Source organism: Rosistilla ulvae, assembly GCF_007741475.1.
Taxonomy (GTDB): Bacteria; Planctomycetota; Planctomycetia; order Pirellulales; family Pirellulaceae; genus Rosistilla; species Rosistilla ulvae.
Genome location: NZ_CP036261.1, coordinates 1,441,789 through 1,672,474, shown reverse-complemented (window position 1 = coordinate 1,672,474; position 230,686 = coordinate 1,441,789). Strand labels below are relative to the sequence as shown.

General features: G+C 57.9%; 164 protein-coding genes and 1 tRNA gene (2 of these 165 running past the window's edge). 111 read left to right on the top strand and 54 right to left on the bottom strand.

Features of this window, described 5'->3' with window-relative positions; genetic code table 11:
• The 4 genes from EC9_RS06055 to EC9_RS06040 form a co-directional block, all read right to left on the bottom strand.
• Positions 1-307: the beginning of a sensor histidine kinase gene (locus EC9_RS06055; RefSeq protein WP_145091186.1), read on the bottom strand. It extends 446 nt beyond the left edge of the window; the window shows 307 of its 753 coding nt (coding positions 1-307); the start codon lies at positions 305-307; its stop codon lies off the left edge, out of view.
• Positions 308-407: 100 nt separating this feature from the next.
• Positions 408-2,804 (bottom strand): dockerin type I domain-containing protein, encoded by a 2,397-nt coding sequence (locus EC9_RS06050; RefSeq protein WP_145343243.1) that lies wholly within the window; start codon positions 2,802-2,804, stop codon positions 408-410.
• A 179-nt stretch (positions 2,805-2,983) separates the two neighbouring features.
• Positions 2,984-4,015 carry an agmatine deiminase family protein gene (locus tag EC9_RS06045; protein WP_145343241.1) on the bottom strand — a complete coding sequence of 344 codons (1,032 nt, stop codon included), beginning with the start codon at positions 4,013-4,015 and terminating at the stop codon, positions 2,984-2,986.
• 81 nt (positions 4,016-4,096) lie between these two features.
• Positions 4,097-5,164, bottom strand: a complete 1,068-nt coding sequence (locus EC9_RS06040; RefSeq protein WP_145343239.1) for a tetratricopeptide repeat protein — start codon at positions 5,162-5,164, stop codon at positions 4,097-4,099.
• 383 nt (positions 5,165-5,547) lie between these two features.
• On the opposite strand from EC9_RS06040, the gene EC9_RS06035 reads away from it, so the two are divergent.
• The gene (locus EC9_RS06035; RefSeq protein ID WP_145343237.1) at positions 5,548-5,889 is read left to right on the top strand and encodes a hypothetical protein; all 342 of its coding nucleotides are present in this window, start codon (positions 5,548-5,550) and stop codon (positions 5,887-5,889) included.
• 86 nt (positions 5,890-5,975) lie between these two features.
• Positions 5,976-6,830, top strand: a complete 855-nt coding sequence (gene folP, locus EC9_RS06030; protein ID WP_246105978.1) for a dihydropteroate synthase — start codon at positions 5,976-5,978, stop codon at positions 6,828-6,830.
• A 42-nt stretch (positions 6,831-6,872) separates the two neighbouring features.
• Here the strand turns inward: folP and EC9_RS06025 are convergent, their stop codons facing one another.
• From EC9_RS06025 to EC9_RS06010, 4 genes are all read right to left on the bottom strand, one after another.
• Positions 6,873-7,661, bottom strand: coding sequence for an ABC transporter ATP-binding protein (locus EC9_RS06025; RefSeq protein ID WP_218934620.1), 789 nt, complete (start codon positions 7,659-7,661; stop codon positions 6,873-6,875).
• A 553-nt stretch (positions 7,662-8,214) separates the two neighbouring features.
• On the bottom strand, positions 8,215-10,446 hold the full coding sequence (locus tag EC9_RS06020; protein ID WP_145343233.1) for an HlyD family efflux transporter periplasmic adaptor subunit: 2,232 nt from the start codon (positions 10,444-10,446) through the stop codon (positions 8,215-8,217).
• 14 nt (positions 10,447-10,460) lie between these two features.
• Complete coding sequence (locus EC9_RS06015) at positions 10,461-11,480, bottom strand: HlyD family secretion protein (RefSeq protein ID WP_218934619.1); 1,020 nt, start codon at positions 11,478-11,480, stop codon at positions 10,461-10,463.
• 106 nt (positions 11,481-11,586) lie between these two features.
• Positions 11,587-13,521, bottom strand: coding sequence for an efflux RND transporter periplasmic adaptor subunit (locus EC9_RS06010; protein WP_218934618.1), 1,935 nt, complete (start codon positions 13,519-13,521; stop codon positions 11,587-11,589).
• Between the two features lie 410 nt (positions 13,522-13,931).
• Here EC9_RS06010 and EC9_RS06005 point away from each other — a divergent pair, with 410 nt between their 5' ends.
• Entirely contained in the window at positions 13,932-15,707 is a 1,776-nt protein-coding gene (locus EC9_RS06005; protein WP_246105977.1) for a TolC family protein, read from the top strand.
• Between the two features lie 290 nt (positions 15,708-15,997).
• Here EC9_RS06005 and EC9_RS06000 read toward each other — a convergent pair whose 3' ends face one another.
• The gene (locus EC9_RS06000) at positions 15,998-17,644 is read right to left on the bottom strand and encodes a serine/threonine protein kinase (RefSeq protein WP_145343227.1); all 1,647 of its coding nucleotides are present in this window, start codon (positions 17,642-17,644) and stop codon (positions 15,998-16,000) included.
• Between the two features lie 333 nt (positions 17,645-17,977).
• Between EC9_RS06000 and flhA the strand changes: the two genes are divergently transcribed.
• The 7 genes from flhA (at position 17,978) to EC9_RS05965 (ending at position 28,592) form a co-directional block, all read left to right on the top strand.
• Positions 17,978-20,083, top strand: coding sequence for a flagellar biosynthesis protein FlhA (flhA, locus tag EC9_RS05995; protein WP_145283016.1), 2,106 nt, complete (start codon positions 17,978-17,980; stop codon positions 20,081-20,083).
• A gap of 88 nt (positions 20,084-20,171) precedes the next feature.
• The gene (gene flhF, locus EC9_RS05990) at positions 20,172-21,491 is read left to right on the top strand and encodes a flagellar biosynthesis protein FlhF (RefSeq protein ID WP_145343225.1); all 1,320 of its coding nucleotides are present in this window, start codon (positions 20,172-20,174) and stop codon (positions 21,489-21,491) included.
• 205 nt (positions 21,492-21,696) lie between these two features.
• Positions 21,697-21,966, top strand: a complete 270-nt coding sequence (locus EC9_RS05985; RefSeq protein WP_145118612.1) for a hypothetical protein — start codon at positions 21,697-21,699, stop codon at positions 21,964-21,966.
• Positions 21,967-22,068: 102 nt separating this feature from the next.
• The gene (locus tag EC9_RS05980) at positions 22,069-22,863 is read left to right on the top strand and encodes a FliA/WhiG family RNA polymerase sigma factor (RefSeq protein ID WP_145091147.1); all 795 of its coding nucleotides are present in this window, start codon (positions 22,069-22,071) and stop codon (positions 22,861-22,863) included.
• An 803-nt stretch (positions 22,864-23,666) separates the two neighbouring features.
• Positions 23,667-25,394, top strand: coding sequence for a 4Fe-4S dicluster domain-containing protein (locus tag EC9_RS05975; protein WP_145343223.1), 1,728 nt, complete (start codon positions 23,667-23,669; stop codon positions 25,392-25,394).
• Positions 25,395-25,415: 21 nt separating this feature from the next.
• Positions 25,416-26,234, top strand: coding sequence for a hypothetical protein (locus EC9_RS05970; protein WP_145118606.1), 819 nt, complete (start codon positions 25,416-25,418; stop codon positions 26,232-26,234).
• Positions 26,235-26,237: 3 nt separating this feature from the next.
• Positions 26,238-28,592 carry a cytochrome c3 family protein gene (locus EC9_RS05965; protein ID WP_145343221.1) on the top strand — a complete coding sequence of 785 codons (2,355 nt, stop codon included), beginning with the start codon at positions 26,238-26,240 and terminating at the stop codon, positions 28,590-28,592.
• Between the two features lie 298 nt (positions 28,593-28,890).
• Here EC9_RS05965 and EC9_RS05960 read toward each other — a convergent pair whose 3' ends face one another.
• From EC9_RS05960 to EC9_RS05940, 5 genes are all read right to left on the bottom strand, one after another.
• Entirely contained in the window at positions 28,891-29,478 is a 588-nt protein-coding gene (locus tag EC9_RS05960) for a DUF3299 domain-containing protein (protein WP_145343219.1), read from the bottom strand.
• A gap of 31 nt (positions 29,479-29,509) precedes the next feature.
• Positions 29,510-30,169, bottom strand: coding sequence for a DUF3299 domain-containing protein (locus tag EC9_RS05955; RefSeq protein ID WP_246105976.1), 660 nt, complete (start codon positions 30,167-30,169; stop codon positions 29,510-29,512).
• Between the two features lie 68 nt (positions 30,170-30,237).
• Positions 30,238-31,602, bottom strand: a complete 1,365-nt coding sequence (locus tag EC9_RS05950; RefSeq protein WP_218934617.1) for a HEAT repeat domain-containing protein — start codon at positions 31,600-31,602, stop codon at positions 30,238-30,240.
• Positions 31,603-31,890: 288 nt separating this feature from the next.
• Positions 31,891-33,336 (bottom strand): IS4 family transposase, encoded by a 1,446-nt coding sequence (locus tag EC9_RS05945; protein WP_145342938.1) that lies wholly within the window; start codon positions 33,334-33,336, stop codon positions 31,891-31,893.
• Between the two features lie 167 nt (positions 33,337-33,503).
• Entirely contained in the window at positions 33,504-34,307 is an 804-nt protein-coding gene (locus EC9_RS05940) for a sulfite exporter TauE/SafE family protein (RefSeq protein WP_231746017.1), read from the bottom strand.
• 128 nt (positions 34,308-34,435) lie between these two features.
• Between EC9_RS05940 and EC9_RS05935 the strand changes: the two genes are divergently transcribed.
• Both EC9_RS05935 and EC9_RS05930 read left to right on the top strand, forming a co-directional pair.
• On the top strand, positions 34,436-35,275 hold the full coding sequence (locus EC9_RS05935; protein WP_145343215.1) for an ABC transporter permease: 840 nt from the start codon (positions 34,436-34,438) through the stop codon (positions 35,273-35,275).
• Positions 35,276-35,558: 283 nt separating this feature from the next.
• Positions 35,559-36,734 carry a hypothetical protein gene (locus EC9_RS05930; protein ID WP_145343213.1) on the top strand — a complete coding sequence of 392 codons (1,176 nt, stop codon included), beginning with the start codon at positions 35,559-35,561 and terminating at the stop codon, positions 36,732-36,734.
• An 86-nt stretch (positions 36,735-36,820) separates the two neighbouring features.
• Here the strand turns inward: EC9_RS05930 and EC9_RS05925 are convergent, their stop codons facing one another.
• Positions 36,821-37,981 (bottom strand): XylR family transcriptional regulator, encoded by a 1,161-nt coding sequence (locus EC9_RS05925; RefSeq protein ID WP_218934616.1) that lies wholly within the window; start codon positions 37,979-37,981, stop codon positions 36,821-36,823.
• A 405-nt stretch (positions 37,982-38,386) separates the two neighbouring features.
• Between EC9_RS05925 and EC9_RS05920 the strand changes: the two genes are divergently transcribed.
• The 4 genes from EC9_RS05920 (at position 38,387) to EC9_RS05905 (ending at position 43,714) form a co-directional block, all read left to right on the top strand.
• Positions 38,387-39,367 carry a DUF1559 domain-containing protein gene (locus tag EC9_RS05920; RefSeq protein ID WP_145343209.1) on the top strand — a complete coding sequence of 327 codons (981 nt, stop codon included), beginning with the start codon at positions 38,387-38,389 and terminating at the stop codon, positions 39,365-39,367.
• Between the two features lie 193 nt (positions 39,368-39,560).
• The gene (locus EC9_RS05915; RefSeq protein ID WP_218934615.1) at positions 39,561-41,765 is read left to right on the top strand and encodes a glycoside hydrolase family protein; all 2,205 of its coding nucleotides are present in this window, start codon (positions 39,561-39,563) and stop codon (positions 41,763-41,765) included.
• A 61-nt stretch (positions 41,766-41,826) separates the two neighbouring features.
• Positions 41,827-43,110 (top strand): bile acid:sodium symporter family protein, encoded by a 1,284-nt coding sequence (locus tag EC9_RS05910; RefSeq protein ID WP_145343207.1) that lies wholly within the window; start codon positions 41,827-41,829, stop codon positions 43,108-43,110.
• Positions 43,111-43,279: 169 nt separating this feature from the next.
• Positions 43,280-43,714: a hypothetical protein gene (locus EC9_RS05905; RefSeq protein WP_145343205.1), complete on the top strand. Its 435-nt coding sequence runs from the start codon at positions 43,280-43,282 to the stop codon at positions 43,712-43,714.
• Between the two features lie 320 nt (positions 43,715-44,034).
• Here the strand turns inward: EC9_RS05905 and EC9_RS05900 are convergent, their stop codons facing one another.
• The 6 genes from EC9_RS05900 to EC9_RS05875 all read right to left on the bottom strand — a co-directional run bounded on the left by EC9_RS05900 (position 44,035) and on the right by EC9_RS05875 (position 50,088).
• Positions 44,035-44,811 (bottom strand): ABC transporter permease, encoded by a 777-nt coding sequence (locus tag EC9_RS05900; RefSeq protein ID WP_145343203.1) that lies wholly within the window; start codon positions 44,809-44,811, stop codon positions 44,035-44,037.
• Positions 44,808-45,548, bottom strand: coding sequence for an ABC transporter ATP-binding protein (locus EC9_RS05895; RefSeq protein ID WP_145343201.1), 741 nt, complete (start codon positions 45,546-45,548; stop codon positions 44,808-44,810). The genes EC9_RS05900 and EC9_RS05895 overlap by 4 nt, the downstream gene beginning before the upstream one ends.
• Before the next feature lie 78 nt (positions 45,549-45,626).
• The gene (locus EC9_RS05890) at positions 45,627-46,211 is read right to left on the bottom strand and encodes a hypothetical protein (RefSeq protein ID WP_145343199.1); all 585 of its coding nucleotides are present in this window, start codon (positions 46,209-46,211) and stop codon (positions 45,627-45,629) included.
• A gap of 312 nt (positions 46,212-46,523) precedes the next feature.
• Positions 46,524-47,408 carry a serine/threonine protein kinase gene (locus EC9_RS05885; RefSeq protein ID WP_145343197.1) on the bottom strand — a complete coding sequence of 295 codons (885 nt, stop codon included), beginning with the start codon at positions 47,406-47,408 and terminating at the stop codon, positions 46,524-46,526.
• A 171-nt stretch (positions 47,409-47,579) separates the two neighbouring features.
• Complete coding sequence (locus tag EC9_RS05880) at positions 47,580-49,379, bottom strand: ABC-F family ATP-binding cassette domain-containing protein (protein WP_145343195.1); 1,800 nt, start codon at positions 49,377-49,379, stop codon at positions 47,580-47,582.
• 121 nt (positions 49,380-49,500) lie between these two features.
• Positions 49,501-50,088 (bottom strand): DJ-1/PfpI family protein, encoded by a 588-nt coding sequence (locus EC9_RS05875; protein WP_145343193.1) that lies wholly within the window; start codon positions 50,086-50,088, stop codon positions 49,501-49,503.
• A 635-nt stretch (positions 50,089-50,723) separates the two neighbouring features.
• Between EC9_RS05875 and EC9_RS05870 the strand changes: the two genes are divergently transcribed.
• Positions 50,724-54,068: a general secretion pathway protein GspD gene (locus EC9_RS05870; protein ID WP_246105975.1), complete on the top strand. Its 3,345-nt coding sequence runs from the start codon at positions 50,724-50,726 to the stop codon at positions 54,066-54,068.
• 211 nt (positions 54,069-54,279) lie between these two features.
• Positions 54,280-55,200, top strand: a complete 921-nt coding sequence (locus tag EC9_RS05865) for a hypothetical protein (protein WP_145343191.1) — start codon at positions 54,280-54,282, stop codon at positions 55,198-55,200.
• A gap of 102 nt (positions 55,201-55,302) precedes the next feature.
• Here the strand turns inward: EC9_RS05865 and EC9_RS05860 are convergent, their stop codons facing one another.
• The 3 genes from EC9_RS05860 to EC9_RS05850 all read right to left on the bottom strand — a co-directional run bounded on the left by EC9_RS05860 (position 55,303) and on the right by EC9_RS05850 (position 58,427).
• On the bottom strand, positions 55,303-55,782 hold the full coding sequence (locus EC9_RS05860) for a glycine cleavage system protein H (RefSeq protein WP_145343189.1): 480 nt from the start codon (positions 55,780-55,782) through the stop codon (positions 55,303-55,305).
• Positions 55,779-57,089 carry a coproporphyrinogen-III oxidase family protein gene (locus tag EC9_RS05855; RefSeq protein WP_145343187.1) on the bottom strand — a complete coding sequence of 437 codons (1,311 nt, stop codon included), beginning with the start codon at positions 57,087-57,089 and terminating at the stop codon, positions 55,779-55,781. Before EC9_RS05855 ends, EC9_RS05860 begins: the two co-directional genes overlap by 4 nt.
• Positions 57,090-57,311: 222 nt before the next feature.
• Positions 57,312-58,427, bottom strand: a complete 1,116-nt coding sequence (locus EC9_RS05850) for an outer membrane protein assembly factor BamB family protein (RefSeq protein WP_145343186.1) — start codon at positions 58,425-58,427, stop codon at positions 57,312-57,314.
• 353 nt (positions 58,428-58,780) lie between these two features.
• Here EC9_RS05850 and aroE point away from each other — a divergent pair, with 353 nt between their 5' ends.
• Positions 58,781-60,394: a shikimate dehydrogenase gene (aroE, locus tag EC9_RS05845; protein WP_315852315.1), complete on the top strand. Its 1,614-nt coding sequence runs from the start codon at positions 58,781-58,783 to the stop codon at positions 60,392-60,394.
• A 125-nt stretch (positions 60,395-60,519) separates the two neighbouring features.
• Here aroE and EC9_RS05840 read toward each other — a convergent pair whose 3' ends face one another.
• From EC9_RS05840 to nusB, 3 genes are all read right to left on the bottom strand, one after another.
• The gene (locus EC9_RS05840) at positions 60,520-61,791 is read right to left on the bottom strand and encodes a redoxin domain-containing protein (protein WP_145343184.1); all 1,272 of its coding nucleotides are present in this window, start codon (positions 61,789-61,791) and stop codon (positions 60,520-60,522) included.
• A gap of 306 nt (positions 61,792-62,097) precedes the next feature.
• Positions 62,098-63,549 carry an O-antigen ligase family protein gene (locus EC9_RS05835; RefSeq protein ID WP_145343182.1) on the bottom strand — a complete coding sequence of 484 codons (1,452 nt, stop codon included), beginning with the start codon at positions 63,547-63,549 and terminating at the stop codon, positions 62,098-62,100.
• 191 nt (positions 63,550-63,740) lie between these two features.
• On the bottom strand, positions 63,741-64,145 hold the full coding sequence (nusB, locus tag EC9_RS05830) for a transcription antitermination factor NusB (RefSeq protein ID WP_145343180.1): 405 nt from the start codon (positions 64,143-64,145) through the stop codon (positions 63,741-63,743).
• A gap of 236 nt (positions 64,146-64,381) precedes the next feature.
• Here nusB and EC9_RS05825 point away from each other — a divergent pair, with 236 nt between their 5' ends.
• Positions 64,382-65,953 carry a lipopolysaccharide biosynthesis protein gene (locus tag EC9_RS05825; RefSeq protein WP_145343178.1) on the top strand — a complete coding sequence of 524 codons (1,572 nt, stop codon included), beginning with the start codon at positions 64,382-64,384 and terminating at the stop codon, positions 65,951-65,953.
• Here EC9_RS05825 and EC9_RS05820 read toward each other — a convergent pair.
• Positions 65,912-67,240: a nucleotide sugar dehydrogenase gene (locus EC9_RS05820; RefSeq protein WP_145343176.1), complete on the bottom strand. Its 1,329-nt coding sequence runs from the start codon at positions 67,238-67,240 to the stop codon at positions 65,912-65,914. The two genes, EC9_RS05825 and EC9_RS05820, sit on opposite strands and share 42 nt — an antisense overlap.
• Positions 67,241-67,709: 469 nt before the next feature.
• Here EC9_RS05820 and EC9_RS05815 point away from each other — a divergent pair, with 469 nt between their 5' ends.
• The 11 genes from EC9_RS05815 to EC9_RS27275 all read left to right on the top strand — a co-directional run bounded on the left by EC9_RS05815 (position 67,710) and on the right by EC9_RS27275 (position 83,237).
• Positions 67,710-70,031, top strand: a complete 2,322-nt coding sequence (locus EC9_RS05815) for a polysaccharide biosynthesis tyrosine autokinase (RefSeq protein ID WP_145343175.1) — start codon at positions 67,710-67,712, stop codon at positions 70,029-70,031.
• Positions 70,032-70,506: 475 nt separating this feature from the next.
• Positions 70,507-72,735 carry an O-antigen ligase family protein gene (locus EC9_RS05810; RefSeq protein ID WP_218934614.1) on the top strand — a complete coding sequence of 743 codons (2,229 nt, stop codon included), beginning with the start codon at positions 70,507-70,509 and terminating at the stop codon, positions 72,733-72,735.
• Positions 72,736-73,222: 487 nt separating this feature from the next.
• Positions 73,223-74,572, top strand: coding sequence for a lipopolysaccharide biosynthesis protein (locus tag EC9_RS05805; protein WP_145343171.1), 1,350 nt, complete (start codon positions 73,223-73,225; stop codon positions 74,570-74,572).
• Positions 74,563-75,801, top strand: coding sequence for an O-antigen ligase family protein (locus EC9_RS05800; RefSeq protein ID WP_145343169.1), 1,239 nt, complete (start codon positions 74,563-74,565; stop codon positions 75,799-75,801). The genes EC9_RS05805 and EC9_RS05800 overlap by 10 nt, the downstream gene beginning before the upstream one ends.
• Before the next feature lie 318 nt (positions 75,802-76,119).
• Positions 76,120-77,400 carry a glycosyltransferase family 4 protein gene (locus tag EC9_RS05795; RefSeq protein ID WP_145343167.1) on the top strand — a complete coding sequence of 427 codons (1,281 nt, stop codon included), beginning with the start codon at positions 76,120-76,122 and terminating at the stop codon, positions 77,398-77,400.
• Positions 77,397-78,125, top strand: coding sequence for a class I SAM-dependent methyltransferase (locus EC9_RS05790; protein WP_145343165.1), 729 nt, complete (start codon positions 77,397-77,399; stop codon positions 78,123-78,125). Before EC9_RS05795 ends, EC9_RS05790 begins: the two co-directional genes overlap by 4 nt.
• A gap of 36 nt (positions 78,126-78,161) precedes the next feature.
• Positions 78,162-79,340: a hypothetical protein gene (locus tag EC9_RS05785; RefSeq protein ID WP_145343163.1), complete on the top strand. Its 1,179-nt coding sequence runs from the start codon at positions 78,162-78,164 to the stop codon at positions 79,338-79,340.
• Positions 79,341-79,360: 20 nt separating this feature from the next.
• Positions 79,361-80,347, top strand: coding sequence for a branched-chain amino acid transaminase (locus tag EC9_RS05780; protein ID WP_145343161.1), 987 nt, complete (start codon positions 79,361-79,363; stop codon positions 80,345-80,347).
• Positions 80,348-80,372: 25 nt separating this feature from the next.
• Entirely contained in the window at positions 80,373-81,083 is a 711-nt protein-coding gene (locus tag EC9_RS05775) for a sugar transferase (RefSeq protein ID WP_145343159.1), read from the top strand.
• A gap of 84 nt (positions 81,084-81,167) precedes the next feature.
• Positions 81,168-82,400, top strand: a complete 1,233-nt coding sequence (locus tag EC9_RS05770) for a type III PLP-dependent enzyme domain-containing protein (RefSeq protein WP_218934613.1) — start codon at positions 81,168-81,170, stop codon at positions 82,398-82,400.
• A gap of 3 nt (positions 82,401-82,403) precedes the next feature.
• Positions 82,404-83,237 (top strand): aldolase/citrate lyase family protein, encoded by an 834-nt coding sequence (locus EC9_RS27275; protein WP_145343155.1) that lies wholly within the window; start codon positions 82,404-82,406, stop codon positions 83,235-83,237.
• On the opposite strand, the gene EC9_RS05760 is transcribed toward EC9_RS27275, so the two are convergent.
• The gene (locus EC9_RS05760) at positions 83,221-85,650 is read right to left on the bottom strand and encodes a fibronectin type III domain-containing protein (RefSeq protein ID WP_218934612.1); all 2,430 of its coding nucleotides are present in this window, start codon (positions 85,648-85,650) and stop codon (positions 83,221-83,223) included. The two genes, EC9_RS27275 and EC9_RS05760, sit on opposite strands and share 17 nt — an antisense overlap.
• Before the next feature lie 708 nt (positions 85,651-86,358).
• On the opposite strand from EC9_RS05760, the gene EC9_RS05755 reads away from it, so the two are divergent.
• Complete coding sequence (locus EC9_RS05755; protein ID WP_145343151.1) at positions 86,359-87,162, top strand: MBL fold metallo-hydrolase; 804 nt, start codon at positions 86,359-86,361, stop codon at positions 87,160-87,162.
• A gap of 148 nt (positions 87,163-87,310) precedes the next feature.
• On the opposite strand, the gene cobA is transcribed toward EC9_RS05755, so the two are convergent.
• A complete protein-coding gene (gene cobA, locus EC9_RS05750; RefSeq protein ID WP_145343149.1) occupies positions 87,311-88,798 on the bottom strand; it encodes a uroporphyrinogen-III C-methyltransferase in 1,488 nt (495 codons plus the stop codon).
• 128 nt (positions 88,799-88,926) lie between these two features.
• Between cobA and rpsT the strand changes: the two genes are divergently transcribed.
• A complete protein-coding gene (gene rpsT, locus EC9_RS05745; protein WP_145343147.1) occupies positions 88,927-89,202 on the top strand; it encodes a 30S ribosomal protein S20 in 276 nt (91 codons plus the stop codon).
• Between the two features lie 1,000 nt (positions 89,203-90,202).
• Here the strand turns inward: rpsT and EC9_RS05740 are convergent.
• Positions 90,203-91,114: a thiamine-phosphate kinase gene (locus EC9_RS05740; RefSeq protein WP_145343145.1), complete on the bottom strand. Its 912-nt coding sequence runs from the start codon at positions 91,112-91,114 to the stop codon at positions 90,203-90,205.
• Positions 91,115-91,342: 228 nt separating this feature from the next.
• On the opposite strand from EC9_RS05740, the gene EC9_RS05735 reads away from it, so the two are divergent.
• The 3 genes from EC9_RS05735 to EC9_RS05720 all read left to right on the top strand — a co-directional run bounded on the left by EC9_RS05735 (position 91,343) and on the right by EC9_RS05720 (position 94,958).
• Positions 91,343-91,993, top strand: a complete 651-nt coding sequence (locus tag EC9_RS05735) for a hypothetical protein (protein WP_145343143.1) — start codon at positions 91,343-91,345, stop codon at positions 91,991-91,993.
• 112 nt (positions 91,994-92,105) lie between these two features.
• Complete coding sequence (locus EC9_RS05730; RefSeq protein WP_218934611.1) at positions 92,106-93,746, top strand: HEAT repeat domain-containing protein; 1,641 nt, start codon at positions 92,106-92,108, stop codon at positions 93,744-93,746.
• A 102-nt stretch (positions 93,747-93,848) separates the two neighbouring features.
• Positions 93,849-94,958 (top strand): 3-keto-disaccharide hydrolase, encoded by a 1,110-nt coding sequence (locus tag EC9_RS05720; RefSeq protein WP_218934610.1) that lies wholly within the window; start codon positions 93,849-93,851, stop codon positions 94,956-94,958.
• Positions 94,959-95,079: 121 nt separating this feature from the next.
• Here EC9_RS05720 and recJ read toward each other — a convergent pair whose 3' ends face one another.
• From recJ to EC9_RS05700, 4 genes are all read right to left on the bottom strand, one after another.
• Positions 95,080-96,777 (bottom strand): single-stranded-DNA-specific exonuclease RecJ, encoded by a 1,698-nt coding sequence (gene recJ, locus EC9_RS05715; RefSeq protein ID WP_246105974.1) that lies wholly within the window; start codon positions 96,775-96,777, stop codon positions 95,080-95,082.
• 79 nt (positions 96,778-96,856) lie between these two features.
• Positions 96,857-97,021, bottom strand: coding sequence for a 50S ribosomal protein L33 (gene rpmG / locus EC9_RS05710; protein WP_145091005.1), 165 nt, complete (start codon positions 97,019-97,021; stop codon positions 96,857-96,859).
• 226 nt (positions 97,022-97,247) lie between these two features.
• Positions 97,248-99,257: a hypothetical protein gene (locus EC9_RS05705; RefSeq protein WP_145343138.1), complete on the bottom strand. Its 2,010-nt coding sequence runs from the start codon at positions 99,255-99,257 to the stop codon at positions 97,248-97,250.
• Positions 99,258-99,465: 208 nt separating this feature from the next.
• The gene (locus EC9_RS05700) at positions 99,466-100,932 is read right to left on the bottom strand and encodes a hypothetical protein (RefSeq protein ID WP_145343136.1); all 1,467 of its coding nucleotides are present in this window, start codon (positions 100,930-100,932) and stop codon (positions 99,466-99,468) included.
• Positions 100,933-101,307: 375 nt separating this feature from the next.
• On the opposite strand from EC9_RS05700, the gene EC9_RS05695 reads away from it, so the two are divergent.
• From EC9_RS05695 to EC9_RS05680, 4 genes are all read left to right on the top strand, one after another.
• Positions 101,308-101,502 (top strand): hypothetical protein, encoded by a 195-nt coding sequence (locus EC9_RS05695; RefSeq protein WP_145343134.1) that lies wholly within the window; start codon positions 101,308-101,310, stop codon positions 101,500-101,502.
• A gap of 30 nt (positions 101,503-101,532) precedes the next feature.
• Positions 101,533-104,325 carry a TolC family protein gene (locus tag EC9_RS05690; RefSeq protein WP_145343133.1) on the top strand — a complete coding sequence of 931 codons (2,793 nt, stop codon included), beginning with the start codon at positions 101,533-101,535 and terminating at the stop codon, positions 104,323-104,325.
• Positions 104,326-104,452: 127 nt separating this feature from the next.
• A complete protein-coding gene (locus tag EC9_RS05685) occupies positions 104,453-105,061 on the top strand; it encodes an ECF-type sigma factor (RefSeq protein WP_218934609.1) in 609 nt (202 codons plus the stop codon).
• Complete coding sequence (locus EC9_RS05680; RefSeq protein WP_145343130.1) at positions 105,058-105,795, top strand: hypothetical protein; 738 nt, start codon at positions 105,058-105,060, stop codon at positions 105,793-105,795. Before EC9_RS05685 ends, EC9_RS05680 begins: the two co-directional genes overlap by 4 nt.
• A 42-nt stretch (positions 105,796-105,837) precedes the next feature.
• Here the strand turns inward: EC9_RS05680 and EC9_RS05675 are convergent, their stop codons facing one another.
• The gene (locus EC9_RS05675; RefSeq protein WP_145343128.1) at positions 105,838-106,527 is read right to left on the bottom strand and encodes a DUF2461 domain-containing protein; all 690 of its coding nucleotides are present in this window, start codon (positions 106,525-106,527) and stop codon (positions 105,838-105,840) included.
• Positions 106,528-106,779: 252 nt separating this feature from the next.
• On the opposite strand from EC9_RS05675, the gene EC9_RS05670 reads away from it, so the two are divergent.
• The 9 genes from EC9_RS05670 (at position 106,780) to EC9_RS05630 (ending at position 120,196) form a co-directional block, all read left to right on the top strand.
• Positions 106,780-108,762, top strand: coding sequence for an NAD(+) synthase (locus EC9_RS05670; protein ID WP_145343126.1), 1,983 nt, complete (start codon positions 106,780-106,782; stop codon positions 108,760-108,762).
• Between the two features lie 217 nt (positions 108,763-108,979).
• Positions 108,980-109,053 (top strand) — tRNA-Arg (locus EC9_RS05665).
• 1,033 nt (positions 109,054-110,086) lie between these two features.
• Positions 110,087-111,010: a DUF1559 domain-containing protein gene (locus EC9_RS05660; protein WP_145343124.1), complete on the top strand. Its 924-nt coding sequence runs from the start codon at positions 110,087-110,089 to the stop codon at positions 111,008-111,010.
• An 87-nt stretch (positions 111,011-111,097) separates the two neighbouring features.
• Positions 111,098-111,487, top strand: a complete 390-nt coding sequence (locus EC9_RS05655; RefSeq protein WP_218934608.1) for a DUF4198 domain-containing protein — start codon at positions 111,098-111,100, stop codon at positions 111,485-111,487.
• A gap of 585 nt (positions 111,488-112,072) precedes the next feature.
• Positions 112,073-113,563, top strand: coding sequence for an aldehyde dehydrogenase family protein (locus tag EC9_RS05650; protein WP_145343120.1), 1,491 nt, complete (start codon positions 112,073-112,075; stop codon positions 113,561-113,563).
• A 122-nt stretch (positions 113,564-113,685) separates the two neighbouring features.
• Positions 113,686-114,978, top strand: a complete 1,293-nt coding sequence (locus EC9_RS05645) for a class II aldolase/adducin family protein (RefSeq protein WP_145343118.1) — start codon at positions 113,686-113,688, stop codon at positions 114,976-114,978.
• A gap of 142 nt (positions 114,979-115,120) precedes the next feature.
• On the top strand, positions 115,121-117,073 hold the full coding sequence (locus tag EC9_RS05640) for a sulfatase (protein ID WP_246105973.1): 1,953 nt from the start codon (positions 115,121-115,123) through the stop codon (positions 117,071-117,073).
• A 647-nt stretch (positions 117,074-117,720) separates the two neighbouring features.
• Positions 117,721-119,202, top strand: a complete 1,482-nt coding sequence (locus EC9_RS05635; protein ID WP_145343115.1) for a sulfatase — start codon at positions 117,721-117,723, stop codon at positions 119,200-119,202.
• A 19-nt stretch (positions 119,203-119,221) separates the two neighbouring features.
• The gene (locus tag EC9_RS05630) at positions 119,222-120,196 is read left to right on the top strand and encodes a hypothetical protein (RefSeq protein ID WP_246105972.1); all 975 of its coding nucleotides are present in this window, start codon (positions 119,222-119,224) and stop codon (positions 120,194-120,196) included.
• A gap of 16 nt (positions 120,197-120,212) precedes the next feature.
• Here the strand turns inward: EC9_RS05630 and EC9_RS05625 are convergent, their stop codons facing one another.
• Entirely contained in the window at positions 120,213-121,013 is an 801-nt protein-coding gene (locus tag EC9_RS05625; protein ID WP_145343113.1) for a hypothetical protein, read from the bottom strand.
• A 651-nt stretch (positions 121,014-121,664) separates the two neighbouring features.
• Here EC9_RS05625 and EC9_RS05620 point away from each other — a divergent pair.
• Together EC9_RS05620 and EC9_RS05615 are read left to right on the top strand one after the other, a co-directional pair.
• Entirely contained in the window at positions 121,665-124,208 is a 2,544-nt protein-coding gene (locus EC9_RS05620; RefSeq protein ID WP_218934607.1) for a TolC family protein, read from the top strand.
• Positions 124,209-124,317: 109 nt separating this feature from the next.
• On the top strand, positions 124,318-124,815 hold the full coding sequence (locus EC9_RS05615; RefSeq protein ID WP_145343109.1) for an acetolactate synthase: 498 nt from the start codon (positions 124,318-124,320) through the stop codon (positions 124,813-124,815).
• Between the two features lie 63 nt (positions 124,816-124,878).
• On the opposite strand, the gene EC9_RS05610 is transcribed toward EC9_RS05615, so the two are convergent.
• Complete coding sequence (locus tag EC9_RS05610; RefSeq protein ID WP_145343107.1) at positions 124,879-126,447, bottom strand: SBBP repeat-containing protein; 1,569 nt, start codon at positions 126,445-126,447, stop codon at positions 124,879-124,881.
• A gap of 434 nt (positions 126,448-126,881) precedes the next feature.
• Here EC9_RS05610 and EC9_RS05605 point away from each other — a divergent pair, with 434 nt between their 5' ends.
• Positions 126,882-127,694, top strand: coding sequence for a hypothetical protein (locus EC9_RS05605; protein WP_145343105.1), 813 nt, complete (start codon positions 126,882-126,884; stop codon positions 127,692-127,694).
• Here EC9_RS05605 and EC9_RS05600 read toward each other — a convergent pair.
• From EC9_RS05600 to trpB, 4 genes are all read right to left on the bottom strand, one after another.
• On the bottom strand, positions 127,687-128,730 hold the full coding sequence (locus EC9_RS05600) for a DMT family transporter (RefSeq protein WP_145343103.1): 1,044 nt from the start codon (positions 128,728-128,730) through the stop codon (positions 127,687-127,689). The two genes, EC9_RS05605 and EC9_RS05600, sit on opposite strands and share 8 nt — an antisense overlap.
• On the bottom strand, positions 128,727-129,140 hold the full coding sequence (locus EC9_RS05595) for a 6-pyruvoyl trahydropterin synthase family protein (RefSeq protein ID WP_145343101.1): 414 nt from the start codon (positions 129,138-129,140) through the stop codon (positions 128,727-128,729). Before EC9_RS05595 ends, EC9_RS05600 begins: the two co-directional genes overlap by 4 nt.
• A gap of 393 nt (positions 129,141-129,533) precedes the next feature.
• Complete coding sequence (gene trpA / locus EC9_RS05590) at positions 129,534-130,343, bottom strand: tryptophan synthase subunit alpha (RefSeq protein ID WP_145343099.1); 810 nt, start codon at positions 130,341-130,343, stop codon at positions 129,534-129,536.
• Between the two features lie 150 nt (positions 130,344-130,493).
• A complete protein-coding gene (gene trpB, locus EC9_RS05585; RefSeq protein WP_145343097.1) occupies positions 130,494-131,720 on the bottom strand; it encodes a tryptophan synthase subunit beta in 1,227 nt (408 codons plus the stop codon).
• Between the two features lie 227 nt (positions 131,721-131,947).
• Between trpB and mutM the strand changes: the two genes are divergently transcribed.
• Positions 131,948-132,817 carry a bifunctional DNA-formamidopyrimidine glycosylase/DNA-(apurinic or apyrimidinic site) lyase gene (mutM, locus tag EC9_RS05580; protein ID WP_145343095.1) on the top strand — a complete coding sequence of 290 codons (870 nt, stop codon included), beginning with the start codon at positions 131,948-131,950 and terminating at the stop codon, positions 132,815-132,817.
• Positions 132,818-133,057: 240 nt separating this feature from the next.
• Here mutM and EC9_RS05575 read toward each other — a convergent pair whose 3' ends face one another.
• Entirely contained in the window at positions 133,058-133,765 is a 708-nt protein-coding gene (locus EC9_RS05575; RefSeq protein WP_197451571.1) for a ThuA domain-containing protein, read from the bottom strand.
• A gap of 207 nt (positions 133,766-133,972) precedes the next feature.
• Between EC9_RS05575 and EC9_RS05570 the strand changes: the two genes are divergently transcribed.
• From EC9_RS05570 to EC9_RS05560, 3 genes are all read left to right on the top strand, one after another.
• The gene (locus EC9_RS05570; protein ID WP_145343093.1) at positions 133,973-134,443 is read left to right on the top strand and encodes an FxsA family protein; all 471 of its coding nucleotides are present in this window, start codon (positions 133,973-133,975) and stop codon (positions 134,441-134,443) included.
• A 248-nt stretch (positions 134,444-134,691) separates the two neighbouring features.
• Complete coding sequence (locus tag EC9_RS26400; RefSeq protein WP_218934606.1) at positions 134,692-135,123, top strand: hypothetical protein; 432 nt, start codon at positions 134,692-134,694, stop codon at positions 135,121-135,123.
• 326 nt (positions 135,124-135,449) lie between these two features.
• The gene (locus EC9_RS05560; protein WP_145343089.1) at positions 135,450-136,184 is read left to right on the top strand and encodes a tetratricopeptide repeat protein; all 735 of its coding nucleotides are present in this window, start codon (positions 135,450-135,452) and stop codon (positions 136,182-136,184) included.
• A 54-nt stretch (positions 136,185-136,238) separates the two neighbouring features.
• Here EC9_RS05560 and EC9_RS05555 read toward each other — a convergent pair whose 3' ends face one another.
• Positions 136,239-137,555, bottom strand: coding sequence for a CCA tRNA nucleotidyltransferase (locus tag EC9_RS05555; protein WP_218934605.1), 1,317 nt, complete (start codon positions 137,553-137,555; stop codon positions 136,239-136,241).
• A 41-nt stretch (positions 137,556-137,596) separates the two neighbouring features.
• Here EC9_RS05555 and EC9_RS05550 point away from each other — a divergent pair, with 41 nt between their 5' ends.
• Entirely contained in the window at positions 137,597-138,043 is a 447-nt protein-coding gene (locus EC9_RS05550) for an NUDIX domain-containing protein (protein WP_145343085.1), read from the top strand.
• A gap of 57 nt (positions 138,044-138,100) precedes the next feature.
• Here the strand turns inward: EC9_RS05550 and EC9_RS05545 are convergent, their stop codons facing one another.
• On the bottom strand, positions 138,101-138,562 hold the full coding sequence (locus tag EC9_RS05545; RefSeq protein WP_145117900.1) for a hypothetical protein: 462 nt from the start codon (positions 138,560-138,562) through the stop codon (positions 138,101-138,103).
• A gap of 199 nt (positions 138,563-138,761) precedes the next feature.
• Here EC9_RS05545 and EC9_RS05540 point away from each other — a divergent pair, with 199 nt between their 5' ends.
• The 12 genes from EC9_RS05540 (at position 138,762) to EC9_RS05485 (ending at position 153,827) form a co-directional block, all read left to right on the top strand.
• The gene (locus EC9_RS05540) at positions 138,762-139,406 is read left to right on the top strand and encodes a hypothetical protein (RefSeq protein ID WP_145343084.1); all 645 of its coding nucleotides are present in this window, start codon (positions 138,762-138,764) and stop codon (positions 139,404-139,406) included.
• Between the two features lie 30 nt (positions 139,407-139,436).
• Positions 139,437-141,236 (top strand): DEAD/DEAH box helicase, encoded by a 1,800-nt coding sequence (locus tag EC9_RS05535; protein WP_246105971.1) that lies wholly within the window; start codon positions 139,437-139,439, stop codon positions 141,234-141,236.
• Positions 141,237-141,492: 256 nt separating this feature from the next.
• Positions 141,493-142,779: a PQQ-binding-like beta-propeller repeat protein gene (locus EC9_RS05530; protein ID WP_218934604.1), complete on the top strand. Its 1,287-nt coding sequence runs from the start codon at positions 141,493-141,495 to the stop codon at positions 142,777-142,779.
• A complete protein-coding gene (locus EC9_RS26395) occupies positions 142,776-143,231 on the top strand; it encodes an SRPBCC family protein (protein WP_218934603.1) in 456 nt (151 codons plus the stop codon). The genes EC9_RS05530 and EC9_RS26395 overlap by 4 nt, the downstream gene beginning before the upstream one ends.
• A 522-nt stretch (positions 143,232-143,753) precedes the next feature.
• Positions 143,754-144,632 carry an HAD-IIA family hydrolase gene (locus tag EC9_RS05520; RefSeq protein WP_145343078.1) on the top strand — a complete coding sequence of 293 codons (879 nt, stop codon included), beginning with the start codon at positions 143,754-143,756 and terminating at the stop codon, positions 144,630-144,632.
• Between the two features lie 180 nt (positions 144,633-144,812).
• Positions 144,813-145,961: an NPCBM/NEW2 domain-containing protein gene (locus tag EC9_RS05515; protein WP_218934602.1), complete on the top strand. Its 1,149-nt coding sequence runs from the start codon at positions 144,813-144,815 to the stop codon at positions 145,959-145,961.
• Positions 145,958-147,676, top strand: coding sequence for a S1C family serine protease (locus EC9_RS05510; RefSeq protein ID WP_145343074.1), 1,719 nt, complete (start codon positions 145,958-145,960; stop codon positions 147,674-147,676). Before EC9_RS05515 ends, EC9_RS05510 begins: the two co-directional genes overlap by 4 nt.
• Positions 147,666-148,676: a S1C family serine protease gene (locus EC9_RS05505; RefSeq protein ID WP_145343072.1), complete on the top strand. Its 1,011-nt coding sequence runs from the start codon at positions 147,666-147,668 to the stop codon at positions 148,674-148,676. The genes EC9_RS05510 and EC9_RS05505 overlap by 11 nt, the downstream gene beginning before the upstream one ends.
• 18 nt (positions 148,677-148,694) lie before the next feature.
• Positions 148,695-150,647 (top strand): PDZ domain-containing protein, encoded by a 1,953-nt coding sequence (locus EC9_RS05500; RefSeq protein WP_218934601.1) that lies wholly within the window; start codon positions 148,695-148,697, stop codon positions 150,645-150,647.
• A 6-nt stretch (positions 150,648-150,653) separates the two neighbouring features.
• Complete coding sequence (locus EC9_RS05495; RefSeq protein WP_145343068.1) at positions 150,654-150,995, top strand: hypothetical protein; 342 nt, start codon at positions 150,654-150,656, stop codon at positions 150,993-150,995.
• 517 nt (positions 150,996-151,512) lie between these two features.
• Positions 151,513-152,826, top strand: coding sequence for a BON domain-containing protein (locus EC9_RS05490; RefSeq protein ID WP_145343066.1), 1,314 nt, complete (start codon positions 151,513-151,515; stop codon positions 152,824-152,826).
• Positions 152,827-153,251: 425 nt separating this feature from the next.
• Positions 153,252-153,827 (top strand): hypothetical protein, encoded by a 576-nt coding sequence (locus EC9_RS05485; RefSeq protein ID WP_246105970.1) that lies wholly within the window; start codon positions 153,252-153,254, stop codon positions 153,825-153,827.
• A gap of 100 nt (positions 153,828-153,927) precedes the next feature.
• Here EC9_RS05485 and EC9_RS05480 read toward each other — a convergent pair whose 3' ends face one another.
• Entirely contained in the window at positions 153,928-155,232 is a 1,305-nt protein-coding gene (locus EC9_RS05480) for a PQQ-binding-like beta-propeller repeat protein (protein WP_145343064.1), read from the bottom strand.
• A gap of 388 nt (positions 155,233-155,620) precedes the next feature.
• On the opposite strand from EC9_RS05480, the gene EC9_RS05475 reads away from it, so the two are divergent.
• The 6 genes from EC9_RS05475 to EC9_RS05450 all read left to right on the top strand — a co-directional run bounded on the left by EC9_RS05475 (position 155,621) and on the right by EC9_RS05450 (position 163,023).
• A complete protein-coding gene (locus EC9_RS05475; RefSeq protein ID WP_145343063.1) occupies positions 155,621-156,616 on the top strand; it encodes an aldo/keto reductase in 996 nt (331 codons plus the stop codon).
• A 16-nt stretch (positions 156,617-156,632) separates the two neighbouring features.
• The gene (gene astD, locus EC9_RS05470) at positions 156,633-158,132 is read left to right on the top strand and encodes a succinylglutamate-semialdehyde dehydrogenase (protein ID WP_246105969.1); all 1,500 of its coding nucleotides are present in this window, start codon (positions 156,633-156,635) and stop codon (positions 158,130-158,132) included.
• The gene (locus EC9_RS05465) at positions 158,129-159,463 is read left to right on the top strand and encodes an N-succinylarginine dihydrolase (protein WP_218934600.1); all 1,335 of its coding nucleotides are present in this window, start codon (positions 158,129-158,131) and stop codon (positions 159,461-159,463) included. Before astD ends, EC9_RS05465 begins: the two co-directional genes overlap by 4 nt.
• A 24-nt stretch (positions 159,464-159,487) precedes the next feature.
• Positions 159,488-160,750 carry an NAD(P)/FAD-dependent oxidoreductase gene (locus tag EC9_RS05460; RefSeq protein WP_145343057.1) on the top strand — a complete coding sequence of 421 codons (1,263 nt, stop codon included), beginning with the start codon at positions 159,488-159,490 and terminating at the stop codon, positions 160,748-160,750.
• Between the two features lie 253 nt (positions 160,751-161,003).
• Positions 161,004-162,365: a DUF1598 domain-containing protein gene (locus tag EC9_RS05455; protein ID WP_145343055.1), complete on the top strand. Its 1,362-nt coding sequence runs from the start codon at positions 161,004-161,006 to the stop codon at positions 162,363-162,365.
• A gap of 463 nt (positions 162,366-162,828) precedes the next feature.
• Positions 162,829-163,023 carry a hypothetical protein gene (locus tag EC9_RS05450; RefSeq protein WP_145343053.1) on the top strand — a complete coding sequence of 65 codons (195 nt, stop codon included), beginning with the start codon at positions 162,829-162,831 and terminating at the stop codon, positions 163,021-163,023.
• A 68-nt stretch (positions 163,024-163,091) separates the two neighbouring features.
• On the opposite strand, the gene EC9_RS05445 is transcribed toward EC9_RS05450, so the two are convergent.
• Complete coding sequence (locus tag EC9_RS05445) at positions 163,092-163,730, bottom strand: response regulator (RefSeq protein WP_145343051.1); 639 nt, start codon at positions 163,728-163,730, stop codon at positions 163,092-163,094.
• A 399-nt stretch (positions 163,731-164,129) separates the two neighbouring features.
• Here EC9_RS05445 and EC9_RS05440 point away from each other — a divergent pair, with 399 nt between their 5' ends.
• From EC9_RS05440 to EC9_RS05410, 7 genes are all read left to right on the top strand, one after another.
• The gene (locus tag EC9_RS05440; protein WP_145343049.1) at positions 164,130-165,569 is read left to right on the top strand and encodes a sigma-54-dependent transcriptional regulator; all 1,440 of its coding nucleotides are present in this window, start codon (positions 164,130-164,132) and stop codon (positions 165,567-165,569) included.
• Between the two features lie 552 nt (positions 165,570-166,121).
• Positions 166,122-166,922 (top strand): leucine-rich repeat domain-containing protein, encoded by an 801-nt coding sequence (locus tag EC9_RS05435; RefSeq protein WP_145343047.1) that lies wholly within the window; start codon positions 166,122-166,124, stop codon positions 166,920-166,922.
• Between the two features lie 460 nt (positions 166,923-167,382).
• On the top strand, positions 167,383-167,640 hold the full coding sequence (locus EC9_RS05430) for a hypothetical protein (protein WP_145343045.1): 258 nt from the start codon (positions 167,383-167,385) through the stop codon (positions 167,638-167,640).
• A gap of 159 nt (positions 167,641-167,799) precedes the next feature.
• Positions 167,800-168,858, top strand: coding sequence for a DUF3500 domain-containing protein (locus EC9_RS05425; RefSeq protein WP_246105968.1), 1,059 nt, complete (start codon positions 167,800-167,802; stop codon positions 168,856-168,858).
• Between the two features lie 143 nt (positions 168,859-169,001).
• Positions 169,002-172,289, top strand: coding sequence for a transcription-repair coupling factor (gene mfd, locus EC9_RS05420; RefSeq protein WP_315852313.1), 3,288 nt, complete (start codon positions 169,002-169,004; stop codon positions 172,287-172,289).
• A 165-nt stretch (positions 172,290-172,454) separates the two neighbouring features.
• Positions 172,455-173,606 (top strand): peptidylprolyl isomerase, encoded by a 1,152-nt coding sequence (locus tag EC9_RS05415; protein ID WP_218934599.1) that lies wholly within the window; start codon positions 172,455-172,457, stop codon positions 173,604-173,606.
• Between the two features lie 302 nt (positions 173,607-173,908).
• The gene (locus EC9_RS05410) at positions 173,909-175,261 is read left to right on the top strand and encodes a hypothetical protein (RefSeq protein ID WP_145343039.1); all 1,353 of its coding nucleotides are present in this window, start codon (positions 173,909-173,911) and stop codon (positions 175,259-175,261) included.
• Between the two features lie 193 nt (positions 175,262-175,454).
• Here the strand turns inward: EC9_RS05410 and EC9_RS05405 are convergent, their stop codons facing one another.
• Positions 175,455-176,459, bottom strand: a complete 1,005-nt coding sequence (locus EC9_RS05405; protein WP_145343037.1) for a threonine ammonia-lyase — start codon at positions 176,457-176,459, stop codon at positions 175,455-175,457.
• Between the two features lie 132 nt (positions 176,460-176,591).
• Here EC9_RS05405 and uvrA point away from each other — a divergent pair, with 132 nt between their 5' ends.
• From uvrA to EC9_RS05375, 6 genes are all read left to right on the top strand, one after another.
• Positions 176,592-183,971 carry an excinuclease ABC subunit UvrA gene (uvrA, locus tag EC9_RS05400; RefSeq protein WP_145343035.1) on the top strand — a complete coding sequence of 2,460 codons (7,380 nt, stop codon included), beginning with the start codon at positions 176,592-176,594 and terminating at the stop codon, positions 183,969-183,971.
• Positions 183,972-184,036: 65 nt separating this feature from the next.
• Positions 184,037-184,504, top strand: coding sequence for a hypothetical protein (locus EC9_RS05395; protein ID WP_145343033.1), 468 nt, complete (start codon positions 184,037-184,039; stop codon positions 184,502-184,504).
• 164 nt (positions 184,505-184,668) lie between these two features.
• Positions 184,669-186,189 (top strand): lipase/acyltransferase domain-containing protein, encoded by a 1,521-nt coding sequence (locus tag EC9_RS05390; protein WP_145343031.1) that lies wholly within the window; start codon positions 184,669-184,671, stop codon positions 186,187-186,189.
• A 97-nt stretch (positions 186,190-186,286) separates the two neighbouring features.
• On the top strand, positions 186,287-187,270 hold the full coding sequence (locus EC9_RS05385) for a metal ABC transporter solute-binding protein, Zn/Mn family (RefSeq protein WP_246105967.1): 984 nt from the start codon (positions 186,287-186,289) through the stop codon (positions 187,268-187,270).
• A 30-nt stretch (positions 187,271-187,300) separates the two neighbouring features.
• On the top strand, positions 187,301-188,089 hold the full coding sequence (locus EC9_RS05380; RefSeq protein ID WP_145117772.1) for a metal ABC transporter ATP-binding protein: 789 nt from the start codon (positions 187,301-187,303) through the stop codon (positions 188,087-188,089).
• 26 nt (positions 188,090-188,115) lie between these two features.
• Positions 188,116-189,609 carry a metal ABC transporter permease gene (locus EC9_RS05375; protein ID WP_145343030.1) on the top strand — a complete coding sequence of 498 codons (1,494 nt, stop codon included), beginning with the start codon at positions 188,116-188,118 and terminating at the stop codon, positions 189,607-189,609.
• A 161-nt stretch (positions 189,610-189,770) separates the two neighbouring features.
• Here the strand turns inward: EC9_RS05375 and EC9_RS05370 are convergent, their stop codons facing one another.
• Complete coding sequence (locus EC9_RS05370; RefSeq protein WP_218934598.1) at positions 189,771-191,522, bottom strand: BBP7 family outer membrane beta-barrel protein; 1,752 nt, start codon at positions 191,520-191,522, stop codon at positions 189,771-189,773.
• 617 nt (positions 191,523-192,139) lie between these two features.
• On the opposite strand from EC9_RS05370, the gene EC9_RS05365 reads away from it, so the two are divergent.
• The 3 genes from EC9_RS05365 to EC9_RS05355 all read left to right on the top strand — a co-directional run bounded on the left by EC9_RS05365 (position 192,140) and on the right by EC9_RS05355 (position 198,424).
• Entirely contained in the window at positions 192,140-193,615 is a 1,476-nt protein-coding gene (locus EC9_RS05365; RefSeq protein ID WP_145343026.1) for a circularly permuted type 2 ATP-grasp protein, read from the top strand.
• 201 nt (positions 193,616-193,816) lie between these two features.
• Positions 193,817-194,773 (top strand): alpha-E domain-containing protein, encoded by a 957-nt coding sequence (locus EC9_RS05360; RefSeq protein ID WP_145343024.1) that lies wholly within the window; start codon positions 193,817-193,819, stop codon positions 194,771-194,773.
• A gap of 177 nt (positions 194,774-194,950) precedes the next feature.
• Entirely contained in the window at positions 194,951-198,424 is a 3,474-nt protein-coding gene (locus tag EC9_RS05355; RefSeq protein WP_145343022.1) for a transglutaminase family protein, read from the top strand.
• Positions 198,425-198,535: 111 nt separating this feature from the next.
• Here EC9_RS05355 and lnt read toward each other — a convergent pair whose 3' ends face one another.
• Positions 198,536-200,305 carry an apolipoprotein N-acyltransferase gene (gene lnt, locus EC9_RS05350; RefSeq protein ID WP_145343020.1) on the bottom strand — a complete coding sequence of 590 codons (1,770 nt, stop codon included), beginning with the start codon at positions 200,303-200,305 and terminating at the stop codon, positions 198,536-198,538.
• 154 nt (positions 200,306-200,459) lie between these two features.
• Between lnt and EC9_RS05345 the strand changes: the two genes are divergently transcribed.
• From EC9_RS05345 to EC9_RS05325, 5 genes are all read left to right on the top strand, one after another.
• Positions 200,460-201,272, top strand: a complete 813-nt coding sequence (locus EC9_RS05345) for a TerC family protein (RefSeq protein ID WP_246105966.1) — start codon at positions 200,460-200,462, stop codon at positions 201,270-201,272.
• Between the two features lie 351 nt (positions 201,273-201,623).
• Positions 201,624-202,139, top strand: a complete 516-nt coding sequence (locus EC9_RS05340) for a sigma-70 family RNA polymerase sigma factor (protein WP_145343018.1) — start codon at positions 201,624-201,626, stop codon at positions 202,137-202,139.
• A complete protein-coding gene (locus EC9_RS05335; protein ID WP_145343016.1) occupies positions 202,136-203,128 on the top strand; it encodes an anti-sigma factor family protein in 993 nt (330 codons plus the stop codon). Before EC9_RS05340 ends, EC9_RS05335 begins: the two co-directional genes overlap by 4 nt.
• 37 nt (positions 203,129-203,165) lie before the next feature.
• Positions 203,166-205,874 (top strand): DUF1592 domain-containing protein, encoded by a 2,709-nt coding sequence (locus EC9_RS05330; RefSeq protein WP_145343014.1) that lies wholly within the window; start codon positions 203,166-203,168, stop codon positions 205,872-205,874.
• A gap of 19 nt (positions 205,875-205,893) precedes the next feature.
• On the top strand, positions 205,894-207,198 hold the full coding sequence (locus EC9_RS05325; RefSeq protein WP_145343012.1) for a DUF1552 domain-containing protein: 1,305 nt from the start codon (positions 205,894-205,896) through the stop codon (positions 207,196-207,198).
• A gap of 437 nt (positions 207,199-207,635) precedes the next feature.
• Here EC9_RS05325 and EC9_RS05320 read toward each other — a convergent pair whose 3' ends face one another.
• Complete coding sequence (locus tag EC9_RS05320) at positions 207,636-209,081, bottom strand: TIGR00341 family protein (protein ID WP_246105965.1); 1,446 nt, start codon at positions 209,079-209,081, stop codon at positions 207,636-207,638.
• A 241-nt stretch (positions 209,082-209,322) separates the two neighbouring features.
• Here EC9_RS05320 and EC9_RS05315 point away from each other — a divergent pair, with 241 nt between their 5' ends.
• From EC9_RS05315 to EC9_RS05300, 4 genes are all read left to right on the top strand, one after another.
• Positions 209,323-210,924 carry a glycine--tRNA ligase gene (locus tag EC9_RS05315; protein ID WP_145123999.1) on the top strand — a complete coding sequence of 534 codons (1,602 nt, stop codon included), beginning with the start codon at positions 209,323-209,325 and terminating at the stop codon, positions 210,922-210,924.
• Positions 210,925-211,062: 138 nt separating this feature from the next.
• Positions 211,063-211,854: a DUF1559 domain-containing protein gene (locus tag EC9_RS05310; protein WP_145343010.1), complete on the top strand. Its 792-nt coding sequence runs from the start codon at positions 211,063-211,065 to the stop codon at positions 211,852-211,854.
• A 463-nt stretch (positions 211,855-212,317) separates the two neighbouring features.
• Complete coding sequence (locus EC9_RS05305; protein ID WP_145343008.1) at positions 212,318-213,295, top strand: c-type cytochrome domain-containing protein; 978 nt, start codon at positions 212,318-212,320, stop codon at positions 213,293-213,295.
• A gap of 81 nt (positions 213,296-213,376) precedes the next feature.
• Entirely contained in the window at positions 213,377-214,240 is an 864-nt protein-coding gene (locus EC9_RS05300; protein ID WP_246105964.1) for an ABC transporter permease, read from the top strand.
• An 816-nt stretch (positions 214,241-215,056) separates the two neighbouring features.
• On the opposite strand, the gene EC9_RS05295 is transcribed toward EC9_RS05300, so the two are convergent.
• The gene (locus EC9_RS05295) at positions 215,057-216,517 is read right to left on the bottom strand and encodes a DUF1501 domain-containing protein (RefSeq protein WP_145343004.1); all 1,461 of its coding nucleotides are present in this window, start codon (positions 216,515-216,517) and stop codon (positions 215,057-215,059) included.
• A 104-nt stretch (positions 216,518-216,621) separates the two neighbouring features.
• A complete protein-coding gene (locus EC9_RS05290) occupies positions 216,622-219,129 on the bottom strand; it encodes a PSD1 and planctomycete cytochrome C domain-containing protein (RefSeq protein WP_145343002.1) in 2,508 nt (835 codons plus the stop codon).
• Positions 219,130-219,492: 363 nt separating this feature from the next.
• On the opposite strand from EC9_RS05290, the gene EC9_RS05285 reads away from it, so the two are divergent.
• The 5 genes from EC9_RS05285 (at position 219,493) to EC9_RS05265 (ending at position 223,027) form a co-directional block, all read left to right on the top strand.
• Positions 219,493-220,905 carry an MFS transporter gene (locus EC9_RS05285; protein ID WP_145343000.1) on the top strand — a complete coding sequence of 471 codons (1,413 nt, stop codon included), beginning with the start codon at positions 219,493-219,495 and terminating at the stop codon, positions 220,903-220,905.
• A 45-nt stretch (positions 220,906-220,950) separates the two neighbouring features.
• Positions 220,951-221,724, top strand: a complete 774-nt coding sequence (locus EC9_RS05280) for a ThuA domain-containing protein (protein WP_246105963.1) — start codon at positions 220,951-220,953, stop codon at positions 221,722-221,724.
• A 214-nt stretch (positions 221,725-221,938) separates the two neighbouring features.
• Complete coding sequence (locus tag EC9_RS05275; RefSeq protein WP_145342996.1) at positions 221,939-222,175, top strand: DUF4160 domain-containing protein; 237 nt, start codon at positions 221,939-221,941, stop codon at positions 222,173-222,175.
• On the top strand, positions 222,156-222,473 hold the full coding sequence (locus EC9_RS05270) for a DUF2442 domain-containing protein (protein ID WP_145342994.1): 318 nt from the start codon (positions 222,156-222,158) through the stop codon (positions 222,471-222,473). The genes EC9_RS05275 and EC9_RS05270 overlap by 20 nt, the downstream gene beginning before the upstream one ends.
• 323 nt (positions 222,474-222,796) lie before the next feature.
• Positions 222,797-223,027: a hypothetical protein gene (locus EC9_RS05265; RefSeq protein ID WP_145342992.1), complete on the top strand. Its 231-nt coding sequence runs from the start codon at positions 222,797-222,799 to the stop codon at positions 223,025-223,027.
• 15 nt (positions 223,028-223,042) lie between these two features.
• Here the strand turns inward: EC9_RS05265 and EC9_RS05260 are convergent, their stop codons facing one another.
• Positions 223,043-223,588 (bottom strand): fasciclin domain-containing protein, encoded by a 546-nt coding sequence (locus tag EC9_RS05260; protein WP_145342990.1) that lies wholly within the window; start codon positions 223,586-223,588, stop codon positions 223,043-223,045.
• A gap of 444 nt (positions 223,589-224,032) precedes the next feature.
• Here EC9_RS05260 and EC9_RS05255 point away from each other — a divergent pair, with 444 nt between their 5' ends.
• The 6 genes from EC9_RS05255 to EC9_RS05230 form a co-directional block, all read left to right on the top strand.
• Complete coding sequence (locus EC9_RS05255) at positions 224,033-225,175, top strand: hypothetical protein (protein ID WP_145342988.1); 1,143 nt, start codon at positions 224,033-224,035, stop codon at positions 225,173-225,175.
• Positions 225,176-225,274: 99 nt separating this feature from the next.
• A complete protein-coding gene (locus EC9_RS05250; RefSeq protein WP_145342986.1) occupies positions 225,275-226,483 on the top strand; it encodes an outer membrane protein assembly factor BamB family protein in 1,209 nt (402 codons plus the stop codon).
• Complete coding sequence (aroA, locus tag EC9_RS05245; protein WP_145342984.1) at positions 226,480-227,793, top strand: 3-phosphoshikimate 1-carboxyvinyltransferase; 1,314 nt, start codon at positions 226,480-226,482, stop codon at positions 227,791-227,793. The genes EC9_RS05250 and aroA overlap by 4 nt, the downstream gene beginning before the upstream one ends.
• A gap of 140 nt (positions 227,794-227,933) precedes the next feature.
• Positions 227,934-229,328, top strand: a complete 1,395-nt coding sequence (locus tag EC9_RS05240) for a sulfatase family protein (protein WP_145342982.1) — start codon at positions 227,934-227,936, stop codon at positions 229,326-229,328.
• A 183-nt stretch (positions 229,329-229,511) separates the two neighbouring features.
• Entirely contained in the window at positions 229,512-230,564 is a 1,053-nt protein-coding gene (queA, locus tag EC9_RS05235; RefSeq protein WP_145342980.1) for a tRNA preQ1(34) S-adenosylmethionine ribosyltransferase-isomerase QueA, read from the top strand.
• Between the two features lie 32 nt (positions 230,565-230,596).
• Positions 230,597-230,686 carry the 5' portion of a phosphoesterase gene (locus tag EC9_RS05230; protein ID WP_145342978.1) on the top strand. 522 nt of this gene lie beyond the right edge of the window, so 90 of the gene's 612 nt are visible here — the first part of the coding sequence; it begins with the start codon at positions 230,597-230,599; its stop codon lies beyond the right edge, outside the window.

Genomic DNA, 230,686 nt, shown 5'->3' with positions numbered 1-230,686 from the left:
CGGGGGTCAGTTCGACCGACTGCAAGCGGGCGAAGCGGAGGAAATCTCGCAACAGGTTCTCCATCCGCTGGCACTGCTGGCGGATGATCTCAACCTTGTCGAGCGCTCGACGACGGATCGGCGAATCGGACTCCGCGATCTCTTCGCTGAGCAGTTCCGAATTCATATGGATCACGCTCAACGGATTCTTGATCTCGTGGGCCAACGAACCGGCCAATTCGGCTAGTTCCTCGTACCGCCGCCGCAAACTCGCCTCTTCAGGTCGCTCGCGCGTCTTCGATTCAGACTCCGTTGGATCGTCGTTCATAGCGTCTGGCAATTGGATATGGATAAAAGTCCCTCGAAAGCCCCGGCCGGTATATGCTAACCCTGGATTGCCGATTTAGGAACGGTGCAACGGGAGAGCATTAGAGATCGCGGTTTTCCAAATCCAGCAGCCAATCGATATCGACGGCCCATAATTCTTCGTCGCGTTTCTCCGCGGTCAGTGCCGCCTCCCCAGTCGCCTGGCGCCCGATCGCATTGATCACGATCAATGCGTCGAGTGGCGTCAATTGATAATCGCCGTTGGTGTCAAAAAAACTGGTCCCCAGCGGCTCGGTCACAGGATCGAGCCGACGTGAACCTCCATTGAGATTCAAACTATTGAGAATCCGCAGTGCATCGATCGGCGTGATAAACGTGTCGCCATTGACATCCAACGGATTGTCGGGATTTTGATAGAACGCCGGTTCGTCATCGCGGATCAAGAGCTCCGCCGCACCGGACAGGTAAGCGTCGGCGGTGAAGCTCAGTTCGAACGTTCGCGGCCCCTGCTGAAGCGTGTCGTCCTCGCCAGCCAGCGGAATCACCACCTGTTGCTGTCCCGCCGGAATCGTGACCGTCGATCCGATCCCCAAACTTCCACTCGGATCGCCAGCGACCTGCACGATCATAGAGGTTTGCGTATCGGTATTCGATCGACGCACGGTCAACGCCATCCCGGCCGCAAGTTCGTCTTCGGCGATCTCGGATACATTCAATGAAGCGATGATCGATTCGACATCCTTCACTGCCAAACCAACCTCGCTATCGTCGAATCCGCTGGCCGAGGCGACGAACCGAACGATTTGGTCTCCATCGAGCAGGTTGTCGTCGATCGCCGTGACGGGAACCACCACGCTCGTCTGTCCGGCGGGAATCGTGACCGAGGTTGCTATACTCGCTTCGGAAAGATCCGAACTGGACAGCGAAACGGTTTGCGCTGTCGTTGTCGACGCCGCACCGCGAGAAACCGTCAATTCCGCCGCGCCGCTCCCGGCGTTTTCGTTGATCGAACTTCGATTCACCGTCAACAACAGGGCAGGGGGAAGGCCGACGACGATCTGAAAATTTTGCGTCGCGTTGCCGCCATCGTCATCGGTGACGGTAACACGAACTGTTTTCGTGCCGTTGGAGGTGTAGGTGTGGTTGGCGTCAAAAGAGGCCAACGTGGTCCGCGAGGAATTGCCCACGCGGTCGATCGTCGCATCGCCGCTGTCGAGCGCCGAACTGTCGCCCCAATCGATGCTGTAGCTGAACGTTTCATCGGTCTTGTTGGCGGCGTTGCGGAACCCGGGATCGCTGATCTGCCCAAGATCCGCAATCGAGATCGATTGCCCCACCGTCGCCGTCAGATTTTCACTGACCTCAAGCGTCGGGTTTACGTTGGTCACCGAAGCCGATAGCGATTTGGAGAGCTCACCGATGCGGCTGCCGTTGAGCACAACGTTCACATCATACGTGGCGTTGTCAGCATATATGTGGCTGCCGCTGACGGTGACCTGACGATTGGCCAACGTCCAGCCGAGATCATCCAGTCCCGCCCAATCGAGCGCCGTCGGATAGGTTCGCGTGCCGCGGGAAAGGCTCGGATCCAACAGCGTCGCCTGGCCTCCATCGGTAATCGTTGCATCCCAATGACCACCGTTGAGAGGCACGTTACCGCTGCCGTCGTAGGCGGCTCGCGACTTCGCACCGGTAAAGCCACTTCCCGAAACCAACTGGTTCCAGCTTTGCGACGTGCCAAATCCTAAAAGGTGCGCGACTTCATGCATCGCCACCGAGACGAAATCAACTTCGCCCGGCTGAATTCCGTCGATGTCACGGTCGAAATACCAGTCGGTGATCTCGCTGTCGAAAGTGATCGAACCGCCCCAAGGGCCGAAGTCGGTCGGGTTGCTCCCCGCGGCGCCCGACTGACCTCGCGTCGAAACACTATTTAGAAAGCTCTGCGTCCCCGACGCGCTATACCCGCCAAACGAACCTTCCCCCAATTGCGAACCCGGCAGCGGCTGAGCGCCGGCGTAGATAATCAACTCGTTTGCTTTGACGCTCAGGTTATTGAGCGATACCTGCTTGGTGCGATCCGATGGATTGGCAAACGTCGCCGTCCAGTTGTCGCTCGAACCGGGAGTGATCGCCGAAAGCGAATCGGTCAACCGTTCGACCATCGCATCGACGGCGGCTTGCAGCAGCGCTCGTCGCTCGGTCGTGAAGAAACCGCGCGTGTCGTAATCGTACCGGATCACCGCGGTCAACGGACCGTTGGTGTTGATCGATGAAACCGTTGCGGCCGACGTGCTGCCATCGCCCCACTGGACCGATCCATCGACCGAACCGACAAGCGCCGAAGCGTCGATCTGAGTGCTGAATTCGTAGGCCGTCCCTTCGGCAACCGCCAACAGACGGCGACATTCCAACCGCTCCGCCCCCAAACGCCGCCGCTGATGCAGCGATGTACGACGAATTCGATTCTGCGATCCCGAGCGTGATGAAAAATTCAAGGTTTCACCTTTTGGGAAACGAGAAAAAACACCGGCACATGATGGCCAGTGAACCACGGCGAATGTCTCCGCCCCTCGAGCATCGTTCCACGATGTATAAGGAAGCTTAGTTTACGAATCATCCGGTTGCGAACCCCCTCTATCAGCGGAGGACGAATCGAGCTGGTTCCGTACCAATCTTAGTTCGACACATGCGGGCTTGGCTGTTGTTGGCTCATGCAATGAAACGCTCCCAGCCCCCAGCTGAGCGCCGAGGCATCCAATGGCACAACGTCGTGTTGCGGCATCAGATTGCGAACGATCGCCACAGCCAGACGATCCGATTTAGGATCGGCAAACGTCGGCACGAGAACTTGAGCCCCGCTGATCAAAAAATTGCAATAACATTCCGGCACCCGCTGACCATCCACTTCGCGAGGCGAGGGGATCGGCAGGCGATGGACTTGGAAATTCCCGTCGGCTTGTTCCGCCCAACGCTGCAATTGCTGGTAATTCGCCTCCAGAGCTGGGTAGTTCGGATCGCTCGGCTCACACGATGCGATCACCAGGTTTTCGGGATCGACAAACCGGGCCAGCTGATCGATATGCCCATCGGTATCGTCGCCGATCAGCCCGCCGCCGGTGAGCCAGATGAATTCGCGCACGCCCAGCTTTTCGGAGAGCTCCGCTTCGACCTGAGCCTTGTCGCAGCCCGGGTTTCGCGTCTCGGTGAGGACGCAATCGGGAGTCAGCAACAAACGCCCGGCGCCATCGGTTTCGATAGCTCCACCTTCGAGACAGAGCGTCGAGGGAATCCGATTGACACCGATCTGTTTCAGGATTTTTTCAGCCGCGGCGGCGTCGCGATCCCAGGGTGGATACTTCCCCCCCCAGGAATTGTAGCGCCAATCGACGCCGGCCAGCGAACCATCGGCAGCCTGGACAAAGGTCGGTCCGTAATCGCGGATCCAACAATCGTTCGTCTCGACGTCGACAAGTTCCAGGTTCGCAATCCCGTCGAGGGCGCGTTCGGCTTCCCCGGCGACCTTCGATCCCGCTAAAACGCGAACCGGAGTCGCCAATGCGATCTGTCGGGCGAGGGCGGTGAAAGCTTTCGGGACCGGTTCATAAAGGCCCGGCCAGGTCTCACGGTTGTGTGGCCAGGAGAGCCAAAGAGCATCTTGCGGTTCCCATTCGGCGGGCCAGCGAACGGATGGAAGGGGCTGCGTCATATGGTTTCTGAACTCAAAGGTAATCGCGAGGTCGGTCGATCCAAGGCTGGAAAATCCCATTTATACCGCCCTAGCGGCATTTCAGTCAGGCACCGGGGCGTGCGTCCCCAGACTTGCCCCTCTCTCGAGCGCCGCGGTCAGCGGACGCGGAGACCGATAGTTCCAACCGCCGACCGGATCGGGCAGATCGAAAGCCTTGTGGTACTCCCGCTGACGTGCCTCGATCCAAACCAGAGTCTTTTGAAACAGCCGGGAGTCCCGCTTGGAGAGCGCTTCGGTGGCCAAGCGTTTCGCCTCGACATAATCCTGTCGGGCGACGGCGGCGAGCGCCAGATTATGCAGCGCGGCGAACTGTCGCGGATGGTCCGCCAACGCCTCGCGCCAGGATGCTTCGGCCTGCTGCCAGTCTCCCGACATCGCATACTGATTCCCTTGACGCGTCTGTTTCGCTCCCAACGAAACCCACGGAACCGCCAATTCGACTTGATGTGCACCGACAAACGGCACCAACAGTTTCCAAGTCTCACGACCAGCTGCCGCTTGCAATTGTTGGCTGAGCGATCGTTGCTGGTCGGACAAATCGGGATAGGTCGCATCGAGAAACGATTTGGAGACCGACATCGGATTTGCCCAACGGGTCTCTCCCGATGCGACATCGATCACTCGCCAAGAAAACGCCAAAATCGGATCCTCTTCCTCCTGGCTCTCCAACATCTGCCCCAGCTTCCACTGGAGCTCCGGATCATCGTGCGCCAGCGATTGCGAGCGCCCCGCGAAAGGATCGTTCAAGACTTCGCCGACCAACAAATAATCGACGTCCGCGCGACGTGCCACCGGCAGCAAAGCCAGATCGCTGGGAGAACGATCGTCGAACGAAACCAATTGAATCCCATCGGCCTGCGACAATTCGTACTGCGACACCAATTCGGCCGGCTGTGGCAACTTGGGCTGCTGAACTGCGATCGTCTGCGCCATCTCGGTCGCAAGCTGGGGCGAACCGACCAACGGCGCAACCGCCACCCGCTTGCCAACGCCATCGACCGCCAACGGCGGCTGCCAGACATGCAATTCCGTCCCGATGCTGCACCCCGACAACACGATCAAGATGCTGCAGCAAAGGATCGGCCAGGGAGATTTCTGTTCGGGCATAAGACAACGTTTCCAGCAATCGGTGATTCGCGACGGATTATCAACGGCCTGCGTAGATCATTTCTCCATCCCCCGTCAAGCAAAATTGGGTAAACCAAGAAGACCTGGAAAGAAAAACGGCTAAACGCCCACCTGTCCAATGAAATATCCGGGTACAACGAAGCGTTGTGCAAATGTCGATTGTTGGTTTTGTAGGCAATATGCTGGTGGAATCAGGTTCGCCGCGATATTTGTAAAAGTTTCTTTTATCGTGCGGTTGGATTGCCCCCTATCGCGTTAACATATTGTTAAGGAAAATCTGAATTAGGGGACTACGGAGAGTCTGAAGGCGTGAAAGGATTCGTATTTCTACAAAATTTCGTAGTGTAAAGAAGGTGAAGACGATGTTACGTGTAAGTTTGCTGTGTGCGTCGCTGATGGTGATGTTCTTGGTTTCGGGGTGCGAAGAAGCGACCAAGATGAAGGACGACGCATCGACCGCGACCGAAGAAGCGGTTGGCGATATGACCGATCACGCCGAAGAAGGCGCTGACAAGGCTGGCGACGCTGCTGCCGACACGATGGAAGCTGCTAAAGCGACCGCTGGCGACGCCGTTGAAGCTGTCAAAGAAAAGACCGGCGAAGCGGTTGAAGCTGTCAAAGAAGCGGCTGGCGACGCAACCGATGCTGCCAAGAAGAAGGTCAACGAAGCTGCCGACGCAGTCAAGAAAGCTACCGACGAGTAATCCCTTCGGATTCGCTTCGTTCTTGCTCTATTCAACAACGCTCCGCGATGCATATCGCGGGGCGTTCTTTATTATCAGAACCCGCCATGTCTCTTATTTGGAAATTGCCCCGACGTTCGCTCTCTTTCAGCAACGGCCCGGTGGTGATGGGAATCTTAAACGCGACCCCCGACAGCTTTTCCGATGGAGGGGCGTTCATCGATCGGGACGCCGCAGTCGATGCAGCCCTGGTAATGGAAGACGCGGGGGCGGGAATCATCGACATCGGTGGCGAAAGCACCCGACCGTATGCCCCACCCGTCGATGCCGACGAGGAGTGCCGACGCGTGGTTCCGGTGATCCAACGGCTGCGAGAGCGGCTGTCATGCCCGATCTCGATCGACACATCCAAGGCGGTTGTCGCCCAAGCAGCGATCGATGCGGGAGCGGAGATCATCAACGACGTCACCGGATTGCAGGGCGATCAGCAGATGTTCGACGTCGCCGCTGGCAACGCGGTGGCAGTCTGCGCGATGCACATGCAGGGGACTCCGCAAACGATGCAGGACGATCCGCGGTACGACAACGTCGTCCAAGAGATCTATCAATACCTGGCAGAGCGCAAACAGCAGTGTCTGGATCACGGAATCGAAGCCCAGCGGATCTGTCTCGATCCAGGAATCGGTTTTGGCAAAACCCATGAACATAACATTGCGTTGCTTCAAGGGGCCGCGGAGTTCTTGAAACTGGGCGTGCCAATTTTGATCGGGCACTCGCGGAAAGGGTTTATCGGCAAGCAGACCGGGGATGATTTGTCGCTTCGCGACGCGGGAACTGTCGGCGTTTCGCTGGCGATGGCAGCGGCGGGAATGCACATCTTGCGAGTTCACAACGTGCCGATGACCATTGCGGCGCTGAAGTTGTTCCAGCAGTGCCAGCCGCCGAGCCGGGCGGTCCGATAGCGCGGACGATTGCGTTGCTGCGAGCGCTGCGAGCGCTGCCGATCAAGCGGCGTCAATCCGCTCCTGTTCCTCTAAAAATGCGGAAATCTGCCGCCGCAATTCGGCATACTGCGGATGGGTCGCAATTTTCGCACGCACCCGCGGACGATCGAACTGAACATCGACGATCTTTCCAACTGTCGCCTTGGGCCCCTTGGTCATCAAGACGACACGATCGCTGATCAGCAACGCTTCGTCGATGTCGCGAGTGATCATCAGCGTGGTCAAATGATGCCGCCAATGCAGATCCAACAACAGATCTTGCAGCGTCATGCGGTCCTCAGCATCGAGCAGCGCAAAGGGTTCGTCCAACAACAGCATCTTTGGATTCAATGCCACCGCGCGAGCGATCCCCACCCGTTGCTGGATCCCCCGGGCCAACTCCGTCGCCTTGTGATCCCGAACGTCGGACAATCCCAAAGGATGCAAAAAACCATCGACGATCGCTTCGCGTTCTTCGCTGGTTGCGTTGGGATGGGTCTGTCGAACCGAGAGCATCACATTATCGAAGACCGTCATCCAAGGAAGCAATCCGGGCAGCGAAAACACAACGCGGCGATCGGGCCCGGGGCCGTCGACCCCATGTCCATCGACCAGAATGCCGCCATCGGTTATCGCAGTCAGCCCAGCAGCCATCGTCAGAATCGTACTCTTTCCACAGCCGCTGTGCCCCAATAATGAAACACACTCCCCCTTGGCAATGTGGAGGTCAAAATTCTCAACGATCACCGTCTGACCATGCGATTCACGATACGTTTTGCCTACCCCAGAAAATTCAACAAAGCCTGACATGTTGTCCCTGCCTTTCTCAGCCACGACGTGACCGGAATCAATAACACAACGAACCACCACAACCCCATCGAACCAACACAACTGGCCGACAAATCGACAGTGCATCGGTTCTGCGCCTGTGCATCACGCGGGATCTCATTTGTGATCCCTAACCGTTGCGCAAATCCAATCCCCCTTGCCCAATAGACGAAGCGAATTTGCGAGCCCCATTCGAACGATCCTCGACATCGCAGTTGACATGCCAAACGCTGCCCGATCGCTACAATCGGCTTCGGCAATCAACTCTCCCGGACCACTCAAACACACACCGCAAACAGAAGAACACCACTACAGCAGCAGCAAGGGCAACCTGCCGGCCGTTACGCAAAAGAGCCCGATTCCCAAAGACGGCAATTTTTCTGAATAGGCGGAACCGTCGTTGGCAGATTGCATGAACGGTTTGCCCATAACCAATGCACGCAAGCCTAGCGTGCGGGCAGTGGCAGCCAACCGACAAGATCCGCACCTGTAGATGGACGTGTTATTACCCCGGCGACATCCCGATGCAGCAAGCTCAAGGATTGAGTTCAAACCGCAACGAATCGGCAAGAAATCGCGACAGCCGTCCCAACAGCGAACGGTATCCGACGTGAACGCGCGCCGTGCTGGCGGTTCGGAGACGCAGGGGAACGTCGTTCTGAGAAACCGCAACCTGGATCTGATAGGTTGGTTCGAGCGGTTGAGCGCCACCAAGTTTCCCCGGCTCGACCGAGACCTGTTGATTGATGACCAATTCACGCGGCAGATGGGTCAACGGTTGAGCATCGATCTGAGTCACGGTGCCGTGCACTCGTCCGCCGGGCGAACCGGGAGCATACAGCGCTACGGTTTGTCCAGGTCGCACGAAACCGATCTCGCGGTGAGAGGCCAAGAGGGAGACGGTTCGTGCGGTCGGCGAACCGATCGAACACAGATGCGTTCCTCGCGGAACAAAACTGCCGATGTTGTGTGGTTGAAGCAACGTTCCCGACCAAGCGTCGTCAGCCGTCGATTCGTCTGCCGAAAGCTGACGCGGTGGCGCGGCAAAAACCAAACCGGCGGCGGGCGCGACGATGCGCAGCGCTGCTTGTTCGCGTTTCCGCAACGCAATCTTCTCTTGAATCGCCGCAATCCCTTCGGTCAACGCGGGGATCTGGGCAGCATATTTGGGATCTTCGCTGCGCAGGGATGCGACGCGATCCAATCGCTGATCCAACGCAGTCGCTTGCGCCGCAAGCGATTCCAATTCCAGATCGAGATCGCGATTCTTCAGTTGGGCAATCTCATCCCCAACCTCGACCTGGGTCCCTTCCACGACTGCCGAGACGAGACTGCCCGGTTGAACGACATAGACGTCTTGTTGATCCACAGCTTTTGCGATCGCTGGCAGCGTGATCCGATGCGGCAAGGGAATCAACAGCAGACCGATCACAAACGCCAAGATCCCCAGATAGCCGATCGCAACGCGACCACGCCGCACCGATCGACGTTCCATCGCCGACAGCCGCATTGTTCCGACCTGTCGCCCCATCCCGCGGACCAACCCAAACAACATCGGTGCGGTCACCAACCAGGCGGCGATTCGCAGATCGTAAGCGATCCCCAGTTTGTGGATCGCAAACAGGATCGCACCGATCACCACCATCCGATAACCGAGGCTGGCGATTGCGTATCCGATCAACAGCAGTTCGGATCGCCGACCGCGATCGGCGCTTGGCACGTCCCGAATTCCCGTCGCCAGATGTTTGATGCGGCGCATCAATGCGGCGGAACTCTCGGCTGCCAAATTTGGAATCTGCAACAGATCCGAAAGGATGTAATAGCCATCGTACCGCATCAACGGATTGCCATTGAACAACAGCGTGCTGACGCTGCAGACCACAACGATCGACAGACAGATCCAGTGCAGTGGCCCATCGATCGTGATCGACCACAGCACCGCGGCGGTCGCGGCGATCCAAAGTTCGGCCAAGATCCCCGCCGCCGAAATGGCGATCCGTCGGCTTCGTCGCGGCTGCAGCCAGGCGTTGGATACATCGCAATACAGGCAGGGAATCATAACCAGAAACATCACCCCGATCTCGGTACACGAACCGCCAAAGCGCCGGCAGGTCACCGCGTGGGCCAATTCATGCACGATCTTGGTGATCGCGATCACAAGGATCACCACTCCCATCATGCCCGCCGAGGCCCAAGCCTGCGATTGCCGTAGCTCCAGAAAAAACGTCTCCGCTCGCAAACCAACGATCACCGCGGCGAAAACGATCCAAAGGAGAGCACATCCGAGTGTCAGTGGCGCAAAGATCCAGCGAGTCTTCGGTTCGAGCCAATCCAACAATCGGTCTGGATTGACGCCTGGCAGACGGATCGCCAACGGAGAGAGCAGGCCCGCGCGAAAGCCAGCGCGCGAGCGGGCCGCCGGAATCGATTCGGTTCCAGTCGTCTTCGGCGAACCTCGCAGCAACCCGCTGCGTTGAACCTGAGCCAGAAACGAGACCAGGTGGTCGGAGGACAAAACGTCGTTGCCGTGATGCCGTCGGTATTCGGCAGCGATCGCATCGGGAGATCGTCCATCGAGAACAGACAACACCGTGTATTCGCGCTCACTGAAATAGAAAAAGTCGCTGGAAACAGGATCTTTGATCACCCACAGCGTACGATTCCCCATCTGCACGCGGCGATGGATCAGATCGTCGCGCAACACCAAACGCGACGACGGGGCGGTCGCCAGCGGATGCGAAACAGGAGGGATGATGAGCGCATTCAAAACCGGCGTGTCGCTTATTTATCTTGATTTGGTTCGTCGGTCGCATCGGGCAGAGTGATGGTCAGCGTCCCTTGCATCCCTGGCCAGGCCTTCAAATCGGAGTTGTCGAATTCCGCCCACACCGCCACTTCGTTGTTCACCGCATCGACTTCCGGCGACACAAACGCAACACGTCCCTGAAACACCAACGACTGATTGGCATTGCCGGCGACTTGAATCTCCGCTTGGCAACCGATCAGATCGCCTGGGATCGAGCGGGTCGGCAGAAATCCTTCGACGCGCAACCGATCCAGACGCAACACGCGCAAGATCGGATCGCCCTGCTTGACCCATTCCCCCTGCTGTCGATAGCGTTGGACAACAACGCCCGCAAAAGGAGCTTCGACTCGATGTTGGGCCAGATGAATTCGAGCCGCGTCGAGGGCGTTCCGATACAGGTCAGCATTCAGTTCTGCCAGCTGCAGTTCCGTCTTTGCCTGCTCCAATTCGATCATCAACTCCTCGGTCGTCAAGCGATGCGACTGCAGCGATTCGTCCGATGCCGCCGCCGCCAACAGATCTTGCTGGCGTTGGAATTCGGCTTGTTGGGCTTCGAGCGACGCTTGCTGATAGGCCAACGACAAGCCTTCGATCTCCGATTCGGAAACACTGTCAGCAAACTCGTCGCGTGCCCGTTGGGCGCGATCGAGTTCGTTCTTGGCAACCGCACTCGATTTCTCTGCCGCTTGGACCGCCAACCGATTGCCGCCCAGCCGATGCGCTGCATCGTTTTCGATCGCGTATTGCTTTCCCGATTGCCGAGCGACCTCCAGCCGCTTCTGAGCCAATTGGATCTCGGATCGGCGATCGGCTTCCTGGACCGCAACTTCATATTCGATCTCGGCCCGCTGCAGATCGATGCTTGCGATCCGATCGTCCAATTTGGCCAGTTGTTGATCCTTCGCAACCGAGGCCCCTTCTTCGACGTCGATAACCGCCAACAGTCCCGCTTTGGGAGCCGCCAGGTCGACTTCGGCAATACGTTTAACGAACACCCGCTGAATCACAAGTGGTTCCACAGCGGAAACGGTCGGCGCAAGCAGAGCAATCCATAAGAGGCTAAGTGAGCGGCGATAGAATGAAGACATGGATTCGTCTCGCTTAGAAATAGAAATTACTTTGACAAAATTCAATCAGTTCGCGGAACCAAATAAACGCCAACGACCGGCGTCCACAATCGATCCGAGCGACGACCCCGGCTCCGATTCGTGGATCGTCCAACAGATCGTCGTCGATCGCGGCGGAGACCAAGACGGTCGTTCGCCCCTGCGGATCGATCTGCGTCGATTCCGCAACGCTTGCAACCACCGCAGGCATGACTTGCCCCGGATCGCTGCGAATCCGAAAGTTCACCGGCAACGGCCCTTCGCGTTGGGCGTTCACGACGTAGCCGATCAAATGGTCGGGGACATCCAATCGCAGCTCCCAAGCCGAATCCGCATCGATCACGTCCAACAGATGCTGGCCATGCGCAACGGGGCGGTCTCGCAATTCATGCTCCATGTCCCAGCGTTGGACCTTGCCAGATAAAGGGCTGGTGATTTCCAGTTGTTGGCGATGCTTGGTCACCACATCGCGTTGACGCTGCAATCCGGCCAGCTGAATTTCCAGGTCTTGTTCTTGAGCCGAAAGTTCACCGCTGCGAGTGCGTTGCGGGTCGCGAGCCGCTTGCCCACGGGTCGCCTGGACCGACGCCAACTGAGACTTCAACGTGGCGATCTGCCCGTCCAATTCGCTCCCCCGCAATTCCAATTGAGGATCGCGAATCGCCAACAACTTCTCCCCACGGGCAACCTCGGCACCATTTGCGACATACAGTTGTTCGACGACGCCATCGCTGGGGGCAAAGACGCCTTGCGATGCCACGGGATGCAGATGCCCATCGACCGGAATCCAGAAGTCTCCCGGTATCAACATCAGCGCCAACAAAATCACCAAGCCGACAAGCGAGACGATCGCAGCGTTGCGCGCCGGCGAAGCCTGTCGCAAAGGTTGCAGATATCGTCTCCAACCATGGTCGTGCCGCTCGACCAGATGCCGCAACACGGGCAACGCCCGCGACCCCAAATCGCGATCGTGGGACGTGGTCGTGCGATCGACGTTAAAACGTTCCAGCACAACCACCACAGAAGCGTTTTCCGAGGGGCGATCCTCTCGCTGCATGTCGGACATCAGATCCAACTGGCGACACTCCGATTCGTCGACATATTCCAGCAGACTTTCCGGCGAGGCATCGGTCGATGGCAACCCCATCGAATACGATAGCGTCCCACTGCCATGGGACACCTGCGTCACCAGGGCCTCCAGACGTCGGACCAAAGTGGAACGGTGATCGATGTTGCCCGCTGGAGCCATCGCCAACAGCCGGGTCTTGCCCGCTTGGCATTGCAGCAGACTGACTCGATCGACATTCGTCGCCGCCAACAATTCGGCCGCGAGCGTCCGCGTCGAAGCCTCCAGCGACTTCGAATCGACCATCAGATCGATCAAGCGCTGCGTCAGGTCCGTGGGATGCGGTTGTTGCGAAAGTGTTTCAAAGCGATGGCGAACCCAACGGTTCCCCGCGATTTCGGCAAAACCTTCGAGGATCTCCTGGCGTTGTCGAATCGCCGCAAGAGACGCTCCCGGTTCGATCACGCCATCGAAGATCAGAAACGATTCAGCGCCGCCGCAATAACCGGCGACGATGCGTTGGCTGGTGATCGCAGCTTCGCCAGCTGGTGATTCGATCGATTCGGATTCGCCCAAGGGTAACGAAGCGGAACTGCCTGCGGTTGCCTGCAGCAATGTCTCAGGGAACGGTTGTGGCAATTCGAACCGCCAATCGGACGATCTCGCCAGTAGCGACGTCTGACCGGCTTGGCGACACCAAAGAGCTGCTGACGAGACGATGCCATCGTCGATCAATTGGTCGATCAGTTCGGGAAACAGCTGCGATGTAACATCGCGGAGCGCACAAATGCGATCGACTTGCGCAAAGAAACGCTCAACGTGCGGATGAGGCAGCAGGATTTCAGATGGCTTCAGTTTTTGCATAGAACAATTCCCAGCCATCTATGCTATCAGGCGGTTTGCATCCCTTGGCGACGGCGATGCCAAAACCGAATTGATTTCGTCGAATGCAAGCATTACAGCCGCTACATCGAGACTATCGACTACGCAAGCAACGCTGCAAAACAGGGTGGTGAGAAGATGTGCCGGTTGTTCGGTTGCCAAGGATTAATTGGGTTGAAACAGTCATCCGGCAATGAATCTGCGGCGGGTTGTGCGAATCGCAGCGGTTCGTATGGATTTGACACCGCCATCGGATCGAGGAAGAAGGATTGGATAGGTTGTATTCTTAATTGACACCCCAATGGGCAGTCGGTTGCACCATGGTTGATCACGATCGCACCCGCGAAACACAATTGCACGAACCGACAACGCGTCTTCATATAATGGCGTGGATGTGGGCTATTGCAACAATCGCTCTGAGCATCAGCGGATGCCGTACGTACCATCAAAGTGCGCAAACGATCTGCAATGATACGACGGCGGTCGACGCCGTGATGTGCCGTGTCGATACGGGAAATGCTGGCAGCGTGGCGCACACATCGGATACCCGTCCGTTGACGTTGGAAGACTTCAAATCGGGCAGCGAGATCCAGTACTGGGAACTCACCCTGGAAGAAGCGCTGTCGACGGCTCTCTCCAGCACCGAAGTGATGCGAGAACTCGGGGCCACGATTTTGCAATCGCCCGACCTGGTGATGACCGAACAGAGTCGGCCGTTGCAGCAGACCGATCCGCGGTTTGGCATGGAAGGAGCACTCAGCGCGTTCGATGCCCAAATGGATATCCTGGCGACATTCCAGAACAACGACCGTCGCTTCAACAACCGCTTCTTTGGTGGCGGATCGAATGTTTTCTCTCAGGATCGCCACGACTACATCGCCCAATTGAGCAAGCGAAGTGCGATGGGAGCCGAATTTGCGCTTCGCAGTATCACCGATTACGATGCCAACAACGCGACCGGCAACATCACTCCCAGCGCCTGGCAACAACAACTCGAGGGCGAGATCCGACAGCCGTTGTTGCAAGGGGGCGGATTAACGTTCAACCGCATCGCCGGCCCCGGCGGCGGACCGGGCGTCTACAACGGCGTCTTGATCGCGAAGGTCAACAGCGACATCAACGACCTGGAATTCGAACTCGCGTTGCGTCGTTTTGTCAGCGATGTGACCAACGCCTACTGGGACTTGTATTTCGCCTACCGCGACCTCGACGCCAAGCAATTTGCGATGGAAAAGAGTCGCGAGACGTGGTTGAACTACGAAGCGCAAAAGGTTGCCAACCGGCGTTCGGGTGCCGCCGAGGCGCTTGCCCGCGAGCAGTACTACCGCTTTCAATCGGAGCTAGAAGACGCGATTGCTGGCAAAGCGACGCAGCGAACCGAATCGGGCAGCGGCAACCAAGGCGGCGTGTTTGCTGGCGTCGGTGGTGTGCAAGCTGCCGAACGAAAACTGCGGTTGATGATCGGACTGCCGCAACGTGGCGAACAATTGCTTCGTCCCAGCGATGAACCGATCGCCGCGCCGATCCGTTTCGATTGGGACTCGATCGCCGCCGAAGCCCTCCAGTATCGCGCCGAACTGAGAAAACAGCGGATGGTTGTCGAACGCCGCCGCCTGGAATTGCTAGCCGCCAAAAATTTCCTGCTCCCACAACTCGATATGATCGGCCGCTATCGCTATCGCGGACTCGACAAGAACTGGATCGGCAACGACTCCGCTTTCCGCGATCTCGGCAGTGGCAACTTCCAAGAATGGGAAGCCGGTTTCGAATTGTCGCTGCCGGTTGGGTTCCGCCAGGCACATGCTGCGGTGCAAAACGCGAAACTGCATTTGGCCCGCGAACAAGCCGTGCTGACCGAACAATCGCGGCGCGTGACCCACGATTTGGCGGCGATGGTGGCCGAAGCGGATCGCGCGTTCCAGCAGACCCAAACCAACATGAACCGCTTCCTCGCCGCAGCCGATGCCGTCGAAGCGCTCGAGGCGAACCGCCGCGCAGGATTGCCGGTCAATCTGGAACAACTGTTGGATGCTCAACGTCGACTCAGCGACGCCCAGACTCGCTACTTCACCGCCAAGACCGAATACGCCGTCGCGCTGAAAAACATCGACTTCGAAAAAGGCTCGCTGTTGCGTAACAGCCAACTGTACCTGGTCAGCCACAACTGATCTCGGTTGGTGGACTGCCCAGCGGACGACCTCTAAGAAAAGCGGTTCAGGCAGACTCGCCCCGGGGAATCAAGTACCTGCGATTCGGCGAATTCGCCCCAACAGCCGTGCAATTTGCTATCGGTAGGATCGCGTTGCCGGGTAGATGCCAAACCAGCAGCCGGCTGAGAAGTTGCACATCAACCGATGTGAAATGAACGGGGGTTCCCGGCGGCAGACAGCAATTCAACGCTTTCGCGCAGGGATTGCCAAGCGTCCGATCACCGTTTCTCGCAACGATTCAACCCACACTACAACGTGTGGATTCTGTCCGAGGAGACCAATGAACCAAGTTGGTCCATCGCCGCCGCATCGTTGGCATCGACCGAAGCAAAGATAATCAAGCGGTGGTTCTGTGCGACGGTCTGCAGTTGACGCAAGATCCGCCAACTGGCGGCATCGGCATGTTGCAGATGTTCGATGCACAGCACGATCGCGCGGTCTTCGGTCAGCGATTGGAACAACCACGCTAAATCGCTCAGGCCAGTCTCTCTCGCCCCGTTGAGAGAGGTGGCCTGAGCGAAGCGTGTGTGTGCGGAGGCGAGGATCCCCAAGATCGGCCAGTCGCCGATCGCGGGCGAATCGTGCAGCAGTGGCCAGGCACTACGCAACGACGGACCCAAATTTTGTAACCACTGCCCCAATTCGCTGACGATCGGATTGATCGCCCGATGGCGCAGATGTTCGTCGGCGCTGGTTTGCCCCTTGAGCACCAAATAGTTTTCGTCGCCGGAGATCGCATCCATCGCATCCCCAAGAGAAGCCTGTCCCGTATCTTGCATCGCCATCACGATCAAACCGTTTTGCGATGAACTCGCTTTGACGCGTTTGCGAAGCTCGCGACGCAAATCGGCCACCGGTTCGGACGGTTCCGATTCGAACTTCACCGCACCGGGCTGCAAGTAGTCCAAAATCGCTTCCGCGGTGGGACGATGTTCGGGATCAAACGCATTGGTTCCGATACACAGATTAACCAGATCGCTGGGCGTGCCATGCGGCAACTGTTCTGTCAACTGCGCTGCGATCCGGGCGTTCGACCAATCGGGCTGAATTGGAAGATCCAAGCAGGGCAAGCGTCCCGCCAACAGATAAAACAAAACACGCCCCAGGCTGTAAATGTCCGAAGCTGTCGTTTGACAGCATCCCATGGCGACCTCGGGCGCAACGTACCGGAACGTGCCCAATTGCAATTCGGGATTGCTCCAATTGCCCAGCGTCCGGATCCGCGTAGCCATTCCAAAATCGATCAACTTCAGCTGTCCCGAAGCATCGATCAGGATGTTATTGGGTTTGATATCCCGGTGGACAAAGTTTTGTTTGTGCAAGATATCGAGCGTTCTCGCCAGTTGAGCGATCGCCTGACAAACGCGATTCAAATCGGGCAACTGCCCAACGGGAGTCCCTTGTCGAACCCAAGCGTCGATCGATGAACCGACAATCATTTCCTGAGCGATCACGTGGACATCGTCTATTTGGTGCAATGCTCGCATTGCGACCAGACTGCTGTCGGTGACCGTCCGCGCAATACGAAACTCACGCCCCATCAGATCGTTGATCCAAGGACTGGCGATCCGCGGAACCTTCAGCGCGAACTGTTCACCGCTGTCGTCGGTCGCTGCGTAAACGTGGGCTACCCCACCGCTGCCCAAAACGCGTTGGATCGTGAATGGGCCAAATTGCTCGCCTGCCTCGAAAGCGGGAATCGCTGGACCATCAAACAGGCTTGGGTGCGATAGGTTCTGCGGAACCGAGACGGTGGAGCCCTGTTCCAGATCGGAAAAATGGGCCGTATCGTCCCCGGTGTGCAGGCAATCGATAAAGGCTTGAGCCAATTGCTGCTTGCGATCTGCGATGCCCCGGTCGGGACCAGTCGTCAATGAATTGATTCTTGCGGACATGTGGGTCAACCTGTCTGAATGCCCCCCCAATCGGGAGAGTTCAATTTATTAAAAACTTGGCTTGCTATTTCACTAATGCGTTGAGGCGTGAAAAAGCGACAAAGAATCGACAAAATTCTTTGAACTTCTTTTGGACGTGCGGCTCTAACCGCATCGCAAAACACGCAAACCATTGTCTTCAGACAACTTGCGCGAATCCATCACAAACGATCTGGACCCTAGGCAAGCGATTGGCTACTCTCCTGCCGCCTCGCGACTGTCATTCGACCAGGAAAATTCCTAGTCCAGTCCAATGGGGCATCGATAGAACCCAAGTTTGCGATCAATCGATTCATGAACCTGCTGCTTCGCTACCGAGACCTCATCCTACCTCTGGGCATCATTGGCTCTTTGGTAGTTATTTTGGTTCCGCTGCCGCCGGGGCTGATGGATATCCTGCTGTCGGCGAACATCACGATCGCGGTGATCGTGCTGCTGACCACCGTCTATGTCCCCAGTCCGCTGGAGTTCAGCGTCTTCCCGTCCCTCTTATTAGCTACAACACTAGCTCGCTTGGTGCTAAATGTTGCCACCACTCGGTTGATTTTGACCGGAGCGGGGGATCGGCAGATGGAAGCCGCTGGCGGCGTGATCCAGAGTTTCGGCGAGTTTGTCTCGGGTGACCGAGTCGAGGTTGGGTTGATCATCTTTGTGATCATCGTCGTGATCCAATTTGTCGTGATCACCAAGGGTTCGACCCGGATCAGTGAAGTCGCCGCCCGTTTTGCATTGGACGGGATGCCAGGTAAACAGATGGCGATCGACGCCGATCTGAGTGCGGGGATCATCGACGAAAAAGAAGCTCAACAACGGCGGCTGGACGTCACCAATCAAGCCGACTTCTACGGTGCGATGGACGGTGCCAATAAGTTCGTCCGCGGCGATGCGATCGCCGGCATTATCATCACCGTGATCAACGTGATCGGCGGTCTGTATGTCGGTATCGTGCAGGCGGGGATGAGCCTGTCGGATGCGGCGGCGCTCTTTACCAAATTGACGATCGGCGATGGTCTGGTCAGCCAAGTTCCCGCGCTGCTGATCTCGTTGGCCGCGGCGTTGTTGGTCACGCGAAGCACACAAAAATCGAATCTGCCGGTCGAGTTCCTGACCCAGCTGTTCAGTAATCCCCGCGTTTTAACAGTCGCCGGCGCGTTCTTGTTCATCATGTTGATGACCAATCTGCCGACCCTGCCGATGGCCACGATCGGGCTCGGATGTATCGGACTAGCCGTCGTCATGAACCGCTCGGCGATCGATAAAGAGAATCGCCAACAGCAGCAATCGGCCGACGAAGCCGCCGCCAAAGCGGCCCCCGAAGAACCGCGCGTCGAAGATCGACTGGCGATCGATCCAATGGAGGTCAACCTGGGACTGGAACTGATCCCACTGGCCAGTCCCGCCAAGGGAGGCGACTTGATGGAGCGGATCAGCGGCATCCGCAACCAGATCGCGTCGGACATCGGCATCATCCTGCCGAAGGTCCGCGTTCGCGACAATCGCAACATGCCCGACTACAAATACGAGATCCGCATCGCCGGGAATCCAGTCGCCAACGGAATGGTCCAACCCGGGCATCTGCTGGCGATGGATCAAGGGATGACGACCGGAGCGATCGAAGGGCAACAGACGCGCGACCCGATGTACAACCAGCCCGCGGTCTGGATCGATCCAACGCGTCGCGAACAAGCGATGATCTACGGATATCGAATCGCCGAACCGGGCAGCGTGATCACGACGCATCTAAAGATGATCGCCAAACGCCACGCCGAAGAACTTCTGTCACGCGATGCGACCAAACACCTGATCGACGAATTGCAAAAGTCGGCTCCGACAGTTGTCGACGAATTGGTCCCCGGCGTGATGAAGCTGGCCGAGGTGCAGCAGGTGCTGCAGATGCTGCTTCGCGAAGACATCCCGATCCGCCAGCTCTCCACGATCCTCGAGACCCTCGGCGATTACGCTCCCAAAACCAAAGACCCTGTTTGGCTGACCGAATACGTTCGCCATCGCTTGGCGCGAACGATCAGCACGCGATATCGAGACGAACACAGTCGACTGCACGTCGTGACGATGGATCCGGCGCTGGAAGATCGGATCGCCGCGGGGATCGAACACAACGATCGCGGCCTGTTCATTCGCATGTCCCCTGCGGCCGTCGACGTCACCTGCAACCGATTGGGTGAGGAACTGAAGAAGTTGACCGCGGCGGGGCATCCGCCGGTGGTCTTGGTCAGCCCACGAATTCGCCCCGGTCTGAAGCAATTGACAAATTCGTCGTTGCCTCGTATCCACATCCTTTCGTACAACGAGATCACTCAAGACACAGCAATCGAATCGATCGGCCTTGTCACCGATCCGCCGGCGAAAGAAAAACCGACCGACCCAAAGGCCCAGGGCTAACCGAATCGCTTCGATTTTTAAAATGACACGTACACAATTCCACACAGCGAACAGACGCCTCGGCCAGCCGTACGAGGAGTAACCGACGATGCACATTCGCACTTTCCAAGCCCCGACGCTGCAGGAAGCGCTCGCCGAGATCCGTCGTCAGATGGGTAGCGACGCGACGGTTCTGCATACGCGCGACGTCCATCGCGGCATCTTTGGACTGCTTGGTAAATCGCACGTCGAAGTCACCGCCGGCTTGAAACCCAAACCGGTCGTCAACCAGCGAACATCCAGCCCGCCAGCAGCTCGCCGGATCGATTCGCCGCCAACGCCTGCACCCGCGGCGCAGACCACCTCGCCACAAGTTCAACACTTAACCGAACAAGTCAATCGGCTATCGCAGGTCGTTCAGGCATTAGAACAGTCGAAGACGACCGCACCCGCACCAACGCCAGCGACCGCACCCGCAAGCCAATCGAATTCGCGGGTCGCCCAAGCCTTGATCGCTCAAGGACTCGATTCGGCCAGCGCCGAATACATCGCCAGCCAGTCGCCGATCGACGACGCAACGGCCGACGAGGATCTGATCCCCGTGCTGCGACAAGCGCTCCGCAAACGATTTCGCACGACCGGCCCGATCGATGTTCCCCAAGAGGGACAACGGATCGTCGCTCTAGTCGGCCCCACGGGCGTTGGCAAAACAACAACGATCGCCAAGCTAGCCGCCGGATTCCGGCTGCTGGAAAAACGGAACGTCGGTCTGATCACGATCGACACCTTCCGCATCGCCGCGGTCGACCAACTGCATAAATATGCTCAGGTCATGCAGCTGCCGATGGAAGTCGTTTCGGGAGCGGACGAAATGCGAGCGGCGATCGCTCGGCTGAGCGATGTCGATCTGATCCTGATCGATACCGTGGGTCGCAGCCCGCGCGACATCCAACAACTGGAAGTCACCCGAAAACTGCTGGCTCATGCCCAGCCCCAAGAAACTCATTTAGTATTGTCTGCCACGTCGTCGCGGTCGGCGATCGAATCGGCGATCGAAAACTTTGCGGTCCTGTGTCCCGGTGCGGTGATCGTTTCCAAGTTAGATGAAGTCCAACAGCAGCCCGATCTGATGCGGTTTGCTGGCCCGGGCGTTCCCCCGATCAGCTACGTCACGACGGGACAAAACGTTCCCGACGACATCGATCTGCCGCAACCAAGCCGCTTGGTCGACCTGGCTCTCGGCTTGCGAAGCGGCGAACCAAACGAAACAAATGATGACGCTTCTCCGCTGCCGCCGCAGACTTCCGACGGCGACATGCTGCCGCCGCCGGATGATCGCGCAAGTGGCGCCAGCCAGGCGAATTTAAAGGGCTCAACGTTGGCAACAAAATCTACGCAATCGCGCAATTTGCTCTTGCCATCAAACTAGAAAACTACGCAAAAAAGATGCCATAGGCGAGCAAAAACTTCCGAGAGTCGGATTTAACTCGCCCGCACTAAAATAAAATTTTTAGAATCTGATCGAACGGACTGAACAAGTGAACGCGATGTGGACGATACCAGTAAAGCGGCGACCTTTCCCCTGTGGGAATGTATCGCACAGCTTTGACGTTTGGTGTCGGAGGATCCACCTGGTGGCTCGATCGTATGCGGTTTCGCTCGGAGCGATGGCTCTCGGACTGATCGCCTTACGAGGTGCTATCAACAGCGACGATCTTTCGTCTGTCGTAACGTTAGGGCTGTTTGGTATGGTCGTGGCCAGTGGTGTCGGTTACATCATCGGTGCGATCGCGGACCAAGTGATATGTCAAACAGTGGAAGTTCGATTTAGGCAACGTTTGGCTGAGGTGATTGAGCACTTCAACGAAATGGAAGCCGATAAACAAAATTCCCGCACGTCATAGCGTTTGTGGGCAAACTGAATTTCTTTTCGTCAGCGGCATGGATGCTAGCAGCGGAGAGAGGTTCATATGAAAACGTGCCGGTGAAGATCACGGAGGATTTGGATGGCAACGAAGACGGCAGCTGAATTAGAAGAAATCCAAGAGATTTGGGACCAATACAAGGCAAATCCGGAGGTGCGCGATGAGTACCTGCGAAACCGCCTGGTTGAAAACTACATGCCTTTGGTTCGCTACAACGGCGAACGCATCTGGCAGCGGTTGCCCGAAGGCGTGGAACTGGACGACCTGATCAGCGCAGGTATCTTCGGCTTGCTGGACGCGATCGATGCGTTCGACCGCTCCCGCGGTGTCAAGTTTGAAACCTACTGCGTTCCGCGTATTCGCGGTGCGATGCTCGATGAACTCCGTTCGATGGACTGGGTTCCTCGTTTGGTTCGCAGCAAAGCGAGCAAGTTGAACGAAGCGAACAAGAAATTGAACGAAAAGCACGGTCGTGCTCCAACCGTTCAAGAACTGTCGGAGTTCATGCAGATCACCGTTCCCGAAGTGGAAAAGTGGCAGCAGGAAGCCAACGCCGTCGGTTTGGTCAGTCTGAACAAGAAATGGTACGAGACCGACAGCTACAAAGACGTTCGCGAAATCGACGTCCTCGAAGACAAGAAGGGTGAAGACCCAACGCGTCGTGTGCAAAAGAACGACCTGATGCGTTTGGTCACCAAGGGGCTCAACCGCAACGAGCGTCTGATCATCATTCTGTATTATTATGAAGAGCTGACGATGAAAGAGATCGGCGCGACGCTGGACCTTTCGGAAAGTCGCGTCAGCCAGATGCACAGCAGCATTGTTGCCCGCCTACAGCAACAACTGGGCCCACGCCGCGTCGAATTCGGCGCCTAGTCCTTAAGCAATCTGCCCACGCAATCGATACGCTCGCAAAAGGCGACCCTCCACGGGGTCGCCTTTTGTCGTTTCCGGTAACAGGCAATGGTATCCGCGGGGCCTGGTGACATTTGCCAACCACAACCTGCACCCGCCCGGCGAAGCTGGGAGGGTCGGAAAACGTGCGTCTAGCAAGTTTTCCGGGGAGGGAACGCCAGAGGCGTCCAACGCGGATTGACTCGCAAAACTCCCCTCCCCGAACATGGCTGCGCTCGTTCGACCCTCCCCCGCAAACTACGTTTGGGGGAGGGTGAAATGATTTGCTAACTGCACCCGCCCGGCGAAGCTGGGAGGGTCGGAAAACAAGCGTCTAGCAAGTTTTCCGGGGAGGGAACGCCAGAGGCGTCCAACGCGGATTGACTCGTAAAACGCTCCTCCCCAAACATCGCTACGCTCGTTCGACCCTCCCCCGCAAACTGCGTTTGGGAGAGGGTGAAGTAATACCAACCTGCACCCGCCCGGCGAAGCTGGGAGGGTCGAAAAACAAGCGTTCAGCGAGTTTTCCGGGGAGGGAACGCCAGAGGCGTCCAACGCGGATTGACTCGCAAAACGCCCCTCCCCGAACATTGCTGCGCTCGTTCGACCCTCCCCCGCAAACTGCGTTTGGGGGAGGGTGAAGCAGCCGCTGCCGAGTGAAACCACGACAATTCCTCACGTTTCCCTATGCCTACGAAAGCAAAATTTATAGCATTGACGCAGGCCAGCGATCTCCTTCAAAATGCCGCTACTTCACTCTCCCCCACTTTCAGCGAGACCCATGGATGGGAACCACCTCGACCGTCGAAATACGTAGACCGCAGCGTTGGGATCAACCCTTTGATCCCGACATGCTCGAGCGCGACGTGCAATGGCTCAGTTCGCTGCCTCCATTCTCCGAAATGGACAAGTCGGCGTTCCCGGCTAACACGCCGTTGGATGGAGTGCTCCGTAACGATTGCCGAATTCGCAAGGTGCAACCGGGCGAAGTGATCGTTCGCGAAGGGGATTATGGCAACAGTGCGTTCCTGGTCCTCGCCGGCAGTGTCCGCGTTGTGTTGGGGCAATTGCCACCGCAGTCGCTCGGCCGCACGACCGCCAAACAGAAGAGCTGGTTCTCGGCGATCTCCGCACTCTGGAAGCAGCCTCAATTTCCCGAGGTCCGGACCGTCGATCAGATCACGCCCGGCGGATCGTCGCGAGTCCAGCAGCACGGCGATACGGCGTCGATCTTTTTGCAAGACTTCGATGGCGTCGTCACGCACGAACGAACGCTCCAGATCGGCCCCGGTGAAATGTTTGGTGAAGTCGCGGCGATGTATCGCGCCCCGCGGACGGCGACCGTCGTCGCCGACAGCCATGCAACGCTTGTCGAAGTCCGCTGGCAGGGCTTGCGTCTGTTGCGACGCGATCGCGTTTTGGCCCAACAGCTGGAACAAAACTACCGCACCAACTGGCTGATGATTCACTTGCGGGAAACGCCACTGTTCCGCTTCCTGCCGGAGAACTGTCTTCAAAAAGTAGCCGACGCGACGCTGTTGCGCTCCTTCGGTCGACTCGAATGGCATTCCGATTACCGCCGCACGCGGAAACTGAAACCGGTCGAACAGATCGAATCGGAACCGCTTGTCGCAATGGAAGGGCATCTGCCGACCGACCTGTTGCTGATCCGCAGCGGTTTCGCCCGCGTCTGCTCTCGCTACGGTGAAGGGCATCGCACGCTGGCTTATCTTGGCAAAGGCCATATGTTTGGCCTCCGCGAGATCGTTCACAACACCTACCGCGATTCCAATCAAGCTCCGGTCACGCTGCAGGAATCTTTGCGAGCTGTCGGCTTTGTCGACACGTTGCACATCCCGATCGAAGTCGTCGCGGAATACGTGCTTCCGTACATCCGGCGGACCGAGCTGCCCGATCCGATCTCTCGCGACGATCAACAAGCCCGCGCCCGGCACGACATCGCGTCGCAAGTGCCGACTGGAATGTTGGAATTTATCGTCCAGGAACGACTGAACAACGGTCGCCAAGCGATGGTGATCGATCTGAACGCCTGCACCCGCTGCGACGATTGCGTCAAAGCGTGTGCTACGACCCATGACGGCAATCCGCGGTTCACACGCAGCGGACCAACGAACGATGGGATTCAGTTTACGCAGGCTTGCATGCACTGCGCCGACCCGGTCTGCATGATCGGCTGTCCCACCGGAGCGATCTCACGGCATTCCGAAACCGGCACGGTCTCGGTCCACGAAAACATCTGCATCGGATGTGGCACTTGCGCCGCGTCGTGCCCTTATGAAAACATTCAGATGCGGACGATGCGCGATCCCAAGGGTCGGATGTATTTCGACGAATCGGCCGGCTTGCCGATCATGAAAGCCACCAAATGTGACCTCTGCCAATCGCAACCCTCGGGGCCCGCTTGCCAGAACGCCTGTCCACACGACGCCTTGGTCCGGATCGATCTGGGCAACTTGGAAGATCTTAGCGATTGGATCAGCCGACGCCGTTAGCCCTCGAAGGTGATAACCCTAATGCTTCACAAACGAACTCGACGAACGATCGCACTCTCGATCACAGCGATTGCTGTCTTGATCGCAGCGGTTGCCACCTGGCTGATCCGCCAGCGACTCGGTCACGCATCGATGGCGACCGGCTGGACTCTGTTGGCCAGTGTCGGACTGCTGATGCTGCTGGGGCTGCGTAAAAAACTGGTGATGCTGCCGATCCTGCCGGTCCGTGTTTGGACTCAGTTTCACATCTACACCGGCCTGTTTGCGTTGGCGATCTATCTGATGCATGTTCCCGTCGTGATCGCCTCGGGCTTTTTCGAATCGACCCTTTCGCTGCTCTTCCTGTCGGTCGCCGGCAGCGGTTTGTATGGCGTTTGGATCAGCCGCCGCGGAGCGAAACGACTGACTGCTATCGCGGGGGAATACCGCTTCGATCGCTTCGGTTGGCACCGACGCACCATCGCCGATCGCGCTTCGGAGATCGTTACCGAAGTCGGCCAGACGGGCGATGTTCCGGTGATCGCCAAGTTTTATCGCGAGCGTCTGCAACACTATTTTTCGACGCGGCCGAGCCTCGCATATGTGTTGGTCCCGACCAGCCATCGCAAGCGTCGACTGCTGACCGAACTGGGCGAACTGGATCGCTATTTCGCCAGCAACGTGAAACAAGCCGCAGGCCGTTTGGCGGCACTCATTCGCAACCGCGACGACCTCGATTATCACTATGCGACACAATTGCGAATGCGGATGTGGCTGGCGATTCATATCGCGCTGACCGTGGCAATGTTGGTCTTCATCGTAGTGCATGTGTTGATGGTGTTACGGTTCCAGGGAGCTTGATAGATGAGACAAAGCGATCAACCGCTGCCACAACCGCCACGCGACGACCGCCCCGGTGACAACTGGGTCTGCGGCTGGAGCGACGCCGGAACGCCCTGCCAACACGGCCCGTCGGGCAAAGGGGATTGCCCCGCGTTGTCCGCCTGTCGGCCGACCGCCAACGGCGACTCCTGGTCCTGCAATCGCCCCGCCTGCTTGGGCGGCAAGTGCGACTCGGGCCCCAACGAAGAGGGCGTCTGCGGACTCAAGCCGACTCCCTGCACGCCAAAGCGATCGTGGAAGGCGAAGCGCCGCGTGGCGACCAGCCTCTGTTTCCTCACCGCAGTCAGCATGATCCTGATCTCACTGGGAGGCCGCTGGCGAACCGAAGCCTTCGCGCCGGGCGGCCTGATCCAACCGCACGCCCAGATTCTGGGAGGCGAGCTGAAGAGCGACCGCTGCGCTTCGTGCCATCCCGCCGCCAAGGGCTCACTGTCCAGTTGGTTCTTCTCCGCCGGCGACGCACACGAAAACGTGACGCAAACCCAATTGTGCATGGACTGCCACCACAACACGATTGACCGCAGCCTAGCCCGGAACGCACACAACCTTTCGACCGAGCAATTGCAACTGGTTAGCCTGTCGCAGACCGAACATAAATCCAGCTGGCACGCGATGCTTCCCGGAGCAGCGGTCGCGAACGACGATATCGCATGTGCCACCTGTCACCGCGAACATCACGGCAGCCATCAAAACCTGTCGGCGCTGACCAGCGAGCAATGCCAGACCTGCCACAAGAATCAATTCAGCAGCTTTACGCACGGCCATCCCCAATGGACCGATTGGCCCTACGGCCGCGGCGGCAAGATCGCATTTAACCATGCGTCGCACGCCGGAAAACACTTCGCCCAAGAGAACGAAACGTTTGATTGCAATCGCTGCCACCAGCCGACCGCCGACCACGAGCTTGGCCGGACCGCATCGTTTGAAGTCGCCTGCGCCAGCTGTCACGACAAGTCATTAGAAGTCGGGATCGCCGAAGGATTTGCGATCGTCCAATTTCCGATGCTCGACACCGAGGCGATGACTCGCGGCGGACATCCCGCCGGATCCTGGCCCGCCGACGCGACGGGGATCTTCGACGGCAAGATCCCACCGGTCGTGCGACTTCTGTTGCGTTCGGATCCCGAAGTTGCCACCGCATTGGAGCGTCTGCCAGCCAACGGCGATCTGAGCCGGCTGGATTCAAACGCCGCCAACGACCTGGCTGATGCCAAAAACATCGCCGCCGGAGTGCGTCGTTTGATGAATGAAATGGCCGATACGGGATACGACGCGATCGCCAAGCGATTGAGCCTGGCGACGGGGCTGGATGAACAGACGACAGGCCAGCTGGCGGCGAAGCTCTCGCCGCAACTGATCGAAGCGGCTTGCAAGAACTGGCTCCCCGAAGAGAGCCCGATGGTCGTGATCCCACCAACACTCCGCGCGATGCAAATTCGATTAGTCGCCGATTGGGAGATCGTTCCCGAAAATCCGCTCCGCATCCAACTGGCGGTCCCACGCCCAGAGCTGCCGGTCGAACAGATCGCACAAATTCCTAGCGTTCCAGAAACCGAAGCTCCCGAGGCGATGCTGCAACCGGCCGCGCCTCCCACGCTGGAAGTCCCTTCGCTGTCGGGGCCGGCTTCCGATCCACTGACAGATCCACTAGCAGAGCCATTAAACGATCCATTGGCCGATCCGTTAAGCGATCCTCTGAGCGATCCTTTGGCCGGAGCGGCCCCCGCCAAACCTGCCCCCGCCCGTCCGAAGCGGTTTGATGCGAGCAAGCGGTTGCCCGCCGGCGGTTGGTACAGCGATTCGCTGCGACTGGCCGTACGATATCGCCCTAGCGGACACGCCGACCAGATGCTGGTCGCCTTGGTCGGGCTAGCCAACAGTGCCAAATCGATGCACCCGAGCGACTACGAAGCGATCATGTCGATGCAGACGGTCAAGGCTTGCACCAGCTGTCATCAGACCGCGCGAGCCAACTCGTTGGCATCGTGGCGTGCGGCCCCCGAGCAAGGTCCGAGCAAGACGTTCACGCGATTCTCCCATCGGCCGCACATGAATCTACCGATGTTGATGGACTGCAAATACTGCCACCAGGTCGCAGGGAAGCCCGACGAGAATGCTGTCCAAAACGTCTCGACCGGCGAGCCACATCCCGGCCACGACTTCGATCCACTGACACTCGACGCATGTGCCAAATGCCACACCGCGCAAGCTGCCGGCGACCAATGCACAAAGTGTCATCTGTATCACGTCGACAGCAAACAGTTTGCGATCGAAAAACTTGCCGAGATGCTCGCGTCTCCCAAGCCGTTGCCTTAAAGAAAACTGCAGCTCGGCAACCGCCTTCGAGATGCCAGTCCCGCCCGGCTCCACTGAACGACGCAACGATCGCGTCGATTCAGGCGGGGAACCTTCAAAACGTTGGAGGCCGAAGGAGCGGGTATGCGGCGGCGGAGATGCCTGATGAACGTTTACGCTAACGGGAGACCGAGGCTATTCCGCGTTTCGTTTGGGCAATTCAGCCGGCAAGCTCTAGTTCACGGTTCCGTTGCGAACGGGACGCTAGCGAGCGTCCCTACACCCTTAGGTTGGAAACCGAATTTTGCCGAACTGGCGCCTACTCGACTTTGGTCGCTTCCATCTCGTAGATCGCGAGGTATTTGCCGTCAGGATACTTGTACTTTTCGGTCAGATGAAACTTCCCTTTGACAGCGACTGGCCGCGTCGAAAAGTTGGCGCTGTTGTCGCCGGTCATCTTGACCATGATGCAGTCGTAGAGAGCCGCGCCGGGGCCGAAGCAGCATTCCTGGTTGTCGCGGACGAGGACAAACTGTTTGATCCCGACCTGCTGGAAGACCGATGCGGGGAGGATAAAGCCGCGAATCGTGACCTCTTTCCCTTGCAGGGCTTTGATCTCGGGGGTGACCATGCTGGGGTCGTAGTCGGCTTCCTTGTCCATCTCGAACAGGATCGTGTCGAACGAGATCTCTCCCTTGCGTTTGGGAGGCATTCGCCGCGGCGGAGCGGCCGGTTTGGCATCGGTAGGTGTCGGGCGGACGCCGCGAGCGGGGCGTTCGGTAGTCGTCGCGGCCGCTTTTTCTTCTTTTTCGATCGGTGCGGCGGTTAGAGGCAGGACGACTGTCGATGCAAAGATCCAACAGGTCGCGATCCGCAGCATGCTGGAGGCGGGAGAGTGGGACAACATCTAGACGCTCGTTTCGTTGGGTGAAGGTTTTTTATTGCTTCACATAATCGGCTCGCAGTCGATAGAACAGAATGTTGTCGATGTCCTTTTTCGTGCGAAGCGATTTGTTCAGCTCGAATTGCCCGGCCAGCTTCATCTTCGTTCGCCCGTAGCGAACTGTCTTCGTGCCGGTCAGCGTGACTTCTATCATACTACTGGATCGCGGTTGGCCTCCGAAACAGCAGGTTCCCAGATCGGGTACCAAAATGAACTGTTTCAAAGCCCCTTCGCCCGACGCGGGGTGGATGTAGCCTTTGAGAAAAATATCTTCGCCGTCGATCTCAATCGCTTTTTCAGTCGGCGCGTCGGGGCCTTTGGTTCGTTCGAGTTCGTAGAACCCGACCCGTTGATAGCCCTCGGGGACTTCCGTCAGATAGATGTAGGTGTGCTCGGCGATGCCGCCGACCATCAGCGCTACGTTCAAAAAGATCCCGGTTTGGGCGAGCATCAGCCCGCCGTATTCTTCCGGAAACTGCTTGATCGAACGGACGGCGAAGATCCCGCAGGCCGCGCCGATCATCGCTAGCGAAAGGATTGGTTCGAACAGCGGAACCAGGCCCAGAAGGCCAACGATAAACAAGCTGACCGAGGCGATCGCCAGCTTGCTGAGGGCTCGATAGGGATAATCGACGGTGTCTGCGGTTGCAGACATCGGGGCAATGTCCGTGGCCATGGCTTTGTTGGGTCGGGCGGAATGAGGCAGCGACGAATGTCGGGAACTCAGGTCTGCGCCGGCAGAGTTCCCCCGCTAATGACGAGCCAGATCAAAATCGTCAGACTCGTGGCGGTAATGCTTGATACGAACAACAGTCGCAGCGGGTTCACTGCGGGGATCGCGGTTGCTGGCCGACCGACTTGCGGAAGCGCAGCCGTTGCCGCTGCCAACGGTTTCCCCGAATCGAGCACTTGGACCAGGCCCGATGCTGCAGAGTCGGAGATTTGCGATGTTTCCGCGTCTTTCTTAGGAGCGTCGGTTGCCGGGACGGGGAAGAACGTGTTGGCCCGTCGAACCGCCGCCGGGTCGACTTTTTCCAGCTCGACAAGCGCCGCGGCCGCTTCGGGCAGCGGGCAGGCTCGCAAATAATTGATCACGGGAACGCGGACCCAGTTGTTGCCAGCTTCAGCCGTTTTGAACAGCTCCACCAAGGCATCGATCTGCGACCAGTCGCCCCAGCGAGCCAGATCGGGAATCACCAGATCGGCCAATTGCGGACGCTTCAGAACATGGTGGAGCGAGCTGACCAATTGCTCTTTCGGGATCACATCGGTCTCGGTGCCATGGAATCGCAACGCCATGATCGCCGCGTACGTGTCGGCGTATTCTGCTTTTTTGTTGTCCAGAAACAGTTCGTTGACGACTGGCAAGCCCTCGGCACCGTTGAGCGTTAGATAGCAAGCGATCAACGCATCGAGGCCGCCGCGAGTGCTCTTCTGCGTGCTGGTCAGCATCGCTTCGAGCATCGGGACGTCTTTTTTGTCGCCACAAACGCCCAGCATCGTCAGATACAGCCGGCGGCGATCCGATGCGATTTCGGGATCTTTGATCCACTCGATCAATTGGTCGTGATGCATCTTGGGAGCCAACGCTTTGACAGCCGAATACGGGGCGACAGCAAATTCGTCGTAGGTGTCGCGCGCCAGCAAATCCTCTTCATCCTCCAAGAACTCTTGGAAGAAGACCAAGCGTTCGACATCGTCGTCGGGCAGCTTGGTCAATTTCAGCAGATAGTCTTCGGAGCGCTCGGTCAGCGGCAGCGGCGAAGACCACATCAGTTCGGGCGGATCGACGCCAGTGAGCATGAACCGTCGCCCTTTTTCCGCTTTGCCAAAATAAATCGATTTGACGCGTTGGTCGACTTTGACCAACTTCTCCCCTTTGAGGACAACCTTGACGGTCAGTTCGACTTCGCCGGTGTCCGACGGCTCGATCGCTTCGGTCGCTTCGGCGACGACGACAGCATCCATCGATGCCATCTCTTGGCGAAGGGTTTGGGAGACTGCGGTGCAGAAGGGGCAGGCCAACAGGTTGGTGGATTGGCTGAGCGTGGCGCAGATCAAAAGGAGGGGAACGAATCGACGTCCCATAGAACTATCCTCGGTTTAGGCGGGTGGGGTTCCTGCTGCCAACCGCTCCGCGTGCGAAGCTGTCGGCAGTGTGACGAATCGTCTCTACATAATAGGTGATTGTTCCGCAGAAAAGCACCCGTTGTCGCTTCGGATTGCCATAAAGTGCAAACTGGCCAAGCTTTGCAGATTGCAACGATTTTGTGGGCCACCTGAACATCCGGCCGCCGAAAAGCGAGAGTCCAGTGCTTCATCCACATTTGAATTTTGGGTAGTGGACGAGGTCACGAGCTGTCGATTACCCACAAGTCATTGGTCTGGTCCGAAGGCTTGCCAGCAGAGGGCGAAGTCGAGCATTCGCCGCGTGCCTCGCCAGATCACTTCGGCTCCCGGCGGACCGTCGCCTTCGCGGTGATTGTAGCCGCCAAGGGTCGCAAGGACCGGGATGAATTGTGACAGCTCAGGAGCTTGCTTTGGGGGAGCCGTCTTTTTCACCACTTTCCAGACCGACTTCCATTCCGCTTCGCTGAAGACGACATCACAGGGAAGCTCTGGACACTCGCGGCCTAAGAAGGTCACAAACATGATCCGCCATGCGATCACTTTGTAAAACATCAACGCGCGGATCAGTCGGTCTCTCGCTTCGAGTTGAATCTCTTCGACCCGGCAGCCAGTTTTGAAAACTCGAAAGAATACTTCGATTGGCCAACGAGCCACATACAAATCCACAATCCGCAGCGTCTGGGAAATCGTGTCGACCGGCAGAGAACTCAGTAACAGCCAGTCGACTTCGGTTCCGTCGCCTGGGCCATCGATCTCGCTCACCCAAACGACACTGATCTCGACCGGCGGCATCGAAGACTGCTTGTTGTGTGGCGCACGAAGAGTCATCCGCTTCGCTCGAATTTCTAACTTCGCAGTGCGTGCTTCACGGCCGGGGTGTTGTTTGTTTCCTGATCCTTTGGTTCGCTCGGGCGTTTGGGGAAGCTGGACTTCGCGGTAAGCGACCGGCTGGGCGGATGCGATTTCGGCACGCATTTTCTTATAAGCCGCAGGCCCGCCATCGGGGTCTTTCTCCGGCAACGAGCGTTTTCGCTGCGAGCGAATGACGAACTGAGCCGGTGTTTCATGCTGATCGGCTTCGACGAAAATGTCGTAGATGTCTCCTTCGCGATCGGCCAGCGAAACGATCTGAGTTTCAGGACATTTTCCGGCGATCTCGCAGGCCTTGCGGTAACCATCGAGCCATCGTTGCCCTTCGCCGGTGTGTAGGGGTTGGCCTTCTCGCTTCTTGCTGGTGCCGAGCGCTTCTTTGTCGCGATCGTAGAACTTAACACCGACCACCCCGAGACAAAGTTTCTCCGGCGTGAAGGCGATGTGGGAATGATCGTAAAGTCCACGGCGGCCTAAGCGATCGAGATTGCGGACGCCTCCGGGCGGATGCGCGGTGTAGTCCAGTTCGGTGGTATCTTGTGCGATGCAAACGGTGTCTTGGGCTTTGATTCGTTGGAGTGTCTTTTCAGCGTGAGCCCCGAGAATGGCTTCGGGATCGACGTTGGGGTTATCGAATAGACGGTAGGCGGCTTTGGTTTCGTCCCAGCCACTGCAAGCTTCGTTGATACTGGCCGAAGGGTTGGCCGCCAGCGAGGCGAGCAACGCTTCGGCTCGATCGTTGAGACGTTTGTCTCCAAGTTGAATATCTTGAAATTCGTATGCGATACTGGTCGGTTGCATGCTTTCACCTTGAGATTTCATTGTGCAAAATGAAATACTACAAGCGCAAATACCGTGCCAAAACGAGCTATTTTTGCGGCGACTTGTGGGTAATCAACAGGAGGTCACGAGTCCTTTCGCGCCAGAGATTATGGGGACTCGTGACCTGGTCACTACCAACAGTCCTAAAATCAAAGTTTGACAAACCACTAGTTCGCGTTGGCGTTTGTCGTGGCAGAGGTCTCCGCGCTCCGGGCGGGACTGAACAGCGGTGACAGCAGCCCCACCAGCCCGACGACCAACAGCACGCACATCGTCACGCGTCGCAACCGGTGCCGACCCAGCCACGTGCCGACGTGCAGCCCCATCCAGGTCGCGACCAGCAACAGTGGGATGATCGCCATCGCCGTCAGCGATGGGTTGATGATCCGCTGGCCGAACCAGTAGTACAGCAGGCCCCAGGCGGGGAGCATCGAGACCAGATACATCGTGAACAGAAACGCTCGCGTCCGCTTGGTGCTCCAGTCGTGGGCCTGCACCCACAGGACCATCATCGGGCCGCCCGTTCCGGTGCAGCCTTGGAAGAAGCCCGACGACAAGAAGGCGAGCCAGGTCCAGCCGACGTGCAGATGTTCGCGCGGCGTGGGGCGGAAGATCAGCAGCATCATCACGCACAGGATGACGACCGCCCCGATCAATTGACGCATGAATTGGACCGGGAAGCCATCGATCAACGAGAGGACCGCGATCCCGACCGGCAGCGACGCCATCCGCAGCGTCGCCGGAAAGGCAAACTCTTTCAGTTGCACCGTTTGGCGGTACTGCCACAGGCCCCACGCGTTTTGTGGCGTGGTCGCGACCAGCAGCGCCGCCTGCGTTTCGGGGATCCCCTGGCCAGCCCATAACATCAATGGCATGATGACCAGCCCGCCAGCAAAACCGGTCGCCGATTGGACGAAGATGCCCAGACAGACAACGGCAGCAAAGGCGGCGAGTTCTTCCAGTGGTAACATTTCCATCATGTTAGAGCGAGCTGGCGGTTTGGTGTAGGCCCGCCCGCTGGAGTCGAGCCTTCAGCCGATCGCGGGCATCTTCGGCTGAATCCTCGACTCCAACGCCTCCTCCAATATTCGAGCCGCCGATGTCCAATCTGCCATTTGATTTCCCGCTGGCCGCGACAACCGCCTACATCGATCTGGCTTGGTGGCAGGTCGCGATCGCCGCCAGTCTGATCCTTATCAACGCAGCGGTCTCGCTGGCTCTGCGGTTGGATTTGGGCAAACGGTTCCTTGTCGCTTCGGTCCGGCTGACGCTGCAATTGATCCTGGTCGGATATGTGCTGCAGTGGATCTTTACCGTCAATCAACCCGCTGCGGTGCTGGCGATCGTCGCTCTGATGACGACGATCGCGGGGCTGTCGGCTGTCGGACGCAGCGAGCTGCGCTATCCCGGGATCTATGTCACCAGTCTGATCAGCGTCTGGGCGAGCAGTTGGATCGTGGCGGCGATCGCCGTCGTCTGGGTCGTCCAGCCCGATCCTTGGTGGCGGCCGCAGTATCTGATTCCGCTGGTCGGGATGATCTTGGGGAACGCGTTGACAGGGATCTCGCTCGGCCTGGATCGGTTCCTCAGCGAACTCAGTCGCGGCCGAGCGGTGATCGACGGAGCGCTCTGCCTGGGAGCGACGCGTTGGGAAGCGGTCCGCCCGACGGTCCGATCGGCGATGCGAACCGGAATGATTCCGATCATGAACGCGATGACCGTCGCGGGAATCGTTAGCCTGCCGGGGATGATGACTGGGCAATTGCTATCGGGAGTCGACCCGATGTCGGCGGTCAAGTATCAAATCGTGATCATGTTCCTGATCGCCGCAACCGTTGCGATCGGCACGCTCGGTTCGATCATGATCAGCTACCGCCGCTTGACCAACGACCAGCACGCCATCCGCTGGGACCGAATCGAAAAAAACGGCAAGTCGTAGAGAGGTGCGCTGGCGCTGGAGTCGAGCCTTCAGGCGACCTACGCGCCACATCCACCCGCCACGCGCAAGCCCCAGCATAAGTGCAATCGGTCGCGGAATTGCCGAATCGTTGATTTGGTTGTCCAGGATCGAACGTTTTGCGGCCCGCGCAGCCGGTTGCGATCGTGACGCATGCACCTGTCGTATCGCCCCGCGGCGGAGCGGCAAATGTGCGGCGGATTGGAGACCGATAAGACTTCGACGCGAACGGTCCATGTTTCCTTTCAGTCGATTGAGAGTTGTTATGCCATTTTTGGGCGGTAGCCTTGCATTTGAGAGATTCGACGTTTCGGGTTTTGATGCGCCGCAATTCATTGATGAGCACATCGAGATCTTAGACAGCCATCGCGCTGGCCAGACGCAAACGTCGTCGACCGAAAACATCCACGTCGGTTTCCTCGGCGGATCGCATCTGTTTGATCCCGACTTCGACATCAGCAAGAACGTCATTAACGACGCGTTGCACTGTGGCGTGCGGATCGATACGAATCAGATCCCCGCCGCGATTCGCAACGCTTGGTTGCAGATGGAATTGACCGCGTTGTCGAAAGACAATTCCAGCGGTGTGCCGACCAAGGCGCAGCGGAAGGAAGCCAAAGAGGCTGTCGAGCAACGTTGCGAAGTCGAAGCGGCGACGGGCAAGTATCGCAAGATGCAGCAGTTCTCGATCCTCTGGGACCAACGCCACAGCATGCTCTATTTCGGCGGCTCCACCGGCACCGCCAGCGGTCACTGCGCCGATCTGTTGGAACGCACTTTTGAAATCGAACTGCGGCATGTCAGCGCCGGAACGATCGCGTTGCAATGGGGACGCGATAACAAGCAACTGGCCGATGTCGAAGACTTGGTTCCCGCTTGTTTTGTCCCCAACCATCACCATGGCGATATCGCCTGGACCAGCGAACATTCGCAAGCCCCCGACTTTTTGGGGAACGAGTTTATGTTGTGGTTGTGGTGGACTTTGGAGAACGAAACCGACACCTTCGAACTGCCCGATGAGTCCGAAGTGACGGTGATGTTGAACAAGACATTGACCCTGGAATGCCCTGCGGGCGAATCGGGGAAAGAGGTGATTTCGGCGGAAGCGCCGACGCGATTGCCTGAAGCGATGCAAGCGGTCCGTTGTGGCAAACTGCCTCGTAAGACCGGGATGACCGTCGTCCGCGATGGCCAGCAATTTGACCTGGTCCTGCAAGCCGAGACGTTTGCGATCAGCGGAGCCAAGATCCACGTCGACGAAGATATGGAGTTTGGCGTCGAGGACCGGATCGACGCGATCCGTACGCTCAGCGAAACGATCGACCTGATGTTCCACGTCTTCTGCGCTCGCCGTGTCAGCAGCGCGTGGTCGAAAGACCTCGGCGAGATCGTTAATTGGTTAGGCACCAGCGAGCAACGCGACCAAAAGTCGGCAGCCTAAACGCAGCGGTTGGAGTCGCCGATTCAGTCGAACATGCGCATCGTCGGCGAAAGCCTCAGACTCCAACGCACGCGATGGTTGGCACTCTAACTTCGCATCTCTTTCCGGTAACTTCCTGGCGTGCTCCCCGTCCGCTCTCGGAACAGGTTGGCGAGATTCTGGGCGGAAGCAAACCCCGCTCTCGCCGCGATCGAGGTGAGGGGCAGATCGGTGTTCGCCAGATCGGCTTTGACTTGCCCAAGCCGCACTTGCATGATCGCCTCAGTTCCCGACAACCCGATGGCCGCCTGCAGGTAGCGGTCCAAGGTGCTACGCGATACCGATAGGTGGTCTGCGACTTGCGACGCCTTGATCGGTTGACAGGCGTTTTCTCGGATGAAGCTCAGCGCCGCCGCAACTTCGGGATCCTCCACCGCGACGATATCCGAAGACTGCCGCGTGATGACGCCGCGCGGCGGGAGGAGCGTTTTGGCGGGAACACGTTTTCCATTGATCCGTCGGTCGAGCATTTCGGCCGCTTTGTAGCCGACCGCGAAGGCATTGACATCGACACTGCTGAGCGGCGGATTGGAGACGCGACAAAAGACTTCGTCGTTATCGATTCCCAGCACGGCGACATCGTTGGGGACTTCGAGTTTCAATCGATGGGCAGCATCCAAGAGGACATGAGCTTGTTCGTCGTCGCAACAAAGGATTGCGATCGGTCGCGGCAGTTTGGCCAACCAGTCCCTCAGGGCAGCAATCTCACGGTGTGACCGGGAGGTTGGTTTCTGGCTCGATCGTCTGCCGGAATAGACACGGCAGTCGATGCCTGCCGCCCGCGCACGCTCGACCAACCGATCCCGTCGCTGGGCGATCCAACGGTTCTTGTAGCCAAAGAAATTGCAAAATCCGATTCGCTGAAAGCCACGCTGTGTGAAGTGTTCCAACGCCGCATCGACAATCGCGTCGTTGTCGACGCCAACCAATGGGATTCCCGCTTCGGGAACCGCTCCTCGCACATCGATCACCGGTAGTCCCGTCGACTGAACAAATTCAGCCATCGCAAGCGAGTCGCATCGAACGATGATCCCGCTCACTTCCCCAGGCTTCAGCCAGCGTGGTGGAGGGTCTTTGAGGTTGCGAGGTTCTAATCGCAACCCCCATGGCCCATGCTCTGCAGCATAACGAGCCACCCCTTCGATAATCTGACGACCATGCCCACGTGAAGTTTCGACAAGGACTGCAATTTCTGGGCGTTGGTTCATGAGCGAGGCAGGGGGAGAGGTTGCCCAGGAAGCAGGGTTTTTGTGGGGAATGTCGGGTGATTCTCCTTCGATCATAGCTTAGCGTGACAAAATCACGCAACAGTTTGGTGGTTTTCAGCAATTGATCGGATGTTGACGTCTGTTCACAATCCTTTGTGTAGGGCAGGATCGCCGGATGAATGGAAGGCGAAACACCGTTCAACGACTGCATGAACGACTGCATGAACGCCTGACTGTCGAGCAATTAGGAGGCTGGGCCGATCTGGGCCCATCTTTATTTATCACGTTCAGCGAGCGGTTGCCGTAATCGACGCTGGAGACAACGCGCCGAGCGCTCGCCAGTCGAGCATCGGGCGATCTTAACTATTGTTCAACCTGTCACATTATCAGCAGGAACCTGTGATTATGAAAACACAAACGAGGCACGGCTTCACCCTTGTCGAGCTATTAGTTGTCATCGCAATTATCGGAATTCTGGTCGGCCTGCTTTTGCCAGCCGTTCAGGCCGCACGTGAGGCAGCGCGCCGCATGCAATGCACCAATCGGCAAAAACAGTTGGCGTTGGCGATGCACAACTATCACGACACCCACAAAACTCTTGTTCCTGGGTCGCGGATGATCGGAAACGCAGGTGGTGGGACCTCCCCAGCCGACCCGGTGTCGAATGTATCTTGGATCGATCACGGATCGTGGTACATCATGATCCTGCCTTTCGTCGAACAAACGGGGCTCAACGATCTAATCGATCACGACCGGCCTTGGGCAGGAACTGCGCACAATTCGGCAGCGCGTCAAGTGCAGGTCAGCATGTTTGGCTGCCCATCGGACAAGATGGTGAAAACCTGTGTGGGGACTTCCGCAGAGCCGAACTATTCCACTTGGACAGGAAGCTACGTGGTGAACTTTGGAAATACAAACTACGGTCAAACCACGCAAGATGGCCTGACGTTCCAGGGAGCGCCGTTCCGCCAAGGAAAAGGGCAAGGCTTTCGCGACATCACCGATGGTCTATCGAATACCTTGATGACATCCGAAGTCATGACGTCGGATCAGACGATTAATAATCTGATCGTTAGTGAAATCACTTCTGCCAAGGGTGGCCAGACGTTTACCGGGTTCCTGACGCCCAACTCAAGTGCTCCCGATCAATCCACTCGCGGCTGCCCACTGGATGCTTCTTGGAACAATGTTGCTAGCTGTATTAGTCTCGCGGGTGATTGGAGCGCTGTCCAAAAAGTGATCCTCGCACCGCGCAGCCGCCATCCTGGTGGCGTCATGGCGACGTCTTGTGATGGTTCGGTACGCTTCTACAGTGAAACCATTGACACGGCGACTTGGCGTTCGTTGAGTACCGCGCGAGGTAACGAACCGATTGGCAACTTTTAGATAAAGTTCGCAACAAGCATCCCAACTTCGGTTGTCTTGATCTAAGTCGGACCAAATCCGCTCGCAAAACTGTGGGCGGATATCGCCGCATTAGAAAGCCCACATCCTATCCATTTGTGTCGACTGAAGCCCCACGGCACGCCATCGTTGCTGAACTCACCTTGTTTAGAACCCTACCTATTGAAGACCTTCGATGAAATTCAACCGCTCGCCACACATGTTTTCTAATGTCCCGATGGTTCTCGCTGTTGCCGTCGGACTGGGTGTTGCGATGGGAGCCCAGCAATCTCTTTGGGCTGAATCAAACGATGGATCGGGAACAGGAAAGGATCCCTCCGGGCCTGCGTTGGAGTGTCGCAATGCGTTTGATCTCGCGCCGTTCAAGCAAGGAGTGCTGCTGTTTACAGATCGTAAATATACAGCAAAGTCGGTTCCGGATCTGCTGAAAGAGTTGACGTTCGTTCGAACGAGCATCGATGGGTACAAGTTGACTTGCACGCGTTCCGGACTTCTCTACGCATTAACTCCTCGTGCAGCGCAAGAGGGTGCCGCGAGCCAAGAAGACTACTTGGCCGATAAGGGATTTGAGAAACTCTCATGGGACGACTTCCAACTCTTCGGCAATAACGCCATCGATCGTGTCACCGTCTACCGCAAGGTGATCGAGGAAGGTGAGGTTCTGGATATCAATAAGTGGGTTGTTCTGTTGCTTCCGACTGGCGGGGAGATATCAAAATGGAAGCCTCGGCCTTGGAATCAAAACCAGGGTGAGCTGCTGTACAACGGAATTCAGCTGCCACGCGACTGGCCACCTGGAGATGCCGATCCGAAAGATGCCTCTCCACTGGCGGTTCCCTATCTCGAATTTCCACCCGAAACGATTGTTATCGATACCGGGCGACAGCTTTTCGTCGATGACTTTCTGATCGAGAACACCACGCTGAAAAGGACTTGGCACAAAGCTCGCAAGTACGAAGGGAATCCGATTTTGTCTCCCACGACCGATCTGGAGCGGGGAGTTCAGAGCGGGCAAGCTCCAATGGCGGCTCCTTTTAGCGGCGGCGTCTGGTACGACCCCAGCGACAAACGATTCAAGATGTGGTACCACGCTGGATGGTTCGACGGAACTGCGTACGCAGAAAGCAAGGATGGTATTCACTGGGAACGCCCCGATCTCGATGTGGTCCCAGGGACCAACCGCATCGTTCCGCGAAAAGGAGTCCGCGACTCGGCAGCGGTCATTCTCGATACGTTCACCGACGAGGCATCACAACGCTACAAGATGTTGATCTGGAGTCGCCCACAGGGTGGCGAGCTTTTCACATCCGCCGACGGAATCCATTGGAGCGACCCCGTACGGACCGGCCCTATGGGAGATCGTAGCACGATCTTCTTCAATCCCTTCCGTAACAAATGGGTCTACAGTATTCGAGCCAGCTGGCGTGGGCGAAGTCGGAACTACAGTGAGAGCGACGATTTTTTGGCCGGTGCTTCGCTCTCCGATCAGGTGAAATGGATGCGAGCCGACAACCTGGACCTGCCCGATGACCACTGGTTCTATGCGTTTCCGCAACGCGATGGCAAGCCAACCACGCCATCGCTATACAATCTCGACGCGGTTGCTTATGAATCGGTGATGCTTGGTGCATTGGAAATCTATCAAGGTCCCGACAACGGGGCGTGTGCGGCGGAAGGGGTCCCGAAGCTGACCGAAATCCATCTTGGATTCAGCCGAGATGGATTCCATTGGCAGCGTGCCGAGGACCGCACTCCTTTCATCGCAGCGACTCGCAAAGCGGGGACGTGGGATCGCGGATACATTCAATCGAATGCCGCCATCTGTTTGGTGATGGGAGACGAGTTGTGGTTCTACTACACCGGCTTTGCAGGCGACACGGCTCGAAAAGGCCTGCCTATCGATTCCAACGGCATGTACGCCAACGCGTCGACCGGGATCGCCAAGTTGCGACGCGATGGGTTTGCGTCGTTGGACGCCGGTAGCGAATCGGGGAACTTGACGACGCGGTCGGTCGTCTTTCAAGGGAACCGTCTGTTTGTGAATGCCGACTGCCCTGAAGGGACCTTGCGAGTCGAGGTATTGGATGAAGCCGGGAGCGTCGTCGCGGGATTCTCGAAAGAACAATGTAATCCCATCGCATCGGATAGCACGCTCGCCGAAGTCACCTGGGACTCAGCGAGCGATTTGTCGAGCATCGTGGGGAAACCGGTGAGATTCCGTTTTCATCTACAAAATGGTCGCTTGTATTCGTTTTGGGTTTCGCCAAACGAATCGGGAGCGAGCCACGGATTTGTCGCCGGTGGCGGACCGGGCTTCGACAGCCTGATCGATACGAAGGGGAAAGCTGCCTACATCGCGGAAGAGGAAACCAGCCGATGATCTATTTGCATATCGATAGATCATGGAATTGGAATTGGACGCGGAATAGCGGCGGGGCAGCATGAACATAGGCTGGATTACTGTAGGCATATTGCTTGTCGCCGCCATCCTCACGTTGCGTTTCTTCCGAAGTTTGGCGTTTACGGCCTGGGTGCTCGTTGGGGTAAGTGCAGCGTTTTTCTTCCCCGCAGCCTTTCAAACCTGGTGGGGACTGCCGCTGGCCTCGCTGATCGTTCCGTTGATCCAGTTGATCATGTTCGGTATGGGGACGACGTTGAACCTGGGCGATTTCCTGCGGATTGTCAAAGAACCGTGGCCGGTATTGCTCGGCATCTCGCTTCAGTATGCCGTCATGCCGATCACGGGATACATGTTGGTTGTCGCGTTCGGGCTCGAGGGTGAATTGGCCGCGGGTGTCATCTTGATCGGTGCTTGTTCGGGAGGTGTTGCGTCGAATGTGATGAGCTATATCGGAAACGGAAATGTCGCATTGTCCGTTACGATGACAGCGTTTTCGACGATCGTCGCGCCGGTGATGACGCCGCTTGCCATGACCGTTTTAGCGGGCCAGTATATCGACGTCGATGCATTCGCCATGCTGATTGGAGTTGTAAACATTGTCATTGCACCGGTGTTTGCTGGCGTCGTCGGTAATGCAATCCTCTACAGTAAGAAACCATGGTGTCAGCGCACCGGCACGTTGTTAGGTGTGGCCGCGATGCTGGTGGCGGTGGGAACGGCAATCGCCCTCGTGCCAGCGGACCAGCTTGGTGCGTTCAATGCACTTCGCAACTGTGTCTCCTTGGGCCTGTATCTGATTGCTGCCTTGGCGATCGTGAAGGTGATTTTCCTGGCAAGGGGCAGCGACAACGAAGCTTGGCTGGATCGTGGATTGCCGATCCTCTCGATGGCTGGCATTTGTGCCATTTTGACCGTCCTTACCGCACAGACCCACGATGTGTTGGTTCAGGCAGCCGGCGTGCTGTTCGCTGCCGCAGTGATTCACAATACGATCGGCTTGTCGCTCGGGTATTGGGGAGCTCGCGTTGTCGGCGTTCTCGCGGGACGAATCGGATTCCGTATTGGCATGTTCCCAAATTCACAGCCGCGACTTACCGAACGCGATTGCCGCACCGTCGCTTTTGAAGTGGGGATGCAGAATGGAGGCATGGCGACGGGGCTCGCGATCAACGTGCTTCATAGCCATGTGGTCGCGTTACCTCCCAACGTGTTTGGGACTTGGATGCATATCTCCGGATCGATCCTGGCCAACTACTGGAAACGCGACTCGTCCCCCGAGGAGAGTCCGGCAACGGTGACAAGCCTTGAAGCCGAATTGGCTTAGACGACAGTTGTTCCTATGCGTAACTCCTCAGAAATACCAGCCATTCCTGCCCTACAACGACATCATAGAGTTCCAAGGCCTTCACCGTCGCTGGCAGGTATCGCTACGTGTGTTTCATTTCTCACTATCGAAATAGCGTTTCATCTCTAAACCGACAGCAGGGTCTACTATGTTTTTACGACTAATTGTTTGCAGTCTTCTCGTTTCCGCGACCGTCACGATCTTACCTGGCTGTGGCAGCCAAGGCGGAATTCAACGTGCATCGGTTGAGGGCAACGTCACGGTCGATGGAGAGCCGGTCGATGTTGGATCGATCACGTTTGTGCCGACGGGGGAAACAAAAGGTCCCGCCACCGGTGGCAAGATCGTCGATGGGGAATATGCCATCGAATCCTCCGGCGGCCCCGTCCCCGGAGAATATCTGGTGCAGATCACGGGACGGCGAGGTACAGGCAAATTCAAGAAACAAGAACTCGAAGGTGAGATCGTTGAAACCGAAGTCACCGAAGAGATGATTCCAGAGAAGTATCGAAGCGGATCGGAACTGAAGCGAACGATCGAAGCAGGGGAAAACTCAATGAACCTTGAACTGACGAATGAATAGCCTGCTGGAAGGATTTCTGGGACCGGTACTAAACGTGGGCTAGCAACGCTTGGAGTGTCTTCGATTCGGCGGCGTTGGACGAGGTTGTCATCCGTCAGTCCGAGGGCGAAGCTCGGATCTATTACCTAGCCCGGATCCCGCTGGAAACGCAGAATCGCCGAGTGCGCAGAGGCTTGCTGGCGTTACCTTCGACAAATCGAACTTCGCGTTCTCGGAGACTCCGCGATAACAAAATCACCGATCGTGTCGGCGACATGTGTCGGCAGCGGCCCAGAATCCAACTTGCGTTTCGACGGCGGATGCCTGTGAATCCAACGCGTCTATTGGGTCCAGCGGCGTAACAATGTGCTGCGCAATAGGCTGACGGCGGCGAACATCGCGATCCCTAACAGCGTTGCCATCGCCACGGCGGCGAAGGCTTCATCGGCGCGCAGACGGTCCATTTTCTGAGGGACCATAAATCCGAGGCCGTGGCCGCGGCTGCTGTTGCCGGCAAAAAATTCCCCCACGATCGCTCCGATCACCGCCAGTCCGGCCGATGTTCGCATGCCGGTGATCAGGTTGGGAACGGCATAAGGTATCTGCAGCTTCCAAATCTGTTGCCATCGCGTGGCGTGGTTCAAGCGAAACAGTTCCTGCAGGCCGCGCGGGACGCTTGTCAGCCCGGCGGTCGTGTTGGCGATGATCGGAAACAGGCTGACGATAAACGCGATCAGGACCACGCTCTCAAAGCCCGGCCCGCGGGTGTAGGTGATCAGCGGTGCGATCGCCACGATCGGGACGGTTTGCAAGATCACGGCGTAGGGAAAACAGCCGAGCCGCAGCAACCGGAACTGGGCAAATACGATTGCGATCACCGATCCGGCAAGCGTGCTGAGAACGAAACCACAGACCGCCGCACGCGCCGTCAACCAAGTTGCCGCGGCGAGTTCCGGAGCGATCCGAACGGCGGCGGTGACGACGGTCCAAGGATAGGGAACGAAGTAATCCTCGACGGCGTACAGGTACTTCGCCGCCGACCAACCGGCGATCAACAGCACCAACGCCACCAGCATCGGCCACAACGAATCGGTGAACCGTTCGACCCGCGCGTTCATTTGGCCTCTCCTCGCAACAACTGAGTCAAGCGCTCGGTCAGCCGATTGAATTCGATCGACGATCGCAAAGAAGCCTCGCGCGGGTGATCGAAAGGAACGTCGACGATCTCCGCGATCCGCGCCGGTCGATCGGTCATCACCAGCACGCGGTTGCTCAAGAAGATCGCTTCGCTGACGTTATGGGTGACAAACAATCCGGTCCAGCGCTGTTGCTGCCACAATTGAAGGATCTGTTCGTTCAAGCGGCTGCGCAACAGATCGTCGAGCGCCGCGAAGGGTTCATCGAACAACATGATCTGCGGCTGCATCACGACAGCTCGAGCCAGCGAGACGCGCATCCGCATCCCGCCCGAAAGCATCGCCGGCAATTTGTTGCGATCGTCGTCGCGCAGCCCGACCATCGACAGCACGCCCGATGCGGCAGCGGTCGCTTCGCCGCGAGATTTCCCCGCCAGTTCCAACGGCAGCGCGATGTTTTCCAGGACCGTTCGCCAGGGAAGGAGCGTGGGATCTTGAAAGACGTAGGCGATCGGCGGACGGTCGCGATCGGCGACGGAAAGTTTCAAGCTGCCGCCGCTGGGACGCTGCAGGTCGGCGACCATCCGCAGCAGCGACGTCTTGCCGCAACCGCTGGGGCCAACGATCGCGACGAATTCGCCCGCTGCGATTTGAAGGTCCAGCGTTTCGATGATCGATTGCCCGTCGATCGATAGATTCAGCGAATCGGCAACAATCATCGAGTTGGAGTCTGCAGGGAGGGCGTTGGGATCGCGGGAAAGCGAGCGCAGCGACGCTCGATGGGATCGACAATCGTATCAGAAAGTGGGCGGCCGGCCACCGTTGGGACTCATCCCGTCGGGATCTCCGATCACCGGCAGGTGCGTGTATTCGAGAGCTCGCCAAATGTCGCCCGACTTGCGGAACTTGACGATCAACCGGCGAGGGACCTGCGCGTTGGTGTGACTCTTGTCTTTCATCGAAACGGTGACGTTGATCGTAAAGTCGACGATCGCTTCGGGAGGCTGCAGATCGCTGCGGATCTCAAACTTGCGAAAGCCACCCATGTTGACCTGGGCCCGATCGAAGTGAAAGCGTGGCAGTTCCGCCTTGGCCGATTGGATCGCCGGTTCGGCATCGGGATCGATGAACTGAAAGACGCGCTCGTGGTCGTTCGCCTGCAGCGCTTCGGCGACCTGCAGGATCGAATCGACAAGCGATTCGCGGTCGGTCACCCATATCTTTTCGACGTAGATCCCGATCGGAATCAACAGCAGGAAGATCCCCGCGATGATCAGCCCCGCTCGCTTCCCCGTCTGCATCCACCCGTAAGCCGATGCGACGGCAAAGGCCAGCAGAATGAAGGTCAGCATGAACGGGCGTTCGGCGATTAGATCCACCATCGCGAGGGTCTCCAAATCATCGGCGGTCGAGGCATCGTGAGCCTTCGATTGTACGCCAGACCCTGCGAGCCGTCGAACGGACGCTCAGCAGATCAGCCGCCACACGCTGGCGTCCGGTTGGTTGAAGGACCGGATGCTGGCGGCTTGTCGGTTTAATCAGCCGATTGGGCGTTAGCCCCGGTTCCGCTGCCACTGAACCGGGGCTAACGCCCAAACGGCTAATGCAAGGAAGCTCGTTGTGACTAAACCGACGAGCCGCTGGCGCCTGCCGGCTGACACGTCTCCATTCGGGAGACCAATGCGCCGCCAGGATCAGGCGGCTTGAGGAAGCGTATCGTCCAACGGTTGGATGTGCGTTCCAAGCGTTTCGATCTCGAGTTTGAAGATCCGATCGACTAATTGAGCCGCTGTCGGCCGGTCGGTCGCCGTCGGCGAAGTCATCTCTTCCAACATCCCGACGACCGATTCGGGAACCTGGAATTTTTGCAGCAGCTGGCGATTCAAAGGCTTCGCCGGGACTGCCGGTTTGTTGCGGCAGAGCATCTGTTGGAAGACCATTCCAAGCGAATAGATATCCGATTGGCTGGTCGCTCTGCCCTTGCCTTGGATCTGTTCGGGAGCGGCGTAGGCGGGAGTTCCTTGGAAGCGATCGGCTTGCAGTGTGTCCCCTTCACGCATTGATAGTCCCAGATCGATCACCGTCAGGTGGCCGCTGAGACTGACCAGCATGTTGTCGGGTTTCACATCGCCGTGAATCCAACCGGATTGATGCAACGCTTGGAGCGCTTGAGCGGCTTGGCGAATCCACCACAATCCGACCGGCAGAGGCTGCGAATATTTGCTGCCCAGCCAAGTCGAGAGCGGTTGTCCGTCCAGGCGTGGGAAGACGACATAGGGGCGCGGCGCGGAGAGCCGAGCGTCCAACAGTGCGATCAAATTGGGATGGCTGGCCGCTTTGGCGCTGGTCGCTTCCTGACGCAATTGCAGCTGGCCTTCCAGTTGCGCATCGATGCTGTCGGTGACCATTTTGACGACGTAGTCGGCGCGCGGGCTGCCGGCAGCTTCGGCGGGCTGCGCGTAAAACAGATCGGTCCAAGGCCCTTGGTGGAAGCATTCCAGCAAACGCCAAATGCCAACGCATTGATTTCGTTTTGCGCTGGGAACGCGATCCGTGGTGACACCTGTTCGATCGGTCATGTTCTCTCCGTCTGCCTTTGCAACGAGCCAAATAAATGCCCGTTAGCTAGGATCGGCGGATGAGATACTCGCCTGCAGATTGGGCGGCGCAACCGCTAAAGTCGACGCGACCGGCAACCCGGCATCCTGCGCCGACCATGCGGTTCAGCAGCGTTTCGCCCTGCAATTTGTCTACCCAAAGTCGCTTTCGGGGAGCAATGCTTGCAATTCGATCCATTGGGCTTCGGCTTCGCTCAACTGCTCCGTCAGCTCTTGGATCTCGTTGTGCAGGTCGAGCGCCTTTTTGGCATCGGTCGTTTCCAACAACTCTCGATTCAGCGCGTTCTTGCTGTCGTCCAGTCGAGCGATCTTCTTTTCGATGCTGCTGATCTCTTTCCGCAGTTTGCGGTCGTCGCGTCGCGCGGCGCGATGGTCTCCCTTGGGCGCCTTGCCGGCGGGCGATCCCGATTTGCCACGCTTGGCATTCAGTTCACGCTCTCCGTCGTCGACCTCTTTGTTAACCGCGTACAGATACGATTCGTATCCGCTGCCGTAGTTCCGCACCTGTTGATCGCGGACCTCGATCACGCTGGTGGCGATCCGCTGCATGAAGTGCCGATCGTGGCTGGTGAAGATCACCGTACCCTTGTATTCCAACAACGCGTTGGCCAACGCATCGACGGTTTCGACGTCCAAGTGGTTGCCCGGTTCGTCGAGCACGAGGATGTTGTAATCGCCTAACAACAGGCCGGCCATACACAACCGAGCGCGTTCACCACCGGAGAGGACCGAGATCTTCTTGCGGGTGTGCGAATCGCGGAACAGCAACGATCCGGCGACGGCAAGGATCTGTTGATGCGTGGTCCCGGTGAGCGCCTTGGATTCCAAATATTCGAGGACGGTCCAGGTCGGCGTGAGGCTGGTGTAGACGTGTTGCGCGTAGGTTCCGATCTCGCAACCGTAACCCCACTTCACCATCCCGGAGACAGGTTTCAACGATTTGACAAGCGTTCGCAGCAGCGTTGTTTTACCCTGGCCGTTGTCACCGACGATGCCCGCCCGTTCGCCGTGTTCGATCTCCAGTTGAATCCCCGAAGCGACGGTATGATCGGGATACCCGATGCTCAAATCGAGACAGCGGACCGCTGGCCCTTGCCGCGGGTTGTCGATGATTGGCGCACGGATGTGGACCGTCGGCAGGTCGACTTCGATCTCGACGGTCTGCAGGCGTTCGAGTTGTTTTTGTTTGGATCGAGCTTGGCTGGCGGTGCTCGCGTTGGCGCGGTTCTTGTCGATGAACGTCTGCAATTGTTTCTGCTTGGCCAGCACGGCGCTGTTGACGCGCAGATCGTGTTCGCGGCGTTCTTCCTGGTATTGCAAGAAGGCTTCGATCTTGCCCGGGTACATCGTCAATTTGCCGCGGGTCAGGTCGAGGGTCTGATCGCAGGTCGCTTCCAGAAAGGCGCGATCGTGCGAGACGATCAGGCACGATGCGTTGAAGCCACGCAAAAAGTGCTCCAACAGAATCTGGGTACGAACGTCCAAGAAGTTTGTCGGTTCATCGAGAATTAACAGATTCGGTTCGTGCAGCAGCAGCGCGGCCAGTTTGACACGCGTTTGCCAACCGCCGGAGAGTTCTTTGACGGGGCCTTCCAGGTAGACACCTTTGAGTTCGAATTGGCCAGCGACCTCGCCGCACTTCCAATCGGGCTGGCCGCTGTCGCGCATCAGGAAGTCGAGCGCCGATTCGCCCGGTTCGAACGGGTCGTGCTGACGCAGGTATCCAACGCGCAGATTGTTGCTGTAGATGACCTCGCCCGAATCGAGTTCCTCTTCGCCCATGAAGATTCGCAGCAGGGTCGATTTGCCGGCGCCGTTGCGTCCGACCAAACCGAGTTTCACGTTGTCGACGATTGTTGCGTCGGCATCATCTAACAGGACTTGTTCGCCGTATCGTTTGAAACCGCCTTTGATTTGGAGCAGCGTTGCCATGGGGCCTTTGGGTCGTAGGAGGAAGCTTTGCGACGCCCGGCCGTGCAGGCAGCAGGCGTCGCATTTTTATAGAGGAAGGGGAAACTCGCGTGTCCGATTGGAAGTATCGGCGGGGGCGCGGTTAGGGCTTAATTTCGCTGCCCAGCAGTTCCAGGAACGCTCGCATCCAGGCGGGATGGGCGGGCCAAGCCGGCGCGGTGACCAAGTTTCCGTCGACGTGCGCGTTGTCGAATCCGTCGGATGCCGGGACAAATTGGCCGCCAGCGACGGTGACTTCCGCGGCAACGGCTGGGTAGGCGCTACACTTGCGTCCTTCCAGCAGGCCGGCGGCGACAAGGATCTGCGGTCCGTGGCAGACCGCGGCGATCGGTTTGTCGGCGGCGTGGAATGCCTTCACCAAATCGATCACCTTGGAATTCATCCGCAAGTATTCGGGGGCGCGGCCGCCGGGGATCACCAAGGCATCATAGGTTGCAGCGTCGGCCGAATCGAAATCGGCGGTGATAGCAAAATTGTGACCCGGTTTTTCACTGTAGGTCTGATGCCCTTCGAAATCGTGGATCGCTGTCGCGACGGTTTGCCCCGCCTGCTTGCCGGGACAGACGGTGTCGACTTGGTGGCCAACGCACAGCAGAATCTGCAGCGGCACCATCGCTTCGTAATCTTCCACAAAATCGCCGACCAGCATCAGTATCTTTTTGGCAGCCATCGCCTTGGGGTCCTTGGGGCTCAAAGGAAGCAAAAAACGGTTGATTGTTGAAGGGAAAGGCCCTTCAGACCACAGGCTAACCTGGGCCTACTTTTTTAGCCAGACACCCAGCCGCTCGCCTTGCATGGAAAAATATTGCCGCTTGGTGGAATTCCGGCTTGACGCGGGCGGTTTCCGATTGGTACTCACCCTCCAGCCCACTGTTTTGTGTGATCACTTGACAGAGGGGCAAACGCGGTCGTTTGGTTGGTCAGACGATCGCGGAGCTTGGGTCGTTCAGTTCTGCCGAGAGATTGCCACGGATGGCGTGTGCAGCGCGGGACGATCTTGATATCGCATCGAGAATGAATTTCGATCGCGAACATTGGCTGGCGGGTTAGTTTTTGCTTAAAGCGTACCCGCGATGAAGGAGATTCGCGTTGATTGCAACGGTGAACTACAGACTTTGGATCACATCAATCGCTTTGGTTGGAGCGCTGCTCTCATGCATCGATGTGAATACGCATGCCCAGGACCCCGCCGCGGCGCCGGTCCCTGTCCAGCCACGCGCTGACCAGCCAACCTCGTTTGATCCAGGCAGAGCCTATGCCTTGGTTCAACAGGCCAAGCAGGCGATAGCGGATCGGAACTTGCCAGTGGCAATCTCCGCCTTCCGCGAGGCCGCTGGTATGTTGCCGATGCTGCCACAGCTGCGTCCCGAACTCGATGGGCTGTACCAACAGCTGCAATCGATGGGGGTCCAAGCCAAGGATCTGATGGCGATCGTGCCTCAGATGCCCAATGGCGCGGCGGGCTTGAAGTTACAAACGCCAGCCCAACCGCTCCCCGGAGGCTTTAGCCTACCGCCGATGCAGTTGTCCGCCGGGGCGAATCCTTCCGCCACCATCGACATGCAGCGGTTGCCAACGGCCGCGGGACAGCCAGCGTCCAGCGATCCAACCGCACAACAATACGCTCCGATCACCAAACAAGCGCCGGTCGAACAACGTTTAACCGAAGCGGGTCGCTTGGTGGCGTTGGGATTGGCGGCGATGGATCGCGGCGATTTCCGCACCGCCCAACAATTGGCGACTCAGGCGGACAGCCTGGAAGTCCCCGATGCCGCCTTCCGTCCCGGCCAGACACGCCCTTGGCAATTGATGTTGGATGCCGATTCGATGTCGCGTCGTCAGCCAGCGATGTCGCAACAGGCCCAATCCAATCCCGCACAATTAGGCGGAGTAGTTCAAGCCGGTGCGACGATGCCAATCGGCAACGCCCCTGGCATGGGACAGGTTCAACAGAGCGGATACAACGCTGCGAACGACAATTCACAAGTCGTCCAAGTTCAAGCGAACCTGCCGCAAGTGCCGGTTCCCAACGACGCGGCGGAAACCTATCGCAAGGGTGTCGAAGCCCTTTCGGCGGGGAACAGCGACGAAGCGAGAGCTTTGTTCCTGGAAGCTTGGAAAAGCGAAGCGACCCTGGATCCGGCGACTCGCCAACAATTGAAAGACAAGCTGACGTTGATGCGTCCAGCAACCGAATCGCGTCCGATGGCCGAACCGACGGCTGCGTTTGATGCTGTCACTCAAGAGCAAACCCTTGCTCGAGCACGACTGATGCGTGAAGTCACCAGCGAACTGGCAAATGTCGAACAAGCCAAGAAGGACAATCCGGTCGGTGCCTTGGAACGGCTGCAACGCCTGCGTCGCAGTGTCGAAGCGAACAGCGATGCCGATTCGGCCTCGCGTCAACAGATGCTGGCGATGGTCGATCGCCAGATCACCGCTCAACAGACCTACGTGGAACAGAATCGTGCCCAGATCGATCTGGACATGACCAACACGCGGATTCGCGAAGAGATCAACCAAGAACAGTTCGACTTGATCGAATTGGACGAGAAGGTTTCGCAATTGGTTGAGCAGTTCAACGAATTGATGGACGACCAACGATATCCCGAAGCGGAGATCATCGCCAAACAAGTCAATGAACTGAAACCCGATTCGCCGATCGCAACGCTGTTGTGGCACAACTCGCGAATGGGCATCCGTTTGAATCAAGCCGAAGAGATCAAGGGCAAGAAGGAGATTGGATTTGTCGATACGCTGCAGGCGGTCGATGAATCGTCGATTCCTTTCGACGATCGCAATCCATTGAAGTTCGCCGATGCTCGCCAATGGGCACCGATGAGCACCACGCGATTGCAGCGTGAACGTGCGGCCAACCGTCGCATGGGCCCTCGTGAACTCGAAATTGAAAGTCGTTTGACGACTCCTGTGGAAGTGCGTTTCGACAACCGACCGCTTGGCGAAGTGATCGACACGTTGAGCAAGATGACCGGCGTGCCGATGCACATCGACGATCGCGCTCTGTCGGCCTTCAATATGACTCGCGATCAATCGGTCAGCATCGATCTGAGCCAACCGATCTCGCTACGCAGTGCCTTGCAATTGATCCTCAGCCCCTTGGATTTGAGCTATGTGATCCGCAACGAAGTCTTGATGGTTACCAGCCGCGAGATGCAGCGTTCGGACGTCTATCCTGTGACCTATCGCGTCGCCTCCTTGGTGCTGCCGATTCCTAACTTTACGACTTCGTACGAGACCGGTTTGGCGGGAGCCATTCAAGCGGCTCACGCGATGGCGAACAATCGCTTAAACGTGAACACGATGCCCGTATCGTTGACCGGCCTAGCGTCGAACAACACGCCGATGTCGCCGACCACCATGAACCCCAACATCTTGGCTCAAGGTGGCTTCACCGCCCCGGGAGCGTTTGGATTTGGCGGCAACGGCGGACATCAAGGTCAAACCACCCAGCCCGGTTCGATGGGTGGTGGTGCGATCGCCGACTTTGATTCGCTGATGGAATTGATCCAAACCACCGTCATTCCCGATACTTGGGAAGCGTTGGGGGGGCCAAGTACGATGAGTCCTTATCCGGCGAACTTGAGCTTGGTGATCAGTACAACCAGCGAAGTACACGACCAGATCACTCAACTGTTGGAATCGTTGCGTAAGCTGCAGAACTTGCAGGTCACGATCGAAGTTCGCTTCATCTCGTTGGCCGACAACTTCTTCGAGCGTATCGGACTCAGCTTTAACGCTGAATTCGACGACAACGTCGACGAACTGCCACTGGACGACCGCGGTCCTTCGGTTGCGATCGGTATCGGAGATGCCGCCGGCACGCCGACCGCCGACTTCGACTTTGCCTTCAACCAAGGCAGCTTCGGAGCGTCGATTCCAGCCTTTGGTGGATTCGATCAAGGATCCGCGGCCAGCATCGGTTTTGCGATCCTCAGCGACATCGAAGCGTTCTTCTTCCTCGAAGCCGCTCAGGGTGACAGCCGAACAAACGTTCTGCAGGCACCTAAGGTGACGCTGTTCGATGGCCAGATCGCTTCGATCAACGATCAATCGCAACGACCGTTTGTGATCAGCGTGACGCCGATCGTCGGTGACTTTGCCGTCGCTCAACAGCCGATCATCGTGGTCTTGAACGAAGGTACTGCGTTGAACGTGCAAGCGGTGGTCAGCGACGACCGACGCTTCGTCCGACTGACGCTGGTACCGTTCTTCAGCCAGATCGGTGACGTCGACACGTTTACGTTCGAAGGTCGTTCGTCGAGTAGCAATTCGTCTCGCCGCGACACCAACAACGATGGTGTGATCGACGAACAAGACGAAGAGGTATCCGAGGAAGAAACCAACGAAGGTACCACGGTCCAGTTGCCGACCTTCGCGTTTACTTCGGTTTCGACAACGGTCAGTGTTCCCGATGGCGGAACGATCTTGTTGGGTGGTATCAAGCGATTGCGTGAAACACGATCCGAGCAGGGTGTGCCGATCTTGAGCAAGATCCCGTACATCAGCCGACTGTTTAAGAACGTCGGTACCGGACGTGAAACCAACAGCTTGATGCTGATGGTCACACCGCGGATCATCATCCAAGAAGAGGAAGAGTTGGCTCAAACCGGATTCGATCCGACCCGTTAATCGGCTGCCAAATCTGTAGACTATCGACCCGCAGGAGTCGCGTTTCACGACGCTGCTCCTGCGGTTTTTTGTAGATAGAGCGGACCGCTGGCTGCAGAGCATTCTGTGGCCCAGCGTTCCACTCTCGATACAACAGAATGACTTGCCCAGCCGCGTCGCATCTGGGCTTGGGCATTTTCTCGACTCCGAGCATTTCTTTGGGCTTACGACGATGGATTCGCTCATCTGCCAGCTGGTCCGACGCGTGCTTCGCGCTACTGCCTTGGCCGGGATCACGGTTTGCCTGATGGCGATCGATAGCGTGGGGCAGGAGCCGGAGGCAGAGCTGGCTTGGGACGATCAACCGGTCGTGCGGTTTCGCAAAAGCATGTTCCAAGGTGTGATTCTCTCGGGCGGCTACGTCAGCGATGCTGGTGAGAACGCGCTGTCGATCGCCGACTACAAAGTCTCTGCGCGGTTGGCGGTCCCCTTGGGCAGCTTTCAGAATTTGTTGGTGCTGACGCCCAGCTTTCGGCAATATTTTGTCAACGCTGGCGATGCGATCGATGTGCCAGATCGGCTGTACGAGACCGGAGTGTCTCTCTTCACGCGATATCAATGGAAACCGGGGCTCTCGATTTTGGCGATGGTTTCGCCCCAATTGCGGACCGATTTTGAAACCGAAGACAGCTCGTGGCGGTTGTCCGGATTTGGTGTGATCGCGTGGGAATGGATTCCCGAAGTCTTAACCGTTTCGTTTGGTGCCGCTTATCTCGGCCGCGACGACCTGCCGGTGCTGCCGGCGGTTGGGCTCGATTGGCGGCCGAATGCAGATTGGCGACTGGAGTTGATGTTCCCGCGACCGCGTCTGATGCGTCGGATCGCCAAGAACGGACCGCTCAGTGAAACCTGGGCCTACGCCTCGATCGCTCCCGGCGGCAATACGTTCAACGTCCGGCGCAGCGATGGGCGAGACGACGAACTGACGCTCGGCGACATCCGCACAATGCTCGGCGTCGAACAGATTCGCGATGGCGGGCGAGGCTGGTTTGCCGAGCTGGGGCTCGCGTTTGCGAGAACGATCGAATACGAATCGGGAGACGAATACGACTTCGACGCCGGGATGTTCGGCAACGCCGGGGTGACGTTTTAAGGAGATTGCTGGAGTCGAGGCTTCAGCCGAAGATGCGTTTTGTCGGCTGAAGCCTCGACTCCAGCGCGCCGTCGGCTGAAGCCTTGACTCCAGCGCGGTGATCTACTGGTTCGCCTGGCCTTTGATCGTTCGCTGAGCGACTTCCCAGGCGGAGTCGAGATGCTTCAGATAGGCGACCGGATCGAGCAGACGGCTGGCGTCGTCGGTTTCGACTTCGATCAACCAACCGGCCGCATAAGGTTCCGCGTTGATCGCCGAAGGATCGTCCAAGGCTTCCGGATTGATCGCCGTCAGCCGGCCGGCAAGCGGCGAATAGAGATCGCTCTCGGCCTTCTTGCTCTCGATGCTGCCGATGTTCTCGCTGGCGGCGATCGTCGCCCCGGCGTCGACGATCCAGTCGAGGAAGTAGACGTCCTGCAGCAGCCGAACTGCATAGGCGGACAATCCGAAACGGAAGCGTCCCGCATCGGTAGGCATCGCCCACATATGGTTCTTGGCATACAGACGGTCTTGCGGAAAGCTCGCTTGGAACTCTCCCATGCTGAAGACCAGCGAGTCGTTCGACTCGACAGACTCGCTCATGTGTAGCGAACCCCTTGGTGCTCGGGCTCAAAGAACGCGGGCAACAGCGAATCGGCACGCAACAGGCCATCCATCGTCAATTCGACTTGGTCGTCGTTGAAGCTCAGCAGCCCCTGGTCGGCGTAACCTTGCCAAACTTCGCGCCAGCTATCGATCACGTCGACGCCAAACTTCTGGCGGAAATAACCGACATCCAGCACGCCCTTCTTCAGCAGCAAAACCATCTCGCGGATCAGCATCTGATGCTCGGTCGGTTGGAAACCGCGTCCCAGCGGCAAACGGCCCTCTTCGATCGCGCCCAGATACTGTTCCATACCGGGCAGGTTTTGGTAGTGAACGCCTTGGGCGTGGCCAAAGCTGGCGATCCCGGTGGCTAACAAATCGCTGCCACGCCACAGATTGTCGCGATAGCTGAAGCTGATTTTGTTGGGATCCTTGATCATCGTGTACGCGCTACTGACGCTGTAACCGACCTTCTTCAGCTCTTCATACGCATACGCAACCCAAGCTCGTTTGGTCGGCCAATCGGCGACGGGCGTCTCGATCTTGTTGCCCAAAATGTCTTTGGAGTAGACCGTGTTAAACGGCAATTCCATCTGGTAGATCGTGACGCTTTCGGGACTCAGTTCGATCACCTTCTCGATGTTGTACTTCCAATTGTCCCATGTCTCGCCGACCATTCCCGAGATCAGGTCGATGTTCACGTTATTGAAATTGGCAGCTTCGATCCATTCCCAGGCAGTGTAGACCTGTTTGGAAAGGTGAGCGCGGCCATTTTCTTCGAGCACCGAATCGGTGAAGTTCTCTACACCAAGGCTCAGCCGCGTGACGCCCAAGGTTTCGCGAAGCGTCTTGACCTTGGTCTCGCTGAGCGTGCCCGGTTCGCATTCAAACGTCACCTCTTCGGCGCCATCCCAAGTGATGTGGCGGTGCAGGCGTTCCGACAGCGCCGTCAATTGCTTAGGGCTAAGGAAGCTAGGGGTGCCGCCGCCGAAGTAGACGAATCGGAACGGACGATCGCCCATTACGGGCAACTGGCTGACCATTTCGATCTCGCTGCAGAGCGCATCGACGTAGCGTTGCACCTCGGGCGCTTTGACGTCGGTGAAGACCTTGAAGTAACAGAACTTGCAGCGTTTGCGGCAGAACGGGATGTGCAGGTACAAGCCTAGCGGCGTGTCGGGCTTGGGGGCGCTGCCGAGCGTCTGCTCGACAGTTGGCAGGGCGTCGACCGTCCACTGAGAATAAGGAGGGTAGTTGGAGATGAAATAGCTGCCGACTTCAGTTTTGGAATCGGTGGTGCTCATGGAATCTCTCTTTTGGTGGTCGGATGGGGTCGGTGCGGGAAGACGATAAACGTCCCGAGCGACGCGGACTACGGTTGGAATCGACAACCCGCATGCATTCTTCGGCCCGAGCTGCTTAACAGTTTACTAGTAAATCAAGTTCTCGACAGCCATTGCCTATGGCAAATCCGTGTTTCAACGGGGAGGTGCCAGCCGAAACACAAACGCTTAATGGCTCGGCGGTCATTGCTTGCCGCCGAAGCAGAGCACATGTCCCTCTTCGGTCGTGAGAATCAGCTTTCCGTCGGCGATCGCGGGGGATGCTAGCAGAGCTCCTTTGACTTCATATTGCCAGGTCTGTTTGCCGTCATGCAGGTTGAACCGGTACAAGCGGCCATCGGTGGCGGCCAGCAGCACGCTGTCGCCGGCGATCACGGGAGATGCGTCGGCGCGGCGGCGGACCGTGGTCTGCCAGAGCTGTTTTCCGCTGGAAGTGTCGAGCGCCGTCACACGTTTGCCTTGGCTGCTGACGACGACAACCTTGTCGGTTGCCGCGGCGCTGCTTCTGTATTCTTGCGATTTCTCGGGGTCTTCATAGGTCCACTTACGAGTCCCCTTTTGCCAATCGAAGGCAAACACGTGTCCGCCGTAGGTTGGCAAAAAGGCTAGCGGACCGACAACCGCCGGCGTGCTGTTGGTCGGACTTTCCAAGGGCATCGGGGCGGACGCCTTTTTGCCGGTGTTCAGATCGACGACATGCAGCTGGCTGTCGCAGCCGCCCAGGAAAGTTCGGTCCCCCGCAACGGTGGCGGAGCAGCGGATTTGGTCGGCGGTTTCGTATTCCCAGACGACCGAGCCGTCGGTCAGCTTCAACGCGTGCAGTTTGCCCGCTTCGGAGGTGATCAGGACTTTCTCGCCATGGAACATCGCTCCGGAATCGATCTGCCCGTCAGCTTCGAATTTCCAACGCTGGCTGCCGTCGGCCGTCGAAAGGGCGTAGACCATGCCGTCGTAATCGCCCAGAACCAACGTATCCCCTTGGATCGCCGGGGCCGCGAGAAAACCGGTATCGATCGAGACCTTCCAGATCAGCTTGCCATCGGCCAGGTTCAGGCAGAATACGTTCCCTTCGGTATCGGCGGCGTAGATCCGCCCCGCATCGATCACCGGGGTCGCTTCGAAAGCGGCCGCATCGGCGAAGTCCCAAAGCAGGGAAAGCGTTTCGGGGAGCGCGGTCTCGACGGCTCCAGTCGCTGCGAGATTGCCGCGTTGGACCGGCCACTGGGCCAAGCAATTGGAGACCGTCGCCACGCAGAGGAGGCTGGCCAGGAGAATGCCATCTGTTTTCAAAGGCTGCATCGCGTCGCTAATCGAGGGTTGCTGTGAGCTGCGCGGGGCTGAACTGCAGCGCGTCCAAGGCGGATGAGCCGCGTGAGATCGCGTTGACGAAGGAGCCCGCGGTCGGGAGTGGTTTCAAATCGGCAGGGGCAATCGGCAGCCTGGTGGCCAGCGAATGCCGATTCATTATACCGGGAACGGTCCCAGGGGGTGCAAACTGCCAAATTTTCTGACTTTTCAAATTCGTCGGGGGCGTATCTGACGAACTTTCTTCGCGTCGATTAAAGTGTATCGGATGACAAGGGATGCCTGGCGCGGCAACCATTGCAGAGATTTTTGTACACATCAGACAACCCTTGGTAAGATCTGTGGCCATGGACAGCAACGGATCCGATACCGTTATTACTTCGAAAATCGCTCCTGTCACCAGGTTTAAGTCGGACTTTATGATTTGTGTCAGCATTGGTCGCGGTCGCCATAAACGAATGATCGCCGAATATGAATGGATCGCCCAACAGGGGATCAAACTTGTCGAATTGCGGTTGGATTACCTGACGCGGACCGTCGACCTGCATCGTTTGCTGGGCGATAAGCACTGCCAAGTGATCGCCACGTGTCGCCGCCGCGAGGATGGCGGTCGCTGGAAAGGGAGCGAAGAAGATCGGTTGATGCTGTTGCGCTCGGCGATCGCTTCGGGAGTCGACTACGTCGATCTCGAGGGGGACATCGCCCACACCGTGCCGCGGTACGGGCGGACCAAACGCATCGTCAGCTATCACAACTTTGAGACGACGCCCGATAACCTGGCCGAACTGCACAGCGAATTGGCTCGCCGCGACGCCGATGTGGTCAAGATCGCAACGATGGCGAATTGCGTCGAGGACACGTTCCGGATGATGGAACTGGTTAAAAGCTCCGACGTCCCGACGATCGGACTCTGCATGGGGGACCTCGGAACCCCAACGCGTATCCTGCAGGGAAGTTGGGGTTCGCCGTTGACGTTTGCGTCGATCGATTCGGAGCGAACGATGGCTCCCGGTCAGGTCGGCTGGAAAGAGATGTTGAAGGTCTACGACGCTGAAAATATCAACGCCGATACGAAGCTGTTTGGTGTGATCGCCGATCCGGTCGGGCACAGCTACAGCCCGCTGATTCACAACGCCGGCTTCAAGCACCAACAACTCAATAATCGTTACCTGCCGTTTCGCGTTCCCCACGAAGATCTCGACTTCTTCATGGAGAACTGCCAACGGATGGGGATCAAGGGACTCAGCGTCACGATCCCGCACAAAGAAGAGGTGATGGAGTACCTGACTGAAATCGAGGCCTCGGCGCACGAGATCGGCGCGGTCAATACGATCGTCTTCGATGGCGACAAACGTCGCGGTTTTAACACCGATTACCGCGCGGCGATGGATTGTTTGATGGAGTCGGTCGAGCACGATGCTTCATCGGACGAACCGCTTCGCGGCAAGACGGCGTTGCTGTTGGGAGCCGGCGGGGTCTGCCGAGCGATCGCTTGGGGATTGCGGCAACGCGGCGCGGACATCATCGTTACCGGAAGAAGTCCGGCGCGGGCCGAAGCGCTGGCTGCATCGGTTGGCGGCAACGCGATCGCATGGGAACACCGGCATGATCCCGAGGCGGACATCTTGATCAACGGAACGCCGTTGGGAATGTATCCGAACCTGGATCAGTCACCCTACGATGGCAACCAATTGCGAGCCGAAACGACAGTATTTGAAACGATCTACAACCCTGGGCAAACGCTGTTGGTCAAGCTGGCTCGACAAAAGGGATGCAAGATTGTCACGGGCGTCGACATGTTCATCCGCCAGGCAGCGTATCAATACAAGCTGTTCACTGGCAAGGAACCGCCGATCTCGGTGATGCGACAAGCCTTGGCTCGCGCGGTGAATCCCGCTCAGACTTGGGATGCGACCGAAGCGGTCAACGCCGACCAAGACGGCGACGACGAAGAGAGCTGATCCCGCGAGGCCGCGTGTTTGCCGCGACCTTTGATCATCGATCCGCGATCCACAAGGCTCTCTTCCCAGCGGGAGGAGAGCCTCGTCAGCGGATCGCATGCTTTGCAGCAAAGCCGATCGTCGGCTTATTCTTTGCTCTCGGTCAAGCTTTCGCCCTTGGAGAGGACCGACAGTTCGGTCGTCAATTGCTCGCGCAGGTTCTCCAGCGACTGGAAACCGAGGTGAACGTTTTCAACCTTCCCCGACTTGCCGATCATCACGGTCATCGGAAAGCCGGTGACTTGGTAGGTCATCGCAATCGATGAATCCTCGTCGCGAGCGACGGTGATCGCCAGCTTGGATTGCTTCAGGAAGGCTTCGATCTCCGCCTTCGATTCGGCGTTGTTGATCGCGTACAGCACGACGCCTTTGTCCTTGAACTCCTCGGCGACTTCCGAGATCACTGGCATCGCCAATCGGCACGGGCCACACCAGGTCGCCCAGAAGTCGAGGATCACGACGTCTTTGCCGAGGTGCTTGGACAGATTCAATGTCGAGTCGTCCATCAGCGGCGCTTCGAATTCAGGAGCGGGTTTGCCGACCAAGGGGTGCGGTCCGCCCTCCATCGATTCGACCAAAGCTTCGACCGAAGCGAAGGCCTTGGCGTCTTTAGGAGCTTCGAATTTGAAGGTGTCCGAACCGCCTTCGGCCCATTCCCACTTTTCGACCTTCACATCGACGACGAATTTAAAACCTGGGGTCTTCTGGACCTGCGGGTTGGCTCGCTTGATCAATTCAGTCATGTCGATCGACATGCCGGCCAGTTTGGGTTGCTTGTCTTCGGTGATCGTCAATTGGACAAAGCTGTCATCGGCGCGATTCAGCTGCAGCGTCTTGCCAGCTGGTTTGGCGTCCCCTTCGGGTTTGACCAATTCGACGCTGGTGACGTCGGTCAACAGGTTTTCGCGAGCCGAGTCGCTGGGGATCGTCATCGCCAACAGGGCGTCGATGATCGGTCCGCCGGGCATTCCAGGTTCGACGATCAGATCGGCCAGCGTGGCGGGGCTGTCTTTCGAGATGTAGGCGTCGGGGGTGACCAGCATGTTCAACATCTTGCCATCGGAAACGATGTCGACGTTGACCTCTTCGCTGCGGACACGCAGAGCAAACTTGTTAGGCAGTGCCGAGGCGGCGGAGTAATCGGTTTTGGTTTCGAAGACAACTTGGCCCTCGGAGTAAACTTGTTCGCTGGTCTTGAATTCAGCCGTTACCGCTTTGGCCGACTTGATCTGATCGACAAACGCAGCCAGCACGGGTTCCGCTTCGGCCGAGATTTTGGCCGGTTCTTGAGCGTTGAGTGAGCTGACGGCAATGGCTAACAAGCCTGCGAGGGCCGGGGCCAGGGGGCGTGTAAACATCACGGGAATTCCTGTCAAAGATTCGTTGGTGGGAGGTTTGGCTTGGCCGATCGCATTGCAGCCGAAAGGGCAGCCGCCGGTTCGATTTCTTGCCCATTGCTAACGGAAGCGATAGGAAGGAGTTCCATAAATCTTAGACGATCCCGACCGCCACACCTATGGCGATGGAAGCCTTTTCGTTTTTATCAGAATGGATTGCGATCCCCCCAGCCGCGTGGCTGATTCCTGCGTCACTCGAGATCGAGACAGTTTTCACGTCTCTCAAAATCGACGGCAAACTGCCTGGCTGGGGGCAGAGTGGGGGCTCTACCGCGATGAAACCGTTTTCATTTCCATCGCTCCGGCGGCGCGGCGGTCCACGACGGCTCTGCGGCGGTCGGCATAGTTTCGCTCGGGCAATCGGCCGTCGACCGAATCGACCGCTACGGTCAGCCCGGCGAAGTAAAAGAGATACATATTCAGCATCGGGATGATCGACACGTCCTGGAACATGCCGTTGAGCAGATAGCTGGAGAGTGTTGCTATCATCAATAGCCCGATGTTTTGGGCTTCGGGGCAAGCCGACGAACTGCGAGAGATCTGCCAGGCTTTCATTCCCCAACCGATGGCCATGATGATCCACAGCCCGGCTCCGATCAGCCCCGTGTCGACGAGGTAGGAGAGCAGGACATTGTGCTGGTGGTACGACGTTGCGGTGCGGAGCGGCATCTCCCACTCCGTCGCTTTCGCATACTGTTGGTTGAAGGCGAAATAGTGCCCATAACCGACACCGGTCAGCGGCCGTTCCTTGAACATCTCCCAAGCGATAACCGCCAACATCGGCCGCAAGGCGATCGAATCGGCCGCGGCGCTGGCCGACAGGTTCTTATCTCGCTTGAGATTTAAGATCTGGTCTCCAAAACCGATTGCGAGCCCCCCCGCCAGAACCAACGAGGTGACCACCGCCCAGATCCGAATCCCGCGCGAGATGCGATTGAATTGAGTCAACGAAACCGCAGCGATGGCAGCAATCCAAACGCTGCGTGTGAGCGTGGCGAAAACACCTCCCGCAGCGGCCAACATCGCGATCCCATAGCCGAGACGCGCGAAGCGGCTTCGGTGTTGAAATGCCAATAGCATCGCCGCGATCCCAATCGATAACAGGAATCCATTCCCCGTTGGGTTCAACAACGGGCCTCGCCCACGGCCTAAAAATTCGATGTATTCGGGGTCGATGATAAAGCGAGGGAAGACAAGCGATTTCAGTTCCGCCTTTTCGGCCAACGCGGTCAGCCCCAGATAGATCCCCAGTCCGATGAAACTCCGCTGCACCACACGCAGCTCGAATCGCGACAGCCGCGCGAAGCGGGCAACGATGTACATCCCCATCGGTAGCAGGGCATAGAAGATCCATCGCGCCAGCGGTTCTGGTCCCGCTTGGGGGGCGTCACTGATCACCATACTCAGCAGTAGCCAGCCGACGAAAGCAACGATCAACCAATCCATCCGGTTCAATTCGATCGGACGAGTGCGGTCCCGGAGCGATCGGAGCGCAAACAGCCCCAACATCACAAACCACAAAATCCGATCGATGCTGAATTGGATCGGGCCGTTGATGGCGAAAAAAACGGGACCGAAAACGGTTCCGACGATCAAAACCACAAGGGCCAACAGTTGCAGCGAGACGCGGTGCGCAAGGTAAATCCCCCACACTCCAGCGGCTAAGGCAAACAGTAGTCCTAAGAATTCCAACAGTCCACTCCGGCAACGAATTGGCACCGCTATTGGTGCGATCAATCCTAGGTGCCAGAATCGAACAAGGCGGGGAAACTTAGGGCGAGAACCGAAAACGGAGACATTTTTTTGGTTCGATTGCCCGACTTTGTGGCAGATCCTCACATCAGCCGTGCCGATTGTCGCAGCACAAGGTAAACCAGGCGTCGCGGCGAACGGACGCGTTCAAGGCCGAACTATTTGTTTTCGCTGAGGATTCGATCGAGGATGCCGTTGACGAAACCGCGACTCTTGCGATCGCCATACCGCTTGGCCAGCTCGATCGCTTCGTTGATTGCCACCCGCCCGGGGGTTTTCGCAAAGACGATTTCGTAGATCCCCAGTCGCAAGATATTTCGATCGATGACCGCCATTCGGCTGATCGACCAATTGGACGAATGTCTGGCCAGCAGAGAATCGATTTCGGTGCGGTGATTCATGACTCCGCCAACCAACGAGCGCGCGAAGTCGGACAGCGCTTGATGGTGCCGCATCCGCGTCTCGATGAACTGATCGCGATCACGGCGCGTCCGTTCGGTTCCGAAGTCGTATTCATATAAGAGTTGCAACGTGATTTCACGAGCGCGCCGACGAGTTGCCATAAGATCCAAATTCTAGAAGTTGCGTAGGTTGGGCCGTAAGTTAAGCACGCAATATCGATTGCGCAAAGGGTCCGTGCAATATTTGTCGATCGCAGAACCGCCATCGCCCAACCGACAGATTTCCGAGGTCGTAAATTTTTGATAGCGGGGGAAATTATTCGTGCCAAGCGTCCTAGAAAAGCAAGACTACGGTAGTTCGCAAGCTTTCCATCCGCCAATTGCCCGTTCGTGCGTCCATGGCTCCAGCAATTTCCGCTACGACACCCACTTCATCGCCGACACTAGCCGACTCCTCAACGCGGGAGCCTTTCCTAGCCGATTCACTGGCCGTTGGGCTGTTTGTTTCGCTGGCAATGACCGTCGTGCAACGCGGGGTTGGATTTGCTCGCAGCATCGGGTTTTGCAAGTTTCTGGATGAAGAAACGCTTGGCCAGTGGGCGATGGCGTTGTGCTTTATCAATTTGATCACGCCGATCTTTCTGCTCGGTTTGCCCGGGTCGATCGTCCGCTACGTCGAACACTTTCGTCGCCGCGGTCAATTGCAGGCCTTTATCTACCGGATCGTGTTTGGGACCGCCGTGTTGACGCTGCTGGCTGCGACGTCGATGTTGGTCTTCCCAGGGCGATACGCCGATTTGATCTTTCGCGACCCCAACGTCGTCCAGCCGGTCTTTGCCCTGGCCGCCTGTTTGGTGACGACGATCATCTTCAATTTTATGGAACATCTGGTCAGCGGATTGCGGCAGGTCCGCGTCGCGTCGCTGATGCAGTTCGTGCATAGCGTCGGCTTCACCCTGCTGGCGATCAGCTGGATGGCGATTGGTGGCGGTGTCGCGGGCTTGATCCTAACCTTTGCCGCGGCGGCGATGTTGGGATGTGTGCCGGCGGCTTGGGTACTGATGAGGAATTGGTCGGGGCTGCAGCGGTCGGATGACCCGCTGACACATCGTTCCTTGGCGCGGCGGATCGCTCCTTATGCGGCTTCGCTGTGGGCGATCAATCTGATCGGCAACCTGTTCGATTTGTCGGACCGCTACATGATCCTGCACTTTAGCGGCGGTGGGCCCAGCGTCGGGCAAGCGATGGTCGGGGAGTATTTTAGTGCGCGGTTGTTGCCGATCTTTTTGCTCAGCCTGGGGACTTTGATCGGCGGTTCGTTGATGCCTTATCTGACGGCCGACTGGGAATCGGGACGGAAGCGTCGGGTGAACCTGCGGCTTCGCAAAACGCTGTTGTTGCTCTCGGGAGCGTTTGCGTTTGGTTCGGCGGTGGGAATGTTGATCGCCCCGTGGATGTTCAATCATCTATTGGACGGCCGTTATACGCAGGCGCTCGCCGTGATGCCAATCGCGTTCGTCTTCTGCGCCTGGAGCGGGTTGATTATCGTCGCTGAAAACTACCTGTGGTGCGCCGAGAAAGGGAAACTGATCGGCGTTGCGTTGACGCTCGGCTTGCTGGCAAACATTCTGCTCAATCGGCTGCTGTTGCCAACGATGGGCCTGTACGGCGCAATGTTTGCCACGGCGATCGCCAACCTCGTAGTGCTACTGATGGTGCTCTACTTCATGTCGACCCAAGGGTTTGTTTTCGATCGCTCGATCGGCTTCGCCTTGATCCTGCCAGCGACGCTGCTGGCCGGGCCGTATTTTGCGCTGCTGGCGATCGCTGCGGTGATGGCGACCAGTTCGCACACGCAGCGCTACCTGGGGGAAGTGCTGGCTGAATTCCGCCAGCACGCTGGCAAATTGCAGTCGCGTCTGGCGAACTCAAGCCTTGCGAATCTTTTCACGCCCCGACTTCACTCCTGAAGTCGCGTTCCGCGTGTCGACGATCAGAGGAGAGTGTTGGACGATGAAGTCGTAATCGTAGGCCGAGTGGTCGGTCGCGATCAACACGCAGTCCTGCTGGCTCAAGAATTCGGCGGTCAGCTCTTGGCTAACCATCTCGGGCAGGTCGTGGTGCCGCATCTTGGGCAACTCAGGAACATGCGGGTCGTTGTAGGTCAGATCGGCGCCGCGCTGCAACAAGATTTCCATCAGCGTGAAGGAAGGGCTTTCGCGGGGATCGTCGACATCCTTTTTGTAGGCAACGCCCAGCATGCAGATCTTGCTCCCCTTGATCGGCTTGCCAATCTCGTTCAGGAATTCGCTGGTCCGGTTGATCACATAGGTTGGCATCGACGAATTGACTTCGCCGGCTAACTCGATGAAACGAGTGCTCAGCCCCTGTTTGCGAGCTAGCCAGCTGAGATAAAACGGATCGATCGGGATGCAGTGACCGCCGAGTCCCGGGCCGGGATAAAAGGCTTGGAAACCGAAGGGCTTCGTTTTCGCGGCGTTGATCACCGACCAGACGTCGATTCCCATCGAGTCGAACAGGACTTTCAGTTCGTTGACCAGGGCGATATTGACCGCGCGGTAGATGTTTTCAAGCACTTTGGCCGCTTCGGCAATCTCGCAATTATCGACAGGAATCGTTCCTGCAACGGCTTTGTTGTAGAGGGCACACGCCAGATCACGGCTGGCCGCATCGAGGCCGCCAACAACTTTGGGAATTCCCGCAGCGGAGAAGTCAGGATTTCCTGGATCTTCGCGTTCGGGGCTGTACGCAACGTAAAAGTCGACGCCAGCCTTGAGTCCCGAGGTTTCCAAGATCGGAACCATCACGTCGCGGGTGGTGGTCGGGTAGGTCGTGCTTTCCAGGATCACGATTTGCCCGGGCCGCAGATGCGCGGCGATCGTGCGAGCTGTCGATTCGACGTAGGACAGATCGGGATCTCGGGCTTCATCCAACGGCGTGGGGACACAGATCAGCAGCGCGTCGGGCTGGGCGAGCTTGCTTGCATCAATCGTGGCGCTAAAGTCGGCGTCGGTATACCATTTGGCGATTTTTGCGTCGGAGATGTGCTTGATGTAGCTCTTTTGAGCATTCAGCGACTCGATTTTTCGCTCGTCGACATCAAAGCCAAGACAGCGGAAACCAGCCGAGGAAAAGGCGTCGATCAACGGCAAGCCAACATATCCGAGCCCCAAGATGCCAACGTAAGCGTTGCCTTGCTCGAACCGCTGCATTAATTCGTCATAGTTGTTTGTCATCGCGTTGAGCTGTCAATTTAAAGGGTTTGTTTTAAAAGAACCTGAGTGGCGCCAACAATTCATTTCACCTTCGCTACCGCTCGTTCGATGATGGCATCTCAAATGACAGCGGCAGAGAAATTTAAATTTCACCGTAGGATAGAGGTTGTTGCCATTCGATCGCAAGCGAAACCGCTGGCTGCAAGCCGTCACGCTGGTAAATTCACATTCCGAACGTTGCAGCAATTGACATCGAGAGGCACACAACACACCTAGCCAAGCGACATATAGTACCATCGCGGGACGCAAGTAGAAACGGGGGGCAACAACAACATCCACTCGAACCAGCCCAATACCTTTGCTAGCACTACCCCGATGTCGATAATCGAGCTTTCTCTATCAAGGCGATTTCGGTAGAGTCCCCGCATTGACCATCCAATCGAGGCTCATGCCAGCCAATCCGTCCGTCTAAACACTGCCGAGAAGCAACGTGCAAAGAGAATCCGCCCCCCGGCTGTCGGAAACCGAACATGGAAGCGACGAGTTTCAGGCGGCCGACGCTATCCATGCGGCCCTGCGTTTCCTGCGGATGCTTCGTCGTAAGAAGCAATACATTGCGTTTTCACTGCTCGTTACATGTGCGTTAGGGGCATTTTACTACCTGACGGCAGACAAGGTTTATGAAGCGAAGGCCCAGCTGTTGGTGACGCAGACCAGCCCCGACATGCTGAACGCTGGCGTCTCATCGAATCTGAACAACGATGCGCTAGTTGCGACCCACGAACGGTTGATTGAGAGTTCGGTTGTTCTCGGCGGTGCGTTGGATCGAATCCGCAAGCTCGATAGCGAGTTGAAGGTCGACCTCGCTGGCGTGCCGGAGGAAAAGTGGAAAGATCTGCTGCGTGGCAAGCTCTCAGCAAGTGCGGCGCGACGGACCAGCATTATTGAGCTTTCTTATCGTTCCAAATCGACGCTTGCCGCGCGGGCTGTTCTCGAAGCCGTGGTGGAATCGTATCTCGAATTTATCGACACCAGTCACAAAGATGTCTCGGTCGAGATCGCCACGATATTGAAAGATGAGTTGCGGGAGAAAGAGCGCAACCTCAAAGCGAAACAAGAAGAATGGGTGACGGTGAGCCGCGACGCGGGAGACCTTGGGTTGCGAAGCGGCAGCACCGTCGTTCACCCGCTGGTCCAACGCGCGGTGAAGATGAACGACATTCTGGTCGCCGCGCGAGAAAAGCGATTGAAGCTTCAGGCATCGGAAGTGGCAGTGAAGCATGCCATTCAAACCGGCGGCGACCTGCGACAATATTTGGTCGAACTGGAACCGACGATTGGTCGCGAGCTGATGCTCAACGGGCTTGGCATGAGTCCACGCTTTGCCCAGGTTGCCGACGAGATGGAGCAGAAACTGCTCGCCGACCGAGCGCTTTTGCAATCCCAAGCAAAGCACTTAGGACCGGTTCATCCAACGATCCAAATGCTGCAACAGAAGATCGCGGATTCGGAGCGTTACCTGTTGGAATACCGAGCGAAAATCAATGCCGCCAACGGACCTCAACAGGAACAACAGCTAGGCGAAATGTTGCTTTCGATGATCAGCGAGGCGCTGACCGAGACGCAGGCAAATGAAGAACAACTGGAGCGGGAGTACGCGATCGCGGAAGCCGAGGCGGTTAAATTGAACGGCCGCATGACCTCATTGCAATTGGTCGAAAATGAGCTGCAACGGCTGCGCAATTGGCACGACACGTTGCTGAATCAAATCGCCAACATCGATCTGCAGACCGAAGGAGGAGACATCCGCGTTTCCGTGGTGGGTGAACCTGTCGCGTCTCCCGGCGCGGTCGCTCCCCGACTAAGAATAATCGGGGTATTAAGTATTTTTGCAGGCTGTGCAATCGGAATCGCGATTGCTTACGTGACGGACCTGCTCGAGGATCGCTTCCAGTCGCCCGACGAACTACAGGAACAGGTCGGCGTTTCGGTGATCGCAATGATCCAGAGTTTGAATGGATCGGGCGAAGCCGGAGGGCAGAACTTGCACATGTTCACGAATCCCAAGAGCGCCGAGAGCGAAGCATTTCGCACTTTGCGTACTTCGTTGTCGTTGCAAGGGAGCGATTTCTCAAAGCTGGCGGTTACAAGTTCCGAACCAGGCGATGGCAAGACAACAGTGATCGCCAACTTGGCAGTTACCTACGCGACAGCAGGAAAGCGAACGCTATTGATCGACTGCGATCTTCGCAAGCCCGGTTTGACCCGGTTATTCGATATGCGGGGCCTCGGCGGCGTTTCGCAACTGCTGACGCAAGCGGATGTTGTTGCACCGATTTGGAACCATGAAGTTAAAGGAACAGGGATTCCCAACCTGTCAATCATTCCCGCCGGTCCACGGCCGCAAGACCCGACCGAATTGTTCTCCAGCTCCCATTTTGGCGAACTGTTGGCCTGGGCCGAAGCCAACTACGACCAAGTGCTTGTCGATTGCCCGCCAGTGGTCGCCGCAAGCGATGCAGCGATCATCGGCCGCTTCGTCGATGGACTGATGATGGTTGTTCAACCTGCCAAGAACCATCGCAAGCTGGTGATTCGGTCGGTCGAGCAATTGGGGCAACTGGGAGTCCAGTTGACAGGTATCATCTTGAACCGTGTGGACGACAGTGTTTCGGGTGGCCAATTCGGATATGGCTACGGCTACGGTTATGGCTACGGCTATGGCTATGGCGACGAAGAGCAAGACGATACGGTCGACGCCCTGCCGATGCAGCAAGCTCCAACGCAACCGCCTCACCGGAAAGCCGCATAGCCCTCGGCAGGACGTCGCTTTTCCGTGTTGAACTATCAGGGTTTCGGCGGCTGTCCCAACGCAGCAAGATCTCATGGACGATTCTCCTTCCACAATCGAACGATACGCGGCTCGCGCGTTTGACTGGGCTCTTTACGGGGTGCTCTTTGTCGCCCCATTGTTCATGGGTGGACGAGGACCGTTTGGGAAGTTTGTCTTCGTCTGCTTCGTCAGCCTGATGGCGCTCGCCTGGATCGTGCAATCGTTGTCTCGCAAAACGGCTGTGCTGCGGCTCAGCGGTGCCGAGTCGATCATCGCGGCAGGAGCGTTATTGTTGGTGTTCCAACTGATTCCCTGGCCGGAGTCGGTGCTACTGACCCTCTCGCCGAACCTTCGCGAATTGCTGCCGATTTGGTTTTCATCCCCCAATCCCGACCATTTCCAAATCGGTACCTGGAACACGATTTCGTTGGCACCGCACGCCACTCGCCAAGCGTTGGCGGTCTACCTGGCCTATTCGCTGTTTTTCATGTTGTTGGTCCAGCGGATTCGGAGGCTTGAAGATGTTGAATGGCTGCTCCGTAGCCTGGCCTACGGCACGATTGGCTTGGCTGTCCTTGGACTCGCTCAATTTCTCACCAGCAACGGAAAGTTCCTCTGGTTCTACGAGCACCCATTCCGGACCACCGATGGAGTCGTCAAAGGGCCATTCCAAAATCAAAACCACTTCGCCCACATGATGGCGTTGGGGATTGGGCCGTTGCTGTGGATGCTATCCACCGCGTTTCGTGGGCAGACAAAACCAACAAAACTAAATCAGTCGAAGCGGCATCGCCGCAGCAACTTTTCTGGTAAGAAGCAGCGCCGCCCCGTTACGCTTGAAGTGCTTGTGATCACCTTCGGGATCGGGCTGGTCGCCTTAGCTGCGATGTTGACGTTTTCGCGTGGCGGTTTTTTAGCGTTTGCTGCGGCAACTCTCGTCGCTGTAGGACTGCATCACTGGCAGAACCTTGGGGAGGGTGCGACGCTCAAATTCGCCGGGGGGATTGGCGCGATGGTCATCGCGGCACTTTGCATTTACGGATATGAACCGCTCGCCCGGCGGTTGTCGACGTTGCACGAGTCGCAATCGCTTGCAGAGCTGTCGCATGGACGCCGCGCCCTGTGGGACGCAATGCTTTCCGCCACACAAAACTTCTGGCTGACGGGCACAGGCATCGGTTCCCATCCCGATGTCTATCCGGTTTACATGGCAGAATACTACAATGTCGAATTTACGCATGGCGAAAGCGGCTACCTGCCGTTGTTGATGGAAGGTGGTGTCTTTGCTTTCGTGTTGCTGTGTTGTGTAATCCTGCTACTGTTGTTTCGCATGCTGCCTTGTCTGCGGCGAGTAACATCCATCGATTCCCAACAGTCGCTTCGGTTGGCCGCTTTGGCATCGCCGCTATGTGCTGCGATCGTGGCAAGTCTTGTGCATTCGACTGGCGATTTTGTATGGTACATCTCGGCATGTATGTCGTGGACCCTTCTTGTCATGGCGGCCGCTGTTTGGTTGCCCAGCCTGCTCCAGGCTGGAAGCGTTTCTGGGGTTGCAAGGTCGACCGAAGGCAGTCTGGCGGCGTGGTTAACGTCCCTCGTCGCGATATTTCGATGGACGACGCAAGTCAGGATCAATTCTTCGGGACAAGCGATCACTTGTACGATCTGCCTTGCGATGCTCGGATTCTCGCTGACAACCTTGTTGCCACCAGCGCGTGCTGCAAAGGACTGGAATGAATTTCGTGTTGTGACCCGCGATGCAGATATCGAACAGAGCCAGCGGAGTGGTCGTGAAATCGAATTGCTAAAAAAGACCCTTGCCAGTGATCCCACGCATCGGCACGCAGGTATTTTGCTCTGTCAAGCAATGTGGCGCACGGAAAACAATCCGACGCTGCATGTTTTGCCGGCTGATCCAATCGAGTTAACTAACGCGACACAGTGTTCAGCACAATCACTGGCAATCAGCGCATTCGCGCACTATCCGTTGCAGGGGAACGCCTACGCATTTGCATTGCCAAAAAGTTCGCAGGTCGACCACTCTAAAGCTTCCAATTCGATGCTAGAACAAGCGTTGCGAGTACGGAAGCACGACGCGATTGTTCACATGTTGCGAGGCAAACAACTGATCACCTCAGGGCGATTGGAGGAAGGTTTTGAACATTGGCGATTTGCATTCAATCACGACCCAGTGGTCCAGGCGTCGCTAATCGAACAATTGCGACAGATATTCCCGGCGAGCTTCTTAATCGAAAAGCTACATCCGGAGGCGACCGGCCTATGGCAAATGTATTACGCCTACCGAGCCGCATCGGAAGAAAGAAATACCCAGCTTGTGGCGAGTGTCTTGATTGAAGAGTTGGCACTCAAAAACACACAAATCGATGATCGTGAAACTCAAGCTCGCAACTACTATTCGTTGCACTCTTTGTACCGCCAGATCGGTGAAACACATCAGTCGATTGAAGCACTGCAAAACGCGGTTAAGAATCAGCCTGACAACTATACCTATCGGCGGGCGTTGGCTTTTGCGTTATACAACCAGAAGTCATACGAGCAAGCTGCGGAGCATTTCAACTGGTGTCAGACGCGACGAACGGATGACCGGCAGGTCGCGAATGCATCGAAAGAATGTGTTCGCAGACAAGTCTCACGTGCACAAAACCTGGAAGCCTTTAGGTAGCTTAACATATGATCCGACATCAACAGATTAGCCACTATCTCAGTACGCGCACTCCCTAGTGATGCAAACGCAGATCTTGTCGTCTCAATTGCCGCGGTATAGCACGCGATTTAGACCAATCAACTTTACTTAAAATCGCTCGAATATAGGGTGTTAGCTCCTTTACCTTCTACTGCCGACGATACAGCACGTTTAGATTTCCCAAAACCGATGGACCAGCAGGAGCACCGTTCCTGCCAAGCCCTCAGTGTCACTTATAAACAGAGATTCCTATGTCGCCAACGAGGCGATTCTGCTAAAAAAACACTTCAGAATGAGTCATATAAATGTTCGCGTTTCGAAAAAACGCACCGTTTTAAATCCTACGCACCATTTATTTTCTTGGCAGTGGTGGGCCCAGTTCAGCGTTATTCGAACGTGACCGAAAAATTCTGATTGTGAAAAAACATAGATCTCTCAGAATCCCAAATTACCGTGGAGTTTGCTAATGACTGGCGAATTGGTGTTAGAAAACCAAGGCTTTGTCCTACGCAACAAACGCCTCGTTAAATATGCGAGCAGCTATATTGTATCGATTGCATCTCTATTTTGTCTAACAGCAATGTGGAAGCTTTCAGCAACAGCATTCAGCCCGAGTGATTTTGAGTTGTTTGCGTTGTGCCGCCGTGGATTAAGTACGCTGCTACCGTTTATCGAACTGGGAATTCCGTTAGCTGTAACGCAATACGTCGCACTGGATCATGTTCGCCAAGGAAACCGAAACGAAAAGTCCATTCTCGTTGCCGCTCTATTTTGGTGTAGTGCATTCGGTCTCGTCGCAATTGCGACCAGTTGGCTGCTAGCAGGCAGAATAGTCAAATTTGCGAATCTTCCGGTTGAGTTTGCGCAGTACCTGCCACTTGTGGCATCGTGGGCTGTAGGAACTGCATTCTTTGCATTGGCTTCCGGTTGGTGGCACGCGAAGCGACAATTCATCCGCGCGAGTATGGCACGGGTTCTGATGTTTGCGATTCCGCTACCAATCATCGCGTTGGGCAACACTTCAATGCATGTAAAGATGGGAGGGGTTGCTTTGGTCGTGAGCGGGGTATTTGGAGGAGTACTGCTCAATATCCTTCGGACCTGTGACCATGGTTTTGATCTAAATAACTTTCGAACACAATTGCGAAACACTGTCGCGTTTGGTGTGCCTCGAAGCGTTGGTCGCGCGTCTCTTCAACTAATGCTATGGCTACCTGTCATGTTTGCCGCAAAGCATGGTGGCAATCTTAATGTTTCGGCGGTAGCCTTCGGGATTTCCCTGATCGTGGCCGTCGGAGGAGTTGTAAGTCCGGTTGGAGCACTTATCCACTCGACATTGAGTGTGAAGATCGAGCAAAAACGATTCAATGAGGCAAAGAAAATCGTACTCGGTGCATTCTGCTTTTCCGCAACCATTTCCGTTCTTGCGACAATACTATTGTGGGACAACTTGCCGTATGTTGTTTCCATAATGCTCACTGAGCAGTATGTTGAAATAGTTCCATTGCTCAGGGTTCTGCTGATTGCGCAAGTGCCACTGACAATCTGTTCGGTGATGCAGTGCACTTTGGATGTGATCAACAACAGCCCCCTGAACCTCCGTGCAGGGATCGTGTCGCTGTGGGTTTGCGCATGTCTTGTTTGGGTTTCTCCTGACGCAGACGCTGTGCTCTACTCACTTGTAGGATCCTTAAGTCTCCGCGCCGTGCTCGTGCTCCGCGACATCTTATCGACATTCAGGTCGTGCGATCAAGTGTTGCGCGAACTAACTAAAGAAGCAAATTCCGATTGCGGCATGGCAACCCAATGCACCTAACCACTGCCGCTAGCTTCGCACTTGCCTTGAGCATCCTCGCTGGGCGATGGGGGCTTGATCGCATTCTCGACGTAGGTATTCCTGACGTGGAACCACGATCGATCAGCCCTTCGTTAATTTTTGAAGTCCGGCTTTGGAGTGTTCTCACGTTTGCGACACTTACATTTGTGGGCGCACCAAAACGCCCAGGGAGTCAAAGCACTCGCGGCGCAAGCATTTCTTTGCTTATTTCACTAATGGCGTTGCTATTCTGGCTCGTTATTAGTGGTTTTTGGACATTGGAAACCGGCATTGTCGGATACAAGCTATATGAAATCTCTCTGTGCGCAATAATGTTTGCCTGTACCTACCGCTGGGCTGTTTCGGACGCCAACCAAGAGTTCAGCGATGCGCTTTGGAACGCTATTGTAATCAGTTCGTTCTTGCTGGTTTCGATGTCATTGCCCCAGATTATTTCCAGCGCAAGTTCGCTAACGGGCGCACGCTTGGCTGTATTGGGTGGAGGCCCCAACATCTTCGGTCGATACGTTTGCATATGCATTATGGCATGCCTGTTCTTTAAACGCCGGCGGGTAGCGAGAATCATGTTGATCGGCATTCTCTTGGTGCCTTTGGTGCTCACTGGGTCTCGGGGCGCCTTGCTTGGTTTGTGCGTAGCCTGTCTAGTTTGTTCTCCAGCTTTGTTACGCGATTGGTTGAAAGATCGCTGGTTGCTTCCATCCATGATGGTGGGTTGCATCTTGTTGTGTTTGTTTTTTGCGTTTGTGACACCTGGAGTGTTGGAGTACGGGGTTCACAAGTTTGAAGATCGGTTTGTGGAGGCAACCTACCGGCAGGGCTATGCTTCGTCACGTTGGGAGCTGTTTTCCAGAGCGTTTGAATTGTGTCTGGAACGGCCCCTAATCGGACATGGGTTGGCGGGCTGGGGAAATGAAATGGGCCAACCGTACCCTCATAACCTTTTCTTGGAAGTCGGCGTTGAAGGAGGCTGTATCGGCCTTGTTTTGTTGTCAGGATTCATCATAAATCTCGGAATCGTTATTGGAAGCTGCATTCGTCGAGGCTCGATCGATTGGAGATTTCTCTCACTTGCTGCCATTATGTTTACATCCGCGCAATTTAGTGGCGATTTCTTCGATTCGAGGACGTTCTTTGCGGCTTCGTTGCTACTTTCGGTTCCAAGGCGTGAAGCTAGTTTGGCTCGACAAGACATGTTGCGAAAATATTAGTGAATAGGTAATCTTCCCTGCGACTAAAAGCTGGAAGATGATTTACCCGGTTGTTGGAGCTTGCACGGCGCCAGGACGACTTTCAAACGCCCGTCTTGCATTGCGTGCGAAAGTTGCAAGTAAATCACGAACCGCCCTGGAACTATAAACGCGGGTGAACAGCTACGGTTAGGGAAGCGCTTCATCAGCGTAAAATCGCGAACACAGTGCAAGCTGATCACGATCGGCACGACGTGCCATTGACTTAAGGCTGGCAGGGCGGAACCTCCGTCCCCACGAATTGGTAGTTGCGGGTTACACAGGCAAGGGAATCGGACAATGAAATTTTGGGTCATTCATGCACAGGAGAATCCGCCTGAGTCTAAGCAGGTGCTTGGGCGCCGCGAATGGCGTTCGAATACGCTTGCTGAATATCTCGCGGAACGTGGCCATGAAGTCACACGCTGGCGGTCAGCATTTAGTCATCAGTCGAAATTGATGTTGACCGAAGGGTCTGCGCTCGAACGTTTCGAAGGGTACGATCTCCAATATATTGATTGCCCCAAGTATGCAAAGCATGTTGGGGTTGCTCGCATACGCAACCACCGAAGCCTAGCTAGCAATTTCGCAACACTGGCAGGAAAACGCGCTGCACCTCCTGACCTGATTCATGTTTGCAATGTCCCTATTGAGCTTTGCGCATCTGCGGTCGCATTTGGGAAACGCAACAATGTCCCCGTGGTAGTCGATGTGCGAGACCTTTGGCCCGACATATATGTTGATTTCATACCAGAGCGTCTAAATTTCCTGAAGCCAATTGCGAAGACCTATTTGGATCGATGTTCACGCCGTGTTAAATACGCTTTCCAGCATGCAACTGCGATTACGGCGCTGACTGAATCCTACTTGGACTGGGGGCTCAACAAAGCGAGACGCAGACGCCAATCTCTGGATGAGGTATTTCCAATGTGCTATCCACGCCTGCCGAAAGATCTCGATGCCACCGGACTAGCGGACCTACGAAACAGGCTAGGTGTCGATGAATCAGCAGTCCTGGCGTGCTACATCGGAAACATTGGCTACCAATCCGACTTCGAAACCGTCATCGAATCAGCTCGAATGCTAGCGTCGAAACACCCCAACTTCAAGATCGTTCTCGCCGGCAGCGGACCTCGTGTATCACACCTGAAAGACCTTGCAAAAGGGCTTCCAAATGTAGTAATACCTGGGTGGCTTTCGTCAACAGAAGTTCATCGTTTAATGACGATTTCTTCCATCGGCCTGATCGCATACAAGTGCGTCCCAAATTTCATGCTGAATATCCCAAACAAGTTTTCCGAATACCTAGCCGGCGGGCTGGCGATTGCCAGCGCGATCGACGGTGAAATGGGGAAACTTGTGCGTCAGCATAACTGCGGGTTCGTTTACCGAGAAGGTGATTCACTTGACCTTGCAAGGCGACTTGGCGACTTGCTAAACAACAACCAGCAGGTCGACGCATTCTCAGCTGCCTCGACTAAGTTACACGAGACACAATTTGACGGCGCTCGGATTTTCCCCGACTTCTGCGCGCATCTCGAAAGCATCGCAAATCCCTTAGCACTCAAGGCTTCCGCATGAATCTTTCATATGCTATCGCCGCCCTGCGAAAGCGAGGCTTTAGATTTATCTACACTTACGCGAAGGAGTCCCTTGCATTTGACCTACGTCACGGGACCAGAACTAGCGCTCGTGTTCCAAAAGAGAGTCAATCGCTTACTGGCTCTACCCAGGATGCGGAAAACGGCCTGCTCTACGTTGCATCGTTTACTTCGGTCACACGAAACTCAGTCGCATTGGCGAAACGACTGTTAGGGGAAGAGCAGTTCCGCAGCTTCCAGTTCCTAGACATGGGGTGCGGGAAAGGCAAAGCACTTTTGGTGCACGCTTTGGGAAACGCAGATCATTCAATCCACCCTAGCATCGGAATTGAATACGACCCAGACCTGGCAAAAATCGCCAATGCGAATATCGCCAAAACATCACTTGACCCCGAAAAGGTAAAAGTTGTCGTTGACAGCGCCGTCGAGTTTGAAAACTTTGTTTCATCTGACAAGCTTTTGATCTACCTCTACAACTCATTTCAGGGCGAGACGCTTCGCGCTGTGCTTCGCAAACTGAAGAACTACCAGCACATGCTCGTCTATGTCGATCCAGCCGAAAAGGAAGTGCTTCACGAATTTGGGTACGTCATCCACCAGAACGTCCAGGGAAAATACAACGCAGACACCTGGCTTTTGGCTTCAATGAACATCGACAACATGAATCAGCAAGCCGCCCCAACGGAAGTCCGAGCCGTCGCGTAAACAGGGAAGGCCAGTTATTGAGCCTGACGAAACACAATGAACGAACGAGCCAACACTTATGATGATGCGGTGATCGGGTCCAGCCCAATGATGTTGCTGGTCGCGTTAGAACTGGCCAACAAAGGGCGCCGAGTTTGTCTAATTGACCGAAGCGAAAGCCTTGGCGGGGCCTGGGAGACGGTTTCGATCGCAGACGCTGTTGCTGTAGAAGGTGCGTGTCATTTAATAGAAGTATTTCCAGGTGTATATGAATATCTGGAGAAAGCTTCTGGTGCGTCGTTTGTCGAACTCGACGAGCAACCAATTCGCATCCACCGTTCTGGCATTCACGTGGGTTACCACAATCGTTTAATGTTAATGATGTCTGGTTTCCGTTTGCTTGCTGGATACACCCTATTCAGCGGGATACGATTCATACAGCCACTTCGATATCGTGACGCTCACCTCAACTACAAAAACAAACTCAAGAGCTTTATTGCCCATCAGACACCAGGTCTTTTCCGCAAGGCCCGAAAAATGAAGGGACCGGAACACGGCTTTGTCGACTTCATGAACCGCTTGGTCGGCCGATGCATGGACGCCGGAGTCGCGCTGCGCAAGCTCGATGTAGAGTCCGTAACTCGATCACAGCCTGGCTGGACATTAGCTGGGAGGCACCCAGCTGACAACCTCGTTGCTGATAGGGTCCATTGCACGACCTCAACGAACTTAACAAGAATATCGGAACGCGAATATTCCGCAACTCCGCGTGAATCGATTAACCGTGCCGCCGTATTGACTCGAGTGCTGCGCACCAACGTAAACCAAAGCCAAACGTACGTGTCGTTTTGGAAAGACCAACATATTACGCGAATTGCACGCATCGATTCGGCAAGTGATAGCAAGCACTTGCAATTCCTTGTCGAGCTTCGGACACCGAGCGTTCTCCAACTGCAAAACTTTGAATCGATCATTCGCAAAAAAGTTTGCAAAGCAAAAATTGCTCGCGACCCAAATCTGATTGAAGTTATCGGTTCTGTGAACTGCGTAGCTACAAGGAATACGGACCAGCTTCCTGCCGGCGAGATCAGCCCAGGGTTCCACGGATATTATTCCATGGGAAATCTGGCCGCAGGTATCGCATCCTGGCTTAAGCACCGTGAAACGCATGCAACGTATCAGGAATCTGCCGCCCCAGATGATTGCGTTGAACATCATCGGTCAGCCGCGGCTTAGTGGGAAACGAGTACGTATTCATGAATAATGCCCTAACGAATGCAGTAGTAACGACACGCTCCGAAGCATTAGGAGCCGATGGCTCTGCAGCCACCGACCCCACAGACCGACTGATCTATTTCAAAGGTGCTTTCGTTCCCGCTTGCGAGGCGAAGGTGTCAGTCCTGTCGCCCACGTCGCAATTTGGGCTGAACGTCTTTGAGGGGATCCGCGGTTACTGGAGTGCCGACGCACTGCAATTGCTCCTGTTTCGCCTGCCCGAGCATATTGAGCGATTGTTTCAGTCATGCAAAATCCTCGGCCTGAAGTGCCCTCTAGGCGCGGAGGAGCTTGAAGAGAAGATTTGCAAAACGATTACGCTCAATCGTTACCAGGAGGATGTTGCGATCCGTGCAACGGTTTTCGTCGACGAAGAAGGCAGCTGGTCGTCCAGCGAACCAGTGCAGGTGTTCATCGCGCCGATGCCACGACCGCGAACCAACATTGCCGCGATCGAAGGTAAGTCCGCGTGCATCTCAACATGGAAACGCATCGACGACCGAACACTTCCTCCGCGTGTCAAGTGTGGCGCAAACTACATCAACGGGCGTTATGCGTTCCTAGAGGCAAAAAGAAATGGCTTCGAAATTCCGTTCCTCCTTGACGCGAGTGGAAAGGTCAGCGAATCACCAGGCGCCTGCATCTTCCTGGTTCGGAATGGTGAACTCGTGACACCGTCCATATCCAATTCGATACTCGAGAGCATCACTCGCGATACCATACTACGCCTTGCACTAGACCTCGGCATTCAAGTACGTGAACGGGACGTGGATCGATCGGAGTTTTATATTGCCGACGAGGCTTTTGTTTGCGGAACTGCTGCTGAAATCGGCCCTATTACTTCCGTTGATCGATTACCGATAGGGCGCGGAAAGGTTGGGCCAATAACAACAAGCCTGTACGAGGCATACCTTAACGTCGTCAGTAATGCAAATGCGCCATATCCCGAATGGCGAACACCAGTATAAACCTATGTTGCTTTTAGATTAATCCATGTTAAAACGCATTTTCGATATCGTATTTGCTTCCGCTATCCTAACGGCTTGCGCACCACTCTTTGCTTTGATCGCTATCCTCACCAAACTGGATTCGAATGGGCCTGTGTTTTTCGTGCAAGACCGGCTTGGCTTGAATGGTGAAGTTTTTTCAATGTTTAAGTTTCGCACGATGGTCAAAGACGCCGAGCAAACGGGGACTGGTTTATTCAGCTATAGCGATGATAGTCGCATTACGAGAGTCGGGCGGGTTTTGCGAATGACCAGCCTTGACGAATTGCCTCAGTTCATCAACGTTGTCATGGGCACAATGTCAGTCGTTGGCCCTCGCCCTCCGGTTACCTATGAGCTAGGCGACTATCAAAACTTCAGCGACTGGCAGAAGATGCGTTTCACTGTCAAGCCCGGACTTACTGGCCTGGCTCAAGTGTCGGGGAGAAACGCCTTGACGTGGGAACAAAAAATACAATTTGACAATGAGTACGTCAGGGAGTTCGATCGTTCGGGGATGCGATACGATGCCGTTTTGATATTGCGAACAATTTGGGTTGTCGCGACACTTCAAAGCGTTGTCGAGACGCGACGCGCGGAAGATGAGGCCTCCCTGACATTGGCAAGCGAGGATTGCATTAGTGCGCCAGCAGAGCCTGCAGATATCTCTACCGCCAATGGCGATCTCGAAGGTCAAGCATCGCGACGCGCTGCCTGAAGTTCGCGACAGGGACTTTTGTCTGTTTATCGCTAAATGAAATCGTGTTATTCACGAACTCCCCAACGAGCAAGGATTGCCCGCATGATTGACTGGTCTGCTGCAGATGTGATCACGAAAGACCATGGTTCATCGTTTTTCGTTTTTGATGAATCCAAATTTCGTTCAAATTTTGCAGCGCTGTCCCGAGCATTCAACGATCACTTCCCACACACGACGATCGCGTACTCCTACAAGACAAACTACACCCCCTACGTGTGTCGCATCGTTAACGAACTGGGTGGATACGCAGAAATCGTGTCTGAAATGGAATGGGATTGGGCGAAACGGATCGGTGTCGATGGCTCGCGCGTTATCTTCAACGGCCCCTATAAATCTGAGGCATCTTTAGCCGCATCGTTGCGTGACGGCGCGACGATCAACCTAGATTCACTTACTGACCTAAAGAACGTTCTTGCCATAGCGGCCGAGAGCCCAGGACAAAGCTTCGGGATCGGAATTCGCTGCAACTTCCAACTCTCGGAAAGCTCTAAATCGAGATTCGGAGTTGATGTCGAAAGCGAGGATTTCGGGCAATGCCTGGACGCAATACGCGCCGCGCCGAACCTCCACCTTTCCGGACTTCACTGCCATTTCCCGGATCGAAACCTGGATAGCTTTGGAGTCAGGGCAAAGAAAATGCTGCGACTGGCAGCTCACGTTTTCCCTGACAACCCGCCGGGCTTCCTGAATATCGGGGGAGGGTACTTCAGCGGCATGCCAAACGAAATGCGCGCTGGCTTCGAGTCACCGCCCGCGACTTTCTCAGAATACGGTAGGCTCGTAGGGAAATTGTTCAACGAAGCATACGGAAGCCTCGCAAGCCCACCGAGGTTGATCATTGAACCAGGGACCGCGCTAGTCGCCGATACGTTTCGGTTCTTCACCAGGGTAATAAGCACCAAAAGCATCCGGGGGCGAAACATTGCGACGGTCGCCGGTAGCATCTTCGACATCAGCCCGACAGCGCGCGCTAAGAATTTGCCAATTGACGTAATTCGACAAAACAACTCCACCGTTGGGATGCCAGGGTGCGACATTGCCGGATATACGTGCATCGAGAGCGACATCATGCACCACCAGTTGGACTCGGCAATTGAAGTGGGTGATTTTATTGCATTTGGGAACGTAGGTTCATATTCAATTGTCATGAAACCACCGTTCATTCTTCCTGCAAATCCAATCTTAGTCGAAAGAAAAAACGAGGACGGCCGCGTTTTCCAGGTGATAAAAAAGCGTGAGTCTGTTGAATATATCGCTCAGAACTTTGAAGTATAAAACATGGATCTAATATACATTACTAACGACCAAGACCAAGCCAGCGTCTTACAGTCGGCTGGAGTCAACAGAGTAATGGTAGACTTGGAGATCAACGGAAAGGTTAAACGCCAGGGCCATTTGGACACGGTAATTTCGCGACACGCGATTGACGACGTGGGCAAACTACGTTCGGTTCTTTCTACGTCAGAGTTGATGGTCCGCGTTAACCCAATACATGCCGACTCCCGAACCGAAATCGATCGTTGCGTGGACCTTGGTGCCGACAGAATCATGTTGCCTATGTTTACGACTGCTAGCGAAGTAGCGCAGTTCTTGAAACTTGTGGGAGGTCGAACGAAGACCTGCTTGCTCCTAGAAACCCCTGCGTCGGTCGTGCGACTCGAATCAATCCTCGAAGTGCCTGGTGTTGAGGAAATCCACATCGGGCTGAATGATTTACACCTGGGATTTGGGCTGTCGTTCATGTTCGAGCTTGTCTCCGGAGGAGTCATTGACCTTTGCAGTCGAGCGATCAACGCCAGATCAATTAAGTTTGGCTTCGGTGGAATCGCCAGACTTGGGACGGGGGTACTCCCTTCGGACTTGATTTTGTCAGAACATTCAAGGATCGGATCGTCACAGGTTATTCTTTCTCGGGATTTCCAAAACATATTCGTTGACGCAAAGACTCCACAAGACGCAGAACGCGCCTTACGGAGAGAGATCAACAAGATACGGAACCATCTTGCCCAACTAAAGGACGACTACAATTCGCATCGCGATAACCGAGAAATCCTATCGCGAATTGTCCATGAATACGTTCGACAAAGGGCCGATATCAAGCAAGCGGCATAACGATCAACTGCCATTCACTTTGAGCAGACTGGTTTCCATTAATCGCTTTGATGTAGAACCATTCCCGCTCACCAGGAATTAAATTCGTTGGCGTATAGGATGTTGCGTTGGCCGCAAGCGTCACAATTTCGGTATTGGTTTTGTTGTTCCAACGATAGATTTGGTAGCTCGTTTCGTGTTCCGAATCATCCCACGTCAACGTGGCACTCGTCGGCGAATTCGCAGAGATGCTAACGTTTTGAGGGACCGTTGGTGTCGCTAGCGGCATAACCATCAACTGCCATTCACTTTGAGCAGACTGGTTTCCATTGATCGCTTTGACGTAGAACCATTCCCGTTCACCAGGAATTAGATTTGTTGGTGTATAGGATGTTTCATTGGCTGCAAGCGTTATGATTTCTGTATTGGTTTTATTGTTCCAACGATAGATTTGGTAGCTCGTTTCGTGCTCCGAGTCGCTCCACGTCAGCGTGGCACTCGTTGCCGAATTCGCGGAGATGCTAACGTTCTGAGGGATTGTTGGTGTCGCTAGCGGCATAACCATCAACTGCCATTCACTTTGAGCAGACTGGTTTCCATTGATCGCTTTGACGTAGAACCATTCCCGTTCACCAGGAATTAGATTTGTTGGTGTATAGGATGTTTCATTGGCTGCAAGCGTTATGATTTCTGTATTGGTTTTGTTGTTCCAACGATAGATTTGGTAGCTCGTTTCGTGTTCCGAATCATCCCACGTCAGCGTGGCACTCGTCGCCGAATTCGCAGAGATGCTAACGTTTTGAGGGATTGTTGGTGTCGCTAGCGGCATAACCATCAACTGCCATTCACTTTGAGCAGACTGGTTTCCATTGATCGCTTTGACGTAGAACCATTCCCGTTCACCAGGAATTAGATTTGTTGGTGTATAGGATGTTTCATTGGCTGCAAGCGTTATGATTTCTGTATTGGTTTTGTTGTTCCAACGATAGATTTGGTAGCTCGTTTCGTGTTCCGAATCATCCCACGTCAGCGTGGCACTCGTCGCCGAATTCGCAGAGATGCTAACGTTTTGAGGGATTGTTGGTGTCACTAGCGGCATTACCATCAACTGCCATTCACTCTGAGCAGACTGGCTTCCGTTGACCGCTTTGACGTAGAACCATTCCCGCTCTCCAGGAATTAGATTTGTCGGTGTATAGGATGTTTCGTTGGCCGCAAGTGTTATGATTTCCGTATTGGTTTTATTGTTCCAACGATAGATTTGGTAGCTCGTCTCGTGCTCCGAGTCATCCCACGTCAGCGTGGCACTCGTCGCCGAATTCGCGAAAATGCTAACGTTTTGAGGAACTGTTGGCTGAAAGGAACCCCATACAGCTTGCGCCGTATCGAGTTCGATCTTGATACTGTGTGCACCTACTGCATTTCCAGTCATTTCAACTCGGCCTTCATGGCTGCCGCCGGTGAATGTAACGTCGTAGGTGCCTGGTGGGAGTTCGAGGGCGTAGGTGCCGTCGGTGTGGGTTGTGGTTGTGTATTGGGTGCTTGTGGTGGTGTTGGTTGCCGTGACGGTGAGGCCCGCTTCGCCTTCTCCGGCGTCGGGTTGGTCGTTGTCGATGACGCTGTCGTCGAAGACGGTGCCGCTGAGGAAACGGGTGCCGACGTCCCAGCCGATGTCATCGAGCGCTGTCCAGTCGAGTGGACTCATCGGTTTGCGGGTGCCGGTGGTTAAGTTCGGGTCGAGTGCGGCTTCGGCTCCTGCGTAGGAGACGTCGTGCTCGAAGTGGCCACCGTCAACCGGGATCGGGCTGCCGTAGAGAGCGACCGACTTGGGGCCGGTGAAGTAGTCGCCGGGTTCGTTGTCGACCAGGGCCTGGTCGGCCGGGGAGAGTTCGTTCAGCGGAGTCGCGTAACTGGTCCAGGTGTTCCCCGGTTGGTTGCTGATTCCAAAGATGTGTCCCAGTTCATGTAACGCCACGCTGTAGAGGTCAGGGGTCCCTGAGGTCGGTAATCCGGCGTCAAAGTGCCATGTTGGCGTGGTGTCAAACGCGATGCTGCCGCCCCACGTGCTCTGCTCATTTGCGCCGGATTGCCCACGCCACAAGACGGTGTCGACCCAATTAGGGTCGGTGTACTGGACGCCATACCCGGTGGAGGCCTTGCCAAGCGTTGTGCCAGTCAGATTGCGAGAGCCGACAAAGACGCGGACCTCGTTTTCGGCAAGCTGCAGATTCGGGAGATTAACGGTGCTGCCGGTCTCCGGGTCTTGGAACGATGCGGTCCACGAGTTGCCGGCCGTAGGAGCCGGGATCGCGCTCAACGTATCGAGCAGACGCGTTTCGTAATCGGTCGCCGCCCGTTCAAGTGCAGCTTTGGCCTGCGTGTCAAAGAATCCAGAATCGTCGTAGCTGTAGTCGAAGACAATATCGACGGCCAAAAGGTCTCGACGTTCGAGCCGCTCCAACCGGCTTCCGCGTCGCCGCCAACTGGAGAGATCCTTGTTCTGTCGATGTCGTTTAGTGCATTTTGCGGGGACCAACTTCGAAGCCCATGATTTCAAAAAGCCCATCAATATCACTCTCTCTAACGCTCTAAAACTCTGGAATTGGCGGCCCACGATTCCGGAACGGCGACACTGACAACCATCCCATTGTTGACTATATCTTATTTCCCACCTGGGGATGGCGTGGGCATCAACGCAGCTGGCCTATTTCATTTTTTACATTTAGTCAAATCAGCCGCCCAGCGATAGCTCACGATTCCCCAAAGGACCGAACGCTATCGCCTATCGATGGGCCCCCTCCGCCTTGCAAAACCGGCCCACCCCGACTTCCGGCCACCACCGACGCACACACAAGTCGCCTGCGGCACTGGCACAGCGAGCGCTTCGGAGCCAAACCTACTGCGACTCGCCTGGCGTTCCTCGCAGCCCTGGCGTCGGGTGCATGCGGTTGAAACGAAACGGCATGAACGGGAAACCACAACCGGAAACCAATCAGACGTTCGCCTCAGCTGTTTTGGAGCGCTAAGGGCAGCATAGCGGGGAGCACGGAAATCGGTCGGCCCGCATCTGTTGCATTCGGTTCTTCCCGCCTAGAATTAAGGGAAACAATTTTTCCTTTTTATTCAGGCCACGAACAGACGAATGTTGCCCCACAAAACCCTCTTTCCGGGCGTTATCGAACTGAATTACCAGGCGGGCGAAGTGCTCGGCTGCAACGTCTACTTGGTCCACGACCAGGGGGAATGGACGCTGATCGATATCGGCTATGAGGAGACGGTCGATGAGTTTGTCGAACTGATCCGCCAACTCGATTTCCCATTGTCGAAATGCAAGACGCTGATCGCAACTCATGCGGACGTCGACCACATCCAAGGGCTAGCCAAAGCGAAGCAGATGCTGCGGACCTCGGTCACGTCCCATCCGCTGGCCGTCGAAGCGCTGCAGACCGGCGACAAATTGACCACGTTTGCAGAAATCAAGGCCCAAAACATCCACCTGGACATGCCCCCGGTCGAGATCGAACACCAAATCAACGATGGCGACACGATCCGGATCGGCAATCTCGAACTGGAGGTCTGGCACACGCCGGGGCACACCGACAGCCAACTGTCATTCCGCCTGGGCGATGTTCTGTTCAGCGGCGACAACATCTATCGCGATGGCTGCGTGGGGGCGATCGACGCCCATCACGGCAGCAACATCAACGACTTCATTAAGTCGCTGGAACGAATCCGCGACAGCGACGTCGTCTGGCTGCTGCCAAGCCACGGGCCGATCTTCCGCAAGGATAACGAGATGCTCAACCGAACGATCGATCGGCTTCGCAGTTACCTCAAGATGGCGGACTTTGGCACCTTAGCCAATGAGTGGCCACTGATGGACGAATGGGAAAACGAAGTCGCCGACGGGACCTTGCCCGACGGGGTCGGCGTCAAAAAGGGCTAAGAAGACCGCAGTCCGCGCGAAGCCTGAAACAATTGCGCCGCAGCGCGACGCCCCTGGAGACTGCCTGGACGGTGAATCCAGCCACCTCGTGATATCCGAGGCAAAGTTGCTTTATCGGGCCGGAGAAGCAGGGAACCGGCCGCCCCCATCAGACCTGGGCAATCGCTTTGACCAGGCCATCGATCGTGTAATGCTCCGCTTCGCAGGCGACCGAAAACCCGAGGCCCTTCAGCGTTTGCGAGGTGACCGGACTCAAGCTGGCCAACTTGGTCTGATGCAGCGATTCGCCAAACATCTGCACCAGCGAACGAGCGATCGCACTGCTGGTGACCGTGGTCCAATCGATCTGCCCGTCCGCCATCTGCTGGCGGATCTTGGCATCCGCATCGATCACATCACGATTCTGGTAGGCTACGACCTCGCGGACGCTCGCCCCGGCATCGGCTAGATGCTGCCGCAAAACGTCGCGTCCTCGACTGGCCCGAACCGACAGGACCTGCTTTCCAGCAGCCTGCGGCGACAGCGACGCGGCCAGCGATTCCGCTTCGAAATCAGCCGGCACGAGGTCGGCTCGCAATCCATATCCCTGCAGTGCCTCGGCCGTCCGGTCGCCCACTGCGGCGATCTGCCCCCCCCCCAGCAGCCGCATGTCGTGGCCGAGCCTCAGGATCCGGTCGAGGTAAAACTGGACGCCATTGCGGCTACTGAAAACGATCCAGTCGACCTCGCCCAGCTGCGAAATAGTGGCATCGACGTCGGACCAATCTGGCGGCGGAACGATCTCGATGGCGGGCTGATACAGCGGATCGGCCCCCAGTTCGCGAAGCGCGTCGCCCAACTCACCGGCCTGTCCATCGGGGCGGGTGACCAGAATGCGTTGGCCGGACAAGGGACGGTGGTCGAACCAATCGAGCTGCTCGGGCAGGTCGGCTACCGGGCCGACGATCACGATAGCAGGGGGCCGGATCTTGCTGGCGGGGGATAGCCGCAGCGCGATCTCGCCCAAGGTGCAGCGGAAGACCTGTTGGTCAGACCAGGTACATCGGCGCACGATCGCCGCAGGGGTATCGGCCGGTTTGCCGCCGTCGATCAAAGCCTGGGTCCAAGTCTGGGCGGTGGTGACGCCCATGTAGATGACCAACGTGCCGGGGAACTTGGCCAACGCATTCCAATCGAGATCGGTCGCGTCGTTGTCTTTCTGGTGCCCGGTCACCAACGCAACGGCCGATGCGTGGTGGCGATGCGTAATCGGAATACCGGTAAAGCTGCCCGCAGCCAAGGCAGCCGTGATCCCGGGGACGACTTCGAACGAGATCCCCGCCTCGGACAAGGCAGCCGTCTCCTCGGCCCCCCGAGCAAAGACAGCGGGATCGCCCCCTTTGAGCCGAGCGACGATTCGCCCTTGCCGTGCCATACGTAGCATTTCCTCCTGGATTTCGTCCTGGGTCCAGATCCGTTGCTGGCCGTGCTTGCCAACGCAAACCAATTCAGCATCGGCCGCATGGACCAACAATTGCGGATTTACCAGCCCGTCGTACAGTACGACATCCGCTTTTTTCAGACATTGGACCCCCCGCAGCGTAATCAACTGAGGATCGCCCGGACCGGCTCCGATCAAATATACATGGCCTAGCATACGGGTCGCCGAATGAATCGGTCGTTCGAAGGGGTGAAACGGTGACTTTGGGCTAGACATTTTGGCCCGCTGTCCTCAAACTGCTCCTATTGCATCAATTACTACGAGATTTGTATAGGGAACAACGAATGCCAAATTCCGAAGGTGCTAAAAAACGTCTCCGCCAGAGCTTTGTCCGCCGCGACCGCAACAAAGCGATCAAGACCGCGATGCGCAATCAAATCCGCAAGGTCCGCGAATCGGTACAAGCTGGTGACTTTAGCGCTGCTGAAGAACAGTTCCGCCTTGCTGCCAAGCGTTTGGATCGCGCCGGTGCGAAGAACATCATTCATCGCAACGCCGCTGCACGCACCAAAAGCCGCCTGCAACACCTGATCAAGACTGCCAAACTGCAGACTGCTTAATCCCCGCCTCGCCGGGCTACACGGCACGGAGATCCGCCGTCGAGCAGTCGCTCGTCGGGATCCAGCAATTCAGTTGAACGCATCGCGTTCCTGTGAAACCACAAGCCGTGCGGCACCCGCAGATGGCTCGGTTTTACGTTGCCTGCTGCATCGGCCCAGCATCCCCCCTCGGGATTAAGTCAGTCCCTTGACTTCCATATCTCCATGGAAGCATCAGGTCTGGCACGCCTCGAGCGTCCGGCTCAACCATGCAAACCGCGAGCCGTTGCCGTTCGACATCGATTCGGCCGGGCGGCCAGCTCGCGAAACCACAAGAGCAGCCGCGTTCTAGAAGCTGACACAGGGCAAGCTGGCCCTGCTCGATCGCCAGAGAATGCGACCGGCTGGCGATTCATCGCCGAAGCTCCAGAGTGAGCTGCGGCTTGCGCGGGGTCGCGCCCCGCCACCAGGCAGAAGAGTTGCCACGGCGGCGAGATCGGCAAACGATGAAGCGCCACTGCACTTCATCGAGGAAACTACGAATCCGGACAGAATCAGATCTGCGGAACAGCCAACGTCGGCTGATGGAGCTGCGACTGGCAAGACTGCCCCCCACACGGCGACGGCTCCAAACATGGTGACGGAGCGTGGGTCGGTGTAGGGCGGATGCCGAAGTGGCACATCCCAAGGTGGTCGCACTTCCACTGCTCGATGCCGCCGATGACGCTGCAGCCAGTCAAGGACGTGAGAGCGAAAGCCAGAAACGCAAGCTGAAAGTGTCGCACAAGATTCTCCGGTGTGCTGCTGGGGCAAATGATGCCCAAGTTTGCGAGACGAACGGCGAAATGCAAACGACATTCCGCGGTTCGCTCCCGTTACAGCCCCCCAGATCGAGCAAGCCGCACGATCATTACAGAAGTTCCGGCTTCGCGCATTGGTCCGCTTTAACAGACAGACATCGCTTCGCTAGGGCGCCAAACGTCCTAAACACAAACGCGCGAGAAAGAGGCGACGGCCCCGATCAGCCCCCGTGAACAAAGCCACGCGGCGACAAACGAATCAGCTTATTGGGCAATTTGGACCACAAGCCGGTCCGACTGGTCATGGTGCCGATGGCAGTCAGTGGCACGCCGAGGTCGGCGTTTAGAATCTCCGCGGCCTGATCTGCCGAACAACTGAGAAGCAGTTCGTAGTCCTCGCCGTCGCCAAGGGCATGCTCCAACGGCTCGCTCCCCTTCTGCTCCCCCAGGGCCAGAGCGTCTTCCGAGACTGGAATCTTATCCAACTCCAATTCGATCCCGCACCCGCTGGCGGCGCACAACCGGTCCAGATCCAACAGCAGCCCATCGCTGATATCGATCGCTGCATTGACCTTAAAGCGGTCGCGCAACTGTTGCGCCAGACGAACCCGTGGGGTGAACGCCAGGTGTTTTTGCAGAATGCTTCCCCCCAACGAACCGCTGACAAGGAGAACGTCGTCGGGCAACGCACCACTGCGCAACCAAGCCTTTTGCGGCTCCGACTGGCCGATGATTGTGATCGAAATAGCCAACGGGCCATCGTAGCAAGTGATGTCCCCACCGCTGATCGCGACCCCAAACTCGGCTGCCGTCTCCAAGATTCCTTCGTAAATTCCCGCCGCCGTCTGGGTCGCATTTTCGTTTGACAGAGAGATCGCGACCAACGCCGCGACCGGATCGGCGGCCATGGCAGCCATGTCGCTCAGATTGACCGCCAGCGCCTTGTGCCCGATCGCTGCCAGGGAATGCTGGTCGAGCAGGAAGTCGACACCATCGACAATTGTATCGACGCTAGTGACCAACTGTCGCGAATGCGGCCAATCGACGACTGCGGCATCATCACCGATCCCGACAGCAACTTGAGGTAGTGAACGTTGGCGGCCACGTAGCCATGCTAAAAAGCTCTGTTCCATTGAGGACTGTCCGAGGCTGGGTAGGCGGTTGAGGTGTTTGCAGGGCCGAGCCCCGATCACGACCCGCATGATATACACAGCCGGCAAATTACGGACCGGTAGGCGTCTTTTTTTTTCGCCAACCCCTTCGAACCGTTTGGTAAACGCATAACGATTGAATAGTCTGAAATTGTGTCTAAGATTTAGAGATCGATTGCGTTTTTGAACCTTACAAAAGAATGCCCCCTCATGTCGCGATTCCTCCTCACCGTTGCCCTCCTAGCCGCAACGGTCACCCCGGCGCTGGCCCAGTATCCGTACCCTCCTTATCCCTATGGTGGTGTCAACTATAGCGGTGCCGGATCGACGATCGCTGGTAGCGAAATGGCAGGCATGGCCGACTTGGTCCGCTCTAGCGGGTATGCCAACCTGCAAAACTCCGAAGCAGCGATCAACGTGGAACAGGCCCGTTCGATGCAATTGGACAACCGCGTGAAATACGCGGAAACCTATTACGAAAAGCGCCGAATCCGCGAAGAGGCGAAGAATTACGACCGCAAACAGGTCACGCCCGAACAGGTCCATCGCCTGGCGGACATGAAGCGTCCCAAGCCGCTGTCCGAAAGCCAATACAACCCTAAGACGGGTGAGATCCATTGGCCGCTGGCAGCGATGCAGCCCATCATGAACGGCACCCGCCGACGCATCGAGCAACTGATGCAAGAACGCAGCCCCGATGGCCGCCTGGAACCGACAGCTTACTTCGAGATAGCACGGTTGTGCGAAGTCCTGGACAAACAAGTGGGCGCGGAACTGGACACTTTACCAATGCAGGAAGTTTCCCAAGCCAAGGCATTTATTAAAAGCCTTTCTTATCTAGCCCGACAAGCGGCTAGCTGAAATCGTCAGCCACTCGCACTGCGTTCCCTTCCACAGCGGTTTCCCCCTTTTCGATTCCTGAGTCCATATTATGTCGATCGCCTTCCGAACCTGCCAATTCCTATTGGCTTTGATGATATCTCAGACAGCGTTGTCCAACCTCGCTCACGCCCAAACCAACGACATCCCAGCACTGCTGCAACAACTGCGGGGCGGAAGTGCTGAACAACAAAAGGCTGCGCTCAAATCGCTGGCCAGCGCCCCGGATGGCGCAGCGCGGGCAACCGCAATCGCCGGCCTGGTCAAGCTGCTCGATTCCGACAAGCCTGCCGTGCGAGCCCGTTCGGCTTACGCTCTGGGTTACCTGGCCGATGGCAACGCGGAAGCAGCAAAAGCACTGATCCAGCACGCGATGGACAAAGACCCAACCGTCCGCAACGCTGTTATCAAAGCATTGGTCCGCATCAAGGCACCGCGCGAACTGACGCTGCCTATCTGGGCCAAGACTCTGCAAAGCAGCGACCCCGAAGCGATCATGCATGTGATCCATTCGATGGCCGACCTGGGCAGCGAAGCAGTCCCCACGCTTCGCGAAACGCTCTCCCATCCGGAAGCAGCCTACTGGGCATTGCTGGTTGTCAGCGAACTCGGCCCACAGGCGGCGGAATTAACGCCTGAGTTGATGGAATTGATCGACCACGCGCAACCCGAAGTCCAACTGCAAGCGATCATTGCGGTTGGCAAAGTTCAAGGCGATGGCGAGAAGATCGTTCCTGGCTTGGTCAAAGTCCTACGAGGCGACGCGCCGATGGCCGGCAAATATGCCGCCTGTTTTGCCTTGAGCCAATACCCACAACCGACAACAGGAGCCGCCGCGCTGGAAGCGACGCTGGACGACGCGAGCGATGTCGAACTGAAACTGCTGGCCGGATGGAGCCTGTTGACCCTGGCTCCTGAAACCGCCAAGCGCCCGCAAGCTTTGACCGCCATCATCGCCGGCCTGTCTTCCGAGCAGCCTCGAATTCGCCACCTGGCCATCCGCGCCCTGGGCGACATCAAACCAGGCCCCGACGGACCGAGCCCCGAGGTGATCCAAGCGATGACCAAGGCACTGCAAGACAGTGAACCAGCGGTCATCTCGCAGGTTGTCGACGTCCTGGCCTCCAAAGGAACCGCGGCGGTAGGGGTGATCAAAACGAGCCTAACCAACAACGCGCTCCGCCCACTGGGAATCGAACTGGCACGCCGACTCGGCCCCAACGCGGCACCACTTGTTCCCGACCTAATCGCTGCGATGAAATCGAGCGATGATCCCGAACAAGTCCGCGAAATCGCGTTCGCCCTGGCCGCCATCGGCTCGGCGGCCAAGCCAGCCAGCGACGTCCTGGTCGCTGAACTTTCCAACGAGAACCGCCGCGTTCGCTACAGTGCATGTTATGCCCTGGGCAGCATCGGGTCGGACGCGCAAAACGTGTTGACCGAACTGACCCAACGCCTCGGCTGCGACGATCCGTTTTTACAACTGTCGGCCGCATGGTCGCTGCTGAAGCTGCAACCTGGTGACCCCAAGTTGATCGCCCAAGCCGTTCCCCTGCTGACCCAAGCTCTACAGCACGAGAATGAATTCGTCCGCCTAGAAGCCGCCCGAACACTGGGCACGCTGGGCCAAGCTGCTCAAGGATCGGTCGACGACCTGAATGCACTCAGCAGCGACGAGAGCCCCATGGTTCGCCAAGCCGCCGCCGAAGCGGCCGAAGCGATCCAAGGCAAATAGCCTTCCGGAACACCCAACCAGCACGGAACCGCCGTGCTGGTTGTCGTCCTGCCCCATCGCGGCCCACCGACCGCATCCATCCTTCACAACATGACGTACCCCATGCCTCATTCGCTCCTCTGCCTGTGCCTCGTCTTTGCAACCTCTGCGTTTGCGATTGGTCAAGACAAAAGCACGCCTAACGACAAACCAGCTGCTGCCGAAACAAAGCCCAGCGAGCAGCCAGCCGCAGAGACAGAGAAGCCCGCCGAAAAGGGAGTGGACAAACCTACGGAACCACAACCCAAGGTGCAGCCACCGGAAAAGAAGCCGGAGCCAACCAAGCAGCCGGAAGACAAAAAGGAGGCTCCCGAAAAACCCAAGCCAGCCAAAGCGGAGCCAGCCAAAGCGGAGCCAGCCAAAGCGGAGCCAGCCAAAGCGGAGCCAGCCAAAGCGGAGCCAGCCAAAGCGGAGCCAGCCAAAGCGGAGCCAGCCAAAGCGATGGTACCGATCGGCTACACCCATACGCAGCGTCTGCCCGGGCAACCTTGGCGAGTTCACGACCTGCTGCGTCCACGCCCGCGAACTGTCACCCCGGGAGAGGACTCCCCCGCGGCACCGCCTAGCGATGCGATTGTACTGTTCGATGGAACCGATCTGTCGAACTGGGGGCACCAAGACCGCAAGGCACCAGGCCAATACGTGCCCGCCCGCTGGACCGTGAAGGATGGGTACATGGAAGCAACCCGCGGCACCGGTTACCTCTGCTCGCTCGATAACGTCGGCAGCTGCCAGTTGCACATCGAATGGGCTGCGCCAAAAAAAGTCTCCGGAGACGGGCAGGGACGTGGCAACAGCGGGATCAAACTTTGGGGGGCGTTCGAGATCCAAGTCCTTGATTCCTACAACAACCGAACCTACGCCGACGGCCAAGCCGGCGCCGTCTACGGCCAGTTCCCGCCAGCGGTCAACGCAACTCTCCCGCCAGGTGAATGGCAAGCGTATGACGTGATCTACGAGATGCCTGAATTCGACGCCGAAGGCAAACTCGCCAAACCGGCCTACGTGACCGTCTTCCACAATGGCGTGCTGCTGCATCACCACCGCGAACTGACCGGCCCCACCGGCCGCGCCAATTCGAAATACAGCGAACACCCGCCGGGCGGTTCGATCATGCTGCAAGATCACGGCAACCCAGTTCGCTATCGAAACATCTGGGTCCGCCCGCTGTAAACAATTCCTTTGCTGCCCCAGCACACGCAAGGCGAACGGGAGAACGCAACATCGGGTACCACTCGCCGCCAAGAAAATTGCGGCGGGACGCGATCGCGTCGACAATCGCCTGCGGAGATGCTTACGCCGAAGCGTGCTGCCCCGAGGGTCGCCAATCGACGATCTGGATCTCGACCTTGCGATAGCCACGGAATTCGTTGATCACCGGACGATAGGCGACATCGATCGCCCCCTCCAGCTCGTTCAACTCATCGCACCACTGCCCGGCACCAAACGCTACCGCTCGCATCGCGCTGGCATGATGCAACAGACTGACGGTCAGATGTCGATCGCCGCCCCCCATGCGACGAGCAGGATCTTTCAGCGTGACCCCAGTGGCACAGAAGATCGGCCGGGGATTGCTGTCGCCAAACGGCTCCAACATCTCGATCTGCTTGACCGTCTCCAAGTTCCACTGACTGAACGAAGCTTCGGCATCGATGCTGATCTCCGCTTCGTAATCGGAAGGCACGTTCTGCGAGACCGCTTCGCAGAACGCTTCGCGGAACTGCGAGAGCGTCGACTCATTTAGACTCACCCCCGCCGCAGCAGCATGCCCGCCGTAGGTGATCAGATGCTCTTCACACTGTCCCAACATGGCATGCAGATCGACCATCCCGCCGGATCGAGCCGATCCAACGGCCGGCTTCGACGCCGTCCCATCGAGCGACAAGATGATCGTCGGGCGGCCATACTTCTCAGCGATCCGTCCGGCGACGACACCGATCACTCCCTTATGCCAATCGACTCCCCCGAGCACCAAGGCGGGATCCTGCTCGGGATCAAAGTCCGATTTGGCTTGCTTGTCGGCCGCTAGATAGACGCTGCGTTCGAGCGTCTGCCGGCTGCCATTAAGCCCGTCGATATACTCGGCCAACGCCGCAGCGCGGACGGGATTGTCGGTCGTCAGCAACTCCACGCCCAATTGCGCCTGACCAAGCCGCCCAGTTGCGTTCAACCGCGGGGCGAGCATGAAGGCGACATCTTCGCTAGAGAGGGCTGACTTCTGATCCAGCTTGGTGACCTTCAGCAGTTCTCGAATCCCGATCGACGGATTCGCCAACAGACTCCGCAGGCCGTGGTGGACAAGGATCCGATTTTCATCGAGCATCGGAACGACATCGGCGACCGTGCCGATCGCGGCCAACGCCAGCGACTGCATCAGATACGATCTCAACCGCTCGGTGACCTTCTTCGCCCCACTAGCGCGCTGACAGACCGACCAGGCCAACTTGAAAGCGACCCCCGCACCACAGAGCCCTGGGAAGGGATAATTGGTGCCGGGCAGACGAGGATGCACAAGCGTTGCATCGGGCAAACGATCGCCGAATTGATGGTGATCGGTGACGATCAGGTCGAGCCCCAACTCTTTGCAGAGATCGGCTTCGACTGGGCTGGCGATACCGCAATCGACGCTGATCACGACCTGTTTTTCGCGACTGGCCAGCTTGCGAAGCGCATCGCAACTCAAGCCATAGCCGTCTTCGAGGCGATTGGGCACAAAGTAACTGACATCCGCACCCAACAGACGCAGGCCGTTGAACAGAATCGACGTGCCGGTGATCCCATCAGCGTCGTAATCGCCGTAGATCACAACCGCTTTGCGATCGATGATCGCTTGATGGATCTGATCGGCGGCGGCGGGAACCCCGGGAAGATCCTCGGGGTCGCGGAGCATGGTCAAGCGGCTCTCGAGAAACCGCTGAACGTCCTCGGACTGATAAACGCCACGTCGCAACAAGACCTGAGCGACCACCGCAGGCAGCCGGGACTGGCGCATGAGATGCTCGACCCGGCCCATATCATGAGGCAGCAAACGCCACCGCTTGGCCATGGCGATTCCTTCCGCTGCGGGAGGTTTATTTCTTCTTTTCGTTGTGCCAGGTGTGCTTGCGCAAACGAGGGCAGTATTTCTTCAGACGCAATTTCTCTCCACCACCCTTGCGACGGATGGAGTAGTTGTAATCGCCCGATTCTTCGCAGACCAGGAAGATGGTGTCCGCTTTCTTATTGCTCTTGGCCATGGGATTGTGTCTCTAACTTCCAACAAGCTGACGTTGTATTTATTTACTTCAAGCGGCTCTAAAGGACACGTGTGGCTTCATCGAAGCACGCTCGCGTCATTTACAACCACGCACGGTTTATAAAGGGTTTGGTTGCCCAGTATGACTTAAAATGTGTTGGTGCGGTAGCCCATATCTTCGGCCGGATCGCTCCGGCAAACCACTCAAAACCGCTCCCCGGCGGCGGCTACCGCGTTGCCGACAGTTCGGCGGCGATCTGCAGCTGCAAAAACTGCGATACCCGCGTGATCAGACGCTGCGAAACCGGATCGATCACCCCAGGAAAGGTCTCCGGTGTCTCGTGGCCGGCACCAGCGGTTAAGCGTTCCAGGAACTGGGTTTCAGCCGGAATCGGAGGGCTGAAAACAACGGTTCGAGCCGACATCGCCAAGGCGTGCAGGCTGGTCACCAGCCAGTTGCCATCGCCGAGGTCGCGAATCGTCAACCCAAACGGCGCCAACAATTCCTGCTCCAACGAGGCCAGCGAATCGTGGTTTGGCCAGGGGAGGAGAGTGAATTCGGGAGTTAAACCATACTGCCAAGCACTCGGCCAATCGATCAAAACGCGAGCATTCTGCGTCTGAGCGACCTGGCTGAGCCAATGTTCGACAGTCCTCGGCAGATCCCCCTCCAACACGATCGGTCCCGGATCAGGCCGCGGCAGCTCTTCCGGCCGGCCGTCGACCAACCATCGCCCGGAATGGGACGCTGGCAGTTTGGGGGGCAGGTCGCGGCTGATCCGCAACGCGTCCAACGCCAACGCCACCCGCCATGCCGCCTGTGGCGAACCGGTCACCTGGACGCGGTCGCTGGCCGGATCGACGGCCAATTCGGCCGGATCGTCCGGCAGATGAGCCAGCTGGGTTGCCAGTGCGATCACCGGTGTGGGTTCCCCCAAGTCGGTAATTATCAATGCGGGTTCGATAAACGCGCTGATCCGCGGCTCGCTGGCGCGAACCACCATCTGGCCGGGAGCGGATTGTTGCAGCGTGCAGCCCGCTTTCGCCAAGACGTCGCGGATCGCTTCGCCAGCAGTCGTGTTCAGATACCGCCCTGAAACCGGCGTGCCGAGTTCGATCCCGGCGGAATCGAGCGATTCGATATCGAAGGTGATCGGTACCGAAGTGATTTGAGAGATCGTGTCGACGCTGGCATACAGCGTGGTCGCTTGCAAATTCAGCCCCAGAGACTGCTGCAGCCGCTGCTGGGCGTCGACCGCAGGCTGAGGCGTAGGGTAACGGCCGCTGAGTTCCGGCGGCGGTTCGAATCGAATCGGTTTGAAGGCCGTCGGTTGCGGCTTGGCATCGGGCTGTTGAAGATCCAAACCTTGCCCAAAGATGCTCGAAAACATCTGTAAACTCTCCGGCAATTCCTCCATCGCCGCAGCTTCGGGTTGATCGGCCGGTTGCCCCGCGTCGGCGAAGATCCGCTCGGGTCCGGAGTTCGCTGGCGGTGGAGTGCCATCGCCATCAACTGGTTCAGGGACCTCCGTCAACGGATCGACAGCCCCCGCCGCGTCCTGCACTGCGGGGGCCGGATCGGTCGCGGGGACCGGATCGGTCGGCGATGATTCATCCTCCGGGGGATCGGAGGCTGACATTGCCGAATCGGCGATTTCCGAATCGGCGGCTGGCGGGGGATCGTCGGCGTCAGGATCCTCTACGGCGTTTGAATCCCCGTCGCCGGGAACCTCTTGGCCACTCGCTTCGACTTCGTCGGGCGAACCGTCGACAACCTCGGCAATCTCTTTTTCTTTCGTCAACGACTGTTGAATAAACAGCCCAAAGATCGCGACGGAGCTGACGATCGCGATCAGCGACACAAGGGCGATCATGCCGATCTGGCGATAGCCCTGATAGCTCGAGGGTTTCCAATCGCCCGGTGGCATGGTGCCAAACGAACCGGAGGGTTGTGAATCGCTGGGGGAGGACAAATCGGCGGGGGATTCGTCCGCATCGGTTGGCCCGGCTTGAGGAAACGTCCCTTCGGATTCCAATTCCTCGTGGATCGTTTCGCTGGTGATCGCCTGGCTGTCGATGTCGTGCTGGCGACCAATCGTCAATTGGTCCTCGGTCGGCGGAGCGACCATGACCATCGCTTGGCAATTGGGACAGGCCAAGATCTGGCCGATCATGCTTTCATCGCGCACCTTCAACCGCGAACTGCAGGTGGTACAGGTGATGAAAAATGGATCCACGACCAGGAGACCTTTCAAGTAATGAAGCCCAGATCGACCTGTGGGCATCATAAGCTCTCGACAAGTGGGCGAGCGCATGTCCAGCCACAATGTGAATTCATTGGCTGGAGCGTCAAGCTTGGCCGCGGCATTGCGACACAACCGTTTTATCCCGAAACGATGCGCCGCACCGAACCGTGGATCGACCGTGAAGAGAGCTTGATTTGAACTAGCGTCCTGCGGCGGCCGTGCGTTTATCGATCTGTTGTTTCAGCTGCATTTGCACCCGTTCGAGATTCCGCACGATCTTGATATTGTCTTGATATAGCGCCGCCAACTGGGTCCGCTGGGCCGTCTTGCGCTGCTGCAATTCGTTGGCATACGCTTCGATCGCTGACTTTTCAACGCGATGTTGAGCCAGTTCGGCCTCGAGCTTCAACTTGTCCTCTTGGCCCTTGACCAGCATCGAATCGTTAGCCGTTTTGACCTTTTTCATGATCGCGATTTCACGGTTCAAGATGACCATTTTTTCGGCCAACACATCGAGTCGTTCGAAGACATGCCGCTCGATCTCGTCGTAATCGTGCAACGGTCGGACATAGATTTCGTCGATCAATTCGGCCACGCCCGTGCTGATCAGCTCGGTCGCTTCTTCATATTTGAAGACCAATTCGGTCCCCGCCTTGAACTGCACTTCGTCCCCGTCGGCCAATTGCAAACGGCTGTCGACCGCTTGGCCCAAGAGATCGAAATAACTTCCCTCGGTTGCGGTTCGCTGCCCCGAACCATCGACGATGACCGAATGGTCTTTCAGCAGTTTGATCTTCCGCCACTTCGCTTCGGGTGGATCATCGGATTGAGCTTGCTTGCCATCCTTCAGGTAGGTTTGCAAAACCTCTGGCGGAACCTTGCCAGCCAAAGCAGCATTCAAGAACTCTTCGTCGGCATCGCCAAAGATCGCTTCGTCCCGCTTTCGGCTCGCTTCGATGAAAAACGGCTCGTGACCATCCAGCGGCATGACTTCATAAATCGCCCACGATTGCGCTTGGCTGATCGCTTGCTGTTGTCGCTTGGAGAGCGTCGAGAGCGCTCGCAACGGCTGCAAGGTCAACGATTGCGGACTGCTTTGCGTGACCAGATATTGCCCCAAGAAAGTCTGGGGGATTCGCTTTTGATTGGGATCCATCACCTCGGAGAAGGCGAAGACTATCGTTTCGACGGGGATTACCGCTGCTGGGGCATCCGCCGCTGCTGGTGCTGCCGCGTCGGGATCCGCGGCAGCGGGATCTGCCGCCGCAGCATTTCGTGGCATATTGAGTGTGAATTGGCCTTGGTTCGCTCCTTGCGGCGAAAGTCCACGCCAGACGCGACCGGCATCGACCCGCAATTTTTGCAGGGCCAATTCGATCGGCACCACCGCGCGTTGATCGCCTTCGAGACCGATCACGCCGTATTTGAGTTCCTCTTCTTCCACGGTCGCCTTTTCGAGTCGCTCTTCCAGTTCGACTGAAATCTTCTGCCACGCGACGCGTGATTTCGCCGACAGCGCGATCAAACCCATGAAAACGCCGGCTTCGATGAAGACGATCGGGGCGATCACCAACGGCACCCAAGTCCAACGCTCGGCACTCTTCCACATCAGCACACCGAATCCGATGACTGATAGCCCGAGTAGTATTTGAATGACGATTTCCATCGGTGTTCCGGAGTGGCTGAGACAAGCGTTTGCGGGGTCGATCGCGTCCGATCGGGAAAGACGAAGGCCTAACCCATGCTCTGATGGTAAGTTGGGACTTTTCAAGCGTCAAGCAAAACCCGTCAATAGGGCAATTGTTCATCAAACCGTGCTGACGACCTAAGGCAGATTGCTAACACCGCGACAACCCGCATATCCGGACCAAGCGGTCCCACGGGGCGTTTCTCCAAGCTCAATCGCGCCAGCCGTTTCAAGTCCAACCGCAAATCGCTCCGAACCTATACAGGGCCGATAGCCGCAAAAAACGGCACGATCGGTCGTGTGTATCCGCAGCCGCAAAGCGCGGCCAGCCCATGCATTGGGGAGAGTCCCTCGATGCGGAACGCGCCCAGCCGACGTGACTGCGGTGATCAGCCCCCCGACCAACTCGCCGTTCATTACCTCGAAAACGGCGAGATCCGATCGCGACAAAAACGCAGATCGCACGAACCTTGGCACGGCCGATCGCAGGCCGGCGCCGAACCGCGTCTGTACGACGACACGATCAAGGATCGATCGGTCGTCCGCTGAAAACAACATCTTTGGATAGGGATTTCAGGCATGGTAGCCGACAACCGGACGATTCTTCTTGCGCGGCCTGCGATCGCGTTGAAGCTCCGATCACTCACCATCGCGATGCTGATCGCCAGCGTGGTGCTCGGCAACATCGGTTGCAACCGAGCGCTGTACCGCAAAAAAGCGGACCGCGAAGCGTACCAATTGATCGACGAGAAGGTCTGTCACAGCGGGGAAGATCCCGGGCACGCGCTGCGGATCGAGATCGACAGCCAGAGCCGGATGTTCGATCCGTTTGATCCCGATCGCCCGCCGATGCCTAAGGACGATCCCAAATCGAACACCTACATGAACTGCGTCGACGGCAAGCGGGGTTATCCGCTGTGGCATGCCAACGGCGACACAAACACGGCGGAGAATCCCGATTGGTGGCGGTTCCTGCCATTGGATGAACGCGGCGTCTTGGTGCTCGATTCCGACACCGCGTTCCAACTGGCGCGATTGAATTCTCCCGGATACCAACAAGAACTCGAAACCCTCTACCTGTCGGCATTGGATGTCAGCAGCGAACGGTTCCGCTTCGACACGCAATTCTTTGGCGGCTTGCAATCCTTTTATACAGCCGACGGACCGTTGCGTTCGGGATCTGGCGGGGAGAGCAGTTCGAATCTGGCGGTCGGTCCCTACAGCGTCGGCCAACGCCCCTGGTCGATGCAGCGCAGCTTTACCACCGGTGCCGACCTAGTTGTCGGGATGGCGAATTCGATCGTCTGGGAATTCAGCGGTCCCGACACGCAAAGCGCATCGACAATCCTCGACTTTACGCTCGTTCAACCGCTGTTGCGCAATGCCGGCCGCGACCGGATCATGGAACGACTGACCCTCTCCGAACGGCGGCTGTTGGCGAACGTTCGCGCCTTCGAACGCTACCGCCGCAGTTTCTATCTTTCGATCACAACCGGTCGCAGCGTCGATGCAGGCCCATCGCGCAGCGGCGGCGTCTTCGGCGTCGGGCTGGAAGGCTTCTCGGGACTCGGCGGCGGCTTCGCAGGACTCGGCGGCGGCGGAAACCTGGGGATCGGCGGTGGTGGCGGCGTCGCTCAAGCGGGCGGTTTTCTCGGATTGCTGCAGGACCAACTGCAGATTCAAAACCAAGAGGAAAACGTGGCTCGGCTGCGTGAAAACCTGCTGCTGCTGAACGACACGCTTGTCGAAATGCTGACCACGATCCCGACCGACCAGGAAGCGATTCCGCGGCAACGGCTGCAGGTCGCTCAGGCTCAACAAGCACTCCTGTCGGCGCAAAGCCAATTGGTGAATCAACAAGCGGCATTTAACGCATCGGTCGATTCATTCCTGGGAGACCTGGGGCTGCCCCCCTACCTATGCGTCGAAATCCGCGATCCAGTGCTGAATCAATTCCAATTGATCTCGCCCGATCTGAAAGACCGTCGCAACCAGGTCTCCGACATCCGTACCGTCGTCGGCAACATCAACACGCGACTGCTGGAAACGGGGCGCGAGGCGATCAACCCTGCGACCAATCTGCCCGAGCTGAAAATCACTTGGACGCCACAAGTTGCCCAGTTGTTGGAAGATCTGAACGGACAACTGGTTCCGTTGGTAGAGCTGCAGAAGACGTTTATCGAAACCGACCTGCCAGGCCTGAAACGCGATATCGAAGCGTTGGCCGAAGCGGTTCCCGATCGCCAGCGATCCTCGTCGCAGTTGTTGAATATCTACCAAACCGAAAAGGATCAGATCTGCACGCTGCTGCCGTTGACGATGGTCGACAAAGCACTGTTTGATCCGACCGATTTCAATCGGATCGGGCAGGGGTTGATCGATGATTACACCAAGCTTGAGAAACGGATGACCGCGTATGCGATCGAGATCGAAGCGATCGACCAAGGGCTGCAAGAACTGTTGCAGTCGCGAGCATCGCAAACGGCCGCCCAAGCCGATGCCGATGGTTCGCTGTCGCAACAGATTCGCGACAAGGGCATCCTAGCCGCTCAAGATCTGATCGCTGCGATCGCCGAAGACGTCTTGGTGATGCAGCTGATCCAGGCTCGAGCCCGGATCGAAAGCGTGTCGCTGCCGGAAGTCGATATCAGCGCTCCGCAAGCGCTCGAGATCGCGCGGCAACAGCGGCGCGACTGGGCCAACGCCCGTGCTTCGCTTGTCGACTCCTGGCGGTTGATCGAATTCAACGCCGACAACCTGGAAAGTTCGCTCGACATCACCTTCAGCGGCGACCTCCAAAACACCGACAGCAATCCGTTTAAACTTCGCAGCGATGCGGGGCGGTTGCGTGCCGGACTGCAATGGGATGCACCGCTGACACGACTGCAGGAACGTAACACCTACCGGCAATCGTTGATCGAATACCAACAAGCCCGCCGCAATTATTATCAGTACGAGGACGGCGTATGGCAGTTGCTGCGAGGCCAGATCCGCCAATTGCGAGCCAACCAGGTGAACTTCGAACTGCAACGCTCCGCGGTCCGCATGGCGGCTGAACAGATCAGTTTGAACGAAGACTTGCGACTGTTGCGAGAGGCTCGCGGATTGTCCAGCGGCCCGACCGCGGCTCGCGATATCATCTTTGCGTTGAGCGATCTGTTGAACGCCCAAAACGGCTTCCTAAACATCTGGGTCAACTACGAAGTCGTGCGGCGAAACCTCGATCTCGACATGGGAACGATGGAATTGACCCCCGATGGATATTGGATCGATCCGGGCGTGATTCGTGCTAATACCGTCGGTGGCAGCGCCGCGATTGCGGGCGATACCCAAGGGATGATCATCGAAGCGTCCGACATCATCCTTCCCTAAACCGCAATCCGATCCGATATTTTGTCTAGATTTCACTAGACAAAATATCGGATAAAGGACCAGAATTGAGTTGGCGGGAAGCAGAGTCCGCGCTTGGGCGATGATTCAAGACCAGGTCGAGAGTGCAATGAACAGTGAAGGCGACAGCAACAATCAAGAGCTCGACGAATTGGTCGAAGGCGTGCGTCGTGGCGACAATCTCGCCTTGGAGCAGGTTTTTCACCAGTATTTCCCTTACCTAGTCTCCTTTGCCCACAGCCGGATGCGGCGGCGGCGATTGGGATGCGATGGCGAAGGGGCCGCGGCCAGCGCCATGCGCAGCTTTGTCAGCGGTGCGGGAGCAGGCCGTTTTGCTCAACTGAAAACCCAACAAGACCTATTTCGATTGCTGAGCGTGATCGCGTTGCGGAAATCGATCAAATACAGCAATCGCGATGGACGCTACATCCACAGCTCTGAAAAGGTCGGGGATTCGTCGAGCAATAATTTCTGTTCGATCTTTGCGCTTCCCACCGGCCCGGTTGCCGAACAAGCTTTGATCGTTCAAGAGACATTGGAGCAGTTGTTGCAAGCGCTGGGGAAAGACATCTTACAAACCATCGTGCTGATGCAGCTCGAAGGGCACGCCAAACCGTTTATCGCCGACGCCCTGAAAATATCGGTGCGCACCGTTCAACGCCACATCAACAATATCCGCGAGACCCTCGCCAAGATTGAAGCGGCAGATAACGAATGACCGACTGGAACGAAGCGGAAGTCAACGAGGCGTGGAAGCAATTCGAAACCTCCTGGCGCCGGGGCAAGCCGCTGAACATGTGGGATGCGATCTCATCCGTCAGCCCGGTCTATCGCCGCGATGTGGCGGTCGAATTTGCCATGATCGATCTGGAGTGGCGATGGCGGTTGGGCGTCGATGACGAACCTCGCGATACGCGATATTACACCGACATCTTGGCCGCTCTTCAACTCGACCCGGAACACTATGTGACGATTCTCGAACACGAGTACATCGTCCGATCCCAGTGGGGCGATCGACCGACGATCGACAAAATGCTCGCCGGACTGCCGGCCAGCGAACCACTGCGAAACATTTTTGAAACCGCGTTGGATGAGAACTTTCCCGTCTACTGCTTTCTGAAAAATAGCGGCGAGCGGTTCCTGGAACACCGCAAAAAGCTGGTCACCATCTTCGGCCGTCAACAGGCTGATGAACCGGAGAAGTTTGCCTTGCTCAGTGAGCAATCGAGCACGCGCTGCGTGATCGCGAATTCAGACGAGACTTCGATCGCCCCAGCCCATTTCGAATTGAGGCGCGTGGGTGCCGACCGGATCGTTGCCAAAGTCCTTGCGCCGACGGCCAAATGCCAAACCGCAGACAAGGTCCTGCTGCCACAGCAACCGGTGGAATTGCAACTGCCACAGAAGCTGCAGATCGAAAACTACGAACTGGTCCTCGACTGCGGATTCTAACGCAGTGCTCCGCCCGCCTCATACCGTGGGCTCAACCGATATTTAAAACGGCACGCATGCGCTTTCGCAAAGAAACTGCATCAACGATCGCGCGGCTCGAAACCGAGCGATGATCGTCGAGACCAGATCGGGTGACGTCACGTCGCTCTCGGCCAACGGACTCAAACCGATGAAGTCCTTGCGGCGCAGATCGTCGATCATCGGATGGTCTTTGGCAAAGTCGCGCGGCGCCGTCTTCAGACTCTCTCCTTCCAGCTGATAGTTCTCGCGAAAAGCCTTCGCGTCGCGAGCCCGTTTCCAACGCGTCGGTTCGTCGTCGATCTTGCGACGAATCGCCAGCAGCGCCGGGGAAGCGGGACGCCAACATCCCGCGCCGACAAAACATCGCTCCGGCTCGATGTGAACGTAGAAGCCAGGGGCGTGGACATCTTTGCCCACTTCATGGCGAAAATGGATCCCGACGTTCGTCTTGTAGGGCGTCTTGTCTTTGGCGAACCGCGTGTCGCGGTGGATCCGCATCAACGAACCGCCAACGCGTTTGGGAACCGCCGGAAAGAAGGGCGAGAGCTTTTCCAGCCGCGGACCGATCGCTTCGATCAACCGCAAGCTCGGCTCGCGGACCGAAGCTTCATACCGCTCCTTATTCTCCGCAAACCACGCGCGATCGTTGTTGTGTCGCAGCTCTTCCAGGAACAACAAACAGTCGTCGGTATAGATCGATCGGGAACTCATCGGGCATATCTCTCCGGTATCACATCGCCCGCTTCAGCAATATTCAGTGATTCAATTGAAACGATCAGCCGCCACGCGTTAGCGTCCGGTTCTCACACGAATCGAGCGTTAGCGTTCTACGACCGATCGACCTAAACGCCAACCCCAACGCGCCCCGTCGCCCGCTTCAGCGCTCTCGCCGATCCGCGGCGGTGGCGAGTATACTACAAATCACGTTGCAAAAACCTGTGTCTAACAAGGATCGTCCCGCTCATGCACCCCCACGGATATGTCCGCATCACCGCCGCGAGCCCGCGAGTTTCCGTTGGTGCGCCGCGCAAAAACGCAGACGAGATCGAGGAACTGCTGCAACAGTACGGCGAATCGGACATCGTCCTCTTTCCCGAACTCTCCCTGACCGGCTACACCGCCGCCGATCTGTTTGGACAACAACAATTGATCGACGCGGCGATGGCGGCTTTGCAGCAGATCGTCGCGGCATCGGCGGGTCGCGATCAATTAGTTGTCGTCGGCGTGCCGGTCAGCGTCGCGGGCAGCCTGTACAACTGCGCCGCCGCGATCGACAACGGCCAACTGTTGGGAATCGTTCCGAAACAGTTCCTGCCAAACTACAAAGAGTTTTACGAGGCGCGGTGGTTTCGCGCCGCCGACGGCAGCGAACCGGCGACGATTACCGTCGACAACCAATCGATTCCCTTTGGCATCGATCTGCTGTTCCGATCGGGCGATGCAGTCGTGGGAATCGAGATCTGCGAGGATCTCTGGACTCCCAATCCTCCCAGCGGCTTGATGGCAGTCGCCGGGGCTAACATTCTATTAAACCTGTCCGCCAGCACCGAAACAGTTGGCAAAGCCAGCTGGCGAACCGATCTCGTCAAATCGCAATCGGGACGCTGCATCGCCGCCTACGCTTACGCCGGCGCGGGCCCGACCGAATCGACAACCGATGTCGTCTTTGGTGCGCACTGCATGATCGCTGAAAACGGAGTCGTCTTGAGCCACTCGCGCCGCGTGGGCGATGGCCAACCGACGTGGCAGGGAGCGACATCGGCCACCGTCGACGTCGACCTTCAAAAACTGGGGCACGATCGCCGCACGATCGGTTCGTTCGACGACGCCCGCGGATCGCTACCGCGCGACTATCGCCAATTCGATTTTTCGCTCACCCACACTCCCGATCGCGAACTGCAGCGCGACATCGCGCCGCGGCCGTTTGTCCCTAGCGATCCCAATACGCTTGCCGATCGCTGCAGCGAGATTTTTGAGATCCAATCGGCCGGCTTGGCCCAGCGAATTCGTCAGCTGCCCGAAAACATGCCCCTCTTCATCGGCGTCTCCGGCGGCCTCGACAGCACGCTGGCATTGGTCGTTGCCGCGAAGATGTGCCAGCGATACGGCTGGCCGACCTCGCGCATTCACGGGATCACGATGCCCGGCTTTGGCACCACCGACCAGACCCGCGAGAGTGCCGATCGGTTGATGCAACAGCTGGGCGTGACGCGGGAGACGATCGACATTCGCCAGTTGTGCCTGCAAGCGTTTCAATCGCTGCAGCATCAGCCGCTGGGAATCGATGCAGAAAAGATGGACGTCGAAACGCTGCAGCAGCAGCTGATAAAAACGCCCAACGACGCCAAAGACTTAGTGTTCGAGAACATCCAGGCGCGAATTCGGACCTTTGTGCTGATGAGTCGCGGTTTTGTCTTGGGAACCGGCGATCTGTCGGAACAAGCGTTGGGATGGTCGACCTACAACGGCGATCACATGTCGATGTACAACGTCAACACATCGGTCCCTAAAACGCTGGTCCGGTTCCTGGTCCGATTTGCCGGCGACCACCACTTCGACGAATCGGTCCGCACCACGCTGCACCAAATCGCCGACGCGGTGATCTCTCCCGAATTGATGCCCCCCAACGAAGACGGGGAGATCCGTCAGAGCACCGAAGCGACGATCGGAGCGTACGAACTGCACGACTTCTTTTTGTTCCACTTCATCCGCAACGGCTATTCGCCCGAAAAGATCCTCTGGCTGGCCCAGCAGACGAACTTTTCGCAGCCCTACGACGACGCGACGCTCGCCGAAACGTTGCAGACCTTTTTCAAGCGGTTCTTTGCGAATCAGTTCAAACGGACATGTGTCCCCGACGGCCCCAAAGTGGGCAGCGTCAGCCTGTCGCCGCGGGGCGATTGGCGGATGCCGAGCGATGCCGATCCCGACGCCTGGCTGCAATAACGGCGTCGATGCGGCAGATTGGGACGTTAACGTTTGGCATTCACCCTGTAGCGGTCAGTAGAGGAAAAGGGCATATAGCGGGCCAAAACTGGCGGGGCGGCAAATTTGTCCCCTGCGGGACTAGCACGGCGGGGAAAATCTTGTAAGATTTGGGCAGTCTGGCACCGGCAGCGAAATCGCTCTGTGCCAGCCAACGGTATTGCACTTCGGTGCGGATGCCTCCGTAGCTCAACTGGATAGAGCACCGGTCTTCGGAACCGGGGGTTAGGGGTTCGAATCCCTTCGGGGGTACTCATTTTCAAGAGTGGTACGCAAAGTTTGCTTGCGAACCGCTTCAAACGGTACATTCGATAAAGAGGCTTGGAACATCTGTTCCAAGCCTTTCTTCATGTCGGGACTACCCTCTCTGTAACGCTTCGGACCGCGTCTGCGAATCGATGGTCCCCGTCCCCCCGATTCTAGTTCTTACCGAACATGCCCGATTGGTGGTGACTTGCAGTCCGACTTGCTGGTTGGCGAGTAGATATCTCGGGTTGGAGCTTGTGCGAGTGTTTACCAACGTGAGTAAATCGCGACAACTTGGTTAGCAGCTCCACAATTCAAAAAACGCATTCCTGTCTAAGTGTCTGCTTTGCCCGCCCCCCGTTCCTGCGCCAATAGTCAAACCGTGAATGCGATGGACCACCATCCCAGCGACTGCCCCCATTTTGGTCACTGCTACACATATCCAACCCTGATGCGCCCCCCCATCTGTTGACAACTTCTACTTCTCGCTCCTGCTACTAATTCCTACAGACAACTCCCCAGAACCACCACCTGCGCACACAACAACACACCCACAACAACTAGTTGCACGCAAATAAAAGGTCCTTACAGGGAGCATGCACAACCCACACTGACTACTTTCGTTTCTGGTGACGCATTACGGCAAACCAAAAGAGCGAGACCCTGGCTATGTATAGAAACTCGCGGCTTTCTTTTCCTTACTGCCATTCCAGGTGGCTTAGAACCCCCGCGCCTCTATTTCCTACACATTGTCTCCTTGCAACTTCCTACACTGCAACTCGCTTAACAACTTGCAGAGTGTGAGAAAAGTCCATTGTCACAACACTAAAGTGTCGATAGAATCCACAACAACTATTCTACTCCCCGCACTTACTTAAGTGATCAGGGGAAGCATCGAGGATGCATGCGTTCTAAATGTGGCACTGTTGTCTGCAAAGCGACTCTTATTTTCTGAGTCGCGAACGGGCGCACGATTGCTGTGTTGCCTGAAAATGACGACGCCCCCATTCTTTTTCTTTTTAATTCTTTCGAGGAATATATGACGAAAGCCAAAAAAAGTAGTGGCTTCACATTGGTGGAGCTCCTGGTTGTGATTGCGATCATCGGCATCTTGGTAGGCCTGTTGCTGCCAGCGGTTCAGGCCGCTCGTGAAGCAGCGCGTCGCATGAGTTGCAGCAACAACATGAAGCAGATCGGACTTTCTCTTCACAACTACCATGACACCTACGGAAAGCTTCCCCCAGGTATTGTGACAAGCAACCAACTGGCCTGGGGGACGATGATCCTGCCGTTCATGGAGCAAGATGCTTTGTTCGATGCGATTTCCGCAGCCGGTGCGTTCGATGAGCCTTGGGAAGACATCCTGGAAGTCACGACAAACGGCGTCGGAAACAATCCACCGCTAGCGCAAACGCCAGTGAGTGCCTTTCTTTGCCCTTCGGACCCAGGCGGGGAATTGAATAACAAGCTGGGCGGAACCGGTGGGATCTACTTCGCAAAATCCAACTATGTCGGCGTTTACTCCGCGTATTACAACGGCTCCAATCCAACCGCCACCAATGGTGCGGGCGGTACCGACAGAGCATCGGTTTTCACCGACAATTCGGCGACAAAATTTCGCGACATCATCGATGGATTAAGCAACACCATCATGGTGGCTGAACGATGCACGATCGATGGACCAGCGGGCTCGCTGTGGATCGGCTATCAAAACGACTTCGGTGGTAGCATCAGCGGCAGTATTTCGCAATTTCAGGTGCGAATGCGAATGGAGCGTTCTTCCAACGACACCGATTACGTGATCAATGGATCGAGTTCCTACAACCCAAGTAGCCTACATCCCGGCGGAGCGCAATTCATCCGTGGAGACGCAAGTGTTACTTTCCTGACCGAATCGATTCCTCTTCGCGTTCAAGCCGCGTTGGGAACGATGGACGGTGGCGAAGTGATCCCAACCTATTAATATCCGTTCGGTTTCATTCCTAAAAATTGGTTGCCTTTTCTAATGAACTTCATTCCGTTTTCCAGGTCGCGTCTAGCGACATCCGTTTTGATCGCCCTTGCCAGCGTAACGCTTGGTTGTGGTGGTGGTGGCGTCGGGCCTCGCTTGGCTCCTGTTTCAGGAACGGTCACCTTCGACGGTGAACCGTTGTCCGATGCACTCGTCTCCTTCTACCACGAGGACGACCGTCCAGCGAACGGGAAAACCGATGCGAACGGCTATTATGAACTGGCCTATATGGCTGACCGTCCCGGCGCGATCGTCGGTGAGAATGTTGTCCGTATCACCGTCGCCACCGTCGAAGGTGAAGGCGTGGCACCCAAGAAAGAGTTGATTCCGGCAATGTATAACGTGGCCTCCGAATTGACTTTTAACGTGGAGTCTGGTTCCAATACGAACGTCAACTTTGACCTCAAGAAGACCGGCGGACCAGGCTAGACGCACCGCCTCTTCACAAGCAGAAAAAGTAGAAACGCCCCGATCAACATCGGGGCGTTTTTTGTTGGTTGAGGCCTGGCAACGCGAGGGGCGCCGACGTGGAATCTGGAACAATGTTTCACCCACACGCTGCTGACACCTCGCTCGCCTCAAGCGTCTGAAAAACGATCGCTTAAAGAGCACACTTCCCAACAGCAGCAACTCTTCCCTTCCGCGACAACTCGGCTCACAGCTTGAACATCAGCCCATTGGCCCGAACGCATTGCGACGCTCCCCATAGGACAAACAAGCGATAAGAGCCGTTGCTACCGCATCTTCGGCGCAGCAGACGTGCGATCGCGAACCGTTCCCCTGCGAATCCACTGAGCAATATGCCGATTCGGGAGCGCATGATGATCCCGTCGATCTCGATCTCCCCGCGAGCCGACGACCTGAAAGAGCCCGATGGGCGACAATTTGCATTGGGGGGCAAGCCATCGCACGCCGAAACGATAAGATGAAGAATCTGCAAAACAGTCGCCGGTGAGAACGAGCCCCCAAAAAGCGACAAAAACCCGAAATCCAATCACTCGCAGGAGTTACCAAATGAGCGTTATGACGAAGTTCGAATTGTTGCCAGCCGTCGAAACCTTCCTGAAGCAGAGCCCATTTGCCAGTTTCGTGGGGGGCAAGGATTTTCCTGCGGCTTCGGGAAACTTGATCCCGACAATCGATCCCGGTTCGGGCGACACGATCGCTGAAATCCACGACCTCTCTCCATCGGAAATCGATCGCGCCGTGGAAATCGCTGACGAAGCGTTTCCCGCCTGGGCGGGGCTGTCGCAGCAGGAACGCAGCAGCATTTTGTTGCGACTGGCCGACGCCGTCGAAGCGGACAAGGCGATCATCGCACAGATCGAAGCGCTCGACGCCGGCAAGATCCAAGCTCAAGCCGCTGGTGACGTGCAAAACTTCGTCGACACGCTCCGCTATTTCGTTGGCCTCGCCGACAAGGTGGAACTGCGAAACAAGTTGGATGTGCCCGGCCACGACGCTTGGACTTTCAAGCAACCATGGGGCGCGTGCGCGTTCATCTTCCCATGGAACTTCCCATTCCTGTTGATCGGTTGGGGCATCTCGCCCGCATTGGCTGCCGGGAACACCGTGGTGATCAAGCCGGCCGAAGACACTTCGTTGTCGGCACTCTATCTGGCTCAATTGGCCAAGAAAGTGGGCGTTCCCGACGGCGTGATCAATGTCGTCACCGGCCGCGGTGCGACGGCGGGTGCCGCGTTGTCGAACAACACCAAGATCAAGCGGATGTCGTTCACCGGATCGCCCGAAGTCGGACAGATGGTCGGCGAATCGTGTGGCCGCAACTTGGTCCCCGTGAAACTGGAACTCGGCGGCAAGGGAGCTGCTGTGGTCTTCGACGATGTCGATGTCAAGGCGACGGCGGAAGCACTTGTTGGGGCGATCACCTTCCACAGCGGCCAAGTCTGCTGTGACGCGACGCGTTGGTTGATCCACGAAAACGTCTACGACGAATTTGTCAAACACTGCGTTGATCGATTGAAGGAAGTGAAAATCGGGCATCCTCTGGATCCAAACGCTCAGATGGGCCCCGTGGTCAATCCCAAACAATGCCAACGCGTGTTGGGATATCAGGACAAAGGCAAAGCGGGCGGAGCGGAGTGTTTGTACGGCGGCGGGGCTGCCACGGTCGAAGGTTACGAAGGCAATTACGTCAAACCGGCGTTGCTGGCCGGTTCGCTGGACAATGTCGCCGCTCAGGAAGAGATCTTTGGCCCTGTTGCCTACTTGGCCAAGTTCGGTTCCGAACAGGAAGCGGTCGCGATGGCAAACGACACGCAATACGGATTGGCCAACAGCGTTTGGACCAAAGATAACGATCGGGCGGCACGCGTGGCTGAATCGATGACCGCCGGCAACAGCTGGATCAACGCCCACAACGTCTTCGCCCACGGCGTCCCTTACGGCGGCGTCAACAAGAGCGGCATGGGGGGCGGCGTGTTGTCGATCGAAACGCTGATGGACTACTACCGCAGCACCTCGGTCGTCCGCCCCTTGGGATAGGCTCCGAAAGCAGGATAGGCTTCCCGCCTGTCCGTAAAATGCAAACGCGACGGGCAATGCGCCCGTCGCGACGCGGCGTCAGATCGTGGCCCGGATTACGCGAACTTGGAAATTGCTGAACCATGAATACAACTCGAGCCCTTGTTCATCCACGCGATGAGATCATGCGGACGATGGATCGCATCTATCGCTACCGGATGACAACCACTTCCGGCGGCAACCTCTCGATCCGCGACGCCGATGGGAACATTTGGATCACACCGGCTCGCGTCGACAAAGGGAATCTGACTCGCAACGACATCGTCTGTGTCGCCGCCGATGGCAGCGTCGATGGCTTGCATCCGCCGTCGAGCGAGTTTCCGTTTCACAAAGCGATCTACGCGGCGCGGCCCAATATTCAGGCGATCGTTCACGCCCATCCCGTCGCTTTGGTTGCCTTCAGTATCTGTCAGCAGACGCCCAACACGCGATTGTTCCACCAAGCGCACAGCGTTTGCGGAAAGATCGGTTTCGCGCCGTATGCCTGTCCGGGCAGCGAAGCGCTTGGTGCGAGTATCGCCAACACATTCTCCGAAGGTTGCGACAGCGTGATCTTGGAGAACCATGGCGTTGTCGTCGGCGGGGATTGTTTGGCGTCGGCGTTCAAGCGTTTCGAAGCGTTTGAATTTGCTGGCAAGACGTTGATCAAAGCGAATCAGTTGGGCGAGCTGCGATTTTTGAGCGACGCCCAATTGGATCAAGCCGCTCAGCGTGGCGTCGATTTCCAATCGTTTGATCCCGGCGTCGCATCGGCTGACGAACGCGAGCTGCGCCGACAGTTGTGTGAGTTTGTTCAACGCGGGTGTCGGCAACGATTGTTGATCAGCACCGAAGGCAGCTTTTCGGCCCGTCTGGATGGCGATGCGTTTTTGATCACGCCGACGCAGAAAGACCGCGAACTCTTGTCGGCGGAAGATTTTGTTTTGGTCGACGGCGATCGACGCGAGACAGGGAAACTGGCCAGCCGCGCGGCGCGTGCGCACCAAGCGATCTACAAGCAACATCCGCATGTGCAAGCGATCGTGTTCGCACATCCGGTGAATGCAACCGCCTTCAGCGCGACCGATGTGCCGTTTGATGTCCGCACGATTCCCGAAAGCTACGTCTTTCTTCGCGACGTGCGACGAGCGGATTACGGCGTTCAGTACGGATCCGACGGTTCGATCGCCGACTTTGTCACCTCCCGCAACCCGGCAGCGATCCTGGAAAACGATGGCGTCCTGGTGACGGGGTCGAGTGTCTTGGATGCATTTGACCGACTGGAAGTCCTCGAATCGACAGCCGAAGCGGTGATCAATGCCAAGAGTATCGGAGCGGTTTCGGCGATGCCCAAAAGCGTGATCGACGAGCTGTGCGACGCGTTCAATCTGAAGTAGGTAAGAGGTGATCTCGCGGAGACATTGAATCAGTATTGCTTGTTAGAATAGGCAGGCTGGTTCAACGGCTCCTCTCGCCGCATCGGCGTCGATGATTCGTCCTCCGCTCTTTCCACCTGCCGCCTACAGAAACAGGTCTGTTGTGATTCTGAATAAGATCTCGCTCCCTTCGCTGTTGTTCTTTGCTTGTATTGCGGGCGGCATGTTCTCGCCGAACGGAGATCTGTTGGCGGCGAAACCGAATGTCGTTTTCATTCTGGCGGACGATTTGGGGTGGAGCGACACGACGCTCTTTGGCACCACCAAGTTTTATAAGACGCCAAATATCGAGCGACTTGCGGCTCGCGGGATGACCTTCACTCGCGCCTATTCCTCCAGTCCGCTCTGTTCGCCAACGCGAGCCAGCATCCTGACAGGACTGAGTCCGGCGCGGACCGGGATCACGACGCCTAATTGCCATTTGCCAAAGGTGATCCTCGCGGCCGAAGCGACTGCGACCGGCCCGCCTCATCTGAAGGCGACGTCTCCCAATTCGGTCTCGCGTCTAAAGACCAGCTACTACACGCTTGCGGAGATGTTCAAAGACAACGGTTACGCCACCGCCCACTTTGGGAAATGGCATCTCGGCAGCGCTCCCTATTCGCCTCTTGAACATGGCTTCGACATCGATGTGCCGCACTGGGCCGGTCCCGGTCCCGCCGGCAGTTACGTCGCTCCGTGGCGGTATCCCGATTTCGATCCGCAGACACCCGATGAACACATCGAAGATCGGATGGCCTCCGAAGCTGTGACGTTTATGGAACAGAACCAAGGGCAACCGTTCTTCTTGAACTATTGGATGTTCAGCGTGCACGCTCCGTTTGATGCGAAACAGGCGTTGATCGATCGATACGCGAAACAAATCGATCCCAATGATCCTCAGCGAAGTCCTACCTACGCTGCGATGATCGAGAGCATGGACGACGCGGTTGGCACTTTGTTGGACACGTTGGATCGTCTGAAGATCGCCGACAACACGATCGTCATCTTCGCGTCGGATAACGGCGGCAACATGTACAACCAAGTCGACGGCACGACGGCGACCAGCAACGCGCCGCTGCGTGGTGGCAAAGCGACGATGTACGAAGGAGGTGTCCGCGGACCAGCGATCGTGGTTCAGCCCGGCGTCGTTGCGGCCAACTCGCGCAGCGACGAAGTGATCCAGAGCAGCGACTTCTATCCGACGCTGTTGGAGATGTTGTCGATCCCCAAGCAGCCCGATCAAACCTTCGACGGGATCAGTATCACGCCTGCACTGCGGGGCGGTTCGCTCGATCGCGACGCGATCTTCACCTACTTCCCCCACAGTCCTCCGATTCCCGAATGGATGCCTCCTGCGGTCAGCGTCCACCAGGACGACTGGAAACTGATCCGCATCTTCCACAGCGGTGAAGATGGCCAACATCGCTATGAGTTGTTCCATCTTGCCGAAGACATCGGCGAACAGCACGATCTGTCGGCGAAGCATCCCGAGTGGGTGCAACAGATGGATGCGTTGATCGAAGCCTTCCTCGTCGACACCGATGCCGTTCGCCCGCAACCTAATCGCAGGTTTGATCCGGCCAAGTACCGACCGGACCTAGAAGGGATTGGCAGGCTGAAAAATTCAGCTGCCAGGCCGGCGAAGAAGTCAGCCAAGCCACGCGGCAAGCCGGTTGCAGGCTGGCAGCCCGATGGCACCTGCACGCTGAAGCGCGATGGCGATGCGTTGGTGATCACCAGCGATGGCGGCGATCCCTACATCATTTACGGCTTGCCCAAGCCGATCCCGCAACAGCCGTTAATACTTCGCTTTAACATGCGTTCGAACGCCTCCGGGCGAGGCCAAATCTTTTGGCGCGAACAAGATGTCCGCCCGCCGTTCCTGGCAGCGCGAAGCGTGAAGTTCGATCCCGAGCACGATGACGCAACACACCAGTATGCTATTGAGTTCACGCCGAGCAGTCCTATCGACGCGGTCCGAATCGATCCATCGACATCCGCCGGCCAGATATGGATCTCGAACATCCGACTAACCGATCGGGCGGGCAACGTGCTGCATCGCTTCACGCCATAGATCGATCGTTTTCGTTTAACCGCGGTCCCATCGGGCCGCGCGTCCCTCAAAAACGCGGGGCGATGCCCAGGCGGTTAAACGAAGCAGGTTGTAGTGTATTGGTTTCGTTTAACCGCGGTCCCAGCGGGCCGCGCGTCCCTGGGAAACGCGGGGCGATGCCCACGCGGTTAAACGAAGCAGGTTGTAGTGTGTTTGGTTTCGTTTAACCGCGGTCCCAGCGGGCCGCGCGTCCCTGAAAAACGCGGGGCGATGCCCACGCGGTTAAACGAAGCAGGTTGTAGTGTATTGTTTTCGTTTAACCGCGGTCTCAGCGGGCCGCGCGTCCCTGAAAAACGCGGGGCGATGCCCGCGCGGTTAAACGAAGCAGGTTGTAGTGTATTGGTTTCGTTTAACCGCGGTCCCAGCGGGCCGCGCGTCCCTCTAAAACGCGGGGCGTTGCCCACGCGGTTAAACGAAGCAGGTTGTAGTGTATTGTTTTCGTTTAACCGCGGCCCCAGCGGGCCGCGCGTCCCCAACTAAAAACGCGGGGCGTTGCCCACGCGGTTAAACGAGAAAACTATGTGGTTGCGGGCGAATGCCAAGCGTCGGATAGAACAACCTCCGCATGCCAACCGCATGCGAGGAGCAAACCAAGACGGAACAAACAGATGAAACAGACAGTCATTCTACTTTGCTTAGCGCTGGCGACGGCGGTCGCTGCGGAAGCCGCCGATCTCCCCAAGCCGAACGTGTTGTTCATCGCCATCGACGATTTGAACGATTACATTTCGCCGCTGGACAATCAAACCGGCGTAAAGACTCCGAATTTCGATCGGCTCGCCAAACGGAGCGTGACGTTTGCCAACGCCCACTGCGCGGCGCCGGTTTGCCATGCGTCGCGCGTTGCCACGATGACCGGCGTGCATCCGATTACGTCGGGACTCTACAACAATCTGTTTGCCGCCCACGGCCCACGCTGGCGAGATGAGTCCCCAGCCCTGAAAGATGCGGTCGTCTTATCCCAACACTTCCGCAACCATGGATATCACGCGGCTGGTGGTGGAAAGATCTTTCATACGCTGCAGTGGACGCGCGGTGATTCGCAGAACGACCCCGACGCCTGGGACGCCTACCGCGGCGATCCGTTGGATCCGATTTCCGCCGACTGGCCGCGGCCGCGGATCATTCCCGATGCCCGCGCGGGGATCTCGCCTGGGCGTCCCGTCGGCGGCCGCAATCTGTTTGGCGCACAACCGCTGTTGGTTCCCGATTCGAAAACCGGCGACCACATGGTTGTCGATTGGGCCACCGAACAATTGAATGCCCAACACGATAAGCCTCTTTTTCTGGCGGTCGGCCTGTTTCGTCCTCACATCCCATTCGAAGTCCCTAAAAAGTACTTCGACATGCACCCGATCGACGAGATCACGCTACCGACCACGTTGGACAACGACCTCGACGATGCCCGCGTTCCCAAGCGGCAAGCGTGGCATCGTTGGGTGGTGAAGAACCGGTTGTGGCGCAAGATGATGCAAGGCTATCTGGCCAGCATCAGCTACACCGATCATCAGCTCGGGCGATTGCTCGACGCGTTGGATGCTTCGCCGATCAAAGAGAATACGATCGTTGTGCTTTGGAGCGATCACGGGTTCCACATCGGCGAGAAACAGAACTGGGAAAAGTTCTGTCTGTGGGACCAAACGACCCGCGTGCCGATGTTCATCCACGCGCCGGGGATTAGCGCCGACGGACAAGCGACTCGCCAACCGGCGACGCTCACCGACCTCTACCCCACGCTTTGCGAGCTGGCTGGTTTGCCGATCCCGTCGCAGTGCGATGGTCTATCGCTGGTTCCCCAATTAAAAGATCCGGGGCTCAAGCGAGATCGGTTGTCGCTGACGTCGTACGCCTTTGGCCCCGAACCGTCGCATGCGGTCTCCGATGAACGCTATCGCTACATCCGCTACGACGATGGTTTTGAAGAACTGTACGATTTGGAAAACGACCCAAACGAATTCACAAACCTCGCCACGTCGGAGGCGCATGCAGAAACGAAAGCTCGCCTCGCTGAAGGCCTTCCGAAAGTAACCGCTCCACGCCGCGAAATCCCCAGCGATTCGAAATACAATCTCCGCAGAACAAACAACTAACGCGCAAGCGGATCCCACCATGAATCTCCTGAAACGAAATCGTGTGCGAACTTGGATCGCTCTGCTTATTGTCTGCAGCGCTAACATGCAGGCAGCGATCGCGGAGGATCTGATCACGATCGATAACGGCTCGATCAAAGTGGGTATCGACCGCGAGAAAGGAGCTGCAATCACGTGGCTGTCGTCCGCTGGTTATCCTCGCAACCTCGTCAACATTGCCGATCCGGGACGGCTGATCCAGCAATCGTATTACGCGGGCCGAGTGATCGATCGGAGGGCGGATGGGCAGCACAAAGCGTGGAGTCCATGGTCGTGGAATCCGATCCAGGGAGGTGGCGTCGGCAGTGTGAAGGGGCAAGGCAGCTGGGCACGCGTGACGGTGTTTGAAAAGCGTGAGGATGCGTTGTATTCCGAAACCATTCCCAAGCTGTGGGACATGGCCGACGAAGAGGCTGAAGCGGTGATGCGTCAGTGGACGACGATGGAACCGAACATGCCAGGCGTTGTCCGTGTGCGATGTGAATTCCAAGCGATGCGTCGCGAAGGAGATCGTTGGGGCGGCCCACGAATGAACCCGCAGGAGGTTCCCGCTTGCTACTTCACTCGCAACTTTGCCGACGTGCGAAGCTATCTGGGATCGGAAAAATGGCGCCCCGAGCATCAACGTCCGGGGCCGCCCTGGGGCAAGGCGTCGCCGCCAAGGCAAGCGATGGCGATGTTCGAAGCCTCCGGGCAGGGTGTCGCACTGTTTTCACCCAGCGCAACGGAGCACTGGAATTTTGGACCGCATGCCGCGGGACTCAGCGACGACCCAACGGCTGGCCCCTGCATGCACGTCGCCCCGGTCTCGCGAGTCCTGATGGGGCCGAAATCGATCTATCGATACCGCTACTGGTTGATCGTCGGCAACGCGGCCGAGATCGCCGCGCGACTCGATACGCTGTGGAATCTCTACGCAACCGAAAAGGCGGAACTCATCGAGTCACCGCAGTAAGGCGACCGAGCGGTTACTACTGGCCGGCCGAAGCGACCGCGGGCGTGTCGGGCGTGATGTCGATTTGAGGTTGCGGCCGGCCGATCAGGACGCGATTCATTTCGGTAATCGAGGGCGAGATATAATCCCAGCGAACGCGGTAGCCTGCTGCGTGCATGCGGTAGGTGCGATCGACATCGATGGCAACGTCTGCCCCTAGGACGTTCTTTAAACACTCCGGTGCTGGGTGCAACCGATGTTGTCGGCAGCATGGCAGGAGTGCAACGGTACCTCGCAGCGAGATCGCATGGGCGATGCACTGATCCGTTTTTGCACCGCAGGCATGCACACCTAAAATTGCGGTTCCCGCATCGAGATGGTCCAGGGCTCGTTTCAACGGAGCTTCGACGTAACGAATCTTTGCCTCGGTCCAAGGGGCAACCGCCTGCGCCGCGGCGAGGATCAGATCAAAACTCGGCGGACGCACTTTGTCCAACAGGCAAACGTCTTCGACATCCCGATCGAACATGGCGAAGAGGATTCCAACCAGCCCGTGTCCGCAACACAGATCGGCCACCGATTTGCTGCGAATCCGATTTCGCACGCAGGCGAAAAATTCAAAACTCTCCAGCACCTCTTTGAACGGCAACGCCTGGCGCTCGCACAATTCTCGAGCAAACACCGACGACAGATAGTCGCCGGGAAACCATCGTGTATCGGATTGCCGAAGTCGATCTCGGCATGACGCCTTCTTCGCGAACTCTTCCGAATTGAATTGCTTTAAATAGCGAAACGGTGGATTGGCTTGAACAAGTAGGTTGTTCGATGGGTCTAACATAAGTCGGGGCAGTCGCCTGGGAGAGTCGCTTAGAATTTGCCAAAGGCAGTGGCATCAAGCTGCCATCATACGTGAAAGACGACTCGGACGCTGTTGGGGCAGGACACCACTTCAAGTCCCCCTCACCCCATCACCAGCATCCGGCCAAATGTATGCACCAGGGACTACCGCAGCGTTGGGTGCCGCCAGCTTCGCGAGTGAGTTTGCAGCGAAGGCATGGGGGTGGCATCGCTGGCGAATTTTTCACTGCCAGTTCGGATGTAATCGTGACCTGACGACAATCTATGGAGATTCTTCGTGACATGAGTTGTCATGAGAGAACGGACCGAACGGCATCAAACCACGATTGCCGAAGGCTCGTCATTCGCCCCTCTCGGCAGTGCCGGGCTGGTGAGGTCGGCAGCTGGCGCCGCGGGAAAACCGTGCTGTTCTGCCGGTGTGAACTCTGGGGATTTGCTAGCGAGAGCACCCCCGCAAATTGGTTCATATCCGGTAAAATCCGATTCACCCTCAGATCTTTCCTGACTGGCGCCGATCTATCCCAAGGAGAGCCGATCGCCGTTGCGCGGTGCGGTTCGTCGATTTTTGTTTGTGAGGGACTGGGCGGTTGGGTTGAGGTGCATGGGCAGAAGAAGGTTTTTCGCGACCGGAATGCTGATCGCTTGCTGCGCGTTGTTGCTGGTGGGCTGTTCGCGGCGCTGGTATCGCCAACAGGCCGATGAAGACGCCAACTGCTTGATCCAGCAGAAAGGTGGCCATCTGCATGGCGGTAGCGTCTACGTTGCGCCGGATTCGCGGATGTTCGATCCGTTTTCAATCGATCGGTCGCCGATGCCTCCGGATGATCCCAAATCACATCAGTACATGCACTGTGTCGATGGGATGCACGGTTGGAAACATTGGCATCGCAACGGGGATGTTTCGTCGATCGAATCTCCCTATTGGCTCGCCTCGCTCCCCAAAGATGAAACGGGGAACGTCGTCCTGAACCTCCGCGATGCCGTCGGTGTGGCTCGGATCAATTCGCGTGACTACCAACAAAATGTCGAGACGCTGTATCGTTCGGCGCTGAACGTCTCGTTCGAACGCTTCCGTTTCGACCATCAATTTTTCTCGGGCACCCGCACGTTTGAAGAGTTCCGGGGAACTGACGTCGGCGCCAGCAGCGTGCTCACCCAAACTAGTTTTGGCAGCGTCCGCAAGCTGAGTGCGACCGGCGGCGAGTTGGTCGTCGGATTTGCCAATTCGTTGGTCTGGGATTTCTGGGGCAGCGATAGCGATCTGTTCACTTCGACGATCGATTTCAGCCTGGTGCAGCCGTTGTTGCGGTATGGCGGTCGCGCTCGCGTCTTGGAACAACTGACGCAAAGCGAACGGAATCTACTGGCCAACGTGCGGCAGATGCAGCAATATCGGCAGGGCTTTTATGTCGACATCGTCACCGGTCGCAACTCCGGCCCCGGGCCAAGTTTGGCCACCAATGTCGGCCAAGCGGGGCTCGGTCTGATCGCCGGTGTCCCTAGCGGACGGAGCGGAGCCGCCGATGCAGGCGGCTACATGGGCCTGTTGCAGGACCAGCAACAGATCCGCAACCAAGCGACCAACATCACGGCGCTCCGCGACAGTTTGGCACAATTGGAAGCTGCGTTTGAAGCGAATCGAATCAACAGCCGGTTGCAGGTCGATCAAGCTCGCCAGGCGTTGCTGAATGCACAGAGTTCGCTGTTGGCGGCCAAAGCGGCTTACCAAACGCGCGTCGACAGCTTCAAAGTCGACCTCGGGTTGCCTCCGACGCTGCCCGTCGAAATTCGCGATGAATTATTAGATCGTTTTACTTTGATCGATCCGAAGCTGACTGAGATACAAGACGAACTGGCGGAGATCCTGTTGGAGATCCGCAGCAAACGCGAGAACCCGACTGAAGAATCGCTGGAAACAGCCCGCGGCAAAATTCTCGCGTTGAATGCTGGCATCGATCCTCAGCTGGAATCGGCGCTCTCCGATCTGGCAGCGCTAGAGAAACATCTGCCCGAGCGTCGCAAGCAGCTGCGGCAGGTCAAAATGCAGATCGACGAACTGCATGCCGATGTCGACAGCCGAGTGTACGACGAACAGGTGCTGATGAAACGGATCGACTTTCTCAAAAAACGTTTGCCCACGATCGCCCGCGACTTGCAGCAGTTGCGTCAGGAGTACGCCCAATCTCAGCAACAGCTGACGTTGCAAGCGGCTGATGGAGACGATGCCGAATCGCCCGCGGGACCAACGCTGCAGGAGCAGTGGAAGACGTTGAACGACCGGGCGGGGCGATTGTCCGACCTGTTGTTAGAGTTATCGCTGGTCCATGCCGAGACGCGTTTGCAGGGGATCACGTTGTTGCCGTTGGAGATCGAGCCATTTGAGGCGCTCAGCTACGCCCGGACCAATCGCTTGGATTGGATGAACGCCCGCGCCAACTTGGTCGACGTGTGGCGGAAGATCGAATTCTTCGCCAACGCGTTGCAGAGCGATCTGGACGTGGTCGTCAATGGCGAATTGGGAACCGATCCGGATAACATCGTTCAGTTCACGCCCGATCGCAGCCGCGTTCGGTTTGGCGTTCAGTTCGATACGCCGACGGCTCGGTTGGTCGAACGGAACCAATACCGCGAGGCGCTGCTGAATTACCAACAAGCCCGTCGAAACTACATGCTGTTCGAAGATCGCGTTTCATTGAGTCTGCGGAATACGCTGCGGATCGCCGCACTCAGCCGAATCAACTTGGAAGTGCGTCGAACCGCGGTCCAGGTGGCGATCGCGCAGGTCGATATCGCGCGGCTGAAGCTGAATCCTCCGCTGCGACCGAATCAACAGAGCACGACTTCACCGACCGCCGCACGCGACTTGGTCTCTGCGTTGTCGGATCTGTTGGACGCGCAAAACGACTTCCTTAATGTGTGGGTCAACTACGAAGTCCTCCGCGTTCTGCTGGACTTTGAAATGGGGACGATGCAATTGGATCCAACGGGGGTTTGGATCGATCCGGGGCCGATCGAAGCCCCTACCGATGCCGCACTGGCCGACGATACGTCGCTGTTGGAAAGCGGCGCTGTCGCGCCGATCGTCGGTGGATTGCCTGAGCGGCTGCCAATGCCAGCGACGGCTCCCACAAATCAAATCAATTCCGCCGAACCGCTTCGCGTTCCGTCGCCGTAGCTGTGGGCAAGACCGGGTTTGACCGTTGGCGGCCCGACAACGTAAACTGAGCCCTGGACTAGAGTTTGGGGCTCCCAAGTCACTATTTGCAGAAAGCACAGGCAGCCGGATGAGCAGCATCGGAGAAGGAAACGCGATCGATTATCAAACCGCTCGCGGCCGCGATTATCCCGCGATTCGACAGTTCACCGTCTTCTTGGAGAACCGCGTCGGGCAGTTGCTGGAAGTCGTGCGTCGATTCGAGGGGACCGGTCTGCGGATCGTCGCTCTGTCGATCAACGATGCCGCCGAGTGTGCGTTTGTGCGATTTGTGGTCAGCCATCCCGAACGGGCTCGTGAGATTCTGGAACGGGCCGGTTTGTCGATCATCGAAACCGACCTGATCGGCGTCGAATTGCCCGACACGTCGCAACCGTTGCTGCACGTCTGCACGGCGCTGCTGCAGGCGGAAGTGAACATCATCCAAGCGTATCCCTTGATCCCACGCACCAACCAACGGGCTGCGGTGGCGTTGATGGTCGACAATATCGATCTAGGGATCGAAACGCTGCGAGCGAAGAACTTCCGCACGCTGCAAGAAAGCGATCTGCTGGGCGAGGATGAATAATCCGTCAGGGCAAACGTTCCGCCTTGGCGGAATAATGTACCAGTTCCTTTGCGTTGTGGGGTCCTATTCGTTCTTCAAGCGGATCAACTTTGCCAGGATCACATCTCCCGCGTAACATCCCCCTTCGCAACAAAGTTCTTTGCCGCCACCGCCGCCGGCGAATTCGGGTTGGAACGCGCGATGGACGGGCCAGCCGGGACCGTTGACCGATCCGGTGATATAGAGATTTCCGCGGCTGTCTAAAAAGCCGCAGCGCCCGTAATCATAATTGGGGCCGCCAAGCCGGGTACTGAATTTCAGGCTGGCAAAATCGGCAGCAAGCACCACGACCACGGCGTCCTGGGACTTGCCTCGCTGCGTCTGCAACGCGTTGGAGGTCAGTGGGAAATCGTGCGACGCGGTATCGCCGGTCAAAAAGACATCCCCCTGATCGTTCGCATAGATGCCGTCGGCTCCATCGTTGTCGCTGCCGCCCAGATAGGTGCAACGTTGCAACGCTCCCTCGGGAGAAAACTTCGCCACCACGATATCGCGTTGAGCACCGTTGAGTTTGGGTTGCACGACTCCCATCGTGACTGGGATGTCGGCACTGCGAGTGCTCGACAGCAAATAGGCATTCCCGTGGGCGTCGACAGCCATATTGTGTGTGCTGTTGCCTTCGTCGTCTTCAGCGCCACCAAAGTAGGTCCCCAGCAACAACTGGGATCCATCGGAACTGATCCGCGCGACGAAGGCGTCGGTTTTACCGTTATGCGAACGATCGTGAGCGCCCGCGGTGGTTGGTAGATCGGTCGACTTGGTCGTGAAGTTCAGATAGACCTGCCGCTGGCGGTCGATGCGGATACCACAGTTGGAAACCTCGTCCTTCGATCCCCCCAGCCAAGTTCCCCAAAGGATCGATCGGCCGTCGCTGGCGATCTTCAGCGCGCCGATCTCCGAACCGCCAGCAGGTTGTGGTTGGAAGCCGCCAGCGCACCAGGAATCTGGCGGTAGCGGGCCGCTGCCGGTGTAATGCAACGCGACATAGACATTGCCATCGTCGTCGATCGACAGATCGCGGCACAGCGATCCCACGCCAACATAAGCTGCCCAAACGATCTCAGATCCATCGGGGGACAGTTTCGCGATGAACCCGTTCTGCATCCCGTAGACCCCGTTGTCGGTTCCGCGAAACTGGGTTTGGAACGCGTTGTCGCTGACGGGAAATCCCGGGCCACCGCGTCCGCTGACATAGACAAATCCTTCGTCATCGACTTCGACTGCATAAGCGCGATCGTAGTTGGGCCCTCCCAGCAATGTCGACCAGATCAATTCCCCGTCAGCTGAAAATTTGCAGACGAACGCGTCGCAGTAACCTCCGCTGCCAACCTGCCTCCCCGTCGTATCCTGCGATCGTCGCAGCGCATTTTCGGTTGTCGGGAAATCAACGGATTGAGTGCCGCCGACGACATAAACGTTCCCCGATTCGTCAGCGAAGACGTCGCGGGCATGCTCCCAGTCCGAACCTCCAATCAATGTGGAGAATCCGATTTCATAATCGTCGCCGATCGCGGCGCGATTTAAATGGGTGCCGCAGATCACAATCGGGATCGTCAGCAGTAACTTCAGTCGATGCAGGGGGAGGCAGGTCATTGGCACAGAGACCATCAGATTTGAGGCGATCGGACGAACGTTCCAACGCAAAACGTGAACTGAACAATATACCTCAGCGCGCCACGGAGCTGCCTTCCTTTTGGATGTCGCGTGCTGGTTTCGCACAACGGACGGGGGTTTGTTGCTCCGAATCGGCGGCCGGTTGTCACGACGCTATGCGATTCCTCTCCAACGCGATCGGGAGGCTTTCGGCGACCGAACCGTTCTGTTTGCGATGGTGGAGAGCATTGAAACGAAACGCGGATCCAGTGGCAGCGACGTACCTATCATCGGCGCAGCCCGAATTTCCGGACTTCTGACGGAGCTTGCGTACCCGGCACTGCCTGAAATCCGCAGTTCGTCGCCTGCCAGTGAGCTACCTATTGAGTGTTCCCGAGTCTCTTGAAAACTTCGCGCTCCACGAGCATAAATCGATGCACACAACACCTACCATGCCTCCCGCTGCACGACGCGGTGGAATTCGAAAGCTGTTTTTGTGCGGTTGCTTGCTGCCGATGTTGCTGTTGGGGATCGGTGTGGCCGGGGCCGCAGGCTATGGCTGGTACTTCCTCAGCGGAAAGGTCGTCGAATATACCGAGACCGAGCCTCGCATTGTCCCTACGGTCGCCTACACCGATGAAGAGGCGAACGAGATTGGCCAGCGAGCTAACGAATTTTTTCAGCGAATTCAAACGGGAAATGCCGACGAACAGTTTGTCCTTTCGACGCGCGAGTTGAATGTTCTGTTGAACAGTCAGCCCGGGCTGAAGGACCGCGTTTTTGTGACGTTGCAGAACGGCCGATTGCACGCGGATTTAAGTATCCCAACCGATCGAGTTCCTGGCGGATCGGGGCGTTTTCTCAACGCGTCGGGGAAGCTTGAATTGGCGCTGGACGATACGACGGTGTCGTTGAGTCTGATCGAGGCGGAAGTCAAAGGGGAGCCGATCGACGAATCGCTGCTAACCCAGTTGCGCGATCTGAAGCTGTCGACCGAAGAGATCAAAGACCCGCGTTTTGCGGCTTTGGTTGGGATGTTCCAAAAGGTCACAATCCTCGACGATCGATTGGTTGTCCAGCCGCGTCCTGGCTTCAACGGGCTCGATGGCGGCACGGTCGCCAATGTGAAATTCAGCGAACCGCCCGCTGCGGCATCCGCGACTCCCAAACCGCCCAAGAAACCATCGCAGCCCGAGATACAATTGCCAGGGTTTGGCAAGGTGAAGTACAACGAGTTTGCTAAATAGCGTCGTCGGGTTCCGGCGTGAGCGGTTTGGAACGGGGCGTCTTCCGCTTGCCCAAGACCATCAGCCCGACGATCGTCAACGAAACGCCGATCACCATCGATTGGGTGACGCGTTCTTGAAAGATCAGTACGCCGGCGATCGCTGCCATCGCAACTTGGGTTACGTTTAACAGGTTCACCACAACCACCGAAACGACCTGCAACGCGACGGTTAATACAAAAAAGGCGAACAGGTTAAATAGCCCCGCGGCTAACATCACCAACCACTGGTCTGCCGTCGTCGCCGCCAAGCCCTCCGATCCGACGCGTGCCAAGGCGATCGTCGATAACCCGAAGGTGCCGACCAGTCCGCTGACAAACATCGTCGTCGCGACGGCCATCCCGCTCAGAAGACTGCGGCGGACCATCGTTCCCAGGAATGAAAAGGCGAGCCCCGAGATCGAGACGGCGATCACTCCGCTGGCGATCTGCAGAGGTGTCAGGTCGGCGCGGACCGCGCTGCGACCGCTGCCCAGTGAAAGGATCGCCGTCGCCACGATCAAGACCACGATCGCGATGACCGTCCGCACGGTGACGCGTTCGCCTAGAAAGATACGTCCGAAGACCGCTCCGCCGATCACCATCGTCCCCAGGCAGATCGGCACCGCCAACGCCAGCCCGACGATGCTCAAAGAATACTGGAACGCACAATTGCCGATGAATTGCCCGACGCAACATCCGGCCAGCAGGTAACCGATCGCCGACCGCTGGGGTGTTAAGACGACGCCGCGGTTCCACAACAGGAACACGCTTGGCGCCATCCCGATCATCGTTGGAAAGGCTTTCGCCGCCGTGACCATGATCGGATCCAGATCGCTTACCTGTCGCAGCGCGATGTTAGCCAACGTATAACCGACAGCGGCCAGCAGGCAATAGATCACGCCGACGGTGTAGGAGATGGGAGCGGCAACCGGCTGCGGTGGGAGCGCGTTGGCGGCCGCGACAATCGATTCCAACGGCTCGGGAGACTGTGGTTGAACTTGGTTTGGTGCACTCACCCCAGCGTCACTTCCGAACAACTCTCTTCGGATTCCCAGATCACGACCTTGCTGGCGTGGGTTCCCGTGTCGCGCAACAGTTCCGGGCAGACGACTTCCAACAGATAGCGGGCCATGTTTTCGGAGGTTGGATTGTAGGGCAATTCAAAGACGCGGCATGGTTCGACCATGCGGATCGCCTGCAGCCCGTTGGTGTCTTGGTCCCAGAGCACAAAGGCGTGGTCCCAGTTCTCGTCGATCCAGCCTTTGAACTTTCGCTTCAGCACGCCGAAGTCGATGATCCGCCCGACATCGTCTTGGACTTCACCGGTCACATAAAATTCAGCGACGTAGTTGTGCCCGTGGAAATGGACGCACTTGCCGTCGTGTCCAACCAACCGATGACCTGCACAGAAACGAATACGACGCATCACGGTCAGACCCATAACGATCACAATCTCCCACGAACCAAAAAATCAAGCACCCCGCGAAGTTCTATCCTAAGCCGCCGCGTCAGCTTTGGACAAACGGGGGTCGCGAAATTTCACGGTGCCACAATTTCTGGTGGGGGCGGCAGTCGCTTGGGGGCGATCGTCGACTAAGGTTGATTTGCGTCGCCCTTGCATCAGACGCAATGTCGATCTGTTCCCCATTTCAGATTCTCCACTCCCGTCTCATGGAACGCGAGCCGTCAAACCAGAAATGGCGCGACGGAATAAATCCCGCGCAAACATCGTGTGTGAAAAACGTTAAACCGAAAGTCGTCGTGATTCGATGAAATGTTTCGACGTAAAACGATGCGTATCCAAGGAGTCGTAGATCCTCTATTTGACTGCGTTGATCGCTGCCAGCATCTCGCGGACGTAGCGATCGATCTCGCCACGGACCTCGCCGCGATTCTCCGCGTTGGCTTGAGCGATCCGTCGCACGATCGCCGATCCGACGATCAAGCCATCCGCTACCGGGCCCAGCTTGGCGACGTGTTCGGGCTGGCTGATTCCAAACCCGATGCAGACGGGGACGTCGGTCTGTTCACGCAACCATCCGACGTTGTCGATAAGTTGCGGCGGCAGTTCGTTCCGCTCGCCGGTGATCCCGGTCACCGAGACGAAATACAAGAAGCCCGACGACGATTCGGCGATCCGCACCTGGCGTTCCCGTGGCGTGGTGGGAGTCACCAATTGGATCAGGTTGAAGTCGCGGTCGGCGCACAGTTTGGAAAACTCCGCCGCCTCTTCGACCAACAGGTCGGGAACGATCGCGCCACAGAATCCAGCCTCTTGCGATTGTTCGATGTAGCGTTCCAACCCTACGCGGTAGATGATCGCGTAACTGGCCATCGTCAGCGTTGGGATCGTGACTTTCGCCGCGATCCGCTTTCGCATCTCGAACAGCTGTTGCAATCGAAAGCCCGATTCGAGGGCCCGTTGATAGGAGGCTTGGATCACGGGTCCGTCGGCGACCGGATCGCTGTAGGGGACGCCGACTTCACACGCCGCAACGCCCGCCTTGCCGAAGTCTTTCAGCAGGTCGCCGGTGAAGTCGAGATCGGGATCGCCGGCCGTGATGAAGGGAAGCAGGGCCTTGCGCCCCTCGGATCGTAATTTGGCAAAGGTTTCGTCGAGCAACGACATGAACAACTTTCAGCAGATGGAAAACGGCACACGATAGGTCTTGGAAGCCGAGCGACGCCGCGGGGACTCCGCAGCGCAAAACCCTCCGGCAATGGGGCGGCAGTATAAATCAAAACGGGCGGCGGCGGAATCCACAGCCGCCGGCGTCTGTTACCACTCTTCGCCGCGCAACCGCGCTAGCTCCATCGCATCCTTGTCGCCGCGACCCGACAGACAGATGACCAAGTTCTGGTCGGGGCTCATCTTCCCCGCGACTTCCATCCCCTTAGCGATCGCGTGACTGCTCTCCAGCGCCGGCAGAATCCCTTCGCTCTTGGCCAACATGTCGAACGCCTTCATCGCTTCGTCGTCGCGGCACTGGATGTATTCCGCTCGGCCGGTATCCTTCCAATAGCTGTGCTCGGGGCCGACGCCGGGATAATCGAGGCCAGCCGACATCGAATGGACATCGCAGGTCTGGCCGTCGTCGTCCTGCATCACATAGCTGTAGCTGCCGTGCAAAACGCCGGGACGACCAAAGGTCAGGGGCGAGGCGTGTTGGCCCGGTTCGCTGCTGCGTCCCCCGGCTTCGACGCCGACCAAGCGGACGGTGTCGTCGGCGACAAAGGGCGCGAAGATGCCAGCCGCGTTGCTGCCGCCGCCGACGCACGCGACGACGCAATCGGGCAGCTTACCGTCGAAAGCTTCCAGGCTTTGGACGCGGGCTTCGCGGCCGATCACCGATTGAAAATCGCGGACCATCATCGGGAACGGATGCGGGCCGATCACCGATCCAATGATGTAGTGCGTGTCCTCGACGCTGCTCATCCAGTCGCGCATCGCTTCGTTGACGGCGTCGCGGAGTGTTCGCGAACCGCTTTCGACAGCTCGGATCTCCGCCCCAAGCAACTTCATCGCAAACACGTTCGGCTTCTGGCGGCGAATGTCTTCGGCACCCATATAGACCACGCAAGGCAGTCCAAAGTGAGCGCACGCGGTCGCGGTCGCGACGCCGTGCTGGCCGGCACCCGTCTCGGCGATCACGCGAGTCTTGCCCATCCGCAGCGTCAGCAGCGCTTGGCCCAGGGTGTTGTTGATCTTGTGCGCCCCGGTGTGGTTCAGATCTTCGCGTTTGAGCCAGATCTGAGCGCCGCCGCAGGATTCGGTCAGCCGCCGAGCAAAGTAGAGTGGCGAGGGGCGGCCGACAAATGTCTTCCACAGCCCATCGAGCTCCTCTTGGAACGACGGATCGGCTTTCGCTTTGTCGTATTCCGCGACCAGTTCGTCCAACGCTCGGGTGAGTGTTTCGGGAACAAAACGACCGCCAAACGAACCAAAACGGCCCGCCGAATCGGGAACAGATTGAGGGCTGAGTGCCTTGGGCAGGGTGCCTGACATATCGACTATCCAGTGCATAAAATTGTTTCGAGAGCTTTCATCTATCCTACCCGTCAGCCCAAATGATCGACAACCGGAGGCGTGCGTTTGGCGGGGCAATGTGGCCGACGAACCTAATGAGTGCTCCGGGCACGCCTAAGGTTCGGGCTACAAAATGAGCCGTTGGACGAACGCCAAAACGATAGCTCGCCAAACATTCGCGAATTCCCTACCACGAGCCCCCTGCGATGCCCGAATTGCCCGAAGTCGAAACGATGCGCCGCGGTATCCTGCCGATCGTTGGAGCCACGATTTCCAGCGTCCAACGGCCGCCTTGCCATTGCCGGCCGATCTCGATCAAGCCACGGATCGATCATCTGGACCGGCGAGCCAGCGGCCGTACGATCACCGACATCGATCGATTGGGCAAGCGGGTCGTGATCCATTTGGACGATGGCCAAGCGATCGTGATCGAGCCGCGGATGAGCGGTTTGGTCCTGCTAGCCGATCCGCCGGGGATCGAGCATCTGCGGCTGAGGATCGAATTGACTGGCGTCACGCATCGCGAGCTGCTGTTCTGGGACCGCCGCGGACTGGGGACCGTTCGACTGCTGTCGACCGATGAATTGCGGGCGTTGGTCACCGAGCGACTGGGGCCCGACGCGCTGCAGATCTCGACCGATCAGTTGCGCGAGGCGCTGCGAGCCAGCCGACGAGCGATCAAGGTGGCGCTGTTGGACCAGAGCGTGGTCGCCGGAATTGGCAACCTCTACGCCGCGGAGATCTTGCATTTGGCTGGCGTCGACCCACGCACGCGGTGCGATCAATTGAGCGGCCCGCAGTGGCAGCGGATCCAAGCGGCGATCGGCCAAATCCTGGAGACCGCGATCCGGCACGAGGGATCGACTCTTTCGGATGGCACCTACCGCAACGCGCTCAACGATCCGGGCAATTACCAGAGCCAGCACCAGGTTTACGATCGGGCCGATCAAACGTGTTACCGCTGCGATCGAGGGCCGATCACCCGAATCGTGCAAGCTCAACGCAGCACGTTTTATTGCCCCACATGCCAGCAGAAACGCGGCCTGCACGAATCGTTGGCCGATTATCGATCCTAGGTGGAGCGCGAGATACGAGCACGATTACTAGCACGAAGCGCAAGCGAGTGACTCACGAATCTCGCCGGTACCGTGAATAATCACTCGCTGGCGCTTCGTGCTAGTATGCGCGGGGTTCGCGGAGCGAAAGGCGACTAACTTGTGGGGTGGGAGATCACTCGCTGGCGCTTCGTGCTGGTATGCGCGGGTTTCGCGGAGCGAAAGGCGACTAACTTGTGGGGTGAGGGATCACGGCCTGGACTACTGCGCGTCGGGGGTGGTTGCCCATTGGATGCCTTTGGCTGTCAGGTTCAACCAAACATCGTCTTGCATCGTTTCGTTGTGGTGTCCCAAAGTGGTCCCGAAGACGCGAACGCCTTTGTAGGTGTTGGTCCAGACGACCGGTTGATCCGCTTTCTCCTCGTCGCTGTACGCCGACGCCAAAACTTGGGTGTTCGGCCACGAGCGTTCGATGATGTACAGCTCGCCATTGGGAGTCGACCAGGGGCTGGGGAAGCCTTCGAGAATCGGATGCTCCGCTTCGCGAGCGACCACCTTCAGGCTGCGCTTTGCCTTCTCGTGCCGCTTCGACGTCACACCGATCAAACCACGCCATGCGTCAGCGGTAGGAGCGTTGCGATACGAGTGCATCGAGCAGTGGATGACGACGGCGGGGACGCCCGACCGGACGTGTTCGGCGACGATGCTCTCGACAAATTCGCCATCGGTCACGCCACCGAAGCATTCGTTGTGGATGATCACGTCGAACGATTCCGCCCACTTCGGCTTGGTGTAGACGTTAGCCTTCCGGTCGCGTTTCTCATCGTATTGTTCGACGGTCCAATCGATCTTCAGATGCTTGCCCAATCCGGCTTGCAAGATTTTGATTTGGTTTTCGTAATCGTGGCAACAACCGCCGGTGACTAGCAACGCACGCAGCGGTTCGGCGGCAGTGGCGCGACCACTCACGAAAAGCAAGCACAAGAAAAGAACAGAAGCGATCGAGGACAGACGCATGGGACGCGCTCCGGGCAGGGGATATGATGAACCAACGCAGCGGGTTCGCGCGGACCGACCGGGCGACCTTCACTGTGAATCTCAGGCATCGTAGAGTAATCGAAACCGCCGCGGCATGTTGGCCCCGGCGACCTAAAAATTCGGGGAGGATCCGTTCCGTTGTTTCTCAAATTGCTGCTCGCTTTTACGATCATCCCGCTCGTCGAATTGGCGATGCTGATTCAACTGTCCAAGGCGACCAGCCTGCTGGTGACCGTCGGGATCGTGATATTCACCGGGATCGTCGGATCGATGCTCGCCCGTTGGCAGGGGGCGCTCGCCTGGCAACGCTTTCGCCAGGCGCTGGCTGAGGGACGCATGCCCGCTCCCGAAGTCCAGGACGGACTGCTGATCTTCTTTGCCGCCGGGATGCTGCTGACTCCCGGGCTGCTGACCGATGCGATGGGTTTTCTGTTGCTGATCCCGCAGACGCGGTTATTGGCTCGTCACTACCTGGCCACTCGGATCGGCAGTCGCTTTCAAATTCAAACCTTCGGGTTCGGCGAAAACGCTCAGCCAACGCAGTCGGATCCCAACACGATCGATGCCGCCGCCGCATCGGTCCGCAGCGACGAGCGGACCAGCGGCTGATTCCGAGCGGCTGAGCTACTGGGAAAATCGGCGCACGAAAAAACCTCTGCCGCCGAGTTTGGCAACAGAGGTTCATAGATTGTCGTCCTATTCTAGGACAGCCTTAGTTATCGGCGTGCAAGCCGCACGCAAATTGGGTTCCCATCCCGGCTTGTACAATTCAACTTCAAACGTCCGATCGACTTAGCGACGGAAGCTTACCATGCGGTAAACGTTTGGAGCACGCAGGTTGCTAGCTTCAGGAGCGGGTGGAGCCGCGTCCGAAGGCGAAGCAGCGTCTGCAGCTGGCTCTGGAGTTGGAGCTGGAGCAGCTGGTGCTGGAGCAGCTTCTTCAACGATTACTGGAGCGCTGTCAACAACAACTGCACCGCCAGCGCACGAAGCACATGCTGGTGCAGCGTCGACGACAACTGCGCCGCCACAGCTCGAGCATCCGCTTTCAACGACAGGAGCGCCGCAGCAGCTTGGTGCTGGTGCTTCACAGCAAGTTGGTGCTGGTGCTTCACAGCAGGTTGGTGCTGGTGCTTCACAGCAGATTGGAGCTGGAGCTTCGCAGCAGCTCAGTTCCTCAACCATTTCGCAGCAAGTTGGTGCTGGAGCGCAGCACTTGTTCTTCTTGTGGCCCGCTTCAGCGGTTGCGCCGAATGCGATCATCATTGCAAATACTGCAACGCAGCTAACGATAGTACGCGTCATTCTGAAATCTCCAAACAAAGTTTCTGGGTACCCAATGCAAACCGATCAAACCGCACGTGCCGGAGCCCGATACGTTCACCCTTCTTCCCGTGAGGACCATCCTCGATGCATTGTGTGCACGCTGGAATTCAGGCTTATGGCGGTTGTGATGCAATTTGCAACAATTTTACTGTCACGTTAAACTAACCAACACGCTGCGATTGTCAATCTAGGCAGTTTGGCAAATGCCGTACATTTAATACGTTTTTCGCGTTCTTGCTGCCCTCTGGCAAGCGATTCGACGTCTCGTTGTACAATTGGGAAAGTCGCAATGCTTCAGTTTCTTCTTGCTCTAACGCTACTTCAGCCGGTCCATCCGATTGGCCAGTGGGAGGGCGAAGGCTACCGAGCCCTTCGCGCCGGAAATTTCGCTCGCGTCGCGGAAATCGCAAAAATTATCGACGATCAGCACCCCGCATCCTTCTCCGCGGCGATGGCCAGAGGCAGTCTGTTGCTTCGAGCGGGGATGGCTAAAGAGTCGCTGATCGCGTTCGATGAAGCTGCCAAGCTCCAGCCAGCCCAGATTCCTTACATGTGGCAACGTGGGATCGCTCAATATTATGCCGGCGAGTTCGCTGCCGGACGTAGACAGTTTGTCGTTCATCGCGAGGTGAATGCCCACGATGTCGAAAACGCGGTCTGGCATTACATGTGTGTCGCTCGCGTCGAAGGTGTCGACGCCGCTCGCCGCGAATATTTGCCTGCACCGGGAGATTCGCGTGTTCCACTGCAAGAGGTTTACGACCTGTTCGCCGGAACAGGGACGATCCAAACCGTGACCGACGCGATCGATGCGATTCCCGCTCAGTCTCGCGGCGCCGCGTCAGCTCAGTTCTACGGCTGGCTGTACCTGGGAATGTACGAAGATGCTCAAGGCAATCTGGCCGAGGCGCGGAAGTGGTTGGAAAAAGCTGTCGCTTTAAAGCGGACTCACTACATGGCCGACGTCGCCAACGTCCACCTGCAACAGGTTGTCGCTCGGATCGAGAAGCCGGCGGAGAAATAGAGAGCAGCCTTCACGTTAGCGATGCCCCTTCTCAAGGGCATCGCTTCTGCTTGCTCATAAATAGGTAGCGCTCACGTATTGAGCCGCCGCTTCGGCATCGTTCAACAGACCGTCCAATTGCCGAGCCCGCACGTCTTGCAGGATCTCGCGAAATCCTGGGCCCGGGGTGAGTCCCAGTTTCTGCAGCGTGTTGCCGCTGAGCAGCGCTGGGGGATCGAGCCGATTGGGTTCCCATCCGAGTCGCTGTCGCGCGACGGCAACGGCTTCGCCCGGCAGATCCAACGCGAGGGTGACGGTTTCAGCCAGCGTGACGGCATCGCCAGCGTAGCGTCCCGCGAGGACCGGTTGCACGATCGACCAAGGCTGGCGATCGGCCTGCAGCACCGTCGGCAAACTTTTTAAGGCAAACGCAGCCCGCGCCGTCTCTTCGTTCGACAATCGCCACAAGTCGGCGATTCGACGGAGCGCATCGCCCTCATCACCGCCGGTCCACTGGATCGCCAACAGGCAAACGATCAGCCCCGAGACGAAGTCACACTCGCGCCGCGCCCCCAATAGTTTCGACAGCAGCACGGCGCCGGTCGCTGCGGGGAAGGGGATCTCCGCTGGCAGATCAGTTTGAGGAATCTCCGCCTCCCAGATTTCAGCCAACTGGGGAAAGACGACGTCGCTGATCCGTGTCTCGCGGAGCGTCGCGAGTCCATCGAAAGCAGCGGCTGCGGCTAACAGTCGCCGCATCTCGGCGCCGACCCGTTCGTTGCTGACGACATCGATTTCGGCGGCATGACGATGGAGCGCGTCGCGGGTTGCCGATTCGATCTCAAATCCGAATACCGTCGCCATCCGGACGGCTCGCAGCATCCGCAACTTGTCTTCGCAGATCCGCGCGTCGGGATCGCCGATCGCCCGCAACACACCCGCCTGGAGATCGCTGCGTCCGTCGACGAAATCGATCACGCGGCCGGCGATCGGATCGTAGAACAGCCCGTTGATCGTAAAGTCGCGTCGTTGGGCATCGTGTTCGGGAGAACTGAATACCACCGAATCGGGGCGACGGCCGTCGCTGTAATCGCCATCGCTGCGGAACGTCGCGACTTCGATCGGGTCTTCCCCGGCACCTTTGCGACCCAATACACTGACCACTCCAAAGGCGGCCCCGATCGCCAGCGTTCGCCGTCGACCGAAGAGTTCGCGAATTCGATCGGGCGTGGCGTCGGTGGCGACGTCAAAATCCTTGGGCCGCAGACCGAGGATCCGGTCGCGGACACAGCCGCCGGCGAAGTAGGCGATGTGGCCGGCATCGGTTAGTTTTTGCACGACGCTGCGGGCGAAGCGTTCGCGAGGGTCGAGCGGCTGGTCGGAGTCGGTCACTACGGGTTTCCAAAATTCCACGAGAACAAGAGCAAGACGCAATGGACACAAACAAGGATCGTGCCGATCGACGCCAACGGACCGGGATGGGAGTCGTCGGTGTCATTTTACGCGAAGATCGGTTTCTGTTGATCCGTCGCAGCAAAACGGTCACCGCGCCGGGATTCGTCTGTTTCGCTGGCGGCGGCGTCGAAGCGGGAGAGTCGGAACAGGACGCCTTGGTTCGCGAGATGCAAGAAGAACTGGCGATCGACATCGTCCCCAGTCAACGGATCTGGGAGAGCGTTACGCGGTGGGGGACCGAACTGGGATGGTGGTTGATCGAAGCGGCCCACGATCTGGATCCGATTCCCAACCCAGCAGAGGTCGAAGAGATTTTCTGGCTCAAGCGAAGCGAGATCACTCCGCGGCGGGATCTGTTGGGCAGCATGCCCGATTTTTTAGGAGCCTGGCAGCAAGGGGCGTTCAAGCTGCCAATCGATTACTGATCGGTCGCCCCCGCGTGGGAACGACCTCGCGATGCGGTTACCTATTAATAGACGGGATCAGGTTTCCGATGTCGGCTGACCGGTTCCCAATTGGGCCAAGACTTGCAGCACTCCGTTGAGGTGTGCCATCCGCGGTCCAAAGCGATCGACAAATTCGTTGAGCATGAATTCGCCATCGACTAGATGCTCGGCATTGTCGAGCACTTCGACGGTCAGATTTTCCAGGAACTGGGTCTGCACGCGGCTGAGTGTTTCGGCGGCGCGGTGGCAGTGCTTTGATAGCAACGGGTTGGCATCTTTCCACTGTTGCAATTCGTTGGAGCGTTGCTTTTGCATCGCAGCGGTCTGTTGCGTCATCTGTTCGAGCAACTGATTCTGCTTCTGTTGGCCGACGACAAGTTCTCGCAGCAGCTCGATCACCTGCTCGTCGCCATCGAACTGAGGGCTTGCCGGTGTGGGGGGCTCCGCCGAGACATCGATGCTAAAAATAGGCGATACCGGTCGGTGAGGATTGGACATCGTCGAGGCTCCAATGATTGCAAAAAATGAGGACTTTTCGAGTATAACCACGGCCTGTTAAAAATGTCGAGCATCTAGAAATGTTTATCAAATTGAAAGATTTGCGTTGCATGCCGGATCGAACGATAGCGCGATATAGACCCATCCAAGTTGGGGTAGGCGAGCCGGGAAAGCGGTCACAATCGGGCCGATTGTAGGTTTGATAGCATCGGAAAATTCTCCGCTCGCATCGGTCAGCAAAGCTCAAGCGGTCGTAGGTGTCGTACCGATTGGAATGATTGCGGCGACTTTGCCGCGGCAATTGACGATGCAACATGAATGCCGCTGGAGGCACACGATCTTGGCGACCAAGAAAGACATCAACCTTGGTTTTTACCTGGTGCAAAACGACGAAACCGCAGGCTGGATGGGGGGCTATCTGGTCCTCAATTCCAGCGGCCGCCCGCTGGAGTTCCATTGTTCGTTGCCTCTGCGACCGACTCGCACCCAACAAATCCTCTACGGTCCCTCCTTGGGCGCCTATCTGGTCGGCGACCTGATCGGCAAGGCGCTGTTGGATCGTGCCAAGATGAAGACTCAGTTGGTCCTTGCCGACAACGTCGACGCGCTGCCGCTGGCTCGCCGCAGCGGGATCCCGTTCGCCTGCACCGAGGTCAGCAAGCGAGCGAACATCGACGATGTGATCGAGGTCGATGGCTGGCAAGCGATCGCGTCGCCGGGGCAACGTGGCGAGGTGATGGAGATCCTGCAGGAATTACCCGCGACGTTTGATCTGAACGAACCGTTCGATCGCATTCGCGAAGCGTTCAGTGAAGCCCGTGGCACGTCTCGCGCCGCCGCCTAAGTTCCCACCACGAACCACTGGAAGGTACGCGTGAATCTCATTGCTTTCTCCGATCGAGCACCCGACGACGAAGAACCGGCTGCCGCTGCGCGCCCCGATCTGCGGATCGTTCTCGCCGAACCGAGCTGGTATGCCGACGAGGATCCCGAATCGCCGAGCGTCGAACTGACCAGCGAACCGCTGGCCTTCGAGACGCCTAAGCTGCTGTCGGTCAAGTTGAACAACATCAAGATCAAGACGACCGGCTTCGATTTCCCCGAATCGCCGATGTGGGGAAAGAAGTCCGAAGAGAAGGTCGTCCGCAAACAGGTCCAGCCGGCCGACGAGATCGTTGTTCCGGAAGAGGATCCCGAGCCGAAAGCGAAGAAAAAGAAGTCGGCGACGCGGATCGACCCGCCGTCGGATGTGATTAAGCTGCAGGACCGGTTGTACTATTTGTTGCAGCCGCCGATGGAATCGCTTGTTGGTTCGGGTGAGTTGAACTTTCCGTTTAAGCCCTTCCCGTATCAGTTTGATGGGATCGCGTTCCTGTTCCCCCGCTATGCCGCCGTGTTGGCTGACGAGATGGGGTTGGGCAAGACGATGCAGGCGATCAGCACGATCCGGTTCCTGTTGTGCTCGGGCGAAGCGAGCAGCATTTTGCTAGTCTGCCCCAAGCCGCTGGTGACCAACTGGCAGCGCGAGTTCAAGCTCTGGGCTCCCGAAATTCCAATCGGAATCGTCGAAGGCGATTCCGAAAAGCGAGCGTGGCAGTGGCGGCAGCGAGCGACGCCGGTGAAGATCGCCAATTATGAATTGCTGATGCGCGATCGCGACGTCGTCACCGACCCCGAATTGAAATTTGATCTGGTCGCGTTGGACGAAGCTCAACGAATCAAGAACCGCAACAGCACGACCAGCAAGATCGTCCACGCGATCTCTCGCAAACGGTCGTGGGCGCTGACCGGAACGCCGATCGAAAACAGCCCCAACGATCTCGTGGGGATCTTCGAGTTTTTGTCGCCTGGGTATCTGAACAACGACATGACGCCGTTGGCGCTGGGCAAAGCGACCCGTGACTTCGTCTTGCGGCGGACCAAAGATAAAGTGCTCACCGACATGCCACCGCGATTGTATCGCGACGCCGAATTGGATCTCACTCCCGAACAATGGGCGACCTATCAACAGGCCGAAGATAGCGGCGTGATCCAGTTGGAAGAGATGGGCAAATCGCTGACCGTCCAGCACGTCTTTGAACTCGTCCTGCGACTGAAACAGATCTGCAACTTCGACCCCGCCACCGGGACCAGCACCAAGATGGAACGCTTGGTCGCCGACATGGAAGAGGTGGCGGCGAGCGGACACAAGGCGATCGTCTTCAGCCAATGGGTCAAAAGCATCGACAAGATGCGGCCGGCGCTCGAACGCTTTGGGCCGCTGGAATATCACGGCAGGATCCCGCACAAAAAACGGGACGGCGTGATCGATCAATTTAAGAACGATCCCAGCAAGCATGTGATCTTGATGAGTTACGGAGCGGGAAGCGTGGGGCTGAACCTTCAGTTCTGCCGGTACGTCTTCCTGTTCGATCGTTGGTGGAATCCGGCGATCGAGGATCAAGCGATCAACCGCGCCCACCGGATCGGAGCAGCCGGGTCGGTGACGATCACGCGGATGCTGGCGATGAACACGATCGAACAACGGATCGCCGAAGTCCTCGACCAAAAGCGAGAGCTGTTCGAATCGGTCTTCTCCGACAGCGCCAGCCCCGGCACCGTCGGGCTCAGCCGCGACGACATCTTCGGCCTCTTCAAGCTCCGCACCCCCGAAGGGATCGTCAAAACGATCTAAAACTAATTCTGCTACCTAAGCTGCAGGATGATTGCGAAGCGGCAGAATCGAGGCTTGGCAGAATGATTGCCTCAATAAAAATCATTTTGCCCCATCATTCTGCCAATCTCCATTCCCCGTTAACGCCAATCCTGCGTTCAGCTCGCACGCTCTGACTCCTCTCACGGTCTAGCGTGGGGAACGACAATAGCCATCTTCGCTGGCGGTGTTTAAACTGGTTGAGTTTCTCCCGTTCACCATGCCAGCGAGCCCCTTGATGGATACACGCGCAAATCGATTCCTGCCAATCTTCTTCCTGTTGGCAGGCTTGGGAGTTTCCACATCGTCCGCTGCCGAGCCGACTTGGACTCAGTTCCGCGGTGCCGATCGAGCGGGGATCGTCCCGGACGTAGCGCTGCCGGTGCAGTGGGATGCCAAGAAAAACATTCGCTGGCGGTCCGAACTGCCGGGCGAAGGCTGGTCGTCGCCGGTGACCGATGGAAAACGGATCTATCTGACCGCGGCGATCCCCAGCGACAAAGCCGCGGCGGGGGAAGATGCTTCCAACGGCAGCTTCGATCTGTCGCTGCTGATCATCGACGCCGAGACGGGCGAGCTGCAGACGCAACAAACGTTGATCCATCAAACGGCGGAAGAGACTCAAAAGATCCACGCCAAAAATTCGCACGCCAGCCCGACCACGATCCTCGATGGCGACCGGCTCTATTCCCATTTCGGATTCCAGGGAACCGTCTGCACCGATTTGCAAGGCAAGACACTGTGGATCAATCGCGACCTGAGCTTCAAGGCCATTCACGGTAACGGCGGATCGCCGGTGTTGGTTGACAATCGGTTGGTCTTCACTTGCGATGGTGCCAGCGAACCCTTCGTTGCAGCTTTGAAGACCGACACCAGCGAGTTGGCGTGGAAGTGCCCGCGGCCGGTCGAAGCGAAGAAGAAGTTCTCCTTTAGCACCCCCGCGGTGATCGAGGTCGACGGCAAACAACAGATCGTCGCACCGGGAAGTAATTGCGTGTTGGGAATCGAGCCGGCCGATGGATCGATCCTTTGGCAAGTCGACTACGATGGCTATTCGGTGATTCCACAACCGGTTTACGCCGGCGGCATCTTGATCGTCTGCACCAGCTACGACAAAGGAGGCCTGTTGGCGATCGATCCTCGCGGCCGCGGGAACATCACCGAAACAAACGTGTTGTGGCAGCTGGACAAAGGAGCTCCCAAGACGCCGACGCCGCTGATGCAGTCGGGGCTGCTTTATATGATCAACGACGCGGGCGTTGCCTATTGCTTGGACGCCGCCAGTGGCGACCGGATCTGGCAGAAACGGATCGGCGGACAATACTCCGCCTCGCCGTTGTTGGCCGACGGCAAGATCTACTTCACAAGCGAAGCGGGCGAGACGACGGTGATCCAGGCCAGTCGCGACTTCCAAGAGTTGGCGAGGAACGACCTCGGCGAGCGAACGTTGGCCAGTCTCGCTCCGTTGGATTCGTCGATCCTACTGCGGACCGCCAAAGCGCTCTATCGCATCGAAACGCCGTGATTTGCACCGGCGAAGATGTCGAGATCGCGGGAACACCGGCCGAGGTCTTCCTGTGGTTGGATGATCCTCAGCGGGTCCTGCAGTGGGTTCCGCAAATGATCGCCAACGCGCATCAAGAGGCGGCTGGCCAACGGATCGGGACTCGGTTCCATCAGCGGTTCCAATATAAGAACCGCGTCGTCGCAACTTCGGGCGAGATCGTCGCCTTCCGCCAGGACCAATTGCTCGGCATGCAGATCGATCAAGGAGGGATGCGTGTGCGAGTCGATTACCGCTTGGAACCGGCGGGTGACCAGACGGTCGTCAGGCAAGACGTTCAGCTGCACTTCCGGCCGCTGCTGCGCATTCCCACTCGAATGGTCGCGCCGCTGATCCGTTGGATCGCTCGCAAACGGATCCGCCACAACCTGGGGCACTTAAAACGGGCAGTCGAACAAGCCAACGCGGTTTGAGAAACCGATATCGGGCGCGGTGCGTGCGATGAACGCAGCCCGCCGATCGCAACGGAACTCCATCTGCCCCAGACCGGTAGCGAATGGAAACCCGATCTTGGCCGCAACAGAGCAACACGCCTCGATTCTCTGTCGGGTAACTGTGCAGCGACTGCGCAACGGATTGGCAAGTCGTCTTACATCTTTGGCATCTCCCCAGCGCCACGAAGTTTAATCTCTCGGTTTGCGGCAAAAAATCGGGGCACCGGAACCGCTTAATCGATCGTTTGCGGGGATCATTCAAACACAACACGTCCTCAGCAAGGTTTGCTGGCGTTCTTTTCCCCCAACCGAATCCGAACTGGCGCGGCACTTGCGTAAGCTCCCCTGCCAATGGCCATCGATGCCAGCAGTTTCAACCCTGACGATTCGCAACCCCAGCGACGTGCCAGGCGTCCGATTTCAGACGAGCCTCCCACGGGGGGCGCGTCGGGACAGACGACTTGCGATTCAGCTAACAATATTCTTTTAAAGGGCTTCAAAATGAGCAAACTTGGATTCTTAATCGACATGGACGGCGTGATCTACAAGGGCAACCAATTGATCCCGGGTGCCGATCAATTCATCGCCCGACTGCACGAGAACGATCACCCGTTTCTGTTTTTGACAAACAACAGCCAACGCACGCAACGCGATGTCGCGGTGCGGTTGCAACGGATGGGGATCGACGCCCGCGAGGACCAGATTTTCACCTGTGCGATGGCGACGGCTAGCTTCCTCTCCAAACAGAAACCCGATGGGACCGCTTATGTGATCGGCGAAGGAGGCTTGCTGCAGGCGCTCCATTTGAATGGCTATTCCATCGTCGATACCGATCCCGACTATGTCGTGGTCGGAGAGGGAAGAACCGTCACTGCCGAAGCATTGGACGCCGCCACCCGGATGATTCTGGCCGGGGCGAAACTGATTGCGACCAACCTGGATCCGAATTGCCCCACGGCCAGCGGCACCCGCCCCGGTTGCGGTGCGACCGTTGCGTTCCTGGAAATGGCGACCGGCAAAAAGGCATCCAGCATGGGGAAACCGAGCCCCGTGATGATGCGTGCGGCCCGCAAACAGCTCGGCTTGACCACGTCGGAGACCGTCATGATCGGCGACACGATGGAAACCGACATCATCGGTGGTGTTCAAATGGGCTATCACACCGCGCTGGCGTTGTCGGGCGGAACCCAGCTGACCGACCTGGACAACTATGCGTTCGGTCCCGATCTGGTGGTCGAATCGGTCGCCGAACTGGCCGATCCAAGCTGCAATCTGGAAACGCTGTTCGGATTGCCGGAAGAGGAACTTTCGCCTGCGGAAGAACCTTCGCCCGCCAGACATCGCGGTATCCGCCGTCAGGTCCAGCTCGCTCACAAGTGAGCGTCGTGCGGAGCTTTCGCCAAGTGTCAGCCGAGAGAAGCAATGCAGCTAACTGTTGCGACCGCTTAGCAACCGATCGACACGATCGATCGGTGCAAGACATGTTAATGTTTACAGCCTACAATGGAGCGTCGGGGCGATTTGCGTTCCCAGGTTTCATCTCCGCTGGCTAACCAAAACATGGCATATATTGGATTATTGCTGATCGTCGCAGGGCTCGGTCAAGTGACCGTCGACCGCGTCGATGGGCAAAAGGTCTCGGGCGAATGGGTGGCGATCGACGAAAACGCGATCTCGATCCAGACCGCCGGTAAAACCGAACAGTTCCCGCTCGAATCGGTCGTCAAACTGCAGCGCGACGCCGATTCATCGACTTCCCCCACCGCGGTCCGCGTCGGGCTGGCCGACGGCAGCCAATTGCTGACCCGCGACGTGAAGATGCAGGGCAAGTCGGTGGAGATCGATCTGCTGGGGGCCGCGGCCGACGACGCTCTGTTGAGCTTCCCCGTCTCGCAAGTCGCGTCGATCCGCTTCCGCCCTCCGGTCGCTAAAGCGATCAACGATCAATGGGAGCAGAAGCTGGGAGCCGACAAGCCGTCGGACACCTTGGTCGTGCGAGCGGGCAACGATCAATTGGACGAAGTCGCCGGGACCGTGCTGGCGATCAACCGCGATGCGGTCTCGTTCGATCTTGGGGGCCAACAGGTCGAAGCTCCGCTGGATCGTTTGGAAGGGATCGTCTTCCGCAGCAGCGACGGCGACGCGGCACGCATTCAAGCTCAGATCACCGACGCCGGCGGATCGACTTGGTCCGCTAGCAAAATCACCGGCCAGGGGAAGACGCTGCAGCTGGAGACTCCCGCCGGCATCTCTCGCTCGATCCCCTTGGATCGGATTCACCAAATCGAATTCCGCGGCAACGTGCGAATGCTGCGAGCCGCCGACGCGGCAAACGTCTCTTTCACCGCTGCGATCGGCGGGCTTTTGGATCCCGAATTTTCCAAGTCGATGTTTGGCCCGCGCGATGTCGCTGCGGGGATCGCGTTGTCGGCAGGTTCGGAACTGACGATCCGGTTGGGCGACGACGACCGCTTGTTCGAAACGATCGTCGAAACTCCCAACCGCTCCTTCGACGGCGGCGTCGTCCGGGTGGTGATCCAGTTGGATGATGACGCCGCGTTGGACAAAAAACTGACGGCGGCGGAGCTGCCCGAAGCGATTCAATTGGATGTCGCGGGGAAGCGACGGATGCAGATCCGCATCGAATCGGGGCAGGACAGTTCGACCGGAGATGCTCTTCTGCTCAGGAAACCGAGGTTGCGAAAATGATCGACCGGAAGTCGTTTTTAGCCGCGTGTCTGCTGGTCGCCTTGCCGGCAACCGGCCGCAGTGCGGATGTCGATGCTAGCGTTTTGAAAGCCGAAGCGGATCGGATTGCGGCGATCGCCCAGGCGACCAAGTCGGCCGTCAGCGTGTTTGTCCCCAGCGGAGCCGGTGGCGGCAGCGGAGTGGTGATCGATCCGGAAGGTTTCGCGCTGACCAATTTTCACGTCAGCAGCCCCGCCGGCGCGTACATGGTCTGTGGGATGGCCGACGGGAATCTTTACGACACAGTCATCGTGGGAATCGATCCGGTCGGCGATCTGGCGCTCGTCAAGCTGCTGGGACGCAGCGACTTCTCCGCCGCAGAGCTGGGGAACAGCGACCGCGTCCAACAGGGCGATTGGTGCATGGTGATCGGCAACCCGTTCCTGCTGGCCAACGACCTGCAACCGACCGTCACCTGGGGATTGATCAGCGGCGTTCATCGCTATCAATATCCCTCGGGAACGCTTTTGGAATACGCCGATTGCTTGCAAACCGACGCGTCGATCAATCCAGGGAATTCGGGCGGTCCGCTGTACGCTGCCGATTCGAAACTGATCGGTATCGTCGGCCGCGCCTCCTTCGAAAAGCGAGGCCGCGTGAACGTTGGCGTCGGCTACGCGATTTCAATCAACCAAGCCAAGAACTTCCTCGGCTATCTGCACAGCGGCCGGATCGTCGATCACGCCACGCTAGGTGCGACCGTTGCCACCGACGAAGGGAAGGTGATCGTCAGCAATATCCTAGAGAACTCCGACGCCTACCGCCGCGGGCTGCGTTACGGTGCCGAAATCCTGGCGGTCAACGGCCGCGACGTCGCGTCGGCCAACGACTTGCAAAACGTGCTCGGTACGCTTCCCAAAGGCTGGCGAGTGCCGATCAGCTTCCGCCACGAAGGTCGCAACGTCGACACGATCGTCCGCTTGGCGGGCGTCCACGGACGCGATGAACTGCTAGAGAAGATGGCCGCGTCGATGCCGCCACCTCCTCCTCGCCCGCAGGAAAAAGAAGGGGATTCCGAAAAGGATCAGATCGCTGCCGCAAACGCTCATGACGCCGAACTGCCGGCGTCGGTCGAAGCGGTTTACGAAGCCAAACACGGATACGCCAATTACTACTTCAATCGACTGCATCAGCAGCGGTTGTGGGAGTCCTTGAAAAAGCACAGCCCCAACGCGTCGGGAGCTTGGACGATCGAGGGACCGACCGATAACGATGGCCCCGTGCTGGATCTGACTCTGGGCAAGCAGGTCTCGATCGCAACCGATGGGGGCCAGCCGACCCTGTTGGACCCGACAGCTTTATACGACGGGATCGATAGCCAGCAATTGCCCGCCTTCGCCGCTTGTCTGGACGCGTGGCATCGGATGGTTGAATTGGGGCCCGATCGATTCGGTGAGGTCTATTATCTGGGGACGATGCCGCTGCGTGGCGAATATCCACTCCGCGACGTCTTGGTCGGCACCTCCGGAGAACTCGAATCATGGTTCTACTTCGATCCGGAATCGGGGCGGCTGGAAGCTGTCGAATGCTGGGCCGATCGCTTCCGCGACCCGGCGGAACTGTTGATCGAAGCGGGAGACAAAAATCAACCCGTTGGACTGTCGCTCTATTTTGGCGAGCGGCGGGCTTGGCGGATGCAGGTCGAACAATGGAAGGCGTCGGCAAATGAACAATAGAATTCGATGCGTGACGGTGGCGTTGCTGGCGACGCTGGTCCTCAACACCGCTCTGCTACAGGCTCAGTATCCCGTCAAAAAGACGATCCAAGACGCGCGGCGTAAAGTCGTGAAGGTCTACGGTGCCGGTGGATTGGGAGGTCTGGAAGCCTATCAAAGCGGTTTCCTCGTCTCTCCGGAGGGGCACATCGCGACGGCCTGGAGCTATGTCCTGGACGTTGATCCCGTGGTGATCCTCGACGACGGGCGACGCTTCGAAGCCGAAGTTGTCGGATTTGAACCCCAGTTAGAACTGGCGGTCTTGAAAATTGAAGCAGGCGATTTGCCCTACTTCGCGATTCGGGAGGTGCCACCGACGCAAGCCGGCCAGCCGGTGTTGGCGATCAGCAATCTGTTTAACATCGCCACCGGCCGGGAACCAGCGAGCGTGATGCAGGGCTACGTCGCTGGCGTTGCCGAACTGGACGCCCGCAGCGGCGTCTTCAAATCGGCTTATCAAGGCGAGGTCCTGATCTTGGACTTGGTTGCGAACAACCCCGGCGCGGCCGGTGGGGCTTTGGTCACTCGAGGCGGCGAACTTGTCGGCATGCTCGGCAAGGAACTCCGCGACGCGCGCAGCGGTGCCTGGCTGAACTACGCCCTGCCCGCAACGACGTTGCGGCCGCGGTTGCTAGCGATCGTCTCGGGCGAAGCGATCGTCGAGCCACCCAAAACGGAGCTGTTGGCTCGCGACAAATCGCACAACTTTGAAACTCTGGGAATGTTGATGGTCCCCAACGTCTTGGATCAGACGCCCGCCTACGTCGACGCCGTCGTGCCCAGATCGCCCGCCGCCGCGGCGGGGCTGAGGCCCGACGATTTGATTCTGTTGGTTGGGAAGGTCCGGATTGAAAACCAGGACCGTCTGTTGGAGCAGCTGCGCAGCATCGATCGCCGCGATCCGGTTTCGATCGTCCTGCAGCGGGGCTCGGAAATCTTGTCGCTGAGACTGGTTCGATAGTCAGTTAGGATGAAACACATGAGACAAAATCACCAGTCGTCGCGGCGAGGCCGCCGGGGCATCGCTCCGTTCATTGCGAGTCTTTCGCTAGCCGTCGTGTTTGCCGCGTCGCAGCCGCCTGGCGTCGCGATCGCTCAAGACGCCGAATACGCAGCGATCCAACAAGCGATCCAAAAAACGGCAGGTGCCGTGGTGCAGATCGAAACGATTGGAGCTTCGGCATCGCAGGGCGAACTGACCCTGGGGGCGCCGATTTCGGGAACGCGGATCGATGACCAAGGGCATATTCTGACCAGCCTGTGGGGCTTGGAAGAGACGCCGGCGAGCATCTTGATCGTCCAGGCGGATGGTTCGCGGCAGCCAGCGGAACTTGTCGCGCGGGACTTCAGCCGCGAGCTGGTGCTGCTGAAAACAAAACCCAGCGGTTCGGGGAACCATGTCGCGTTGCAGCGCAAGGAGAAGGTGCGTGTTGGCCAGTGGGCGATCGCCGTCGGCCGCGGGATCTCGCCCGAAACCCCTTCGGTTTCGATCGGCATCGTCAGTGCCACCGAGCGAATGTTCGGCCGCGCAGTGCAAATCGACGCTCGTATTTCACCGTCGTTTTATGGCGGTCCGGTCGTCGATATCAACGGCGAAATGATCGGCATCTCGGTCCCGATGAAACCCGAAGCGGGGTCGGCGGGTGAAAAGTCGGACTGGTACGATTCGGGGATCGCCTTTGTTGTCTCGGCCGAAGCAATCGCCAGCCGGGTCGAAACGATGAAGGCGGGAAAAGACATTCGGGCTGGCAAGCTGGGGATTGTGCCGGCCAGCAAGATGCCCTTTTCCGATGACACGACGCTGTCGGCTGTCCTGGCTCTTTCGCCAGCGAAGCGAGCCGGCATTCAAGCCGCAGATAAATTGATCGCGATCGACGGACAAGCTGTTCGCTGGAACGCCGACATCAAACAATTACTGGGGCCACGCGACGCGGGAGAGGTCTTGAAAATCAAGGTTCTCCGCGACGAGAAGGAGCTGGAGTTCGAGGTCGAATTGGCCGCCGATATCCCCGCCTTCCGGCCGCGGGTGCTGGGCGTGCTGGCCGATTCGCAGGACAAATCGCTGCAAATCGCTCACATTTTTGACGACTCGGCCGCCGCCAGTGCGAAGCTGCAGATCGGCGACACGATTCAAGCGATCGATGGCAACAAGATCGACGACGTCGATCGGGCCCGGTTGTTGGTGATGACCCATCCTCCCGGCGAGGACTTGGATTTGACAGTCCTTCGCGACGGCAAACCGTTGGACGTTCGCTGCGACCTGCAATCGACTCCCGAAACCGTTGTTGCTGAGCTGCCGGAACTGAAGGATCCGATCGCCGAAGAGGCTTGGGAAATCGTCCCCCGTTCGCTGCCGGACGTCTCCAACAAAAGCTGTCTGCTGAAACCGAAGGGAGACAAAGGACCTAGCCTTGGCCTGCTTGTCTTGTTGGCTCGCCCGGGTACCGAGAAATTGGAACCGTTGGTCGAAGCATGGAAAAGTGTCGCGGCGAAGCATCAGTTGGCGATCCTGGCGATCGGGGCAGCCGAAAGCGATCGCTGGAAGCCCGCCGAATCGGACGTGATCGTGCGGTTGATTCAACAGACGCAACAGGCGATCAACGTCGCGCCGCAACAGATCGTCGTCGGCGGATTTGGAGCGGGAGCGGAGATGAGCATGCTTGTCGCGCTGCGTGATCGCGAACTGGTCCGAGGTGGCATTGCCGCTTCGGGCAGTCGACCGGGCGGGTTTGCGTTGAGCGAAAACGATCCCGCCTCGCCGGTCCAATTTCTGGTCGTCGGCGGAACCGAGATGCCTGTTTGGGGACGTGTGATCGCCAACGTCGGTTTCCCCGTTCTCCAGCAGCCATCGACGGAGAAAGAACCGTTGGCGGATGATCCCAAAGTTCGCGATGCGGTCGGACGTTGGATCCGATCGTTGGAACGGATCTGATCGCCGATGAGCAGTGAAACCAAAATCGACATCCAACGCGTGCTGATCTTGATCGTTGCGGTCGTTCTGCTGGCGTGGGGTGGGATCGGCGAATTGACAAGCGATCGACTGGGCCAATCGGTCTCCAACGCCGCTCTTCTGCGGGTTGGATTTGTGCTGTTTGCCTGTTGGGTCGCCTACCCCGTGGTCCGTCGCCCCGCGGCCTGGCTGCCTCCTGGGGCGACAGCTATCGGCGTGATCTTGATTGGTGCAACGTTCTTCAACCCCAAATTGCTGATCGTCTTGATCCCGCTGTTTGGTTCGTTGCTGGCGTTTGGAGCGTTCATTCGCTTCTTCCGGTCCTCTTAGCTGGCATTTGCGCCGCCAGCTGCCGCGATGCCGATGCCATCGCCAAGCGTTTCCCCGCTTCTTCCGGTCCTCTTAGCTGGCATTTGCGCCGTCAGCCGCCGCGATGCCGATGCCACTAGGGACCGGTTTTCGCTTCCCTGGGTCCTCTCAACGCGTGCCCGCGCCGACGTTTTTGCCCTATCGAATCGTTCGATGGAGTGCTCGTTCGACTTCTTCACGCTCTACGCATCGCGCCACCGTAAGCTACGCAGAATCGTGAAGACCAACAAAATCGGAAAAAACCGTATCGGCTGCATATTCGTTTGGCCGAAAACTAGACAGGAAACAGGTTTGCGCTAGGCTTCGATGCACGGTTCAAAGCTGTTTACCGGAAACACGCATTTGCCGACCAGGCAGATCGATCCAGAAGGTTTTTGTTAGGTGGCAGCGACGCTGTTCTCAGACCGCTATCACCGCTAAAGAATCGCAGCAAGAGATCCGGTGGGATCTACAAATTGAACTTAGGGAGGGGGTTACCATGCGACGACTATTTGTCGGTATGGCGATGATGGCAACGATGTCGATGCCGTTGAGTGCGTGGTCGGGAGATCGCGAGATCGCCGAACAGATTATTGCAAAGCTAAAGACTCATCGCGACTCGGGCGCGTTGAAAGACTTCAAGGTCGACCTGAAGGTCAACGACGGTGTGGTTGCCTTTGATGGCAGCGTCGCATCGTTGACCCAACGGGATTTGGTCCTCGACGCGACCAAGAGCATTGAAGGCATTAAAGACATTGTCGACGGCATGAAATTGCCAGCGACCACGGCACCAACTTTGGTCATGGCCAAACCAGCCGTCAAGTCGGTTCCAGAAGCAACCGCGGTCTCATCGATCAAGAAGCCAGAACCGGTATTGATCGTCGATGCGACCCCAGCGGGCGTCGTAAAGCCTGCGGGCAAAGTTGTCGTTCCCGAAGCGATCACCCGTCCGACCAAGGGTCCTGTGACTCAACTGGCAACGACGATTGCACCCGTTCAAATTGCTCCTGTCAGCAACAATGAACCTATCGTCTCGGTTCCTCAACCGACCGCCGGGGATCTCGATCGCGAACTCAACGCCCGGATCACCAAAGCTTTGACGCAAGCAAAGCAAGATGGTCGGTTGCGTGGATTCGCCATGGACATCACCACCAACGGTGGCGAGGTCTGGTTGCAAGGTCGCACCGTGACCAGCGAACAACGCGAAACGATGCTGGAAATCGTCCGCAACGTTCCTGGCGTGACCAATGTATTGAATGACATCAACGTCATGATGAAAGACGATTCGGGGCGTGTTCGCCAAGCTTCCGACGCGGTCCCCGTCTTCTCGGCAGCACCGGTTCCGATGCCATCGCCAGGACTTGCTCCTACTTCGGTTCATCCGGTTCCACGGCCTGCGGTTGCCCAAGCGGCACCCCATGCTGGCATGACGCGTTCGCCAGCACGAATGATGCCTGTTCCTTATCGTCCTAGCACCATGCCGCAACCGTATGCCAACGCATCGAACGGAATGGCTGTCAACCGAGCGACGATGATGGGTGGCCAACCGATGCCGATGCAACCTGCATCCGCTGGAATGGCTTACGGTTCGCCACGAACCGATCAACCCAACCTGCCTAACTACGCATGGCCTGGCTACTCGGCTTACCCAAACTACGCCGCGTTGTCGTACCCCAAGCAGTACAGCCCATCGGCTTGGCCTTACATCGGCCCGTTCTATCCTTATCCCCAAGTGCCATTGAACTGGCGCAAGGTGACCCTGGAATGGGACGACGGATGGTGGCAGCTCGACTACTCGTCGAAGTCTCGCTAGTCGTCAGCTAGCGTCCCCTTCTTAAATGCTTGCGATGAAAGGCCCTCGACATTATGTCGAGGGCTTTTTTCGTTTGCACTCCCGCGAGCAGCTGGCCTGTCTGCGCAACGGGCCAATAGAACGCCGCCGATCGGCTACGCTGTCGCCCCCATCTGCAAGGATTCACCCTGCAGAACGGAGCTGCAACGGCCCCCACGCGTCGCTTGTCCGATGCTGCCGGGCAGCCGATTTGTCGCCGAACGACGGCAGACAATTGCTAGCGACAAGGAATTTGGCGGTTTACCTGAAAAACCCGCAAGATCGTTACAAATTTACACGATAGATAATATTGGAAACAGGATTTCCATGGGCAGCGTGCGGGCATCAGGAAGAGCACGCAACCGCTGCTGGCGACGATGGATAGTCAACCGCGAAGGACTGATTGGATGAATCGCAAAGGATCACAGACCCTCCTCACCCTGCTTGCTGCGTTGGCGGCTATCAGTTCAGCGGGTTGCTTTGGTGTAGACTCGGGGGCAACGTTGGGAATTTTTGGATTCCCAATTCCCGTTAGCCCTTATTACCAACACCGGCAAGAAGAAAAGTTCTGGGAGCACGAACGGTACGCTCGCGTGCCAATTCTGGGACCGATCACCTCGGGTGGTCCCCCCATCGCGTTGGATCCTCCCAGCGACGACGAAGTCATGATGGCCCTGGAGAAAGCGCGGCCGATCCAAGGTGGCATTCCGTTGCTGTTTGAGCGTCAACGCAACAACGTGCGGATCATCAAAGAGAAGATCGCCGATTACGTCGATCCGCCTCGCGTGATGCCTTTGGTTGGCCCGGTTCAACTGCACCACGCTCACTACAAGTGCACCGTCTACTTCTCCGAGCGAACGATCGTCGGCTATCCTGTGCCGCACACGCTCGAAGATCAAGACTCGGTCGAAATCATCTATGTCGATCACAACCACCTTCACATGGTGGGCGATGTCGACCCGGCAACCGTCCCCGAACTGTAAGCCGCTGCGACATCCAACGCAACAAAACGAAAAGCCTGGCCGCGAGCGATCGCAGCCAGGCTTTTTTCGTTTCCATCGACGGTTCAATAAACCGGATCGTCTAACGTTTCAGATCAAAAGCGAAGACCAGATCTTGGTCGCGCAGAAACAATGTATTGCCAGCAATCACCGGGTGAGCCCAGATCGCTCCCTTGCCGCGGTCGATGTCCGTTTGTTCGGGCAGCACAAGCTTACCTTTCACGACAAGACCATTGCGACTTGGTTCAGCCAACACGACCGAGCCATCTTGGTCGCCGTAGCAATACAGCCGGCCATCGGCATACGCGATCGAACCGCTGCGCGTCTTGCCGACCGATTCCATCCACAGCGTGTCGCCGGTTTGGAAGTCTTGAGCCATCCAGTTGCCACGATTTGTCTTGGTGAATCCATAGATCACGCCATCGACCAACACGACGCCGCCGTGATGGTTCTCCATGCTTTTGGATTCCTTCGAAAGCGAATAGACAGGTTCAACAGCCAGGGTTCCCGAATCCCCCTTGGCCAATTTGACCAACGTGTTGCCGGCATCGTAGGCCGACGTGTGGTAAACGAAGTCGCCCGTTGCGATCGGCGTTGGGATCACCGCGACGCCGTTGGCAGTGCCCGTGTCGGCAAACACCTGCTTGCCGCTGGTTGCATCGACGGCGATCAGTCCCGGGTTGCTGGCGGTGACGTAAAACGTGATCCCATCGACGGTGTGTTTGATTACCGACGCATACTGCGCCTTCGCTTCGATCCCTTCGCTGCCCCAAATCTGTTTTCCGGTTTGTTTATCCAAACCGATCATAAAGTTCTTACCGCCGGGCGTGACGATCACGCGGTCGCCGTCGATCAACGCCGATTCGCTGTAACCCCATTTGGGAATCGAGCCGCCGAAGTCGTCGACCAGGCTGACTTTCCAAACCAATTCACCGTCGGCGGTTTTCAAGCAGGCCAACACGCCGGTATCGCTGAGCGCATATAAATGATCGCCATCGACGGTGGGGGTGCTACGCGGCCCGCCTCCCCAGCCCATTAGATAAGCGTCCTCTTTTGCAGCCGGTCCGATCGGCGTGCGCCAGAGTTCGCTGCCGTCGCTCGGCTTCACAGCGATCACATAACACTGGCCCTCTTCCAGCCCCATCGTGAATAATTGGTCACCCACGATCGAGAACCCCGAATATCCGACGCCGCAATCGCGGAAGGTCCACTTCAGCTTGGGGCCACCCTCGGGCCACTGCTGCAACAACGCCTGTTCGGCTGCTTTGCCGTCGCGATGCGGACCGCGCCACTGCGGCCAATCGGTCGACTGTCCGAAGAGCGCCGTGGCGGGGAGGAATAAACACAAAATCTTAACCATCATCGGCAATCGATCGTTGGTCTTCATTGCAAAGAATCCTTGGAAGGCGGGAGAGCAAATGGCGAGTCCAATGCTGCGTTGCGATCCGGGGAACCCCCGGTTGTCGGATAGGGAACGACTGAGGAAACCGCGTTCAGCAGCCTGCGACGCTCCTTGGCAATCGGTATGAAACTGTCTGCGGAACGCTGCGTCAACCGGCGGCTCGGCAGCGGATGCAGCCAAATCGGTGGGAGCGCCAGCATTGCAAGGATGTTGCGGCGTCGCGATTGAAGTATAACATCAGGCCTTCGGTGAGACGTTCACTTGATAACCCACCGCGTGCGGCAGCACCCTGCGCCAGCGGCAACCCTCGATAACGAAGGTCGATCGGTCGTCCCTTCCACGTGGACCAGAACAGGCAACATTTGGCAACGCGATGAAACAATCCACCCTTCCCGGATCCGACGTCACCGTTTCGCAACTGGCTTTGGGCTGCTGGGGTTTGACCAGCGATTTCCATTGGGGCCAACGCGATTCCGCAGCGGCACAAGCGACAGTCGCTGCCGCGTTGGATGCCGGGATCACGCTGTTCGACACCGCCACAATGTATGCCGATGGCGCCAACGAAACGCTGTTGGGCGAATTGCTGGCTGGGAAACGCAACGAAGTCCAAATCGCCACAAAGTGCACGCCGGCGCAAACCACTGCCGACGAGGTCGCCGCGGGGCTCGATGCATCGCTGACTCGACTGAAAACCGACTACGTCGACCTCTATCAAATTCACTGGGCCGGCACCGATGAGGAGCTAGCCGAAGTCTGGGGCGCGTTGATCCAACTGAAGCAGCTTGGCAAAGCTCGCGCTGTCGGCGTCTGCAACCTCGGCCCAAAACAACTCGACGTGGTCTCTTCGTTGGAGAAACCGTCGACCAATCAATTGCCCTACAACCTGTTGTTCCGCGCGATCGAAAACGAGATCCTGCCCCGCTGCAAAACGCAGAAGATGGGTGTTCTCGCCTACAGCCCGCTGATGCACGGGATGTTGCGAGGCGAATGGAAAACGGCCGACGAGGTGCCAGCGACGCGCGCCCGCAGCCGACACTTCTCGTCGCAGCGCGAACACGTCCGTCACGACGAAGACGGACACGAGACGCTGACGTTTGATACCATCGAGTGCTTGCAGCAGTTCGCCGACGTCTCGCACAATACAATGGTCGAACTGGCGCTGCGTTGGTTGGCGTCGAATCCGCAGATCACGTCGATCTTGGTTGGTGCCAGTTCGCCAGAACAAATCGCAGCCAACGCCGAAGCGATCGCGCGACCGTTGGACAAAGAATTGCTGAAACAAGTCAACCAAGTGACCGATCCGCTGAAACAGGCGATGGGAACGAATGCCGACCTTTGGCAATCGGCCGCCGGATCGCGGATTCACTAAACCGAAGGCCAGACCGTTGCCAGACTCCACCCGCCGCGAAGAACCGCTGTCCGATCTGTTCATCGAGAGAAACTGGATCGCTGGCGAGGGGCCGCCGCTGAATCGAACCAGCCCAGCCGACGAATCGACCGTATGGTCGGGACGCCAAGCGAGCGGCGACCAAGCTCGGGTTGCCGTTCAATCGGCCGCCGGCGCCGCGGCCGATTGGGCCGCTTGCTCTCTGGCGGATCGGATCGCCGTCGTCCGCAGCTTTGGCGAACAACTTGCCAGTCGCCGCGACGAATTTGCCCGCTGCATTTCACAACAAGTAGGTAAACCGGTCTGGGAGGCAGCGACCGAAGTCGCGACATCGATCGCAAAAGTCGAAGTTTCGATCGCCGCAATCGACGACCGCACCCCTGTGACTCAGCAAGACCTCGATGGTTTCCGTGCCGTCGGTCGCTATCGTCCGATCGGTGTGATGTTAGTTCTCGGGCCGTTCAACTTCCCGCTGCATCTTCCTGGCGGCCAGATCATCCCCGCCCTGTTGGCTGGCAATACGGTCGTCTTCAAACCGAGCGAACTAGCGCCGGCGGTTGGTCAGATGTTGGTGCAGGCTTGGCAAGCGGCGGGGCTGCCAGCGGGAGTGATCAACCTTTTGCAGGGAGACGCCAAGGTCGCCGCCGCGGCTATCGATCATCCGAAAACCGGCGGCGTCCTGTTCACGGGCAGCCGAACCGCGGGGGCGGCGATCCATCGCCAATTGGCGGGGCGTCCCGAAGTCCAATTGGCTCTGGAAATGGGAGGCAACAATCCGTTGGTCGTCGCCGACGCGCAACCGATGGCTGCGGCGATCGATCTGGTGATCCAGTCGGCTTTCCTTTCCGCCGGCCAACGCTGCACCTGCGCCCGCCGATTGATCGTTGTCGAATCTCCGGAGAACCGCGAGTTTGTAAAGCGTTTGGTGGCGGCGATCCCTCGCATCCGCTGCGGTCTGCCCGACGCCGATCTGCCCCCGTTCTGCGGTCCGTTGATTTCTCCCGCCGCCGCCGAGAAGGTGTTGGCGATTCAAGCGGCCTTGTGTCAGCAGGGAGGTCTGTCGCTGGTGGCTGCGTCGCGCGATTCGGTCTGCCGTTCGTTGGTGTCGCCTGGACTGATCGATGTGACGGCAGCGGACGTCGACGACGAGGAGTGTTTTGGCCCGCTGTTGCAGTTGCAATGGGTCGACGATTTCGACGCAGCGATCGCGGCGGCTAACGCGACTCGGTTCGGACTGGCGGCTGGATTGGTCGGCGGATCGGCCGACGACTTCGCTCGTTTTCGCCACGAGGTTCGCGCCGGAGTGATCAATTGGAATCGGCAGACGACCGGCGCCAGCGGCCGCTTGGCCTTTGGCGGTATCCGCGAGAGTGGCAATCATCGCCCGGCCGGTTATTTTGCCGCTGATTTCTGCAGCGATCCGGTCGCTTCGCTGGAGAGCGATCGGCTGGCATCCCCCGCTTCGCTTCTACCTGGATTAGAAGATACCCAACCGTGACAATTTCCGAGATCAATTTCGATGGTATCGTAGGCCCCACGCATCACTTTGGCGGATTGGGGATCGGCAACTTGGCATCGCATCGGCACGCCGGGGAGGTTGCCAATCCGCGAGCTGCCGCGCTGCAGGGGCTCGACAAAATGGCGACTCTCGCACGACTCGGCTGCCGACAAGCCGTGCTGCCGCCGCAACCGCGCCCCGACATGGGACTGCTGCGAGCGTGTGGGTTCGCGGGGACGCCGGCGGAGATCATCGGCCAGGCGAGCCAGGCGGCGCCGAGCCTGTTGTCGGCGGCTTATAGCGCGTCGAGCATGTGGGCGGCCAACGCCGCGACGGTCACGCGCAGCAACCGCGGCGGCGATCGGCGGACTCATTTTTCGCCCGCCAACCTGGTCAGCAGCTTGCACCGCTCGATCGAACCGCAATGGACGACGGCTGTGTTGCGCGAGATCTTTGCCGACGCCAGCTTTTGCGTCCACGATCCGCTTCCGCCAGCGACGCCGCTGCGCGATGAAGGGGCTGCGAACCACATGCGGTTGAGCGATCCGAGCGGCGACGATTCCTGGGATCTCTTTGTCTATGGTGAAGCTCAAGGGACGCGGTTTCCGCCACGCCAAGCGGAAGCCGCTTGCCAAGCGATCGCCCGGCGGCATCAGCTGCTGCCGCAGCGGACTCTGTTTCTGCAGCAGCATCCCGCAGCGATCGAGGCTGGCGCGTTTCACAACGACGTCGTCGCCACCAGCTGCGAAAACGTTCTGCTGTATCACCAACTGGCGTTCGAAGATGCGGAGTCGGCGTTGGACCAACTGGCAGCTGACTTTCAAAAATCGACTGGCGGGCCGCTGTACCGGATCGAAATCGCTGCAAACGATTTTTCGCTTGCCGACGCGATCGATACCTATCTGTTCAACAGCCAGATCGTTCGCGCTGGCGACGACCGCGACGGATCGCTGCGATTGATCTCCCCTCTGGCCTGCCAGCAGCATCCACGGGCTCGGGCCGCGATCGACAAAATCCTTGCCGATCCCAATCCGATCACCGCCGTCGAATTCGTCGATCTGCGGGAGAGTATGAACAACGGCGGCGGGCCAGCATGTTTGCGGTTGCGCGTGCCGATCGACGACGATCAATTGGAAAAGATCCCCGCGAGTCTGATCTGGTCGCCGCAGTTGGACGATCGGCTGCGGGCCTGGGTGATCTCGCACTATCCGACTAAGCTAACGCTGGACGATCTGGGAGATTTCGATCGGATCGAACAGACGCAACAAGCGATGCGGGAACTGAGTTCGATCTTAAACCTGCAATCGATCCGACCCGACGTTTCCTTTTAATGCCAGCCAACCGAGTGCTTCCGCGTGCGTGACAACAGAAAAAAAGAGGTCATCATTATCGGAGGCGGTCTGGCCGGCTTGGCCTGCGGCGTTCAATTGGCCAAGCGCGGCGTCGACTTTGAAATTCTGGAAGCGACCGACCGCGTTGGCGGACGCGTTCGCACCGACATCGTCGACGGTTACCGGCTGGATCATGGCTTTCAAGTTTTCCTGACAGCCTACCCGGCGGCCCAGCAGTTGCTGGATTACGACCGGTTGCAGTTACGGCCGTTAGAACCGGGAGCTTTGGTTCGCTGCGGCGATCAATTTTCATCGCTGTTGGATCCCCGCCGCCGCCCCGCGTCGATCCTCGCCAGCGCGCTGAGCCCCGTCGGATCGCTAGCCGATAAGCTTCGCATGGCTCGCCTGAGTCGAGACGTCTGCCGCGGCGAGCTCGATGAGATTTGGGAGCACGTCGCCCAGCCGACTCGCTACCGCTTGCCAGGGCTGAACTTCAGCGATCGCTTTATCGAGCAATTCCTGCAGCCGCTGTTGGGAGGCATCTTTCTCGATCCCGAGCTGCAGACGAGCAGCCGGATGATGGAGTTTGTGCTTCGAATGTTCGCTCAAGGAGATGCCGCAGTCCCAGCTCAGGGAATGCAAGCGATCCCGCAACAGCTGGCCGAACGGATCCCGGCCGACAGGCTTCAGCTGGAATCGACGGTCTCGGAAATCGAAGGGACGACGGTTCGGATGACCGATGGTTCGCAGCGATCGGCAGATCAGATCGTGATCGCGACCGAAGGCCCCGCCGCCGCCCGGTTGTTGAAGATCGACGAAAACATCCCCTGGCAACAGGTCAGCTGCCTCTATTTCACCGCCGACGAAGCTCCGCTGCAGACGAAGCAAATGATTCTGTCGGGGGAGACGTCGGGGCCGATCAACAACCTTTGCGAACTCAGCACGGTCGCTCCCGAATATGCTCCGGCCGGCAAAACGCTGATCAGCGTCAGCGTTTTGAAATCTGACGTGCCGGCGATGGAGCTGCACGAACCGGTGGTAAAACAACTCCGCAGTTGGTTTGGCGAACAGGTCGACACGTGGTCGTTGCTGCGGACGTTTCACATCCCCTTTGCCTTGCCCGAACAATCGATCGATCGCATGCAAACCGTGATCAAACCGGTCCAACGGGCGGGAATGCCGATTGTCTGTGGCGACCACCGCGAGACGGCGTCGATACAGGGGGCACTCAGTAGCGGGATCCGCGCCGCCGAAGCGGCGTTGGGCGGACTCGGGGATGTTGGCTAGCTCCGTCGCCTGCCGCGCCAAGCGATCTGTCGCTGGCACGCCCGACGATGGGCACAATCGGATGAATCGTTTCAACTAATTGGCGGCGAGCATTCAAAAGTGTTGTCGCCTGGTGGGATTCAGACTAATCTGAGGATGTTCGTGACCGTTCGTTTACTCTTCTCTACGCTTTCACAGCGATGAAGGTGGCTTTCCCGTGATGATGATTTCAAATTCGCACATATCGCTCCGCACACGACTCTTGAGTGCGTTGATGACGGTAGTTTTTGCTGGCCTGCCGCTTACCGAGGCCTACTCTGGCGACGGTGGGGGCGACAACGACAACGATCAGAATTTCAATCAGGTTGCGGGGATCGAGATCGACGCCGCGGGAGTCCTGCGCGTTCGTGAGTTCTCGCCCGAACTGACGCGGCAGCGAATCGCGGCCGCTCGACAGCAATTGCCCCCCGATTTGGCGCGACGCAGCCCGTTGCGAAAGATCTCGCTGCAGCGGCTCGAACAAGCTGTCGCCGCCAAGGTGGAAGCGGGCGAAAAGGTCCCCGAAGATATGCTTGCTCTCGCCGGTCTGACCGGTGTTGAATACGTCTTCTTCTACCCCGAAGAAGGGGAAATCGTTCTGGCGGGACCTGCCGAAGGCTTCGTCCAAGACGCCAGCGGACGTGTCCGCGGCATCGACACCGGCCGACCTGTCGTCCTGTTGGAAGATCTGGTCGTCGCGTTGCGAGCCTTTCCGCCACACGAGAAATCAAATGCAGTAATCAGCGTCTCGATCGACCCCACTGAAGAGGGGCTACAGCGGATGCAGCAGTTCCTGGCTAGCGTTCGCGGCCGAGTTCGCCCCAGCGACGCGGCTCGCTTGGCTGCCGGGCTGAAGGGGACGATGGGAATGCAAAACGTCAGTTTCAAGGGCGTTTCGACGTCGACACACTTCGCTCAAGTGCTGGTCGAAGCCGATTACCGCATGAAATTGGTAGGTATCGGGCTGGAGAAACTGCCGGTCGGTCTGCTCAGCTATGTCGATCGGGTCCACCCGCGGCAAGTCGCCGCCAACGCGATGGAACGCTGGTACTTTGTTCCTAATTACGATTGCGTTCGCGTCAGCGAAGACGAAAACGCGATGCAGTTGCTCGGCAAAGGGGTCAAGTTGATCGCTGCGGGTGAACGCGTCGGGAAGGGAGGCGAACGCGAAGCAACGCGTGGCGTCAACAAAGCGAGCCAAGCCTTCTGCCAGGACTTCACCAACAAATTCGAAGAGATTTCGCGGACCGTTGTCGTTTACGCACAACTGCGTAACCTGATCGACGTTTCGATCGCCGCGGCCTACATCCAAAAACAAGACTTCTACGGCCAAGCGGGCTGGGAAATGCCAGTCTTTGGTTCCGAACAAGCTTTTGCTGTCGAAACCCGCACCGCACCGGTTCAAGTCGAAACGGCTGTCAACGCGATCTGGCGTGGCAACACGCTGATGACTCCCCTTGGTGGCGGTATCAAGCTGCAACCGCGAGTTGCACTCAACAGCAGCCGGATCCAACCCGACAGCGAAGGACGGGCGGCTCAAGCCTACAAATCGCAGCGGACCGATTCGCTGAAGCCCGGCCAATGGTGGTGGGACTGATCCCGATCCCGATCCCTTTGGGATAACCAATTGCCAAGCAATGCATAAGACTAGCCTCTCTCAGAGGCTAGTCTTTTTTATTGGCTCGATGCCGAACCGACTTCCCGAAATCTAAAGGAGCGCCGGTGCATCGACTCGATCCGTGCATCGATTGCATCCGAGAATCGCTCCGATCAGGGCATCCAATTTCAGGGAATTCCGTGTTTCAACTAGAGGCATCCCCCAGCAAACGCTAGCGGCTTGTCGGTTTAGTCACAACGAGCTTCCTTGCATTAGCCGTTTGGGCGTTGGCACCAGTTTAGTGGCAGCGGAACCGGGGCTTACGCCCAATCGGCTGATTAAACCGAAAAGCTGCTTACGCCGGTTACTTTGACCACTCGCTTGCGCTTCGTGCTGGTATTTTCAGGCGGGGCGAGCATCAATCAAACGAAAAAAGCTAGCTTCCAATCGGAGCTAGCTTTTTTTGTTATCCGCTTTGGCGTCCCATCGGCAGCACCGCTGCGATGCGTCTCCGCTGTCTGCGGGGCTGGAATGCATGGGGACGGTCGATCTGCCGCAGGGCGACAGTTGGGAATCGAGCAAAGAGACGGAGTTGGCCAGCTTGGATGATCGAAGCTGGCGGCAACCGCTGGGGCCGCGGCAACCGCTGGGACCCTGACTGGACCACTTGTCGTATCGATTCAAGTGATCCGTGGGGCAGAGAATTTCAGCCGTTGCGGTCTGGGCTTAGGCCAGTCCCATCTTGACGGCACGAACTGCCGCGTCGGTCCGATCGGCAGCATTCAGCTTGCGCAAAATGTTCTGCACGTGCTCTTTGACCGTTTCGACACTGATGTTCAACGAACGACCAATCTCTTTGTTGCTCAAGCCCAGAGCGACGTGTCGCAGGACTTGAACCTCGCGAGCGGTCAACGGCACGTCCATCGGAGGTGCTTCTTTCCCCGAACGCGACATCGCTTCGCCGATCTTACGCAGCAAGCTGTCAGTGGAGGGTTCTTCGCCGCTAGCGGCACGCTTAATGGCGTCCAAAAAGACCGAACGCGAATCTCCTTTGAGGACGTAATCGTTAGCCCCCAATGCAACCGACCGGGCTACGTAGGTCGGATTATCATAGGTGCTGACCATTACGATCGGCAAATCCGGGTGGCTGGCACGAAGTGTTTGCAGCGTCGAAAGCCCATCGTTGTCGGGCATACGAATGTCCAACAAGACGGCGTCCGGCAGCTTGCTGCTCATTAACTCCAGCCCCTCCTGTCCGGAAGCCGCGCTACCAACGACCGTGACTTCAGGGCCCGACAGCAAGCTGGTGATGCCACTACGAACCACCTCATGATCATCAATAATTACAACATCCAAACTTTTCATGACTATTGTCGCCTTCGACTGGGGCTAATTTTTACGGGGAATATAACAGAATAGGGCGTACATCAACCAGCGATCTGATTTGCGATTTCGCGTGAATCGCAACTGGAGCGTGTTTTTCCGCCAATAGATGGTAGAGAAGAGTCAACCTCAGCGAATGTGTGCGTAATTGCACACCTCCTAATTAACCTTAGCAGTCTTTTGCTTTGGAAGTGGCGGAAATAACGGGATTTACAACAAAATGAGGGCCTCCGTTGCGTTCGGGCGACGTGGATGTTGTCTTTTTGACGCACCCCGATTTGCGACCTAAATACTGGAAAGAAGTTTTCTTTCGTGCTGATTGCATCCCTGGTTCGTTCTCCATTTGCTTGCTGGCACTCTATTTCGCATACAGGTTCGCCGATGACCTTGAATCCCAAGCTGCTGTTAGTCGACGACGATCGACGTCTTGCCGAATCGATGGCCGATTGGCTGCGATACCAACAATTCAGCGTCGACCAAGCCCATTCGTTGGCCACCGGCCGACGCGCGATTCAAGAACACAGCTACGATCTGTTGCTGTTGGATCTACGTTTGGAAGACGGCGATGGTTTTGAATTGATCGCCGAAACCAAACGGCGTCAGCCCGATTGCGCTATCCTGGTTCTGACCGGCTACGCGACCCCCAGTACTGCGATCGAAGCGGTAAAAGCGGGGGCGTTTGATCTGTTGACCAAGCCGTTGGTCGACGAAGAACTCTCCCACGCCCTGGAACGGGCGCTGGCCCAGCGGAACATCGAAGCGGAAAACGAACAACTGCGAGCCCAGTTGGACAGCCGCTTTGGCCTGGAACATATCCTCAGCCACGATTACCGAATGCTGAAGATCTTCGACGTGATCGATAGCGTCGCCGACGCCCGGGCTTCGGTTTTGATCACCGGGGAAAATGGAACGGGTAAATCGATGATCGCTCGCGCCGTTCACAAGCGGAGCAATCGCCGCAGCAATCCCTTTGTCGAGGTCGCTTGTGGGGCGTTGCCCGACAATCTGCTGGAAAGCGAATTGTTTGGACACGTGATCGGTGCCTTTACCGGCGCGACGACAAACAAGATCGGAAAATTCAAACAAGCCGACGGGGGAACGATCTTTCTGGATGAGATCGGGACCGCGTCTCAGGCTTTCCAGGTCAAACTGCTTCGCGTCCTGCAGGAACTGCAATTCGAACCGCTCGGCGGCACCGAGACCGACACCGTCGATACCCGCGTGATCCTGGCGACCAATGAAAACCTGAGCCATGCGGTGACCAGCGGCCAGTTCCGCCAAGACCTTTTCTATCGCGTCAATGTGATCAATATCGAACTGCCGGCGCTGCGAGAACGGGCTGGCGACGTCCCCCTGCTGGTCGACCACTTCCTCCGCGAAGTCTGCGAAGCGACCGGCCGCGATGTCCAAGGTTTCGATCGCGATGCACTGGCGACGCTGCAAGCTTATTCATGGCCGGGCAACGTTCGCGAACTCGAAAATGTCGTCGAGCGGGCGGTGTTGCTAGCACGCGATTCGGTCCTCACCCGACACGATCTGCCGCCGCAATTATTGGCCAGTTCCGGGCAACCACAATCGGTGATCGGCAGCGTCGCGTCGTCAGGAATGCAATCCAACGATCCCGACCAGCCACAGACGCTCCGCGAGGCGTTGGAAGAACCCGAACGACGAATCATTCTGGAATCGCTGCGCTCGCACAACTGGAATCGGGCCGCAACGGCCGACACGTTGGGCGTGAATCGGACGACTTTGTACAAAAAAATGAAGCGGCTGGGACTGGACGATCCACGCTTGCAATTCATGGGTGCGGAAGCTCATTAACCCAGTATTTTACAATCTCAACCCACTCGCCCCCAGTTCCTTGTAATCCGCCTGGCGACCGTCGCTCTACGCTTTTCTGTTGCTTTACGGCCAATCCGCGTTGACACGTTCGATTCGATCTTGGTAATTGCCATTTCTATCGGACTACCACCCCCGTGGTGGTCTGTTCGACGATCGATAAGAAAGCCAATTGAAGCTGTGCCGTTACAGTTGTCGGATTGCGGGAACTGACAACTGCCATCCCTCCGGGGATGGAGCAATAGCCAACTGGGACCCTATCTGGGTCGAGGGTCCCATGCGGTGCTTCGCGGCAGAGCTTTACTGAGCACCGGGGCGTCGCCAATGCGTCGCCTCGGTGCCAGAGAACAGCGGAGGGCGGTTGCCTGTGAGCATTCACAGACAACCGCCCTCTTTTCGTTGCGCTCCCACCTCTCGGTTCTCTGGCTAGAATGGGCGAAGTCCTCTTTCGATCGTTCTTCGTGGCGCTGCATCCTTTATAAGTGAAGGTTGCAGACCGAATTCCCCAGCTCTACGCAACCGCCCCCACGCCTTATGTCTTCACCGAATTGTTCCCGCACGCAACGGGCCAGCGTCTGGCGAACCGAGCCTCGGCTCTTGTTCAGCGGTGCAGCGCTAAGCCTAGCCATCATCGGCTGCAGCCCAAGCTCTCCCCCCGCGGATTCTCGCGACCCGGCTGCCGATACGATTCGCGACTCGCAAACCGATCCGTCGACGTCCGAGCCAACCTTTGCTCAACAGATCGCCGACGTCCAAGCGTCGCAAACCACGCGGATCGACGTCATCACAAAGATCACCGCTTCGGATCTCCCTCAGCTTTCGAACCTCGATTCCCTGACCGATCTTTTGATCGATGGAGGCGTTGTCACCGACAAGGGGCTCGCCGCGATCGCCACCTGCCCCAACCTCAAGCACCTGCGGCTGCGGTTTTCGCCGATCAGCGACGCTGGGATGCAGCAGATCGCTCAAATGGCAGAGCTGGAAATTTTGAATCTACCTCAGTCGCAGGTCACCGCGGCGGGGATCGCCGAACTGAAACAGCTTTCCAAATTGCGGCAACTGCGGCTCGGTTCGACTCACGCCACCGCAGCGATCTGCCAGCCGATCAGCGAACTAACCGGCTTGCGATCGTTGCACCTGATCGACATTCCCGTCGACGATGAAAATCTGCTGCGGCTAGCCGATCTGAAGAGCCTGCGTTCGCTGTACATCGACGGAGGCCGCGTCACCGATGCCGGCTGGCAAGCGATGTTCGAAAAACGCCGCGACCTGCACATTCACATCGATCAAACCCATCACGACCTCGACCCCGGCAAACACGATCCGGATCATTGAACATAGATGCAACAAACGGTGTTTTGGCCGCAGTGAACTTCACGGAATCGGAGCGTCTCCCGAGGCTAACAGAGACGCTGGTGGAGAACGAAGAATTTGATTTCGCCACAGAGGCCGCCGAGTTCACGGAGACAACACCTTAAACTAGAAAATCAAAGACTCATTGCCCTCTGAGTGCTCGGTGGCAAAAAGTCGCTACGGAAATCTCGGGAGCGTGCCACCATGCCATCGAATCCCCCAGAGCTATTCAGTGTTTCAATTTGAGGTATCAGCCCTGCTGGGCGGTGAAGAAAAGTGGACCGCGTGCCCACGCCAGGGCGTACAATACATTGCAATTTTGATCATAAAAGTTGCTGAATGGCGATCTATTCGACTCCGAGAAACCCGCTAAATCACGCGAGACAGATCAAACGCAAGGTGGCGGCTTGCCCTGGTCAAGGTGTAGACAGCGAGAAATCAAATGACTGAATATCGATTTCGAGTGGTGATAAACCACCAGGTAAAGAGCGAACACGAGATGCTGGATTTGGCGGACCGTCTAGCGGCGGCGGGGTGTGATGACGGTCATCTTGGCGGCCATGCCGAAGGGGTCGAAGTTGTGTTTGATCGCGAAGCGGAGTCACGCGACGAAGCGATGCAGTCAGCCGTAAAGCAGATCGAAGAATGCGGACTGATCGTGAAGCGTATCGAACTGGACAGGGAAGTGCTTGCCGCGTAGTCCCTTCCTGTCGTTCACGATTGACGAGCGATGCGGATACAGGATCGTCGAGCAACAGGGGCATCCCCGTTTTGCATTGCAGCCGGCGGGCGAATATCATACTCGCTGGCCATCCCGGCCTCCCACACGATCCATTCACTCCACCACGGACCCGCCAATATGCGCAACCCTCGACTCTTCTCACGCCTCTCCCTGATCACGATGCTCTGTTTCGGAGGGCTTTTGGCGACAGCAACCGGCGCGATCCTGTTGCAAGCAAACTCCGGCGGTGCGGCGATGGTTCAATCGGCCAACGCCTTCCTGAGCACGCTGGACGACGCTGCAAAATCGAAGGCGCTGTTGGCTTACGATGCAGCCGAGCGGACGAAGTGGCATTTCATTCCGATGCCAACGCGGAAAGGGCTTGTGATCCGCGACATGAACCCAGCTCAAAAAGCTGCCGCGCTGCGATTGCTGCGAGCGGCGCTCAGCGAATCCGGGTACGAGAAGTCGCGACGGATCATGTCGCTGGAAGCTGTCTTGTTGGAATTGGAAGGTCCCAAAAGCAAGGGCCGCCGCGATCCAGAGAAGTATTATGTAACGTTGTTCGGCGAACCGAGCGACACGCAACCGTGGGGCTTCAGTTTTGAAGGGCACCACATGTCGTTGAACTTCGTCGTCGAAGGGGGCAAGATCGTCGACTCGACGCCTCAGTTCTTCGCCAGCAATCCCGCCGAGATCAAAAACGATGTCAGCGGCCCGCTGAAAAAGGGAACCCGCGTGCTGCGTGACGAAGAGCAACTGGCCTTCGATTTGATGGCTTCGCTGCAGTCGAGCCAACGCGAAAAAGCGATCTTCGCCGCCGAAGCCCCCGCCGAGATCAGCGACGCGGGCGAACCGCAACCGACCGCGCCAAAGCTGGTTGGCATTTCGTACGCCTCGCTCAACGGACAGCAACAAGAGATGTTGCGCTCGCTGGTCGATGTCTACATCGATTCGATGACCGCCGAAGTCGCTGCCGACCGTCGTCAGATCATCGATAACGATGGCTGGAACGACGTCCACTTCGCTTGGGGCGGTGCGTTGAAGACCGGAATCGGCCACTACTACCGCGTCCAAGGCAAATCGTTCCTGATCGAATTCGTCAACACGCAGCCCGATGCGGCCGGCAATCCAGCCAACCACATCCACTGCGTTTGGCGCGATCTGACCGGCGACTTCAATTTGCCAGCAAAGTAGTCTCCGCCGCCACGGGCCCTGCGACGGCGGCTGCGGCCGCCATTCTTTTTCGCCGCCCTGGATGTTTTCTCACCGCGATTCGTTATCTTTAAATTCGCAAGGTACACGAATCGCGAGGTGCGGTTATTCCCACGGAAGATTCGGTGCCCGTTGCCAAACCGGCGAAACGGGCACCTCGATCGAAGATCAAAACGCTTGCTCAACTTCCCCCCGCGATCGCGCGGCGGCGCCCGGTTGCCGCTGCGCTGAAGCGTTGGAAACCAGGCGAACCGCTCTGGATCCAAGGCGTCTGGAGCGGCACGGCTTCGCTGTTGACCGCCGTTCTGTGCCAGCACACCCGCCCGCTGTTGGTCCTGACGCCCGACGGCAGCGCCGCCGATCTGGTCGCCGCCGACCTCGAATCGTTCGACATTCCGAGCGCCCTGACGCTCCCCTTCAGCACCGCCGAAGGGACTCCCGAGTCGATCCAAGACCAGGATTACGCCCGCCGTTTGCAAGTCCTGCAGCAGTTGCGAGCCTGGCAGCCCGGCGGCGTCCCCGATGTCGTCACCGCCCCGATCACCGCAGCGATCCAAGGCGTCCCGTCGCCGGAGAAGCTGGAACAATCCAGCCGCACGCTGAAGGTCGGCCAACGGATCGATGTCGACGAACTGCGACAATGGCTGGCGACCGCTGGATTCCACGCCTCGACCGCAGTCGAACTGCATGGCGAATTCAGCATGCGCGGCGGGATCCTGGATGTCTTCGCCCCCGATCACCAGCATCCCTACCGGATCGAATTGTTTGGCGACGAGATCGATTCGATCCGCTCGTTTGATGTCGCCAGCCAACGCAGCATCAACAATGTCCCGCAGTTTGAATTTTCAGCGGTCGACAGTGGCAGCCATTCGTCGGGAACGTTGATGCAGCATCTGCCGGCGGAGACGGCGATCGTGATCGTCGATCCCGAGGCATGCAAGAAATCGATCGACGCGCTGCTGGCTCGCACCAGCCATCACGACGACTACCTTTCCTGGAACGACCTGCTGGTCCAGTGCCAACCGTTTCGAATCGCGATGGGAACGCAGTTAGCCGAAGCCGGAACCGACCAAGTGTTGGACCTGCACAGCGTTTCGGTCGATGGATTTGTTGGAGACCTGGAATACATCACGCGGCGGATCGACCAAGTTGCGGCCGACCAACAGGTGATCGTCGTCGCCGACACGCCAGCCGACAATCAACGGATGAGCGAACTGTTGATCGGGACCGAGGTCGCCAAGCGGGGCAAACTGAGTTTCCAAACCGGTTCGCTCGGGGGCGGTTTCCAGATCGACGATCCCGCGGTCCTGGTCCTGACCGGTGCCGAACTGTTCCACCGCACGCCGCTGCGACGCGTCAAAGCCCAGGTCCGCAGCAAACCGATCGACGGCTTCCTGCAACTGCATCCGGGCGACTTGGTCGTCCACCTGTCCCACGGCATCGGACTCTACCGCGGCCTGGAACTGCTGGAAAAGCACGGCCAAAAACTGGAACACCTGGCGATCGAATTCGACGGCGGCACCAAGATCTATGTCCCGGCGACGCGGATCGGGCTGATCCAACGCTACATCGGCGGCAACAAGAGTCGTCCACGGCTCGCAAAAATCGGCGGCCAATCCTGGACCAAAAACAAGAAAGCGGCTGAGTCGGCGGTGACCGACATGGCGTCGGAACTGTTGGAGCTTCAGGCGCAGCGGTCGGCGCGTCGCGGGATCGCGTTTCCATCGGACAGCAATTGGCAGCGGCTGTTTGAATCTTCATTCCCTTACACCGACACGCACGACCAAGCCCTGGCGACGATCGCTTTTAAAGAGAGCATGGAATCGACACAGCCGATGGACCGCTTGATCTGCGGCGACGTCGGGTTTGGCAAAACGGAAGTCGCGATGCGGGCCGCCTTCAAAGCTGTCGATGCCGGTTATCAAGTCGCCGTCTTGGTCCCGACAACGGTCTTGGCCGAACAGCACTACCAATCGTTCACCAGCCGGATGGGCGAGTTCCCTTTCGATATCGGCAAGCTCAGCCGGTTTGCCAGCCCCGAAGAACAGCGAGAAACGCTCAAAGGGATCAAGTCGGGGCGAGTCGATATCGTGATCGGAACGCACCGCGTCGCCGGAGCGAACGTCAAGTTCAACAACTTGGGCCTGGTGATCATCGACGAAGAGCAGCGGTTCGGCGTGCAGGTCAAAGAACGGCTGAAGACCAAACACAGCAACGTCGATGTGCTGACGATGTCGGCGACACCGATCCCACGAACGCTGCACATGGCGATGGTCGGCGTCCGCGATATCAGCAACCTGGAGACACCGCCCGAAGATCGCTTGAGCGTCGAGACGCGGGTCACGCGGTGGGATGAGAAACTGATCCACAACGCGATCGTCCGGGAACTCAACCGCAACGGCCAGATCTATTTCGTCCACAATCGCGTCAACGACATCCACCAAGTTGCGGAGAAGCTGAAGCGGATCGTCCCGCAGGCGAGCATCGTCGTCGGGCATGGCCAGATGAACGAAAACGACCTGGAACAGGTGATGGTCGACTTCATCGCTCGCAAGTTCGACATCCTGCTGGCGACGACGATCATCGAGAGCGGTCTGGACATCCCCAACGCCAACACGATCTTCATCGACGAAGCCGATCGGTACGGGCTGTCGGATCTGCATCAATTGCGGGGCCGCGTCGGTCGCTACAAACATCAAGCGTATTGCTACATGATGATCGACGCCCACAAACATCTAAGCCCCTCGGCGGCGAAGCGGATGCGGGCGATCGAAGAATTCAGCCAGATGGGAGCTGGATTTGCTATCAGCATGCGGGACCTCGAAATTCGTGGTGCCGGAAATCTGCTGGGCACTCAGCAGAGTGGCCACATCGCCGCGATCGGATACGAACTGTATTGCCAGTTGTTGGAATCGGCAGTCCGGCAGATGAAGAAACTGCCCCCTAAACTGTCGGCCGACGTCGATGTCGATCTACCGATCGAAGCCTATCTGCCAGAGGACTATGTCCCCGATCTGCGGCAGAAGATCGATCTCTATCGGCGGATCGCAAGGATGGAACAGTTCGACGAATTGCAGGAGATGCGCGAAGAGCTGTTGGATCGCTTTGGCCCGCTGCCGATCGAAGTCCAACGGATGATGGAGATCGCGGAACTGAGGTTCGACGCGGCGATCTGGCAGGTCAGCGAGATCCGCATCGACGGCGATTACCTGGTCCTGCAATACACCGACCGCAGCCGGATCGAACAACTAAAGCGTCAAGCCAATCGGCCGGTTCGAATCGTCGACGATCAACAAGCGTATGTTCCGGCATTGATAGCAAAGTCGACCAAGGGCAAGCCTCAACCGGCCGCGAACAACGCCGCGGAGATCGACTGGTTGGAACTTGCCAGATCGATCTTGCACTTGGCCTAGCGACGTCTTTATAAGCCAACAGTAACCCATCGCCCACCGTCAAACTGCACCAGTTGCACCGGTCGATTCAGCGGCGTGGCTCGCATTATTGCTGGCCCTCGGTCGATGGCGATACGAAAAGCACAGTTTCAACTGGTCGCTGCGAATGGAATCGCGGAGTTCTCCATGATTGTTGGTTTGAAATATTTCTCAACGCTCGCACTGCTGGCAAGTCTTTGTCTGAGTGGTTCGTGGGCTGTTGCGCAGCCGCCCGGCATCGCATTCTCCGATGTCGAACTACCTTCGGAACCGACGGCGATGGTCGCCAATGTCGATGGCGTGCCGATCCTGTTGCGCGATGTTGCCGAAACCGTCGACAACAACATTCAACAGATCATCGCCAGTTCGGGGCGTAAACCGAGCCCCGAAGAACTGAAGATGGCCCGGACGACGCTGATCCGCCGCGAGTTGCGGAAAGAGATCCAAGGCAAGATGATGTACCGCGCGTTCGTGCGGAAGATGACTGGCACTCAGCCCGAGGACAAGCGGGCGGAGATGGAACAGTCGATCACGAGTAACGTCCGCAAAATGTTCTACGAGCAACAGCTGCCCAAGCTGCTCGAACAATACAAACTCGACACCGTTTCCGAAGCTGATGCGATGCTACGGAAGAGCGGTTCGTCGTTGGAACAACAAGAGCGTCGGTTTGTCGAGAGCATTCTCGGCCAGGAGTATATCCGTGGCGAAATGGATAAGGATCCCGAGATTCCATTGCCCGACATGAAGTTCTATTACGAACAGAACACCGAAAAATTCAGCCGCAATGCGCGGGCCCGCTGGGAACAACTGACCGCTCTGTTCTCGCGATTTGAAACCAAACAAGAAGCCCGCGACGCGATCATCCGAATGGGCAACGAAGCCTACTACGGCGGTAACGTTCAAGCTGTCGCCAAGCGGTTGTCGCAAGAACCATTGGCCGACGAGACCAGCGGCCTACACGACTGGACCAACAAGGGCAGCCTCGCATCGGACGTCCTCGACCAACAGATCTTCAGTCTTCCGGTCAACAAGTTGAGCCAGATCATCGAAGACGACAACGGATTCCACATCATTCGCGTTCTGGAACGCGAAGAGGCGGGGATGCTTTCGTTCGCCGATGCTCAGGAAGAGATCCGCAAAGTTCTCAAAGAGAACATTCAACAAGAACAACAGAAAAATCTGATCACCGAATTGGAACGGAAGATCCCCGTTTGGACGATCTTCCCCGACGATGTCCCGCAATCCAAACCTTTGGAAAGCGCCGCCGTCGCATCGGCCGAAACCAAATCGCTGCGCTGAGTCGCCAGGCCAAATCACGGATTGAATTTGGGCACTATTGGTAACCCGACGCGTAAGCGAGGCACCGTGTAAATTCCTCGCTTACGCGTCGGGTTACCATTTTTTCAGACACGCTAGTCTGAAAAAGTGAATAGCCCTGGTTGAGTTGCGCCGCCCGATCAGGCCTCCTTCAACCTGCTTCTAAGATCTGCAGGGAGCGCGCTGCAGCGTATCGTGCCCCTTTTCATCGAGCCACCTTATTTCCTGATATAACAATCGCCGGCATTTAAAAATTGCGAGGCGATGAAAACGAGGTAATCACGGTGGGCGAGCAGAAAAGCAAACGGGGACGCAACGTGGCCATCGCGTTGGCCGCGATCGGATTGGCGGGATTTCTCATTCCCTGCGCGGGAATCTTGACTTGGAGAGCGAGCTCCAAAGCGAAGCTGGAAAAACAGCTCGACCGTATACGAGCCAACGGACAACCGACGACGGCGGCCGAACTGTCGAAGCATTACGTCCTTCCAGCCGGCGCCGAAGATACGACGCAGCTGTGGATCGACGCCTGCACGCCTTTGGATACCAAACAATTTAGTACTGCAGCTAGCGACCTGCCGATTGTAGGTGCGGATGGCCCCGATGAAATTCCGCTGCCAGGCATGCCGTGGAAAGAACAGGCGGCAGTGGAACAATTGCTGGCCGACTACGCCGAATCGATGCAGTTGATGCATCAGGCGACAGCGATCGGCGGCGATGCCCGGTTCGATCACGATTTCACACGAGGTATCGAACTGCAGCTCCCTCACGTCCAAAGCCTTCGCAGCGGAGCGCGGATGCTTAAACTGGAAGCTCACACCAATGCCCACCATGGCGACGCAGCGGCGTGCCTCCAATCGCTCGAAGCGTTGTTTACGATCGGCCGCGCTATCGAAAACGATCCGATCCTGGTCTCTCAGCTGGTGATGATCGCAATGGACGGCATGGCGGTCCATACAACGGTCGATCTGTTGCCGCATCTCCAGTGGAACGATTCCCAACTGCAACGTCTGCAATTATTGGTTCGGCAACCCAACTATCTCGATTCGGTCCGCAACAGCCTGTTGGGCGAACAGGTGTTTGTGATGCATGCATTCGAGAACCCGATAGCGATCGACGGTGAACGTTCGGTGCTCCCCGGCTTACCGTTTTTTCGTGCGGGGGATCAAGCGTTGTATCTGGAACTGATGGGAGATTACACCGAAGGGCTGAAAGTCTCGTGGTCAGAGAGTTTCCGAGCGGCTGACTCGGCTCAAACAAGGCTGACGGAGGCCACTAAAAGTCCAATCCACGGAATTCGATTTCTGCTGACAACTTTATTCTTCCCCGCCTTAGAAGCTGTCAACACTGCGGGGGCGCGAGCCGATTCCTATGCAAAGCTGGCCGATGTGCTGATCGCTGCGGAGCGCTACAAGCTCGCGAAATCCGAGTACCCTAAAACGATCGAAGAAATGGTCCCCGCCTACCTGCCCAGCGTGCCGATCGATCCGCACGATAACGCTCCGGTTCGCTACGCTCTACGCGATGGGTACCCGATCGCCTGGTGTGTCGGCGTCGACATGGTCGACGACGGCGGCATCGGTGGCGACAAAGCGGAACCGGACGTCGCATTGACGCTCAATCCTGAGAAAGAGGATTGATGGGATGCGCTCGGTCGGCTGAAGCCTCGCCTACAACACTGCGCGGCATTCGTTTAACCGCGTGGGCAACGCCCCGCGCGGCTAGCAGTTCTTTCCGCCGTGCAGCACTCCCGCTTCTCAAGACGCGCGGCCCGTTGGGCACGCGGTTAAACGAGGGCGGTCGTCGGCTGAAGCATTGACTCCAGCGCGAATGTTAGACTTCGATCCAGTCCATGAATGGTTGTTGGTCGACGTTTCGACCGCTGACGACTAGCACGATATCCCCTTCGCCGTCGGGAGAAATCTGGCCGGTCAATAATGCTGCGGTCGCCGCCGCGCCGGACGGTTCGGTCCGCAGGCCGTGCTTGTCATATAACCATCGCATCGCTTGCCGCGTTTGCAGATCGGCGACAGTCACCGAAGACGCGACATGCTTCCGCAAGATCGGCCAGTTATGTTCGCCCACGTCGTACGATAGCAATCCGTCGCAAATGCTGCTGGGGCGCTCGACGCGCACTCGCTCTCCGGCGGCCAACGATTGGCGGAAGTCCTCCGCCCCATCGGGTTCGACGCCGATGATCCTTGCCTGCGGGAAACCGTCGGCGATCGCCAGAGCATGGCCAGCCATCAGGCCGCCGCCACTGACCTGGCAGACAAAATCGGAAACGCCCCGCTGCTGTCGCTTCAACTCTTCGACGATCTGCAATCCGCCGACACCATTGCCAGCAATCACATGCGGATCGTCGTACGGCGAGGCTTGGACGCACTGCCGCTGTTGGACGATCTCGCGTGTCAGACGATCGCGATCACCGGTCTCGTGGTCGCGAGAGATATCATAGGTATGCACCTCCGCACCAAACGATTTGGTCAAATTGAACTTCACCTGCGGCGCGGTGTCGGGCATCACGATCACGACTTGCTTTTGATATCGCATGCCGGCAAAAGAGATTCCCGAAGCGAAGTTGCCCGACGAATGGGCGGCGACCGGGCGATCGCCGATCGTTTCCAGGTGGTTCGCCATCCAGTTGAGCGCTCCCAGCAGCTTGAACGATCCAACCGGCGTCCAACCGTAATCCTTCAGCCAAACGCGGCGACTCGGCGGCAACCCCAGCTCTTTTTCCAACGCATAAGACCGCACCAACGGAGCGGGACTTATGTGCTGATCGATCACTTTTTGAGCTTTTCGGACGTCGTCGATGGTCGCGATGGGGATCGTCATGATAGCTAAAACACGGCTCTCGAGGATTCAGGCGGGGCTCGTTCGGCGGCAAAGCACCCCGGATCATACCATCCACAAACGTTCTTGTCCCGTGGGCTTTTCTAGGTTTCACGAGATGGCTAATGTTGCGGTATGACAACCACTGACATCATTATCAAAGGGGCTCGAGAGCACAATTTGCAAGGCGTTGACCTTGTGTTGCCTCGAGGGGAACTCATCTGTTTTACCGGCGTTTCGGGTAGCGGCAAAAGCTCGCTCGCCTTCGATACGCTCTACGCCGAGGGGCAGCGACGTTACGTCGAAAGCCTCTCGTCGTATGCGCGCCAATTCATGGGGCAAATGCCCAAGCCGGACGTCGATCTGATCAGCGGCCTTTCGCCGTCGATCTCGATCAGCCAGAAATCGGCCGGCAACAACCCGCGTTCGACAGTCGGTACGATCACGGAGATCTACGATTTCCTGCGCGTTCTGTACGCGCGGATCGGCACCGGTTATTGCCCCAGCTGCAACACCGAGATCAGTGCGCAGACGCGCGAACAGATCCTCGGCCGGTTGATGCAATTGCCCAGCGATTCGATGCTGCTGCTGTTGGCTCCGCTGATCCGCGGCCAAAAGGGTGAATTCAAAGACCTCTTCGAAGACCTTCGCAAACAGGGTTATGCGCGGGCTCGCGTCGACGGCCGCTTGATCCAATTGGCCGAACCGCCAAGCCTCGACCGCCAGCGCCGGCACAACGTTGAACTTGTGATCGATCGACTGCCGTCGGGCGAACGCGAACGAGGCCGGATGGCCGAAGCGATCGACGCGGCGATGAAGCTGGGCGACGACAGCATCATCGCTTGGCTTGTCGACGAAGCGGACAAGAGCAAGTGGGAAGCTTCACCCGACGACTTTGAAGCCTCCGACGAAATCGCCGACGACGTCGAAGAGGATCTCGACGACGAAGCCGACCTGGACGACGAGGATGCATCGGTCGAATTGCCGATGGCCGCCGCGGGAGACGACGACGATGCGCCGCTGCCGCCGCAGATCTCCGCCGGACGCGACGTCTTGTTTTCGGCAAAATATTCGTGTGGTTCGTGTGGCAAGAGTTTCCGATCGCCAACGCCGCAGATGTTTTCGTTCAACAGCCCTCAAGGGATGTGCGAATCGTGCGACGGGCTGGGAACGCTGTACACCTTCGTGCCCGATCTGTTGATCCCCGAACCGCGAAAGAGCGTCAAAAAGGGCTGCTTCGAATTGGTCGGCGACTGGAAAGCGATGGGCCGCTACAAGCGTCACATCTACCAGGGCGTGGCCGAATCGATCGAACGGCAGATGGAACTGCCCCCCGACACGATGCTGTTGACCCCTTGGAGCGATCTCGATCCGAAACTGCAGCACCTGTGGCTGTGGGGAACCGGCGACCTGCACGTCACCTACACCTGGCGTGGCGGGGCGAGCCCGGTCAAATACGGCGGCACGTTTACGGGGATCATTCCCGAACTGCTGGAGAAATACAAAGAGACGACAGCCAAGACCAAGCTGACGCAGTTCGAAGGTTACATGGACACGATGGTCTGTCCCGAGTGCAACGGCAAGCGATTGAATTCGCAAGCTGGTGCGGTTCGGATCGCGACCGACCATCCCGACTTTATGGAAAAGTCGTCCCTCTCGCTCCCCGAGCTCTGCGATCTGCCGGTCTCCGAAACCGCCAAGTTCCTCGGCTATCTGCAGCTGGACGAATTGAAGCAGATGATCGCGGGCGAAGCTGTTAAAGAGATCCGCACGCGATTGGGCTTCCTGTTGGGCGTCGGCCTCGAATACCTGACCCTCAACCGCACCGCGCCAACACTCTCCGGTGGTGAATCGCAGCGGATCCGCTTGGCGGGCCAGATCGGCAGCGGCTTGGTCGGCGTACTCTATATTCTGGATGAGCCATCGATCGGTCTGCACCCGCGCGACAACGATCGGTTGATCGAAACGCTGCTGCGGCTGCGCGACGCAGGCAACACGCTGGTCGTCGTCGAGCACGATGAAGACACGATGCGAGCGGCCGATCGGATCATCGACTTCGGTCCCGGCCCCGGTGTCAACGGCGGTTATGTCGTCGCTCAAGGGAAGCTGGAAGATCTTGCCAAAGCGAAGAAGAGCATCACAGGCCAGTTCCTTTCGGGCAAGGAAACGATCCCAACGCCCGAGCACCGCCGCCAACCTAACGAGCGTTGGCTGCGATTATTGGGTGCGCGGCACAACAACCTGAAGGACATCAACGTCGACCTCCCGATCGGTTTGTTCGTCTGCGTGACGGGCGTTTCGGGAAGTGGCAAGAGTTCGATGGTCAACGGGATCCTCGAACCGACGCTGCGACGATTCCTCAACGGCGCCGAGTGCGAAGGAGGGGAGCACGATGAGATCACCGGTCTGGAACATCTGGATAAAGTGATCGCGATCGACCAATCGGCGATCGGCCGCACCCCGCGCAGCAACCCGGCGACCTACGTTAAGGTCTTCGATGAGATCCGCAAACTGTTCGCTCAATTGCCCGAAGCGAAGAAGCGCGGCTACACGCCCGGTCGCTTCAGTTTCAACGTTTCCGGCGGCCGCTGCGAAGCGTGCGACGGCAACGGAGCGACGCGATTGGACATGGACTTCCTGGCCGACGTCTGGGTCACCTGCCCGGTCTGTGAAGGGGCGCGTTTCAACCGCGAAACGCTCAGCGTCCGCTTCAAAGACCACTCGATCTCCGACGTCTTGAACCTCGACGTCTCGGCCGCGTTTTCGCTGTTCGAGAACATTCCTAAGGTCGCCGACAAACTAAAGACATTGATTGACGTCGGCCTGGAATACTTGAAGCTCGGCCAACCCTCGCCGACGCTTTCGGGCGGCGAGGCGCAGCGGATCAAGCTGTCTCGCGAGCTCTCCAAAAAGTCGACCGGTAGCACGATGTACGTCTTGGACGAACCGACAACCGGTTTGCACTTCGCCGACATCCGGATGCTGTTGGGCGTCTTGGACAGCCTGGTCGAACGGGGCAACACAGTATTGGTGATCGAACACAATCTGGACGTCATCAAAACGGCCGACTGGATCATCGACATCGGTCCCGAAGGGGGCGCCGGCGGCGGTACCGTGGTCGCAGCGGGCACACCTGAAGAGGTGGCTCAGAACCAGGTCTCGTATACAAGCCGCGCGATGCGGAAGTTCATGTTCGGCGAGGTCGATCCTGCAGCCAACGAGAAATCGCTCAGCGAATTGACCGACGGCGCGACCGACCGGCGCGGCGGCGAAGCGATGTTCATCGAGGTCGAAGGAGCCGAACAGCACAACCTGAAATCGGTCGACGCGATGGTACCGCGCGACAAGATGAGCGTCTTCTGCGGCCCCAGCGGCAGCGGCAAGTCATCCCTTGCGATGGACACGATCTACGCCGAAGGGCAGCGTCGCTACGTCGAGAGCCTGTCGTCGTACGCCCGCCAATTTATCGGGCAGATGCAAAAACCGATCGTCGAACGGATCGAAGGCCTATCGCCCGCGGTCGCATTGGAACAAAAGAACATGGGGCACTCCCCGCGTTCGACCGTCGGAACGGTAACGGAAGTCTACGATTACCTGCGGATTCTGATGGCTCGGCTGGGCAAGATGTTCTGCCCCGATTGCAGCAAGCCGGTCGGCACGCAGACGCCCGACCAGATCACCGACAAGGTGCTGCAATTGGAAGAGGGAACCAAGGCGTATCTGCTGGCTCCAATCGAGATCAGCGGCAACGAAGATCCAAAGGAACACTTCGCCAAGATGCAAGAGAACGGATTCCAACGGATCCGGATCGACGGCACCACAAGTGCAATCCAAGACGCTCCCACGATCGACATGCGGACCAATCACAAGATCGAACTGGTCGTCGACCGCGTCTCGATCAGCGAGAAGACCCGCGGCCGGCTTGCCGAATCGATCGAATTGGCGCTCGGAATCGGCGGCGGAATCATGGACCTTGCGATCGTTGACGAAGATCGCCCCGAACTGCAATGGAAGGTCTTCCGGCACAGCCAACACTTGGCCTGCGAGTGTTGCGGCCGCAGCTTCGAACCGCTGACTCCACATCACTTCAGCTTCAACAGCGCCGCCGGTTATTGCCGCCGCTGCGAAGGGCTGGGAACCCAACACGGCACCAACCCCGACGCTCTGTTGCGCGATCGCCGACTGTCGTTGATGGAAGGTGCCGTCTTCCTGTGGCCGAAACTGCAACGCAGTGTCGCCCGTCAAATGATGGCTGCCCTGGGACGCCACGCTGGGATTCCGATCGACCGCTCGATCGACGACCTGACGCTTCGCGAACGCAATCTGATCTTCCACGGTACCGGCGACGAATGGATCGCCGTGCGTGAATCGGATCGCGAAGTCGCCGACAAGATTTACAACGCCAAACGCAAACGAAGCAGCTCCGATGCCGATGGCGAAGCCGCAACCGACACCCGCGGCGACCGATTGGAAGAAGCGCTTAACAGCGGTGCGTCCAAGGGTGTGCTGTTCAAGTTCCGCTTCAAGGGTCTTTATCCCTCGCTGGAATTGGCCTCGAAATTATCACCGACCCTGCGGGCCAAACTGGAAAAATTCACCGCCGAGATCGATTGTTCCGAGTGCGGCGGAACGCGACTTCGCGACGACGCGTCGGCTGTCCGATTCCGCGACCTGACGATCGGCGACATCGTTCACATGCCGCTGTCGCGACTGGGCGAGACTGTCAAATCCTGGAAGCTTGACCCGCGAGAAAAGAAGATCGCTGGCGAGATCATCCGCGAGATCCGATCGCGAATCCAGTTCCTGTTGGATGTGGGGCTGGACTATTTGAGCATCGGCCGCGGAGCGTCGACGCTCTCCGGTGGTGAAGCCCAACGTATTCGACTGGCCGGCCAACTCGGCAGCGGACTGTGCGGCGTGTTGTACGTCTTGGACGAACCGACGATCGGCCTGCACCCACGCGACAATCACCGCTTGCTGTCGGCAATGCATCGACTGCGGGACCTCGGCAACACGTTGTTGGTCGTCGAGCACGACAAGGATGTGATCGCCGGTGCGGACCATATCTTCGACTTCGGTCCCAAGGCGGGTCGCAACGGTGGCCAAGTCGTCGCCGATGGCAGCCCCGAAGAGATCGGCAAGTCGCCGACATCGGTCACCGGCCCGTATATCTCCGACGCCAAAGCGATCCCGATCCCTTCGAATCGGCGAATGATTAAGGCTCCCGAAAGCGAGGCGTCTGCCGCCAAACCGGTTAAGAAGAAGAGCAGCAAGCGGCCCGAGACGATGGCCGAACGCAAACTGGCTCGCAAAGCCGATTACGCGCCGACGCATTATCCACCGTTGGGCCAATGGATCACGATCCGCGACGCCCGCGAAAACAACTTGCGTGGCATCGATGTCCACATCCCGCTGGGAACGTTCACCGCAGTGACCGGTCCTTCGGGAAGCGGTAAGAGTTCGTTGATCGATGACATTTTGTATCCCGCGTTGGCCCGCAAGCTGCATCGTTCGGGCGTTCGTCCGGGACGTTACGGCAAGTTGGACGGGATCGGATTGATCGACAAAGTGATCCGCGTCGACCAGAGCCCGCTTGGCAACACGCCTAGCAGCAACCCGGCGACTTACACCGGCGCGTTCGATCTGATCCGCAATCTATATACGCAAGTTCCCGAAGCGAAGACTCGCGGATACACGGCGCGTCAGTTCAGCTTCAACGTCCCCGGCGGTCGTTGCGAAGTTTGCGAGGGTACCGGTGGCCGTAAGATCGAGATGCACTTCCTGCCCGACGTTTGGGTGCCGTGCGAGGAATGTGGCGGTTCGCGTTACACGCCCGAAACGTTGGAGGTAAAGTTCCACGGCAATTCGATCAGCGATGTCTTGAACATGTCGATCGGCGATGCTGTCGGGCTGTTTGAAAACCAACCGAAGATCACGCGGATCCTGCAAATGATCTGCGACGTCGGACTCGATTACGTCACCCTCGGCCAGAGCGCACCAACGCTCTCCGGTGGTGAGGCCCAGCGGATTAAACTGGCGGCGGAATTGGCCCGCCCCGATACCGGGCGGACGCTGTATCTGTTGGACGAACCGACAACCGGTTTGCACTTCGACGACATCGCCAAGCTGTTGAACGTCCTGCAGCGACTTGTCGACGTCGGCAACACAGTGCTGGTGATCGAACACAACCTGGACATCATCAAAGCTGCCGACTGGATCCTGGACATCGGTCCCGAAGCGGGAGCCGAAGGGGGCCAGTTGGTCTTCGCCGGAACCCCCGAACAGCTGAGCGAATACGCAGTCGCCGGGAAAAAGTCGCGAGCCAAAACGAAGCCGCTTCGCAGCTATACCGGTGAATTCTTGGCGCCCGTGGTCGAAGCGGGCCCCTACGAACATCGTGACGAATTTGATCCGCACGCCGCGGCGTTGGAACAGTTCGAACGCGAACAGGCCGCTCCTGTGATCGGCGAAGGGTCCAAGATGCCCTGGGAAGAGGATGGCCGCAAATGGCACACGACCGAACTTGTCGACAACGCCGGCGATCCCGTCTCATGGGAAGAGAAGATGGTGCTGCCGATCGTCCAGCGGATGGAAGAGGCGGACTGTTTCGAACCTATCAACTTCAACCACCGCAACATCGTCGAAGTCAAAGGCCCGATCGCCAGCCGTCCCTGGTTCATGCACTTGTTCACCTCCGAATCGTGGTGGATGAAGTTGAAGCTGCGGGTTCCAAAGGGAACGTTTAACAAAGACGATCTGCCACGACGCCTGCCGCTGCCGACGCTGAATCAGATGGAAGACATCCCGGCTTACAGCAACGAACCACGGGTTCGCGTCCACACCGATCCGAAGTTCCAAGAGATCGAGATTCGATTCGTCAAGTTTGAAGAGATGGATCGCCCCGAGTTCTGGCACTTCTTGGACGAAGCGATCGCTGCGTACGCCAAGGTGTTTGTTCACGAGACGCGAACCAAACCGCAGATCAGTCGCCCCAGCTGGCGCGGTCCCGAGGATGGTCCATCGAAGGTCGAAGTCGCTCGAACCCGGCAGGCCGCGCTGCAAGCCGAAAAGGAAGTCGAAGAGAAGCTGGATGCGATGAGCCCGTGGCGGGTGATGGGCCGCAAATGGCACACCCTGGAAAAAGGCTTCCCCGAAGGCGAAAAGCCCGATTGGCCGTTGGAACTTGTCGACAAGTTGCTCGATAAAATCATCGCCTTTGCCGGCGAGGAGAGCGTCGAGTTTGGTTCGCCCGAGAAGATCAACGTCCGTCCGGCGGGCCAAAATCACTCTTGGTGCGAGATCGAAACCAAAGATCCGATGAACCTGCGGATCACTGTCGACGGACCGCACCAAGCGATCGACTGCGTCGCGTTGGGTAAACTGGGAATTAAACCGCCGGCCCGAACCAAGGGAGACATCAAAGTCACCTTTGAGTTCTGGAACGACGAAAAGTTGAATGCTGAACCGTTCGACAAATTCCTCAAGAACCACTGGAACAAAACCGTCGGCAGTTAACGGCGGACGATCGACATCGCCCGCGATCGAGGACCGGCCGATTGCTCACTCAAAAAGGTAGTGCGATGGCTTCCGAGAACCGAAACCGGGCGACGACCTACCGGCACACCCAGCACGCGCCGCTGTGCTGGGGATTGTATCTGTTGTGCATTCCGTTTGCATTGGCCGCTTGGCTGACGCGCGGGATGCCGGTTCTGCAGTGGTTATTCCCCGTCGTCGGATTGGCGATGCTGTGGATCGCCGCTTCGTTCCATCATCTGACTGTCGAAGATGAAGGGGACCGGATTTCGATCCGCTTCGGCCCGCTGCCGACTTTTCGTCGCTCGGTGCGCTACGACGAGATCGTCGACGCGCAAATCGACCGCACGACAGTGATGGACGGCTGGGGAATCCACTTCAGTCCTCGCGGGGGCTGGGTTTGGAATCTGTGGGGACGGCGATGCGTCCTGATCCAGATGCAGCGAGGGACGCTGCGAGTTGGCAGCGACGATGCCGAGCGGTTGGCGGAATTTCTGCAATCGCGGCGCGGATAGAATTGCCGACGGCGGAGATTTGCGCTCTCCCGTGAGCTCTGCCGCTCTATTTGCCAGCATTGCAGTTTACTCGCTGATGCCGGTGAATTGGGGTCCTGCCCGGAGGTGGAATTCTGTTAACCTCCGTACACCATATTTTCCCACACCGGATTGCAATTGCACGGATGCTGTTGTCACCACACTACCGGAGTTTCGTCGTCAGCCTCGGCTGCCTGATCGCGACGATCGGCTGCGCGGGCAAACGGTCGGCGAAAGACCTAGGAAATATCTACGATTCGCTGGCTCAAGCCCCCGATTACGAACGCAATCCCGTGATCGTGATCCCTGGAATTTTGGGCTCACGGTTGGTGGAAGAGGAGTCGCGTCGCGTCGTTTGGGGAACGATCGATTCGCGGTCGACGAACCCGAACGATCCCGAGATCGCTGCTTTGCTAGCGTCTCCGATGGTCGAAGGGGCTCCGCTAGCATCGCTCCGCGACAACGTCGTTTCCGACGGACCGCTGGCTCGGTTGAAGATCCGCTTTCTCGGAATCCCGATCCAAGTCAACGCATACGAAGACATTCTCGTCACGCTGGGTGTGGGTGGTTATCGCGATCCAACGCGAGATGAAGTCGAATACGCCAACGATCACTACAACTGCTTTCAGTTCGACTTCGATTGGCGACGCGACATCACCGAAAGCGTTGTGCTTTTGCACGAATTCATCCAGCAGCAAGCGGAGATCTCGCGAGAGAATTCGAAGCGCCGGTTCGGCATCGACAATCCCGACATCAAATTCGACATCGTCGCCCACTCGATGGGCAGCTTGGTGCTGCGATACTACCTGCGATACGGAACACAACCGCTCCCCGAAGATGGTTCGCTGCCAGAGCTGACGTGGGAAGGAGCGAAATACATCGAGCGGGCGATCATGATCGCGCCGCCCAACCAAGGATCGACGCTCACGCTCAAGGAACTGTTGGCGGGCAGCAAGTTCTCCTCCTTCCTGCCGATCTATCCTCCTGCGGTTCTGGGAACGATGCCGGCGGTTTACCAGTTGTTGCCGCGAACGCGAACGGGACTGGTTGTTCAAAAGCAAGATCCCAGCAAGACGCTCGATCTGTTTGATCCGGCGGTTTGGGAAGAGCTGGAGTGGGGCCTGACCGCTCCCGACCAAGACGAATTGCTGCAAGCGATGTTGCCCGACGCGCCCGACCGCGAGACGCGTGTGCGGATCGCGAACGAGCACCGCCGCAAGTGTCTGATCCGCGCCAAGAAATTGCACGCGGCGTTGGATCTGCCCGCAACGCCACCACCCGGCTTGCAGTTGCATCTGTTTGCCGGCAGCTCCGAACCAACTGTCGAAAAGATGGTGGTCGACATGGAAACGGGGGAGTTTGAGTTTCCCTACAAGGTCGCCGGCGACGGCACCGTCACGCGGACCAGCGCGATCATGGTCGAAGAGGTGCCGGGGCAACAACCGCTGCCACGGATCTACCCGATCGCATGGAACAGCAAAACCTTTATCCCCAGCGACCACCTGGGACTGACTCGACATCCGATCTTCGTCGACAACGTCCTATCGCTGCTGTTGGAGTCGCGCGACGCGGCAGATCTGGCTGCGATTCGATCGGCTTATGCGATCCAGTCGATGCGGAAAGCTGACGTTCCACCGCCGCTGGAAGAACTTCCGCTGATCCGCTAGCGACACACTGCCCCCTGGGACGCGCCGAACCCGACGATTACAATCGGGAAAAAGTTAGCACCGGCTACAAATTGTCTCCTTTTGGGAATCGCAGGGAATGAAGATCGATCGAGCTGTCGGATCGTGGATGTTGCTGATCGCCTTGATCGTCGGCTGCCAGCGGTCCCCCGAATCGGCGACGCAGACGCAGCGCGATCCATCGCGGCCGATTCGCGTGCTGACGACGACCGGAATGGTCGCCGATCTCGCTCGGAACGTCGGCGGCGATCAAGTCGAGGTCGTGCAACTGTTGGGACCTGGAACCGATCCGCACCTTTACAAACCGACCCGCGACGACGTGCAATCGATCCTGGGGGCCGACGTCGTCTTCTACAGCGGGCTGATGCTGGAAGGCAAAATGGGTGACACCCTGGTCCGCGCCGGACGCAGCAAACCGGTCTGGGCGGTCACCGAAGCGATCGACGAAACGTACCTGTTGGAACCCGAAGACGCTCAAGGGCACTTCGATCCGCACGTCTGGAACGACATCCAGGCGTGGAGCCAGTGCATCGAAGTCGTCCGCAAGGCGTTGGCCGATTTCGATCCCGATCACGCGGACGACTACCAGGCTAACGCAGCGAAGTACCAGCAGCAATTGAGCGAATTGCACGAGTTCGGCCTGCGGAGCATGCAGACGATCCCCGCAGAGAACCGGATCTTGGTCACGTCGCACGATGCGTTCAACTACTTTGGCAGAGCCTATGATCTGCAGGTGCTAGGCGTGCAAGGGCTGTCGACCGAGTCGGAGGCGGGGCTGCAACGGATCAATGGGCTCGTCGACCTGTTGATCGACAAGAAGGTCAGGGCGGTCTTTGTCGAGAGCAGCGTGCCGCGAAAAAATATCGAAGCTTTGGTCAACGGCGCCGCATCGCGCGGCCAAGAGGTTAAGATTGGGGGCGAGCTGTTCTCCGATGCGATGGGCGCCGCGGGCAGCTACGAAGGGACTTACGTCGGGATGATGGATCACAATATCACGCGTGTGGTGCGGGCTTTGGGGGGCGAAGCCCCGGAGCGCGGCCTGAACGATAAGCTCAGCGAATGACCGGCCGAGACGGCGTCTAGAAGCATCAACATGAACCAACCGCTCGAATCGACCGCCAACGACCAGATCCCGCTGTCGATCTATGATTTGACCGTTGCCTACCATCGCAAGCCCGTGATCTGGGACATCTGCGTCGACTTTCCCAAAGGGCAGTTGATCGGCGTCGTCGGCCCCAACGGCGCGGGGAAGAGCACGTTGATCAAAGCGGCGATGGATCTGGTGCCGCGAGCCTCCGGGCGGGTGCTGGTCTTTGGAAAGCCGTACGACAAGAACCGCCACCGCGTCGCTTACGTTCCGCAGCGTGAGAGTGTCGATTGGGACTTCCCGGTCGACGCCTTGGACGTCGTCACGATGGGGCTGTATGGCCAGATCGGTTGGTGCCTGCCGGTTCGCCGCAAGCATCGCCAAGCGGCGCTCGAAGCGTTGGACCGCGTCGGAATCGCCGACCTGGCGAAGCGGCAGATCAGCCAGCTGTCGGGGGGCCAACAACAACGGACCTTCTTGGCTAGAGCGTTGGTTCAAGACGCCGATTTGTATTTGATGGACGAACCGTTTGCCGCGGTCGATGCGTCGACCGAACGAGCGATCCTGAACATCTTGCAAGAGATGCGGGCTCGCGGGAAAACGGTATTGGTGATCCACCACGACTTGCAAACCGTCGCCGATTATTTCGATTACGTCGTGCTGTTGAACATGCGAGTTGTCGCGCACGGGCCGACCAAAACGACCTTCACCGAGCAGAATCTGACCAAGGCGTACGGCGGGCGACTGACGTTGTTGGACGAAGCATCCGAGGCGATTCGGCGAGTGCAGCAGTGATGTCCAGGCAACGGTTTCTGCAACGCATGCTTCGCTGGTCCGGCGGCCTTGCCGGTCGCCGGATCCGATTTGCGTTGCTGTTGCTCGCCGCCTGCGGCTTGATCGCCAGCGGCACCGCGGCGGGCGAAGAACCTGCGGCGATGCGATCGTTGGCCAATCGCGAACTCGGCTGGCCGTCGACCGAACAATGGCGGCGGGTCATCTTTTTACAAGATCACAACACGCGCGTCGTCGTGTTAGGGACGACGCTGTTGGGACTGGCGGCCGGCACGATCGGCAGCTTCACCCTGTTGCGGAAACGCGCTTTGATGGGGGACGCGCTCAGCCACGCGACGCTGCCCGGGATCGGGCTCGCCTTTATCGTCGCCACGCAACTTGGCTTCGACGGAAAAACGCTTCCAGTGCTGTTGTTGGGAGCCGCGGTGACGGGGATGATTGGCGTCGCCGGGATCGTCTTCATCCGCTCGCTGACCCGATTGAGCGAAGACACCGCGTTGGGCGTTGTGCTGTCGGTCTTCTTCGGGGCAGGGGTGGCCGTGTTGGGCGTGATCCAACAGATGGAGAGCGGCCATTCGGCGGGGCTGGAATCGTTTATCTACGGCAAGACCGCGTCGATGCTTCCCAGCGACGCGTGGTTGATCGGCGGCACCGGTTTCGTCTCCTGCCTTGTCTGTTTCGCTCTCTTCAAAGAGTTGAAACTACTCTGCTTCGACGACGGCTTTGCGGGCAGCGAAGGCTATTCAGTCACGCTGCTGGACGGAATCTTGATGCTGTTGGTCGTCGTGGTCACGATCGTCGGACTGCAAGCAGTCGGATTGATTCTAGTGATCGCACTGTTAGTCACCCCAGCGGCCGCGGCGAGGTTCTGGACGCATCAATTGACGCGAATGGTACTGCTGGCCTCCGGCTTGGGAGCGATCAGCGGGATGCTGGGCTCGGCGACCAGTGCGCTCTTCCCACAGCTTCCGTCGGGCGCGATGATCGTGCTGGTGGCGACCGCGCTGTTTTTGTTCAGCATGATGTTGGGCCCCGCGCGTGGGCTGCTGCCACGCTGGCTGCGGCGTTGGCGGCTGAACAGCTCGATCGAACGCCAGCACCTGATGCGTGGCATCTACGAACTGCTCGAATCCCGAGGCTACCAGGGTCCCGAGAACGGCGATCCGATCCCGTCGGTTTCGCTCGACGACCTGCTTCGGCTGCGCAGCTGGACGATGCGGCGTTTAAAGCATGGGATTCGCAAAGCGGAAGAGGCGGGGCTGTTGGTCCAACTGCCCAATCAACAGATCAAGGTCAACAAATCGGGCTACCACGAAGCGGCTCGTTTGACGCATGAACATCGGTTGTGGGAGATGTATCTGATCACGCATGCCGAGGTGGCGGCGACGCAGGTCGACCGGTCGGCCGATGCGATCGAACACGTGCTGGAACCGGAGATGATCGATCGCCTGGAACGCTTGCTTCAGCAGAGCCAACGGAGCACACGAGTCGTCGACAGCCCGCACCCGCTGTCCCATGACTGATCCGCAAACGAGCACCCACGCAGCGGCCAGCGTTCGAAAACGAAAAAACCTCGCGTTACCAAATTGGCAACGCGAGGTTTTCTTGCAGCGGCGGCGCACTCTGGTGGAAACAAGTCCCACATTAGCGCGCCGGTCATCGCCATTGGCAGCGACCGAAATCGCTACCAGTTGTAATCTACACCAACGTAACCACCGTGCAGGACGAGGTTGCTGTCGGCCCAAACGTTCTGGGCTCCCAGGTTGGCTGGGTTTTCCGAGATGTTGTCGATCGCCGTTGCGACGCCACCGGCGGCCAACATGCGATATCCACCGCGAACGGTCCAACAATCGCAGATTCGATATCCGATGCCAAGGTCGATTTCGGCCAAGGTCGCCAAAACGGTGTCGCTGTAGTCGCGAGAGACCGATTGGTTTGCGAAGGATGGATAGGCTCCGTTGTCGGTCACACGTGCCGGCATGCTTTCCGAATGGAAGCGTTGACGCAGCGAGGCATCATTTGCGTACCAACCGATCTTACCGCCGGCGTAGAGGCTGGTGCGGCTGCCCAAGCAATAGGCCAGCTTGCCACCCAATTGCCAACCGAACAATTCGTTTTGGGCGTCGACATCGTAGGCGACGGTTTCAATCATCGCAGGTGCCGCAGGGTAGCGTTCGGTGCGAGCGCTGAAGGACATCTCGTCCTCGAAGTGGAACCAACGCAAACCGGTAGTCCAGCTCATTTGCAACCGAGCACCGCAGGCTGGAACCATTGGGCCACACAGACCACCACAACCGGTTGGTGGGCAGCAGGGATCGCTGCCACAGCTGCCGCCGCACGATGGACGTCCCGCTCGAGCGGCACCACCGATGCCGAAGCCGGTCAGATTCAATTCCAAGCCGTAATACGAAGCGTCGCGTCGCACGCGGTAGCTTTCGGCGCGATCGAAGTGAGCGTAGACGCTCTCGTCGGTCGCAGGCATACCGGAATCGGTGTGCATCCCGTCGTTGTTCTGATCGAAGTAGATGCGATCCCAGTTGCGGAAGTTCGCACGATATCCGCCAGCCGCTGGTGGCATCACCGATTGGTCACCTTCATCGTTTTCGATGTGCAACCAGGTTGCCGATACGGCGTACTGACCACATCCCAAGTAACGACCGACGGTAACATCGTATCCCAGGGCGAAATCGAGTTCCGCATCGCGTGCCGACAAACGAGTTGTCGAAGGCATCGCGTCGTCGAAGACCAACGGGCGATCGTAGTTATCGTCGCGGGTCAAGAACAACATGCTCATGCCGCCGAACCAAGGGCTCAACGCAACCGGTTCGGAATAACAGGCCGGACCGCAGCTGCCCGCCGAACCATAAGACGTTTCACAGCTGCCGCCGCACGACGGCGCACCGGCCGCTTGAACGTAGATGTTGGGCTGAGCATAGCTGTACGTTGCGCCGCTGCCGACCGATTGATTGCAGGTCGAGCAGTTCGGATCGCCCGATGCATAGTTCATCGGTTGCGAAACCGGTTGGCCCGTCGAATAGCTTTCGGGGGTCAGGACTTGTTCGGGGGCATGCCCTCCCTGCATCGCGGCCGGAGTCGGCTGGGGTGCAGCGATCGATTCATAGCCACCGTTGTGTTGAGCGACGGTGCGGAAGCTCTGCGGCGGTTGGTAGCTGTAATTCGCTTGCGGCGGAGCATAGTTGGGCTGCGGCGCGGCGTAGTTGGCTTGAGGTCCGCCGTAGTTAGGGCTTGGTGCGGCGTAGCCAGGCTGTTGCGTCGCGTAGGTCGGCGCAGCGGGTTGCGCCGGAGCTTGCCGCGCCTGCAAACTTGGATGCACAGGTACCGCGCTCGGTTGAGCGGAATAGCTGTTGTAAGCCGATGCGGAGTAGCCGCCGTATTGCGCCTGAGCGACGCTGCTCAGACCAAAAGGAAGTATCAAGAGCATACTTCGTATGATGTTGGTTCTCACTGTTAGACTCCTTCTAACCCGTTGCCGATCGCTTCGATGCGATCGCAGTCCATTGAAATGCTTCGTGCGTTTCGCGTTCGGACGCGACGACATCACGATTAGAGGGCGATTCGTGACCCAATGTTGGCGAGCACTTCATACGACCAGACAAGTTGGCCATGAAAGCTTTCACCAGTTTGGAATTCGGTCTCCGAGCAAGCCGCGGTCGCTCCTAACCCCCCCCTTTTTTTCAAATCGACAAAACGGGCAAGCTACAGTCGGAAGCGACAGCATCCTCGATACAACTGGCAAACTCGCAGCATTGCGAACAGATTCCCCCGCGCCACCCCTACGGCATCGAAACAGGACAACCTCGTCCCAGCAGTGGGTGAAAGATGGGCCGGTCGGCAGGGAACCCACCTGCTTACTTTCCAGGCCGACAACGCCTAGATTGTAGTCATCCGCCGCGCGTTGGTTTGCACTATCGCAACGCTAACGGGATTGGCATGCGATTTGCTACCTTTTCAAACTCTCTTTATTTAATCGACATGTGAGGCGACGTGATTAACGCATCAGAATCTTATCCTTGTGGCAGTGCGTACGATGAAATGTTCACCTCCGACGGAGAAGCTCGCGATTGCTGTGCGCGTTACGTGCAAAAGCTAGGCAAGTTGCAGGCGGGTGAATTGGGGCGACGGCAGACATCGGCCGAACACGCCCTCCGCAACATGGGGATCACTTTTAACGTCTACGGACACGCCGATGGCCGAGAAAAAGTTTGGCCGTTTGACGTCCTTCCCCGAATCATCGATGGGAACGAATGGACCCATGTCGAAGCGGGACTGAAGCAGCGGATTCGCGCTTTAAATCTGTTCCTGGACGATATTTATAACGAACAGGACATCCTACACGACAAGGTGATACCGGAGGAGTTATTGGCTTCTGCGGGAACTTTGCGGCCTCAGATGCGCGGCTTCAGCCCGGCCAAAAGAGTTTGGTGCCACATCTCGGGGGTCGATCTAGTTCGCGACGCCGACGGTACGATCTATGTCTTGGAAGACAACCTTCGCTGCCCCTCGGGCGTCTCGTACGTGCTGGAAAATCGCGAGGTGATGAAGCGGACGTTTCCGCAGGTCTTCGAAGGGATTGCGGTCCGCCCGGTCGAAGAATATTCCGAACAATTGCTCAAAACGCTGCTGCAGTGCGCCCCTCCGGGAACGATCGCCCCGACCGCCGTCGTCCTGACTCCCGGGTCGTACAACTCCGCCTACTACGAGCACACGTTTCTTGCTCAACAGATGGGAATCCAACTGGTCCAAGGCTCCGACCTGGTCGTCGAAAACGGCTACGTCCACATGCGGACGACGCAGGGACTGCAACGCGTCGACGTGATCTACCGCCGCATCGACGACGACTTCCTGGATCCGAAGTGTTTCCGTAAAGATTCCTGCCTGGGCGTGCCGGGGCTGATCGATGTCTACCGCGCCGGACGCGTCACGCTGGCCAACGCGCCGGGTACGGGCGTCGCGGACGATAAAGCGATCTACGCCTACGTCCCCGAGATCATCAAATATTACCTAGACGAAGACGCGATCCTGCAAAACGTTCCGACCTACGTCTGCTCCGACGACAAACATCGCCAACACGTCCTGGCCAACCTCGACAAACTCGTCGTTAAACCGACCAATGAATCGGGGGGCTACGGAATCTTGATGGGCCCGCAATCGACACGAGAAGAACAGGCGAAATACGTCGATCTAATCAATGCGAACCCACGGAACTACATCGCCCAGCCGATGTTAAACCTATCGACGGTTCCGACCTTGGTCGACGAACGCTTGCAACCGCGGCACGTCGACCTGCGCCCCTTTGTCCTCTGCGGCGAAGACATTTACGTGATGCCTGGCGGCTTGACCCGCGTGGCGTTGACCGAGGGGTCGATGATCGTCAATTCGTCTCAGGGTGGCGGCAGCAAGGATACCTGGGTGATGGAAAACAAATCGGACCCGCAGGCTCAGCCCGCTCCGCAGACGATTTCATCCGAACCGAGCGCTCCGCAGGTTCAATCGCAAAGTCAATCTTAAGATCGCTGAACCGGGCCGATCGCTACGGGCGATCGGTTTGGCGTTCCAGCGGGATACAGTTCATTTTATTGGTGCAGAAGTTTCAACCTTCGAAAGTGGCGGAATAGTGAGTTTTTATTACGTTCGATCGGTCCTGCTCGGCGTGTCTGGGATGTCTCCCCGTACGACAACGACACCACTTAACAATGAGGCACATCAATCATGTTAAGTCGCGTTGCGAATTCAGTTTATTGGATGAGCCGAATGGTCGAACGGGCCGAAAATGTGGCGCGGTTCATCGACGTCAACTACAACCTCACGCTCGGCGACAGCAGCCCATTCGTGAACCAATGGGAACCGCTGGTCTTCACCACCGGCGATTACGACCTGTTCAAAAAGAACTACGACACCGCATCGCGCGAGAACGTGCTGAAGTTCTTGGCGTTCGATCGCGACAATCCCAATTCGATCATGTCGTGCGTGATGTTGGCGCGTGAAAACGCCCGAACGATCCGCGAAACGATCACCAGCCCGATGTGGGAACATGTCAATCGCTTCTATTTGATGCTGCGAAACGCAGTCAACGACAGCAGCATCCTGTACGATCCGGTCAGCTTCTGCGCCGAGGTCCGCAACGCCAGCCACACCCTGGTGGGAACCACATACACGACGATGTCGCACGGCGAAGCATGGCACTTCCTTCGCATGGGGCGGCTGCTGGAAAGAGCCGACAAGATCTCGCGAATCGCCGACGTGCAGTATTATCTGCTGCTGCCTAAAGCCGAGGATGTGGGGACGTCGCTGGACGTCGTCCGCTGGTCGGCGCTGCTGCGTTCCAATAGTGCGTTGGAGATGTACCGCCGCGTCTATGGAGCGATCGAGCCGAACAACGTCGCCCAATTCCTGATCCTCGACCGCCACTTCCCTCGCTCGATCCGATTTTGTCTGATCGGAGCCCAGCATTCGCTGATGGAAATCACCGGCAGCCGCCCCGGCACGTTCCGCTTGAGGTCCGAACAGCTGATCGGGCGATTAAGTTCAGAATTTGATTACATGAGTATCGAAGAAATCATTGATCAGGGGATGCACGAATTTATCGACGACTTCCAGACCCGCGTGAACAATGTCGGGAATGCGATTCACGAAGACTTTTTCACAGTGCCGATGCGAGTAGAGTAATGTAGGCACGATGTTTGGCGGAACTTGTGGCCCGGCGTTACTTCACAGGTAATCGCATCTGTTCGGTTCTTGGATGAATCGACTTTTTGATCTTTTCATCGATTATTTATCGAAATTCGAGAGACACGGATGCGCGAGTTTCCCTGACAGCATGCCAACATCTAGGCTAGGCCACTCATGACCATCCGCGTTTCTCTCAACCATCAAACGATCTACCGATACGACCGCACGATCAATCTGGGACCACAGGTGATCCGTCTGCGGCCGGCCGCCCACAGCCGGACGCCGATCAACAGCTATTCGCTGAAGGTCACTCCGGCGGATCACTATCTGAACTGGCAACAGGATCCTTTCGGCAACTACCTGGCCCGCTGCGTCTTCAACGAACAAGTCGAAGAATTTAAGGTCGAAGTCGACGTCGTCGCCACGATGACTGTCGTCAATCCGTTCGATTTCTTCCTGGAACCCGAAGCGACCGAATACCCGTTCACCTACGACGACCAGTCGCTCGAAGAACTGCGTCCCTATCTGCAACGCGGCGACGCCGGGCCCAAGGTACATGCGTTCCTCAGCTCGCTGAACTACGAACCACGCCGCACGATCGACTTTCTTGTCGATTTGAACAGCAAACTTCAGAGCCACATTGCTTATACGCTCCGCATGGAACCGGGCGTCCAATCACCCGAGCAAACGCTGACGCTGCAGAGCGGTTCGTGTCGTGACAGCGGTTGGTTGTTGGTACAACTGCTGCGTCAGCTCGGCTTCGCGGCCCGATTCGTTTCGGGTTATCTGATCCAATTAAAAGCCGACCAGAAGTCGCTCGACGGCCCCTCGGGAACCGAAGTCGACTTCACCGACCTGCATGCGTGGGCGGAGGTCTTCCTGCCGGGAGCGGGTTGGATCGGGCTGGACCCAACCAGCGGTCTGTTCGCTGGCGAGGGGCACATCCCGTTGGCCTGTACGCCTCAACCAACATCGGCCGCTCCGATCACCGGAACGCTGGACGAATGCGAGGTCGAGTTCGAACACAAGATGTCGGTCACGCGCATCCACGAGGATCCGCGCGTCACGCTTCCCTACAGCGATTCGCAATGGAACCGCATCGAAGCCCTGGGGCATGAGATCGACGAACATCTGCAGCGCGGCGACGTCCGCCTGACGATGGGGGGCGAACCGACCTTCGTCTCGATCGACGACATGGATGGTGAGGAATGGCAGACCGCTGCGGTCGGGCCAACCAAACGTGGCCTCTCGTACGACCTGTTGCTGCGGCTGAAGTCGCGGTTCAGCAGCGGCGGCGTGCTGCACTTCGGCCAGGGCAAATGGTACCCCGGCGAACCGTTGCCGCGATGGGCGATGGCGATCTTCTGGCGTAAAGATGGCCAACCGATCTGGCGAGATGATCGCTGGTTGGCGAACGTCGAAACCGATTACGGGCACACCGCCGAAGATGCTGAGCGTTTTGCAAAGCGACTGGCGACGCGATTGGGAGCGAATCCGCAACACGTCACCTGCGGCTACGAAGACGCGATGTACTACATGTGGCGCGAACGTCGGCTGCCAACCAACGTCGACGTCCGCGATTCGAAACTGGATTCGCAAGAAGAGCGTGAACGGATCGCGAGGATCTTCGAACAAGGGCTAACCGAAGCTGTCGGCGTTGTCCTGCCGCTGCGACACGTTTGGTGGACCGATTCACCGCACTGGACCAGCGGACCGTGGAAGGTTCGATCCGACGAGATGTTCCTGCTACCGGGCGATTCGCCGATGGGCTACCGGTTGCCGTTGCAATCGTTGACCTACGTCGACAAGCCGGAACACGCGTTGGACTTCTTCGATCGCGACCCGATGGAACCCGTTGGGCATCTGCAAACCAACGACCAGATTCGGCAAAGCCATATGCGGCATGTCGTCTCCGAAGCGATCAGCCATGGGAACATGCGCGTCGACGTGACCGAAGCGCTCACGCCGGTGCAGCAGTTTGCCACCGTCGGCGGTTCGCCCACCTCGCAAGCTCACGCTGCGGGCGGCAGGAACGGAAACGCCGGCTCTCCGAGCAACGGAGCGATTCCGCCGGGCGGAAACGATCAAGGCGGCCCCGACCACATGTCGGTCGACACGCAAGTCGATGATGAATCACAAATCGTCCCGACGGCCCTGTGCGTCGAAGCACGCGAAGGGCGACTGCACGTCTTCCTGCCGCCGACCGACCGCTTGGAATCGTTCCTGGAACTGATCTCGGCGATCGAAGCGACCGCCGAAGAACTCGAACTGCCGGTCACGATCGAAGGCTACCAACCGCCGCACGACACGCGACTGCAAGTCATGCGAGTGACTCCCGATCCAGGCGTGATCGAAGTCAACGTCCATCCGGCTCAGGACTGGACCGAATTGGTCGACATCACCAACGGCGTCTACGACGATGCACGAACCACGCGACTGGGAACCGAGAAGTTCGACCTCGACGGCCAGCACACTGGAACCGGCGGTGGCAACCACGTCGTGCTGGGCGGACAGACGCCCGCCGACAGCCCGTTCCTTCGTCGCCCCGATCTACTGAAAAGTTTCGTCAGCTACTGGCACAACCATCCGTCGCTGTCGTATCTGTTCAGCGGCAAATTCATCGGCCCGACCAGCCAAGCGCCGCGGGCCGACGAATCGCGTACCGACGCGATCTACGAACTGAAGATCGCGTGCGACCAGATTCGCCGGGGCGAAACGACTCCGCCTTGGTTGGTCGATCGGATCTTCCGGCACCTGTTAGTCGATGTGACCGGCAACACGCATCGAGCCGAGTTCTGCATAGATAAGCTCTATTCGCCCGATTCGGCGACGGGACGGCTGGGACTTGTCGAGTTCCGCGGTTTTGAGATGCCACCGCACGCTCGCATGAGCCTGACGCAACAACTGCTGATCCGCGGCCTGGTCGCTCGGTTCTGGGAACAACCTTACGAAGCCGAACTGGTCGACTGGAGCACCTCACTGCACGATCGCTTCATGCTGCCCCATTTTGTTTGGCAGGACTTCAGCGATGTCGTCGACGATCTCCGCGAGTGCGGCTTCGATTTCGAACACCAATGGTTCGGGGCCCATCAAGAATTCCGTTTCCCCGTGATGGGCGAATTCACGCAACAATCGATTCACGTCGAACTGCGGAAAGCGATCGAACCTTGGTACGTGCTGGGCGAAGAAGCAGCCGGCGGCGGAACCGCTCGATTTGTCGATTCCTCGGTCGAACGACTGCAAGTCAAGGTCTCGGGCATGACAGATACGCGGCACGTGCTGACATGCAACGGCCGCCGCGTGCCGCTGCATCCGACGGGCGTCGAAGGGCAATTTGTCGCCGGCATCCGCTATCGTGCTTGGCAACCGCCAAGCTGCCTGCACCCGACGATCCCAGTCGATTCGCCGCTAGTGTTCGACTTCGTCGATTCGTGGAACAAGCGTTCGATCGGCGGCTGCCAGTATCATGTCAGCAATCCGACCGGCCTGAACTCGCCGAGCTTCCCGGTCAACGCGTTCGAAGCCGAGAGTCGCCGCGCGGCCCGATTCTTCAAGATCGGTCACACCGGCGGCAAGGTTTCGCTGCCGGAATTGGAATGCAATCCAGAGTTCCCGATGACGCTGGACCTCCGCCGCAACCGCAACTGATCCGCCCGTACTGCACGCCCGTACAGACGCCGTCGTTTAACCGCGTGCCCAGCGGGCCGCGCGTCCAATCGCAACGACACCTCAGAAACGCGCGGGGCGATGCCCACGCGGTTAAACGAGTGGCGGCTCCGAACCTGCGTCGCCGATCGGATCGGCTGGCGATTCGACGCTTGGCAGCGGCAACTGCTTTTTCCGTCGACGCCATCCCCGGCAACCCGAGATCGCCAAAGCGATGCACAGCAGCGTGGCGAAGCGAGCTGGCCAGTCGCCGACGCGTTGATAGAACGACACGCGAGGATCCTGTTGCGGAGCGGCGATCAAAAACGATTCGTCCTGGTGCGGCAGGCTTCCCACGACTCGGCCGCTGCTGTCGATCGAGACCGTTGGGCCACCGTTGGCCGCCATCAGAACAGGCGTGTGGTGCGCCGCGGCGACTAATTGGCTGCAACGCCGGTGATGCTCGAGGATCGCCGAATCGTCGAACCAGCCGTCGTTGGTCACGTTGACGACAAGATCGGCCGGCTTCCCTTCGGATGCCAGTTGACGCAGGTGCCTGTTCGTCACCCGCTCGACCATCGTTTCGAAACAGACGCTCGGCAGCACCTTCACTCCTTTGACGTCCGCGACAATCGGAGCATCTCCCGGCGTGACCCCCATCTGCAACGGCGTGACTGTATACAGCCAGGGAAACCAATTGGCGAACGGGATGTATTCGCCGAACATCACCAAGTGACGCTTGCCGTACCAGGCGGGGACTTTGCCCGTCGGATCGATCGTGACCACGCCGCTGAACGCTTGGACCGGCCCGTCGACATACCGCAGCACGCTGCAGCCGACCATCAGACTGGGCGGCTGCGTTCGCCCGCTGGCTGCCGTCAGTCCCAACTGGATATCGGCGGCTCGACGCTGGAATATGTTTTGGCTGTCGCGAACCCCCGCGATGATCTCCGACCGCGTCACGCCGGCGTCGGCGGGAACCGTGAAGTCATCCTCCAACACCCGCCACGGCATCGCAGCAGTATAGCTCGACTCGGGCCAGACGACCAACTGGACCCCCGGATCGGCCGACACCGCATCGCGGGAACCGCTGAAATACTTCCGCGCCGTCTCCAGCTCGCGCCGCTCGCTGTACTCGTAGACCGCTTCGACATCGCGTTGCACCAGCGCGACCTTCAACATCGGTTCGGGCGAGACGACCGTATCGGCTTCGCTCAGCCGAAACAGACCGTATCCCAACGTCGCGGCCAACACCGCGGAGCCGTTGAGGATCGCGTGGACCTGCCGCCGGCGAGCTGTAACGACCGACAGTTCCGTCCCCGACAACCGTCGGCAATGCAGACAAACCGCCATGGCTGCGGCGACGAACATAACGACTGCACTGACCGCGTAGGTTCCACCGAGGTCGGCGATCTGCAGCATCCAGGGCAGGTTGGCTTGAGTGTGCCCAAGCATCACGCCGTTGAAGCCCGACAAGGCGTAACCGCGAGCCAATTCCAAGCCGATCCAGACCGCCGGGGCCGCGACGACCAACGGCATCCGCCAGCCGTGCCAAGCGACGCGGGTGAGCCCAACAAACAGCGGCGTGTAGATCCCTAGATACGCCGCCAACACGATCCAGGCAGGGATCAGCATCGGGTGGGCGTGCCGGATTCCGGACAACGCGACAAACCAAAAGAGCGCACCGATCAGCCACAGAGAGACATAATCGCGACGGAACAGCGGTTGATTGCGATGGACCAGCGACAGCAGTGGCAGCGGTGCGATCCAGGCCAGAAAGCTGAAACCGACCGGCGGGTGAGCGAGCCACATCAGCCCCATTCCTAACAGTCCGGCGATGCAGGTCTGCAGCTGGGATTGCTTGCGATTTAACGGTTCATCCATGAGATTCCTGGCATCGTAACGCTTGTTCGCGTGCGGCCACTGGGAGTCGATGGATGCCGCTGGGGACTGGTTTTTCCGGTTCAGAGCCTCTACCCTACTCGGCGAGTTTGTTAGGCGTCAAGTTGTTGAACACAATTCCGCGAGCGAGATATCGATGGGTGCAATCACCGAACTATTTACTCTGGCCAACCTGCTGACATTGCTGATGCTGATTGCCCTGCAGGCGGTGTTGGGCTTCGACAACTTGTTGTACATCTCGCTCGAATCCAAGCGGGTTGCCGAAGAGAGCCAACAGAAGGTGCGGCGGATGGGAATCGGGCTGGCGATCGTGTTGCGGATCGTGCTGCTGTACATCGTCGTCAAAGCGATCAAGTCGTTTGAAGATCCCTTCCTAACGATCGGCAGCGATACCGAAGGGGCTTGGATGTTTGGCGCGTTCAACTTGGCTAGCGTCGTCGAGATCGCTGGAGGCGGATTCATCCTCTACACCGCGATGAAAGAGATCTATCACATGTTGTCGGTCCATGAGGTCGGGCACGGGGAAGAATCGGCACAGCGAACGGTCGGGTCCGCCATTTTTTGGATCGTCCTGATGAACCTCGTCTTCTCGTTCGATTCGATCTTGAGCGCGATGGCACTGACCGACAGCATCGCCGTGATGGCCGTTGCGATCGTGATCAGCGGCGTGTTGATGATGGTGATGGCCGACCATGTCTCGGAGTTCTTAAAACGTAACCGCATGTACGAGGTGTTGGGGCTGTTCATTCTGTTCATCGTCGGCATCATGCTGGTCAGCGAAGGAGGGCACAACGCCCACCTCACCTTTTTCGGATACCACGTCGAAGCGATGCAGAAGACCACCTTCTACTTCGTCCTGGTCGTACTGGTCGTCGTCGACATCATCCAAGGCCGCTACCAAAAGAAGCTGATGGCTCAACAAGCCGCCGAAGCGGGCAAGCACGCCTGAGCTCGCGGGGCCCGCGGCCCGATGCAAAATGGTCCCGATGCTCCCCGCACCGGGACGTTTCATATTTATGAAGACATCCCATGGGGCGCAGGCTCGCCGCCCTATGGGTCTTGCTGCCATACGCCTTCAGCGTTGTCCTGAATGGCCGCCCGCGGCGGCTCTCTGCGTGATCGACGCCTCTCGCGACACGCTGCCGAACCGTCATTGGTTACGATTCTCCCAGGCCTGCTGCGGGCTCAGATTCCGCACAAAACGGCAAGCTGAGCGACGGCACGCCCCCTTGGCGGCATTTTTTCTGCAAAATGTTGGCTAAGTCTTTGGCCCGTCGCGTCATAGTTATAGAAAGCGACCATGAAACATCCCCCCGACCATACCCTCCAAGTGCAACAGTTGTTCGTTCAGCATCAATCCCAGCTGAAAGCGATGGCGATCGCGCTGAGCCCCAACTTCATCCAGGCCGACGATTTGATCCAAGAGACCTTCCTGACGATCACCGCCAAAGCGGAGGAATTCGACCTGGAGACCAGTTTTCTCGCCTGGAGTCGTTCGATCCTGCGTTTCAAACTCATGGAAGCCCGGCGGGCGGCAAACGTCCGCAGCGTCGATGTCATCGATTCCTTGATCGCTTCGTGCCCGGACGACTGGGCTAGCGAAGAGCGCCTGCAAGCGCTGACCAAATGCCTCGGCGACCTGGCCCCCAAATCGCGCGAGATCATTTCCTTGCGTTACCAACGCGAGCACTCTCCCACGCAGATCGCGGAGATTCTGTCGCGAACCGTGAATTCGATCAACGTCGCGCTCTCCAAAACGCGACTTGCACTGCGCGAATGCATGGACCGGCAACTCGCCGGCGAAGGCTCGCAATGAAAGACGACTACATCGATCGGTTGATCGGAGCGTTCTTGGACGATGCCCTTTCGGAAGCGGAACAAGCCGAGTTCGAAACACTGATGCTGCACTCCGAACCGGCCAGGCAACGTTTCTGGCAGCTGGCCGAAGTGAGCGGCTTGGCGTCTCAAGCCGCCCTGGCAGCTTGGCCGCTCGACGATCCATCTCCCACCGCGGCGGCTTCCCATCCGGTCCATCGTCGATCCGAATCATGGAGCATCGCGTCGGCGATCACTCCGCCCGGCAAATCGACCTACGTCTTGGTGACCGGAATGCTGCTGGGAGTTCTGATCACGGGAGTCGCTTGGCCGGTAACGCGACTTTTGCAAATGCCAGCAGAAACACAACTCTTCCGCGAAGACTTCGAATCGGGAACCGCTCCCGGCGTGAACGGCCCGCCGACGATGCCGGGGCGATTCAGTGGCGACTTCAGCCAAGTCGTCGCCGACCAACCCAACGTGCAAGCCGCCAGCGGCGATCGGATGCTGCAAATGTTGCGGGCCGATTACGAAGCGAAGTCCGATCCGACGGGCAGCCACTGGGGAGACCTCTATCGCTTGATCGACCTCCGATCGTTCCACTCCCAAATGGCCGGTGGAGTCACGATCGCCACGGCTAGTGCACAATTTAACTCCTCCCCCCAGCCCCGGGACGAAGGAATCCGATACCTGATCTCGATGACCGCGATCGACGCGCAGACGGCTGCGAAACCGCAACTGCTGGCGGGAGATCTGAAGAACCGGAACGCCTTGGCGATGGCCTACCAGAGCTGGCGGCTGGACATCGATCCGGCAACGTGGCAGCAGGGAAACTGTGAAATCAAGCTTCCCGCCGAGGCCGATTTTTTGTTGATGCACATCGCGATCTGCCACGCCGGCCCAGAAGACCTCGACTCGGGGCACAGGATCACTTTTGCGGGGCACTTCATCGACGACATCCAGCTTTCGCTGACGCATTACCCGCGCTAACCGCTTAACCAATCATCAATCTATCCTGCCAATCGATATGCCAAAGTTCGCACTTTCATTTCTGTTTTCGATCGCGATCAGCTTGCCTGGGGCGTGGCTCGCCGCGGCAGAGGTGCCGGTTGCAGCCATTGCCAAGGACCACTTCGCGCTGCTGCAAAAACATTGCGTTGCATGTCACGGAGCCGAGAACGCGGAAGCTGCCTTCCGCGTCGACGACCTGCCGCTGTCGATCGAAGACAACCCGACGGCGGCGCGTTGGCAGAAGGTTCTCGGCGCGTTAAACGCCGGCGAGATGCCGCCGCCGAGCGAACCGGCGATCGACAAAGGAGCGAAAGCCGACTTCCTGGCCCACTTGGCCGACGTGATGGTCACCGCGCGTCGCGTCCTCGCCGACCAAAAGGGACGGATCACGATGCGGCGTCTGAATCGACGCGAGTACCGTAATACGCTGCGAGAATTGTTGGGAGTCGAGATCACTGTCAACGATCTTCCCGCCGACACCGCCAGCGGACGCTTCGACACGTTTGGTTCGGATCTCTACCTTTCGAGCACTCAGTTTGAACAGTACCTGGCTCTGGGACGCGAAGCGCTCGAAGAGGCGTTTGAATGGGACGCTGCGGCCGATGTCGAAAAGAAGCTGCGTTTTGAGACCGAAGAGATCACCGAAAAGGTTCGCCAGCGGATCGAAGATCAAAGAGACGCGTTGGAGCGTGCGACGCGTTGGGCAAAGCAAGTCGATGCCGCGGTGGAGCTGCCCGAGAATGCAGAGATCATCGCCGAGATTCGAGCGGGACCACTGGGCAACCATCGACACATCTTCTATCGCAATTGGAAGAAGTTGCCCGACGTGCTCGCGCCGGAGACCTTTGGCTTCCAAACCGAAGAGAACAATGCCGACAAAGCGATCTCCGCTCTCACCCCATTTCATCTCCCCTATCACCAGTACTATTTAGAACAGCCAGCGGTTGAATCCGGTGCCTATCTGGCGGCTTCCAACGAACATCCGTCGGTGCTGGATAATGCGACGATCAACCTGTTGGTTCCGTTCAGCTGGCCCGTCGGCAACTACATCGTCCGCTTTGCCGCCGCAGTAACTCCCGACGCCACGCCCGAGCGGCGGTTCATCGAATTTGGAATCAATCCACGGTCCCAACAAGCGTTCAGCGCCCATGAGATCACGGGGACGATCGAATCGCCCCAAGTCGTGGAATTCCCGCTGACGATGACCCGCGCCAACAAAGACCGCTTCAATCGTTGGTTGTTCCTCCGCGAAAAGGGGACCCGCGACGACTGGGTCCAAGCGACGCGAGTTGCCCGGGAAGGACGCGACGAAAACGATGGGATCGGACGTAAGTTCTCGCTGTGGGTCGATTGGATGGAGATTGAGCGCGTCCCAACGGCAGGCCAGCCGAAGCCGCCGGGGATCGCTGCGATCGACAAACTGCAATTCCACGACAAATCAGCCAGCCCCACAAGCGATGAACTGCACGTCGCCTTCAAGCAGTTTGCCGCCGAAGCGTTTCGTGGCGTAGCGCCGACGGAGACCTATATCGATCGTTTGGTCGCAATCTACGAAGGGCACCGTGGCCAAGGAGAAAAGCATCCCGATGCACTCAAACAGACGCTGTCGATCGTGCTCGCGTCGCCGATGTTTTTATACCATTCGGAGCCGCGGACGACCGATCAGCCACGGCGTCTGAACGACCGCGAATTGGCCAATCGACTCGCCTATTTTTTGTGGGGTTCGCCGCCAGACGACGCGTTGGTCGGCCTCGCCCAAAAGAACGAACTGCATCGTCCCGAAGTCCTCGCCGCACAAGTCACGCGTCTTTTGGACGACCCGCGTTCGGAAGACCTCGTCAACGCGTTGACCTATCAATGGCTGGGCCTCGAACGACTCGACTTCTTTGAGGTCAATCAACAAAACCATCCACGATTCGACAACAGCACACGGAAAGCCGCTCGATTGGAGATCTATCAAACTGTGAGCCTGCTGTTGAAAAACAACAGCAAACTGACCGATCTGTTGAAGAGCGATTATGCAGTCATCAACGCGGTGCTCGCCAATTATTATGGCATCGATGGGGTTCACGGTGACGAATACCGCAAGGTCGCACTCCCCGCCGATTCGCCGCGTGGTGGATTGCTGGGAATGTCGGCGATTCATTTGATGGGCAGCAACGGCGACACCACTAGCCCGGTGGAACGAGGCGTCTGGGTGCTGCGGAAACTGCTAAACGATCCACCGCCACCGGCACCGGCCAACATTCCTCAACTGGCTCGTCTAGCGGGTCAGGCGCTGACAACTCGCCAGCGAGTGCTCGCCCACCAGGAGGAGCCACAATGCGCAAGCTGCCATCGCAAGATCGATCCGATCGGTTTTGGACTCGAAAATTTCGACGCCGTCGGCGCCTGGAGAACCGAGGACAGTTACCACGCCGCCGATGACAACGGCAAACCGAAACCGGACGGCAAAATCAGCTGGACGATCGATCCATCGAGCGCATTGCACAACGGCCCAGCATTTCAGAACTACTTTGAACTCCGCGACCTGATCGCCCAGCGTCACGATGCGTTTGCCCGCGGCTTCACCGAGGCCTTGATCCAATACGCGCTGGGGCGCCCGGTGTCGTTCAGCGACGAAAGTCTGATCGAAGAGACGCTGCGGCAGGCCGGCGACCACGACTTTGCCATCCGATCGTTTGTTCAATCGTTGGTTCAAAGCACCGAATTTCAATCGAAGTAACCTAAGGATAACCCGCACCATGTTCCCTACAAATCGAAAACCCTCGCGGCGACAAGTCCTTCGATCCGCATCGGCTGCCGTCACGTTACCCTTCCTGGAATCGTTTGGCTTCCGGCGATTCGCCCGAGCTGCGGCTCCCGTGGCTCCTCCCAAACGGATGATCTTCTTGGGCTTCGGCTGGGGCGTGACGGAGGAATCGTGGTTTCCGGACATGAATACGCCGGGGGCCGATTACCAGATTCCGCTAGGGCTGAAGCCGTTGGAACGCCATCGATCCGATTTCTCGGTCGTGCAGGGACTGCGGAACAAGTTTTCAGTCGAAGGTCATGCGGGGAGCACGTGGTGGCTGACCGGTGCCAACCCATACGGCCAACCGGGACAGAGTTTCTGCAACACGATCTCCGCCGATCAGGTCGCTGCCAAAGAGTTTGGAATGCACACGCGCTTCGCTTCGCTGCAGCTCGATCACGCGGAATCGGCAGGACGGTCGGGGCACGGCCCTGGGCTGTCGCTAGCCTGGGACGCCAGTGGGAAACCGATCGGCGGCGACAAGGAACCGATCCAAGTTTTCCACCGCCTGTTCTCCAAAGACTCGCTGCCACTGGAACAACGCCGCGCGATGATCGCTCAACGCAAGAGTGTGCTCGACACGGTTCTGGAGAATGCCCACAGCCTGCAACGCGGCCTGGGGAACCACGACAACAAAAAGCTGGATGAATATTTTGAAAGCATCCGCGATATCGAAACGCGATTGAGCAAAGACGAACAGTGGCTGGAACGGCCGCGTCCAGCGGCTCCATTGCCGCAACCCCCTTCGGAAATGATGGGCCGCGAGGAGATCCGATTGATGTACGATCTGATGGTTGCCGCGATGCAGACCGACAGCACGCGCGTGATCACCTATCGCCAACCCGTCTCGGCGCTGCTGACCAGCATCGGCCAAGACGTCGCCCCGCACGACATGAGTCACTATCACGGGACGCGAGGCGAGAAACTGGTCTGCTCGCAGAAACGCGACACGACGCAGAGCATGCTGCTGGCCGGCTTGCTCGATAAACTCAAAGAGACTCGCGAGGCGGACGGCAGCCGCTTGTTCGACAACCTCGTGTTGGCTTATGGAAGCAACCTTCGCACCGGCCACAACCTGACGAACTGCCCAACCCTGATCGCCGGCGGCGGCGCGGGAATCAAGCTGGGCCAAAACATCGTCGTCCCTCAGGACACGCCACTCTGCAACGCTTGGCTAACGCTGCTTCGCGGCGTCGGCGTCAACGCCCAACAACACGGCGACAGCACCGGCACGATCGATCAAATGATCGCCTGACCAGCATCGCGAACAACCGCAGCGATACCATGTCGGGTCGGACAACATCGCGCGGGGAAAACAACAAGCCCGCCGGCATCAAACACTGGTCGATTCGGCGGTTCGCTCGTGAGACGAACAAAGTAAAAGGAATCGAAGCGGAGCACGTCCCACCGACGGTCCAGAGCGATCCATGGTTCATGGGCCGTTGGATATCACCGGCACTTGGATAAGCAAACGAGACGCCTCTTGGGACCGCCAGCTTCTCCATGATTCGTTGGCTCGCGAGAAGAAGCCAAGAGGGAGGGATCGCTTTTTCCCGGTTCGGAGCGACATCGCACTCGTTCGCGGAGGCGATTCCGTTTTGGGACATCGGGTGGGCAGAGCGTGTTGAATTGCGAACATCCAGAGCAATCGCCGCGATGGAATCGATCCCGGCGAAAATACTCTTCAAACGCTCAGTGCTCGACGACCACGACCAGGACCAGCGAGGTGAGGATCAGCAGCAGCATCAGGGCGCGGTTGGCCCAACGCTGCTTCTTGCCAAAGCGATGGTCGCCGCGGATGCCGCTGAGCCACAAGATGAAGGACGATCCGACCATGATCGTCAGCACATTGGCGGTGAATAACAACAGCGGGCCGGTGACGGGCAGACACCGCGTGGGCGTTGTCGCGATCGGCAGGAAGGCCAGTTGCAATCCGGCGGTCGCAACCGGTGGGACCAACGCCGCGGCGATCGCTGCGCCGGCCAAGGCGCTCGACAGGTGCGACCGCGTCCGCGCGTAAGCGGCTGCCGAACCGCCGACCAAGCCGACGAGAAAGTCGAGAATCGATGGATTGCTGCGAGCCCACATCTCGGGCGTCACCTCGGCTCCTTGAACCATCCGCACCAACAACCCGAACAAAAAACTAGTCGCCAACGCGCACAGAAAACCAACGCCGACCGTCATCCCGGCGCGGCCAAACAGCGGGCGGTTGCCATAGGCCAAGGCGAGGCCGGCTCCCATGATCGGCGTCATCAATGGCGCGACTAACATCGCCCCGATGATCACCGCGGCGGAGTTCTGCACCAACCCAAAGGCCGCCAGACAAGTCGCGGCGCACATCATCGCCACAAATTCGAACTGCAGCGACGAATTGTCGGCTAGGTTTTCGGCCAGCTCCATCCGCGCCTCCCGCTCCATCGGCGGCGACCATTCGAAGATCTTCTTCTCGATCGACGACCAAGTATGCTCCACCCAGCCCATCCGATGGCGAAGGATCACAACCGTCGCGGGAATATCGAGATCCAACAATTGACGCGCGATCGCGAGATCTCCGTTCGGCTTGGTCGTCCGTTGGACCGCCGTGACGACAAGATCGTTCGATTGCAACTGAAGTTCGGCCAAACGATCGACCAACAGCTCGCGGCGACGGGCGCTGTCGGCGGCGGTCAGTTCATCGGGAGCGTCAAACGCCAGCTTGGGTTCGGCCATCTTGGGATTGGCTCGGCAGATCCGACCGATCGAATCCGATTCGTCGTTGAGCAGTTCGACGATCCGGCCGACCTCCCCCGAAAACTCCGCTCCCGGATCCAACAGCATCGTGCGGCAGGGAGAACGTTCGAACAGGTTGCTGAAAAACGCTTGCTGTTCGCCCGCGTAGGGCATCACAAACCAATCGACATGGCGGCACTGCGACAACCGATGCAGCAGCTCCGCCTCGTTTTCCGTAACGCATTGCACGCGACTCTCGACCGACAGTTGCTCGCTGCAGCGATTCGCGTAGGCCGCCAACGAACTCTTCGCTTCTGCAATCACCCAGATCGTGACCGTCGACGCCGGGGTGGAACCAAAATGAGCCAACAGCGGCAGACAGCGGTCGAGCTGCTGGACGGAACTGGCAAGCAAAATCAACTGCGACACGAACAAATCCCCCTCAAATCGGGCTCGCATCGACGCCTGTCCGCTCCGATTTGTCGAAACCAAAGGTCGATCGAACACGTATTGACGCAAATCGCTCGTCGGCCAACAAGTGGCCTGGGCGATGAGATTCTCAACCGGTCTACCTGTTTTCTGAAAAGCGTCGTAGACTTGCGGACATTCAATAAGCGTTCAACCTTCTTTAAAACCCCAAAACTGCCAGAGTCTAGCCGCCATGATGCCAATGGAGAAACTCGTCGCGCTGTGTAAACGGCGTGGTTTCCTGTTCCAATCCAGTGAAATCTATGGAGGGCTGCAAGGTTTTTGGGACTACGGACCGCTTGGCGTCGAGCTGAAGCGGAACGTCAAAGCCGCTTGGTGGCACGACATGGTCGGCGGCCACAACGAATTGGTCACGCCTCCCGGTGCCCCCGGCACGTACGAAATGACCGGCCTGGATTGCACGATCATCATGCATCCGCAGGTCTGGAAGTGCTCGGGCCACTACGATCTGTTCCACGATCACATGGTCGATTGCCGCGAGACACGCAAGCGTTATCGTTTCGACCAAGTCCGCGGACGTTGGGTCGAAGCGAAGGACCAGAAGATCTTTGTCACCACGACCGTGGAAGCCGACGAAGAGCAAGCCGATGTGCAGCGGCGGGCACTGAAGTTCTTTAAGCTTCGCCCCAAAGATGCCGAATCGCTGAAATACGACGGCGATTTTGCCACCTTGGACAGCGTCCAAGAGCAGGAAAAAGTCTTGGGTCCCGACGCCAAGGAACTCGGCACGCTGACCGAACCGCGTGAATTCAACCTGATGTTCAAGACGACCATCGGTGCTCTCGGTGGCGAAGCGGACACCGCTTTTCTGCGTCCCGAGACCGCGCAAGGCATCTTCGTCAACTTTAAGAACGTTCTCGACAGCAGCCGGATGCGGCTGCCGATGGGTATCGCCCAGATCGGCAAGAGCTTCCGCAACGAGATCACGCCGCGGAACTTCACCTTCCGTTCGCGCGAGTTCGAACAGATGGAGATCGAGTTCTTCTGTCACCCCGACGAATCGCACAAGTGGTACAGCTACTGGCGCGATCGCCGGCTGCAGTGGTACAAGGACATGGGCCTTTCCAGCGACCGCTTGATCATGCGTGAACACTCTGCCAGCGAACTGGCCCACTACAGCGTCGGCACCGCCGATATCGAATACGCCTTCCCGTTCATGGCCGAAGGGGAATATGGCGAATTGGAAGGGGTTGCCCACCGCGGCGACTTTGACCTCCGCAGCCACATGGAAGGCAAGCTCGATCCGAAGACCAAACCGATGGAAGTCGAAAAGAACGAGCATGGCCAACCGAAGCATCGCGGCAGCGGCAAGGACCTCAGCTATCGCGACGATCTGACGGGCGAAAAGTACATTCCCCACGTCGTCGAACCCTCCGCCGGTGCCGACCGCGCGACGCTCGCCTTCTTGTGCCAAGCGTTCAGCGAAGACGAACAGCCCGATGAAAAGGGGAAGATGCAAACTCGTACCGTGCTGAAATTCCACCCGCGGCTGGCACCGATCAAAGCGGCTGTCTTCCCGTTGGTGAAGAAGGACGGAATGCCCGAAAAGGCGAAAGAAATCTACGGCATGCTGAAAGAGAAGATGTCGACGTTCTACGACGAAAAGGCGGCTGTTGGTCGTCGCTACCGTCGCCAGGACGAAGCGGGCACGCCTTTCTGCATCACCGTCGACGGAGATTCGTTGAAAGAGGACACCGTCACGATCCGCGATCGCGATTCGCTGAAGCAATGGCGTGTGGCGACCAAAGACCTGGTGGCCGAGCTGACCGAACGGCTCAGCTAACGACCGCCAACTTGGTGTCGATCGGTCGATCGAAGAAATCACAGCAGCACCCTACAACGGCGGAGTCCGCTTTCCAGTAGGATGGTTCGCAGGTAAGGGAGTGGCGACGGGCCGCTCCCCTACCTACTGTGGGGCGTCATGAGCAATCAGCCACCACCTGCACAGTTTCCTCCCGACGATCCTTACGACCAACCGGGGAATCCACCGGCAGAAAACAACAAGTTGTTAATCATTGTGCTGGCCTTGTTGGGGATCGGGGCGCTGTCATGCCTGGGGATCGGCGTCGGTCTGTTGTTGCCTGCGGTCGAAGCCACCCGCGAAGCGGCGCACCGCGTGGAGTGCAGCAACAACATGAAACAGATCGCCCTGGCGATGCACAATTACCACGACACGTATGACACCTTGCCTCCCGCCTACACCGTCGATGAAGCCGGGCAACCGCTGCACAGTTGGCGGACGTTGATCCTGCCTTTTCTTGAACAGAAAGCACTTTACGATCAGATCGATCTGAACAAGCCATGGGACGACCCTGTCAATCAGCAGGTCGCCTCGTCTGTTCTCGAAGTCTTCGGATGCCCATCAGACTCCGATCCAGCGCTCACCAACTACGTCGCCGTCGTCGATCCCGCTGGCATCATGTCCGGTCCGGTCAGCACGAGTTTCCGAGATATCTGGGATGGTTCAGCCTACACGCTCCTGTTTGTCGAAGTCGGCCCGGAACATGCCGTCCCTTGGATGAGTCCTCAAGATATCGACTTGCCAACGTTCGAGAGCTTTGCCGGGCAAGAACGGCACGCCACCAACCATCCTGGCGGAACACACATCAGCCTAGCCGACGGCTCAATCCGCTTCTTTCCCAACACAGCCGATTCTCCAACGCGTCGCAGCTTGCTCACCAAAGCGGGCAATGAACGTGTGACGATGCCCTAAGATGGCAGATCAGGTACCCGCCGCGTTTATGGCGAGTGAATCGATGGGGCAGGCATATTGCTAGCACCCAACAAAACCGGGCGTCAATCGACCGGGCGTCTGCCGAGCTGAATGGCGTGGCAATCGGCGAGGTTGTATGACAGGCAAGGGAAGTCTTGCCTACTTTTCCAAATCGGCTTCGTGCTGCGGTTTCGCTCGGGGGAAAGCACTTTTTCAAACTGGAGAGCCAGAGGAAATGGTAACCCGACGCGTAAGCGAGGAATTCACATTGTCCTTCGCTTACGCATCGGGTTACCAATAATCCCCAGACTCAAACAGCGATTTGCCCTGCGGTTTGGCTCGGGGTCATTACTCGCAGCGACAACAATCGTTTACAATAGCAGTGATCATAAAACGAGAAGCCTTCTCTTTGCCCTTGCTTCGCCATCGCCTACCAACGTACTCCCACCCTAAAATCACTGCGATGAAAAACACCACAATCACCGGGATCGCCCTTTGTATGGCGATCCTTTGGAATCAACCGATCTTTGCCGCGGGCCCTTTGAATGACGACGGCCAAGTGATCGACTTCCAGCGCGACGTCGCGCCGATCTTGCGAACCAAGTGCCTCTCGTGTCACGGCCCCGATGACGCCAAAAACGATTTCCGCGTCGACGATCCGGAGATCATGGCCGACTACATCGAAGCGGGTGATCACGAAACCAGTTCGCTGTACATCGATTACATCGTCGCCGAAGATCCCGACATGCTGATGCCGCCGGAATCCGAAGGGCCGATGTCCCCTGCGGAGATCGCGATCCTCCGTTTGTGGATCGAAGAGGGAGCGAATTGGCCCGAAGACGCGCAGGTCGTTCTCAGCGATCCAGCCGCCGTCGACGTAGTCATCGTCGAACCGGTCCCGGTTCCCGACAGCCTGGCTAGCCGCGTTTGGGCGTTCCAAGGCTATCTGCATCCGGCCACGGTCCACTTCCCCGTCGCGCTGCTCACCTTCGGCGCGGCCTTTGTCGTGCTGGGATACAAGTGGCCGCAACTCGCCCATCCGATTCCCTTCGCCTGCCTGTTGTGCGGTGCACTCTCGGCGATCGCCGCTTCGGCGATGGGCTGGTCCTTCGCGGACCAAGAGGGATACGGCAGTTGGTCCAAGGGGCTGGAAGCTTCGATCTCGCGGCACCGTTGGACGGGCGTCGGTGTGACGATCACCTCCGTCGCGTTTGCCTTGATCGCGATCAAAGCTGAAATGAACGAGAACCTCCGTTTGCGTAAGGTCTGGCAAATCGGTCTGTTGATCAGCGCCGGGATGGTTGGCTTGGTCGGCCACATCGGCGGCGAACTGACCTACGGCGAAGAGTTTTATCACAAAGCCTTCGAGATCCTGTCCGGTACGGATTCGGAACTGCCGGTGATCGAAATCGAAACGGTTTCGACCGACGGCGAATCTTAAAAATTCACGGTGGCTGGACCACCTCGCGACGTGTAGCGCGTCGCGAGATCCGAAGGCCCTGATGGTGACATGAAAAGCACGATGGCTGAACCCAACCAAGGCCCGCACTACGGACGCGTCCTGCTGACGTTTGCCCGCAACAGCTTGGTCCGCGACATGACGTTTCGGGCCAACTTTTTGTTCCAGTGCATCAGCAGCGTCTCCTGGACGTTGATGAACGTCGGCTTCTATTTGATCATCTTCCAGTACACCAATTCGATTGGTGAAGGGACCGGTTGGCACAAGCACCAGTTTTTCCTGTTCCTGGCGACGACCTGGTTTATCAACAGCCTGGTCCAAGCTTTTTTCATGCCCAACGCGGAAGAGTTCAGCGAATTGATCCGCACCGGCGGGCTCGATTTCGCCCTGCTCAAACCGATCGACACCCAGTTTCTGGTCTCGTTCCATAAAGTCGACTGGTCCAGCCTGTCGAACTTTGCCGTCGGTCTGGTTCTGGCGGCGATTTCGCTCAGCTACCTGATCACCGATCCCGTCGCTCCGCTGCAGATCACCGCCACGATGGTCGTCTTGTACCCGCTGTTCATCCTCTGCGGCGTCGCGATCATGTACAGCTTGATGATCTCGTTATCGGCGACAAGCATCTGGCTGGGCCGCAACCAAACGCTCTACAATTTTTGGTTCTACATCACCAACTTCAGCCGCTACCCGATGGAGATCTATCAGAACGGCTGGGGCTGGAGTCTGTGGGGGCTGTTCACGTTTGTGATCCCCGTGCTGGTTGTCGTGAACGTCCCGGCAAGGATCATTGCCAAGCCACTGGATCCGCGGGCGGCTTGGGAATGGCCGCTGGCCGGATTCATGCTGTTTGCAACCGTCGTCTGCCTAGTCGCCAGCCGTTGGGTGTTCCGCAAAGCACTGCTCAGCTACCGCAGCGCCAGCAGCTGAGCGCCCCCGTTGAGCCTGTGTCCCCAGCGGGCCGCGCGTTTTCTTGAGGCAAACGCTGGACACTCAGTACCGCGGATCTGCGAGAGTTGCAGGCCAGGTTGTCGGACGCGCGGGGCGTTGCCCACGCGGTTAAACGAGAACTGCGAGTGGCCGCGTTGGTTGGATTCGCATTCGTTTAACCGCGTGCCCATCGGGCCGCGCGTTTTTCTGGGGCGAGCGCTGGACACTCAGTACTGTCGGTCTGCGAGAGTTGCAGCCCAGGTTGTCGAACGCGCGGGGCGTTGCCCACGCGGTTAAACCAGAACGGCGAGTGGCCGTGTTGGTAAAATTCGCATTCGTTTAACCGCGTGCCCATCGGGCCGCGCGTTTTTCTGGGGCTGACGTTGGACACTCAGTACCGTCGGCTGCGAGAGTTGCAGCCCAAGTGGTCGGACGCGCGGGGCGTTGCCCACGCGGTTAAACCAGAACGGCGAGTGGCCGTGTTGGTAAAATTCGCATTCGTTTAACCGCGTGCCCATCGGGCCGCGCGTTTTTCTGGGGCGAGCGCTGGACACTCAGTACTGTCGGTCTGCGAGAGTTGCAGGTTGTGTTGCCAGCCGCGTGGGGCGTTGCCCACGCGGTTAAACGCAATACCGTTCAACGAAGCGTAGTGGACGAGGTTACGAGTCCTTTTGCGTCAGGCCAAATCGCTGGGACTCGTAACCTCGTCCACTACATCCCGCCGCTAATTCTTTCGACGGTCCGAGGCTCCTTCGTTGAACGGTATTGCGGTTAAACGAGAACGGCGAGTGGCCGCGTTGGTTGGTGCGGGCTTGGCTAGGCTAGCACTTGGTGGATCGGTTCGGCTCCTTCGACGCCGACCAGTTTTTGATCCAGCCCGCCGAAGAAGTAGGTCAGGTGGTTGGGATCGAATCCCAGGCGGTCGAGGATCGTGGCGTGCAGGTTCTTGACGTGGTAGCGGTTTTCCACGGCGGCGGCTCCCAGTTCGTCGGTCTTGCCGACGCTGACGCCCCCCTTGATCCCGCCGCCAGCCATCCACATCGTGAAGCCGTAGGCGTTGTGATCCCGGCCGGTTCCCTTCTCGTATTCAGCGGTCGGTTGGCGGCCGAACTCGCCACCCCAGACGACCAGTGTCGAATCGAGCATCCCGCGCTGCTTGAGGTCCTTCAGCAGTGCGGCGATCGGTTTGTCGGTCTCCGCCGCGTGCAGGTTGTGGTTGACGGCGATGTCGTTGTGGGCATCCCAGTTGTCGTCGTTGTGAGCGCCGCCGCTGTAGATCTGCACGCAGCGGACGCCCCGTTCGACCAGCCGCCGCGCCATCAGACACTGCTTGCCAAAGGTCTTCGATTTTTCATCGTTCATCCCGTAATCGTCGATCGTGCGGGCGTCTTCTTTCGAGAGGTCGACCGCGTCGGGAGCGGCGGCTTGCATTTGATAAGCCAGTTCGTAACTGCTGATCCTTGCTGCCAGATCGGTGTTTTCGATCCGCGCCGCTTGATGTTGTTCGTTGTACTTCCGCATCGTATCCAACAAGTCGCGTTGCAACGCGTCGGTCATGCCGGCTTGCGGTTTCAGGTTCAGGATCGGCGATCCGTTGCTCTTCATCACCGTCGCTTGGTAGTGAGCCGGCATGAAACCGCTGCTCCAGTTCTTCGCGCCGCTGATCGGTCCGCCTCGCGGGTCTAACATGACGACAAACCCGGGCAGGTTTTGATTCACGGTTCCCAGGCCGTAATTGACCCACGATCCCAGGCAGGGGCTGCCGCTGAGGATTCGGCCGCTGTTCATCTGCAGCATCGCCGACCCGTGGATCGGCGAATCGGCGGTCATCGAATGGATGAACGCGATGTCGTCGACGCAGGTTCCCAAGTTGGGAAACAGATCGCTGACCCACTTGCCACACTCGCCGTACTGCTTGAAGTCCCAACGCGGTTCGACGATCCGGCCTTTGTTCTTATGTCCACCGCGACCAAACGTTTTGACTTCGATCGACTTGTTGTCCATCCCCTTCATCGCCGGTTTGTAATCAAACGTATCGATGTGGCTGGGGCCGCCATACATGTACAGGAAGATCACCGACTTGGCTTTTGCAGGCAGCGGCGGTTGCTTGGGGGCGAGCGGATTTTCCCATGCCGTCTTGCCGTCGGCAGCGACCGATTGCGTTCCCAGGAACGAGTCGCCAAGCATCGTGGCCAATGCGGTTCCGGTGAAGCCGCAGCCCATTTCCCAAAGAGCTTGACGGCGAGTGCGACGGCAGAATTCGTTGTTGGTTGTCATCGGATAGAGCCTGTTAGCAGGAGGGGCGTGAAAGTGGATTCCGCGTCGAGGGACCACGCTTCGGTGGGTGCGTCGCGGAAGATTCGTCAGCAGTCAAACGCGTGTCAGTCCAGATAGATAAACTCGTTCAAATTCAAGGCGACCAAACAGAACAGTTCCAAGCCGCGGCGTTGGTCGACCTGGTGTTCGGATCGCAGACGTTGCATCAGTTCGACGCCCCAGGCGATCTCTTGTTCGCTGGCGTCGCGTTGCAGCACGCGTCGCAGCGCCGCCGCGACGCGATCGGCAGCGTCTCCCGCAGGAGCTTCACGCTCTGCAAGATCGGCGAGGTCGGACGATTGTCGCACTAGATAATCGCTGTTAAACATCCCCAACGCTTGCGTCGGTTGGATCGTTGCAAAACGGACGGGGCAGGTGAAATCGGTATCGGCGGCGTCGAAGTTCATCAGCAACGGAACGCCGAGGGAGCGTTTGATGTGAATGTAAACGCTGCGTCGGGCGCGTTCGGCGTCGCTGCTTTTGCCCCAACCGGCTCCCGGTCGCGACTGGCCCGCCAGGACCTCCGCTTCGATGATCGGGTAGATGCTAGGGCCTCCCTTGCTGAGGTTCAATTTGCCGGTCGCGGCGAGCATCGAGTCGCGGATCTCTTCGGCGCTCAACCGTCGCGATTCGAATCGCCAGAAGAAGTCGTTGGTCGGATCGGCGGCAACCGCTTCGTCGCGACTGTCCGATGACATCCGGTAGGCACTGCTGGTGACAAGCATCCGATGCAGCGGTTTCAGATGCCAATCGGCGCGGATCAATTCGCTGGCCAGATAGTCGAGCAACAGCGGATGGGTTGGGGGAGCCCCTTGGAAACCGAAGTCGTTGGGGGTGCGAACGATCCCGCGGCCGAAGTGGTATTGCCACAACCGGTTGGCCAGCACGCGAGCGGTCATCGGATTGCTTTCGCTGACCAACCAATCGGCCAGCACGATTCGGCGTCCCGAGGTTTCAGGATTCGGACTGGCAGGAATCTCTGGCGTTTGGCCACCCAAGATTTCGGGGAAGCCAGGTTCCACCGGATCGGCCGGCGCGTGCGGATTGCCGCGCGTCAGCACAAACGTCGGGCGAGCTTGCGAACCGATCTCGGTCACGCACAACGCCATTCCCACCTCAGCGGGTTTGTTCCGCTCGATTTCGGCCAACCGCTTCCGGGCAGCGACGTATTGGTCGTATTTCGCTTGGTCGATCAGCTTGCCGACCCGCTTGCCCACGATCGCTTCGCGGTTCATTTGGTAAGCGAAGTCCTCGTGCTCGACAGGTTGGAAATCGGGCTGCACCTGTTTCTCGATCTCGCGAATCGTCTTTTCCAGCTCGCGACGCTCGTTCTCGTAACGCTTCTTCGCCTCGGTATATTGACGCTCTTGGCTGGGCGGAACCATCGGACGCAGCGAGTTCTGGCGGACCGAATCGCCGCTGCGAACTCCCAGCCGATTCAGGCCGGAGAAGAAGGAGAGCATCCGGTAATAATCGGCGTGCGGGATCGGATCGATCTTGTGTTCGTGGCAGCGAGCGCAATGGACGGTCAGTCCCAGGAAGACCTGGCTGGTCGTCCCGACGATGTCATCCATGTCGTCGTAAAACGCAAGCTCTTTGTCGGCTGGTTCGTCGTCCCAGATTCCCAGTCGGTGGTAACCGGTCGCAACCAAACGCTCCGGCTTAAATTCCATCTCGTCGCCGGCGATCTGTTCGCGAGTAAAATCGTCGAACGGTTTGTCGGCGTTCAGCGAATCGATCACGTAATCGCGGAAACGCCAGACCTCGGGCTTGGCGTCGTCTCGCTCGTAGCTGTTCGTCTCGGCGTAGCGAACCAGATCCATCCAGTGCCGCCCCCATCGCTCGCCGTATTCGGGCGAAGCGAGCAAGTTGTCAACGATCTTCTGATAAGCGAGGTCGCTCGGGTCGGCTTCAAATTCTTGGATCGCTTCGATGCTTGGAGGCAGTCCGGTCAGGTCATAATAGACGCGGCGCAGCAGACCGCGCGGCGAGATCTCGCCATTGGGCTGCAGTCCATTTTCAGCCAAACGATTCAAGATGAAGCGATCGGTCGGCGTCCGCGCCCAGTCCGCGTCATCGGTCGCTGGAACCGGCGGATTTTGGATCGGTTGGAAGGACCAAAACTTGCGGTCCTCGTCGGTGACGCGCGAGCCGGGAGATTCGTGAACCGGGGCGTCGTCGTCGCCGATCATGTCAGCTGGATAGGGCGACCCCATCGCAACCCAGCGGGCGATCAATTCGATCGTCTCATCGGGCAACTTGCCCGACGGCGGCATCTCGTACGATTCGAAGCGGACCGCTTCCAGCAAAATGCTCTGCTCGGGTGAATCCATGTCGATCCCCGAACCGCTGTCGCCACCGCGGATCAGAGCCGATCGCGAATCGAGTTTCAGGCCTCCTTTTTCCTTATCGCCGCCGTGACACTTGAAGCAATGCTCCTTAAGGACGGGCAGGATCGATTCATTAAAGAAGGCGACATGTTGGGCATCGGGAGCTGCAGCGTCGTCGGCTTGCAGTCCAGTCGGCGTGACAACCAATCGTAGAGCGATGACGTAAAAACACAGTCTGTTCATGATATGCTCGGTTTTCGCAAAGCGGTGGGCATGTCAGCGTTGACGCTGTGGCACAGGGAGGGTGTTCGGCATTATAGTGCGCCGGCGATGAATTTAAAAGTTTCTTGCTCGAGAATTGGGATCGAATTCGCGCCGAGAGTCGCTCGCCATCGCGGCCCACGGGGGGAGGGCGACTGGTCTTGCTTGGTGTTCATTATACGAGCGATCCGCGGGGGCGGTGAATGATTGCATTGCGGGGGTGCCCGTGACGCGGCGGTGGACTAGAATCGGCACTTCCCAAGATTTGCAACGCTGCGATTTTGCAGCGATTCGCCTCTCCTACCCTCTCCTTCCGAGATCCTGCACAACGGAGTTCGTGTCACGATGAGCACTGCCGCCCCCACGTCCCAGTCGAACATGACGACGCGATTGTCGATCATGATGTTCCTCCAGTTTTTCGCCTGGGGTGCCTGGTTTGCAACGCTGGCCCTGGCCTTGGGGAGTAACGGATTGGCGGAATTCACTGGTGGGGCCTACGAAAGCGCTCCGATCGCGGCGATCTTCGCGCCGCTGTTCCTGGGGCTGATCGCCGACCGGTTCTTCGCATCCGAGCGCGTGATGGGAGTCCTGCTGCTGATCGGCGGCGGGATCATGTGCATGCTTCCCTCGATCGCTGCCGATGGGGATGGCACGTTGATGGTCCGCTTGATGATCGCTTATATGTGTTGCTACATGCCGACGCTGGGACTCAGCAACACGATCGCCTTCACTCACATTCCCGACCAAAACCACTTCCCTAAGATTCGTGTCTGGGGAACGATCGGTTGGATCGTTGCTGGGCTGACGCTTGGATTCGCGGGATGGTCCGATTCGTTGAACATCTTCTGGTTGGGAGCGATCAGCAGCATTTTGCTAGGCCTGTACAGCTTCACCCTGCCCCACACGCCACCGCCCGCGAAGGACAAGCCGTTGGACTTCCGATCGCTGTTGATGCTGGATGCCTTTGGGATGATGAAGAGTCCCGGGTTCCTTGTGTTTGCGATCTGTTCGATGCTGATCTGCATCCCGTTGGGATATTATTATGGTCAGACCTCCGCTTACCTGGGGGCCGCCGGCTTTACCGAACCGGGTTCGACGATGACGCTGGGGCAGATGTCGGAGATCTTCTTTATGATCTTGATCCCGTTCTTCTTCCGTAAGTTGGGCGTCAAGTTGATGCTGATGATCGGTATGGCCAGTTGGGTGCTGCGTTATCTGTTGTTCGCGATGGGAGCTCCCGATCAAGTCACCTGGATGTTGCTGTTGGGCGTTGCTCTACACGGTATCTGTTACGACTTCTTCTTCGTGACAGGATTCATGTACACCGACAACAAAGCGCCACGCGAGATCCGCGGCCAGGCGCAAAGCTTGCTCGTTTTCTTGACGCAGGGATTGGGGCTGTTCTTCGGTTTCCGCTTTGCGTTTGGCGCCAACTTCCCCTTCACCAACATTCCGTTGCCAACACGGATCGGTGAATATGGAGCCGCACCGGGGCCGGAGCTTGCCGAACAGATCTCCGCGCTTCGCGCCGACGCGGCGACGCCAACCTTCCTGGAAAGCCTGATGAACATGTTTAACAAGGGCTATCCAGAGGGATTGGACACGGCAGCCTATGTCGTGCCAGCGATGCAGGATTGGAAAAACTATTGGATCTTTCCGGCGATTTTGGCCTCGGCTGTCTTCGTGTTGTTTACCGTAGGCTTTTGGGATCGGATGACCCCCGCAGCCGAAGAGGAAGCGACGACGGAAGAGGCGTAATTCCGTCGCCGGCCGCGCGACAACCTACTGCTATTCTGGAGATCGATGACGATGTTGAATCGAGCGAACCTATTCTGTCTGGCTGTCAGTTTCACTCTGGCCAGCCTGGGCGGGCTGCGAGCGGACGACGCGAAGCCGGCGGCGGCGCGTTCGATCAACGTCTTGTTGGTCACCGGCGGTTGTTGCCACGATTACGACTTCCAAGCCAAAGCGATCCAATTGGCTGCGGCCGAGCGGGGCCTGAAGGTCCAGTGGACGGTGGTCAACGATGGCGGCACCGGCACGACTGCGGAGATCGATCTGTATAAGAATGTCGATTGGTCGCAGGGCTTCGACGTGGTGATTCACAACGAGTGTTTCGCCAACACGACCGATCCCGATTACATCCGCAGCATCACCGATCCGCACAAAGCGGGAGTCAACGCGGTGGTGATCCATTGCGCGATGCACACCTATCGCGCGGCCGATGTCGACGACTGGCGAGAGTTCTTAGGCGTGACCAGCCGCAAGCACGAACACAAAAGCAACTATCCCGTCAAAGTCGTCAAGCCCGAGCATCCGATCATGGCCGGCTTTCCCGCCGATTACAAAAGCGAGAGTGACGAGCTGTATGTGATCGAAAAGATCTGGCCCGGGACGACGATCCTCGCCACATCGACAAGCGAAAAGACGGGCAAAGAGCATGGCGTCTATTGGACCAACCAATACGGCAAAGCACGCGTCTTCGGGACCACCTACGGCCACTCCAACGAGACCTTCGGCGATCCCGTTTTTCTCGACACCCTGATCAAAGGTCTCGCTTGGGCGGCGGGTCAGTAGTGCTATCAGTCGAATGCCGACCCTAAGGTTCGTAAGCCACGGCAAATCGGTGTTTCAATGTGAGGTAGCGGTCGGCACGCAATATCGTCCGGTTGTCTACGGGAACCGGACGCGATCGCGTGCCCGTTAATTCGCCCCACACAAACTCTTGCTAGCCCTGGTTCGCAATCGCGTTTGCGTTGCCGTAGATGGAGCGGAGACGTATGATGGAGTAATGCCTACAGTCTTCCGCAACGGGCCGTACCGATTGTTTTTCTATGCAGGTGATCGAGATAAGCCTGCACACGTTCACGTCGAACGAGATGTCTGTGAAGCGAAATTTTGGCTTGAACCCGTGCGGCTTGCCCGAAGTCATGGCTTTGCCCCCCGCGAAGTGAACAAGCTTGAAAAACTGATCGCTGATAATCAACAAGCACTTCTGGATAGCTGGGATGAATATTTCAACGGTTGAAACTCAAGGTCCGTCGGCTACCTCTGCAAAGGTCAACGACGAAATCTTGTTGGTGCAGTTGTCCGACGGACGCGCGATCTCGGTTCCGCTTGCTTGGTACCCACGACTTGTCCATGGAACGATTGCCGAACGCAACCGCTGGCGGTTGATCGGCAACGGGCGAGGTCTTCATTGGCCCGATCTCGATGAAGATATCAGCGTCGACAATCTTCTCTCCGGTAAGCCTTCAGGTGAAAGCCAAGGTTCATTGAAGCGTTGGCTTGAAATGAGAAGTCACGGGAAGAACGGCAATAACTAATCGCGCTATTGGGGAGAGGACGTTTGCTGCCAAACCTGCTTTGTCCGCAAGGCTTGCCCGCATGTTCTGCCGTTGAAATTACGGCATATCGAGGCTGCCGAGCACGTGGAAGCTCCTCTTTCCTCGTCGCAATCGCGTTTGCGATGACATCTTATATATGGATAGTTAGGGGCGGCTTCGTGGATCTGGCATCCGCTGGGTGGATGTTTGCTTGGGCATAGAAAGAGTCGCACTTCGGCCATCAGCGAGAGACCCTGATAGATCCGTGATTCTCCGGTTTCGGTTGTCGTGATGACCGGGCTGATTCGGTTCGTTCCTACGATTTGATCGTCAGCGGTCGCAAGGTTTGTCAGCGCCAAAAACTGGGAACTGGTCTTTACGTGATTATTGAAGATGCTGGGTTTGACCAAACGCTTCAACCGGAAACGGCCAAATTCATGCAGCAGGGCGAATCGGCCCGAAAGTGCGATCGGTTCATTCCAGCTTCGGGTATTCACGATAAAAAAGCCTTGCTGCCAGAAGGTTGGCAGCAAGGCTCTGCGGCGTTTGCTTAGCCTTTGAGTCCCGCCTTATGGCAGCAGGACGCTGTCGATCACGTGGATGACCCCATTGCTGGTCACGATGTCGGTGGCGATGACCTTCGATTGATCGATCATCACGGTGTTGCCTTCGACGGTCACCGAGACTTCTTTACCGTTGACTGTCTTGGCCGATTTCACGCCCACCACGTCGGCTGCCATCACCTTGCCGGGGACGACATGGTAGGTCAGGATCGCTGTGAGTTTGGCTTTGTTCTCGGGCTTCAGCAGGTCGGCGATGGTCCCTTGTGGCAGTTTCGCGAACGCTTCATCGTTGGGAGCAAAGACGGTGAATGGCCCGTCTCCTTTTAATGTTTCGACCAAACCGGCTGCTTTCACTGCGGCGACAAGCGTCGAGAACTTCTTTGCGGAGACGGCCGTGTCGACGATATCTTTTGTAGCAGTTGCTGCTGCCGCCGGTGCGGCGACTGGTGTGTGTGCGACGAGCCGCTGGGCGGGGCCGACGTGAATCACGGTTCCCGAGCAGACGACCTGTTGTTTGCGGCAGTTGTCTCCGGCGTAGGTTATCGTGGTCATTGCGATCATGGTTGCACAGGTGATCAGAGTTCTCATAGTTCATTCTCCAGAACGGGCGTTTTTAAACAGTCTGTGGACGGTAGGGTTTGCAGCTGCTGTCTGTCTCTCGTTGTAGAAGCTTGCGGTTAGATGACCACGAAAACATTTCTTGTTTTTGACGGAAGCGTCGACTGCAGCCGTCAGGACAAACTCGTGTTCCATTTAGAGGTATCAGCCAGTACGCATTTGCTTCCGGTTGCCAGGAGAGCCGGATGCTATCGCGTGGCGGCTGATTTGTGTGGGCACAAAACTGTTTCGCCCTGGGGCTTCGAGCAGCTTCGTCCACGTGTTTCGGCTGCCGGGAAGGATTACAATTGCAGCCCGGCGAGTTCTGGTCGCTGCAAAAACAAATCTGTGGGATGCCCGCTGCACCTGGGGCGAACCACTGAACTCTGGAGTTTCCCGATGATGTCAAAGTGGCGCCGCAATGCGACTCTGTCGCCTCTCGCCTCGATCCCGCTCTCTCTAATACTGTTCATTCACGGAGCGACGCTCTGTGTCGGGCAGCAGCACGACTTGGCAGCGTTCAGCAAAATTGGACCCGAAGGGGCCGGGCACGCCGACGCGATCGCGGCGGCGAAGCGGTTGAGCCAGTTGGGGCCGGACCGCTTGATCGACGTGTTGTCGGCGATCGAAGAAGCGACGCCGTTGGGACGGAATTGGTTGCGCGTGATCGCCGCCGATATCGCTGACAACGGCCAGGTGCCGGTGCAGCCGTTGGCTGCGTTTATCAAGAACACCAACGGATCGGGCGACGCGCGTTACGTCGCTTTTCGACTAATAAAGGATGCCGATCCCGAGCTCGCCGATTCGCTCGTCGATGGGATGTTGGATGATCCGAGTCTGCAGCTGCGTTACGAAGCTGTCGCCAAAGTCCTGCAAGCGGCCAAGGGAGCTGAAGGGGATGCGCGGGTTGCGTTGTACCAGCAGGCGTTGCAATCGGCTCGCTATCCCGGCCAGCTGACCGAGATCGCCAAGGCGCTTCGCGAGGCGGGACATCCGGTCGACCTCGCCGCTCACATGGGCTTCATCAAACACTGGCAGCTGGTCGCGCCGTTCGACAACACCGACGGCATCGGCTTTGCCACCGCGTACGCTCCCGAGCAAGAGTACCTCGAAAGCCCGCAGCACACGGTTTCGCAAACCTCTTATGCGGGCAAGCTGGACAAGGTCAGCTGGCAATCGCAAGCGACCGATGACGAGCTGGGGATGCTGGATCTGAATCCGATCTTCAAAAACGAGAAGGCTGCGGTTTGTTACGGCTATTTCGAAATCGAATCCCCCGCCGACCAAGCCGCTCAGCTGCGACTGGGCAGCATCGTGGCGAACAAGATCTGGGTGAATGGCGAATTGGCAACGGCCAACGAGGTCTATCATGCACGGACGGGAGTCGATCAGTACATCGCCGACGTGCCGTTGCGAAAAGGGAAGAACACAGTCTTGGTTAAGGTTTGCCAAAACGCTCAAACGCAGTCGTGGGCTCAGGTCTGGGAGTTCCAGTTGCGGATCACCGATCCCAATGGCAACCCGCTGCATTTCGAGCAATAAGCGACGCTGCAAACCGATCGACGGCGAGCCCTTGCGGTGGCGAGGCCGCTGTCACTTTCCGATCCAATCCAATTCTTCCTGCTTAGGGAAACCGATACGATGCGAACTATCCATTTTGCTGCCTGCCTGCTGTTGATTCCGATGACCGCATGGGGCGACGACTGGTTGGGATTCCGCGGTTTTGGCGGCCGCGCCGACTCACCGCAGTCCAATCCGCCGGCGGAGTTCTCAGCCGAAGATGACAAGAACATCGCGTGGCGATCGGAGACCGTCGGCCGTGGCATCGCCGGTCCGTTGGTCGTTGGCGATTTGGTGATCGCGACCAGTTGTGGCGGGATCGATGAACGGGACATCTCGGTCGAAGCCTTTGATGCGGCCAGCGGCAAGCGCGTTTGGGTGCGGACGCTGTTGGCATTGGGCCGGCCGTTTACGCATCCGACAAGCGCCAATGCCGCTCCGACGCCAGCCAGCGACGGCGAGAAGATCTTCGCTCTTTATAGTTCTTGCGATCTGGTCTGCTTGGATCGCGAGGGGGGAATCGTTTGGTATCGCGGGCTGGGCGTCGATCATCCCAAGACGGGCAGCGACGTCAGCATGAGCAGTTCGCCGGTGGTGATCGACGACGTCGTGATGGTTCAATTGGAATGCCAAGGGGATTCGTTTGTCGCTGGACTGGACAAGAACAGCGGGCAAACGCTGTGGCATCTCGATCGGCTGCGGGTCGCCAATTTCGCTTCGCCGATCGCGGTTCCGTTGCCCAGCGGGCGGCAGGCCCTGTTCCTCTCCTGCTCTCAGTCGGCGACAATCGTCGACCCGGCCAGCGGAGAAGTGATCTGGGAGACCGAGCTCGATTGCAAGACGACGCCTTCGGCTTCGGTTGCCGGATCGACGCTGGTCATCCCGACGGCTGGTTTGAGCGCGTTTGATTTGACGAGCGATGCACCGAAGCCCTTGTGGGAATCGGATCGCTTGAAAGCTCGCAGCGCCAGCCCGGTGATCTCTGGCAATCGCATCTACCTGGCTCAGGGATCGGTCTTGGTGGCTGGCGATTTGGCCAGCGGGGATCAGTTGTGGAAACAGCGGATCAAGGGGATCGGATCGCAGTGGGCGACGCCCGTCGCCACGCAGGCCGGACTGTTTGTATTTGATGACAAAGGGAATTGCGCGGTCGTGAAAGACAACGGCGACGATGCGGAGGTGCTGGCGGTCTCGAAGATCGACGGCCCGATGCTCGCCTCGCCAGCTGTCTCCGGCGACGCGATCTATGCCCGCACCGAAAACGCACTTTGGAAAATTGCCACGAAATGAGTGAGTCCTCGCAAACGACTGTCGAAGTTCAACCCAGCGGTCAGGTCAACGGATCGATCCGCCCGCCGGGATCCAAGAGTCTGACGAACCGGGCGCTGATCTGCGCCGCCCTGGCCCGTGGCACGACGCATCTGACAGGTGTTCTCCGCAGCGAGGATACCGAGGTGATGATCGATGCGCTGCGTCAGTTGGACGTGCGGATCGATCTCAGCCCCGATGGCCGCGTTGCCGACGTCTGCGGGATCGGCGGGTCCGACGCGTCGCACAAGGCGGAGGTCTATGTCGCCAACAGCGGAACGACGATCCGGTTCTTGACGGCGATGCTTTCCGCGCTCGGCGGCAGCTACCGTTTGCATGGCATCGACCGCATGCACCAGCGACCGATCGGCGATCTGTTGACAGCGATCAATCAGACCGGCGGTGGTGCCAGCAGCGAGCAAGGGGATGGATGCCCGCCGGTTCTCATCGACAGCCAGGGTTGGCAGGGCGGCAAGGTGACGGTCGGCGGGAACGTCTCCAGTCAATACCTCAGCGGCATCATGATGGCGGCGCCGTTGAGTCGCAGCCCGCTGGAAATCCACGTCGAGGGTGAACTTGTGTCGCGACCCTACGTCGACATGACGCTGGCGGTGATTCGTTCCTTTGGCGTCGACGTGACCGAGACGACTCCGGGCGTCTTCGCGGTCCAAGCCCCCTGCGTCTACGAAGCGATCGAATATGACATCGAACCCGATGCGTCGGCGGCCAGTTATTTCTGGGCGGCAGCGGCTGTGTCTGGTGGAACGGTTAAAGTCGAAGGGCTGACGCGGGCCGCGTTGCAGGGAGACGTTGGCTTCGTCGACTGCTTGGCCAAGATGGGCTGCACCGTGACCGACGCACCCGACGGGATCACCGTCGCCGCCGAGGGCCCACTGCGTGGGATCGATGTCGATATGAACCAGATCAGCGATACCGTGCAAACGCTGTCGGTTGTCGCTCTGTTTGCTGAAGGGCCAACGACGATCCACGGTGTCGCGCACAACCGCTTCAAGGAGACCGATCGGATCACCGACCTGGCGACCGAATTGCGGAAGTTGGGGGCGACGATCGAAGAGTTTGACGACGGGCTGAAAATTACCCCAGGCCCGCTGCGAGCGGCTACACTGGAGACCTACAACGATCACCGGATGGCGATGAGCTTTGCCGTCGCGGGGCTGCGAGCTCCCGGCATCCGGATCGAAAACCCGGCCTGCACCGCCAAAACGTACCCCGAGTACTTTGCCGATCTGCAGCGATTGACCGGCCAAAGCCATCATTGGACTGCAGGCTGATCGAGGTCGTCGTTTGTGCTGATGGTCGCCTTTCGCTCCGCGAAAGAGCGCACAGCAAACGCTCTTTCGCGGAGCGAAAGGCGACTGCCGATGCGCTCTCAAGCTGTTTGAAAATTTCCCCACATCGAGAATCACAATCCATGAAACCTCAACCCCATTGGCGTCGGCCGATCTTCTTCGCACTGTTTACATTTGTCACGGTTTGCAGCATCGGTTGGACGCGATCGAGCCACGCGGCCGACACGACAACTCCGCCAAACATCGTGATGTTGATCTCCGACGATCAAGCCTGGGGCGACTACAGTTTTATGGGGCACGACGCAATCCAGACGCCCAATCTGGATCGGCTTGCCAAACAGAGCGTCTTGTTCCGGCGCGGTTACGTGCCGACAGCACTCTGTCGTCCCTCGTTGCTGACGTTGATCAACGGTCGCTACGCGTCGCAACATGGCGTGACCGGGAACGATCCATCGCCGAAATATTCGAAGCCTGGAACACCTGAAAACAATCAGCAACGTGCTCAACTGATCTCTTATCTCGACCGCTTCCCTACCGTCCCGCAGATCCTCGGCCGCGACGGCTACTTGAGCATGCAGTCGGGCAAATGGTGGGAAGGCAACTACAAACACGGCGGGTTCACCCACGGCATGACTCGCGGTTTTCCCCAGCCCGGCGGTCGACATGGCGATGACGGACTGAAGATCGGCCGCGAGGGGATGCAGCCGGTGACCGAATTCATCGACATGGCAGTCGAAGAGAAGAAGCCGTTTTATCTGTGGTACGCTCCCTTCCTGCCCCACACGCCCCACAATCCACCGAAACGACTCTTGGACAAATACACGCAGGCTGGGCGTCCCCCATCGGTCGCTAAATATTATGCGATGTGCGATTGGTTCGATGAGACATGTGGTCAGGTGATCGATCATTTGGATGCGAAGGGATTGCGGGAGAACACGCTGATCGTCTACGTCACCGACAACGGTTGGATTCAAGATCCCAACAGTTCACGTTACGCGGCGCGATCGAAGCAGACGCCTTACGAAGGGGGAATTCGCACGCCGATCATGTTCTCTTGGCCGGGCAAGCTGAAGCCGGCCGAACGGGATGAACTGTGCAGCAGCCTGGATATCGTGCCGACTGTCTTGGCGGCGGCGGGAGCTGAATTGCCCGCGGGGCTGCCGGGGCTGAACTTGATGCCTGAAATGACGAGCGGCGAGAAGATCGACCGTCAGCGGATCTTCGGCGAAAGCTTCGCCCACGACATCGCAGACATCGAAAATCCCGAGGCGTCGCTGCTGTATCGCTGGTGCATCGAAGGGCGTTGGAAGCTGTTGCTGACCTACGACGGCGAAGTCAATCGGTATCAAACGACCCATCCCCGGACCGAGCGGCGTCCGCAATTGTTCGATCTGATCGCCGATCCGGCAGAGGAGAAGAACCTGGCGGCGGAGAACCCAGCGGTTGTCAAGCGTCTTGCCGATGCGATCGAGGCATGGTATCCAGTAACCCAACGTAAAACACAAACCACGTTTTAATCCCGGTTGCTAAATCTCTTGATTCGTTGGGGTTGTGTGCCACCGCTTCCAGCCCCGACGACGATTCTTAGGTCCTTTTTCTTATAAGAGACCAAGCAGTCCCGCCGGGCGGGACTGCGCCAGAACTTGGCCAGGGCGGCACGCCAACGCAGCCAACGGAAGCCTCCAGCCAAGCCAAGTCCTGTGAGCGAACTCGATCTCTACGATTACCAGTTGCCCCGCGAGCTGATCGCGCAACATCCGCTGTCCCAACGCGCCGACGCCCGTTTGATGGTCGTCGACCGCCGCAGCGGATCGATCGAACATCATTACGTTCGCGATCTGCCGTCGCTTGTCGAGCCGAATGACGTGATGGTCTTCAACGACAGCCGCGTGATCCCTGCGCGATTGGTCGGGCGGCGGTCGCAAACCGGCGGCCGCTGGCAGGGACTGTTCGTCCGCAAAGACAACGAGACCGGGCTGTGGGAGATCCTCAGCCGGACTCGCGGCAAGTTGAAGGTCGGCGAATCGATCACGTTGGAAGATCGCGACGCGCGACCTGTGGAGACTTTGGAAGTGATCGCCCGGCTGCCCGACGGACACCTTGCCGTGCGACCGGGTAGCGATGGCGAACCGGCTGAATTGTTGGAACGCTTCGGCCGCGTGCCGCTGCCTCCGTACATCCGCGAAGGGCAGATGGTCGATGACGATGTGAAGACTTACCAAACGGTCTTCGCTCGCGATCCCGGATCGATCGCCGCGCCGACGGCCGGGCTGCACTTCACTCCGGAACTGCTGAAGCAATTGCAGGCCAAGGGAGTTCAATCGCATGCGGTCACGCTGCACGTCGGGATCGGCACCTTCCGCCCCGTGCAAACCGAAACGCTCGACGAGCACGAGATGCATTACGAGTGGGCCAGCATCTCCGCCGAGACGGCAGAGAAATTGAACGCCGCCCGAGCTGCTGGCGGCCGCGTTCTGGCGGTCGGGACGACTTCGGTCCGGACGCTGGAAACCGTCGCCGCGGAAAACGATCAACTGGTTGGCTGGACTGGCATGACAAATCTGTTTGTCCGCCCGCCGTACAAGTTTGGAGCTGTCGATCGCATGCTCACCAACTTTCATCTTCCCAAGAGCACGCTGTTAATGCTGGTCAGTGCCTTCGCCGGACGCGAACTGATCATGGAAGCGTATGCCGCGGCGATCGCCGAAGAGTATCGCTTTTTCAGCTACGGCGACGCGATGCTGATCATTTAGACACGACCAATCCAATTGTTAGGAATCAATCGATGAGTACAGAAGAGCAGATCCTTGTTATCCCGACTTCGGTGATCGAAGCGTTGGGAGCGTTTGAAGGCTTTGAGCCCGATGTCGACCGC

Bases quoted from the DNA above. Each gene is read 5' to 3' on its own strand.
- EC9_RS06045 (WP_145343241.1), bottom strand. From the start codon at position 4,015: ATGACGCAGCCCCTTCCATCCGTTCGCTGGCCCGCCGAATGGGAACCG.
- EC9_RS06040 (WP_145343239.1), bottom strand. From the start codon at position 5,164: ATGCCCGAACAGAAATCTCCCTGGCCGATCCTTTGCTGCAGCATCTTG.
- EC9_RS06035 (WP_145343237.1), top strand. From the start codon at position 5,548: ATGTTACGTGTAAGTTTGCTGTGTGCGTCGCTGATGGTGATGTTCTTG.
- folP (WP_246105978.1), top strand. From the start codon at position 5,976: ATGTCTCTTATTTGGAAATTGCCCCGACGTTCGCTCTCTTTCAGCAAC.
- EC9_RS06025 (WP_218934620.1), bottom strand. From the start codon at position 7,661: ATGTCAGGCTTTGTTGAATTTTCTGGGGTAGGCAAAACGTATCGTGAA.
- EC9_RS06010 (WP_218934618.1), bottom strand. From the start codon at position 13,521: ATGCAAAAACTGAAGCCATCTGAAATCCTGCTGCCTCATCCGCACGTT.
- EC9_RS06005 (WP_246105977.1), top strand. From the start codon at position 13,932: ATGTGGGCTATTGCAACAATCGCTCTGAGCATCAGCGGATGCCGTACG.
- EC9_RS06000 (WP_145343227.1), bottom strand. From the start codon at position 17,644: ATGTCCGCAAGAATCAATTCATTGACGACTGGTCCCGACCGGGGCATC.
- flhA (WP_145283016.1), top strand. From the start codon at position 17,978: ATGAACCTGCTGCTTCGCTACCGAGACCTCATCCTACCTCTGGGCATC.
- flhF (WP_145343225.1), top strand. From the start codon at position 20,172: ATGCACATTCGCACTTTCCAAGCCCCGACGCTGCAGGAAGCGCTCGCC.
- EC9_RS05980 (WP_145091147.1), top strand. From the start codon at position 22,069: ATGGCAACGAAGACGGCAGCTGAATTAGAAGAAATCCAAGAGATTTGG.
- EC9_RS05975 (WP_145343223.1), top strand. From the start codon at position 23,667: ATGGGAACCACCTCGACCGTCGAAATACGTAGACCGCAGCGTTGGGAT.
- EC9_RS05970 (WP_145118606.1), top strand. From the start codon at position 25,416: ATGCTTCACAAACGAACTCGACGAACGATCGCACTCTCGATCACAGCG.
- EC9_RS05965 (WP_145343221.1), top strand. From the start codon at position 26,238: ATGAGACAAAGCGATCAACCGCTGCCACAACCGCCACGCGACGACCGC.
- EC9_RS05960 (WP_145343219.1), bottom strand. From the start codon at position 29,478: ATGTTGTCCCACTCTCCCGCCTCCAGCATGCTGCGGATCGCGACCTGT.
- EC9_RS05955 (WP_246105976.1), bottom strand. From the start codon at position 30,169: ATGTCTGCAACCGCAGACACCGTCGATTATCCCTATCGAGCCCTCAGC.
- EC9_RS05950 (WP_218934617.1), bottom strand. From the start codon at position 31,602: ATGGGACGTCGATTCGTTCCCCTCCTTTTGATCTGCGCCACGCTCAGC.
- EC9_RS05945 (WP_145342938.1), bottom strand. From the start codon at position 33,336: ATGAAATCTCAAGGTGAAAGCATGCAACCGACCAGTATCGCATACGAA.
- EC9_RS05940 (WP_231746017.1), bottom strand. From the start codon at position 34,307: ATGTTACCACTGGAAGAACTCGCCGCCTTTGCTGCCGTTGTCTGTCTG.
- EC9_RS05935 (WP_145343215.1), top strand. From the start codon at position 34,436: ATGTCCAATCTGCCATTTGATTTCCCGCTGGCCGCGACAACCGCCTAC.
- EC9_RS05930 (WP_145343213.1), top strand. From the start codon at position 35,559: ATGCCATTTTTGGGCGGTAGCCTTGCATTTGAGAGATTCGACGTTTCG.
- EC9_RS05925 (WP_218934616.1), bottom strand. From the start codon at position 37,981: ATGAACCAACGCCCAGAAATTGCAGTCCTTGTCGAAACTTCACGTGGG.
- EC9_RS05920 (WP_145343209.1), top strand. From the start codon at position 38,387: ATGAAAACACAAACGAGGCACGGCTTCACCCTTGTCGAGCTATTAGTT.
- EC9_RS05915 (WP_218934615.1), top strand. From the start codon at position 39,561: ATGAAATTCAACCGCTCGCCACACATGTTTTCTAATGTCCCGATGGTT.
- EC9_RS05910 (WP_145343207.1), top strand. From the start codon at position 41,827: ATGAACATAGGCTGGATTACTGTAGGCATATTGCTTGTCGCCGCCATC.
- EC9_RS05905 (WP_145343205.1), top strand. From the start codon at position 43,280: ATGTTTTTACGACTAATTGTTTGCAGTCTTCTCGTTTCCGCGACCGTC.
- EC9_RS05900 (WP_145343203.1), bottom strand. From the start codon at position 44,811: ATGAACGCGCGGGTCGAACGGTTCACCGATTCGTTGTGGCCGATGCTG.
- EC9_RS05895 (WP_145343201.1), bottom strand. From the start codon at position 45,548: ATGATTGTTGCCGATTCGCTGAATCTATCGATCGACGGGCAATCGATC.
- EC9_RS05890 (WP_145343199.1), bottom strand. From the start codon at position 46,211: ATGGTGGATCTAATCGCCGAACGCCCGTTCATGCTGACCTTCATTCTG.
- EC9_RS05885 (WP_145343197.1), bottom strand. From the start codon at position 47,408: ATGACCGATCGAACAGGTGTCACCACGGATCGCGTTCCCAGCGCAAAA.
- EC9_RS05880 (WP_145343195.1), bottom strand. From the start codon at position 49,379: ATGGCAACGCTGCTCCAAATCAAAGGCGGTTTCAAACGATACGGCGAA.
- EC9_RS05875 (WP_145343193.1), bottom strand. From the start codon at position 50,088: ATGGCTGCCAAAAAGATACTGATGCTGGTCGGCGATTTTGTGGAAGAT.
- EC9_RS05865 (WP_145343191.1), top strand. From the start codon at position 54,280: ATGGATTCGCTCATCTGCCAGCTGGTCCGACGCGTGCTTCGCGCTACT.
- EC9_RS05860 (WP_145343189.1), bottom strand. From the start codon at position 55,782: ATGAGCGAGTCTGTCGAGTCGAACGACTCGCTGGTCTTCAGCATGGGA.
- EC9_RS05855 (WP_145343187.1), bottom strand. From the start codon at position 57,089: ATGAGCACCACCGATTCCAAAACTGAAGTCGGCAGCTATTTCATCTCC.
- EC9_RS05850 (WP_145343186.1), bottom strand. From the start codon at position 58,427: ATGCAGCCTTTGAAAACAGATGGCATTCTCCTGGCCAGCCTCCTCTGC.
- aroE (WP_315852315.1), top strand. From the start codon at position 58,781: ATGGACAGCAACGGATCCGATACCGTTATTACTTCGAAAATCGCTCCT.
- EC9_RS05840 (WP_145343184.1), bottom strand. From the start codon at position 61,791: ATGTTTACACGCCCCCTGGCCCCGGCCCTCGCAGGCTTGTTAGCCATT.
- nusB (WP_145343180.1), bottom strand. From the start codon at position 64,145: ATGGCAACTCGTCGGCGCGCTCGTGAAATCACGTTGCAACTCTTATAT.
- EC9_RS05825 (WP_145343178.1), top strand. From the start codon at position 64,382: ATGGCTCCAGCAATTTCCGCTACGACACCCACTTCATCGCCGACACTA.
- EC9_RS05820 (WP_145343176.1), bottom strand. From the start codon at position 67,240: ATGACAAACAACTATGACGAATTAATGCAGCGGTTCGAGCAAGGCAAC.
- EC9_RS05805 (WP_145343171.1), top strand. From the start codon at position 73,223: ATGACTGGCGAATTGGTGTTAGAAAACCAAGGCTTTGTCCTACGCAAC.
- EC9_RS05800 (WP_145343169.1), top strand. From the start codon at position 74,563: ATGCACCTAACCACTGCCGCTAGCTTCGCACTTGCCTTGAGCATCCTC.
- EC9_RS05795 (WP_145343167.1), top strand. From the start codon at position 76,120: ATGAAATTTTGGGTCATTCATGCACAGGAGAATCCGCCTGAGTCTAAG.
- EC9_RS05790 (WP_145343165.1), top strand. From the start codon at position 77,397: ATGAATCTTTCATATGCTATCGCCGCCCTGCGAAAGCGAGGCTTTAGA.
- EC9_RS05785 (WP_145343163.1), top strand. From the start codon at position 78,162: ATGAACGAACGAGCCAACACTTATGATGATGCGGTGATCGGGTCCAGC.
- EC9_RS05780 (WP_145343161.1), top strand. From the start codon at position 79,361: ATGAATAATGCCCTAACGAATGCAGTAGTAACGACACGCTCCGAAGCA.
- EC9_RS05775 (WP_145343159.1), top strand. From the start codon at position 80,373: ATGTTAAAACGCATTTTCGATATCGTATTTGCTTCCGCTATCCTAACG.
- EC9_RS05770 (WP_218934613.1), top strand. From the start codon at position 81,168: ATGATTGACTGGTCTGCTGCAGATGTGATCACGAAAGACCATGGTTCA.
- EC9_RS27275 (WP_145343155.1), top strand. From the start codon at position 82,404: ATGGATCTAATATACATTACTAACGACCAAGACCAAGCCAGCGTCTTA.
- EC9_RS05755 (WP_145343151.1), top strand. From the start codon at position 86,359: ATGTTGCCCCACAAAACCCTCTTTCCGGGCGTTATCGAACTGAATTAC.
- cobA (WP_145343149.1), bottom strand. From the start codon at position 88,798: ATGCTAGGCCATGTATATTTGATCGGAGCCGGTCCGGGCGATCCTCAG.
- rpsT (WP_145343147.1), top strand. From the start codon at position 88,927: ATGCCAAATTCCGAAGGTGCTAAAAAACGTCTCCGCCAGAGCTTTGTC.
- EC9_RS05740 (WP_145343145.1), bottom strand. From the start codon at position 91,114: ATGGAACAGAGCTTTTTAGCATGGCTACGTGGCCGCCAACGTTCACTA.
- EC9_RS05735 (WP_145343143.1), top strand. From the start codon at position 91,343: ATGTCGCGATTCCTCCTCACCGTTGCCCTCCTAGCCGCAACGGTCACC.
- EC9_RS05730 (WP_218934611.1), top strand. From the start codon at position 92,106: ATGATATCTCAGACAGCGTTGTCCAACCTCGCTCACGCCCAAACCAAC.
- EC9_RS05720 (WP_218934610.1), top strand. From the start codon at position 93,849: ATGCCTCATTCGCTCCTCTGCCTGTGCCTCGTCTTTGCAACCTCTGCG.
- recJ (WP_246105974.1), bottom strand. From the start codon at position 96,777: ATGCGCCAGTCCCGGCTGCCTGCGGTGGTCGCTCAGGTCTTGTTGCGA.
- rpmG (WP_145091005.1), bottom strand. From the start codon at position 97,021: ATGGCCAAGAGCAATAAGAAAGCGGACACCATCTTCCTGGTCTGCGAA.
- EC9_RS05700 (WP_145343136.1), bottom strand. From the start codon at position 100,932: ATGGAAATCGTCATTCAAATACTACTCGGGCTATCAGTCATCGGATTC.
- EC9_RS05695 (WP_145343134.1), top strand. From the start codon at position 101,308: ATGCGGAACGCGCCCAGCCGACGTGACTGCGGTGATCAGCCCCCCGAC.
- EC9_RS05690 (WP_145343133.1), top strand. From the start codon at position 101,533: ATGGTAGCCGACAACCGGACGATTCTTCTTGCGCGGCCTGCGATCGCG.
- EC9_RS05685 (WP_218934609.1), top strand. From the start codon at position 104,453: ATGAACAGTGAAGGCGACAGCAACAATCAAGAGCTCGACGAATTGGTC.
- EC9_RS05680 (WP_145343130.1), top strand. From the start codon at position 105,058: ATGACCGACTGGAACGAAGCGGAAGTCAACGAGGCGTGGAAGCAATTC.
- EC9_RS05675 (WP_145343128.1), bottom strand. From the start codon at position 106,527: ATGAGTTCCCGATCGATCTATACCGACGACTGTTTGTTGTTCCTGGAA.
- EC9_RS05670 (WP_145343126.1), top strand. From the start codon at position 106,780: ATGCACCCCCACGGATATGTCCGCATCACCGCCGCGAGCCCGCGAGTT.
- EC9_RS05660 (WP_145343124.1), top strand. From the start codon at position 110,087: ATGACGAAAGCCAAAAAAAGTAGTGGCTTCACATTGGTGGAGCTCCTG.
- EC9_RS05650 (WP_145343120.1), top strand. From the start codon at position 112,073: ATGAGCGTTATGACGAAGTTCGAATTGTTGCCAGCCGTCGAAACCTTC.
- EC9_RS05645 (WP_145343118.1), top strand. From the start codon at position 113,686: ATGAATACAACTCGAGCCCTTGTTCATCCACGCGATGAGATCATGCGG.
- EC9_RS05635 (WP_145343115.1), top strand. From the start codon at position 117,721: ATGAAACAGACAGTCATTCTACTTTGCTTAGCGCTGGCGACGGCGGTC.
- EC9_RS05630 (WP_246105972.1), top strand. From the start codon at position 119,222: ATGAATCTCCTGAAACGAAATCGTGTGCGAACTTGGATCGCTCTGCTT.
- EC9_RS05625 (WP_145343113.1), bottom strand. From the start codon at position 121,013: ATGTTAGACCCATCGAACAACCTACTTGTTCAAGCCAATCCACCGTTT.
- EC9_RS05620 (WP_218934607.1), top strand. From the start codon at position 121,665: ATGCTGATCGCTTGCTGCGCGTTGTTGCTGGTGGGCTGTTCGCGGCGC.
- EC9_RS05615 (WP_145343109.1), top strand. From the start codon at position 124,318: ATGAGCAGCATCGGAGAAGGAAACGCGATCGATTATCAAACCGCTCGC.
- EC9_RS05610 (WP_145343107.1), bottom strand. From the start codon at position 126,447: ATGACCTGCCTCCCCCTGCATCGACTGAAGTTACTGCTGACGATCCCG.
- EC9_RS05605 (WP_145343105.1), top strand. From the start codon at position 126,882: ATGCACACAACACCTACCATGCCTCCCGCTGCACGACGCGGTGGAATT.
- EC9_RS05595 (WP_145343101.1), bottom strand. From the start codon at position 129,140: ATGCGTCGTATTCGTTTCTGTGCAGGTCATCGGTTGGTTGGACACGAC.
- trpA (WP_145343099.1), bottom strand. From the start codon at position 130,343: ATGTCGTTGCTCGACGAAACCTTTGCCAAATTACGATCCGAGGGGCGC.
- trpB (WP_145343097.1), bottom strand. From the start codon at position 131,720: ATGTCAGGCACCCTGCCCAAGGCACTCAGCCCTCAATCTGTTCCCGAT.
- mutM (WP_145343095.1), top strand. From the start codon at position 131,948: ATGCCCGAATTGCCCGAAGTCGAAACGATGCGCCGCGGTATCCTGCCG.
- EC9_RS05560 (WP_145343089.1), top strand. From the start codon at position 135,450: ATGCTTCAGTTTCTTCTTGCTCTAACGCTACTTCAGCCGGTCCATCCG.
- EC9_RS05550 (WP_145343085.1), top strand. From the start codon at position 137,597: ATGGACACAAACAAGGATCGTGCCGATCGACGCCAACGGACCGGGATG.
- EC9_RS05545 (WP_145117900.1), bottom strand. From the start codon at position 138,562: ATGTCCAATCCTCACCGACCGGTATCGCCTATTTTTAGCATCGATGTC.
- EC9_RS05530 (WP_218934604.1), top strand. From the start codon at position 141,493: ATGGATACACGCGCAAATCGATTCCTGCCAATCTTCTTCCTGTTGGCA.
- EC9_RS05520 (WP_145343078.1), top strand. From the start codon at position 143,754: ATGAGCAAACTTGGATTCTTAATCGACATGGACGGCGTGATCTACAAG.
- EC9_RS05515 (WP_218934602.1), top strand. From the start codon at position 144,813: ATGGCATATATTGGATTATTGCTGATCGTCGCAGGGCTCGGTCAAGTG.
- EC9_RS05510 (WP_145343074.1), top strand. From the start codon at position 145,958: ATGATCGACCGGAAGTCGTTTTTAGCCGCGTGTCTGCTGGTCGCCTTG.
- EC9_RS05505 (WP_145343072.1), top strand. From the start codon at position 147,666: ATGAACAATAGAATTCGATGCGTGACGGTGGCGTTGCTGGCGACGCTG.
- EC9_RS05500 (WP_218934601.1), top strand. From the start codon at position 148,695: ATGAGACAAAATCACCAGTCGTCGCGGCGAGGCCGCCGGGGCATCGCT.
- EC9_RS05495 (WP_145343068.1), top strand. From the start codon at position 150,654: ATGAGCAGTGAAACCAAAATCGACATCCAACGCGTGCTGATCTTGATC.
- EC9_RS05490 (WP_145343066.1), top strand. From the start codon at position 151,513: ATGCGACGACTATTTGTCGGTATGGCGATGATGGCAACGATGTCGATG.
- EC9_RS05485 (WP_246105970.1), top strand. From the start codon at position 153,252: ATGAATCGCAAAGGATCACAGACCCTCCTCACCCTGCTTGCTGCGTTG.
- EC9_RS05480 (WP_145343064.1), bottom strand. From the start codon at position 155,232: ATGAAGACCAACGATCGATTGCCGATGATGGTTAAGATTTTGTGTTTA.
- EC9_RS05475 (WP_145343063.1), top strand. From the start codon at position 155,621: ATGAAACAATCCACCCTTCCCGGATCCGACGTCACCGTTTCGCAACTG.
- EC9_RS05455 (WP_145343055.1), top strand. From the start codon at position 161,004: ATGACGGTAGTTTTTGCTGGCCTGCCGCTTACCGAGGCCTACTCTGGC.
- EC9_RS05445 (WP_145343051.1), bottom strand. From the start codon at position 163,730: ATGAAAAGTTTGGATGTTGTAATTATTGATGATCATGAGGTGGTTCGT.
- EC9_RS05440 (WP_145343049.1), top strand. From the start codon at position 164,130: ATGACCTTGAATCCCAAGCTGCTGTTAGTCGACGACGATCGACGTCTT.
- EC9_RS05435 (WP_145343047.1), top strand. From the start codon at position 166,122: ATGTCTTCACCGAATTGTTCCCGCACGCAACGGGCCAGCGTCTGGCGA.
- EC9_RS05430 (WP_145343045.1), top strand. From the start codon at position 167,383: ATGACTGAATATCGATTTCGAGTGGTGATAAACCACCAGGTAAAGAGC.
- EC9_RS05425 (WP_246105968.1), top strand. From the start codon at position 167,800: ATGCGCAACCCTCGACTCTTCTCACGCCTCTCCCTGATCACGATGCTC.
- EC9_RS05415 (WP_218934599.1), top strand. From the start codon at position 172,455: ATGATTGTTGGTTTGAAATATTTCTCAACGCTCGCACTGCTGGCAAGT.
- EC9_RS05405 (WP_145343037.1), bottom strand. From the start codon at position 176,459: ATGACGATCCCCATCGCGACCATCGACGACGTCCGAAAAGCTCAAAAA.
- uvrA (WP_145343035.1), top strand. From the start codon at position 176,592: ATGACAACCACTGACATCATTATCAAAGGGGCTCGAGAGCACAATTTG.
- EC9_RS05395 (WP_145343033.1), top strand. From the start codon at position 184,037: ATGGCTTCCGAGAACCGAAACCGGGCGACGACCTACCGGCACACCCAG.
- EC9_RS05390 (WP_145343031.1), top strand. From the start codon at position 184,669: ATGCTGTTGTCACCACACTACCGGAGTTTCGTCGTCAGCCTCGGCTGC.
- EC9_RS05385 (WP_246105967.1), top strand. From the start codon at position 186,287: ATGAAGATCGATCGAGCTGTCGGATCGTGGATGTTGCTGATCGCCTTG.
- EC9_RS05380 (WP_145117772.1), top strand. From the start codon at position 187,301: ATGAACCAACCGCTCGAATCGACCGCCAACGACCAGATCCCGCTGTCG.
- EC9_RS05375 (WP_145343030.1), top strand. From the start codon at position 188,116: ATGCTTCGCTGGTCCGGCGGCCTTGCCGGTCGCCGGATCCGATTTGCG.
- EC9_RS05365 (WP_145343026.1), top strand. From the start codon at position 192,140: ATGTTCACCTCCGACGGAGAAGCTCGCGATTGCTGTGCGCGTTACGTG.
- EC9_RS05360 (WP_145343024.1), top strand. From the start codon at position 193,817: ATGTTAAGTCGCGTTGCGAATTCAGTTTATTGGATGAGCCGAATGGTC.
- EC9_RS05355 (WP_145343022.1), top strand. From the start codon at position 194,951: ATGACCATCCGCGTTTCTCTCAACCATCAAACGATCTACCGATACGAC.
- lnt (WP_145343020.1), bottom strand. From the start codon at position 200,305: ATGGATGAACCGTTAAATCGCAAGCAATCCCAGCTGCAGACCTGCATC.
- EC9_RS05345 (WP_246105966.1), top strand. From the start codon at position 200,460: ATGGGTGCAATCACCGAACTATTTACTCTGGCCAACCTGCTGACATTG.
- EC9_RS05340 (WP_145343018.1), top strand. From the start codon at position 201,624: ATGAAACATCCCCCCGACCATACCCTCCAAGTGCAACAGTTGTTCGTT.
- EC9_RS05335 (WP_145343016.1), top strand. From the start codon at position 202,136: ATGAAAGACGACTACATCGATCGGTTGATCGGAGCGTTCTTGGACGAT.
- EC9_RS05330 (WP_145343014.1), top strand. From the start codon at position 203,166: ATGCCAAAGTTCGCACTTTCATTTCTGTTTTCGATCGCGATCAGCTTG.
- EC9_RS05325 (WP_145343012.1), top strand. From the start codon at position 205,894: ATGTTCCCTACAAATCGAAAACCCTCGCGGCGACAAGTCCTTCGATCC.
- EC9_RS05315 (WP_145123999.1), top strand. From the start codon at position 209,323: ATGGAGAAACTCGTCGCGCTGTGTAAACGGCGTGGTTTCCTGTTCCAA.
- EC9_RS05310 (WP_145343010.1), top strand. From the start codon at position 211,063: ATGAGCAATCAGCCACCACCTGCACAGTTTCCTCCCGACGATCCTTAC.
- EC9_RS05305 (WP_145343008.1), top strand. From the start codon at position 212,318: ATGAAAAACACCACAATCACCGGGATCGCCCTTTGTATGGCGATCCTT.
- EC9_RS05300 (WP_246105964.1), top strand. From the start codon at position 213,377: ATGGCTGAACCCAACCAAGGCCCGCACTACGGACGCGTCCTGCTGACG.
- EC9_RS05295 (WP_145343004.1), bottom strand. From the start codon at position 216,517: ATGACAACCAACAACGAATTCTGCCGTCGCACTCGCCGTCAAGCTCTT.
- EC9_RS05290 (WP_145343002.1), bottom strand. From the start codon at position 219,129: ATGAACAGACTGTGTTTTTACGTCATCGCTCTACGATTGGTTGTCACG.
- EC9_RS05285 (WP_145343000.1), top strand. From the start codon at position 219,493: ATGAGCACTGCCGCCCCCACGTCCCAGTCGAACATGACGACGCGATTG.
- EC9_RS05280 (WP_246105963.1), top strand. From the start codon at position 220,951: ATGACGATGTTGAATCGAGCGAACCTATTCTGTCTGGCTGTCAGTTTC.
- EC9_RS05275 (WP_145342996.1), top strand. From the start codon at position 221,939: ATGCCTACAGTCTTCCGCAACGGGCCGTACCGATTGTTTTTCTATGCA.
- EC9_RS05270 (WP_145342994.1), top strand. From the start codon at position 222,156: ATGAATATTTCAACGGTTGAAACTCAAGGTCCGTCGGCTACCTCTGCA.
- EC9_RS05260 (WP_145342990.1), bottom strand. From the start codon at position 223,588: ATGACCACGATAACCTACGCCGGAGACAACTGCCGCAAACAACAGGTC.
- EC9_RS05255 (WP_145342988.1), top strand. From the start codon at position 224,033: ATGATGTCAAAGTGGCGCCGCAATGCGACTCTGTCGCCTCTCGCCTCG.
- EC9_RS05250 (WP_145342986.1), top strand. From the start codon at position 225,275: ATGCGAACTATCCATTTTGCTGCCTGCCTGCTGTTGATTCCGATGACC.
- aroA (WP_145342984.1), top strand. From the start codon at position 226,480: ATGAGTGAGTCCTCGCAAACGACTGTCGAAGTTCAACCCAGCGGTCAG.
- EC9_RS05240 (WP_145342982.1), top strand. From the start codon at position 227,934: ATGAAACCTCAACCCCATTGGCGTCGGCCGATCTTCTTCGCACTGTTT.